We start from the raw sequence: 230,686 nt of genomic DNA on the forward strand, positions 1-230,686 counted from the left end.
GGAAACAATCACATTTAGCAATTCTGTTTCAATTATTATTACCTAAGTTAGTGAGTTTGCTTCGTTTCTCGCAATAACACTGATTGCGCTATTGCAGACTGCAGTCTACAAACTGAAACCTGTTACTTCCATTTTAAGGTTTCCATCAATCGCTGCATGTCATTTTTGATATAACTTGCTGCTGGCATAATAGAATCGTAATTGGGTTTTGTATAAAAATAAACGGATCCAATTACAAAATGCTTGATACTGTCAGTGACATAAAATTGAGAGTTGGTTGCGGCATTTCCCTCTACTTGATAAAACATACCAAACACTTTTTTATCCGGATTTAAGTACGGTTGCTCCAAAATATCATCAGCTTTTATAACGTGCTCATAAGTTAGTTTTTGTGCATCACGCAACAGTTCATTAATGTTTTTCGTGACTGGTTTATAGGTAAGATAAATAGTTGCTTTCATTTTGGGATAGGTTATAGTAAACCCACAATCCGTTTCTTTTTTGATAATAGCATCTGAGTTCATTTCAAAAGCAAAAGGACATTCGTTTTCAAAATTCACATATTTAGCCTCTGGATAATCCAACCGTAAATAACTAGAAGGTTTTGGCAAGACATCCTTCTTGCAACTAAAACTCAACATTGAAACTACTACTAGTACCGAAAAAATGATAGTTTTTTTAAACATTTATATTTATTCAAGAGTTACTTTTATTTGTTTAATTCTTTTTTGATCGACAGCTTCCACCTTAAACAGACAGTTTTGGAAAGTGATTTTTTGGTTCTTTTTGGGAAAATTACCTATAATTTCTAAAATAAAACCAGCCAAAGTTTCCGCTTCACCTTTTTTTATTTCGAATAATTCTTCATCAACATCAATTATTCTATAAAAGTCTTTAAGATTTATTTTTCCTTCAAAAAGATAATTTTTATCATCAATTTGGGAAAAATTAATGTTCTCATCGTCAAATTCATCACTAATATCGCCTACAATTTCTTCAATTACATCTTCAAGAGAGACCAATCCTGAAGTTCCTCCATATTCATCAACAACAATTGCCAAATGGCTTTTCATACTCTGAAAATCCTTTAATAAATTATCTAGCTTTTTATTTTCAGGAACAAAAAACGGCTCTCGCAACAGCGACTTCCAGTCAAATTCATTGGTATTGATGTGAGGCAATAAGTCTTTGACATATAAAACGCCTTCAATCTGATCTATATTGTCTATATATACCGGAATTCTCGAGTACCCTTTTTCTATAATTTTAGGGCAAATTACAGCAAAAGATTCTTCGATTTCTAATGCAAAAATATCAATTCTGGGACTCATCACTTGTCTGGTATCAGTATTTCCAAAACTGACAATTCCCTCTAAAATTTTTTGCTCTTCGGTTGAAGTTTCGTCTGAGGCTGTTAATTCTAATGCTTGAGAAAGCTGATCTACTGAAAAGTTTGTTTTTTGTTTTCCTAATTTGTTATGCAAATAAATAGTAGCTGCCCGCATGGGTAAACTTATTGGCGAAAGCAATTTATCTAAAAAAACAATTGGATAAACAGTTAACTCACTAAACTTCAGACTATTTCTACTAGCGTAAACTTTAGGCAATACCGATCCAAATAATACAATTAAAAAAGTTGCCATTAGAACCTCTGACCCAAATTTAAAAAGCGTTGTGTTTAAATCTGAAAAAATGGTTTCTACAACTAAGTAAAACAATAAAATAATTGAAATATTCAAGAAATTACTAGCAATTAGTAGTGTTGCTACCAGTTTTTTTGGTTTCTCTAAAAGTGCTGCGATCATCTTCCCTTTGGAACTATTTACTTGGGTGATTGCATCAATATCTTTTTGGGACAGGGAAAACAAAGCTACTTCGGCACCAGAGACTAATCCTAAACAAAATAGCAAAACTACTATTCCAGCAATGCCAAATACAAGATTTACATCAATAGCGTAAGAAAAAAATAAACTGGGCTCTGGGTCCAAATCGGTTAGGATTAATTAAACAATCAAAATGGCAAGTCATTTATAGGCAAGACATTATTTTCTGGATCAAAATTAGTATTTTTAGGGACATCAACCGCAGGAATTTGTTTGTTGTTTTCACTTTCCTTTTTGGTAGTCAAGAAAGTGAATTCAGTTACTTGAATTTCGATGGCATGTTTTGTACTTCCATCCTCTGCTTGCCATTGACGCGATTTAATTCGGCCTTCTACATATATTTTATCACCCTTGGAAAGGTATTTTTCACAAAGTTCAGCCGCTTTATTGCGTACAACTAAATTATGCCACTCTGTAGAAGTGATCTTTTCATTGGTAGTTTTGTTGATGTATACTTCATTGGTGGCCAATTGAAATCTTCCAATACAATTGCCTCCACCAAAATAATGCATTTTGATATCATCGCCAAGAAAACCAATTAGCATGACCTTATTTAATGTTCCGTTCATTTTAAATTGTGGTATTTATCAAAGGTACATTTTTTTAGAAACTCTATAATTCCTTTTCAATAAAATTATGGATCACAATTGCAAGGATTTGAAATTAGACTAAAATGAAAAAGAAACACCCAAATTTAAAAACCCCGACAAGGAACTAAACTGGGTTTGCTCAAAATAAGAATTTTGGTTTTCAACTTTTAAACGAATATTATTATCCCTTATGTTTAGAATATTAACGCCTCTTACTTTAAAATTCCAATTTTTGAATTTATATTGAATACTAGGACTTATTTCTAAAATATTTTTTTGTAGTGCATTATTAGACGAAAAATGAATATACTTAGAGTCTAATTCCCAATTTAATTTTTCATTAAATACTAAACCATTTAGTTTAATAAAAGCTGTTGTTTTACCTAAAGTGTTTTTTACATTATTAGAATTATTGATTGAATTATTTACAAGATATTCCATACCAAAATTTATATTAAAATCATTCGATTTGAAGTAAGACAAGAAACTAATTTCTGCTTTATTTTGAACAGTATTAAAAGTATTACTCAAATTGTTAATGAAAGATTCCCGACTAGAGTACGATTGCAACGTTTCCAATTTTGCTGACCAAGGAATACTTTTCATTTTTTTTTCAAGCGTAAAAAACAAATACGAAGAATCATCTAAATCTACAAAATCATACTGTCTAACTGAAAGGTTGTTGGTGTTTATGGAATTAAATCCTATTTCTTTTAATTTATTAGTGTAAACCAGACCAAAAAAAGAAATAAAATTAGTTTGCAAATTCGCATAAGAACCGTTTAAACTTATTGTGTTTTTGGGCAGCATCGCATCATAAAAAATGTTGCCGTTTTTTATAATAGTTCTATAATCTTCAATAAACAAGCCAGGCATAACTTTATCTATTGAAACATTCGAAAAGTCCCTTTTGTAATTCAAACTAATATTCGCTTTCTTAGAAATCTCATAAGACAAATTAGCAAAAGGCAGAAAAGTCAGGTTGTTTTCTTTTTTAAAATCATATTGAAACTGTGCTTGAACAAACCTAAAACCCAGAGAATAATTAAATCTATAGAGCTTTTTTTTACTAAAACTTGCCCCAATATAGTTTTTGGTGTTTAGTAAATTTAATTCTGAATTAAATTCCGGATTAGATTCATTCACAAAAATGTTTAACGATTCATTATTGTTAGACGAACCAGCGTTTAGACTAAAAGTTCCCCGTTCACTTTTAATGGTAAGTTTCGAATTAATCCCAAAAGAATTTGCATAGCCATCCGTTTCTTGGAAAACCGCAAAATCATCATTGAAGTTTAAGTTCAAAAAAGAATCATCTGATTCTAAATTAATATTCTTTCGGAAGCTTGTAAAATCATTAAATAAATTATATTCAAATAGATAGTTACTGTTTAATTTTATTTTATGTGTAAAAAACTGACCAATATTTGTACTGGAACTTCCTTTGTTTTCATCAAAGTTAGTTCGATTTATGATTGATTGATTGTCAATAAGACTACCTTGATTGTCCTTATTATAATTTACAGTCAAGATATAATTATAATAGTTTCTTTCATTGGGTTTTGATTCAAATTAAATTTTATTTGTATTAAACAACAATGATCCTTCAACATTTGAATTTTTATCTATAACTATATCGTTACCTGCAAAAAAAGTTTGTTTTGACTTTAGAAATTCACTTTGTTTTATATAATTCAACATAGAAAATCCATGTATTTTACTCATTTTTGAAATTTTGTCGCTAAAATTTACTGAATAAAATTGAATGTCTTTTTTATTTACATTATCCGTAGAGAATAAAAACGAAGGTAAATTTTCATCAATAGTCATCGAATTAGAAGCCGTTTCGTTTAATATCTCGTGTTGAACTCCTTTTTTTAATTCTAAATAATCATTGACCGTAAAAACCAGATTGTTGGTATTATTAATATCTGAAATAAAATTAACTTTAACTTTACTAGCAAAATTATAGATGTTATTGTGTTGCCTATAGCGATTATTGTATCCATATTCGGCTTCAATATCTCCTTTGATCGTATTTTTATATGCTTCCTTTATAGAAACATTTAAAGCCGTTCTACTTGTATTATTAAATCCTACGATAGAAGAAAAATTTTGAAAATTTTTTAAAACTTCTATCTTTTCAATCATTTCAGATTTTATATTTTCGGTAGCCAGCTGATGCTGATTCCCATAGAATTCATCTCCTTCAATTAATAAATCGTCGATTTTTTTCCCCTTGTATTTTATCTTACCGTTGCCGTCTATGCTAAGTCCTGGGAGTTTTTTTAGGACATCTTTTAGCTTTTGCTCGGATCCGTTAAGTAGTCGTTTTAGATTAAAAATTATAGTATCATTCTTTTCAGCAACATCCCGAAAATCAGCTTTAATGATAACCTCTTTCATGGCTACAACATCATTTTTTAAAATAATGTTTTTATCAATAATTGAACTATTACCATCCGTATTAAATGCAAAAATGAACGTTTTATATCCCAAAAAGCTTGCCTTGAGTATAAAGTTTTTAGTTTCTGCATCAGGACAAACCAATTCAAATTGACCCAAATTACTGGATTGTTTGAAATCTATAAGTACATTATCCAGTTTATTATACAATAGAACATTAACAAGTGATACTGGATTTTGCAATGAATCTTTTATTGTTCCTCTTATACTAGTTTGGCTTTGAATTTGGAGAAATGAAAAAATGAAAAAAAATAATATGATCCGCATAAATATTGTTGCCTATCTAATAATAGTTGTAGTTCTTGTGGTCGTTGTATTACCATTTACGGTAGTTTTAGTACTCGATTTCAATTTACTAATTTCTACCTTCGCATAATTTTCCACTTCTGCCATAGTAACGGTTTCTTTTGGCATTTCTGGTTTCACTATCACTATTGGAGTCTTTTCAATTTTCACTGTAGTAGCATACGTCTCATAATATGCCGTGCCAAGATACAATATAAGTCCCGGAAGTCCATCAAATTTATCTGGTCCCGCATTTATTGCGATATCCTCCGTAAACCAAGCCGTAAAATAGTAACCAAAGGCATCAGATGTCGCTTTTTTACAAGTAAATCCATTTATTTCTTTAGTCTCTTCAGTAATTAGCCAATTCCACTTTAGTAAATTGTCCTTTCCATAAAAATCTTTACCATTATAAAAATTAAATAGTAACTCATTCTTATTTAAATCTTTATAATACCACTTTTCTATAGATTTATTCGTCACTCTATGTAAAAACTCTTTTTTATGATTCGCATCTCCTTCAGTCACCTCCTCTGAAATACTTTTATCAGATTTGTCAATGTTATTTGTTTCTGTACTGTTTTTATAAAGTGAAATACCGTTGTTATATTGCAAAATATAATTGTAGGACTCTAAAGCTTGTTTCCTTGCAAATTCTGGCATGGCTTCAAATCTTTCTTTACTAATAATTCTTTTTTCAGAATAATTTACAATTACAGTTTGTGAGTAACTCATAAAAGAAAGAAAGAAGAAAAGCACTAAATTTTTTATTTTCATTTTTATCTGGAATAATAAAAAGCAAATTGTATTTTAAGAACAATTTGCTTTTCTGATTTAATTTAAAAATTTAATTAATTCTAGTAACAAGTTACTGTTGTTTCAACTTCATATTGATCGTATAGGTTACCATCCATAAGTTGGACAGTGCCAACATACCAATAATTTGTTCGTATTATACAAAATTCAAAGAGGAGATTTTCAGTTTCACCTTCTTTTGAAACTGTGATTCCCTTTGTTTCGACAACTTCGCTTTTATCAAAAATAATAGTATTTGACTCAACCTCATTTGCACTTGCGAATAAAGAAACAAATAAAAATGCGAATAAAAAAATAGTTTTTTTCATTTTAAAAAGTTTACATTAATGATTAGGTTAATTTGGTATACCAAACACAAATCAATAAAAAAAAAAAACATACTCGCAAGTTTTTTCCTAAAAATTTTAAATTTAATTAAAAATTTAATTTTCTGACTATCATTAAAATACTCAAAATAGGTAAGAAACATCCGTTATTGCTAAGTTCGCAAATCCTTTTCAATAAAATTATGGATCACAATTGGAAACGGAAAAGTTCTCAATGTTTTCAAATCAATCCCGCCTGCCACGATTCCTTTTACAGCAAGTTTCCAAAACTTGATATGCAAATGTTGGTGTGACAATTTGTGAAGAATACTTTTTTCGTTGTATTCTAGCAAACTCTTAACTTGATAATGATCCCTAAAATTGGTTTGTAAATACACCGTAACAGCATCAAAATCTTCTTCCTTCTCCGTCTCTATCAAAGGAAACTCGTATAAGTTGTGCCAAATTCCTTTATCCGTTCTTTTCTGGACAATTGTATTTCCAGTTTCGTCTTCAAGAACCAAGTAATTAAAGTATCGATTCCTAACTTTCAGTTTTTTGGACTTTACAGGTAACTGATCGACTTTGTTTTTTTGCAAAGCAGCACAACTTTCGTTAAAAATACAAATACTGCAATCGGGACTTTTAGGAACACATTGCAAAGCACCAAACTCCATAATAGCCTGATTGAAAATGGCAGGGTTGTCTTTTGGCATGACTTCGAAAGCCAAATCAGCGAATTCCTTTTTGGCGGAAGCCTGAGCAATATCAGTCTCAACATTAAAATAGCGAGACAAAACCCGAAAAACATTTCCGTCAACAACAGGAACCGCTTCATTATAGGAAAAAGATGCAATTGCAGCAGCAGTATATTCGCCGACACCTTTTAATTTTAATAAATCAATATAGGTTTCCGGAAATACACCTGATAACTCAGTGGCTACGTATTGAGCTGTTTTATGTAAATTACGTGCTCTAGAATAATATCCTAATCCTTGCCATAATTTTAACACTTGTTCTTCACTTGCCTCAGCGAGATCAAAAACAGTGGGAAATGCAGTTGTGAAAGACAAAAAATAAGGCATTCCTTGTGCAACACGCGTTTGTTGCAACATGATTTCAGAGAGCCAAATGGGGTATGGATTGGTAGTATTTCTCCAAGGCAAATCGCGTTTATTTTGTAAATACCATTGAATGAGCGCTTTAGAAAAAATCATGTTTTAATTATTTGTTAGCAAAAGTAAAAGTTTAGTTGATTAAAATTTAATGAATTAGCTTGAATAATTGTTTTTTAAATTCCTATATTTGCAAACTCAAAAAAATAGTACAACATTATAAATAGGAAAGAAAATGACGAAAGCAGATATCGTAGCAAAAATTTCAGAAAAATTAGGTCTTGAAAAAGGAGATGTACAGGCGACTGTAGAGACTTTTATGAATGAAGTAAAAAATTCATTAGAAACTGGAGACAATGTATATTTAAGAGGTTTTGGGAGTTTTATAGTGAAGACTAGAGCAGAGAAAACAGGAAGAAATATTTCTAAGAATACTACAATAAAAATTCCTGCACACAATATTCCTGCATTCAAACCTGCAAAAGTTTTTGTAGAGGGAGTGAAAATAAATAACGAAGCAAAATAACAATATTAATTAATCATAAAATCTACAAGATATGCCAAGTGGTAAAAAAAGAAAGAGACATAAGGTAGCAACGCACAAACGTAAGAAAAGAGCGAGAGCTAACCGTCACAAAAAGAAAAAGTAGTTTTAAACTACTTTTTTCTTTTTAAAAGTTCATTGAAATTGAAAATTAGTAATCAGTCTTCAGCTTTAAGTATTCAGTTAACTGCGTACGTACAACTGCAAAGTGCCAGCTAATTTTCCCCGGGTACAATACCTGTTAAAATATTGTTTAATCCATTTGTTCGCCTTGGCGAATAGATAAAAAATTTACATTGTGAATAAAGAATTAATCATTAGATCTAGTTCTGAAGCAGTAGATTTTGCCTTATTAAAAGATGGAAAACTAATTGAATTACACAAAGAAGAAGAAAAAAGCAACTTCCAAGTTGGTGATATTTTTATCGCTAAAATCAGGAAACCAGTTGCCGGACTTAACGCTGCTTTTGTAAATGTAGGCTTCGAAAAAGACGCCTTTTTACACTATCATGATTTAGGACCTAATCTAGCTTCCCAACTGAAATTCATAAAACTTGTAAGCGCAGGTAAATTAAAAGATTTCTCCCTAAAAAACTTTCAGTTTGAAAAAGAAATAGACAAAGATGGCACCATTACTGATGTTTTGAGTTCCAATCAATCTGTTTTAGTACAAGTCGTCAAAGAACCTATATCTACAAAAGGACCAAGAATTAGCGCTGAGCTTTCTCTTGCCGGAAGATTTATAGTTTTGGTTCCGTTTTCTGACCGTGTTTCTATTTCACAAAAAATAGAAGACAAAAAAGAAAAAGAACGTTTGAAACGATTAGTACAATCCATCAAACCAAAAGGATTTGGTGTTATTGTTCGCACAGTAGCCGAAGGCAAAAATACAGCCGAATTAGAAAAAGATTTGCAGAACCTGCTCAGCAGATGGACTGCAATGTGTAAAAAATTACCAACTGCTCAGCATCCGTCCAAAGTATTAGGAGAACTCAACAGAGCTTCTTCAATATTAAGAGACGTTTTCAACGATACCTTCAGCGGTATTCAGATAGATGACGAAGAGTTGTACAACCAAACAAAGGATTACCTGCAAGAAATTGCACCATCCAAACAATCAATTGTTAAGTTTTATCAATCAAAAGACACACCTATTTTTGAGAAATACAACATAGAGAGACAAATCAAAACTTCTTTTGGAAAAACAGTATCCATGAGTAAAGGGGCGTATCTTATTATCGAACACACTGAAGCTTTGCACGTTATAGACGTAAACAGCGGAAACCGTTCTAATAAAGCCACCAACCAGGAAGATACCGCCATGGAAGTCAATATGATTGCAGCTGCCGAAATCGCAAGACAATTACGTCTTCGTGATATGGGCGGAATAATCGTAGTTGATTTTATCGATATGTCAAATCCTGAAAATCGCAAAGTGTTGTTCGATTTCTTGAAAGAAGAAATGAGCGATGATAAAGCAAAACACAAGATCTTACCCCCAAGTAAATTTGGATTAGTTCAAATTACAAGACAAAGAGTAAGACCTGAAGTAAATATTAAAACTAGAGAAGAAGATCCAAACAATGAAAGCGGCGAAATTGAAGCGCCAATTCAAATCATTGATAAAATCGCTTTCGATCTAGAAAGAGTATTAAAAAACCACAAAGATGTTGTGCTTAATGTACATCCTTTTGTGGCCGCATACCTTACCAAAGGTTTTCCATCATTACGTTCAAAATGGTTTCTTGAACATAAAAAATGGGTGAAAATTATACCTCGTGATGCTTACACGTACCTAGAATATCATTTCTACGACAAAAAAGAAAATGCTGTCATAGATTAAAACAAAACTCCTCAAGAAATTGGGGAGTTTTTTTTTGCTGTTTTTTTAGGAGCTATTCCAGCTATCCGCTATATCTTTAATCAAGTAACCAGCTTTTAAGGCTGGCAACTTGATTAAAGGATGCCGCTACTATCTGGGCTAGGAGAATCAATTTCAAAAGAATATTCTCTAGTAAATGATATTCAGAATTTAAAAAGCTACTCTCTTACAATCTCAATCTTCCTCCGAATTTCGTTTCCAAATTCATCCACCACAGTAATGTAATGAAATCCTGTTGTTGCCGAAATAGGCATTTCATGAAAGGTTTTGGTTCTGCCTTTGAAAACATTATCAACATACCAAAACAGCTTACTTTCCCGTTGCGAATGCGCTACTTTTAAAATCACGGGCTGAACCTCGCTATTAAAATTCTTGGTAAGATAGATTTTGCTGTTTGTTTTTGGATAAATAAAATCCATTGTAGCCGTTTGTGTTCCCATACAATCACTTCTGAACGGTGGTAACGGCAAATACTCTATATGCTGACTTTTGTAATACCAAGCCATCACAGGTGGCAAAATAAACCAGGTTTTTGTCACTATTTTTTCTATGTTTTCGCAACTGCTGTTGACCTGAAATTGCAGTGATTTATCCAAATGCACCGTTTTGTGATACGGACAAATCGAAGTATTTTTTCCTTTCTTCGGAACGAGTTGTTTTATTGTTGGACAACCGTCTTTGGCCAAATGACCGCTTAAAGTACACACTTCAACTTCCTCTAAATCCTTAATTGGCGTATCAAACCATCGTTGTCTAGGCAATAAATTAAAAATATCAAATAAAATAGGCGCTGCACTGGTGACTCCCGTCAATGTGGGCCTACCCTCGCCTGTTGCGTTACCCACCCACACACCTACCACATATCTCGCATTGGTACCTATCGCCCACGCATCACGATTCCCGAAACTTGTCCCCGTTTTCCAAGCAATCTTGAGTGAACTGTCATAAAATTTCCAGGCCTCATCTCCTTCAGGGCGATTGACTTGCTCCATTGCGTTATACGTGAGCCAAATTGAACCTGCTCCTAAGATGTTCTTTTGCTTGGATTTATCGCCAAAATCAACTTGTAAATTATCATCGAAATTCAGCTCTGCAAATTCATTAGTTCTGTAAAGCCCTTGATTCGTATTAAAATAATTCAAAGTCGAAGATAAACCTGCGTAAGTTCTACACAAATCCCATAAATTACTTTCGGCACCACCCAAAATAAGTGACAAGCCATAATGATCAGGCGATTTTGAAATATCCCGTAATTTAAATCGCTGCAATTCTTCGTAAAATTTGTTCACTCCAAAATCCTGTAACATTAATACAGAAGGAATATTCAACGATCGCGCTAATGCCCGATGGGCAGGAACTGCTCCGTCAAATGTGAGGTTGAAATTCTGAGGCGTATAGCCAGCAATCTGCGTTGGGATATCTGCAACTAGCGTATTCGGCAATAGCTCCCCATCGTCTAGCATACCTGCGTATAAAAGCGGTTTTAGAATACTTCCTGTACTTCTTGGCGCATCGATAATATCGACATCTTTTTGATGATTCCCATCCGTTGGCGAGTTGCCCACATAACTCATCACTTTTCTATTGGACACATCGATAACTAAAATAGCCAAATTATGCACTTCATTTTGCTTATATTGATTGTAATAATACTTTGCAATTTGATTGACTCTGTTTTGCAACCCAATTTCTATTGTCGTTTTCACTCGAGTCCCTACCTGATTCTTGGCAACATGTTGCAATAAATGAGGGGCAATTTGTGGTAAGTCATACGGTTTTTGAGGCAAAGGTTCGTCTATAGAAAGCTCATACGTTTGCTTGTCGATTACACCTTCTTGATTTAATTTCAACAAAAGTCGGTTGCGCTTACTTAATAATTTGATTTGGTTTTTCCCCGGATAAATCAAACTGGGCGCATTTGGCAAAACAGCCAATGTTGCACTCTCGGCCCACGACAATTGATAGGATTGGACACCAAAATACCTCCAAGAAGCCATTTCGAGACCTACAACATTTCCGCCAAAAGGAGCGTGAGAAGCATACAATTCTAAAATTTCGTTTTTAGAATACCCCAATTCTAATCGGGTGGCGAGAATAAGTTCGATTATTTTCTCAAAATAAGTTCGTCCTTGCCCGTTTCTGGACAAACGAATAACTTGTTGTGTCAAAGTACTTCCGCCACGAACGACTTTGCCTGCTTCTCTGTTTTGCTGAGCAGCATTGACCATCGCCACAGGATTGAATCCTGGATGTTTATAGAAATATTCGTCTTCAAAATAAACAATACACTTTTTAAATTTATCGGGAACACTGTCTTGAGCAGGAAATCGCCATTGTCCGTCAAGAGCAATTTTGGCGCCAAGCAATTCGCCTTCTTTGCTTTCAATCACCGTAGAATAGGGTTCTTGAAACAAAATTCGGGGCAACGAAAAATAATAAACCACCAAAAGTAAAAAGACTATTGATGATTTTATTTTATTTTGTTTTATCCAATTGATGATGCGTTGTAGGAACGCTATGAGTTTGTTTTTCAAGTCTATTTTATTTAACTGCAAGGGTCGCAAAGTATTATACTGATTTTAAAAACATCATATAGTTATTGTTTTATCTGCGTGAATCTTCAAAATCTGCGTGCCATATTTTTACGCAGATTTTTTTAGGATTCAACAATTATTACAATCTGTTTAAAATCCGTTGTATCCGTGTTATCTGCGTTCCATATAGTATTACTTCACCACTTGAACCCAAAACCCTTTAGTTCTTGCCAAAAATGTATTGTCATACATGGCTTCGCATTGCAATCCAGGTAGATAATAGGTTCCAAGATAAGAAGCATTCAGTAGTATTCTAAACGTTTTTTCTTCTCCGGCTTTCAATCCAAAATAAAAATTAGTTCTATCATCGCGAATATCAATATAATCAGCTACGTTATTGGTGGCGTCTCCATAATCCGTGAAACGAGTATTTACTATCTCGAAACCAGAAGGCAAAATTTGTGACAACGCCACATTTTCTACACGTTCATTTTTTAGGTTTTTAACTGTTACCTCAGCAACAAATTCAGTTCCTTGATTGATTTTAGACACATTGATAACACTTCCTTTTCTGTTTTTGAAAACAATCGAAGCCGAAACATTACTCTGAATCGCTTTTTCTTGTCCAATAGGAAGAATTCCAGTGTTCAACACACGAACAAACAATCTATTCTTTCTATTGTTTTTTAAAGTAACACTATTCGAACCCGTTTTGACAACCAAACTTCTGTCTGCTATGGTTTTCATCGTTTTAATTGATTGTGCTTTTCCGTCTTTACTGAACTGGACATCGATTCCTTTTGGACCATTGCTTACAGAAAATTTAGCCATAGCATACAATCCATACGCCGTAGTTTGCGTGCTCATCCATTGGTCACTTGACATATCTTTGGCCAACTTTGTCGCCATTGCAAATGCTTTTTGCTTTTGTCCAAGCAATAACAATGTTTCGAGAGCCATGGCACGATTCCTATCAGCAGATCCGTAATAGTAATAATTATAGTTGGAATTGTCATCAATTGAAGTATTCAGCAACAACGATAAACCTGCCGATTTTTGTCCTGCCAATACATAGGCCGAAGCTAAACGCAATTTACTTTCGTTTGAAATTCCTTTAGTTTCACGCAATCTGTTCATCGAAGACAAATCAGGAGCTCCCGCCAACGATAGTGTGTATAAGCGATACGATTGCGCCAAATCATTTCCGTAACTCGGCACAAATCGCCATTGTTTGGCTTCTTTTTGCTGATACGAAATCCATTTGGTTTTGAAATTTATCGGCAAGAAATACCCTTTTTTCTCTGCTTCAATCATAAAATGTCCCGCATACGAAGTACCCCAATCATCAGCGACGGTTCCTCCTTGCCAGTATGCCATTCCACCATTCGATAATTGAAAACCTCCCAAACGAGTAATTCCTGCGGTCACATTTTTTTGAATTAATTGCTGACGCGTAGCATCCAAATCGACAATCTCATTCAGATACAATTGTGGAAAAACAGACGAAGTCGTTTGCTCCACACAACCGTGGGGATATTGAATCAGATATTGTAATCGTCCGTTTAAATTGATGGTTGGCATTGAGGAAACCTCCAGTTTTGCTTTATTACTTCCCGCAACACCAAACGTTTTCCATGAAATAGTTTTAGTACTATTCGGTTCCAAAATCACATCAGTAAATGTATTGGTCACTGGATTCGGATTGGTCATATCGATCTCTACATCGTACACTGATTTTTCCTTGCCGGAAGTCGCTACAATTTGCACTTTCCCAATTCCTGTTGTAGCACCGACAGCCAAATTGAAATAGGCCATTTTTTCGTCAGGCTGAGCGAATGACAATTTTTGAGTGGCACTTCCTATAACTTTTAATCCGTTGTTCGTTTTAATCTGAACCGTTACATTTTTAATGTTTTTCTCCATGGCAAAAATGGTCACTGGAATCGTCACTTTCTCGGATGGAGAAATCTTTCTTGGCAAAGAAGCCAAAACCATTAACGGACTGCGAACCGGAGTTGCTTTTTCGGCACTTCCATATGCGCTTGTAGTCGCATCACCAGCTACGATCATTGTCTTTACGGAACCAATGTACTTCGGTAATTTCACCTGGTGGGTTTTAGTTTGTCCTTTTTCCAATTTAAAAGGCCCCATATAAATTACAACTGGTTTGAAACGATTGGCTTTTTTGGCTTTTCCACCACCCAAATCTTGGTCACCACCAATACTGAAAATCTGATTTACTTTTCCGCCATACGCTCCAATTACATCATCATAAATATCCCATGTTTTTACACCCAAAGCTTCTCGAACATAAAAGCTGTCCCAAGCATTTGGCGCTTTGAAACGGGTTAAATCCAATAATCCTTCATCAACAATAGCTATTGTATAGGTCATTACTTTTCCGGATTGTTCACTCACTTTTATGGCAAAAGATTGCTCTGGACGCAGTACATCAGGCATTACTAATTTGGGAGCAAGGATCGTATTTTTATCAATCACTTCAATGGGTACAATTCCATACATTCGGATTGGCAAATCATTTTTGGTTGAAGCGTGTGGTTGCAACAACGTAATATTGAAATACACATTTGGAGCCATAGCAGCCGTAATCGGAATGGTAACTTTGGTTTCTCCTTTTTGGGTCTTCGCCCAAAGTGTTTGTACTACTTTCGAACCATTTTCGATAGAGATAAAAGCTCGACCTCCTGCACTAGATGGAAACGAAATTTGAGCAGTTTCACCCACAGCATACTTCTCCTTATCGGTTGAAAAAACTAACATATTGGCCGTAGAAGCATCTGTATTTCTCGTTTTTCCAGACCATGTTGGCCAATCTATATTTACCGTTAAAGCCGTTGCGTGTCCGCCAACAACATCAGAAACCCGAATCATATACCGTCCCCACTCTTCATCCGTCAAGGCAAAACGGATATTTCCTTTTCCGCTAGCATCGGTATTAATTGTAAAAGTTTTGTAAGAAGTCGTTGCGTTATCAGCATTATAATTCGATAAATTATCGCTAGACGCATCCCACCACCAGCGCCATTCTACTTTATACACTTTTACTTCCAGATTTTTAACTGACTTTGGTCTTCCGTTTTCATCGACCGTAACTACATCAAATTGGTTCATGGTACGGGTTTCTAGCATTCCGTATTTGTTGGGCTCAGGTGACTTTATCCCCACATAAGTACTGTACGGAGAATAGGTCGTCGCTATGACATCAGTACTAAAATCGCCACCTTCTTCATACACTTTGGTAATAAACGACGCTTTCAACATTCCTGGTGCTTCAGCTTGTATTTTCGGGTCTATCGTAGCATTCGCTTTTCCATTACCATCTAATTTTCCGGAGAAAACAGTAACTTCTTCGGTGCTGAATTTTCGAACCAAATCATCAAAAATATACTTGTCATAATTCTTAAAAGTTGTAGTTTGTTGCGAAAATTTGGCTTGCATTTCAACGTTCAAATTTTTTGTCACAGCGCCATGAAGCCAAGCCACTTCAAGGTTGCTCGTATTGGGATAAGCCGAAGAAAGTATAGCTCGTTTGAAAGTGTTTTTGATTTTCAAACGATTGGGTTTGATGGTTTCAATTTTTATACTTTTATAAAACTTAGCACCACCCACGCTAACCATTGCTTCCCAATTTCCAGTAGGCGCATCATTTTCTGTTGGAACTGTAAACGCATAATGATTCCATTCATTCGATTTTTGAACCGTTTGATACGTAACTTTTCCATTTGGATCAGCTAGTCTAAATTTTATAGGATGTCCTAGCGGAATTTTATTCGAAGCATCATTCAAAATGAAGGATAAAAACAAATTATCCCCAGGACGCCAAACGCCTCGCTCTCCATAAATGAATCCTTTAAGTCCTTTTTGCAAGGTCTCGCCCGACACATTAAAATTACTCACTGACAGCGAATTCCCGTCGTCTAGTTTAACATAAGTAGACTCTGCTCCTTGCGTTACAATAGCAAAATAAGCAAATTTATCCAACTGAAAAGTCGCAATTCCATCGCTATTCGTGGTTCCTGTAGTTATTTTTTGCTGCTGAAAAGTATACAAATCTATTCTTGCATTTGTAACTGGCTCCGTGGTGACAATATTATTTACGGCAAACAAATACGATTTATTTTCGCCTCTTTTTGCAATTACACCCAAATCAGTAGCCAATATATTAGTTGATATTTTGGCATTATAAAAATAAGAACTCGAGCAAGGATCCTGACTTTCTCGCCATTCGTAATCATCATAATAATCATCGTAAGAGTTTCCGCTGTAATTGACATCATTCTCATCAACCTCTTCTTCCTCCTCGGTAGTGTCTTCATCCGCAGTTTCGCATTTGTACAAAGAATATTTTTTCTTGTAAACAAACTCTACTCTATAAATCGCGCCTGGTTCAGGAGTAATTATTTTAGATAAATCGAGAGCAAAATTGTTCCACTTACTTAAATTTAGTAATGTATTTTCTTTTAAATTCAGAGTTGATTTGGCAATAGGTTGCGCCACTCTTTTCAGGTTTTGACTGCCATTGAGCTCGTTGTATTGCAAAAATTGCATGATATTGTTTTTGTAAATCTTATACACTTTTACATCAACAGAACTCAGGTTTACAGCCTCAAAATTGAGTTTTAAATTATTAGAACTTGGCAGAATTGTTCCGTTTTTAATGAACCGAATACTTGGCTTTATTTCATCAAATGATATTTTCTCGGTATAATTCTCACTTAACTTTCTACCATATTCACTTTCAATTCCCTGAAAAACTTCCAACAAGAGTTCTCCTGTCAGCTTTTGCAAATCCACAACTGGCTCAGGCTCCATAACGGCAACTTCTTCAGGTTCCGTAACCAAAGCACTATCAACAGCCACAGCCGACGTATCAACAGTTACAACTTCTACAACTGGTTCTGGAGCAACTTCAACAGGTTTTTGATCGGGTTCTTCATTAATAAAATAAACTTTCAACACATTTCCTTGTACAGAAAACTTTAAATTTTTCGTGTTTTGAATGGCAACTAATCCTTTAAAATCTTGTCCTTTTTCTAAGGGTTCCGAAAAATTAATAGACACCGTTTGATTATCTCCTTCTTGAATTTCGGTTTTAACTACTTTAAACTCTTTCAATGCCGTAATCGGGAAATCGATAGTCCCTTTTTGATCGATATCAAAATCACTTCCGTCGTATTTTATCTCCAAATTGCTTTTAAATTCCAATCGTTGAATGCTGTCAATTCGGAACTTAAATTCTTTTCCAACTGCATTCGTTTTTTCGAAAACAATTTTTAAATCGCTCCCGTTATGCTCGGCCTCTATCAATTTTTTAGCAGTTTCCAAATCGATATTATCTGCGGTTTTGAGCACACCATTCAGATATTGATATTCTTCGCTATAGGACTGAACATCTAGAGTATTAACAACAAAATCCTGTTTTATAGTTTTTACCGTAAAGTTGAAATTGGAAAGTGTTTTATCTTTTTCGGCAACCTTTCGATTCAGTTGATCCAAATGCAAAGTCACTTGATATTCCGTGCCCGATTCCAGCTTTTTTTCGGGAATAAAAGCAATCGTATTGCTCGAAAGGGCAATTACTTTTCCGTCTACACTAGGAGAAATTGTAAACAAATCGTTATCTAAAACCTCATTTACCTTCCATTCTTTTTTATCAAAAGCCAAAACTACCCTAATATCAGATTCTGAAGTGACAATTCCTCCCGTAAAACTGACGATAAACTCTTTGAATAATGAAAAATCTGAATTAAAATCGGCGGCTGATTTTCTGCCACACGCTTGAAACAAAAAAAACACACAAAACACGTAAATTAATCCTTTTGTTTTCACTTTTAGCTAGAGTTAATGGGTTATAAATTAAATTATTGCAACATCTCACAAGTAACACCAAAACTAGGATGTTACCGATATATTGTAGTAAATGTAGAATAATTAATTTATTATTTTAAGAAGAAAATTCTTTGAGAGGAAATTATTTTTTAAAGTTGTTTTTAAGGAGCTAATCCAGCTATTCGTTACAATCTTATATGCCGTCCCGAAGTTTCGGGATTGGCACATAAGGATTTTCACTGCTATTTGGGCTAGAGAACATTTTGACTACTCTACTTCCTTCTCTCAACAAAAAATCGTTTCATCAACTCCGAAGCTTCATTGGCAAGAATACCAGATACAACAGTGGTTTTAGGATGCAATTGCGTTCCCATTTTTACAAAACCGCGATTTTCATCGCTGGCTCCATACACAATTTTAGAGATTTGGCTCCAATATAAAGCTCCAGCACACATCTGGCAAGGCTCCAATGTGACATAAAGCGTACAACCTGTTAAATATTTTCCACCTAGATAATTTGCAGCAGCAGTGATGGTTTGCATTTCAGCATGAGCCGTAACGTCATGAAGTAATTCGGTTAAATTATGACTTCGAGCAATGACTTTATTATCAATGACAATTAGCGCTCCAACAGGAATTTCGCCTTTTTCAAAAGCCATTTCGGCTTCCTGCAAAGCTTTTTTCATGAAATATTCGTCGGTGAATGGGTTTATCATAGAACAAAAGTACGTATTTGAAATAAATTTCGTTAGTTTTATAATCAGAAACACATTGTATGGAAAGAAAATATAAAATCGCAATTCCCGAACCTTGCCAGGAGGATTGGAACAAAATGACTGCAAATGACCAAGGTCGTTTTTGTATGAGTTGCGCTAAAACTGTTATTGATTTTACTGCAATGCTACCCGAAGAAGTGCAGCATTTTTTTATCCAAAATCAAAGCCAGAATATCTGTGGTAGAATGAAAAAATCGCAATTAGATTCCTTGACTATTCAAATCCCTAGTCGTGTACTTTATAAGCAAACTCATTATCACAAAATGTTTTTGTTAGCATTATTTATCACAATGGGAACCACTTTGTTTAGTTGTGCCGATAAAAATGGAAACAAACAAAAAATCGATGCTGTTGAAGTGGTTAAAGACAACACAAAAGCATCCCAAATAACTCTTGGGATGATGTTGCCAGAAAAAAACAATATGCAAAACCACGTTCAACCTCCTGGACCAGTAACCAAGGTAAATCATGTAAAATTTATAAATCCCCAAACAACTGCTTTCGAAGAAACACCAAAGAACGAGACTGTTGTTGAAGATGTAATTTACAACGGAGGTATCGGTTTCGAATTCCCTGCGGAATACAAAGGCGGGATTGAAAAATTTTATGCTTTTTTTAAAGAAGAGTTCAAACATCCAGAAAATCTAAAAAATAAAATTACCGAAATCTCAATCTCATTCGTTATTGATAAAGACGGCTCATTAACCTATGTCAAACCAAAATCGGAAATTGATTTGGCTTTAGAAAATGAAATTGTTAGAGTTTTGAAATTATGTCCTAGATGGAAACCAGGTGAACAAAATGGTAAAAAAACACGAACGTTATACACTGAATCTATTTCTTTGATCTAAACAAAATAATTTTGACAAAACGTATTTAGCATAACTAATTACAATTGTTTCAAAAGCAAACAATCTGGACTTAGTTGACCCATTTAATTACCTACTTGTAAAAATAAGACAGGTACTAGAATCGTCTAAAATTGAAAAAAGATTCCATTTTAAAATCGTAAATTCGCTTTTTATAGAACAATGAAAAACAGTTTACTTTCAAACATAAATAACCCAACCGATTTACGCTTGCTTGACGAAACACAACTTCCTCAAGTTGCCCAAGAATTACGCGATTTTATCATCGATATTGTGGCCGTAAAAGAAGGTCATCTCGGCGCAAGCCTGGGAGTTGTAGAAATGACAATTGCCTTGCATTATGTTTTTGACACCCCGAATGATTTATTGATTTGGGATGTTGGCCATCAAGCCTATGGCCATAAAATACTGACCGGTCGAAGAGAAAATTTTCATAGCAATCGTCAACTCGGCGGTATTTCTGGTTTCCCAAAAAGAAGCGAAAGCAACTACGACACCTTTGGCGTAGGCCACTCCTCAACTTCTATTTCGGCAGCACTCGGAATGGCAATTGCTTCTAATTTGAAAGGCGAGTTCAGCAAACACCACATTGCTATCATTGGTGACGCATCTATCGCTTCAGGTATGGCTTTTGAAGGGTTGAATCACGCGGGTGTTACTGATGCCAATTTACTCGTAATTCTAAATGATAACGCTATCGGTATTGACCCAAGTGTAGGTGCCTTGAAACAATACCTCACTGCGGTAAAAGAGGGGAAAAACCCAAGGCAAAACAACATGATTAAGTCCTTGAACTTTGATTACTCGGGGCCCATTGACGGTCATGACCTTTTTGCTGTGATAAAGGAATTAAAGCGTTTGCAAAAGATAAAAGGTCCTAAATTTTTACATTTAATTACCACCAAAGGAAAAGGCCTGCAACAAGCCGAAGAGGATCAAGTAAAATACCACGCGCCTGGCAAATTTGATGCAGCAACCGGGGAAATAATTTCAAAACAAGAAGAGAATTTACCTCCAAAATACCAAGATGTATTTGGTTTGACCGTTTTGGACTTGGCTCGAAAAAACGAAAAAATTATAGGAATCACACCTGCAATGCCCTCTGGAAGTTCCTTAAAATTTATGATGGATGCATTTCCAAAACGTGCTTTTGATGTAGGTATTGCAGAACAGCATGCAGTGACTTTGGCCGCCGGAATGGCAACACAAGGCATGATTGTTTATTGCAACATCTACTCCACTTTTCTACAAAGAGCTTATGACCAAATTATTCATGATGTAGCATTGCAAAATCTTCCCGTAATTTTTTGTTTGGACAGAGCTGGATTAGTGGGCGAAGACGGCGCCACGCACCACGGTGTTTTCGATTTAGCCTATTTGCGTTGCATTCCTAACATGATTATTTATGCTCCAATAAATGAAATCGCATTGCAAAATATTTTATATACTGCTCAATTAGGATTAAATCATCCTATAGCCATTCGTTATCCGAGAGGTCGTGGAGTAATTCAAGATTGGCAAATACAACATCTTGGCAAATATGAAAAAATAGCAATTGGAAAAAGTATTTGCATAAAACAAGGTTCAAAAATTGCTGTGTTATCCAATGGAACTATAGGTAACAATGTCTCTTTGGCTATAGCCAAAATAAAACATCCAGAAACTATTGCACATTATGATTTTCCGTTTGTCAAACCTCTAGATGAAAGCGCTCTTCATGTCATTTTTAAAACCTATCCCACTATTATTACAATTGAAGATGGCACTGTAAAAGGTAGTTTTGGGAGTGCAATTCTCGAGTTTGCAGCTCAACATCAATATGCAACAACAGTGAGGATTTTGGGCATTCCTGATGAATTTATAGAACATGGAACAGTAGCTGAGCTGCAACATTATTGTGGAATTGACGTTAAAAGCATTGAGCAACTCTTTTCAAGTCTTTAAAGTAATTAATTTACTGTTCAAAATAAGCTATTCCAAAATGAAATTATCAACTTATTTACTTCTTTTTCTAAACGTTACTTTTTCGACTACATGTTTCGCTCAAGAGGAAAAACTCAAATTCTTGCAAGACACAATTGTACCCGTATCCACACTAAAAAATAAGAATAATTTATTATTTGTCCCACTGCAAATACAAACCAAAACACACTATCTTCCATTTTCGTTTTGGAATAAAAAAAATAGTCTCGGATTTGATATTTCCGAAGTTGCCTTTGTGAACTGGAGTGCAGGAGGTACAAGTTCGATTTCAGGATTGTTTAAAGGCAAATTTCATCGAGTATATTCTCGAAGTAATTACAATTGGTCCAATGAATTGATTGTTAAATATGGTTTGAATAAACAATACGGGATTGCCATCCGAAAAACAGAAGATGCCATTCAGTTCAATTCGACTTTTGGATATCGAAAAGACACGATTTCGACTTGGTATCATTCAGCAAAATTGAGTTTCAACGCTCAATTTACCAATGGTTATGCATACCCAAATACTGAAAAAGCAATCTCAAAACCCTTTGCTCCAGCTTATATTTTTATGGAGTAGGTGCTGAAAATATCGATAAAGAAAAAAGAAGAGTATTTTATGTATCGCCTTTTACATTAAATACAACTTTAGTTTTAGATCAACAATTGGCAGATCAAGGTGCTTTTGGTGTACTTAAAGCTACATATGATGCAAATGGGAATCTTATAACCGAGGGTGAACGAGTAAAAATGGAACTTGGTTTCCTAATCACAAATAAATACAAAAAAGAGATTTTCAAAAATATTAGTTTAGAGAATCGACTGACTTTATTCTCAGATTACATAAACCGTTTTGGCAATGTCGATGTAGACTGCGATTTACAAGTAGAGCTTATAGTCAATCAATACGTAAAGGCAAATATAGGCGCACATGTTATTTATGACGATGACATTAAATCCAAAAGAGAAATAGAGGGCATTCAGATAACCGAAGGTCCAAAAACTCAATTAAGACAGGCGATTGGAGTTGGGATTGAGTATATATTCTAAATAAAAAGACCTGAAAAATTTGTTATATTTCAGGTCTTTTTTTGTTAACTAATTATTTTAGTTTATAATTATTTTGTCTACATATTTCAAACCTTCGCCTGCAATATCAATCAAATATATACCAGCGCTGAGTTGACTTAAATCAAATGATTTTTCATTACTAAAGGTTACTTTATCCTCGCTATATACTATTCTGCCATTAAGATCAACCACTTTTACAGCCACTAATCCGTTATAGTTGTTAATTCGAACCGTTATATTTCCAGTTGATGGATTTGGATACACACGCATCACATTTTCTTGATCAATGTCTACTGTTCCTAGTGTACAGTTGGCACCTGCTGCTGGTATTGTAAAATCTTCCGCTTGGTCATTTCCGACATTATTGTCCCCAGCAGATGCGTTTAAACCTAGTCCTCTTGCAGCAAAAACCTCCCATATCAAACAGAAATCCTTACCTCCAGTAATGGCCTGATCGGCTGCTATAATTGCATTTCTACCGTCAACAAAAGTTGGACTACAAGACTGTAACTTAAGCCCATCAAGAACCAATCTCATTATTTTATTATTACCTCCAACTCCCGTATACTTATTATCATCATAACCATACTTATTAATGTAGGCCCAAGTTAAATCCCATAACATTGTTGCCCATACCGAACCTACACCATGTACAGAAGTTTGCTCAACTCCATTAGCATCCAGCGATTGAAAATTATTGGTGAAAGCGTATGTCATTGGATTTACCGTTCTATCTGTTGAATATTGATAATCTCTAATTCCCAAACCATCGTTAGCTTGTGAAGAAACAAAAGTTCCAATTCCTCTTTTTGCAGCTCCAACATCTCCTGGCTTTAATTGCATCATCAAAGCATACCAATCTGACCAGCCTTCGCCCATTTGATCTGTATTATCCAAACACCTAGAATTATTTCTTCCTCCTGCTAAACGAGTCGAAATACCGTGACCGTACTCATGAGCAATGATACCGTTATCAAAATCTCCATCCGTATTTACAAATGGTGAACTTTCTACTTGTAATTTAACATTGACACTTGTAGTTTGCATTTGTGCAATAATAGATTCCCCAAAAACTTTGGTTACACTGATCGCAGGAATAGTTATTGTCGCATCACTCCCTGACATACTAATTACACCATCTGCATTATTCACAACGATAACCGCAATTGCACCTGCATCTTGAGCTGCTTTAACTTTTACAGCAAATGTACAAGTTCCTCTTCTAAGAATTACAATTTTTCCATTCATAACTGCTGCATTAGTTGGTGCTGAACAGCCTAGTGAAGTAGTGCCATCACTATCCAAATATAATACTAAATCCGACTGAATGAAGGCTGGCGCTACTGGTAAGTCAATTTTTCCTGGATTAAACGCATTTTGATTGGCTACATAATTTCCTACTAAAATTTCCGGCGAAGTAATAATGATCGGCTTAATAACGGGCCCCCGATTCCATAAGAACATTTGCATTCTTCCTCTTGTACCATCTACCGGTGTCGAAAAATTAGCATTATTCAAACTCATTGTACTTGCAAGAGAACCATCTTGTGCATCACCTAGCACATAATCCTGACTAGAACCACCTCGCCCATAATTATTATCTTGGAAATTTCCGTTTGCTTCATCAAAACCATATTGATACCAAACATCATGCATTATATTATTCATATAAAATAAGTTGGTATTTGCAGCATCAATGTAAGAAGATGCCGTGGTATTTGTTCCACCATATGGAAAATCAAAAATAAGCTCAGATCGACCATCGGGACTTGATCCAGAAGTAGAATTATCACCAAGAAAATCTTCCTTTGCCCAAACATTATTACCTCTAGTAATAGTATATTCTGCACCAGTTACACCATTTGTGTCGTGCCATCCGAATGGTGATGCTATCAAATTAGCTGGGTTTGCTACTAACTGAAAAGGACTATGATTAGGACTTGTAGAATTAAAAGGAATTACACGGTACGATCCACTTTGTACTTGAGTCGTTAAAGGCGAAAAAATTTGTTTGTAGGTGGCATTCCCTAATTTTTCGATTGGTAAATTTTCAGCGCTATGAGTGTTATTTCGATCAAAACTACAAGAAATCACATCATTGTTTTTTTCTAAGATTTTTCCATTTAGAGCATCAATTCGAACACTCCAAATCGCATCATGAGTGCTGGTATGTATTGTGAAATCCCAAGCTAATTTCAACATACCGTCTTTAGTCTGGTGGTACACTAAATTTCCTAAAATCGGATCTTCAATCCCTAAACCATTGCTTACTTTGAATTTGTTTAAATCCGTTTTTTCTATAATGGTAAGTGGACTTTTTGTAGTTATTCCTAGTTGAAAATAAGCTTTCCCTAGTGCATCCGTGACTGATAAAGCCGGGGATGTTGCATTTACCTTTTTACTAATGTCACTAACAAATTGTTTTTGAACATCAATTACTTTGCCTTGTTTGATCAAAAAATTCGATACTCCTCTAAATATCTCTATACCCTGATAACGCTGCACTACGAAACAATTATTAATATTAGTAGTTGATGAGTTACCCTCACTTTGAATAGCCCAATCGCTTAATTCACGACTTAACTTATTAGATTTAGCTTCAGGACCATTCAAATAATTTTGAATTATTTGTTTGTTTGACTGCGAAAAAATCAGAAATGGAACTATATAAATAACAGAAAGTAAAATTTTTTTCATAAAAAATAAATGATTATTAAATTATTGAGCAAAACTAATTGATTTATTTGGTTTTGCAAACAAATTACAAGTGTACAAGTGTTAATTTTTAGCAGCAGTTATTGTTTTGTAGTATAATAATGCATTTCCATCAGTTAACAAGGAAATAAAATGACAAATATGCAATAAACGACCATACAAATCGTCTTTTTCGAGGTGGTGTTTCTCGGGTAGCATTTTTAAAAGTAGCGCATCGTAATTTGATGGCACTCCGTTGTATTTGTTATTGAACGCGGTTATGAATTTATCCAATAACGTTTGTATAATCTGATAACCAACTATTTCCTTTTCAATTACCTCGCGACTTTGATAGATATTATCAACACTAATCTTGATAATATCATCCATCTGTGCTTTGTATTTGCTTTTGTCCATTAAGGCATAAGGAAATTTTCCTTGCAAAATAAGGGCTTCATTTTCAATAAAAACTTTTACAGCATCATTAATTAAACTTCCTATTGCTAAGGCGCGCAAATAGCTAATTCGATCTTCTTTAGTCTCAAGTGTTTTGTACTTGGAAGTGTCAATACTGTCTTTGACAAGTTTTATCAAATATTCTAAAGCAAAATCTTCAGAAACGAGTCCTAAATTGATACCATCTTCAAAATCGATAATGGTATAACAAATATCATCGGAAGCTTCAACTAAATACGCTAAAGGATGGCGTTCAAAACCAAGATCTTCTCTTGATTTATTCGGAATCAAACCCATGTCATGTGCTACTTCTTGAAAAAAAGCTTTGTCTGTTTGAAAAAAACCATATTTTTTATCCGCGATATTTTTGGTTGGTTTTTTAGGCAAACTCTCTTTAGGATATTTCATAAAAGCGCCAAGAGTAGCATACGAAATACGAAGTCCTCCTTCTATTCCTGGTCTGCTTGCAGTAAGCACCGAAAAACCATTAGCATTCCCTTCAAAATCAATTAAATCTTGCCACTCTTTTGCGGTAAGTTGGTCTTTGTATTTTTGTCCGTTTCCTATCGAAAAATACTCTCCTATGGCTTTTTCTCCGGAATGTCCGAAAGGCGGATTCCCGATATCATGCGCTAATGATGCTGCAGCCACAATTGCCCCAAAATCATTCATGTGATAGCCGAGCGCGTCTTTTAAATAGGGGTATTTTGCGATGATTTTTTTTCCAACCAAACGACCCAAAGAACGCCCAACGACTGATACTTCCAAACTATGCGTTAACCTGGTATGCACAAAATCTGTTTTGGATAATGGAATAACTTGTGTTTTATCTTGTAAACTTCTAAACGCCGAAGAAAAAATGATTCGATCATAATCTACCTCAAAACCCAAACGGGTATCGTCTTGTTCTACGCGCAATCGTTTGCCTTTGTCGCCTTGACGTTTAAGTGATAAAAGTTGTTCCCAGTTCATCATTGCTACTGTAATTTTCTAGTTTTTAAGGAGCGAATATAAAGAAAAAGAACCCAGTAGAAACAAAAAAAGCAGTCTAAAATGACTGCTTGTATGCCCTAAAAACAAGATTACAGGTTTACAATTTCGCCTTTGCTAAAAATTCATGCTTATTAACCACATAAGTTACGGATAGTGTATCATGCCAGCCTCTTGAATTGCTGTTAAAAAATGAGAATATTTCAACAGGAATAAATCGCACTAAGGTTCTAATAAGTGTACTTTTTAGATTTGGTTTGCCGCCATTATGCTTTACAACTAGTGTTTTAGTAAAGTACTTCCCAAAAGTTCTGGACAAATAAAACTCCATAATGAAATAGTAAAAAAACATCACTATCAGTCCAAACAAGGCATTTTCTGTGGGTGACAAACTGACAATCCAATCTGCTACTTGATAATTCCCTGTTACAACTCCTATCCCGTTTATGAGCGCTCCAATTCCTATTGTGAACAAGTAAACAATAAACAAATCAATGAGCACGTTTAAAAATCGCTTGGTTTTGGAAGCTAATAAATCCGCCGAAATACTTAATTCTGTAGTTTCCATGGTTATTTTTTTTAAAGGTGTTTTGCTACTTTGTAAAGTAATGTGGCAGTTTTGCTGTTAAATGTGTGTTATATATGTTCAAAGGTACACCTACATACGAATAATAGAGTTACACTATTTTGAGAGAGTGTTTCGAAATTCGCACTTTAAGGTTCTAATACCAATCCTCTTGCGTTACTCCAACTCAAAACACGTATCACTATAACTATCAAAGGCCTTTTCAAAATGCTCAATTCTTAGCCCTGATAGCAGTGGAAATCCTTATAAGCCAGTCCCGAAACCTCGGGATGGCGTATAAGATTGTAACGAATAGCAGGAAACAGCTCCAAAAAAAACAGCTACCAAAAAATGATAGCTGTTTGTTTGAATGTTTTTTAATCTTTATCTACGATCCACACATTTCACATTCCTCTGGACCGGCATTCTTAGCTAGTTCGATCATTGCTCTGTATTCATCAGCGTTCATTTCTGCAGGTTCATTTAAAACGGCAATAGCTTCTAATCTTTCTTGAATAGGCTGCGCTTTTACCTCTATAGGCTCAACTTTTTTATCGTTGTTTAATGTAAATTTAATAGCATCAACGGCCGCTTTTGTTCTTAAATAATACATTCCGGTTTTAAGACCTGATTGCCATGCATAAAAATGCATTGAAGTTAATTTAGCATAATTAGCATTTTGCATGAACAAGTTCAACGATTGCGACTGATCTACAAAATACCCACGCTGGCGTGACATATCAATAATGTCTTTCATAGACATTTCCCAAACGGTTTTGTACAATTCTTTCAAATCCTGAGGAATATCAAGCGCTTGCACAGATCCGTTGTTACGCATTAACTCTTGTTTCAATGTTTCGTTCCACAAGCCACGTTCTACTAAATCGTGAAGTAAGTGTTTGTTTACCACTATAAACTCACCCGAAAGCACACGTCTGGTATAAATATTTGAAGTATACGGCTCAAAAGCTTCGTTGTTCCCCAAAATTTGTGATGTAGAAGCAGTAGGCATAGGTGCTACTAATAAGGAGTTGCGAACACCGTGCTCCATTACTTCTTTACGAAGCGAAGACCAGTCCCAACGTCCTGATAAATCAGCATCGGTTAATCCCCATAAATTGTACTGAAATTCCCCTTGTGAAATAGGCGATCCCGCAAAACTTGAATATGGTCCTTCTTCTTTAGCCATTTCCATCGATGCTGTTACAGCCGCAAAGTACATGGTTTCAAAAATTTCTTGATTCAGTTTTTTGGCCTCATCACTTGTAAACGGTAAACGTAACATGATAAATGCATCAGCAAGTCCTTGCACACCTAAACCAATTGGACGGTGACGTTTATTAGAGTTTTCTCCTTCTTTAACCGGATAATAATTCCTGTCAATTACTTTATTTAAGTTGCGAGTTACACGCTTGGTTACGGTATAAAACAAATCGTGATTGAATGCTCCGTTTTCAACAAACATTGGCAATGACAACGAAGCCAAGTTACATACAGCAATTTCGTCTTTTGAAGTAAACTCCATAATCTCAGTACACAAATTCGACGAGCGAATAGTACCTAGATTTTTTTGGTTCGATTTGCGGTTGGCTGCATCTTTGTACAACATGTATGGCGTTCCTGTCTCAATTTGCGACTCTAGGATTTTCTCCCACAATTCATGCGCTTTGATGGTTTTTCTACCTTTACCCGCTTTTTCATAATCGGTGTACATTTTTTCGAACTCTTCTCCATGCACATCATACAAGCCCGGACATTCGTTAGGACACATCAAGGTCCAATAACTATCTTCCTGAACGCGTTTCATAAATAAATCCGAAGTCCACATAGCAAAAAACAAATCTCTTGCACGCATTTCTTCTTTTCCAGTATTCTTTTTCAAGTCTAGGAAATCAAAGATGTCTGCATGCCACGTTTCTATGTAAATCGCAAAACTACCTTTACGTTTTCCACCACCTTGATCTACGTAACGAGCGGTATCATTAAACACACGCAACATCGGAACAATTCCATTTGAAGTTCCGTTAGTCCCACGAATATACGATCCTGTTGCTCTCACGTTGTGAATAGAAAGTCCAATTCCACCTGCTGATTGCGAAATTTTGGCTGTTTGTTTCAACGTATCATAAATCCCATCAATACTGTCATCTTGCATCGCCAATAGGAAACAACTCGACATTTGAGGTTTTGGAGTACCGGCATTAAATAAGGTAGGCGTAGCATGAGTAAAGAATTTTTTCGACATTAAGTCGTAGGTTTCAATCACTGATTTTAAATCATCTAAATGAATTCCCACCGATACACGCATCAACATGTGCTGCGGACGCTCAACAATTTTACCGTTTATTTTAAGCAAATACGATCTTTCTAGTGTTTTAAAACCAAAATAATCGTAGTTGAAATCTCTGTTGTATATAATGTGCGAGTCTAAAAACTCAGCGTTATCCATAATCACTTTATGCACTTCCTCAGATAGTAACGGAGCGTATTGACCGTTTCTTGGGTTTACATAATTAAACATATCATTCATCGTCTCAGAGAATGATTTTTTAGTGTTCGAGTGTAAATTTGAGATCGCAATTCGGGCCGCCAACTGCGCGTAATCTGGGTGCGCAATCGTCATCGAAGCAGCAGTTTCGGCAGCAAGATTATCTAATTCTGACGTAGAAACTCCATCATAAAGACCTTCAATAACACGCATCGCTACTTTTACGGCGTCAACCAAATCGTTCAAACCATAACATAGCTTCTTAATTCTATCTGTGATTTTGTCGAACATTACCGGCTCTTTGTGGCCATCTCTTTTTACTACGTACATACTTTTTTGTTTTTTTAAAAACAGAAAATCCCTTCGCTGTTTTTAGTTATTTGTTGATTATTTGCTAGCATAACCACCACAACTTTTGTGGCAGTAACTACTATTGTTGGGTACTGATTTTGATTAAAGTTCAGTTTCTTTATTTTCGGGAGCTAATCCCGCTGTCATTCCAATCTTTCTAGTCCTGAAAAAAATCAGGACTAGAAAGGATTTTCCCTTCCATCGGGGCTAGGAAGATAATAGCCATAGTCAAAACCGATTAAAAATCAGCGTCGAATGTTATTTTTTGTGCTTCTTCATCAGTGTTCATTACACCTGCTTTTTGGTATTCAGCTACTTTTTTCTCAAAGAAATTGGTTTTTCCTTGCAATGAAATCATATCCATAAAATCAAAAGGATTCGCTGTGTTGTATTCTCTGTCGCAACCTAATTCTACTAATAAACGATCCGCTACAAACTCCAAGTACTGTGTCATCAATCCTGCGTTCATTCCAATTAAAGAAACCGGAAGAGACTCCGTGATAAACTCTCTTTCAATATTTAAAGCATCTACAATAATTTCTCTAATTCTATCTTTTGGTACTTTGTTAACCAAGTGGTGGTTGTGCAAGTGTACCGCAAAATCACAGTGTACACCTTCGTCACGAGAAATCAACTCGTTCGAAAACGTAAGTCCAGGCATTAAACCACGTTTTTTCAACCAGTAAATAGAACAAAATGCACCTGAGAAAAAGATACCTTCTACCGCTGCAAAAGCAATCAAACGCTCTGCAAACGAATCCGATTCAATCCATTTCAAAGCCCAGTCTGCTTTTTTCTTAATAGCAGGAAAAACTTCAAGCGCATTGAACAACTCATCTTTCTCGGCTTCGTCTTTCACGTAAGTATCAATTAATAACGAGTAGGTTTCGCTATGAATGTTTTCCATCATGATTTGAAAGCCATAAAAAAACTTTGCCTCTGCATATTGTACCTCGTTTACAAAATTCTCTGCCAAATTTTCGTTTACAATCCCATCCGAAGCAGCAAAAAATGCTAATATGTGTTTTACAAAATAACGCTCCTCATCCGAAAGTTTGTTATTCCAGTCATTCAAATCTTGTGATAAATCGATCTCCTCTGCAGTCCAAAAACTAGCTTCCATCTTTTTATACCACTCCCAAATGTCATGATGTTTGATCGGAAAAATCACGAAACGATTCTTATTCTCTTGCAATATTGGTTCCACTTGTGTCATTTTATTTTTTTATTTTGTTGTGATTTTAACGAAATTTTATGCTTTCTGGGGATTACAAAGGTTGTAAAATATTGCCGGAATTGAAAGCCAAACTTATCCACAATCGCCACTAGTTTTTAACAAAGAGAAAAAAAGTCAGCGAAATTTTATAAATTATAAAAAACTGTAAATCAGTATTTTATAATTCACAAAAGGCTCTTAAGTACTGTAAAATATAGGATTTTAAAATAGAAAACAAGAACTTTTTTATCTATTTTGAATTGTTTTTATACTCTTCTGCAACCGTTTCTAACTCTGCGTACCAGTCCTCACCAAATTTTCTAACCAACGCTTCTTTGACAAATTTATAAACAGGTACTTCCAACTCCTGACCTAAGGAACAGGCCGGATCACAAATATCCCATTTGTCATAATTAACGGCAGCAAACTCCGTAAAATCTTTTATACGTATTGGATACAAATGACAGGAAACCGGTTTTTTCCAATCGATTATCCCTTGATTATAGGCTTGCTCGATCCCACACAAAGCGGTTTTGCCATCAAAAATGACATACGCACAATCTTTATTATCAATAAGTGGCGTTTCAAGATCACCATCGGTACCTACGGTCCAAGTTCCTTGTGCTTCGATAGCAGCAATTCCTTGTTTACGTAAAAATGGTTTTACCTTAGGATAAATTTCTTCTAAGATCTTGGTTTCCTCCACGCTCAAAGGAGCACCCGCATCCCCGTCAACGCAACAAGCGCCCTTACAGGCCGACAAATTGCAAACAAAATCTTTTCCGAGTATGTCTTCTGAGACGATGGTTTTTCCTAATTGAAACATTCTTTTGGGGGAGTGAGATTATAAAGTGCAAAGGTAGTCAAAGTAACTTGTAAATTTCTGGGAACAAACCAACTTTAACTTTTAAAAAAACCAGAGAAAAAATTAAATTACAATAGGACACAACCCAATAATAGTACCCATTACAAGAATTCTAAAGCCACGATTTGTCTAAAAAAAAAATCTCTAAAAAAAAGAATCAGAATTAGTGTAATAAAATGTAATTATTATCAAAAATCTAGTGAAAATCGTAACTTTGCAAACAAAAAAAGCTATGTTTAACATCGATTTTAGAGAAATAATTACAGTTGGAATGGTGCTTTTTGCAGTAATTGATATCGTAGGAACTATTCCTATTATTGTTGATTTAAGATCAAAGCATGGGCATATTGAATCTGAAAAAGCGTCTATCGTAGCTGGTATTATTATGATTGTTTTCCTTTTTGTGGGAGAAGAATTATTGAACTTAATAGGAATTGATGTGAACTCATTTGCCGTTGCTGGTTCTTTTGTGTTGTTCTTTTTGGCACTCGAAATGATTTTAGGTATTCGTATTTACCGTGATGAGGAAGCGAGCTCTGCCTCTATTGTGCCATTAGCATTCCCACTTATTGCTGGAGCAGGAACAATGACAACTTTACTATCCTTACGATCTCAGTTTTCAACCATAAACATTGTTATTGCCATATTTTTAAATATTATCCTCGTTTACATTGTATTGAAATCATCTTCTAAAATCGAAAAAATACTTGGAGAGAATGGGCTTGGAGTGATCCGAAAAACATTTGGAGTAGTACTTCTGGCAATAGCTGTTAAATTATTCGCCGCGAATGTTAAAGGTTTGTTCGTATAAGATAAATTTTTATAAATTTACTCCCTAAAATATTTTCAAAAGAAAATTCAATTTTCGATTAAAAACTTTTATACATCAAAAAAAACAAAACATATTATGAAAATTTTCACTAACATCTTGGTGTTATTAGCAGTAGCGCTAATCATATTTAATGTTACTTTATTGGATTATAGAAATCCATTTCAAGGAGATAGCGTAGTTGCTTTTATTGGAATTGCAGCCTCTTTATGTGCTGTTTTGATTCTTTTAATTTTAAAAACAGCCAAAAAGATTGAAGAGAAATCAAATGAGCAACTGTAACTAGATTTGATGTTCTTCTAATCAACGCAGGCATTTTAGAAATAGTGTACACACTGGTATTGGGCTCTATAAAAACAGATCCTTTATCACGCACAAAAGGTTTGGCCTATTCACTTATCAAAAAATTTCTTCGATTTAAGACACACTTTTTGATAATTCGAAACTTGGGGTTTCGTTTTTAATCATTATCAAAAACCCAACAGCATAGTAAAGGCACCATACAACCCCTTCGAACTTACTATATTTCTATCTGAGAAAAATAAGGCGGATAATTATTTGACCGCTGCCTTAATCATCGCGTCTTCTTTCAAAATAATTTGATAATAATAGGTTTCCCCATACAACTGTCGAGCAAATTCTGCAGACAAGTATCTTTTGACTAATGATTTGCTTTTTCCGAAATTCAAATCCAATCCGTTTTCTAAAATAAATTTCTGAAACAAATTAAAATACACATCGGTTTGATTCATTTTTACTTTGAATTGCTCAAAGGTAAGGCCATTAAAAGCGCTTCTGTTTTTGTCTAATTGTACAAAAACAAAATTACCCAGAATTCCTGACTGCAGTAAATAAGCCGTACTTTCATTGCCATGCTCTACTTCAAGAGGTACAAAAACATCAGGCACTATTCCGCCACCGCCGTATACAATTTTACCCTTCTTTGTTTTGAATTTTAGTGTGTCCGCAACTTTAATACTATCTTTTTCATACAATTCTCCATTGCCAAAACGAGACTCTGATTCCTTAAAGTAATCCTCATTGCCTTTCGAATAGGGTTTTTGAATAGAACGTCCTGTTGGCGTGTAATACCTTGCAATGGTTAATCGAACCGCTGAACCATCTGCAAAATCCATTTCTCGCTGTACCAATCCTTTTCCAAAAGAACGACGACCCACTATGGTTCCTCGATCATTATCTTGAATGGCTCCTGCAAGAATTTCACTAGCCGAAGCGCTATTTTCGTTTATTAAAACAAATACATTTCCGTTTTCAAAACTGCCTTTTTTGGTTGCAAATGTCTTGTCTATCTTCCCATTTTTATTTTTGGTAAAAACGATCAATTGTTTATCCATTAATAATTCATCGGCAATAGCAATCGCCTCCTCCATATAACCACCACCATTATCGCGTACATCAATTACAAGTGATTGTGCACCTTGTTTTTTGAGTTTAGCCAAACCTGCCATAAATTCTCTATAAGTGGTTTCTGCAAATCTATTTATTTTTATATATCCCGTTTTATTACTCAACAACAAGGCAACGTCTACACTTTTAAGCGGAATGACATCCCTTTTTATTTTTATTTTAAGTTTCTTGCCTTCCGATTTTCTGAATATAGTAAGTTCAATATCTGAACCTACCGTTCCTTTTAGTTTAGAAAATAAACTATCACTGGGCAGTTTACGCCCAAATAATTTGGTTTTATCGGCATACAAAATACGATCTCCAGCTTTTATTCCAGCTTTTGCCGAAGGGCCATTCTCCACTGGTTTGATAACCGCAACCGAATCGTTGTACATGTAAAAGTTCACGCCTATTCCTACGAAATTTCCTTGCATGCTTTCAGCCACCTCTAGTTGGTCACTCGGCGGAATATAAACAGAATGAGGATCAAGCTGCGCCAAAATATTATCTACTGTTAAGTTGACAATCGAATCTGTATTGACATCATCGACATATTCATTGTCTATGAAATCAATGAGTTTATTAAGCTTGCTTCTCGAATTATTTCTATTTGAAAAGTCAGCAACATTAGGAAAATTCAACATTCCACCCAACACAAAACCCAGAGCGAGCGTTGCGAAAATTAAAATGGGCAAATATTTTAGATTATTTTTCATGTTAAGACACCATTTTACTCTTCTAATACTGGAATATGCTCCACCTCAACTCCTGCTTTTATTAAGAACTGAATCCCAGAATCATCGCGATACCCATTGTGATACACCACTCTTTTTATTCCAGATTGATGAATTAATTTGCTGCATTCTTTACAAGGCGAAAGCGTAATATACAACGTCGCTCCCTCACAGGACTGGGTTGATCGCGCTACTTTAAGGATGGCATTTGCCTCAGCATGCAAAACATCCCAACGCGTTAAACCTTCCGCATCTTCACAGCAATTTTCAAAACCGCTTGGAGTTCCATTATATCCATCAGAAATTATCATACGGTCCCGAACAATAATTGCCCCCACTTGCTTGCGCTTGCAATACGATAATAAACTCCATTCTTTTGCAATCCTTAAATACGCTTTATCGTATTTATTCAATTTTTTTTCGCTCATTTTATCTGATCCAGATTTCACTTTGTATTATTAAAGGAATTACTACTCCTATTATAAAGGCTGACATTACTAGAGTCCAATCGCGTTTGGAGAATCTAAAAATGGTTTGTACAATATAAGACACTATCAAAACTACAACAACAACAACAATTTGTGCTGCTTCAATACCCAATGCAAACTCTGATAGCGGTAGTATTTTTGAGGTTGCATCACCTCCCAAAATCGATTTGAAATAATTTGAAAAACCCAACCCATGAATTATTCCAAAAAAAAGCGTGATAAAAAAAACCAAATTTATACTCTCTTTTTTACTGGATTTTCCCGTTGTAAAAAGGTTGAACAAGGCTGTTATTAGAATTGTTATCGGAATTAATAATTCTACAACATTTACTTTAATCGCAATTATTCCAAAAACAGAAAGCAGCAAAGCCATCGTATGTCCAATTGTAAATAGTGTTACTAGAAGAACTATTCTTTTCCAATCTTTAAAAGTAAAAGGAATTGCTAATGCTATCAAAAACAAAACATGATCGTACGCCTGAATGTCTAAAACGTGTTTTAATCCAATTTGAAAGTAAATCCAAAACTCTGACATGATTACAATATTAGGTTTCTATAGGGTCTGTAAACTTACGATTAATTTTGAAAATGAGTGATTTCATTATTTAAAATAAATGCACTTCAAGTGAGATCAATTCCAAAAAAAATATAAAAAATTTAAAATCATTAATTTAAAAATAGATTTATCTTTGTAAGATAAAAAAACAACAACTATGTCATTTTCAGATTTATTTGATAGCGAATTCAAACAAAGGAATAAAGGTCATTTTTCAGCTATTGTTCGTGTAGCTCTTGCTGACGATACGTTTACTCCAGAAGAGAAATTATTTTTAGACAAACTGGCTGTTCGATTGGAAATTTCTCCAGCAGAATATGAAGAAATTTTAGAAAATCCTTTAAAATATCCTATAAACCCTCCTTATTTGCACGAGCAAAAACTAGAACGTTTATTTGATTTAGCACGAATGGTGCATGTAGATCACCATCTTGGTGATATACAAGAATTATTGTTAAGAAAATTTGGAGTGGCACTTGGTTTCAATGCTGAAAATGTAAATTATATTGTGCACAAAGCCCTCACGCTCGTGGACAAAAAAGTAGATTTAGACACGTTCCTTTTCGAAATGCAAAACATGAATAAGTAATTCTAAAGCATAAAAATACCCCAAATAGTATCAACTTTTTGGGGTATTTTCATAAAGAGGAAGCTTTTGTATTAAAACTGTATTTTAGTACTTGCTTAATTTTGCTTTGTACATGAATTCTTCTGCTTTTTCAACCATGTTGTAACTTCCGCAAAAGAACGGCACTCTTTCATGCAATTCTGTAGGCTCAATCTCCATGATTCTATTAAAACCGTCTGAAGCTTTACCTCCTGCTTGTTCTGTAATAAATGCTAGTGGGTTGCACTCATATAGCAAACGCAATTTTCCTTTTGGTGATTTAGAACTGGTAGGATACAAATAAATTCCACCTTTAATCATATTTCTGTGAATATCTGAAACCAGACTTCCAATATATCTCGAAGTATAAGGTCTGTCTCCTTCCTCAAACTGACAATATTTTATGTAATCTTTAACCCCTTGCGGAAAATGAACATAATTCCCTTCATTTATAGAATAAATATGACCGTCTGTTGGGAATTTCATTTTAGGATGCGATAAATAAAAAGTTCCAATGGCAGGGTTTAATGTAAATCCATTAACTCCATGACCAGTAGTATAGACTAACATCGTAGAAGTTCCGTAAATTACATATCCCGCAGCAACCTGATTGATTCCCGGTTGTAGAAAATCTTCAAGAGTAACTGGAGTTCCTATTGGAGTAACTCTTCTATACACTGAAAATATTGTTCCCACAGAAACATTAACATCAATATTTGAAGAACCGTCAAGCGGATCCATCAAGACCACATATTTGTTGTTATGACTGTTATCGCTTCCTTCTACTGTGATAAAATCATCATTTTCTTCAGAGGCAATTCCACATACAATTTCACGATTTATAAGCGTTTGAATAAACACTTCATTAGCGTAAACATCCAATTTTTGTTGGTCTTCCCCTTGTATGTTTTGTTCTCCAACTGCTCCAACAATATCAACCAGACCCGCTTTGTTTACTTTGTAATTGACTACTTTGGCGGCCAAACGAATAGAGTTAATAATTCGGGATAATTCGCCTGATGAATATTGAAAAGCATTTTGATTCTCAATGATAAATTCTCCTAGTGTTTTGTTGCGTTCTTCCATTACGAAATCGATGTAGTTATTTTGAAGTCACAAATATCGTTTTTTTTGTGAAAACAATTTGAATACTATTTATTTACTTTGGCACTATTGTATATTTGCTGAATAAAACTCAAAATAAATAAGTAAAAATGCAATAAAAATGCATTTATGAATCATTAAAATAAAATTTTATGAATATTAGAAGGGGCAAACCCGCAGATATGCACGCAGTTTTGGGACTTATTCAAGAATTAGCGGTATTTGAAAATGAACCTGATGCTGTTCTAGTTACTGTTGATGATTTAATTCGCGATGGTTTTGGCCCTGTTCCTCTATTTCATGTTTTTGTAGCCGAAATTGATAATGACTCTACTGATGCGGAACAAGGAATGCAAATTGTAGGTATCGCGCTTTACTATTATCGCTTTTCGACTTGGAAAGGAAAAACAATACATCTAGAAGATTTAGTAGTAAAAGACAAAATGCGTGGCACTGGTTTGGGCTACGCGTTGTATTCTGAAATTATAAAACAAGGTAAAAAAGACCAAGTACGCCGTGTGGAATGGAATGTGCTAGACTGGAATACTCCCGCAATCGAATTTTATGAAAAGTCAGGAGCCAAAGTACTTCGTGATTGGTATGTAGTGCAAATGGATGAAGTAGGAATCAGCAATTTTATTGAAAATAAGTTAAAAAAATAAAATTACAGTTGCATTTAAAAGCTGGAATTTAGAATTATATAATTGGAATTTATAGTAGTATGAGAGTATTCAAATTTGGAGGAGCCTCTGTTAAAGATGCTGCAGGAATCAAGAACGTATATGACGTTTTACAAAAAGTAGGCTACGAAGATGTATTGTTGGTTGTTTCTGCAATGGGCAAAACGACGAATGCACTAGAAATTGTCATAAAAAACTATTTTGACAAATCAGCAGAGTTAAATTCGTCAGTTCAAGAAGTAAAAAAATACCACAATCAAATTTTGATGGATTTATTTGAAGATGACAAAAATGATGTTTTTGTCGCTGTAAATACACAATTTGCTGATTTAGAATATTTTTTGGCACACAATAAATCGCCCAATTACAATTTTGTTTACGACCAAATTGTAAGTTACGGTGAATTAATTTCGACAACTATTCTTAGTCATTTCATGAATTTCATGGGCATAAAAACACAATGGCTAGATGTTCGCAATTTCATAAAAACGGATGCCAATTATAGAGATGCGGAAGTCGATTGGGAATTGACACAAAAAAATATTTCTAAAAACGTAAAGCGTAAAATATTAAATATTACACAAGGTTTCTTAGGTTCTGATGAGAATAATTTCACCACTACTTTAGGACGTGAAGGTTCCGATTATACTGCCGCAATTTTTGCTTATTGCTTAAATGCGCAAAGTGTAACAATCTGGAAAGATGTTCCCGGTGTTATGAATGCCGATCCACGATATTTTGAAAACGCGAGTTTATTGAATCAGATTTCGTATCGTGAAGCAATAGAACTGGCTTTTTATGGCGCAACGGTCATTCATCCAAAAACACTGCAACCGCTTCAAAAAAAGGAAATTCCTTTATATGTAAAATCATTTATAAACCCATTGCTAACGGGAACTAGTGTTTCTAAAGGAGTCGACTTAGAACCATATTTGCCCTGTTTTATTGTTAAAAGAAACCAACTTTTAATTTCACTTTCTTCTATCGATTTTTCCTTTATTATGGAAGAGAACATCAGCGAAATTTTTGCGTTGTTCCATCAATTCAAAATAAAAGTGAACTTAATCCAAAATTCAGCCATAAGTTTCTCTGTCTGTGTTGAAGATAAATTTGATAATTTTAAAGCTTTGAATGCCATTTTATCCAAAAAATTCAAAGTAGAATTTGACGAAAATGTAACCTTATATACCATTAGACACTTTAACGAAAATGCGGCACAAACTGTTGAAGAAAACAAAGTTGTTTTATTGAAACAAGTGAGTCGTGAAACCATGCAAGTGGTAACAAAAGAAGTTTAGCATATTATTTTCGACTTCTTAAAAATGGGAATCAAGTGCATTGATTCCCATTTTTTTTATTTTTTTAGAGGTGAATCCAAATACTCCAAACGAGAATCCATACATTTCATTTTCTCATTGTAACATGCTCTAAATATCAAATTATAAATACTACTTTTGATACTTTCGAGTTATAGTATTTATGTTGAAAAAATTACTTTTTTGGATTGTAATCAGCTGTTTTTCTGGGCTCCATGCTCAGGAGATTAATTCGCTCTACAAAACCAAAAAAATTCTCCCTTCCCGCGACACTATTTTTATTGAAAAAGAAAGTATAAACTCCAGTTTTTTCAAGTTGCTTGACGCCAAAGGAAAAAGCATTGATAGCACTTTTTTTGTGGTGAATTTCAAAAAAGGGACCTTGATTTTTAAAGAAAACAGGTTTGTAAATTCTGATTCGCTGACTATTCAATATTTAAAATTCCCTGAAATACTCACTAAAGAATATCGCATTTACGACCCGAGTAAAGTGGTAAGTAATGAAGCGGGCAAAGCCAATTTATACACAATAGAGAACAAAAACCCAAAAAAAAATATTCCATTTGATGGATTGAATACTTCTGGAAGCATTACCCGTGGCATAACCATAGGGAACAATCAAAATGCGGTTTTAAATTCGAATTTAGATTTACAAATCACCGGTAAAATATCTGAGAAAGTAAGTTTACGAGCTTCTATTCAAGACAGTAATATTCCGCTGCAAGATGGCGGATATTCCCAGAAATTAGATCAATTTGACAATGTATTTATGGAGCTATTTAGTGATCAATGGAACATTCGTGCGGGTGATATTTTTCTCGAAAATAAGAAAACGCAATTCTTAAATTTCAATAAAAAAGTACAGGGACTGGCCACAAATTTCAACTTTGGAACTGAGGCTAACAAAACCAATGTATTTGCATCTGCAGCACTGGTTCGCGGCCAATATGCCAAAAGTAATTTTCTAGGACAAGAAGGCAACCAAGGCCCTTACAAATTAAAAGGCCAAAATGGAGAATTATACGTACTCGTTGTGTCTGGTTCTGAGCGTGTTTACGTCAACGGAACTTTATTAAAACGTGGCGAAAATAATGATTATACGATCGATTATAATGCAGGTGAAATTATATTTACACCGCTTTTCACCATCACTTCTGAAATGCGAATTGCCATAGAATACCAATTTTCTGATCGCAATTACACCCGTTTTGTCACCTATGCAGGAGCAACGCACGACTCTAAGAAATGGAGTTTTGGAGGTTATTTGTATTCAGAAAATGATGTCAAAAACCAACCCTTGCAACAAAATTTATCACAGGAACAAGCACAAATATTAGTAAATGCAGGAGACAATCCTAGATTGATGACAGCACCTTCGGCGTACGGTGACACCTATTCAGAAAACAAAGTACTGTATCGGAAAACAGTGTTTAATGCCGTCGAAATTTTCGAATATTCGAATGATGCGCTACAAGAATTATTTAATGTCCGCTTTACTTTAGTTGGTACCAATATTGGAAATTACATAATAACGAATTCTGCAACAATTTCTCGTGTTTATGAATACATCCCGCCTGTAAATGGTATTCCACAAGGAAATTACGAACCTATAATTCAGCTTATTGCGCCAACTAAAGTTCAAATCGCAACTTTTTTAGGAAAATACAAACCAACGGAAAAAACTGCTGTCGATTTTGAGTTTGGCATTAGCAATGCTGATCAAAATTTATTTTCTTCGATTGATGACGCCAATAATAAAGGTATAGCTGGAAAAATAAATACTAAGCAGCGACTTTATTCAAAGAAATGGCAAATCGATGCTTTTGCTAATTATCAATTGATACAAAAAAACTTTAGATCAGTCGAACGGTTGTACAATATCGAATTTGATCGAGACTGGAATATAGGAACTGCGGGTGTTGGCAATCAAAGTTTACTCATTTCCGGACTACAATTTGACTTAAAACCAAAACCCAAATCAATTACATCAGGACTTTTACTATATCAGTTTGAAAAACTTGATTTTTCTGAAAATTTTTCGGGTAATAGGCATCTATTAAATGGGGTTTTTCGTTTAAAAGGCTGGTCTTTTCAAAATCAAGGTAGCTTTCTAAAAAGTGATGGCACCATTTCATCATCGAAGTTTTTAAGAAACCAATCACAAATGCGTTTCCATTTCAAAAAAAACTGGATTGGCTCCAGCCTTCGATTAGAAGACAACCAAGAGAAAAGCAAAACAACCAACCAGTTTTCGGCTTTAAGTCATAAATTTACCGAGTATGGCATTTTTTCAGGACGAGGCGATAGCACCAAGATTTTTGTCGAATTGGGATACTTGAGAAGAACCAATGACAGTTTGCAATCTCAAAGTGCTGGAAATAGGATTCAACGCGTGAACTCGTCGCAAGCCTTTCGACTGAAGTCAAAATTAATACAAACCAACAAAAACGATTTATCTGTTTATGCAAATTATAGAGTCCTAGATTTTGTAGACCCAACCCGAAAAAAAGAACCTACCTTAAATTCGAGAATAGTGTACACCGATCGTTTTTTTAATCAATTAATTCAAAGCACTTCGGTTTACGAAACGAACTCAGGAAGTATTCCCCAACAAGAATTTACCTACCTTAAAGTTGCCGCAGGACAAGGCGTTTATACTTGGAATGATTATAACGGCAATGGTGCTCAAGAACTACAGGAGTTTGAGGTCGCACCATTTATAGATCAAGCAGCATTTATTCGGATCTTTTTACCCAATCGAATTTACATTAAAACACACCAAAATAAGTTTTCACAATCGGTGACAATAAACCCCAATCAATGGCAAAATGAAAAAGGATTAAAAAAACTACTTTCCTATTTTTATAATCAAACTGCGTTTATCATCGACCGAAAAACGAGAAGTAACGGTGTAAATTTCGAATTAAATCCGTTCAGCAACTCAAATGAAAATGTACTAGGATTAAATTCCAGTTTTAGAAATAGTTTGTTTTACAATCGAGGCAAGCAAAACCATTCAATGACCTATTCGTATTTACAAAATAAAACAAAAAACTTACTCTCAATAGGTTCTCAGGAAGCAACAAATAATTCCCATCAATTGCAATACAACCATTTGTATCAAAAAAGTTGGTTGTTTGGTTTTTTTGCCAAAACAATTCAGACTGCTATTCAATCTGAGAATTTTCCAGAAAAAAATTATGAGATAAACGGATTTCAATTGGCACCAAAAATCAGTTATTTGTTCTCTAAAAATACCAGTTGGGATATTTTTTATGAATTACAAAGTAAAAAAAACCAAATTGGAGTCTTCGAAATATTAGTGCAAAACCGTTTTGGAACCGCTTTTTCCTACGCTAGTACTAAAAAAATAACACTGAACGGTGAAGTTTCTTTTTACCAAAATAAATTTGAAGGAAATGAGTTTTCTGCAGTTGGGTTTCAAATGCTCGAGGGATTACAAACCGGACAAAACTTGACTTGGAGATTGCTTTTGCAAAAAAACATCACTCAATTCTTAGACATCAACTTGAATTACCAAGGACGTAAAAGCGAAACGAGCCAAGCCATTCATACTGGAAATGTGCAACTGAGAGCTTATTTTTAAGAAGAATTGCAAGAATAATTTATTCAAATACCAATTTATTTCTTATTTTTATTACATAACCTTAAAACAAAACGATTATGAAAAAATTACTTTTATTCTTTTTTGCGATTATTATAGCGGCGAATATGAATGCACAAGAAACTGCAGCTGAAAAAAAAGCAGCAAAAGCTAAAACTGAAAAATTAGCAAAAGCCAAAAAAGAAAAAGCTGAAGCAGCGAAAGATAAAGCGGCTACAGCCAAAGAAAAAGCAACTACAGCGAAAAAGAAAGCGGAAAGTGCTAAAGAAAAAGCAACTACAGCTAAAGAGAAAACAACGAAAGACAAAGCCGAAACTGCAAAAGATAAAGCTGTAACATCTAAAAAAACAGCAAAAGACAAAGCAGAAGCTGCCAAAGACAAAGCAACTACAGCTAAAGAAAAAGCGAAAACTGCAAAAGAAAAAGTAGTCAAAAATGAAGCGAAAACTGTAAAAGATAAAGCAGCAACAACTAAAGAAAAAGCAACTGCGGCTAAAAAAACGGCTAAAGAAAAAGCAGAAACTGCCAAAGATGAAGCAGCGTCGGCTAAAACAACTGTGAAAGAAAAAGCTACAAGTGCGAAATCAGTAAAAAAAATCAAGGAAACTAACGAAAAAGCACCTAAAGTAGCCGACAAAATAACAGGAGAATACAATGGTAAAAAAGTATATACTGGACCTCGAGGAGGAAAGTATTATATTAACTCAAACGGAAATAAAACCTATATACAAGAATAATTTTTATAGAAAATATATTGGAAAGGCTATCTAAAAAAGATAGCCTTTCTTTATTTTAGTCTATTGTTGCGTCCTGAAATAATATTTAATAACTTAATAGTTTAGTAATAGTTTACAAATATTAAAACGTCTTAACAACTGTATCTTCCCCCAAAGAAATATTTGAAATCATTACAAATGAATATAAAAACTGAACCTAAAACTATTTTAATCGCACCTTTAAATTGGGGTTTAGGTCATGCAACTCGCTGCATCCCTATCATAAGAGCTTTGCTTAAGAACAACTATATTCCTATAATTGCATCCGATGGAATTGCACTTGCATTACTACGAAAAGAGTTTCCGGCGGTTCTAACACTCGAACTCCCATCCTACCATGTTGAATATGCTGAGAATGGGGCCAATTTTAAATGGAAACTAATACAGAATGGCCCAAAAATGATAAGAGCCATTCAGCAGGAGAAAAAAATAATTCAAGATTGGGTTGAGAAATATGCGATAGACGGTATCATTTCTGATAATAGATTGGGTGTTTTAAGCAAAAAAATCCCCTCTGTTTTTATCACACACCAATTGAATGTGATAACCGGCAACACCACTTGGATCACCAGTAAAATACATCAAACAATCATAAAAAAATATTCGGAATGCTGGGTGCCCGATCTTGATGGAACAATAAATTTAACCGGAAAACTAGGCCACGTAAATCATCCCAATCTCAAAACAAAATACATTGGCCCTTTGAGCCGACTCCAAAAGAAATTAGTACCAAAAAAATACGATTTACTTGTAATACTGTCAGGTCCGGAACCACAGCGTGGTATGTTAGAAAAGCACTTAAAAGCCGAAATAGTTAAATACAATGGCACTGTAATTTTCATTGAGGGAAATGTCGAAAAAGAACAAAAAATAACAACGATTGGTACTGTTATCTATTACAACTTTATGAATTCAACTGAGTTAGAACAAGCTTTTAACGAAAGTGAAATGGTGCTTTGCCGTTCTGGTTATACGACCATTATGGATCTGGCTCAATTGAGAAAAAAAGCCTTCTTTATTCCCACACCCGGACAGTATGAGCAAGAATACTTAGCTGAAAAATTCCAAACTGAAAGATTGGTGCCTTATGCCACACAAACTGATTTCAAAATGGAAGATCTTGCAAAAATAGAAGACTATAGAGGTTTGCCTCAAATGAATTCTAAAATAAATTGGGAGAATTTATTCCAAGTTTTTGAAAAATAATCAAACTTTGGTTCACAAAAATAAAAAAAACCGATTCACAAGAATCGGTTTTTAAATTGTTTTAATCTTTGATTTTATGCTATTTTTTTACTTGATTTGTTTTCTCAAGTGTGAATGAAAATTCAGAACCTACACCGTACGTACTGTCTACATAAATTTTCTCATCATGTGCTTCAATAATATGTTTCACGATAGACAATCCTAAACCTGAACCTCCTTCTGTTCTGGCTCCACTCTTATCCACTCTATAAAATCGCTCAAAAAGTCTAGGAATATTTTTCTTTTCTATTCCTTCACCATTATCTGTAATGCGTACAATAACTTTTTCATTGGTTAGATCCTCGATACTAACCTCGGTCGAACCTTTCTCTTTTCCGTATTTAATTGAGTTTACAACAAGATTCATGACTACTTGTTGAATTTTTTCCTGATCTCCAACCACCATAACGGGTTTATTGTATCGCATATCAAACATGAGCAATATGTCTTTTTTTGAGGCTTTCATTTCTAGCAAATCAAAAACATTTTGTACGAGCTTTACGATATCAAATTCGGCTATTTCTAAATTTAGATCTCCTATTTCAAGTTTCGAAATCATGTCTAAATCCTGCACAATGTAAATCAATCTTTCGACTCCTTTTTCGGCGCGTTCCAAGTATTTTTTTCGAATGGTTTTATCGTTCATAGCACCATCAAGCAAAGTCGACAAATAACCCTGTACTGTAAATAAAGGAGTTTTCAGCTCATGGGAAACGTTGCCAAGAAATTCTCTTCGATATTCCTCACGGACTTTTAACGTTTCTATTTCTAGTTTTTTATCTGTTGCAAACTTTTTTACTTCTCGAGTAAGCGTTGCCATATCTGTGGTTATAGGCTGGTTTCTAAAAGTACTTGACTCGAGTAAAGAAACATCATCGTATATTTTCTTTACTTTTTTATAAATAAAACGCTCTACTCGATATTGAATAACAAGAAAAGAAAATGTACCAATAGCGATAGCAAAAATCAAACTAAATTGATACGAAAATTTGAAAAACAAATAGGTCAAAAAGCTAACTAATCCAGTAGAAAAAAGGGTAATATAAAGCGCAGACTTTACAGCGAAGCGATATGTTTTTTTAAAATTTATTGTCATTTACACTTCAAACTTGTATCCTACTCCTTTTATGGTTTTAAACAATTCCTCTCCAATTTTTTCGCGCAGTTTACGAATATGCACATCAATAGTTCTGCCACCAACCACAACTTCGTTGCCCCAAACTTTATCTAAAATTTCATCGCGTTTAAAAACTTTCCCCGGCTTTGAAGCCAATAAATAGAACAATTCAAACTCTTTTCTAGGTAAAGCAATTTCAATATTGTCCTTTACAATTTTATACTCTTCGCGATTAATTTCGATACCACCTACATTAAGTGTTTCGCTATTAATCTCTTTGTCTTTTAAGCGTCGTAGTAGCGCTTTTACTTTGCTGACTAATAACTTGGGCTTAATTGGTTTTGTGATATAATCATCAGCACCGGCATCAAAACCAGCAACTTGAGAATAATCTTCACTTCTTGCTGTTAGGAACGTAATCAAAACATTACTCAGTTCAGGAATTTTCCGAATATTTTCGCAAGCTTCCATTCCATCCATTTCCGGCATCATAACATCCATAATAATAAGGTCTGGAAGTTCTTTTTTAGCTTTGACTATAGCGTCTTTACCATTTACCGCCGTAACAATTTGATACCCTTCCAGAGAAAGGTTGTATCCTACGATTTCTAGAATATCTGGCTCATCGTCAACTAATAAAATCTTGGTGTGTTTTTTCTTCATAAAGCGCCAAAAATTGTTTTTGATTGGTAAATGTAATCATAAATGAGGTATCGAAAAGCTGTTAACCGTAATTTAATATTGGATGGTTTTTAGGAACAAAAACACAACACAAGCATAACAAGTCAGTAACTCAAATTTTACATTTTGACCGTTACTTTGCAAAAAATTTAAACAAATGAAATTCAAGTTACTATTTTTCACGTTATTACTTACAGCTATTTCTTTTTCGCAAAGCAAAGGGACCATTACTGGAACGTTAACAGACAAAGAGGCTAACAATCAGTCATTACCTTTTGCAAACGTTCTTATTAAAGGAACAAGTATAGGGACAAACACTGATATTGATGGTAAATACACCCTAAAAATAGAATCAGGATCATACACGTTACAGTTAAGTTTTGTAGGGTATGAAACTATAGAGGTTCCCGTTACTGTAATTGCCGATCAAACAGTAACGATCGATAAAGCATTGGGTTCAGGAAACTATACATTGAAAGATGTAATTGTAAAAGCAAAAGCGAATCGCGAGAAAGCGACCGCTCTACTATTAGAACAGAAAAATGCTGTAGTCATTAAACAATCAATAGGTGCACAAGAGCTTTCTGCCAAAGGTGTAAGCGATGTAGAAGAAGGTCTTACTAAAGTAACTGGAATTACTAAAGTAGATGGTAGAGGATTATTTGTAAGAGGTTTAGAAGATCGCTATAACAGTTTGTTAATAAACGACTTAGCCGTTCCCTCAAACAACCCGTTCAAGAAAATTATCCCATTAGACTTATTTCCAACGGATATTGTAGGTGTTATTGAAACGTACAAGACTTTCAACACCAATCTTTATGGCGATTTTGCTGGAGGAACTTTTAATATTGCAACATCAAAAGGATCTAAGAATATAACTAAAATAAACTTTGGAGCTGGTTATACCACTAATAATAATTTGCGAAAATTTTTAACCTCAAAGGATGCAACCGCAACGGCAGATTTCTTTGGTTTTTCTGGAAACGAAAGAGATTTTCCTAGTGTATTAGGAAGAGTCCCAAGTAACAGAGTTCTATCAGCAGAAGAATCATTAACTCAATTTGGTTCTGGATACGATGTAGAACAAAGTAAATCACCGCTAAATACAAGTTTTGGAATATTAAACTCACAAAAGTTTACATTTGGGAAAAACAATAATTCATTGCAATATTTAGTGTCTTTTAATTTTGACAACAAATTTCAATACAGAGAAGGTGTAGATCGTTTTTTTAATGCTGCTCAAGGAAATTATGACAATGACTTGTTCAACAAACAATACAAATACATCACAAACTCATCTGCGTTATTTTCATTGAATTACAAAACAGATAGACTCGAATTAACATCGAATACTTTTTATTTGAAATCCACTGAAAATATGATCCAAGACCAATTGGGTTATACCAATTCAGCCACAGTAAACAGTAACGGTTTTATTAGAATGAATCAATTGACCGAAACTGATTTCCTAAACTCTCAATTATTTGGAAATTACAAAGTGTCAAAAGACGATAGAAAAAACATTAAAGCGGGAATCTCGATCACAAAAACAGGTTTCCAATTACCGGACAGGAAATCATTTAAAGGTGTTTTACTAGATGATAACACTACAGCAATTAGTTATACTGGAAATAGCTTATACAGACAAACATTTGATGTAGACGGAAAATTTCACGTAGCAGGTATGTTAGAATACAACTATTTGTTTGGAAAATCTGAAACAAAAGACGCTCACAAATTAACCGTTGGTTATAACGCTTATGTAAATAGCATGGAATCTAGTTTTAGATTTTTAGTGTCAGAGAGAGTGAACTCGAATGCAGTTTCTTTCCCAACAAATTCTCCAGATGCAACATTAGCAACAGAGATCACTAATAATAAATTTACCTATAGAGAAGGAACTAATGCAACTTTCAAAGCAAAATTATTTGAATATGTTAATGCTGGTTATACTGACCTTGCGCTAAAATTGAGCGACGTATATGAACTAAATGTTGGGGTAAGAGTAGAGCAAAGTAATAGAGAAACTTGGTATAAAAACCCTGGTTCTTTTAATGATCCGTACCAGAAAAAAATTGTGTCTGGATTAGATATTTTGCCTTCCTTGAATATGAAATACAAATTCAACGAAACTTCTAATTTAAGATTTGCTGCTGCCAAAACAATTACTAGGCCAGTTATTATGGAGGCCTATCCATTGGAATTTGTAAATTTAGACGGAACGATTGAAAATGGAAATACAAACATTATTAATAGTGACAACTATAATTTTGATCTAAAATATGAATTGTTCCCAACAGCTAAAGAATTAATTGCAGTTACTACTTTCTCTAAGTTAATTCAAAATCCTATTGAGCGTTTGTTTACACAATCGGCAGGAAGTGGCGGACAAATCATAACTTATGACAACTCCAACAAAGCGTTATTAGTTGGTGCTGAATTAGAATTTTTGCTCCAGTTGGATCGTATATCTGACAAATTAAAAGATTTATCTTTTGGTTTCAACACTTCATTGATGTACTCAAAAGTTACTATTAGTGAAAGCAATTCTGTTGAAACAAATCCAAACAGAAAATTACAAGGTGCTTCTCCATGGTTAATCAATGCAGATTTAAAATATGATTTCGAAGTTTCAAAAAACTGGAGCAACACCGTTTCCTTCGTGTACAATGTTTATGGCAAGAGAATTTTTGCTGTAGGAACAAATGGTCTCGATCATTATTACGAACAGCCCTTTAACAAACTAGATTTAGTTTGGAGCAATAAGTTAGGAAAGAGATGGGATGCGAAATTTTCAATAGATAACATCTTAAACCCGAAATACAGCATCAAACTTGGTGAAAAGAGCACACTGCCAATTACCGAAACAGATTTAACAGTTAAGAGTTTCACAAGAGGAACAGGGTTTTCAATGAACGTTTCCTATTCATTTTAGATAAAATTAGTTAACATTTCAGTAACAATTTGGTATCTTTTTGATGAAGTTTTAGTAACGATTTAGAACCTTTTAGAAAAGAATTTTAAAATACTTTTACCAAAAGAAATTTACAATTAAACAAAAAAATTATGAAAAAAATTGCATTAAGTTTAGCTATTGTTGCTTCACTATTTACTGCTTGTTCACCAAGTGAAGATGCTGCAGAACCTGTAAAAGTTCCTGTTGTTGGAGAAATAACTGGAGATTTAACAGTATCAAAAACCTACGCATTCGGAAATTATACCCTTAAAGGTTTTGCAAAAGTGGCGTCTGGTGTTACTATTACATTTGAGGCAGGATCTACAATTACAGCAAACCCAGGAGATGGTGAAGATGCATTTGTGATTTTGAATGGTGGAAAGCTAATTGCAGTAGGAACTGCTGCAGAACCAATTGTATTCACATCATCAGTTAAATCTGCGGGTTCATGGGGTGGTATTATCATATACGGAGATGCTCCTATTGTAAACTCTGCTTCTGCCCCAGCACCACAAACAGCTACATCTGAAGATGGATTGGTATTGCCTTACGGAGGATCTAATGCTACGCACAATGGCGGAACTTTAAAATATGTTAGAGTAGAGTATGCTGGTCAAGTAATTACACAAAATAACAAAGAACAAAACGGTTTCTCTTTTTACTCTGTAGGTTCTGGTACTATATTAGAAAATTTAGTTTCATACAAAGGTAACGATGATGGATACGAATTTTACGGTGGAACTGTTAGTGCTAAAAATTTGATTTCTTACGGAAATTCAGATGACGCTTTTGACTGGCAAGATGGATGGAGAGGTCAAGACAATACGAACTGGTATGCATATCAAGAAGTAGTTGGTAACTACGGTATGGAAATTGAAGCTAAGAGTGTTAATAATGCATTCTTTCCTAAAGTTACAAACATAACACTAAAGAGAGCTGCAGGAACAAGTACTGAGGCGCAAGGTGAAATACAGTTAGATGCTTTTCAGTTTAAAAAAGAAGGTAATGGAGATTACAGTAATATCATTATCGATGGTTACAAAAATCAAACTACTCCTACTGCAAAAAATGGTGGTGTTATTCAGATCTTAGATTTAGCAACTTTCAAGAATCAAGTTGAAGGAGGGAAAATAAAATTGACTAACGTAAATGCAACAAATTCTGATAATACATTTATTTCAGGAGCTTCAACATTTACTGTAAGTGCAGCAAGTTTTATACCATCAACAAACTGGTCTCCTACTACAACCGCTACTGGTGCAAGCTTGTCAGGAGGTAACTGGTCAACAGTAAACGGATCTAGCTTGATAAAATAAATTCATACAAGAACTATATTGTTATAAAAGCAACGCTTCTCCATAAAAAGAGAAGCGTTTTTTTTGGTATGCTTTTTGAAATATTTTTTGTATATTTACTTTTCAAATAAATCTGATGGCAAAAAACTACTTTTATAGTATCATTTTATTGGTTTTTTTATTCACCTTAAGCGCAAGTGCTCAAGATAATAAGCAACAACCAAAAACGCAAGAAACCGCCGCAATCGAGGGTTTAAGCTTGTACCCGAACCCTGTGAGTAATGGTAAAGTATACATCACTACAAAAAACGATTTGGATAAAGAAATTATTATCTTTGATGTTTTAGGAAAAAAAGTGATGCAAACAATGCTCAACTCTAGAGAACTTAATGTTTCCAACTTAACGTCTGGTGTTTACATCATTAAAATAAATGAAAAAGACGCTTCAGCTACTAGAAAACTAATTATCAGGTAATATTTCCTCATTTAAATACTAAGCTCCAATTTTCTATTGGGGCTTTTTTTACGCATAATTCTAATGGAATGGATTCCAAAAAAACACACTATTGCTGTTTTGCTAATGGGTTTCCGTTAAAAAATTTGATTACTTTTGCAAAAAAAATTCTTGATTACAACCTCTGATATATTTGCCATTTCCAGTCAAAAACAGTTTGAGAAAATCGCCTTGAAAGTCTTTCGTTTCCAATATGAAAACAACTTGGTCTATCAAGAATTTTGTGATTTTTTAAAAACAGATCCTCAAAAAGTAAAATCATTACAACAGATTCCGTTTTTGCCCATACAGTTTTTTAAGAGCCACAAAGTGGTTTCCACTAGTGATGCTATTCAAGAAACCTTTACCAGCAGCGGAACGACCGGAATGATAACCAGCAAACATCTAGTTACTGATGTTACGTTATATGAGGAAAGCTACCGCAAAGGATTTTCAGAATTTTATGGAAATATTGAAGATTATGTTGTTTTAGCGTTGCTTCCCTCCTATCTGGAACGGGAAGGCTCTTCGTTAATTTACATGGTGAAGGATTTAATTGAGCTTTCCAATCATCCCGAAAGTGGTTTTTACCTCAACAATCACGACGAATTAATTGAAAAGTTACTTGCTTTAGACCAAGTTGGTCAAAACGTTATTCTGATTGGAGTTACTTTTGCTTTATTGGATTTAATAGAAAAACGCAAGTTTCAATTGCAACATACCATAATTATGGAAACCGGTGGTATGAAAGGTAGGCGTAAAGAAATGATTCGGGAGGAACTACACGAACAATTGTGTAAAGGTTTTGGCGTTTCAAACATCCATTCTGAATATGGTATGACCGAATTACTATCGCAAGCCTATTCTTTAGGAAATGGCGTATTTGAGTGCCCATCTTGGATGCAAATCCTCGTTCGTGACACTGAAGATGCTTTGACCTATATTCCTGATGGAAAAACAGGCGGAATCAACGTGATCGATTTAGCTAATATCAATTCCTGCTCCTTTATTGCTACGCAGGATTTGGGTAAAAAAAATCCCAACAACTCTTTTGAGGTATTGGGACGTTTTGATAATTCGGATATTCGAGGTTGTAATTTGATGGTTTTGTAATCTTATTAATTATTGGGAACATGCGTACTTTTTTTTTGATACTTTTTTTATTCACGTGCTTATTTAGCAATGGGCAAAACACCGATATAGAAGTTCAAATAGACTCTATAACTTACAAAGATCCATCTACTAGCGAACGAATATTTACGGTACATTACCACATCAAAAACAAAACAAAAAGTCTTATTTCATTAGTTTTAAATACTAATGATTTACGATCTAACATGTACAACAGTTCGTCTTGGATTCCCTCCTACCGGCTGTTTCAAGAAAAAAACATGATAGAAACGAATTCTGTATTCGATTCTAAAAAAAGTGATTCTATTCTTAAAAAAATGATGCAGAACCTAGAAAATAATCGTAAAGGTTTAGCTGATTATTTACTGAAGAAGCAAAAAGAATTAGAAATTAAAACCAGTAAAAAAATCATAGAAAGTATTGTTAAGTTTCAAGCCAATGAAACCAAAACCTTTTCTGCAACATTGTCTTGGGATAAAAACAGGTATCAAAAATTTGAAGACAATGAATATTTTTTAGATCACAACACAAAACATTATCTTGACTTGTTTTTATATTTCAACAAAGAAGAATTAACCTCTTCTCTGCTCCCCGAAGATTTAAAAATCATACTGGATGACCCCACAATCGCTACAGGATGGGTATACACTAATAAAGTAGAAATCAATTTTAAAGACTAATATGAAACAAAAATCCCAACAACTCCGAAGAATAATTGGGACGTTTTGACAATTCATATATCCGAGGTTGCAATTTGATGACCCTTGTAGAAGTTTAAAGTAATTTGTTTTATGGATTAACAAACTTAAAAAAAATCATCATTCATAAATATCTTTTCTGTGCCCTAAATCAATCACATCAATTAATAGAATCTCATCAATTATTTCATAAATTACTCTATAATCACCAACACGAATTCTATATCCCTTTCTACCTTTCAATTTTCTATAGCCTTTTGGGCGAGGTTCATCTGCTAAATCATAAATTTGCTTTTTGATAGCAGAATAATGAGGCTCATTAATTTTTAGTAAAGCTTTCAGAACTCTATTTCTAAACTCAATCGCGTAAGCCATTATTTAGCTTGTTTACGCTTTTCTTCAATAATTCTAAAAGCCTCATCTATCGAAATACGACAACCATCATCCTCTCTTTTGGCTTCATCATAAAGACGCACATCTTCTAAATCTTCCAACTTTTCAATCAATTTGTTATATTTTTTGATAGGCAACAAAACGGCTGTTCTATTCCCTTTTTCGTCAGTCAAAAATTGAGTATCCATAGCTTTAGTTATTTTAGTAAAGTTAGAAAATTATTTAATCCGTATCACAAAATAATTTTTCTTACCACTTTGCAACAATACAAACTGATGGTTGATTAAATCTTTGGTCGAAAGCAAAAAATCCTCGGTAACTTTTTCTTTGTTTACTGAAATAGAATTGGCTGTTAATGCACGTCTTGCTTCGCCATTGGACTTAAAAAATCCTGTTTTCTCGTTTAAAATATCTACAATATTAATTCCAGTTTCGATTTCATTTCTGCTGATTTCAGCTTGGGGAACACCATCAAAAACCTCTAAGAAAGTGGCTTCGTCTAATTGTTTCAAATCATCCGAAGTAGAATTTCCGAACAAAATATTCGATGCTTTTATTGCATTTTCTAAATCTTCTGTTGAATGAACCATCACCGTAATTTCTTCGGCCAAACGTTTTTGTAGCAATCGTAAATGTGGTGCTTCTATATGTTTTTCGGTTAGAATCTCGATTTCTTCTTTTGATAAGAATGTAAAAATCTTAATGTATTTCTCCGCATCAATATCTGAGGTATTCAGCCAATATTGGTAAAATTTATATGGTGAAGTTCTCGCGGCATCCAACCAAATATTTCCGCCTTCGGATTTTCCAAACTTAGTTCCATCTGCTTTTGTAATCAACGGACAAGTCAAGGCATACGCTTTTCCACTAGCGATTCTTCGGACTAATTCAGTTCCGGTGGTTATATTTCCCCACTGATCACTTCCGCCCATTTGCAACGTACAATTTTTATTTTTGTACAAATGTAAAAAGTCATATCCTTGAACCAATTGATAGGTGAACTCTGTAAATGACATTCCTTCGGCAGCTTCGGAAGACAAGCGTTTCTTTACTGAATCCTTGGACATCATATAATTTACCGTAATGTGTTTTCCAATATCCCGAATGAAATCCAAAAAAGAAAAGTTCTTCATCCAGTCGTAATTATTTACTAATTCAGCCGCATTAGCCGCATCAGAAGTAAAATCAAGAAAACGAGCCAATTGTCCTTTTATAGCTTCCTGATTGTGACGTAATGTTGCTTCGTCTAATAGATTTCTTTCATTCGATTTTCCTGATGGATCACCAATCATTCCTGTTGCACCACCCACTAACGCTAATGGTTTATGTCCCGATATTTGAAAATGCTTCAACAACATCACACCCACTAAATGTCCTATATGCAATGAATCGGCAGTTGGATCAATTCCCACATACGCCACACGCATTTGTTCCATCAAATGTTCTTCTGTGCCGGGCATTACATCGTGGAGCATTCCTCTCCAAGTCACTTCTTCAATAAAATTCTTCATCTTTGTAATCAATTTTCACAAAGATAATAATATCAATGGCAAAAATCAATTTCAATTACAATAACAATTTTTGTAAAAAAATTAATTTTAAAGTACTAAATTGAAGTTGTGATTGAAAATGTCATCCGATCGAAATTGTTATTGCTATTGCCATTGAAATTGATTTCATTACCTTTGTAAATATGATATTAGTCACAGGAGGAACTGGTTTAGTCGGCGCACATTTATTGCTTCATTTGATTGAATCCCAAAGTATGGGAAACAAAAAAGTGCGCGCTATTTATCGATCTACACCTTCGCTAGAAAAAACGAAAGCTTTATTTAACTTGTATAAAAAGGAAGCTCTTTTGGAACAAATCGAATGGATTTGTGCAGATATTACAGATGTTCCCTCCTTAGAAATTGCTTTTCAAAATATTAATATGGTCTACCATTGCGCCGCTTTGATTTCTTTTGATCCAAAAGAAGAAGAACGTTTGCGAAAAACAAATATTGAAGGCACAGCGAATATTGTAAACTTTTGTCTCGCTTTTGGAATACAAAAATTATGCTTTGTCAGTTCTATTGCTACTTTGGGTGATTTACCGCCTCATGAAAAATTCATCACTGAGGAAACGGAATGGAATCCAGAACTTCCGCATAATGATTATGCTATTTCTAAATATGGTGCCGAAATGGAAGTGTGGCGCGGACAACAAGAAGGTCTAACCGTAATTATCATCAATCCCGGTGTTATTATTGGTCCTATACTTGCGCATACGGATTGGGAAAAAGGAAGTGGCCAACTTTTGACAAAAGTTAAAAACGGCTTACAATTTTATACGCTAGGTGCAACAGGATTTGTTGCTGTTATAGATGTAGTGCGTATTGCAGTTCAGTTAATGCAAAGCGAAATAAAAAATGAACGCTTCACTTTAATTTCAGAAAACAGTGTCTTTCGTGATATTCTGAATGCTATGGCTGATGGATTGGGGGTTAAAAAGCCTACAATTCATGCTAAGCCCTTTTTTATGGAAATCCTCTGGAGATTGGATTGGTTTGTTTCGAATGTGTTTCAACAGGAGAGAAAATTGACTCAAACTTCAGCCAAAGCCTCCTATACCAATACTCTGTATTCCAATCAAAAAATTAAAGAGGCATTAAATACCGATTTTATAAACATTCACAAGTACATCAAAGAAATAACCCATTTATAACTTAATATACTTTTGGAGTATCACTGTCTATACTTGATTTTTGCTGCACCTTTTTAACCGATTTTTTCTTTTTTTGTTTTTTAATCAAGGAATCTACACTTTGAGTCTTGACTTCTAATCGCTTACTAATTTGCTCAAACATGCTCTTATACTCGTCGTAATCAGAAGCGTAATAAATATTGCTTTTGGCATATTGAATACTGTCAATTTTATATTTCTTAAAGATATACGCTCTAGAATTTATTTTAAAAGTATCCAAGGAAGCTGGATTTTGATTTTTTATAGCTTCTAAAACAGTCAAATCATACATAATATCGACCATAACATCTTGTGCAATCAATCGATCTGGCTTAGGTACAACTTCCTCTTTACAGCTGACAAATACTATTGCAATCGCTAAAAATAATATGATTTTTCTCATTTATGAAATTTTATCTTTCAAATAGCAAACGTTTCCCTGCACGAATATCTTTTACTTTAAAAGCAGTATAAACCAATTCTCCGTTTACAAAGGTATGGGTAATTCTAGATTTAAAAGTATATCCTTCAAATGGAGACCAACCACATTTAGCAATAATATTTTCTTTTTTTACGCTCCAAGGCAAACCTGCATTTACGATAACTAAATCTGCGTAATAGCCTTCTCTAATAAAACCTCGCTTTTCTATTTTGAAAATTTTAGCCGGATTATGGCACATTTTTTCCACTATTTTCTCTACGCTAATTTTTCCTTCATAATGTGCTTCAAACATAGCCACAACGGCGTGCTGCACTAATGGACCTCCAGACGGTGCTTTTAAGTAAGACTGATTTTTTTCTTCTAAAGTGTGCGGCGCATGATCTGTAGCAATAACATCAATTCGATCGTCTAGCAAAGCTTCCCACAACACTTTTCTATCATGGGCTGTTTTTACAGCTGGATTCCATTTAATCAAATTGCCTTTAGTAGCATAATCATCATTGGTAAACCAAAGATGGTGAATACAAACTTCGGCGGTAATTTTTTTATCTTCTAATGGAATTTTGTTGGTAAACAAATCCATTTCTTTGGCAGTCGAAAGATGAAAAACATGCAAGCGTGCTCCTGTTTTCTTGGCCAGTGCTATCGCTTTTGAAGAGGAAATATAACAGGCCTCTTCACTTCGGATTAGATGGTGCGCTGTAACGGGAATATCTTCTCCAAACTCTGCTTTGTATTTTTCTAAATTTTTTTGGATGGTCGTTTCGTCCTCACAATGCACCGCAATTAATAAGGGTGTACTAGAGAATATTTTCTCTAAAGTGACTTCATTATCCACCAACATATTTCCTGTTGAGGAACCTAAAAATATTTTTATTCCGGCAACATTCTTTGGATTTGTTTTTAAAACTTCCTCTAAATTGTCATTAGTCGCCCCCATCATAAAGGAATAATTCGCATATGATTTTTGCGAGGCCAGCTCGTATTTTTGTTCTAATATTTCTTGGGTAACCGCATTCGGGATTGTGTTGGGTTGCTCAATAAAAGAAGTAATTCCTCCAGCAATTGCTGCTTTCGATTCTGATTCTATATCGCCTTTGTGCGTAAGTCCAGGTTCTCTAAAATGCACTTGATCATCAATAGCTCCAGGAATCAAATAATTCCCTTCGGCATCAATAATTTTGCATTGAGAGGATTTTGCACTAATACTGTCTGCAATCTCAACAATTAAGTCATTTTCAATTAATACATCGCCTTCAAAAATGACTCCTTCATTTACAATTTTGGCATTCTTAATTAAAATCCTGTTCATCTTATCTTTTTCTTATAATGTGTTGACTAATCTTTTTAATCTAAGTGCAATTACTCCAAAAACAGCTTCAACAATTATAGAATTACTCATTTTGGACTGCCCTTTTGTTCTGTCAGTAAAAATAATGGGTACCTCAACAATTTGAAATTTTTTGCAATAGGTTCTGTATTTCATTTCAATTTGAAACGCATAACCCACAAATCGTATTGTATCTAAATTGATTTCCTCCAATACTTTTCGTTTGTAACAAATAAATCCTGCTGTGGCATCGTGTATCTTCATACCGGTGATGAATTTTACATATACTGATGCAAAATATGACAATAAAACACGACTCAATGGCCAATTGACCACATTTACTCCTGTAACATACCGAGATCCAACAGCTAAATCCGCATCGCCTAAGTGACAGGCATTGTATAATTTTTCTAAATCATTTGGATTGTGAGAGAAGTCGGCATCCATTTCAAAAATGAAATCATATTTACGCGCTAATGCCCATTTAAATCCATGAACATAAGCTGTTCCCAAACCCGATTTTTTGGTTCTTTTTTCTAAAAACAATTTCCCAGCAAATTCAGATTGAAGTAAAACTACCTTGTCAGCAGTGTGATCCGGTGAATTATCATCAATAATAAGAATATGAAAGGATTTATGCTGCGAAAACACGGACCGAATAATGCTTTCTATATTTTCAATTTCGTTATAGGTAGGAATTATAACAATACAATCATTCATCTTTTTTGACTAATTTCAACGCAAAAGTAAACTTTTTATGCCATTTGTTCCTTAATAAAATTATAATAAAAAGAATGATATAAAAATTACTAATTTTGTTGCGTTATGATCGAAAATCTACTTCTACCAAGAATAACGGAGAACAAAGACTGGGCAACTGTGCTTTTTGTTCTGGCGTTTGCTATAATCGCTATCACTAAATCGGTTTTCGAAAACAGATTTGGAGACTTTGCCAATTTAATTTTTTCGAACAAATACAACAAGGTTTACCGTGACAGTAGCCACCTAAGAAGTAGTTTTACCATTGCTTTATTTTTTGTTCAAGTCATTTCATTTGCTTTCTTCATTCAGATTTCGCTCAGCTATTTTGGTTATGCTTCGAAGACCGATTGGGTCCTCTATATTCAAATAGTTACTTTTTTAACTTTTTTTATATTAGCTAAACATTTAATTGAAAAAATAATTGCCACATCGTTTCAAATTGAAGAATTTTTAGAACAATTCAGTCTTCAAAAAGTGACATACCGAACTTATATTGGGTTATTCATGCTTCCTTTGAATATTATTTTGTTTTATTACGACTCATTTTCAATAAATATTCCTTTGGCGATGATTGCTATAGTTATAATATTCAATGTGTTAACCTATTTGATTTCAATTAAAAATTATCAAAATATAATATTCGGTAAGTTGTTTTATTTTATTTTATATCTTTGCGCTCTTGAAATAGCACCCTATTATTTTATGTATTATTGGTTTACCAAAGGGACTGCTTAGAAATAGTTAAAATATGAAAGTGAAAACAATTTTGGTGTCACAGCCCGAGCCTAAAGTGGAAAATTCCCCTTACTTTGAACTTCAACAAAAGCATAAAGTAAAAATTGATTTCAGACCTTTTATTCACGTAGAAGGAGTTAATGCCAAAGAGATCCGACTTCAAAAAATTGATCTTAATCATTACACCGCAATAATTTTAACGAGTAAAAATGCTGTTGATCATTTTTTTAGAGTAGCCGATGAAATGCGGTACAAGGTACCTGAAGGCTTAAAATATTTTTGTCAATCCGAAGCTATTGCTTTTTACTTACAAAAATATGTTGTGTACAGAAAACGTAAAATCTACGTTGGTCCAAAAGATTTTGCCGATTTATCTCCGCTAATTAAAAAATACAAAGACGAAAAATTTCTATTACCCGCTTCGGATCAATTAAATGCCGATGCACCAATCACACTAAACGCATTAAAAGTAGACTGGACTCCTGCCGTTTTTTACAAAACCGTTATGAGTGATTTATCTGATCTAGCCGATGTTTATTATGATGTTTTGGCTTTCTTTAGTCCAACTGGAATAAAATCGTTGTTTATGAATTTTCCAGACTTTGAACAAAACAACACACGAATCGCTGTTTTTGGTAGCACCACACAAAAAGAAGCACTAGATCATGGTTTAAGAGTTGACATTCTTGCTCCAACACCAGCAACACCATCTATGACAATGGCTTTAGAAAAATATATTACCGAGGCTAATAAAGGAAAATAATTTTTTACACTATACACATAAAAGCCATTCGTAATCGAATGGCTTTTTTTATGTCCAAACATCATCTAGTGCATTTCTTTAATTAACATTGCTCCTACTACTTATTGTTGTAAATTTGATTTTCAATTCAAACTAAATTCCATATTTTAGTTTACAATAATAACTTATGAAAATAAATTCCTTAATCGTAGAAATTGACGGTATTGACAAAGAAATTTTACGCGACTTGATGGAAGATGCCCGAAAACCTATTCTTCAGATCGCCAATAAAATAGGAATTTCGGGAGCGGCAATTCATCAGCGTTTGCGAAAACTAGAACAATCGGGTGTTATTTCAGGATCAAAATTCACGGTAAACAATAAAGTACTTGGTTACAATACAATGGCCTTTGTTGGCGTATATTTAGACAAAGCAGCTAGAAATGCCGAAGCAGTTCGTGATCTAAAAAAAATTCCTGAAGTTTTAGAATGCCATTACACCACCGGAAACTGGTCGATTCTAATCAAAATTATTTGTCGCGACAACGAACATTTAATGCACTTACTCAACACTAAAATTCAAGCGATTGAAGGCGTATCTAGAACAGAAACTTTCATTTCCTTAGACCAACAAATTGACCGACAGATTCAACTTTGAGAAAAGCGAAAAGTAAAATTTAAAAAAAATCCAAACTCCATTAAAAACGGAATTTGAATTTGATAAGTAATTATATAAAAGTTAGAGAATTAGTCTCTTCTTCCTCCCATATAAATTGAAATGTAATAAAGTAACGTTGCAATTGATCCTAAAGCTGCTACAACATACGTTCTGGCAGCCCATTTTAGAGAATCTTTGGCTCCAGCTTGTTCTTGAGGCGTAAGCATTCTTTTGTTTTCTAACCAAGCCAAAGCCCTATTACTAGCATCATATTCGACTGGTAAAGTCACAATCGAAAACAAAGTAGTAGCTGCAAAAATGATAATCCCAATCAATAACAATTGCGGAAAAGTATTTAACAGTAGAATTCCGCCAAGCAAAATCCACTGCATATAACTAGATGCCACATTTACGACAGGAACTAATTTCGAACGCATCGTAAGCCATTGATAGCCAACTGCATGTTGTACGGCGTGACCACATTCGTGAGCTGCAACAGCAGCAGCTGCGGCATTTCGTTGGTTATAAACCGCCTCACTTAAGTTTACGGTTTTATCTGATGGATTGTAATGATCCGTTAATCTTCCTGGAGTTGAAATCACTCTTACATCACGAATGCCGTTATCCGCAAGCATCTTTTCGGCAATTTCAGCACCTGACATGCCATTCTGCAAATGCAACTTTGAATAGTGTTCAAATTTGCTTTTTAATCTTGAGCTAACTAACCAACTTGCTAGCATAATACCGCCCATTAATATCATTGATGGTAAACTGAATCCTAACATATCTTGTTATTTTAATTTTTTATAAAGTTATAAAACTAACAACAAAATTTGAACCAATTTTTAAAAATGTCAATGTGGCATTTGTTAAATAAAAAATCTATCAAGATATGGCAACAAATTAATTTTCCACAGTGAAGCTACGCCTCTATCTCTAATTGATCATTAATTCTTTGAAATTTATCAATCAAATTATCTATTTTCAAATTTTCCTTAACTATTTGTCTGGGACGTAAGTAAAAACAAACAAATCCACCCCAAAATAATGTAATTGTATAAGCAAAAATCCCCCAGAACATGGTCATCATAGATGTGTATTCATACATATATAAATACAATCCTAATCCTAGAACTATAAAATAGTAACTCAACATTTTCGACTGTAAGAACTTTTGCTTTGTTTTAATTGCTATTAATTTTTGCAAATATGCAGCATTACTATCTGTATTGTCCAATTCTTTGTACGCATCAAACAATCTATTATAAACAAATAAGTAGATAGCCATTATGGCGACGTTCAAAACAATTCCTATTTTGGTTGAAAGAAATTGCGGTTGGTAGTAATACCAAATTAAAAGTATTAAAACGCAAGTTGCAATCAACATGGCATTTGTAAGTATTAATCTTCGCAAACTAGTTTTTTTGAAATGTTTAAGTTTAGCAAGCAATTCTTCTATATTTGGCGGACTTACAGCCTGCTGTTTCCATAAATTTTTGAAGTCTATATTATTCTCCATTTTCTTTAAATTTGTGTGTCAGTTTTTCTTTAATTCTATGAATTTTTACTCTGATATTGGCTTCAGAAAGCCCGACAATCTTGGATATTTCTGCCTGCTTTACCTCTTCGAGTTCGAGAGAGATAATAATACGGTCGGTTTCCGGAAGTTCGGCAATGCATTTGTACAAAAACTGAATTTGTGGTTCCAATGACTTGTGCTTTTCCTCGGTAATGTTCACAGGAAGTTCTGCTTTTGAAAACCGATTTTCTTTTTCGATCTGCCTCAGACAATTATTCGATGCTATTCGGAAAATCCAAGTCCCAATGCTGGATTCATTTCTAAATGTTTCCTGTTTTTGCCAAACAATAATAAATGTTTCCTGAGCAAGGTCCTGCGCAAGGTCATAATCATTTACATAACCCATACACAAACGAAATATCTTTTGCCAATAGATTTTATATACTTCTTCAAACTCCATTTTTATGATTTTATAAAGTTATTCAGCTGAGCCAAATACCATACTGCATCATCATACATAATAAAGTGTAGGCCTTTGTTTGAATACTGAAAACTTGCAGTTTTCAAGTTTTTATACTGCGCTTCAATAGGTTCTTTGAAATTAGAAAAACCAAATTCTAATACTATCAATGAAGGACATTTTATAGTCGCAATTTTCTCTCTCAAATCAGTATTGGAAAAATCACAATACATTTGACTAAACGTATTTCTGTCAGATTTCATACTCCAGCTTATTGCTTCCTCTTGCTTGGAAGGATTAGCCATCAGCATTGCCATATTTCTTTTTTGCATTTGGTGAAACTCATCTTCAGACATAGCTCCTATCTGATTGAGCATTGGACTGCAGTCGTTATTTTCTTGTGATTTAAAAGAAGGATCTCTCAAAGCGGCCAAACAAGGAAGTGCATCGACAACAACAATTTTATCTATCAGCTCTGGATAATCAGATGCTATTGCAAGTGCAAGTCCGCCACCCATGCTATGACCCACTATAATTGGTTTTTCAATTTTATAGGCTTTTATATAATTGACAATCTCTGTTTCCCAATTTGTAAATGAAGCATTCGGCTGTGGTTTAACTCCCGCAAAACCTGCCATAGTAAATGTATAACAAGTAAAATCTTTTTCAAAATTAGATTTTGTTTCATTCCAGACGTCTCCAGAACTGGCACAACCAGGCAGGAAGATTATAGCTTGTTTTCCTTTTCCTGTTTTTATAACTTCAAACGGATACGATTTTGTCTGCCCAAATACATTTAAACATAATGCTGAAAATAATAGTGCGGTAACTACGAAGATATACTTTTTCATTTTTAATAGTTTTAAGTTGATAATTAATCGGATCCGCCCTTTGGATACGAGAACTATTAAAATGTTACAACAGAAATAAAAATTTTAATAAAAAAATTAATTGACTGAATTCAATGGCAATAACAATTTCAATAGCAATAGCAATAAAAAATTCCAAACTCCAAATAACATATTGTCATTAGAGTTTGGAATTTTTTACTTATTCTTCTATTCATTATTTTCATTGACATTGTCATTGCCATTGAAATTGATTCCTTTTACTATCCCACTAAGTTAATTATTTTCCCCGGAACGATAATCACCTTGTTTGGTGTTTTACCGTCTAGTTGTTTGATTGTTCTTTCGTCTTTCATGACAATTTCCTCGATTTGTGCTGCGGTTAAATCCAAAGGTAAAACCATGGTAAAACGCATTTTCCCGTTGAATGAAACTGGATATTCTTTATCACTTTCTACCAAATGTTTTGGATCAAAAACTGGGAAAGGCACCGTTGCAATAGAACCTGTATTCCCTAACAAAGACCATAATTCCTCAGCGATATGTGGTGCATACGGCGAAATCACAATTGCCAATGGTTCTAAGATGGCACGAGAATGACAGTTTTGAGTAGACAATTCATTCACACAAATCATAAACTGTGAAACCGAAGTGTTGAAAGAGAATCCTTCAATATCCTCAGCTACTTTCTTGATGGTTTTGTGTAATGATTTTAAGTTGTCTTTCGTTGGTGCGTCATCGGTAACAATCAAACCATTTTCATCAAAATACAAACGCCATAATTTTTTCAAGAAACCAAAAACTCCCGAAATTCCTGCCGTGTTCCAAGGTTTCGCTTGTTCCAATGGCCCTAAGAACATTTCATACAAACGTAAGGTATCGGCTCCGTACTCGTTACAAATAGCATCTGGAGTAACTACATTGTATTTGGATTTCGACATTTTTTCAACCTCGCGACCAACGATATATTTTCCGTTTTCGTCTAAGATAAATTCGGCATCAGCATAATCTTCTCTCCAACTTTTGAATCTTTCAATATCTAGCTCATCAGATGAATTAACCATCGAAACATCAGCGTGTAATTTGTCAAAAGAATCTTCGTATAGTCTAATAGAATCAACATTCGATTTTAAGCTCTTAAATATATTTTTACTTAACCCATCAAAAATATTGTTGTCAATTTTATAATGATTATAGTAAAATCCATCTGGTTTAACATCTACAGACACTTGGTCTCTATCATCAATATTTGCGAAAAACTTACTTATTTCTTTTATATAAAAATATGAAATATAAATATTCTTAACATTTCCAATTACATCCAAACTACTTTGCCCCGTAACACTAGTAACTGCAAGTCTATACACAAACGCACTCGTTCCCAAAATCATCCCTTGATTGATCAATTTTTTGAACGGTTCTTCAGTTGGTGCAAAACCTTTATCTTTTAGGAATTTGTTCCAAAAACGAGAGTACAACAAGTGGCCGGTTGCATGTTCGCTTCCGCCAATGTATAAATCGACACTTTCCCAATAGGCTAGCGCTTCTTGGCTTGCAAATTCGGTTTCGTTGTGCGCATCCATATAACGCATCCAGTAATATGAACTTCCCGCCCAACCTGGCATGGTGTTCAATTCAAGAGGAAAAATAGTTTCCTCCCCCAACCCCTCCGAAGGAGGGGAGAGAAGCTCGTTTGAAACCACTTTATTATTTACACTGTCCCAAGCCCAAACTGCAGCGTTTCCTAAAGGCGGTAGACCGTCTTCGGTTGGTAAATATTTCTCTACTTCGGGTAAAATGATAGGTAAATGTTGCGCATCAATCATTTGCGGCAAGCCATTCACATAATACACCGGGAAAGGCTCTCCCCAATAACGCTGGCGAGAGAAAACTGCATCACGCAAACGGTAATTGATTTTCCCTTTTCCTTGGTTTATTTTTTCTAGTTCCTCAATTACTTTTTGAGTTCCTTTTTTATAATCTAAACCATTTAAAAAATCAGAATCTACTAATTGAAATCCTTCTTTGGCTGTAAAAGCGCTTTCCTCCCCCAACCCCTCCAAAGGAGGGGAGCCTGATTCTGGTTTATTTACTTCCAAAGTCCCTCCTTTGGAGGGGTTGGGGAGGAAGATATTTTTGATAGCTGGCATTCCGTTTTGCCCTTTAAAGAAATTCGCAAAAGCATAATCTCTTTCGTCGCCACAAGGAACCGCCATAACCGCACCTGTTCCGTAGCCTGCCAAAACATAATCTCCAATCCAAACTGGAATTGGTTCTTTCGTAAACGGATGTTCTGCAAAAGCTCCTGTAAATACTCCCGAAATTGTTTTTACATCGGCCATACGTTCTCGCTCAGAACGTTTTGAGGTTTTTTCGATATAGGCATCCACTTCTGCTTTTTGTTCCGCAGTGGTGATTTGAGAAACCAATTCGTGTTCCGGAGCCAAGGTCATAAACGTAACTCCAAAAATAGTATCGGGTCTCGTTGTGAAAATCCCCACCCCAACCCTCCCCGAAGGTGAGGGAGTTGAGCCCTGATTAATTGTGCCTAAAGTTTTCCTACTATTTAATTCTGTTTTAATTTTTGATAAAACAGAATCAATATCATTTTTTACTTCTTCATTCGTAAATCGGATAACTTTAAAAAGATATTTTTGTTCTAGTTCTAAAGTTCTTGCGTTGTCAAGTTCAATTTGTTCAGGTGTATTGTGATAATCTCCATCAACTTCAACAACTAATCTACTTTCTAAGCAAACAAAATCGACAATATAATTTCCAATTAAATGTTGTCTTCTAAATTTTCCATCTAATTTTTTATTTCGAACAGCATCCCACAACATCGTTTCAGCAAATGTTGGTTCTTTTCGCATTTCCTTGGCATTTGCCAATAGGTTTTTTGCGTTTTGAAAATCACCTGTCATATAACCCGGCTCAACTCCCACTCCTTTGGAGGGGGCTGGGGGGAGGATATAAAATGTAATTGATGCCCCTACACTTTTCCCAATCCAGTTTCTTTGACTTTCTTTTATACTTTCGCTCCAGTCGATATCATTTAAACCTTGCAACAAGCGTTCCGCATAAGCCGAAATGCGCATGCTCCATTGGGTCATTTTCTTGCGAACTACTGTAAATCCGCCACGTTCTGAAACTCCGTTGACAATTTCATCATTGGCCAAAACCGTTCCTAATCCCGGACACCAGTTTACTTCTGTCTCCGCTAAATACGTCAATCGGTATTGCAAGAGGATTTTCTCCTGAGTATCTTTTGCGAAAGCGTTCCATTCATTGGCAGTAAAAGAATCTATATTTTCATCGCAAACTGCATTCACAGTTGCATTACCTTCTTTTTCAAATAAGGCAATTAGGGTTGAAATATCCTCTGCTTTATCGCTATTTTTATTGTACCAAGAATTGAATAATTGGATAAAAATCCATTGTGTGTGCTTGTAATAATCAGGATTTGAAGTACGGACTTCACGACTCCAATCAAAAGAGAATCCTATTTTATCCAACTGTTTACGGTACCCTGCAATTTGGTTTCCTTCTTTGTCCACTCCACCGTCAATATTTACCGATGTTGTATCTTCAGGACGCTGACCGGTTTGAATGGCGTATTGCTCTGCAGGCAACCCAAAACTGTCGTAACCCATAGGGTGCAATACATTAAACCCTTGGTGTCTTTTGTACCTAGCAAACACATCAGAGGCAATATACCCTAGCGGATGCCCTACGTGTAAACCCGCTCCAGATGGATAAGGAAACATGTCTAGTACGTAATATTTAGGCTTATCAGCGTTGTTTTCGGCTTTGAACGTTTGGTTTTCTTGCCAGTATTTTTGCCATTTGGCATCAATTTCATTTGGATTGTATTTCATTCTATTTTGTATCGTTTTATGTCGTCATGTTATCGCATGCTCCAGTCCTATTATTGGTTTAGCGGAACTGACAAAATCAGTTGCTTTAATTTTTTCCTAAAAGGATTATTTTACGGTGCCAAATTTACGTTTATTGTACGAAAGTTAAAACTTTGAGCGTTATTAACTTTAAATAAAGAAATTCTTTATTATTTTTACCCAATAATTTCAGTAAACTATGAGTTCTTCCTTTGATAATTTTCAAAAACGCCGTTTAATTTCCTCTTATTTTTCAGTAGTATTAAGTGTATTTTTAGTTTTATTTCTACTAGGAATATTGGGACTTTTTATCATTAATTCTAAAAAATTGGCTAACGATTTTAAAGAGAATATTGCCATGACTGTTTTTTTTAAAAATGAAGCGAATGACAGTATTATGAAAAATTTTGGCACAGAACTTAAATCAAGCTCTTTTGTGAAAAACTACAAGTACGTTACTAAAGAAGCTGCTGCCAAGGAACATACCGATATTATAGGTGAAGATTTCATGACATTTCTGGGAGAAAATCCACTGCAAAACTCGTATGACATTCACTTAAAAGGAGATTATGTAATTAAAGATAGTATTACAAAAATTGAAACTGGGTTGCGTAAAAACACCATGATCTCAGATATTGTGTATGACAAACAATTGGTTAATCTAGTCAACGACAACATCAAAAAAGTAAGTATGTGGATTTTAATAATCAGCGGTTTTCTTGCTGTGATTGCCGTATTACTTATCAATAGTTCATTGCGATTATCGATTCATTCCAACCGATTCATCATAAAAACGATGCAAATGGTAGGAGCTACTAAATCTTTTATTAGAAAACCTTTCGTGATGCGCAGCATAAAACTAGGGATGATTGGGGCAGGACTGGCTGTTTTAGCGTTAATTGGTGTATTGATTTATGTGGAAACCAGCTTTCCAAATTTGGGAATATTAGAAGACAAAGCTTTGATAGGATTAGTGTTAGTAGCGGTTTTAGGAATTGGAATATTGATTACTTGGTTAAGTACCTACTTTGCTACACAACGTTTCTTGAACTTAAGAACAGACGATCTTTATTAATCTAAGATTAAAAAAAAAAGTATCATTCAGCATTTTAAAATTTTGAACTAAATTCAGCATATATGAAAGACAACGAACAAAAACCCGAATTCCTTTTTGACAAAATAAATTATAAAATTCTTTTAATTGGGATTGGAGTAATTACCTTGGGATTTATCCTCATGGCTGGCGGAGGAAGTGAAGATCCGACTGTTTTTAATGAAGATATCTTTAACTTTCGCAGAATTCGATTGGCGCCAACAACTGTTTTAATCGGGTTTGGCATTACCGTTTATGCCATTCTTAAGAATCCCAAAAAAGGATAAATGAACACATTACAAGCCTTTTTAATTGCTATAATCGAAGGATTAACAGAATACCTTCCTGTTTCCTCCACGGCACACATGGTTTTTTTAAGCTCTTATTTTGGAATTCAAGAGGACGATTTTGTGAAACTGTTTCAAGTTTCTATCCAATTTGGAGCCATATTGGCCGTAGTTGCTCTGTATTGGAAGAAATTTTTCGATTTCTCTACAAAAAATGTTGCGATTACTTTTTACATCAAACTGATTTGTGCTGTCATTCCTGCTCTCGTTTTAGGGAAATTATTCGACGATAAAATTGAAGCCGTTCTTGGCAATCCTATTCCTATTGCAATAGTATTAATCTTGGGCGGAATTGTTTTGTTATTTATTGATAATTACTTTCAAAATCCAACCGTCAGCAAAGAAGAAGATATCACGGTTAAAAAAGCAGTAATCATTGGTTTTTGGCAATGTTTGGCCATGATGCCAGGAACAAGTCGTTCAGCAGCTTCTATTATAGGTGGCATGCAGCAAGGATTAACCCGTCATGCTGCGGCGGAATTCTCTTTCTTTTTAGCGGTTCCTACCATGATGGCTGTTACTTGTTATTCCGTATTCCTGAAAACCTACGAAAGATCTCAACTTAAAGGTTACGAATTAATTTTAAAATCTAATGAAAACATTAAATTGTTCATGATAGGGAACGTAGTTGCTTTTATTGTTGCCATTATAGCTATAAAATTCTTTATCGAAATTATTAAAAAATACGGTTTCAAACCATGGGGCTGGTACCGCATAATAGTGGGGACTTTTTTGTTGATCTACTTTATATATTTAAAATAATCTCTATTGAAAACAGCTGATGAGTACCTAGAAGGTCAAATTTTATTAATTGACAAACCTTTGCATTTTACTTCTTTTCAAGCGGTAAACAAGCTTAAATATGCTTTGATAAACAAAGTAGGTTTGCCAAAAAAATTTAAGATTGGCCACGCAGGAACGTTAGATCCATTGGCAACAGGATTATTATTAGTATGCACCGGAAAATTTACCAAAAGAATTACAGAGCTTCAAGGTCAAGCCAAAGAGTATACGGGAACTTTCTATATAGGAGCTACGACACCTTCGTATGATTTAGAAACCGAAATCGATCAGACTTTCCCCGTTGCACATATCAACGAAGCCTTAATCCAGGAGACTGTGAAACAATTTTTAGGCGAAATAGATCAAGTACCTCCTATTTTTTCGGCGATTAAGAAAGATGGCGTTCGCTTGTATGAGCATGCTAGAGCCGGAGAAAGCGTTGAAATTGCGAGCAGAAAAACAACGATTCACGAATTTGAGATTAATCGAATAGCACTTCCTGAAATTGATTTTAGAGTCGTTTGCAGTAAAGGGACTTACATTCGTTCCCTTGCTTTTGATTTTGGTAAAGCCATGCAATCCGGTTCTCATTTAACCGCTTTACGCCGAACCAAAATAGGCGATTATAATGTAATAAATGGTGTGGATGTTCTTGCATTTGAAGAAAGTCTAACCCAAAGTAAAGAATAATTTTAGGTATTGACTAGTAATATTTCTATTGAATGCTTTTTCGCAATTTGAAGTTTCGATACTGCTAAAAGGTAAACTGGAGGCGAATAGCAACGGTTACGTATCTTGTTTCTTTACTGATGGATTGAATGGTAAAGCAGGGCTAAGTCTATATTATAAAAGCTCACTGTTCTAGGAATTCATACTGAATAAACTGGGGATGTATAGTAAATTTAATGATACATTTTCTAATGTACGATCTGCCATCAAAAAATAATAGCTCAATATATTTTTTATTTGATTGCTGTAAAAGCAAAAACACATGACGAATTCAATTGTAAAATGAATTTGCGATGTGTTTTCTCTAATGTTAAAGTAATTTTACTCCATGCTCTTATACATTAATGAGCATTTGCCCGCAATTTAATAATGAGCGAACGGCTTTCCTCCAAATAAGAATCGTGACAGATAGTCATAAATCTTTTCAAATCGATTTTTCATAGTGATGTTTTTTAAGTTGTTAAACAATAATGAAACACCAATAAAAAAAGCAAATTAACAATAGACTTGGTTGGCAATCAGAAAGTTACAAATATTTTTTAATATAACATTAAAAATAATGAAAAAATATGTTTTGGCTAAAAACTCTAATAAAATCAATACTTCAGCATCAATACTTTTCGATATTTTGTTCCGTAAATGCGCAATTGCCACTCTGTTTTAAACCATTTTAAGCCTCAATATAGCGTCGTCTTGGATATTTTTTATACTATTTATCCAAACTAAGCATCAAGTTAATCAACTCACCCTGAGTACTTAATCCCTTATTGTGCAAATACCATAATTGCAAATTAGCTTTTGCAGTTTCATCAATGGTGCCAAACTCATTTTTATAATCTGTGATTAAATCGGTAGCACCTTTGGGTCTTGGTCCCCATTTTCCAAGAACACCTCCCGTTGCTTTATCGACCACAATAACTATTGGAATTGATTTCTTTTTATTCGTTAAAAACAATTTCATCAACTCCTCATTTTCATCCCGCAGAACAATTTTTAACTCTATTTTGCCAGAATCAACAGCCATTTTGTTTATAATCGGTAAGAGTTGCGCAGCATCGCCACACCATCCCTCAGAGATAACTAACCAAATATATTCTCCTCTTAAATTCTTTAGTTGCTGGATGTTTTCATCCGTAATTATCATTGTTTTATCAAGACGATTCATTCGGGTATCATTCAACTCACTGTAATGGGTTAAGTCATCTGATTGTTCGCTACCTGTTGATTTTCCTTCAAGCAACAAATCGGAAACTAATTTTCTATATTCTAGATAGGAGTGACTATTAAACAAGGCTTTAGCTACTGGAGTTTTCATAATGAATTATTCTTTTAAACAAAGTTACCATAAAAATAACGTGGTAATCGAAGGGATGACGCTTTCAATTCAGCAAAAAGAGTAATTTTATAACAAATAATAAAAATGGATTTAAAAACAAAATCGATAGGGTTAGTACTTTCAGGCGGGGGATCGAAAGGCATAGCCCATGCCGGAGTGATTAAATTTTTAGAAGAACAAAACATTCGTCCATCTCAAATTGCTGGCACCAGTGCAGGTTCGATTGTAGGAACAATGTATGCTTGGGGGAAAACTCCCGAAGAAATCTTGGAATTTTTCAAATCGATATATCTTTTTCATTGGAAACATTTAACCTTTAAAAAAGCAGGTTTAATAGATTCTGAATCCTTCAAGCCTTATTTTCATACTATTTTTAAAGATGCCACATTAGCTGATTTGAAAATCCCGATTCACATTACTGCAACTGATATGGTGCGAGGAAAATTAAAAATATTTGATAATCAAACAAAAATTATCGATGCTATTTTAGCTTCTTCAGCATTTCCTGGAATATTATCTCCTTATGAAATTAATGGAAAAATATACAGTGACGGTGGAATATTGAATCATTTTCCTACTGATATTCTTCAAGGACAATGTGATACTGTCATAGGCGTTTATGTGAGTCCGATTCAAAAAATTGAAGCCAAAGATTTAAGCTCCATTAAAGCAGTAACTACCCGAGCTTTTGATATTCTTTCGGCAAATTCAAACGTACAAAAATTTAATATTTGCGACTGGGTTATTGAACCAAAAGATTTGTGCTTATACAGTACCTTCGAGACTAATAAAACAAAGATGAATGCCGTTTTTAATATTGGCTATGAAGCCGCAAAAAAATCGTTCGAAAAACTAAGTTTATAAAATTTATGCAACAGTATTTTAGAAAAAAAGAAAATTCTATATTTGCACGAATCAACGCAACACACACATGAAATATAAAAGAATTCTTCTAAAATTAAGTGGAGAGGCTTTAATGGGCGACTTACAATACGGAATCGATCCAAAACGACTTGCCGAATATGCTGACGAAATAAAGCAAATCCATGATAAAGGAGTAGAAATAGCCATTGTTATAGGTGGTGGAAATATTTTTAGAGGAGTTGCCGGAGCTAGTTCAGGAATGGATCGCGTGCAAGGCGATTATATGGGAATGTTAGCAACCGTTATCAACGGAATGGCATTACAAGGTTCATTAGAAGAAAAGGGAATGAAAACGCGTTTGCAAACGGCCTTGAAAATGGAATCTATCGCAGAACCATACATCAAGAGAAGAGCCGATCGTCATCTTGAAAAAGGCAGAATTGTGATTTTTGGAGCCGGAACCGGAAATCCTTATTTTACAACAGACACCGCCGCTGTATTGCGTGGAATAGAAATTAATGCAGATGTTATTTTAAAAGGAACGCGCGTAGATGGTGTGTATGATTGTGATCCAGAAAAAAATGAATCGGCAGTGAAATTCGATTTTATTTCTTTTGAAGATGTACTCAAAAAAGGTTTAAATGTAATGGACACCACAGCGTTTACATTGAGCCAAGAAAACAAATTACCGATCGTAGTTTTTGATATGAATAAAATAGGAAACTTGCTGAAAATTTGTGAAGGAGAAAATATAGGAACAGTAGTAAATATATAATAGAATGGTTAGACTGTTTGACAGTTTAATATCTGATAATACAAAGATCTAAATTATGACTGAAGAAATTGAATTTATATTAGATAGTACTAAAGAATCCATGACGGGTTCTATTGCGCATTTAGAAAAAGAATTTTTAAATATTCGTGCCGGAAAAGCATCACCGGCAATGCTTGGAAGCGTTTTTGTAGATTATTATGGATCTGCAACACCACTTTCGCAAGTATCAAAAATTAGCGTTCCCGATGCCAGAACAATTACGTTACAGCCTTTTGAGAAAAACATGCTACATGTAATTGAAAAAGCGATTATGGTCGCCAATATTGGTTTTAACCCGATGAATAATGGCGATGTAATTATCATTAGTGTTCCTGCTTTGACAGAAGAACGTCGTCGCGACCTTGCCAAACAAGCCAAAGTAGAAGCTGAAGATGCTAAAGTAGGTATCAGAAATGCAAGGAAAGATGCCAATACAGAAATTAAAAAACTTGAAAAAGACGGAACATCCGAGGATATTTGCAAAACTGCCGAAGATGAAGTGCAAAACTTAACCAACGCTTTCATCCGTAAAATAGACGAACTTTTGGTGGTGAAAGAAGCCGAAATCATGAAGGTATAAAACTACTTCAACGCATATCTGAAACCCGTCCCGTTATTGTAATTGGACGGGTTTTTTATGGTTGAATGTAATTAAAAACTAGTATTACAATGACTAATCTCTGATTAATAAAATAAAAATAGAACTGAAACCAGCAACTCTCGTAAAAAAATAATTTGCTTTTAATTACCGTTTTACAATGCTAACTGCAGTTCCAGTTATCATTACTGCAATTAATCCTTCACTACTTTTAAGCTCTACATCTACTTGGATTCCGACAACTGCATTAGCGTTCAACTTTGTTGCGTTTTCTTTTAAATTAGTAAAAGCCTGCTCTTTAATCTCTAAGATGCTTTCACTAATTCCTGCGTAGTATTTTTGCATGTTAAATGTCAATCCCATTTTTTGCATATTTACAGCAGTTCCAGAAACTATTCCGTTGTACTCAAGGATTTTATAATCTTCGATAGTGTTGGTTGTGGTTAAAATCATGATTTTATTAGTATTATTTATTTATTGGTTATAAAACGAAGCATGGCACAAATGGACATTCATGCAGTCCAAATCATCAAAACATAAAAGCTACTACTAAATTAAAACAATACACTAAGGCGACTGTGAATCTTTAGCTTATAGCCTTTTTTTAAAACCTTCTGATTTCCTATCTCGCTACTGACTCGACACGAATTTCAATCCAATAATAGAACTGATTAAGGTGGTGATAAAAAACAGTCTCCAAAAATCAGCTGGTTCTTTGAATACAAAAATTCCAACTAGCACAGTTCCCACTGCGCCAATTCCGGTCCAAACTGCATAAGCGGTTCCTATGGGCAAGGTTTGTGTCGCTTTGTACAGCAAAAACATACTGATTGTCAAACACACTAAAAAACCTGCTAACCACAAGCTTGCTGTCATACCAGTACTCTCTTTGGCTTTGCCTAAACAGGTAGCAAAACCTATTTCAAAAAGACCTCCAATAATCAACAAAATCCAGTTCATACTACTGTTTTAATATTAATACAGATGGAACACCACTCAGCCAAATACTTCTAGAATCTACTAATACTTTCCAACTTTCGAGACTAATCAACATTAAATCTTGTTGCGCTAAGAATTCTTTTTTGATGATTTTATCAGTGATTAAACTGATATTATTCGGGTATTTTTGTTCCAAAGAATCGATAGCACTTTTCATTACAAAATTGGTATCGACATGCCTATTGACATCCAAAATAACGATTTTTGAATTATTGTTGTAGACTAATTTCTGAATATAATCAATTACAAAAGAGTCTTCAGGACTGAAAATTGGAATAAAAACATGCTTGACTTGCTGCAAATCTTTGTCGATTAAAATCCCGATTGGCATTTTGGTTTTAGAAATAATTTGTCTGGTTCTTTCATCAAAAGGAGAATTCTCAAACAAGCCCTCTTTACCCGTAAACTTATCGATTAAACGATCTGGATTGATGATGCGGGTTGTAAAACCAATTACTTTCCCTAGAATGGTACCTTCAAAAATTGATTTTCCTAAACCTACTAATAGCAAATCATAATCGCCTTGATTGGCTACATCTGCAATTTCAGTTTCAATATCCATTGTGGCTTTAAAAATAGTCGTTATATCCTGTTCTAGCAGCTGTGATTCTTCTACAATAGGATAAAAACTGTTTTTTTCTTTGTCTTCTAAATTAAAGGTATGCACCTCATCACTCAAGGACAAGTGCATTACGGTAATACTTGAGGTGTTTTTTTGCTTTTTAATAAAACTATGGGCCAATCGCAGCAGAGATTTTCCTTTTTCGTTATTTCCAAACGAAATTAAAATGCGGTATTTATTTGCATTTGATGCTTCCAAAATTTCAACACCGTCTTTTGTTTTGAAAATATAATTAATTAAATCCAATGCAGGACCAGTCATAAAAGTGGTTACTAACGCCATAATGACCATCATGGTAAACACCTCTGGAGTTAACACTTTGAGTTCTAAACCAATGTTTAGTACGATCAATTCCATTAAACCTCTCGTGTTCATCAAAGCGCCAATTGTTAAACTATCGCGCCAGCTTTGACCCACAAATCGTGCGGCCAGAGCACTTCCTAAAAATTTCCCTACTACAGCAACCAAAATAATAAAACCAGTGACTTTCCATAGGTACGGATCGTTAATAAGACCAATTTCTGTTTTTAAACCGGTAAATACAAAAAACAGAGGCAGTAAAAGTATCAAAGCCACATCCTCTACTTTTTCTATAAATATCGTTCTGAATTTTGGAACATCGGGCATAATTGCTCCAGCCATAAAAGCTCCAAACAACGCGTGAATTCCAATCACCTCTGTAGCATAAGAGGACATAATGAGCACCAAAAAAAAGATGGCAACAACTGGTTTTACGATGCTGTCTTTTGATCCATATAAATCTCCAATCCTTTTTAGAAATGGTTTTACAATATAAATCATCGCTGCAACGTACAGAATAGCAAGCATGATTATATACAACGAGCTCACAAATGTCCCCGCTTTTACAATGGCAATTACCACTGCCAGAATACACCAAGCCGTAATATCATCTGCGGCAGCGCAAGTAATTACTATTGCTCCTAATTTTGTTTTATGAATGCCACGTTCCTGCACAATTCTTGCCAAAACTGGAAAAGCAGTTATGCTCAAAGCAATTCCCATGAACAAACTGAAAGACAAGAACTTAACTCCCTCTGGGGCAAACTGATTGTACACATAATACGCCAGTCCTATTCCCAGTGCAAAAGGAATGACTATACTTGCATGGCTAATCACAACGGCTTCGTTCGCTTTATTTTTCAGAACTTTTAAATCAAGTTCCATTCCTATAACAAACATAAAAAGGATTAACCCGATCTGACTCAAAAATTTCAAATTTCCCAAGGATGCTGCAGGAAACAAAGCTCCCGAAAATTCTGGAAAATAGAGACCCAATAAGGAAGGACCAAGTACAATACCAGCGATTATTTCGCCAATTACTGAGGGCTGACCAATTTTTTTGAAAATCCAACCAAATACGCGAGCAACAAGAATAATAGTAATTATTTGTGCTAAAAGTATGGCTAACGGATCTTGAAAATTGTGTTGCATGGAGGTTATAAAATCGCCCCAAGACCCTTTCCCACTTTCAGGCGTTACTATTATTTCGCTCGCCTCTAACTTTTTCCCCTTGGTGATAATCCAGTACATTAAAGCAGTAAAACCACCCGTAATCAATAAGTAAAATACTGTATTTTTATACTTTTTCATATTTATTATAGTCTATTCGATCCCTTTTCTAATCTAACAAAGATGCAGATTCCAAATGTATAATTTATATACCACAAAATTATTTAATTGTAAAATAAAAAACTCCAGCAAATACCACTGTTACACAACAAAAACTTAAACTGAAAATCGGTGATTTATAGCGGTTTTAATTACCTTTACCACCGATAAATAGGAAATATGATCAAGTGGTTTAGTTTAGGATTTTGGGAGTTAATAGCCCGAGTTGTCCTTAGAAATAGGATTTTAATGTTGTCCATAATTATTGCGATAACAGCTCTTTTAGCCTTGCAATGGAAAAATATCCATTTTACTTTTACAGAAGCTAATTTATTACCTGAGGATAATAGTGTCAATATTGAGTATAATGCCTTTTTGAATAAATTTGGTGAAGAAGGAAATTTAGTTATTATTGGGGTAAAAGACAACGCCATTTTTACTCCAGAAGCCTTCGCCTCATGGAGCAAGCTAATGAACTCAATCAAAGCAGATCCTGCTGTTGATCTAATTGTGTCGCTTAATGATTTAAAGAAATTACAAAAAAACGACTCGCTTGAAACCTTTGAATTGGTTCCGTTCGTAGACCAAATCAAAACCGTTAACAAAGCGTATCTCCAAAAAATAAGAAAAGAACTTTTTAATGACCTGCCTTTTTACGAAGGATTGCTTTTTAATAAAAAATCAGGAAGCATTCGTTCTGCGGTTTACATGGACAAGGAAATTGTCAATACTGCTGCACGTAAGGATTTCATTTTAGACAAACTCGTTCCAGCGGTTGAAACATTCGAAAAAGAAACCGGAATCGACCTGCGTGTTTCCGGAATGCCTTACATTCGAACACTAAATGCAAAAACCATCACAGACGAAATTAGCATCTTTATTGGCGCTTCCCTTCTCGTCACCTCCTTGCTTTTCTTTTTCTTTTTTAGAAGTTTTAGAGCCACTTTAATTTCATTGATTATTGTCATTATTGGTGTCATGTGGTCCTTTGGATTTTTAGGATTACTGAATTATGAAATCACCGTTTTAACCGCTTTAGTACCTTCTTTAATCATTGTTATTGGAATTCCAAATTGTATTTTCTTGACCAATAAATACCATCAGGAATATAAAATTCACCGCAACAAAGCCAAAGCTTTGCAACGCGTTACTACTAAAGTGGGAATGGCAACCTTAATGACGAATTTAACGACAGCTATTGGTTTTGCTACGTTTGTGGCTTCAAACAATCAATTGTTATTAGAATTTGGAGTGGTTACATCCATCAATATCATGGCACTTTTCTTTTTGTGCATTATTGTGATTCCTATTTTTCATAGTTACATTCCAGCACCCAAAGAACGCCATATCGAACACTTGGATCGCGATTATGTAAAGGCTTTTATGGGATGGATTCTGAGAAACATAAAATACAATCGCTTTACCATTTATGTAGTGTCCATTGTACTGCTAGTCATTAGTATCATCGGAATTTATGAAATGCGTATTTCTGGTAGTTTGATAGAAGACATGCCAAAAAAAGAGGCCTTTTTTGAAGACATAGTTTTCTTCGAAAAAGAGTTTGATGGCGTAATGCCACTAGAAATCATGATTGACACCAAGCGCAAAAAAGGAGTTATGAAGTTGTCTACCCTCAGGCGAATGGACGAACTAGAGGAAGCTATTGATGAAATTCCTGAGCTTTCAAAACCGATTTCTATCGTGAATATAGTTAAGTATTCTAAGCAAGCGTACTACAACGGAAAACCAGAATACTACGATTTACCCACTTCACAGGAGCAGTCCTTTATCTTGTCCTACGCAAAAAATGCGGCTAAAAATTCAAAGGACAACTTAATGAAAAGCTATGTGGATTCTACAGGACAATTTGCCCGAATTACAACATTTATGCGTGATGAAAGCGGCGATAAAATTGCCAAAATTGAAGCTGAAATTCGCAAAAAAGCAAATAAACTTTTCCCAACAAATCAGTACAAAGTAACCATTACGGGCAAAGCACTCGTTTTCCAGAAAGGAACAGGATACTTGCTCAACAATTTACTTTCGTCACTAGCTTTTGCCTTTTTACTGACGGCACTTTTAATAGCATTTATGTTCCGTTCGTTCAAAATGGTATTGGTTTCTATCATTCCTAATCTATTACCGTTAATGTTAACCGCCGGAATCATGGGCTTTCTAGATATTCCCTTGAAACCGTCTACGATATTGGTTTTCGGAATTGCATTTGGACTCTCTGTAGATGACACCGTGCGCTTCCTATCGCAATACCGAGAAGAATTAAAGAAAAACAACTGGAAAATACGCAAATCTGTTTATGCAACATTTACAGATGCTGGCTTGAGCATGTTCTATACTTCGATCGTGTTGTTCTTTGGGTTCTCTGTCTTTATGCTGTCTAGTTTTGGAGGAACAATTGCATTGGGTGGATTAATTTCTTTGACCTTACTGTTTGGAATGTTATCAAATTTAATGTTGCTGCCAGCTTTGGTACTCACCTTAAATAAAACATTGGCCAACGAGCAAGATTTCATCGAACCTAAAATAGACATTATTGAGCCAAGCGATGTAGCCATCGATGATTTAGAACTCAGAAAATAATATCAGGAGCTCTTTCCGGCTATGCGTTGCAATCTTCCTGTTTAAAAAAAACAGGAAGGATTTTCACTGCTATCCGGGCTAGGGAACTGTTTAGGGTAGAGAAATTTTTTAAACTAAACGATTTAAAAACCTCAAAAATAGTAGAACGGCACGTTGCACTAAAAAAAGTATTATATTAGAATTGCAATTGTTTTATAGTGTACCACTAAAACTTACACAGCACGACTATAAATTAATACTAAAACATTAAGAAAAAAATTATGATTGGATTATATATAAATTGGGAGGTAGACTCAGAAATCATCAATATAGGCGGATTCCCTATAAAATATTACGGACTATTATTTGCTGCGGGTTTGCTGTTGTCCATGGCAATACTTAAGAAAATTTATAAGAAAGAAAATTTAAATGATAGCGCACACGAAGCATTATTTCTATACGGCATCATCGGGATTTTTGTTGGAGCGAGATTGGGGCACTGCTTCTTCTATGACTTTGATTATTATTCTAAAAATCTAATCGAAATTATTTTACCAATAAAAAAAACGATCACTGGGGATTATAAATTCGTAGGTTTCTCAGGCTTAGCCAGTCACGGAGGAACAGTAGGTTTACTTATTTCTATTTATTTATATTCAAAAAAATATAAAATCAAGTACCTCAAAATCCTAGATTTAATTGCAATTGTTGCTCCACTTGGAGCGGCGTTTATAAGGCTTGCCAACTTAATGAACTCAGAAATGATTGGCAATCCCACAACATTACCATGGGCATTTATTTTTAAACGTGTTGACACTATACCAAGGCATCCTGCTCAATTGTATGAAGCCATTGCTTACTTTGTTATTTTTCTATTACTCTTTATAACCTACAAAACTAAAAACATAACAATAGGAAATGGTTTTTACTTTGGCCTAGCAATTACGCTAATTTTCAGCATGCGAATCTTAATCGAGTTTGTCAAGATCAATCAAGTAGCATTTGAAGAAGGCATGAAGTTGAATATGGGACAAATTTTAAGTATTCCTTTTATATTAATTGGTTTGTATTTTACAATAAGAAATGGGCGAAATAAGGAAATGAACTAAAAAAAACCGTTGAGAGACCTGGAATAAATAGTAATCAAATCTTTTTTTTTAAATAACAAATGGCCAATTATCGTACTAGTTTTTGAAAGGGAAAAGGAAAATACTAAAATGTCAGCTCAATTTATTCTTAAATAAGAAAAATGAATACCTACAATTTATCAACTGCAAGACTGCTTATAAAGCCTATTATCCAAGCTGATCTTCATTACGTTCACACCTTACATTCACTTCCTGAAGTAGACCAATTCAATACTTTAGGGATTCCAGAAAATATCAATGATACCAAAGCCATTCTTGATAAATGGATGACTGGAAATACACGTAGTTTTACTTTCACAATTTGTTTACAAACTTGCCAAGAATGTATCGGGATAATTGGAATTAATTTGGGGAAACCTAAATACAACAATGCAGAAATTTGGTTTAAATTTGATCCAGCTTACTGGAATAAAGGATACGCAACAGAGGTTGTAAATGCCATCCTAGAGTTTGGTTTTAACACCTTGAAACTGCACCGAATTGAAGCCGGTTACGCTACAGGTAATATCGGCTCTATCAAAGTATTAGAAAAAGTAGGTATGATAAGAGAAGCACATACAAGACAACTGCTACCACTACAATCAGGTTGGTCTGACAATTATGGTTACGCAAAATTAGCAACCGACTAATAAGGATTAACCACGTAGCTGTATATTTTTTCTAGGCATAAACAAACTGTTCTTCACAAACCAATCCCTTAAAAAACCGCAATAAAATCATGGCATACAGCGAAATAACAAATACGACAAAACGCCTCTCACCACTTATTGAGGCTGCTGAGTTATCGGAATTGTACAAAAACGATGCAGTAGTTCTTGTTGATGTTAGCAATGGGAAAGACGCTAAAGCCAATTACAACGCAAAACATTTAGACCAAGCACTGTTCGTCGATTTAAATACTGATTTGGCTGATATTAAAGTGGATCTCGCAAATGGAGGAAGACATCCTTTACCACAAATTGAAAAATTTGCGAAGACGTTGACAAAGTTCGGAATAACAAATAGCAGTCACGTTGTCATTTATGATGATAAAAACGGAGCCAATGCTGCAGCTCGATTTTGGTGGATGTTGCGAGCAATTGGTCATGAAAAAGTTCAAGTTTTAAATGGAGGATTACAGCAAGCCGAAAATATGGGGTTTCCAACAAATGATAAAACAGAAACGCCAAAGCTTATCCCAAACTACACATTCGACAATTGGAAACTACCAACTGCAACAATTACCGAAGTGGAAAACAATTCTCAAAACGAAAATTATTTGGTTATTGATGTTCGAGAAAACAGTCGATATCTCGGCGAGTATGAGCCTATAGATTTAGTGGCAGGTCATATTCCTGGGGCATTCAACATTCCTTTTACTACCAACTTAAATCAAAATGGGCGGTTTTTATCCGCAGCAGAACTAAGACAACAATATCAAAAAGTGTTTGGAGCTATTAAACAAGAGAACATCATTATTCATTGTGGCTCTGGCGTTACCGCATGCCACACTCTTTTAGCAATCGATTATGCTGGGCTAGCAATGCCAAAACTGTTCGTTGGCTCTTGGAGTGAATGGTCTAGAAACGATAAAGCGATTATAGCTGTGTTCAACTCATAAGTGCAACAAACTTATTATTTAGAGTTTCAATAGGACTAAGGTAATTGAATTTTCTAATGGGTCTGTTATTAATTGATAATTCTACTTGTTTAATTCTTTCATTGGTTACAATTCGTAAATCAGTTTTCTTTGGAAAAAATCTTCTAATTACACCGATTCTATTTTCTACAGTTCCTTTTTCTTGCGAGGTGTATGGTGTTGTAAAATAGGTTTTTAGATTAAATATTTTTGCGATTTCAGTATGTCCAGCAAACTCTTTTCCGTTGTCAAAAGTGATTGTTTTGACGTAGCTGGAGTTAAATCTAGAAAGCCTTTCAATTATTTTCTGTGTGACTTCTAATGATGTTTTTCCCTGCAACTTATCTATCATGGTAATTAATGTAGTTCTATCTGTAAGGACTAGCAATGCTGATTTATGGTCTTTTCCCATCATTAAATCGGCTTCTAAATCTCCGATTCTTTTTCTTTGTTCAATAACAGCTGGCCTCTCACTTATATGTTTACGATTTAGAATTGCTCCTCGAGTGTCTTTTATATTCCCTCTTTTTTGTCTCCTTTTACCATGTTTCAATTCTTGGTAAAGTGTCTTAAAAGGTTTATTCTCTATCCTGTTGGTGTGCTTAGATTCCCATATCCATTTGTAAATTGTTTCATGACTAACTATTGCTTTACCTTCTAATTTCCAACGTTCTGAAATTAACTCCGGACTCCATTTGTCCAAGGTAATTTTATCGAAGATAGCTTGCTTCAAATCAGGTGTTAATAAAACTATTTTATACTTTTCTTTATGACGATTACTTGTTTTTCGCTGTGCGTTTAAAGCACAGTATTCTCCAGAACCCCTTCCTCTTTTTGGTATAGATCGTTTTAGTTCTCTACCAATAGTACCGCGATGAACACCTAACTGATCTGCAATTTTCGTTTGATTAAAACCAGCTTGTATTAGAGCTTCGATTTGGTATCTTTGTTCCACGGTTAATTGTTTATATTTTTTCATGCAAGACAAATTTAGGCTTTTGACCTTAAACACTTGGGGGATAACTCCAAGTGTTTTTAATTTATCTGTTGCACTTATAACTTGAACTTACAATAGTTTTTAAATGATCTATTTACATCAAAATTTTTAAGCCGTTTTATACTTCTTAAAGATTTATTTGATTTTAAAACTTGATGAAAATAATAAAATTTACAGACCCATTTATTAAAAATCTCGTTTGCTGGACAATGCCACAAAGAACTAAATAAACGTATAATTAGCTTTATGAGCAATGAGCCTGCTGTTCTATCGGGCTCATTTTGTTTATTTTATTTTACTACTATTTTCTAAGGCAATCTCTAAATCTTGGTATTTTGATGTTACTTTCTCGATAACCCCATTCTTATTAACAATAAAATGAGTAGGAAAAACATTAACTTGAAGGGCTTTATTCATATAATTTTTCAAATTAGGAACGACTGAATACAACAATGGTTTTTTTAACAAGAAAGCCTCCAGCTGCTCCGCCGAATCTTCAGCCAAGCTTATAAACACGATATCTTTTCTGTTTTTGTATTGCAGAGCCATTTCATTTACCTCCGGAAATTCTGCGACACAGGCCACACAATGAATGAACCAACATTTAATTACTACTATTTTCCCTTTGAGGTTTTCATTAGTAATCAAATTACCGTCGAGGTCTTTAAAAGAAAATACGGGAAAAGGTTTCCCTTCCTTTTTAAAATTCTGCATTGTGGCGAAAGCCTCCTCTGCAATCGTAGCTTGTATGCTTGTATCGGAAGTAGCCTCAATTTTAAAAAGTTTATAATAAAAAATATTTTTGTCGGTCGATGCAAGCCGAATCGGGATAAAACCACCATCTGCTAATGTTTTAAGAAACTCCCCTTTGGTAATTTCTTTTGAACTAGCATCTAGGCCAATAAAATTTCTAGAGAGCATTACATTATTATTATAATAAGTCCACCAATCTATAAAATTTTTCTGAATATCTAAGGAATTTACTTCAGGCTCGCCATAAGAGGTTGGACTAGAACAAGAAATGAGCAGTATAAAAAAAGATAGGCTATAAAAAATATTTTTCATAATGATTTAATAAGTGACTAATGTACCCGATTTAATCTAATGCAAAAAAAATAATTTACTTTATTTACCGCTATTGGGCTTAGAACTCAGGAACAGTTGAAAAACCGTATCAGGATCTTGGTTTAGCAAGACCTCTATCATAAAGTACAATACTGCCTGCAACAGATACGTTTAAACTTTTCTCAGATTTGAATTTGACCAAATGATGGCATTTTGCGATAGCTGCTTTCGATAGACCGTTATCCTCGGCACCTAATAAATACACGCAACGTCGTGGATGTTCAAACGTTTCGAGATCAACAGCGTTTTCATCCAATTCCACACCTACTAAGCGAGCGCCTTTGGGTAAGTTGTTGTAGAAATCCTCAAACGATTCATAATGAAAATAAGGAATTGATTTGACTGCATTGTGCGTATCACAGGCTTGTTTAGCATAGCGATTACCAATTGTAAAAATATAACTGGCGCCTAAATTTTGCGCCGTACGCCACAAAACCCCTAAATTTTCGGGAGTTTTACCGTTTTGGATTCCGATACCAAAATATTCTGTTACAAAATTGTCGTTCATGCCGCAAAAATACAAAGTGTTTGTAGGTTAATCAAGTTTTTAAACCGGATTATACTTAGAATGCATTACAAGTTTACATCTGACAGAAGTACATTTTTTTTGGAACTGACGAACTTGATAATTGAAGACTCTTAGCCCCGATAGAAGCGGCATCCTTTTATCTCGTTTTTAAGAAGGAGATAAAAGATAGAGTGAATAGCGGGAAGCAGCTCCTGATTGACTTAAATATATTTTAAAACTTTAATGGTCAATACTTTGAGTATTAATATTGCAACTATACTTTATAATTCCTTACCAGTGAAAATACTTAGAACTAAAATAGCGTAAACTCTTAAAACATAATAAAACTAATTTTAAAATTAATATCTGCTGTGTGTATTTTAGCATTTTTACAAAATTAACAAAACAAATATTCCTACAAATTTTACGCTAACTCATAAATAAAATGTACTTTTAATTACTTTTTTAGATTTATGTTATGAATAAATTTTTTACATTTTTGCTATTCTCGTTTTCTCTATCAGTATATGCTCAAGGCGAGGCTAATATTTGGTATTTTGGTGACCGTGCAGGAATGGATTTTAACAGCGGCACTCCAGTTGCATTAACTAATGGAAAACAGACTACTTATGAAGGTTCTGCAACAATATCAAACAGTGCTGGTCAATTGTTATTCTATACTGATGGTGTATCTGTTTATAATAAAAACCATCTCTTGATGGAAAATGGAAGCGATCTAAGAGGTGGTTATTCCAGCACGCAATCAGCAATTATAGTAAAAAAGCCTAAATCCTCCACGATTTATTATATTTTTACTTGTGATACTAAAGGGAGTAGCGAAGGAATAAAATATTCTGAAGTAGATTTATCTTTAAATGGAGGATTAGGAGCCGTTACTTCCAATAAAAATATTTTATTATTTGCGCCAACTACTGAAAAATTAACAGCAGCTTTAAATAGAACGGGAGAGGGAGTCTGGGTCATTACTCATGGATATGGAAGTAATAATTTCTACTCATTCTTTGTAGATAACTCAGGTGTAAATTCTATCCCAGTTATTAGTAGTACTGGTGTATTAGTAGCAGGCGTTCAGGATGCCATTGGTAGCATGAAAGTGGCTCCAACAGGGGATAAATTAATTTGTGCTAATACCTCCAGTTTAACTGAACTGTTTAATTTTAATAATGAAACTGGTGTCGTAACTAATCCTCGATTGATTACGAATAAACCAAATTCTTATGGTGTAGAATTTTCACAATCTGGAAAAATTGCATACCTAACAACCGGAAGTGATATTCCTAAGAAATATGAACTGAATCAATATGATTTAACAGCTGCTAATATCCCTGGTTCTGAAATCAATTTAATAACTACAATCTACAGGGAATCTAGCCCACTTGCCTTGCAGTTAGCTCCTGACGGGAAAATCTATGTAGCCAACGACCTCGTCCCTTATTTAAGCGCTATTGCTAATCCTAATGTTTTGGGTATTGGATGTAATTTTCAATTAAAAGCTGTTGACCTGAAGGGCAGACTTTCGTATGCTGGTCTTCCTCAATTTACACCATCTAATCTTCAAGTCACCATAAAAATGCAAAATAACTGCTTGGGCGAAAGCGCTTCTTTTTCATTAGATAGCAATCGAGAAATTATTGCTGCGCAATGGGATTTTGGTGATGGCAATTCCTCCACTGATCTCAGTCCTAATCATTTTTATTCGTCAATAGGAAATTACACCGTTTCCGTAAAAGCAACATCGAATACAGGTGTAACAACAGAAACTAAAAACATTGTTATTTACGAACTTCCTACAGCCTCTCAACCACAAAATATCTCAATATGTGATAACAATAATGATGGTTTTCATGCTTTTGATTTGACATCTCAAAATGCAGCAATACTTAATGGTCAAGACCCCAATTTATATAAGGTTGATTATTATGTTAACGCTTCTGACTATAATGATAATTTAGCCATAAATAGCCCATCAACATACACAAACACAACAGCCTACTTACCACAAACGATAATTGCTTCAGTAACAAACAAAGCTAATCCGTCTTGTAAAAGCAGTACTTCATTTTCAATTTCTGTTAATGAAAGACCTATTCCAGAAATTTCCACTGCTATATCAACCTATATAGTTTGCGATAATACGAGCGTTGGTAATGATACTGATGGACGTGTTTTATTTGATTTAACTCAAAAATCTTCAACAATTTTAAAGGGACAGTCAGCGACTCAGTTTTTACTTAGTTATTACAAAGACATTGCTTTGACGCAAAATATTGCAGCGCCATCAGCTTATGCAAATGCCAATGAAACAGAAACGATTTATGTAAAAATGTATAACAAAAATGATCCAATTTGTTTTGCAACAACATCGTTCAATATACAAGTGAGTGCATTACCTATTATCAATCAAAATGTTGATTTAAAACAATGTGACGATGATATTAATGGATTTACTGTTTTTAATTTAGAGGAAGCAATCCCAAAAATAACAGCTAATGCTACAAACGAAAGCATCACTTTTTTTTCAAAACAAATTGATGCACAAAATAATCGCAACCCAATAACTAATCCCACTAATTATAGCAATCAAATAATCAATAACGATATAGTTTATGCACGAATTTCAAACTCCAATGGCTGTTTTAAAATTGCTACAATAAACCTAATAATTTCTACAACGCAAATTCCTATTAATTTCGTTAGAAATTTTACAGTTTGTGATGATGCCATTTTGGGTACCAATACAGACGGTATTTCGAGTTTTGATTTTAGTAGTGTAAACAAGGAAATAAAAGATCTTTTTCCCACAGGACAACAATTAGACATTACCTACTATCGCAATTTTAATGATGCTTTAACAGAAAAAAATACAATTTTAGATATTGTAAATTATAGAAATATAGGGTATCCCAATTTTCAAAAAATTTATGTTCGTATTGATAGTAAACTTAACAATGATTGTTTGGGTTTAGGTTCTCCTATTCAATTAAATGTTGAATCAATACCAGTTATGCAACCTATTAAGGAAATACAATGTGATGACAACCACGACGGCTTTTTTGCTTTTGACACCTCTACAATTCAAACTCGATTATTGAATGGTTCAACTAACGTCACTTTGAAATACTTTGATGAAAATAATAATTCTTATTCAAGTCCGCTACCCAATCCTTTTGTAACTCATTCGCAAATAATTAAAGTAGAGGCAGCCAACAATTCAATAACTGCTTGTTCCTTTGAAACAACATTAGAATTCGTGGTTTCTAATTTACCAGAAGCCTCTCCTATTCCCTCCAATATGTTAATTGTTTGTGATGATGAAATCGATCCCACTAAGCAAGACGGAAAATATGCTTTTGACACTTCTACCTTTCAAAATACCATCTTGAGAGGTCAAACTGGAATGATCGTAAAGTATTATGATGCAAGTAATAATTCACTTTCAAGTCCATTGCCCAACCCATTTGTAACCAGCTCACAAAATATAAGAGCGGAGGTAATTAATTCAAATAATGCGAACTGTATAGCAACTATGACTATACCATTTGTAGTTCATCCGTTACCATCAATAAACTTGACCGGTAAGGAACGACTTTGCAGCAATAGTAGTAATCCTACCAAAGTAATCAATGCAGCCCTTGTTGATGAATTATTAATAGATAATTACACATATGAGTGGACTTATAACGGAAATCTAATTAGTGGCGAAACAGAATATAATTTAACAATTGACAAAACGGGAACCTATACCGTGAAAGCAACTACTGTTGACGGATGTTCTAGAACTAGAATAATTGTAGTTTCTGCCTCTAATATTGCTAAAATAGAAAACATAAAAATTGAAGATCTTACTTCTATAAATAGTATTCAGGTTATCGCAACGGGTACAGGTGACTATGTTTATGCCTTGGATGACGAAAATAGCTACTATCAATCAGAAAATCTTTTTACTAATGTTAGTGCAGGAATCCATACGGTTTATGTAAAAGACTTGAATGGCTGTGGTATTGCCTTACAAGAAATAGCAATACTTGGAATACCGAATTTCTTTACACCAAATCAAGATGGTTTTAATGATTATTGGAATATAAAAGGCGTCAACAACACCTTTAATGCTAAAACAGTTATTCATGTTTTTGATCGATATGGTAAGTTAATAAACAAGTTAAATCCTTTAAATCAAGGTTGGGATGGAAACTTTAATGGGCGACCTTTGCCTTCTGACGACTATTGGTATACCATAGCACTAGAAGATGGTAGAATTTTGAAAGGACATTTTACCTTAAAAAGATAAAATAACATGCACAATAGGCTAAAAATTAAACCTTAATTTCTATTATATTTAGCAAGTCCATTTTTAATTAATTAGAGATTTCTCAATTCCAATACTCTATAGCCCCGATTACTTCAGCATGCTGTTATTTAGATAGGAGTTACATGAACTGCATTTGAAGCGACTCCTTTTGCTTTTTTAAAGAAAAAAAGTAAAAGATAAAGCGAATAGCGGGAAATAGCTCCTGATAACATCATTTCTCACCGTGACAATTACAAACAAATCATTTATATTTGCAGTTCGGTTACGAGACAATTTTTAATATCAACTATATACATAAAATGAGACATACAAAAGTTAAAGACTTACTAAACAGCACAAAAACGCTTCATGAAGTAAATGCAAAAGGATGGGTGAGAACTTTTAGAAACAATCAATTTATTGCCTTAAACGATGGTTCGACCATTGATAATATACAATGTGTTGTCGATTTTGAGAACACGCCGGACGAAACGTTGAAGAGAATTACTACTGGAGCAGCAATATCTGTAACAGGAACGTTGGTGGAAAGTAAAGGTGTCGGACAGAAATTTGAGATTCAGGTGGCTAAACTGGAAATCCTTGGAGATTCAGATGCAGAGAAATTCCCGATACAACCAAAAAACAAACCGAGCTTAGATTTCTTGCGTGAAAATGCACATTTAAGAGTTCGTACTAATATGTTTGGAGCGATTATGAGAGTACGCTCTGTATTATCGTATGCGGTTCACAGTTATTTTCAGGAGAAAGGTTTTGTATATGTGAACACCCCAATTATCACGGGATCTGATGCAGAAGGTGCGGGAGAAATGTTTAAAGTTACGGCTTTGCCATTTGACGGAACGCCAAGAACCGAAGACGGAAAAGTAAATTATAAAGAAGATTTCTTCGGGAAAGAAACGAACTTAACGGTTTCTGGACAATTGGAAGGAGAAACTTTTGCAATGGCTTTGGGTCAAATTTATACTTTTGGACCAACATTTAGAGCGGAGAACTCTAATACTTCGCGTCACCTTGCAGAATTTTGGATGATTGAGCCAGAGGTGGCTTTCAATGATTTGAATGACAATATGGATTTGGCTGAAGATTTTATTCAATATGTGATCAAATACACCTTGGACAAATGTCCGGAAGATTTGAAATTCTTGGAAACACGATTATTGGACGAAGAGAAATCGAAACCAGTTGCTGAAAGAAGCGAAATGGCGTTACTTGACAAATTAAACTTTGTTTTAGAGAACAATTTTAAACGAGTTTCATACACGGAAGCAATTGATATTTTAAGAGAATGTACGCCAAATAAAAAGAAAAAATTCAATTATATCATTAACGAATGGGGTGCTGATTTACAATCAGAACACGAGCGTTATTTAGTGGAGAAACACTTTAAATGTCCAGTAATCTTGTTTGATTACCCGGCAAATATCAAAGCATTTTACATGCGTTTGAACGAAGATGGAAAAACAGTTCGCGCCATGGATATCCTTTTTCCTGGAATTGGAGAAATCGTGGGTGGCTCTCAAAGAGAAGAACGTTTTGATGTTTTGGTTGAAAAAATGAAAGCCTTAGGGATTGATGAAGAAGAATTGTGGTGGTATCTTGATACCCGAAGATTCGGTTCGGCGGTTCACTCTGGTTTTGGACTTGGGTTTGAAAGATTGGTATTATTTGTAACAGGAATGACCAACATTCGTGACGTAATTCCTTTCCCAAGAACACCAATGAATGCAGAATTCTAAAAATTTGTTTCAAGTTTCAAGTTTCAAGTTAAACAAACTGAAACTTGAAACCTTAAACAAAAACAACAAAAATATAAAATGCTAAAGCAATTCTTAAATTTAAAATTATCCCAAAAATTATCTCCACAGCAAATCCAGCTGATGAAGTTAATTCAATTGCCTACGCAAGCTTTTGAGCAACGTTTACTCGAGGAAATGAACGAAAATCCAGCTCTTGAAACTGGAAAAGAGGAAGAGGATTACGAGAAAGACGAGTTCGAAAACGAAGATTATGATGATTATGATGATGCCGAATCAGAGCGAATAGAAGCTGAAGATATCAATATCGACGAATATTTAAGCAACGATGAAACGCCTGATTACAAAACACAAACCAGTAATTACAATGACGATGATGATGATCGCGAAACACCATTTGCTGCTCCGGTAAGTTTTCACCAAGATTTAATCAATCAGTTAAATACTTTTATCCTGAATGATGAAGAGCGTGAAATTGCTGAGTTCCTCGTTGGCAGTATTGACGATATGGGTTACATCCGTCGTAGCGTACCAGATATGGTAGATGACATGGCGTTTACTCAAGGCATTTACACCGATGAAAAGATGGTGCAAAAAATGCTGCAAGTCATTCATGAACTAGAACCTTCTGGTGTAGGAGCACAAGATTTACAAGAATGCTTGCTGTTACAATTGAAACACAAAACACCCACAGAATCTGTAGAACTAGCCACTGATATTATCGAAAATCAGTTTGATGCATTTACAAAAAAACATTACGACAAGTTAATTCAGAAATACAATGTTTCGAATGAGCAACTTAAAAAAGCAATTCACGAAATAGAGAAACTGAATCCAAAACCAGGCGGTTCTTTTACTGGAAATAATAAAGTTACTGAAAATGTAGTACCTGATTTTGCTATTAGAATTGTTGAAGGCGAGCTGGAATTGACCTTGAACGGACGGAATGCACCATCGCTGCATGTTTCTAAGGATTATCAAGAAATGATGCAAACGTATAAGGATTCTCGCGACAAATCGGCTCAGCAAAAAGATGCAGTACAGTTTATCAAACAAAAACTGGATTCGGCTAAATGGTTTATCGATGCCATTCGCCAACGTCAGGAAACGCTTTTTGTTACCATGAACGCCATTATGCACTATCAAGAAGAATTTTTCCTAGATGGTGATGAAACCAAACTGAAACCAATGATCCTGAAAGACATTGCTGATATGGTAGGTCTTGACATTTCGACCATTTCACGTGTGGCCAATAGTAAATATGTAGAAACACCGTATGGTACAAAACTGATCAAAGAGTTTTTCTCAGAATCTATGAAAAACGATCAAGGTGAAGATGTTTCGACACTCGAAATCAAGAAAATCCTTCAGAATACGATTGAAGAAGAAGACAAGAAAAAACCACTTCCAGACGATCAACTTGCCGAAATTCTTAAAGAGAAAGGCTATCCAATCGCAAGAAGAACCATTGCAAAATACAGAGAACAACTCGATATTCCAGTAGCGAGAATGAGGAAGAAGATGTAAAATTGTTGATTTCTGATTCAGTTTTATAGATAACAAAATTCACTTTTTCTGGGTTAGCCTTCTTTGTTTGTGTTTAATAAGTAGAAATGCCTTCAAATACAGGAGTGATAAATTTTAGTAACTTTGCAAAAAAGAAGCCTTATGATAACGGACATCAATCAATTAGATTTGAATAAAACCTATTCCTATGCCGATTATTTAACGTGGCAATTTCAAGAAAAACTGGAATTGATAAAAGGAAAAATTTTTAAGATGAGTCCGGCACCAAGTACTACTCATCAACGAATTTCTGGAAATCTGCATGGACATCTTTTTAATTTTTTCAAACCACATCCTTGCAATCTTTTTGCTGCTCCATTTGATGTTCGATTGATAGATAAAAAGAAATCGAAATTAGACCAAGAAATTTATACCGTGGTTCAACCTGATCTGTGTATAATTTGCGATGATGCCAAAATAGACGAACGAGGCGCTATTGGCGCTCCTGATTTGGTTATAGAAATTCTATCCCCCGGAAATTCCAATAAAGAAATGAAGTATAAATTTGATTTGTATGAAGAAGCTGGAGTTCTTGAATATTGGATTGTAAACCCAGCCGACAAAACGGTTTTTATTTATGTTCTAAAAGAAAATCAATTCATAGGAATGCATCCATTAATTGAGGAAGATACCATTCAAAGCAAACTATTTCCAGAACTAGATTTTACCTTAGAATCTATCTTTAACTAAAAAAAATGACAAACCCTTTCAAAATTATGAAATTTGAAAAGGTTTGTCATTTTTAATCCGTACTATATTTTAATTCGGCACCAGCTCCCTCTCCTTCGGAGTGGGTCGGGGAGAGAATTTTCATTTTTTATCTGCATCTTTCCGCATCGCATGATAATACGCGGCACGACTTAAAGGCTCGTATTCTTCGGTTTCGCCTAACATGACAAGCTTGTTATTATCTGTTTTACGAAAACTATAATTCGCTAAATTTCCGGAGCGGGTACATACGGCATGCACTTTAGTTACATACTCAGCAGTTGCCATTAAGGCAGGCATGGGTCCAAAGGGATTTCCTTTAAAATCCATATCCAGTCCAGCTACAATCACACGGATTCCTTGATTCGCCAAATCGTTACAAATTTTGACTATTTCATCATCAAAAAACTGTGCTTCATCAATGCCTACTACATCGCAACCTTGCGCCAAAATAGCAATATTAGCTGCAGCGGGAACGGGCGTAGAACGAATTTCGTTAGCATCATGCGACACCACCATTTCCTCGTCATAGCGCGTATCAATGGCCGGCTTAAAAATTTCTACTTTTTGTTTGGCAAATTGTGCTCTTTTCAAACGACGGATCAGTTCTTCAGTTTTACCCGAAAACATGGAGCCGCAAATGACTTCGATCCAACCAAATTGTTCTTTATGATTTACTGTATTTTCGAGAAACATTTTGTATTTTTCTGACTTAAAAAATGAATAGCTTTTATTACTTCGTAATAGATAAACGGACTTAAAAATTTTATACTTTTACGTCGTTTCAAAAGTATACAATTTATATCAAATCGAGTATTTGACCGCACTTATTTAAAAAAATAAATCTTATTCATAAAGAATTCCTTTTCTAGGGAAGATATACAATAACCATCGACACAGACCTGCCTAACACGCTATAATTTCAACAGTATGAAAAAAAAATTGGAAGCCGATTTAATCAGCATTGCACACCGAATATTACAGCTAAAAAATAAATCTGACATAAACCAATTGTATTCAGAGACTCAAAAATTGTATGAGAAACTTTCTGTATTGCGCTTTATAGAGGAGCACTTTAGCGAAGTACAGCCTACAATTGGAGGAGTCGCATTAGAACAAAAAATCGAATCTATTTTTGACCAAGAAGCATTGCCTCAAACCAAAATTAAATCCATAATTGCAGCAACTGTTTCGGAAGAAATCCACGAAATACCGGCAGAAGAAACCACGCACGCTGCAGAAATAAATGAAGTGGAAACGGTACTTGAAGCGGCAGTCGACACCGAAACCCCTTTAGAAGTAAGTGCACTTACTGAAGTAAAAACACCAGAAATGGAAGAATTAATGGTTGTTGAGGAAGAAAAAGAAATTGAAGAAGAAATAATTATAACCACTGAAATCGCTTCAATCCATCCCGATTTTGAGCTAACTCAAGAGGACGTAACAGAAACGGAACAAGAAATGTCAAAGAAAAAGGAACCGGTCCAAATTTCTTTTGAAGATTTATTAGGTGGAAATTACCATGACACTCAATTTGTAAAGGTCCAAGAAATTAAAGACACTCCTAAAGAAGCTGTGATCAACCCTTCGAAAGAAATCATTGTGGAGGAGGAAAAAGAAGAAATTATAAAAGAAGAAACTGTTGAACAAAAAGCTATTTCCTTGAACGAAAAATTAGCCAAAGGAATCAACATTGATCTAAATGATCGTATTGCTTTTATAAAACACCTTTTTGGTAACAGCAGCGAAGACTACAACCGTGTTTTAAACCAATTGATAACGTTCAATACCTTTTACGAAACCCGCGATTTTGTTCAAGAAATGGTGAAACCAGACTACAACAATTGGGAAGGAAAACAAGATTATGAAGAACGTTTTATGGATATTATAGAGAAAAAATTCTTGTAAATATCCTAGATTTCCATTGCGATCAGAATTGATACTTTTGGAGATTTTTACTAAATTATTTCAGCTATGTCAAAATTATATATCGTTCCTACACCCATTGGCAATCTCGAAGACATGACTTTTCGAGCCATCCGAATTCTTAAAGAAGTAGATTTGATTCTTGCCGAAGATACGCGTACGAGCGGAAAATTGTTAAAGCATTTCGAAATTGGCACGCACATGTACAGCCATCACATGCACAACGAACACAAAACTGTCGAGAATCTCATCTCGAGATTAAAAGCTGGGGAAAACATAGCTTTGATTTCGGATGCGGGAACACCCGCGATATCAGATCCTGGTTTTTTACTGACTCGCGCATGTGTTGAAAACGGAGTTGAAGTAGAATGTTTGCCAGGTGCAACAGCATTTGTACCTGCTTTAGTCAATAGTGGTTTACCCAATGATAAATTTGTTTTCGAAGGATTTCTACCTGATAAAAAAGGACGTCAAACTCGTTATTTGGCTTTAGCCGAAGAAACAAGGACCATGATTTTATATGTTTCCCCTCATAAATTAGTGAAGACTTTAGCGGAATTCATCACCTATTTTGGCGAAGACCGTCAAATATCAGTTTCTAGGGAATTATCCAAACTGCACGAAGAAAATATTCGTGGCACCGTTAAAGAGGTCGCTGCTCATTTTGACAAAATAGCGCCTCGAGGCGAAATTGTAGTGGTTGTAGGTGGAAAAATAATAACTAAAGAACCTAAAAAAAGTAAATTTTCAGAAGAAGAATAACCTACAAATACATCATGAATTTAGAATCCTTTTTAGAAAAATTAAAGCAGACACCAGAATCCATCACTTTTACAGAAACTATCGCTGTAATTGAAGAAAACTACAGTTTTACTCCCACAGCATTCGAGAACGGTTTGCAACACAATACAGTTGGAGAAAATTTAGGATCCTGTAAATTATTTTCGTTTGCGGAACTTCAGGAACTAACTCCAGAAGAAACTTTAGCTTGCTTTGGCGCTTACTATTTTGAAGATGTTTTAGGAAATCCAAACGGGACTGATCATCAAAATATTCGCAATTTCATGAAAACGGGCTGGGACGGAATCGCTTTTTACGGAAGTGCTCTAGTGTTGAAATAAAAATACAAATTCTCTTTCAGGTCGAGCGCAGTCGAGACAGATCAATTAGTCTCGAATGCGCTCGAGCTGACAAAATTCCAAACACAATTATATAATTCCAAATCAATATGCGTTGGACCTTAAAACCAAAACCTTCAGAGGAGACTGTGAAACATTTGGCGACAGCCTTAAATGTAGAAGATTTTGTGGCCACTTTATTAGTGCAACGTGGCATTAACACTTTTGAGGAAGCAAAAGCATTTTTCCGTCCAAGTTTAGATAATTTACATGATCCATATTTAATGAAAGATATGGAAAAGGCCGTAGAACGCATCGAGAAAGCAATCGAAAACGAAGAAAATATTCTTGTTTTTGGCGATTATGATGTTGATGGCACTACTGCTGTTTCGCTCGTTTCTTCCTATTTAAAAACCTATTACCCTAATGTTGCTACCTATATTCCGGATCGGTATGACGAAGGTTACGGCATTTCATTTAAAGGAATTGACTTTGCAGATGACAATGGTTTTTCGCTTATTATCGCTTTAGATTGTGGTATAAAATCGATCGATCATGTGGCATACGCCAAAGCTAAAAATATCGATTTCATCATTTGTGACCATCACAGACCAGGAGAATTCTTACCCGATGCCGTTGCTATTCTTGACCCAAAACGAGACGATTGTACTTATCCTTATGATGAATTGTGTGGTTGTGGAATCGGTTTTAAATTGATTCAAGCGTTGGGTCGCAACCAAAACCAAACTACCGAAGATTTGATTCCGTATTTAGATTTAGTATCGGCTGCCATTGCCGCTGATATCGTTCCCATGACTGGAGAAAATCGGGTGCTGGCTTATTTTGGATTACAAGTCATCAATTCTAACCCAAGGCCAGGAATCAAAGCCATCATTCACCAAATAAAAAAGAAAGTTTTAGATATTACCGATGTTGTTTTTATTATCGCACCCAGAATAAACGCTGCAGGACGCATTAAACATGGGAATCACGCGGTGGAATTGTTAACCGAATTTGATTTTGAGCAAGCCCAACAATTTGCTTCTGAAATCGAGGCATATAATTCAGAACGAAAGGATTTAGACAAATTAATCACAAAAGAAGCCTTACAACAAATAGAGCAAAACAATGAAAAAGAACGTTTTACTTCCGTCGTTTTTCAAGAAGATTGGCACAAAGGCGTAATAGGAATTGTCGCTTCAAGATTGATAGAAACCTATTATCGTCCTACGCTTGTTTTTACTAAAAGTGGCGATAAATATGCTGCTTCAGCGCGTTCTGTAAAAGGATTTGATGTATACAATGCCTTGGAAGCATGTTCAGAACATTTGGAACAATTTGGCGGTCACATGTATGCTGCAGGAATGACGCTCCTTCCGGAAAACTATCAAGTCTTTAAAGAAGCTTTCGAAAAAGAAGTTGAGAAAACAATACATCCCGATATGCTAACGCCTGAAATTGCAGTTGATGCCGAGATTGATTTTGCTAATATTACTCCAAAATTAATCCGACTACTAAATCAGTTTGAACCTTTTGGACCACAAAATATGACTCCAATTTTCCTGACCAAAAACATCAAAGATACCGGTTATGGAAAACCTATGGGCCAAGAAGAGGAACATTTAAAACTTTTTGTCAAACAAAATAATTCCGAAGGCATTGCTGCAATTGGTTTTAATTTAGGAAACAAAATCGAATTGACTACGCATCAAAAATCTTTTCAAGCCGTGTATTGTATTGATGAAAATGAGTGGAACGGCAAAACAAGCTTGCAATTGCGGTTGCGAGATATTAAAGAATGATTGCTAAACTATGAAAAAAAACGACCCTTACTCGGCGCTGCGCTATAGAGAATTCAATATATTTTTGTTATTGCGTTTTGCAATGGTTTTTGGATGGTCCATGCAGTTTATTATTATTGAGTGGGAAGTGTACAGCTTAACCAAAAATCCGTTATCATTAGGAATCATCGGATTAATGGAAGTCATTCCAGCCATTTCGATGGCTTTGTTTGCCGGACACATTGTAGATCAAAAGGAAAAAAAAGGTTTGCTTTTCAAATGTATTTTGGGATTTTCAATTATTAGTTTGGGCTTATTTTTATTTACTTGGCCTCCTTTTATAAAAGATTTTGCTACCCAAACTATTTTATACTCCATTTACTTTTTCGTGTTTTTAGGAGGATTGGTCCGCGCTTTTCTGGGTCCGACCATATTTTCTCTTTTGGCCTTGATTGTTCCTAAAAAAATATATCCAAATGCTGCGACTTGGAGTAGTTCCGTCTGGCAGATCAGTTCTGTTTTAGGGCCTGCAGTTGCGGGTTTTTCGATCAATTGGATTGGTGTTCATGGATCTATGTTCATCGTTTTAGCCTGTTCACTTATCGCGTTAGTTGCTTTGACTCAAATTGAAACGAAACCAATTTTGAATCCAAAAATTGGCGAACCCATTATGGAAAGTTTGAAAGAAGGCGTGAAGTTTGTTTTCAACAACAAGACCATTTTAGGCGCTTTGTCGTTGGATATGATTGCAGTCCTTTTTGGCGGAGCCGTTGCATTGTTGCCCATTTTTGCTCAGGATATTTTGAAAGTAGGACCTCAGGGATTTGGCGTTTTGAGAGCTGCGCCAGCTGTTGGCGCTTTTTTGATGCTAATAATCTCCGCTTACATTCCTTTTACAAAAAATGCGGGTATGAAACTGTTATCGGCAATTTTTGCGTTTGGAATTTGCATCATTGTTTTTGGACTATCCTCTATTTTTTGGTTATCCGTTGCCGCTTTATTTTTAAGTGGTGTTTTTGATGGGATTTCAGTAGTCATACGCCAAACCATTCTTCAACTGAAAACTCCAGATCACATGCGGGGTCGCGTAGCTGCTGTGAATTCTATATTTGTGGGCTCTTCTAACGAATTGGGAGCTTTTGAAAGTGGCTTAACGGCTAAACTGATGGGAACTGTGAGCGCAGTAGTCTTTGGTGGAAGCATGACATTGGTTACTGTGTTTATTACAGGAGCCGTATCGCCTACTTTTAGAAAACTGGACTTGCAAAAAGATGTTGAGGAACACGAAAAGAGCGAGTAATTAATACTTTTTGATTTCGAAATCCTCGCCATCAAAAACGCCAAAGGTAAAATAAGTAATCCAGTCGCCTAGATTCACGTACTCGGCATTTTCGCCTACAGGTACTTTCATAGGTAGATGGCGGTGACCAAAAATAAGGTAATTGTAGTGCTTGGTTTCTAGTTTTCTTTTGGAATAAAGAATAAGCCATTCGTTGTCTTCACCAAGAAAAGTCACATCTTCATCACCTGAAATAAGTTTGTTTTTAACGGACAGGTATTGCGCCAGTTTTACGCCAAGATCAGGATGTAGCCAGCGAAACAACCATTTAAAAAACGAATTGGTAAATACTTTTTTCATACGTTTGTATCCTAGATCTCCAGGACCTTTTCCGTCACCGTGGCCAATAAGGAATGTCTTCTCGCCAAAAGTGTATTCTTGATTGTCATGAAAAACTGGAATGTTCAATTCCTTCTGGAAATAATCTTCCATCCACAAATCATGATTCCCCACGAAGAAATAAATAGGAATACCACTATCACGAAGTTCTGCTAGTTTACCCAAAACACGGATGAAACCTTTTGGCACTACGGTTTTATATTCGAACCAAAAATCAAATAAATCGCCCAATAAAAAAAGAGCTTCGGCATCACTTTTAATTTCGTCGAGCCATGCCACGAATTTTTGTTCTCTAGGAAAACTCAATTCGGGTGTTGGTGCGCCAAAATGCTGATCGGATGCAAAATAAATTTTCTTATTGTGGGGTAATTGCATGAAACTAAAGTATAGATTTAAAATTATCACTTGCAAACCACTCCGCAAAAGAAGATTCGGTTTCTTGCAGTTTTAAGGAGAAAAGAGATATTCCTTCCGGCAATCGACTGGTAATTCGTTTAGCAAAATCAATTACCATATTCTCACTTGTGGGTTGGTAATCGACTACTATAACATGATGCCCACGGTTGATCAACTCATTGGCTAAATCAATATGAGGTGTTGTTCCATTAAAAACGGTCGCGTGATCAAATTGATCTACAATTTCTTCTTTTACAATTTTCTTTAAATCCGTAAAGTCTATTACCATTCCGAATTTTACATTAGAACGATCCGTAATTGGAGTGCCAATTACGGTTACTGACAATTTATAACTATGACCATGAACATTTTTACATTTCCCATCATAACCATATAAGGCGTGGCCGGTTTCGAAACTAAATTGTTTTGTAATTCTGATATTGCTCATTGGAGTTTAATTTTGAGGCAAATTTAGTGATTTTTTGACTTGCAGTAAAAGCTTTGTTCATCAAACCACTTGAAGCAAAATAAAACCCCGAATTCAAAAAAAATTTGCAGTAAAATAGCACGTTTATTCCGATTAAAATTTACAATTAATTAACATATCGATTGCTTTACCAATAATATTAGTAATATATTTGACCTTCAAATAATTGAAAGCAAATAATATAATTTTACATGCTCAATAACTAGATTATATGTATTGCTCTTTTGATTATAAGAAAAAAACTAACTAACACTTATTTATTACTTTTTCTATGAAAAAAACTTTACTCAACAATGTTTTGTTTGTGTTACTCACCTTTTTGGGCTTGAGCCTGAGTTCATCACTTAACGCACAAACTACCTACACGTGGAACCAAACAGGTAGCGCCTCTTTTGGTCTTGCAGCAAACTGGTCCCCTAGCAGAGATACACCAGCAGCAAATGATATTTTAGTTTTCAATAACGGTGCTACAACTACCGTAACCGATGTACCTGCACAAATCATAGGAGGTCTTACAGTTGCAACAAATACTAATGTAACTTTAAACACATCAGCTACACCCGCAAAAATCCTAACCATCACTAACGGTCTAAGCGGAGCAGATTTTTCTGTTGAAAGTGGCTCTCAACTTAACGTGGCCATTACAGGAGGTGCTTTCCCTTTAACTATTGCTATTGGCACAGGAGCAACTGGAATCGTTGCCGGTTCTATGACATTTTCAAGCGCAACAGTAAATACTATAAACACCATAACTGCTGCTGATGCAAGTGGTTTAATTTTCACAAATGGTGCAATATTAACGCAAAGTACAAATAGCACAGGTGGCATTTTTGGCAGCGGAACAAGCAATAGTGTGCTATTTGCAAGTGGATCTACTTTTATACAGGCTGCTGGTTCAAACCCTTTTCAAAAAACGCAACCTGCATCAGTAGTAGTTTTTCAAACAGGAAGTTTGTTTAAAATAATTGGAAACATATCTTCCGCTTTTTCAGGAAGAACTTACCCAAATCTTGAAATTGCCGCCACGGGATATAATCAGAGTCCTACTGGAGGAGCGGTTTTATCAATAGACAACCTAACAATTACCACTGGGATTCTCAACATGAATCTTACCTCAGCAGTTTCAATCAAAGGAAATATTAGTGTTGCTACAGGACAAACATTGACTTTTAGTCCTGCAACTGCAGTTGGTTCATTAACATTTAATGGTACAACAGCTCAAACCATCAACAATGCAGGAACACTTACTTTTACTGCAAATACAAATGCGATCATAGCAAATACAAACGGAGTTACTTTTAATCAATCTCAAACATTGTTAGGGAGTACTACTGTAAATGCTGGGGCTACATTAGCAACAAACGGAACCCTTACGCTATCAGGCACACCTTCTATAAATGGGACACTACGATTAAATTCAACTGGATTACTTGCAGGTGCCACTCCTACTTATGGTGCTGCTTCAAGTTTAGTATACAATGGCGTTATTGGCGGTGCCAATGTAGGAAACGAATGGACCGGCAACGCAACAATAGCTGGGGTTGGGATTCCTAATAACGTGACTCTTAACAGCAGTAGCATCAACATCAACAGCAATAGAGGTCTTGCAGGTAATTTAACCGTTGACTCTGGAAGCACAGTAACTGTAAAATCAGGAAATAATCTTTCTGTAGCGAATAGTTTGTTTAATAACGGTACAGAATCTTCATTCGTTCTTGAAAATAATGCTAATCTTATCCAAAATGGGACTACCAATACCAATACTGGCGCTATAACCATCAACCGAAGCGGAGCTTTACTTATGCTTTTGGATTACAGTTTATGGTCTTCACCAGTAAGTGGACAAAAATTAAAAGCTTTTTCACCAAACACGCTAGACAATCGTTTTTACACCTACAATCCAAGTTCAAATATATATGTAGCCGTTGCTGCTCCAGCTACTACTGATTTTGCATTAGGAAATGGATACTTAATTCGTGTTCCAAATGATCATCCTACTACTCCTACCACCTGGAATGGAATGTTTAAAGGTGTTCCAAATAATGGAGACATTACGATCACAGGTTTGACTCCGGGTACTTTTAATGCTGTAGGAAATCCGTATCCATCTACTATAAGCGCTGATGCTTTTATCACAGCGAACAGCATTACAGAGCCATTGTATTTTTGGAGAAAAACTAATGCTGCTGCAGGAACTGCTTATGCAACCTACACGATGGCAGGAGCTGTGGGAACACCTGGAAATGGTGGTATCACACCAAACGGAACCATTCAGGTAGGACAAGGATTTATTGTAAAAACAGTCTCAAATTCAGTTGCATTTACTAATAATAATATGCGTACTGCCAACAATTCAAATCAAATACTAAGAACTGCTAAAACAGAAAAAAATAGAATCTGGCTAAACCTGTCTAAAGGTACGGAATATGTAAACCAAATGATGGTAGCGTATATGGATGGCGCTACTAGCGAAATTGACAATACATTAGACGGAAGATACATTAATGACAATCAAACCGCGCTAACCAGCTCTTTAAAAGGAGAAGAATTTGTAATCCAAGCCAAAGGATTACCATTTGATTCTAGTGACATTGTTCCATTAAGTTTCAAAGCAGAACAAGCGGGTAGTTTTGCCATTGACTTAGATCACGTAGACGGTTTATTTTTAGGCAATCAAGAAATTATACTTAAAGATTTAAAAGCAGGAATAGAGCAAAACTTAAAAGCAGGATCTTACACGTTTACAAGTGATACTGGTACTTTTAAAAATCGCTTTGAAGTCACTTTCAAAACCAGCCAAACTTTAGATGTTAACTCTCCAAGTTTTGATGAGAATAGCGTAGTTATATTTAACCAAAACGGATCGTTAAACGTATCTAGCAGCAAAAATACTATCAAAAATATTCGTGTTTTTGACATAAGAGGTGTTTTAATAGCAGAACAAAAAGAGGTAAATGCCAATACAGCAAGTATCAAAAACGTTACGGCAAGCAAACAAACTGTTTTAATTCAAATTACTTCAGACGATAATAAAACCGTAACTAAAAAAGCTATTTTTTAAACTGTAGCCCATAGAAACCAGATACTGGAATTAAAATTTTAAAATTAAATCATGAAAAATATAGTACTACAATTTTATATCGTTGCCTTTTTTCTACTGTCTAGCGTTACGATGCTAGCACAAACTCCAGGCGACACTGATGGTACAGCTGACGGACTAGAGGGAGCTGATGCTCCTGCAGTACCTATAGATGATTACCTTTTACCAATGGCATTAATAGCTGTTTTTGTAGGGTATAAATATTCTAAAAACACGGCTCAAAAAACGGTTTAAATACAGTCTATTCTAAAACTGTAACTTAATAAAAACCCCCGAAAAATAATTTTCGGGGGTTTTGCTATTTTATATCGAGATACCAACCCATCCATTAGAGTGACACCCTATTATTTTTTTTACTTTTTAAATTGTGCCAAGGCATTTTTAGTGAAATCAGAAAGAACTAACTTTCCCGAAATAGCAGCGCGTTCTAACAAAAGAGTGTCCCAGTGTTGCGTTCCTTCCCAAAGTACTTTTTTCATTTCCAGCAAAGCTTCAGGATTATAACTTGATAATTTAGTGCTGAAATCAGTTATTGCCTTGTCCAATTCTTCAATGGTTTCAAAAGTACTGGCGTACAATCCTTTGGCAGCAGCCCAATCAGCCGACTTCCATTCGTGTGCCGCAAGGGTCATTTCGGCCATAGCTGTTCTTCCAATTTTTTTGGTCACAACAGGTTCAATTACAAAGGGACCAATTCCTATGGCCAATTCTGACAATTTTATTGAAGCGTTTTTTGTGGCCATAGCATAATCACAAGCCGACGCAATCCCTACGCCACCACCGACTGCTTTACCGTGAATACGACCCACAATTAGCTTAGAACACGAGCGCATGGCATTAATCAAGTGCGCAAATCCAGAGAAAAATTCGGTTCCTTCTGATTCATTGGAAACAGCCAAAAGTTCATCAAATGAAGCGCCTGCACAAAAAGCACCTGAGCCTTCACTTTGTATGACAATTACCGAAACAGTTGCATCTACACTTAAAGTATTGAATTCAGTAGTGAGTCGGTCTAATAATTCTCTAGGAAAAGAATTACTAGAAGGATGACCAAATATAACGGTCGCGATTTTGTTCTCGATAGTTGTAAAGAGCGAACCAGTCGAATTTTCTGATACCATAATGGAGTTTTTGGTGTAAAGTTAGAAAAATCTAAAAGAGGATTTTACTTTTTTTAAAATAGAATAGATTTGCTTTTTGAAATTTGCTTTTTGGAAAATTTATATCTTATATTTGCGATCAAGTTTGGGGGATTAGCTCATTTGGCTAGAGTGCTTGCCTGGCAGGCAAGAGGTGATCGGTTCGAATCCGATATTCTCCACAAACTAAAACCGTAAACTCTTTTTATTAAGAGTTTACGGTTTTTTTATGTTTAAAATTTTACTTTAGAATGTAAATCTACTTCGAATAATCAATTTTTCCTACGGTGCGCATGACGCGTACAATTTTGGCTTTTCGCCTGTTGATGTACGAAGAAGAACTTGTTGCCGCATATTTTCTAGGATTGGGCAAAATAGCTGCAATTCCCGCAGCTTGCTTTGGCGTAAGACCAGCAGCTTCTTTCCTATACCAATGTTCTGCCGCAGCTTGCGCTCCATACACCCCATTTCCCATTTCGATACTGTTCAAATAGACCTCCATGATGCGTTCCTTGCCCCAAATAATTTCTATTAAAACCGTAAAATAGGCTTCTAATCCTTTCCTTATATAACTACGGCCTTGCCAAAGAAATACATTCTTGGCCGTTTGTTGGGATATAGTGCTTCCTCCTTTTATTCTTCGTCCTCTCTCGTTGCTTTTGTAGGCTTTTTGCATGGCAATAAAATCAAAACCATTGTGCTTTAAGAACGTTCCATCTTCACTGGCAATTACTGCTTTTTGTAGGTTCATCGAGATGTTCTCAATGGGTTCCCAATCATGACTAAAAAAAACTTCTTTACCGCCTACTTTGTTTTCAATTGCCCGAATTACCATTAATGGTGTAAACGGAACTGGAACAAATTTAAAAAGCACTACAAAAAACAAAGAAAGTCCAAAGAACCACAACAGTACTTTAAATAAAAATCGGGTTAGTTTGCTCATAAAAGAGGTTGGTTCTTTTTTAACGGGTTGTCTTGCTTTTCTTGGTGCTATTTTTGTTGCCATTATACTAAATCTGCTAATTCTGTTCCAATTAAACTTCCTATTGCAACTCCCATTCCGCCTAATCGAACGCCACAATACACATTTTCAGATAGTTGTGATACAATAGGATTCTTGCTGTTGCCCATGCCCATAATCCCGCTCCAACGGTGCGCAATTTGGAAGTCATTTTTAGGTAAAATTACTTCTTTTAACAATTGTTCCAACTTTTTTTGTACTATTTCTGTCTGTCCAAAATCAGTTGTATTTTCAGTCTCAAAATCCAAATTTCTTCCACCTCCCAGTAAAATTCTGTCGCCAATATTCCTGAAATAATAGTATCCTCTATCCAAGTGAAAAGTACCTTTTATATCTAGGTTTTTAATTGGCTCTGTTATAAGCACCTGCGCTCTGGCAGGTTTCACAGCAACGCCAATTAGTGCATTTGCAAAACCATTCGTAGCAAAAAGTATTTTTTTTGTGCTGTAACTAAAATCTTTTAATGCTACCTCTACTCCATCTCCTTTGTCATAATAAGAGGTTACTGTTTGCTGGTTGAGAATTAAAATATTTTTAGAAACAGCCTCTTTTAATAATGCCTGCATCATATTTCCAGTATCAATTTGTGCTTCAAAAGGATTAAAAACTAAATATTCTTGAATTCCAGTGAATCCAAAACGGTCAACTTCCTTTGCAAAAACACTAGCTTTAAATGGCGATCGTAAAATTTCATTGATAAACGGTAATTTCCCTAAACATTCATTATAACTGCTCTCATCTTCTTTCAAGAATAATTCATATCCTCCATATGGTTTAAAATCTATGGTATCGTCACCGAGTCTTTTACGCAACAACTGTAACCCTTTCCACCGTTTTTGAACGAGTTGAATTACCTCTTCTTCTGAATGGGATTTTAAATCATCAATAATTTCTGAAAGACTTCCAAAACAAGCAAAACCCGCGTTTTTAGTACTCGCTCCTTGTGGCAACATTCCCTTTTCTAAGACCAGAATTTTACTGTCAGGAAATCTTTCGCGCAAGCGTAATGCAGCGTGCAAACCAACAATTCCGCTTCCTACAATGGTATAATCTATATTTGTAAACCAATTTTTCAACTCCCAATAACTCAAATCCATATTCAGGTATTTTTTATAAAAATAATATTTTTTTAGATTTATTCTGAATTTATTTCTGGAGCTCATCCCGCTATTCATTGCAATCTTATTGTTTTTTTAAAACAAAAACAATAAGGATTTCCATTTCTATCGGGGCTAAACGATCCTCTCAGAAAGACAAAAATCGAAAAAAATTGGCTAATTTTATCACACAAAAAAATTGCCTTTTAAAATGAAAAAAATACTTTTTATACCCTTATTACTTATGAGTTTAAACGCTATGGCACAAAATATAATGACCCCGGAATTACTATGGAAACTAGGAAGAGTAACTCCTTTAGGAATTTCTAAGGATGGAAAAAATATCGTTTACAAAGTAACAACTCCTGTAGTTCAAGAAAATAAATCAGATACAAAACTATACTCTTTACCCGTAAATGGCAGGAATCCAACCGAAATAAAAGATACCGAAGCCCTTTTAAATGATAAAAATACTTCTCCAGACGGGAAATACATACTATATCACGAAGAAGTAAAAATCGAAAAAGTTCATGGTAAAGATTTTTATCCAGAACTAGAAAAATCAGAGGTTCAAATCTATGATGGATTGAATTACCGCCATTGGGACACTTGGAACGAAGGCAAATACAATCATGTTTTTTATAAAGAAAATAAAGAGGAAGCAATAGGAATAGATATTCTAAAAGGGGAAAATTTCGACAGTCCTCAAAAACCTTTTGGCGGAGACGAAGATTATATTTGGTCGCTAGACAGTAAAAGTATCTTTTATGTAAGCAAGAAAAAGGCAGGAACGGATTATGCAGTTTCCACCAACACCAATATTTTCGAATACAATTTAGAAACGGGGAAAACTACCAATAGAACCGAAGAAAATCTAGGATATGATACCGCTCCACAATTTTCTCCAACAGGTAATTTGACTTGGTTGCAAATGAAAAATGATGGGTATGAGGCCGATAAAAATGACTTGATCGTTAGTTTCAAAGGAATCAAATTGAACCTGACGGCAAATTGGGATGGAACCGTAGACAACTTCATATGGAGTGCCGATGGAAGTACAATATATTTTGTAGCACCGATTGACGGAACTAAACAATTGTTTAAAGTTAATTTTCCGGGTCTAACTAAAATAGCAATTACCGTTAGCCAAATCACTACTGGAGAATTTGACGTCAATGACCTAGTAGGTTTTTCGGGTGACAACATCATAGTTACAAGAACCGATATGAATCATGCTTCCGAAATTTTTTCATATCATTTGAAGAAAAACACCTGGAAACAACTTTCAAATGTCAATACTGCAACCTATAGTTCTTTGGCGCTGAGCAAAACCGAAAAGCGCTACGTTACAACAACAGATGGCAAAAAGATCTTGGTTTGGGTGGTTCTACCTCCAAATTTTGACGCCACAAAAAAATATCCAACACTTTTATATTGTCAAGGTGGACCACAATCGCCATTGACGCAATTTTACTCCTACCGATGGAATTTACAGTTGATGGCCGCAAACGGTTATATTGTTGTGGCTCCAAACCGTCGCGGAATGCAAGGACATGGTGTAGCGTGGAATGAGCAAATAAGTAAAGACTGGGGTGGTCAGGTAATGGATGATTACCTAGCAGCAATCGATGATGTGGCAAAGGAAAAACATGTAGATGCAACTCGTTTGGGATGTGTTGGCGCCAGTTACGGCGGTTATTCTGCCTTTTACTTAGCTGGAATACACAACAACCGTTTCAAAACTTTTATAGCTCATGATGGTATTTTTAATACCCAAAGCATGTACGGGACTACTGAGGAAGTTTTCTTTACGAACTGGGATTTTGGTGGAGCGTATTGGAATAAAAACAATACCACTGCTCAAAAATCCTATACTACATTCAACCCGATGACTTTAGTTGAGAAATGGAACAAACCTATTCTAATCATTCAAGGCGGAAAAGATTTCCGTGTACCAATTGGACAAGGGCAAGAAGCGTTTCAAGCGGCGCAACTACGAGGAATAAAAAGCAGATTCTTATACTTTCCTGAAGAAAACCACTGGGTATTAAAACCTCAAAATGCACAAGTTTGGCAAGCAGAATTTTTCAAATGGCTGAAAGAAACTTTATAGTAGTAATAGTGTTTCTAAAATAAATCTGTGTCAGTTTAAGTGGAGTCGAAAATTCCATTAGATTTTGACTAAGTCGATTTGACAAGAATAGATTGAACTATAGGCGCTAACTTTTTATAAAAAATATGAAACAAAAAAACCTTGCATCGCTGCAAGGTTTTTACTTAAAAAAAGTATCTTTATTCAGGATCGTTCATCTTAAAAGTATCCATAAATGCTGTTGTATACACCCCTGAAATATATCTAGGATCGTCCATTAACTGTCTGTGAAACGGAATGGTAGTTTTTATTCCTTCAATTACAAATTCGTCTAATGCTCTTCTCATTTTGCTAATCGCTTCTTCTCTCGTTTGAGCAGTAGTTATCAATTTAGCAATCATAGAATCGTAGTTTGGTGGAATCGTATAGCCGGAATAAACGTGAGTGTCTAAACGAACTCCGTGTCCACCTGGCATGTGCAAGGTTGTGATTTTTCCTGGAGACGGACGGAAATCATTGTACGGATCTTCTGCATTAATTCTACATTCTATCGCGTGCAATTGAGGCAAGTAATTTTTACCAGAAATAGGTATTCCAGCAGCAACCATAATTTGCTCTCTAATCAAGTCATAATCGATAACTTGCTCCGTAATTGGATGTTCAACTTGAATACGAGTATTCATTTCCATAAAGTAGAAGTTACGGTTTTTATCTACCAAAAATTCTACTGTTCCAGCACCTTCGTATTTGATATACTCTGCTGCTTTAACCGCTGCTTCACCCATTTTTGTACGTAATTCATCGGTCATAAATGGAGATGGCGTTTCTTCAGTAAGTTTTTGATGACGTCGTTGAACCGAACAATCTCTTTCTGATAAGTGACACGCTTTTCCGTAAGAATCACCTACAACTTGAATTTCAATATGGCGTGGCTCTTCGATTAATTTCTCTAAGTACATACCATCATTTCCAAAAGCTGCAGCCGATTCTTGACGTGCGCCTTCCCAAGCTTTCAATAATTCTTCCTCTTTCCAAACAGCTCTCATTCCTTTTCCTCCACCACCAGCAGTTGCTTTAAGCATTACTGGATAACCAAAATCTCTTGATAATTGTAAGGCTTGTTCGTATGATTCTAAAATCCCAACAGAACCGGGAACACAAGGCACACCAGCTTCAATCATAGTTGATTTTGCCGAGGCTTTATCACCCATTCTATCAATCATCTCTGGAGAAGCTCCAATGAATTTAATACCGTGTTCTTGACAAATTTTAGAAAATTTAGAATTTTCAGAAAGGAATCCGTATCCTGGATGTATTGCATCTGCATTGGTGATTTCTGCAGCAGCAATAATATTTGACATCTTTAAATAGGATAAGTTACTTGGAGGTGGTCCTATACAAACCGCTTCGTCAGCAAACTTAACATGTAGACTTTCGGCATCGGCAGTAGAGTAAACAGCTACTGTTTTAATTCCCATTTCTTTACACGTTCTAATTACGCGTAACGCAATTTCGCCTCTATTTGCAATTAATATTTTTTTAAACATCTATTTTCAGTTATAAGTTATGAGTGATAAGTTTTTAAAATTATGATGGATTAAAAATCAATTCATAATATATATAAATCATAATTTATTTAAGATGGATCTACCAAGAATAAAGGTTGGTCAAACTCAACTGGTGACATATCATCAACCAATATTTTTACTATTTTTCCTGAAACTTCAGATTCAATTTCATTAAATAATTTCATGGCTTCAATTACACACAAAACATCACCTTTAGCAATTGATTTCCCTACCTCAACAAACATAGGTTTGTCTGGAGAAGGTTTTCTGTAAAAAGTCCCAATAATTGGAGATTTTATAGTGATATAGTGTGCATTCTCTACAACTGGCACCTCTGCTACTGCTGCAACAGGAGTAATTTGTTGCGGTGCTGCTGCTTGTGGAAGCGCTGCTTGAGCTGGCATTTGTTGAACATACGTGGTTTCAGTTACATTCCCTTCTAAGGTTGTTCTGATGGTGATTTTTACATCATCCATCTCTAATTTAACTTCTGCAACTCCTGAATTTGCTACAAACTTGATAAGATTTTGAATTTCTTTTAAATCCATGATTATTTGTTTTTAGTTTTAGTTTATTTTTTATCGTATGCCCATTTAAGATAGATAGATCCCCAAGTGAATCCACCTCCAAATGCAGCGAAAATTATTGTATCTCCTTTTTTGAATAAATGCTCAAAATCACTGAGTACTAATGGCAAAGTAGCCGAAGTAGTGTTTCCGTATTTTTCAATGTTCATCAACACTTTCGAATCTTCTAAATTCATTCGATTTGCAGTTGCATCGATAATACGCTTGTTTGCCTGATGTGGCACTAACCAATCAACATCTTCATTTGTCAGATTATTTCTTTTCAAAATCAATTCGCTTGAATCAGCCATGTTAGTAACAGCATATTTAAATACTGCTTTCCCGTCTTGGATAATATTGTGCTTGTTATCTTGAACCGTTTCGGCAGTAGCTGGAAGTATAGAACCTCCGGCATCAATCTTTAAAAAATCTCTTCCTACTCCATCACTTCTTAAATACTCGTCTTGCAATCCTAAACCCTCATAATTAGGTTCGAATAGAACTGCACCAGCACCATCCCCAAAAATAATACAGGTTGCTCTATCTGTATAATCTACAATCGAAGACATTTTATCAGCACCTATCAAAAGTACTTTTTTATATCGTCCGGATTCAATGTAGGCAGCTGCTGTTGACATACCAAACAAGAAACTAGAACATGCTGCTTGTAAATCATAAGCAAAGGCATTTAAAGCACCAATTTCGGTAGCTACATATACTCCCGTTGATGCAACTGGCATATCTGGAGTTGCTGTTGCCATTATAACCAAATCGATTTCTAGGGGATCAATATTGGATTTAGCTAATAAATCTTGTGCAGCTTTTATTGCCAAAAAAGAAGTCCCTTTTCCATCTTCTTTAAGGATTCTCCTTTCTTTGATTCCTGTACGAGAGGTAATCCACTCGTCATTGGTATCTACCATGGTTTCAAGTGCTTTGTTTGTTAACACAAAGTCAGGAACATATGCTCCAACAGCGGTTATTGCGGCTGTAATTGTATTCATTATAAGCTATTATTTTTTGTCAAATGGTATCATTTGAAAAATTTTTAAAAGACTTGAAAATTACAAAAAAAAAATCCATTTTGATTAATTTGTAACTTCTTATTTCATGAAAATCATAAACAACAAAAAAACTCTCACGATGTGAGAGTTCGAATATCATTTACTAAAATGTATTAAGCAACAGCTACAGATTTATCTATAACAACTTGCCCTCTGTAGTACATTTTACCTTCATGCCAATATGCTCTGTGGTACAAATGTGCTTCTCCTGTGATAGGACAAGTAGCGATTTGTGCTACAGTAGCTTTATAATGTGTTCTTCTTTTATCTCTTCTTGTTTTGGAGATTTTTCTCTTAGGATGCGCCATTTTACTATATTATTTATCCGTTAATAGTTGCTTTAATTTGTCCCAACGTGGGTCAATATTTTCTTCTTGTTTACTCTCTTTTTTTACTTCTTTTACTATCAGTTCATTAAGTTTAGTCAAAGCTTCTGTTTTTAAACTTCCATCTTTAACTCCAGGATGAACCCGTCTTAGAGGTACTGACAACACTATCATTTCATAGATATACTGTGCAATATCTAATTCAAACTCCCCATGAGGCAATACTAATAATTCTTCATTATCATTATTAAATTCTTCGTCAAAACGAACAATTAATTTCATTTTTCCTTTTACTGGCAAGTCAAAATCTTCGCTTGTCAAATCACAAGGCACGTTTACAACACCTTTATGCTTAAAACTCAACTCTAACAGCGTACTTTTTTTCTCTAAAACTACATTTACTTTGATATTTGAATCTTGATATTCATTATAATCAAAGATTTCAAAGAACGAATTACTTATTTGATATTCAAAATGATGTTTTCCTAGCTTTAACCCTATGAAAGGAATTAAAAATTCTTTTGTCTTCTTCATTTGACCAACATTTTGACCCTATCACAACGATTCGTAACGGGAGTGCAAAGATATAAAATTATTGTAAATCTAATAATGTTATTCACTTTTTTTTGTTCACAACTGTTTTTCTTTTGTTTTCAAAGGCTTTGCACTGATTTCGGCATATTGATTTCTAGAATGATAAATATCAATTGCTAAATAAACAGCCTCTTTGAATGAATTGAAATCAGCAACTCCTTTTCCTGCAATATCAAAAGCAGTTCCGTGATCCGGCGAAGTCCTTATTTTATTTAAACCTGCTGTATAATTTACTCCATTCCCAAAAGACAATGTTTTAAAAGGAATTAGTCCTTGATCATGGTAGGCTGCAATAATAGCGTCATATTTCTCATATTGATTGCTGCCAAAAAAACCATCTGCGGCAAAAGGTCCAAAAACTAAAGTTCCTTTATCAAACATCTTTTTTAAGGTTGGCTTGATCACCAAATCATCTTCGGTACCAATAACGCCACCGTCGCCACAATGCGGATTCAATCCTAAAACCGCAATTTTAGGCTTATTTATACTAAAATCTCGTACCAATGATTGTTTAACCGTTTCAATTTTTCTTTTGATCAACTCTTCTGTAAGATGAGAAGCTACCTCACTCAACGGAATATGATCGGTCAACAGTCCTACTCGTAAATTATCCTGAACCATAAGCATAAGAGCATTGCCCTCTAGTTCTTGATCCAAATAATCTGTATGACCCGGGAATTTAAAATCCTCCGACTGGATGTTATATTTATTGATAGGCGCGGTCACCAACACATCTATAAGATCGTCTTTTAAGGCTTTTGTTGCTGCAACAAATGATTTTATAGCATACTCACCCGCCTTTGGATCACCAACACCAAAATTCAGATCGACTCCCTCTTTCCAAACATTTAAAACATTGATTTTTCCGGGAACAATTTGATCCAGCTTATCAATTCCGTGTAATACTGAGTCAGATTGAAAACTTTTCTTGACAAAGGACAACAACTTAACATTAGCAAAGATAACAGGTGTGCATAACTCTAGCATGCGCGTATCCTCGAATGCCTTTAAAACAACCTCGCTTCCGATACCGTTTAAATCTCCTATAGAAATTCCAACTATTATATTTTCTGCTTTTTTCATAATGACATACCGTTATTTATTGCTAATTTTGAAGTGCAAATTTAGTAAAATAAAACAAGAAATGTTCACAGGAATAATAGAAACACTTGGCGTTATCCAAGAAATAAAAAAAGAAAATAGCAATATTCATATTACGATGAATTCTACTATTACAGGAGAATTACAAATTGATCAAAGCGTAGCGCATAATGGAATTTGCTTGACTGTCGTTGCAATAAATGATACTTTTTATACGGTAACTGCCATTGACGAAACAGTACAAAAAACAAATTTAGGTGATTGGAAAATTGGAGACACAGTGAATCTAGAACGAGCGATGAAACTTGGTGACAGGCTTGACGGCCACATCGTTCAAGGACATGTAGACCAGACAGGAACCTGTATTACTGCAAAACAAACTGACGGAAGCTGGCGTTACACCTTTAAATATGACGAAACACTAAACAATATCACTATCGAAAAGGGCTCTATCACTGTAAATGGTGTGAGTTTAACCGTAGTTGATTCCAAACAAAATGAGTTTAGCGTAGCTATTATCCCATACACTTACGAAAATACTACTTTTAAAAACTTCACAATTGGCACGAGGGTAAATCTGGAATTTGATGTAATTGGCAAATACGTTACAAGATTATACAACAAATAATTAAGATTGTATCGAAAAATCATGATATTTGACAGAGGCTCTGACTAACCATGTAAACTAAATAGAAACGATCCAAAAAAACAGCATTCTTAATAAAAAATAAAAACTCCACTTTAGATTGGAGTTTTTGTTTTATGCTGATAGCGGTATATAAAATAAATCCCAAAAAAAATAGCTAGAATTAGCACTAAGAAATTATCATCAATTGTCAATCCCGGTGGAGGTGGTGGTTTTCTTGCAGTTGGAGCGGGTGGTCCAGAACCTCCTGGCCCAGCAAAAAGATCCACAATCCCCAAAAGGAAAATGAGTATGAAATAAAGTTTGTTTAGTTTTATTGCCATTGATTCAAAGATACTAATTTTATGGAAGATTTATTAAACCATAAGTAGAAATTATCTACGATAGTAAAAAATAAATGTACGCTTTTTTTGTTAAATTGGTTTTAAGTAAAAAAATAAACCCCTCAATATCAGCAGATATGAGGGGTTTTTTGTGGTCCCACCTGGGCTCGAACCAGGGACCACCTGATTATGAGTCAGGTGCTCTAACCAGCTGAGCTATAGGACCGGTTTAGAATGTGCAATATTACTACTATTTTTCATTTGCTCCAAATATTTTCCACTTAGATTTGAATATAGTTTAATTATTACTTTATTCCAAAAAGAAACTAACTGACAATTAGAATACTACCCTCTCGCGAAACATTAAATTATTTTATTTCCTGACACAACTCTATCAAAACACCGTTTGTACTTTTTGGATGCAAAAATGCAACTAACTTGTTGTCAGCGCCTTTTTTTGGAATTTCATTTAAAACAATAAACCCTTCCTTTTGTAAACGCGCTATTTCACCAACAATATCTTCTACATCAAAAGCGATATGGTGAATTCCCTCTCCTTTTTTTTCGATAAACTTAGCAATCGGACTTTCTGGATTTGTTGCAGCAAGGAGCTCAATTTTATTAGGTCCACTCTTAAAAAAAGACGTGGTTACTCCCTCGCTTGCTACCTCTTCAAATTTATATGCGGGAACGCCAAAGAGTTTTTCGAAAACGCCATTCGAAATTTCCAAATCCTTAACAGCAATTCCTATGTGTTCTATTTTTCTCATTATTAGTACTATCTATTTTATGATGGATTATATTCTAACTGAAAACTAGTCATAACAAGACTTATTTTATGTAAAATTAAACATTAAGAAACACAAAAAGAAAAGCAGGCTAAAAAAGTAAGCAAAATTTAATACCTCATAATAAATCTATAAAAAGTTTCAATTGCATGAATTATAATTGTTATTTTGTAGATTCTAATTTAGATTTGATATGTTGAAAAACAATTTAAAATATACCTTTTTACTGTTGCTATTAATAACCATAGGATGCGCAAAAAGAGGCTCCATCACTGGTGGTTTAAAAGATACCATTGCACCAGTTTTGAAAGCAAGCTACCCAGAAAATTTTAGTAAAAACTTTAAAGGCAACGAAATTAAATTAGTTTTTGACGAAAACATTAAACTTAAAAATCTGAATAAGCAATTGATTATTTCACCGCCAATGAAATACGAACCCTTAATTCTACCTACAACTCCAAGCAAAACAATTACCATAAAAATCAAAGACACCTTGCAACCCAACACCACGTATAGTTTTAATTTTGGGCAAAGTATAGCTGACAATAACGAAGGAAATCCGTTCAATCAATTTAAGTATGTGTTTTCTACTGGAAATTATATTGACTCCTTAAGCCTTCGCGGCAAGGTAAAAAGCGCTTACGAAAAAGAAGTGGAATCATTTGTTTCGGTCCTGTTGTATGAAGTAAATGATACTTTTACCGATTCTATTGTATATAATCAGACTCCAAAATATGTAACCAATACCCTGGATAGTTTAAAGACTTTTCAACTTGAGAATTTAAAAGCAGGGAAATATCTTCTGGTAGCTCTTAAAGACTACAATAGCAACAATAAATACAATCCAAAAACAGATAAAATTGGGTTTATAAAAGAGCTGATTACGATTCCAAACGACACGGTTTACGAATTAGAATTGTTCAAAGAAAAACTTCCGTTTAAAACCTTTAAACCAACTCAAGCATCTGGAAATCGTTTGTTGATGGGCTTTGAAGGAAAACTAAACAATGGAAAAGATAGGCCAAAAACAATTTTAAAAAATGGTACCGACGATTTAACACATATAGTAACTAAATTTCCTAAAAAAGACTCACTTCAAATTTGGTTCAAACCTATCAAAACCGATTCGTTGCGTTTGGCTGTGGCCAAAGATAAATATGAGGCGAATTTTACCTTTAAAATTAAAGATCAGAAAAAAGACACTTTAAATCTTAGTGCTTTACAAATTAATGATTTAAAATTTAGAGATCGATTTACAATAGAAAGTAGCACGCCACTAGCAACCGTAGAAAATTCAAAAATAAGCTTGCTCAACAAAGCAAAAATTGCAGTTCCTTTTACTACTGAATACGATGATTATAATCAAAAACTGTACTTTGATTTCAAAAAAGAACCTTCAGAAAATTATACGATCAAAATATTACCGGGAGCATTAACTGATTTTTTCGAAAAATCAAATGATACGCTCAACTTCAAACTAAACACCAAACCTGTTGAAGATTACGGGAACCTTACCGTTGTTTTAGCAAATGTCAAACAATTCCCTGTAATCATTGAACTTACAAATGAAAAAGGTGATGTTTTAGCCAGTGAATTTACCGAAGAAAAAACTACAATAAACTTTAACCTTATTGATCCAGCACTATACAGCTTACGCGCTATTTATGATGCCAACAAAAATAAGGAATGGGATTCCGGTAACTATTTAGAGAAACTTCAAGCTGAGGAAGTCATTTATTTTTCTAAAGAAATTGAAATTAGAGCCAATTGGGATTGGAACCAAATTTTTGATTTGAGTAAACCGTATCTGCCCGAACCCAAAAAGAAAGATGCAAAAAGTAAATAAAAATTAATCCAGCTGAATTTCAAATACATCTCGATCATTCAAAAAACCTAATTTCTGCCTGGTTTCAAGCATCGCTTGCTTGTCTAAAACAATAGAAAAAGTGCCTTCAGATTCTTCTGGCTCTAAGACATAATTACCAAGATAATCGACTGCTTGTGTATGACCAATATATTCGTACCCATTTGCATCAGTCCCCAATCTATTAACTCCAATGCTAAAACTCATGTTTTCAATGGCACGAGCTTTTAGCAAAGCATCCCAAGCATTAGTCCTTACTTTTGGCCAACTTGCAACATAAATCAATAGATCGTAATCATCGGCATATCTTGAAAATGCAGGGAAACGTAAATCATAGCAAATCAGTGGGCAAATTTTCCAACCCATATATTCGATACTAACTTTTTGATTGCCTCGCGTGTATGCCTTGTCTTCACCAGAAAGCGTAAACAAATGTCTTTTGTCATAATACTGAATTTCCCCTGATGGAAATACAAAAACCAATCGGTTATAAAACGTATTGTTTTCAGCAATAACTAAACTTCCTGTTATGGCACAGTTTCTGGCTTTCGCCAAAGTTTGAAGCCAAGTAACCGTATCGCCCTGCATCGTTTCGGCAACTGCTGTAGGATTCATGGTGAACCCGCTGGTAAACATTTCTGGGAGCACAATTAAATCTACGTCATTAGGAATTGCATTGATTTTTTGTTCGAAATGGTTTCTATTTGCCTCTGGATTTTCCCAAACTAGAACCGATTGAATTAAGGATACTTTCATTGTATTTATTTGTTTTTATAAAGGTAAAAAAAGGAACTTATACTGAAACTCATCGTTGCAACATTTTAAAAATTAAATTAGAATTTTAGCAACAGTTCACTTTTGGGTGAGGGATAGTAGTGAAAATCCTTTTATGAAATGCAATGAAATAAAAGATTGCAACGGATAGCGCGACTTTTTCTTGGCTTTTCGCCTAGAAAAAGACACCTCCAAAAACAAAAAACGCATTCAAATTAATGAATGCGTTTTTAAAAAATCTATTTTAAAGTTTTATCCTTTTAGACTTGCAGACAAATATTCTCTATTCATTCTGGCAATATTCTCTAAAGAAATTCCTTTAGGACATTCTACTTCGCATGCTCCAGTATTGGTACAGTTACCAAAACCTTCGGCATCCATTTGCGCTACCATGTTCAACACACGATCCGCAGCTTCGATTTTACCTTGTGGCAATAAAGCATATTGGGACACTTTTGCCGACACAAATAGCATTGCAGAGGAGTTTTTACATGACGCGACACAAGCTCCGCAACCAATACAAGTTGCTGCATCAAAAGCTCTATCAGCATCGTGTTTAGGGATTGGAATCGCATTTGCATCAGTCGGATTTCCTGAGGTGTTGATGGAAACAAAACCACCTGCTTGCTGAATTCTATCAAATGCACTTCTGTCTACCACTAAATCTTTGATTACTGGAAACGCTTTTGCTCTAAAAGGCTCAATAAAAATGGTGTCTCCATCCTTGAACATTCTCATGTGCAACTGACAAGTAGGTACGCGTCTGTCTGGACCGTGAGCCTCACCGTTGATGTACAACGAGCAAGAACCGCAAATTCCTTCGCGACAATCGTGGTCAAAAGATACTGGAAGATCTCCTTTGTTGATTAAACCTTCGTTTAGAACGTCTAACATTTCAAGAAAAGACATATCCTCTTCGATTCCATCTACTGGATATTCAACGATTTTACCTTCTGCTTTGGCGTTGGCTTGACGCCATATTTTTAATGTAAGTTTCATATTTTCTTTCGTTTGAAAGTCTAAGAGCTTTAGGAAGAAGCAAACCTTCTTGTTGCCCTAGGACTGATTCCTATTTATAACTACGCGTTACTAGTTTAACATTTTCATACACGAGTGGCTCTTTGTGCAGAACAGCTTCGCTTGGCTTACCAACGTACTCCCAAGCAGCAACGTAAGCAAAATTTTCATCATCTCGTTGTGCTTCACCATCTTCAGATTGGTACTCCTCACGGAAGTGTCCACCACAAGATTCATTACGATGTAAGGCATCTTTTGCAAACAATTCACCTAGTTCTAAGAAATCAGCAACGCGACCTGCTTTGTCTAATTCTTGATTAAAACTATTAGCATCACCTGGTACTTTTACGTCTTTGTAAAACTCTTCTCTTAACGCTGCAATTTCTTCGATTGCTTCTGTTAATCCTTTAGCATTACGAGCCATACCTACTTTGTTCCACATGATTTTTCCTAATTTCTTATGGAAATAATCTACAGAATGCGTACCATTATTTGTGATAAAACGTTCAATACGCGCTTTTACATTTTTCTCTGCTTCTTCAAATTCAGGTAAGTCTGTTGAGATTTTACCCGTTTTAATATCTGGAGCTAAATAATCCCCTATTGTATAAGGCAATACAAAATAACCATCTGCTAAACCTTGCATTAAAGCAGAAGCTCCTAGTCTATTGGCTCCGTGATCAGAGAAATTAGACTCTCCAATAGAGAAACATCCAGGAATTGTAGTTTGTAAGTTATAATCAACCCAAGTTCCTCCCATGGTATAGTGTACTGCAGGGTAAATCATCATTGGGGTAACGTATGGATCTTCGTCTACGATTTTCTCATACATTTGGAATAAATTCCCATATTTGTTAGCAACAGTCGCAGCACCTAATTTAGTTACTAAAGCAGTATCATTTGCATCTAAACCTTTTACATACGCTTGCTCTTTTCCGTAACGTTCAATTGCAGCAGCAAAGTCTAAATAAACCGCCTCACCTGTTTTGTTAACTCCAAATCCAGCATCACATCTTTCTTTGGCAGCACGAGAAGCAATATCTCTAGGAACTAAATTACCAAAAGCAGGGTAACGTCTTTCTAAATAATAATCCCTTTCTGCTTCAGACAAATCTGTTGGTTTCTTTTTCCCTTCACGAATCGCTTGTGCATCTTCTAATTTTGCAGGAACCCAAATACGTCCGTCATTACGCAAAGACTCTGACATCAATGTTAATTTAGACTGGTGATCTCCTGAAACGGGGATACAAGTAGGGTGTATTTGTGTGTAGCAAGGATTGGCAAAAAAAGCTCCTTTTTTATGGATTTTCCATGCAGCAGTTGCATTACTACCCATCGCATAAGTCGATAAGAAAAATACATTTCCGTATCCTCCAGAGGCAATAACTACAGCGTGTGCTGAATGTCTTTCTATTTCTCCTGTAACTAAATCACGAGCAATAATTCCTCTCGCTTTACCGTCAATCACTACCAAATCTTGCATTTCGTGACGGGTGTACGATTTAATTTTTCCACGACCAATCTGACGGTTCATTGCAGAATAAGCACCTAGTAATAATTGTTGTCCTGTTTGTCCTTTGGCATAAAAAGTTCTCGCTACCAAAGTCCCTCCAAAAGAGCGGTTATCAAGTAGTCCACCGTATTCACGTGCCAATGGTACACCTTGCATTACGCATTGGTCAATAATATTTACAGAAACCTCAGCTAGTCTGTGCACATTAGCTTCTCTTGAGCGGTAATCTCCTCCTTTTACAGTATCGTAAAACAAGCGGAAAGTTGAATCTCCATCTCCTTGATAATTTTTTGCAGCATTAATTCCCCCTTGTGCAGCAATAGAGTGTGCACGACGTGGTGAATCTTGAAAGCAAAATGATTTTACGTTATATCCTAATTCAGCTAAGGTTGCAGCCGCAGAGCTACCTGCAAGACCTGTACCAACAACAATAATATCAATATTACGCTTGTTAGCTGGATTTACTAAATTAATATGATCTTTATAATTTGTCCACTTGTCCGCTATTGGACCAGCTGGAATTTTTGAATCTAATGCCATTTATAATTTAATATTAATGATTAAAATGATGAAATAATGCAATAAAAATGAACCCAAAAGGAACTACGATTGCAAAAGCATATCCGAAACCTTTTAATGATCTTGAATACTTATTATTAAACCCAACGGATTGAAAAGAAGAACTGAACCCGTGCCACAAGTGCAATGATAATAATAGAAATGATAGGGAATATAATCCGGTACGAATTGGACTTTCAAATTTTTCAGCTAATTCATGAAAATATCTTGTTTCATTCAACGGACTAACATCTACATACTTATACACCATTTCTGGAACCCAAAAATCGTAAAAATGCACCAAAATGAATGCAAGAACAACTGATCCAGAAATAATCATGTTTCTTGATGCCCAAGGAGAACTCGCTGCCCCGTTATTCTTTACGTACTTGATTGGTCTCGCAGCACGGTTTTTAAAATCTAGAACAAAACCCATAATGAAGTGAAAAATAACTCCAACAATTAGAACAGGTTGAATAACAAACTGAACCACAGGATTATTTCCCATGAAATGAGATATAGAGTTAAAAGTATCGGCACTGAAAACCGATGTCATATTGATAAAAAAGTGCTGTGCTAGAAACAACATCAAAAAAAGTCCTGAAAGTGCCATAGCTACTTTTTTTGCTATTGACGATTTCAATAATGCAGATTTTGCCATAAGATTTATATAATTTGTTTTAAAAAATTATACAAAAATAAGTCAATTAGACAGTAACTACAACCTTTTCGCTGTTATTTATAATGATTTTAAAGTGTTTTATGCAGAAAATCAAGAAATCCCTAATTAGCTTTCAAAAATATAAAAACCTCCTTAAAAACGATTAGACAAAAAAGAAAAAAACCTTAAATACCTCGTCACGAAATTGATATAAACCAAGCTTCAATTAGCGCTTAAAATAGTAATTCAATAGTTTTTACTATGCTTTATTTCCAATTTAGTAAAAACGCAGATGAAGTTAATTTTATGTATTAAAAAATGATGGTTTCAGAGTTCTGCATTTATAACTTTACTCTTAAAAATTGAAGTATGAAAACCGGAATTGACGCAATAACTTTTGATGTAGCAAAAATACATTTATCGATACGCACATTGGCGAATGCAAGATCTATTGAACCCGAAAAATTAGAGAAAGGATTAGGGCTACTCAAAATGACATTGCCAGATGTTCACCAAGATGCTGTAGTTTTTGGCGCCAACGCATTGACTAAATTAATTGTAGATCACAATATTGATCTTACCGATATCGCCCGAATTTATGTTGGAACTGAAAGTGCTATAGACAGCTCTAAACCAATAAGCTCTTTTCTAGTAGCCTTGATGGAACAAAAATTTGGCGCAAATACTTTAGCCTCCTGTGATGTGGTCGATTTTACTTTTGCTTGTATTGCTGGCGTAGATGCCATGCAAAACTGTCTTGATTTTATACGGTTGAACCCCACGAAAAAAGCAATTGTTGTTGCAACCGATTTTGCTAAATACGATTTAAATTCTACTGGCGAATACACGCAAGGCGCAGGCGCACTAGCAATGCTGCTTACCGCCAATCCCAGAATTATTGCCTTTGAAAACCATTGGGCGACCAGTACCAAAGGCGTTTTTGATTTCTTTAAACCGCACCGAACCCTTTCTAAAAAAGAAATCACTGGCAATGCAACAAATGAACCTTGGTTTGACAATTTAGAAAGTGAAATAGAAATCCATAAAGACCAACCCATATTTGATGGCCAATACTCCAATCAGTGCTATATGGACAGGACCAAAGATGCTTATTTCTCCTGTAAGAAATTAAAAAACTCTGGTGAGACATTATATGATTCTTGGAAAAGTATTGTCATGCACTTACCGTACGCCTATCAAGGACGACGCATGCTAACTGAAATTTATGCTTTGGATGCTTCCAATGCAACTATTACAGGTACTGAAGATGCTGAGGAGTACCAAAAAAAGTTAAAAGAAATCAGTAAATCTGGGACTTACAAAGCGTTTGTAACTGAAAAATTAATGCCCGCAGAAACTGCTTCGTCCTTGATAGGAAATCTTTATACAGGATCTATTTTTATGGGCTTATTATCGACTTTAGCACATTTTAACGATACTCAAAAAGAAATAGCTGGAAGTATATTTGGTTTCTTAGCCTACGGAAGCGGATCAAAATCAAAAGTTTTCGAAGGAACCATCCAACAAGACTGGCAATTTGCCCTAAAAGACGTAAACCTCTTTGAGACTTTAAAAAAAAGCTTTGAAATAGACTTTGAAACCTATGAAAAACTGCATAAAAAAGAACAAAAAATCAGCGTTTGCGCCCCAAAAAACGAATGGATTTTGGATCGTATTGAGAGCGAAAACTCCAACTTACTAGGAGCTCGTTATTACAAATGGGTGGAGTAATAAAATCTTTAACATATTGAATTTTCAATACAAGTTTATTACAAAAGAAAAGGCTTTCTCCAATTTTTGAAGACAGCCTTTTTTACAACCTAAATCTCGTTTTTTATATTTTTAATTAGAATTCCCGCCACAATCTTGTGCGTTTAGATAATCCTCTGGAGTGATGGTATAAACTTCGGTTTGCTCTGCACTAAAAACTGGATTAAAAATGTTTCTAGGTTGATTAAAACATTGATTTGTTGCTGTACATTCTTGATAAATCACCTTTTTTTTGTTATCAAAAAAAACCTCAATATGCGTTAAATTATTTTGAATTTTAGAGCTTGTTAAAGCTATATATTCCATTCTAGGCCCACCGCCATCAGGCGGCGTATCCGTGAATTGATATTTAATATCAGCCAGATTCTTTACAATTACCTTGTTACTTATATCCTTTACTCCATTGTAAAAAGGCATCATTTCTATAACAACTCCAGAATTATTACTGATGCGATAATTATAATTTCTATCTCCTCCTTGATCTGTACAACTTGTTGCCAATAAAACAACAATGATTATTGATACAATTTTTTTCATAATCTTAATCTTGCCAGTTGTTAAACAATTCATCTAAGTGAATTTCAGTTGGGTTATCGTATTTGTTTTCGATATTATCTTGCCATTGCAACCAAGATTTTGCACCAACTAAAGCAACTTATTCTTTTCTTACATTATTACAACCCTTTTCAGAGTTAGCTACGCTGTAAGGGTTTGAATGCTATTAATTACAATTCCCACCGCAATCTTGTGCGTTTTGAAAATCTTCTGGAGTAAAAGTAAATGTCACAGTGGTACCGCTTTTACAAAATGGGCTGTTAAATAATGGGTTTTGGTCACATATTTTACCATCATAAAAATCGTATTTTTGAAATTTAAGATTTTCATAATTTACAACAATTAAATCTCCATTAAAAAAAACTGCAAAATCATACCCTGATGGAGGTAAATTATCTTGAAATGTTTTAGTCAAACTTTGTCCATTATTTAAAACCATAACAATTGGGATGTCTCTTTTAGGATAAGTACTTCTGTATGAACTAATCTTAATATTTTTCCCGCTTTTATTTTCAATAGTATATTTGTAAAATTTACCGTTTCCTTGATCTGTGCAGCTTAAAAGCAGCAACGACACTAAATAAATATAGAGTAATTTTTTCATAATCTTAATCTTGCCAGTTGTTAAACAATTCATCTAAGTAAATTTCAGTTGGGTTATTGTATCTGTTTTTGATATTGTCACGCCATTCATTCCAAGAACTTGCACCAACTAAAGCAACTTGTAGTTGGCTTATTGTATAACCACTAACATTATCAATAGGATAAGTATTTCCAAAAAAATCTCTTTGATTCATGTTGTCAATCATATCGAATCCACATGAAGTATAAAGATTATCCTCTAATATAGTCTTTCTCTGCATGTTTCTATAGAAAAACCCATTTGTATTTCCATACTCATATGATGAATCACCAAATTTCGTTCTATACCTTTCCAAAGTCATTACAACTTCTACCGTTGTTGGCCAGGTTTCTAACAGTCTTCTATTTCTGTTTCTAATAGCTGCGCTGAAATCACCAAAGAAAGCATCTTTAACCAAAAGATCATAATTAATTCTATCTAAAACAGAATGTGCAGCATGGGTTAACTCATGTATCGTTGTGCCATAAATTTTATCTGCCGCACTACCCCATTCTTTTACAACAACTCTTGGATACAAACCAATTGTTAGCTCACTAGGCGTATGTATATGATATGAAGCACCAGCAACTTCTCTTGCTGCAATCTTCATTTGATTATTGGCAAATCCATTTCGTGGCGGAGAAATTAGTCCAAATCGATGACCATAATAATAATCATGTGCTGCTTGATGTATTAGGGCATGGTACTTATCATCACTATCGCCTGAACCATTATTGATGGTATAATTCCAAGCTTCGTCCTTTTTCATGGGTCCACGTAATTCCGCTTGAAATAAAGCACCATTACGTATACTGTAATCATAACGTTCCCATTGAATAATGTACCGTGCACTTCCTCTCACAGAACTTGTTTTAAAATAACCGTTTTCATCGGTAATGGCGTGCCTCACGGTAAAGCCTTGTCTAATTAAAACTTTTACACCAACAACTGGTACGTTTCTACCTGCTACTTCATCAAAAATTGAAATAGTCCCACTAGGCCACCATCTAGTTCCAAAAATCAATCGATTAGCAGGTGTTTTATCAGACTTTCCTTGATACTCATTACCCGTTAATCTGTAAGCCTCTTCCAATAATTCATCAAAAAATACTTGTCTCTTTTGAATAATTTTTTTATCTACTTTATTTTGTATCGTTAAACCATCATCAAAATAAGGATCTTCTTCTGGTATATAAAGCTGTTCTAAAGTTTGGTAATACGACTCGCTTGCTAAATCAGAGTCAATCTTTATAGCACTGTAATAAACAGGGAACTCATTAGGCGCTAATTGAGGTCTAGAGTCAAGAACTTGATCCGTAAACTCATAATCTAGTGGATAGTCAAATACAATTAAAGAACTATCTTGTTTTATTTCCGCTTCCTGAGCTGCTGATATAGGAGCTATCTCTACGTAAAGATAATTGGGATCTATTACAAAATCAGCAAAAGAGTCAACAGATTCTCTACTAGTAGCTGATTTTGATTTTTCTTTTAAGCTAATTAAAGCCTTTCTCATGTTCTTTAAAGCATAAGGGTTTTCTAATTTCTTACCATACTTAATATACTCTTTACGATCAATAGATGCAGCAGCATCTGAGATTTCAGTATTATCAGAACAAGAAACAATCAAAAATGAGCAAAATGCTAGCAAAATAAAATTGAAACGAATTGTTTTTTTCATTAAGTTGAGGGTTAGAAAATTAATTATCACGAAGATATTAAAATAATAATACAGAATAACCTTGCTAAATTATTTAACAATAATATAATACTAGGGCAACCAAATAAACTAACTGTACTTCGCTACATACTGCTCCACGATTAATGCTGTGTTTTCGTTACGCATTTTTTGCTCTAAATGAATCGGTGGCGAGGCTCTCTCCAAACAATCCTTAACCGCACACGTCTCGCAGGTAACACCTACAACTTGCTTTTGTACGGAATTGTTCTCCATAAATTTAAATTTCTTTTTCATTCCAGGCGTAATCAAAATTCCAACCGAAATACTTCGAATGCAATTGGTTTTGAAAGGATCAGGCGTGGCGGATGAAAAGACTAAATATTCATTTTTACTATTTTCATAACTGGAAATTTGCGCATCAAAAAAATGACTTTTCTTTTGCCTCAAAGACTCCTCAATAGTACGTATAGAAACCCAACGACGGCAATAATGCTCATTCATCTCGTTCGCGTGCGGTTCTTGCTGATTGGTAATGTGCAACTCTTTTTTTATCTGATACGTATCGGTTCCTATTTGATGTGACAAGCGTAGAAAAAAGAGATTTTTTAACTGAAAATCTTTAGGTAAAATATTTGTCAGTCTTTGATAAAAAGATTCAGGTGATACGTTAAAACTACTCATTAAAGCGACCATTTCTTGCGGTTTTGGATCTGATTTTGACAGAAAAACATTGAGTTCATCTATTAATTTTTGCCTAGGAATAAGCAAGGCACCTGCAAAATAAGAAGCGTAAAAATTATTGAGGACCTGATCAAAGTTATCAAACTTAATCCAACTGAACGTATACAATCGTTCTGTGATTTGGAGAAAATTATAAGCGATTTCTTTGGCTAATATAAAGGCTTTTTGTGGCTCGTCTATATCCTTTGAAAGTAGTAGTGTTTTACTTTTTGGAACAAAAATAGATCGCAAATCGCCCAACTGATCTTGCTCCGAAAAAACCAATTCTTCGATCGTATAACCATATTCTTCAATCAAAATTGCAGTCAGTTCTTCTATAGAAATTTGAACCTCCATATTAACATGAAACGATTGGAAAAACTGTATGACTTTTTGTTCTAAATCTTCAAAATAGTTGGTATGCGCTTCTTGATACGAACGCAAAGAAGCCAAAAAGAAACTCTCTCTTGTCAAGTTATAATGTTGTGCAATCTCAATAATAGTGCTGATAAACGCATTGACTTTTGCAGGAGCATTTGCAATAATATCAATCAAATCATTTTCCTGTATGCCAAAAAGATCCAACGGAATCTCTTTCAAAATACCTGATTTCAATATTTCACCAATTGGCGCCAAATTATTATCCAGCTTTAAAGACACCATACTATCATACGAAACCTCCAATTTCTCAGAAAGCAGAATGATTTTATCTGTTTTGGGATACTTTTTCCCTTTTTCAATTTCGTTTAAATACGATTTTGACAAATCGGTGATTTTGGCTAAGCCAAATAAGGATAAATTTTTATTCGTGCGTGCTTGCTTGAGTTTCAGTCCAAAAATCAGCTTGATATAATCCTTTTCTATGTTCATATTTCAAAGATACATCAAAAAAAATTGACGTCAAAAAAATTATTTTCAATTTTTAGCGTACGTTCGCTTGTTTTGTAAAAAACTTTTTGTAGTATTGCAGTGTTGAATAATTAAATATTCTTATCAAAAAGCCAATAAGTGTTTCATTAAATAAGTCAATCATGAATTTTAAAGAAGTATATTCAGATAATTTGTTAAATTTTTCAGAAGAAACTACGGAACGTTATCCGGAAATCTTAACTGATGAAGCAATGACTTTCTTGTCCTTACTTCATGAAAATTTCAATCCACAGCGACTTGTACTTTTAGAAAATCGAAAAAAACAACAAGCTTTATTTGACGCAGGCGCATTGCCCACTTTTCCTGCTGAAACTAAAAACATCAGAGAAAGTAATTGGCGTGCAGCGGCCATTCCTACTGATTTATTAGATCGACGAGTGGAAATAACTGGTCCTGTAGATCGAAAAATGGTTATTAATGCTCTCAATTCTGGCGCAAAAACCTTCATGGCTGATTTTGAAGACAGCACGTCACCTACATGGAGTAATTTAATGACGGGGCAACAAAATTTAAAAGACGCCGTAAATAAAACCATAAGTCTCGAGGATACAGTAAAAAACAAAAAATACAGCTTAAAAGATAAAACTGCCGTACTACTCGTTCGTCCAAGAGGTTTGCACTTATCTGAAAAAAATATACTTGTTAATGGTCAGCCACTTTCAGGTTCTCTGGTTGATTTTGGCTTATACGCATTTCACAATCACTTAGAACTAATTAAAAACGGCACGGCACCTTACTTTTATTTACCTAAACTCGAGCATTATTTAGAAGCAAGATGGTGGAATGAAGTGTTTGAATTAGCACAGGATTATTTGGGTGAACAAAATGGGACATTCAAAGCCACCGTTCTAATCGAAACGATAACGGCTAGTTTTCAATTGGACGAAATCATTTATGAGCTCAGAGATCATATTGTTGGTTTAAACTGCGGACGATGGGATTATATCTTTTCTTACATTAAAAAATTACGAAATAACCCAGCATTTATTGTTCCTAACAGAGATCAAGTGACCATGACTTCGCCTTTTATGAGTGCTTATTCCCAACTGGTGATTCAAAGATGTCACAAACGTTGCATTCACGCTATAGGTGGTATGGCAGCTCAGATTCCGATAAAAAATGATGAAGCAGCTAATGCCATTGCTTTCAACAAAGTAATAGCTGATAAAGAACGTGAGGTTAAAAATGGTCATGATGGCACCTGGGTAGCGCATCCCGATTTAGTTGCACTTGCCATGAACGTATTTGACCAACACATGCCTACCAAAAATCAAATTCACGTAAAACGAGAAGATATAAAAGTGACGGAACAGGACTTACTAGAAACTCCAAAAGGAACAATTACCGTAGAAGGGATTCGAAAAAACATCAGCATATCCGTTTTATACCTTGCTTCATGGCTCAACGGCCAAGGTGCAGCAGCATTACACAATTTGATGGAAGATGCCGCTACCGCTGAAATCTCAAGATCGCAATTATGGCAGTGGCTCCAAAACAAAGTGATTTTAGACAATGGAAAAATATTAAATGAAAGTTATTACCATCGCTTAGCCATGGAAGAATTTGAAAAAATAAGAAATTTAGTTGGGGATGAAAATCATGAAAAACAAAAATACAGACTGGCAGAACAATTATTGGACGAGCTAGTTGTAAACGACACCTTTATCGAATTTTTAACCCTTCCCGGATACAAATACATTTAAGATCAATAACAAATACACTACAATTAGCATCAACATACAATTATTAAACACCATTAAACTATTACAAATACTATGAAAACTACTGAAACAAGAATTCAAGAATTAGTTACCGACTGGATTACAAACCCAAGATGGAACGGCATCGAGCGCCCTTATACTGCTGAAGAAGTGGTGAAACTACAAGGATCGTATCAAATTGAACACAGTGTCGCCAGAATTGGAGCTAATACCTTGTGGAGTAAACTAAATTCTCAGGATTTTGTAGCTGGACTTGGCGCACTAACTGGAAATCAAGCCATTCAAGAAGTAGAAGCAGGATTAGACGCTATCTATTTGAGCGGATGGCAAGTAGCAGCAGATGCCAATGTTGCAGGGGAAATGTACCCTGACCAATCTTTATATCCTGCGAACAGCGTTCCATTAGTAGTAAAACGAATTAATAATGCACTTTTACGTGCAGACCAAATACAGGTAGTAAACGGAACTACAGACAAAAAAGACTACTTAGTTCCTATTGTTGCCGATGCCGAGGCAGGTTTTGGTGGAAACCTAAACGCTTTTGAGTTAATGAAGGCGATGATTGAAGCAGGAGCTGCAGGAGTTCACTTTGAAGACCAATTGAGTTCTGCAAAAAAATGTGGACACCTTGGTGGTAAAGTATTAGTTCCTACGCAAGAAGCTATCAATAAACTAATTGCAGCCCGTTTAGCCGCTGATGTTATGGGAACACCAACTATTGTAGTTGCCCGAACTGATGCTGATGCTGCCAACTTACTAACTAGCGACATTGATCCAAGAGATGCAAAATTCATCACGGGTGAAAAAACTGGAGAAGGATTTTTCTATGTAAACTGTGGCGTAGAACAAGGTATTGATAGAGGATTGAGTTACGCACCATACGCCGATTTGATTTGGATGGAAACCAGCAATCCGGATCTTGATTACGCAAGAAAATTTGCTGAAGGAATTCACGCAAAATTCCCAGGAAAAATGTTGGCATACAATTGTTCTCCATCATTTAATTGGGCCGCAAAATTATCAGTTGCTGAAATGGAAACGTTCCGCGAGGATCTTGCTGCAATGGGATACAAATTCCAATTCATTACTTTAGCTGGATTTCACGCGCTAAATACAAGTATGTTCGAATTGTCTAAAGCTTACAAAGAAAGAGGAATGGCCGGATATTCTGAATTGCAAGAAAGAGAATTTGCGTTGCAACAACACGGATTCAAAGCCGTAAAACACCAAGGTTTTGTAGGAACATCCTATTTTGATGCAGTACAAAACACCGTGACACTTGGTAAATCCTCTACAACTGCAATGAAAGACTCTACTGAAACTGCACAGTTTTAAAAATATTATGCTCCAAAAAAAAAGCACGATTCCAAATGGAATCGTGCTTTTTACTTTTTAAAAACAGTACTATTTATTTCGATTCTATAATTTCAAGATTAGTAACTACTTTCTCTTTTCCTTTTTGAATGCTGATTTTATTTATAGAAACAGGAAGGTAATACTTTCCATTTTTTGCCGCTTCCCATTTTAATTTTTTGTCTTTCGCTACTGCTTTTTCCGCAATCTCTTTTGGAACCGCTAAGTCATACACATATTTGTTCAATCCTTTTACTGCTTGTACTTTTTGAGAAAAAATTACTTCTTTAAAACTATTCTCCCCTTGAAGTACTACTTCTGAATCAGTATTGGAATAAAACCAAATAGTAGCTTTTGGATCAGTAACTTTGGCCCATGAACTCCAACTGTTTCCCCAATCTTTTGATTTTTTGATTTTATTTATTTCAAAAATATGTACGTTTTCCGCTAGGACTTTATCAGTTAGTTGCTCTATTTGATCCACGTTGACTTTATAAATGGATCGACCATGTGTTCCTACGACTAAGTCTCTCGCTTTCTTTTGAATCACTACATCATGGACAGCTACATTTGGCATACCATTCGAAAAATCTTCCCAACTTTTTCCTCTGTTCAAAGAAACATACAAGCCGTTATCTGTTCCTAAATACAAGATGTTTTCATTTAAATTGTCTTCAGCAATAACATTTACTGGACTTACTGGTACATTCCCAACAATACTGGTCCACGTTTGTCCATAATCATCGGAGATATATACGTAACTAGTGAAATCGTCATTACGGTATCCGTTTAAGGTAGCATATACGCGCTCCTTTTTATGTGTAGAAGCCGTTACTCTTGAAACCCATAAGTTTTGCGGTAAATTGGTCGAAATTTTGTTCCAACTTACACCGCCATCTTTAGAAACATAAATCAATCCATCGTCACTTCCAGCGTACAGTAAACCAAATTGCAATTGGCTTTCGCTTATTGCGGCAATGGTTCCAAAAGCAACATTACCTTCCTTAGTTCCATTAGTCAAATCAGGTGAAATAGCCGTCCAAGTTTGTCCTTGATTCATGGAACGATGTAAAAAATTGGATCCCATATACAAAATATCTTGATTGTGGGAAGACAATAAAATAGGTGTTTGCCAATTGAAACGAAATGGTTTTTCATCTTTTTTCGGCTTTGGCGAAACGTACTCGCGTTTGTTAGTGGCACGATCGATTCGATAATAATTTCCAAACTGAAAACCTGTGAAAACAATATTTGGATTGCGCTTGTCAATTTGAATTTGCATTCCGTCACCACCCATTAAATTTTCATAAGGATACTTCCCATCTTGGAGCCAATCAGAAGAAAATTTATAGTTGCTCGGGCCTACCCAAACGCCATTGTCTTGCATACCACCATAAATATTATAAGGTTCTTGCTCATCTACATTCACCGCATAAAATTGGCTTACTCCATGTGAATTGCCTTTGAACCAGTGTGCTCCATCGTCATAGGAAATATTCAAACCACCATCGTTCCCATTAATCAAATGCCCAGATTTATTAGGATTTACCCAAACAATATGATGATCAGAATGTACATTTTCTTCACTAATTGATTTAAATGTTTTTCCGCCATCATCTGATTTGATAACCGGTACTCCTGATAAATAAATTTTATCTGCATTACTTGGATCTACTGAAATTGAACTGAAATAATACCCGTAGGAATAAAAGAAATCGTCTATAAATCCAGTATGTGTTTTGGTCCACTTCGTGCCTCCGTTGGTCGTTTTATAAACTTCTGCTCCAATTACTTCGGCATCCGCTAGACTACTAATGGATTCCAATACCAATTTTCCCGCCTCATTAGGCTGCAAATATCCGTTTTGTACCCAATGTTTAATATTTTCGGCGCGGTACTTTTCGGTTAAACCGAAGTTCTTTAAAATAGAATTCAAACTTTTATTAGGCAGCTGTAAGAATTCGTCACCCGGCACAGCAAAAGCAGTTGCTAAGGAACTACTTTTTTTAGTATCAAGAGGCCTTTTAAATTGATTGTCTAAAATAGCATAAACCGTAGTGTCATCATAAACCGCTAAACCAATTCTACCTACACCCTCACCAGTGGGAAATCCGCTATCAGCAGTCGAAAAAAGCTTCCAAGTTACGCCCGCATCTTCACTTTTATAAATGCCAGATGCAGCACCACTACCTTTAAAATCCCACGCTTTTCTATCTTTACTCCAAGCCGCTGCGTATTGAATATTGAAATTTTTTGGTGAAACAGCCACATCTATAATCCCAGTTTCGTTGTCTAAGAACAAAGTTTTATTCCACGATTTACCGCCATCAGTCGTTCTATAAATACCACGTTCCTCATTTTTTGAATACAAATGCCCTACTACGCCTACTACAATTTCATTAGGAACAGTAGGATTTAAAAGAATTCTACTAATATGATGGCTGTCTTGCAACCCCATATTTTGCCACGTTTTCCCTTTATCTTCTGATTTTAAAATCCCGATTCCCGCATACGAAGAACGCGAAGAATTTACCTCACCTGTTCCTACCCAAATCGTACCCGTTTTCCAGTCTACTGCGATATCACCTATATTTTGTGTAGGCGCCGCATCCATAACAGCTGAAAAACTCATTCCGTTATTATTGGTATACCATAGTCCTCCCGAAGCATATCCTACATAAAATTCAGTTGGGTTTTCAGGGTTTACAGCTACATCAACAACGCGTCCACTCATTACTGTTGGACCCACATTTTCGAGTGTAACCTTTTGAAATAGCGATTGATTTTTTAATTGTTTTTTAGTTTCCAAACTTTGTTGCAGAGTTCCAGTGGAAACCTGCGCCCAAGAGACGGTTTGTATGATTAGAGCGGCTAAGAGTATTGGTTTTTTCATAAGAAGCAATTTTGAAGTGGAAATTTAAGAATAAAAACACGTATCCAAAAATTTTATACCCGAATTAACAACCGTTCCTTTCAAAGTTAGTATTTTTGAATAATCATTACTATTTATGATAATTGTATGACATCAATACTATTTACCACTAAAAACTAGCTTGAAGATTGCATTTTACAACAAAAAATAAAAATTACCACAAATGAAATACCATCAAATTGACCGAAATGTATTTATAAAAAACAGAGCCAAATTCATGGCGCAAATGAAACCAAATAGCGTTGCTGTTTTTAATTCCAATGATATTTATCCCGTATCGGCAGACAGTACATTGCCATTTGCACAGCACCGCGACATCTTCTATTTAAGTGGGGCAGATCAGGAAGAAAGCATTTTATTGCTATTTCCAGATGCACCTTATGAGCATCAACGAGAAATGATTTTCTTGAAAGAAACCAACGAACACATTGCCATTTGGGAAGGTGAAAAATTGACAAAAGAACGCGCATACGAGGTAACCGGAATTAAAACGGTTTACTGGCTTCAAGATTTCGAGAAAGTGTTATTCGAAATGATGACGCATTGTGATACTATTTACATCAATACTAATGAGCATTACAGAGCCACTGTAGAAACTGAAACCCGCGAAGCCCGTTTTGTAAAATGGTGGAAAGACAAATATCCAGCACATGCTGTCGCCAAAAGTAACCCGATATTGCAACGCCTTCGTTCGGTAAAAGAAACCGAAGAATTAGACTTAATTCAAAAAGCTTGTAACATTACTGAACTTGGTTTTAGACGCATATTACCTTTTGTAAAACCGAACGTAACCGAATATGAAATCGAAGCCGAATTGATTCATGAATTCATTCGCAATCGCTCTCGAGGTTTTGCCTACACGCCAATTATTGCCTCTGGAAACAATGCCAATGTGCTGCATTACATTGAAAACAACCAACAATGCAAAGCTGGTGATTTAATTTTGCTAGATGTTGCCGCTGAGTATGCTAATTATTCCAGTGATATGTCGCGTACCATTCCGGTTTCAGGCCGCTACACTAAGAGACAAAAAGAAGTGTACAATGCCGTGCTGAATGTCAAAAATGAAGCTACAAAAATGCTGACTACAGGAACTCTTTGGAAACAATATCATATCGAAGTGGGGAAATTAATGACTTCAGAACTGCTCGGTTTGGGTCTTATTGACAAAGCCGATGTGCAAAATGAAAACCCCGATTGGCCTGCTTATAAAAAATATTTCATGCACGGGACATCGCACCACATGGGATTGGACACGCACGATTACGGCATCCTAACTGAACCCATGAAAGCCAATATGGTGTTCACCGTTGAGCCCGGAATTTATATTCCTGCCGAAGGATTCGGGATTCGACTAGAAGATAATATTATTGTTCAAGAAAGCGGCGAACCTTTCAACATGATGCGCAATATTCCTATCGAAGTCGATGAAATCGAAGAACTCATGAATAGTTAATTCCTTAAATACATACAATCAAATCGGTTTACAGCAATGTGAACCGATTTTTTTTGGGCGCAACCCAGCCTCCGTAAACTCCAGCTGTGTCGGGCTATCCGCTACAAGTCCTCGTCTCTTCCAAAAGTCCGAGACTGTGGGCTTTCCACTTCTATCCCTTGCGCGCTACGACGAGAAAATGTATAATTCCAAAACATCAATTCCAAAATTAATCTTAAAACTGTAACTTTATAATCATCGTTCCGACATATTTTAAATAACAACTATTTTGTAAAATATATTCAATATGTAATTTGAACCATTAAGAAATTAAGAAAAATTAAGCGCTGATTCTTAATGAATCTTAATTTCTTAATGGTGAAAAAAATTAATTAAAAACCTTAAAGTACAGAAATCATGCAAGCACACGAAATCGATTATCACATTTACGGCGAGGAAATGCAATATGTAGAAATAGAACTGGACCCACAAGAAATTGTAATTGCCGAAGCGGGAAGTTTTATGATGATGGACAATAACATCCAGATGGAAACCATTTTTGGCGATGGTTCCGGACAGGAAAACGGATTGTTCGGTAAACTATTAAGCGCCGGAAAAAGAGTACTTACTGGCGAAAGTCTTTTTATGACGGCGTTCATCAATCAGAATAATACTAAAAGTAAAGTTTCATTCGCATCGCCTTATCCAGGGAAAATTATTCCAATTGATTTGACACAATTTGGAGGGAAATTCATTTGCCAGAAAGATTCTTTCCTTTGCGCGGCCAAAGGTGTTTCTGTTGGAATCGAATTCTCTAAAAAACTAGGAACTGGGTTATTTGGTGGGGAAGGTTTCATCATGCAAAAAATAGAAGGCGACGGTCTTGCATTTGTACACACTGGAGGAACATTAGCCAAAAAAGAATTAGCCGAAGGCGAAATCCTAAAAGTCGACACCGGTTGCATCGTAGGTTTTACCAAAGACGTTGATTATGACATTGAATTTATTGGCGGCATCAAGAATTCCATTTTTGGTGGGGAAGGTTTGTTTTATGCCACACTTCGCGGTCCAGGAACAGTATATATTCAATCGTTGCCTTTCAGCCGACTAGCGGACAGAATCATCGCATCTGCACCAAGAGCTGGCGGAAACAGTCGTGACGAAGGAAGTTTATTAGGCGGATTAGGCCGATTGATAGACGGCGATAACAGATTTTAAAATTTGAGGGCTCTCAAGAAATGAGAGCCTTTTTATTTTAAAGGAAGTTGAATTTGTGGTAAAGGTTGACAAAGTGTTTTGTTTACAATCTTTTCTCTCATTAATTTCTTTTTGTTAAAATGTCTTGATATATTTTGAGTAATCTCTGTATAATTATCCTTTATCACTTCACCTTGTTCATTAAGAATTTCATGAAAAAATATTTTAATAGAACAACAGTTTTCGTGTTCGAAAATAGTGTTTAGCAAGGTTCTGTCCGATAAACCACAAGAATGACCCATGATATAAACTTGAAATTTATCACTATCAATTAAATTTAAAAGACGCTTATAGTTTGGTGTATGTAAATATTGAAAGGATTTTATATTTTTTAAATATTCGTTATCATCTTTTTCTTCAATTTCTTGATAATGCTTATCCATTTCATCTCCAAAACCAAAATTTATTAGATTTCTTTCATCTTCTAATCTTCCGTGAATTTCATTAAGATTATATAAATTCATATCGAGTGCTTTTATATAATTAAAAACAGTAGAAGTGTAATTAAAGCTTAAAAAATGATGTTCAACATCAACTTTGTGACTAATATCATCCGAAGGAAGATAACCTTTACTTGGTCTGCTTTTATCTAGATATTCTTTATGTTCCTTGACTAAAAAAATTTCTGTTTGTTTAGATATTTCCATAAAAAATCTATCTAATTCTAGGTTCTCATACCTATTTACATCAAAAATATTAATAAATTTTCCAACTACATCTTTTGAAAAATTATATTCTTTTTCTACCTTTTCAATTAAATAAAGTTCAAAAAGCTTTTTTAAATCCTCAAATTCCTTATTCAACTTAATTATACTTGAATTATTATCTTTTTTTATACATTGTTTTAGAAGTTTATAATATTCGTTTTCTATATCTACCCAGTTTTCAATTGAGTTTTCGGAAATTTTTTTAAAAAACAAATTTTTAAACTCAATAACAAAATCGCCAGACTTCATTTGTATATTCCTTTCTACAAAATTCTTTAATTCATCATAAGATTTTAAACTATCAATTGCGTCATATTCAGATGTATTATATGAATACCCAAACTTGCATATAATTGTAACAAAATTATCGTTCTGGTTTATTATAGTTTTAGTTCCTTTAGTATCACATACATTTTTCCAATAATCATCAATAAAATCTTTATAAGAAGTCGGTAATCCATGCGCCAAATCAAATCCGTTTCCAATAATAACAAGTCTGTTCATATTTATAAATACTTTTCTCAAATATACTATTTTTAATACAAACGCATTCGTAAATTGCTTATATGCCCTTATATTTCTTAAATAGTTAAAAAAATAAAATGCTACTTTTATAGACTAAATTTCCCATTTTGAAACAAATTCTCTTTAAAAACACCAACATCTCCTATTCCGATACCGGGAAAGGAACTGCTATTGTCTTACTTCATGGTTTCTTGGAAAACAAAGGCATGTGGGATTTTTACATTCCGGAATTTGCTAAAAAAAACCGTGTTATCACGATTGATTTATTGGGACATGGAGAAACGGAATGTTTGAGTTACGTGCAAACCATGGAAGATAATGCCGATGCAGTCCACGCTGTTTTATCAGAATTGCGCCTACGGAAAGCCATTTTTGTCGGGCATTCTATGGGCGGTTATGTCGCTTTGGCTTTTGCCGAATTGTATCCTGACACGATAAAAAGATTAGTCTTATTAAACTCGACCGCAAAAGCCGATAGCGCCGAACGAAAAATCAATCGGGACCGCGCGATTAAAGCTGTGAAGCAATCTTTCGTCAATTTTATTTCACTTTCTATAGCTAATTTATTCAGTGAATCGAATCGAGAAAGACTTTCGTCAGAAATTGAAAAAGTAAAAAAAGAAGCTATAAAAACACCACTTCAAGGAATTGTTGCCTCTCTCGAAGGAATGAAAATTAGACCCGACAGAGACGTACTTCTGCACCTAACCCCGTATCCAAAATTATTGATTCTAGGTGAAAAAGATCCTGTTTTAAATTACGAAGAAACCAAAGAACAAATTGAAAACACCTCGGTAAAATTAGTGACTTTCCCAGACGGACACATGAGCCACATTGAAAACCAAGACCAGTTATTGATTGTATTATTGGCTTTTTTCAAAAGCATCTAAATCATTCCTGATTTCAAATAGCCTTTTTCCACCAATTCGCTTTTGTCTTTTAAATGGTGCATTTTTCCTTCTTTCATCAACGCCAATTTTGTGGAGACTTTAATCACATTTTCATAATTATGATCCGTTATAATAATTCCTTTTACACGAGACATTGCAGTGATTAATTCATTAATTTTTTCAATCATAATAGGTGACAAACCATTATAAGGCTCGTCTAGCAAAACAAATTTTGACGAATTGTTCAGGATTAATTTAATTTCTAAATACCGTAATTCTCCGCCGGACAAATGCTTTATTTTTTTGTTCAACATCGATTGAATCATTTCATCGGCATAAAAATCCTGTAGCTTCTCTTTGGCAATAGCCAACTGAATGGTCTTTAGTATCGAAAATGAATTTGGAATAAAATTATCCTGAGGCAAATAACTGATTTCATTTAGTAAATCGCTGGTTTTTGATTTCACGACACCATCCACCCGAACAAATTTAAAATCGGCTGCAACAATTCCGAAAATGATTTTCAATACCGTCGATTTTCCAGAACCATTTCTTCCTAAAATGCCTATAATATCAGCAGTTTCACATTTCAAATACACATCGGAAACTATGATTTTCCCATCATACTGTTTTTGAACGCTGTCTACTTCTAAAACACTCTTTGTCATACGAATTTCAAAACTACATTAATGACTAAAATCAGGATCATCGAAAAAACAATATTCATTATAAAACCATACACAAATAACTGCGCTTTAGAAATTCCGTTATTATAATAAAACAGGTATTCATTTTTAGCATTCACCTCTTTTATCAATAGGCTAATGAAGAAACCAAAAAAAATTAATACATACTTAAAAGTTTCAAATCCACCAAAAACCCATGCCACAGCACTTACTGACACGTTTATGGTGAAAGTACTTTTATAAAACTCGAAGATGTTAGCTAATTTTCGGATTGGGAGTTTTGTTTAAATTATTTTCTCTTCAAAAGGAATGCTTTCATTCAAAATTTCGCTTAATAAAAGAACCATTTGTTCTAAATAATTACTCAAAATTTCTTCATTTATAATTGAATTTACTTCTTTGTCTTCTTTAAAATTAAATGGAAGAAAACCTGCTTTTAAATTCTTAAAAGAAATAATTCCGGCTTCAATTGGTTTTCCTTTTGCTTCAAGCTCATACATATATGCATACGCAAGCACCTGAATGATTTTATCGCTTTTAATATCTTCCGTTAATCGATTCCAGGATTTCAGAGTAACGCTTGCTTTTTCTACTTTTCCCGTTTTGTAATCGATAATTCGAATGACTCCGTTGCGCTCTTCAATACGATCTACATTTCCCTTTATCAATACCGGAAACGGCAAATTAGGATGATGTAATGGTCGCTCGAAAGTTTGTTCCAAAGCAATTATTTTGATTGCATCACCGTTTTTAATGCTTTCTAATTCTACTTTTAAGAAATTAGAAACATTCCGTTTAGCTACTTCAAACGCCAATAAATTTCGACCTTTTTTTATTTCACCTTCTTTGTAAACTAATTTGAATTGTTTTAAAACTTCAGCGTCTATTTGTTTGAAACAATTTAAAATAGCACTTTCAGAAATAAATTTACCAATAAATGGCTCGTACAAAACTTTCAACGTTTCGTGAATAATGGTTCCCAACGTATTCAAGGCTATATTCTCCTCTACTTCTTCTACTTCGCTGATGCGTAATATTTTCTGGAAATAAAACTGAATCGGATTACGGATATAACTTGTCAAAGCCGATGGAGAAAATCCTTTTTCGGCGATTTCTTTCAATCGAACCATTACGCTTTCCGATTTTGGAACTACCATCGGTTGATAGGCTGTTTCTGGTAAAACAGCGTTATAGATTTCATGCGAAAGTGTATGATTTTTTTGCTTTTCGACTTCTAACTGAGTTAAAAATCGGCTTTTTTCACCTGCATCCAAACCTTCACTTTCGGTATTATACAGCAAGTAAATATTTTTAGCCCGCTGTAGCAAATGATAAAAATGATACGTATAAATCGCATCTTTTTCTTTAAATGTTGGCAAACCTAACTCGCGTTTCACATCATACGGAATAAATGAATTCTGAGATTTGCCGGCAGGAAATTTCCCCTCGTTCATCGAGGTGACAATAACGGTGTCAAAATCCAAAACACGACTTTCTAAAACACCCATAATCTGTAAACCATTCAACGGTTCTCCTTCAAAAGATACTTCAGCTAAATCTATTACTTGTTTGTAAATAGCATAAAGTGTATCTATTTTATCGATATGAGTGTGTTTTGAATAATAATTAGTCAATTTATTGATGACTTTGAAAATGGCAAATACAAAAGCCTTCGTGATTTTTTCTTCTTCGTTATCGTTGCTTAAATTTTCTTTTATGGTTTGTAATAATTTTGAAATGGTCTCTAATACCGGAATCGAACCCTTTTCCCATTTTTGGAATAATAGAAGAAATAAATCGCTCGGAAATGCATTCAATTCCATCAATTTATGATGCGTGATAAAAGTATAATTATTCTGATTGATGATTTTTACAAGAGTATTCGCCTTAGCATACGGTTCAACTAACGGATGTGTCAAAATATCCAATACATCTTTGTAATACAACACATAACTTTTGGCATTTCTGGACAACGCATTCGTGTGCATTTTGAATAATTTGGCAATCAAAATCTGTGCTGGATTATTCTTACTTGAATATCCCATAGTAATATTTAGAGCTCCAACGCTAGCGGGTAGCGAATATAGAAGTGGAACCAACATATTCTCGTCACCTAGTACCACAGCTACTTTATCCAACTTCCCATCAGTGCCGAGGCTTCGGGATTCATTGATAACATTCTCAATAATACTTCCAGCTATTTTAGCCTGACCTATTGTTTTGGGTGTGCCAATTACTTGAATATTTTTTGATTGTGAAAAATCGTCTACAATCCATTCAAACGGATTTGATTTGTAATGCTTCCAGTTTTCTTTAAATCGCCTTACAAACAAACCTGCATCATGATACGGATCGTTAAGAAACGTTTGATCTGCATCCCAATAAATTTTTGCTTGATCAGTGACAATAAGGTGTTGAATGATTTTTTCTTCGGCTGCATTTAAGGCATTAAAGCCAGCAAACACAAATTTTTTCTCTTGTACCGAACTCGAAAAATGATTTAAATTAGTAACTGCTTCCCGATAAATCAAACCTTGATAGCCGATTCCTTTATTTAATAAATGAGCATACAAAGATTTATAATAATTGGGTAGCAACTTCCAAAAATCAATGTATTTTTCTAATAAAGGAGTTTTATTTTCGATTTCAATCCCCCATTTTTTAATATCTTCAATATCATTCAGATAGGAAAGCACGTGAGAAGGATCTAATAAATAGCGATCAATTTCATTAAAATCCTGAAGCAATGTTTTGGCCCAATTGGCAAATAACTCAAAGGATTGTTGATTGCCTTTTTCAGTATTTGACAAGTACACTTCATAAAATTCAAAGAGCAACTCAATAGGGTCTATTGTCCTAATTCCTGCAATATTTTGAACAAAGTCTTCAATACTTAAAATTTCAGGAGAAAGGATATTACTTGTTACTTGTTTTTTTAAGGCTTCAATTAAGAATATCTTAGCGCGCTTGTTTGGTAAAACAACAATCGTATTATACAGGTTGTCAGCATAACTTTCTATTAAAACAGAAGCTATCTTATCAAGAAAAGATGAATTTATCATTTCATAAAAATAAAAAAAACGCCCCGATAAATCGGGGCGTTTTAAAAAATATTTTGAGAAAAATTATTCTTTTATCAAAGAAATTTCAACTCTTCTGTTCTCTGCTTTTCCTTTTGCAGTCTTGTTAGATGCAATTGGTTTAGTTTCACCAAAACCTGTATGTTTTAATCTGTCTTCAGCGATTCCGTTTTCAACTAAATAATTCACAACTGCGTGAGCTCTATTTTCAGATAAAGTTTGGTTTAGTTCATTACTACCATCACTATCACAGTGACCTTCAATTTGGAATTTTGAGTTTGGATACTCTTTCAAGATTGCAGTGATAGATTGTAACACTGTGTAAGTACCTTGTTGGAAAGTAGATTTACCAGAATCAAACAAGATTACTTTACCGTAATTGTTTAACGTTTTCATTACTTCTTCTGTAACTTCTGGACAACCTTGGTTTGCTACAGTACCTCTAACTTGTGGACATTTATCATCTTTGTCTAATACTCCGTCTCCGTCAGTATCTGGCCAAGGACAACCTGCATTTTCTCTTGGACCTGCAACAGTTGGACATTTGTCATTTTTATCAGCTACGCCATCTCCATCAGTATCAGGACAACCTTTTAATAAAACTGGACCAGCCTCATTAGGACACTCATCATCTTTATCTGCTATACCATCTCCATCAGTATCAGGACATCCATTCAATGCTGCTAAACCAGCAACATCTGGGCAAGAATCTGCACTATCTTGTATTCCATCTCCATCAGTATCAGGACATCCGTTGAATTCTTTTAGACCAGCAACGTCTGGACAAGCATCATCTTTATCGAATATTCCGTCACCATCTGTATCTTTACCTCCAAATTTGAAGATTAGACCAGCTGAATGTTGAAAATGTGATGGAGCATCTGGAGTTCCGTTTGCTTCTTCTCTTTCACCAAAAGATTTTTTGTATCTAGTTGACAACTCTAAACCTACATTTTCAGTAAACCAGAATGTCAAACCTGCACCCGGATTTAATGTTCCGTAGCTACTATCGCCGAAGAAAGTATAACCTCCACCAACAGATAAAGACGGATCAATAACTTTAGATTTAATTAAGTTCATGAAGCTATATTTGATAGTAGCATCAACACCATAATACATTAAATCCCCAGGGTTAGAAACTAAATAACCACGTGAATCACTACCAGGAGTTCCCGGAGAAAATCTCACATATTTATCAATTTTGTTTACCGAACCAGCAAGTCCAAAAGAGAAGTTATCTCCTATGTACTTTGACACACTTAGGTAAGAAACAGATGGAAGAATATTCCAGTTGTCTTTTACTGCAAATGGTTGTGAAAAATGACGGTCTGCCCAATTTTTACCACCACCAGCACTAGTTCTAGTGTCAACGGCATTAACTCCAAAGGATATAGCCCATGGATTGTTACTGTCTTGTGCATGTGAACTTAATCCCATGACCATCATTACAGCAACTAAAAGTTTGTTAAGATGTTTCATACTTAAAATTTTTAATTACAATTTAGTTAATTAAGTGCAAAAGTAACGCGTAAATTTTTAACTACAAAACTAAAAGTTAAAAAAAACTTGTAAAAACTACCCAAAGTGTAAATTATATAACTTCATTTCGAAATTATATAATATTTAACATTTTGCCAACTTCAATAAAAGCACTGATAGCCTTGTCTAAGTGTTGTTTTGTATGTGCTGCAGACAGTTGTACTCTAATTCTTGCTTTATCTGTAGGGACCACTGGAAAGAAGAAACCGATTACATATATGCCTTTTTTTAGTAATTCATCAGCCATATTTTGAGACAATTTTGCATCATACAGCATTACAGGAACAATTGCCGAATCGCCATCAATAATATCAAAACCTGCTTTTTTCATACCGTCTCTGAAATAATTAGTATTCCATTCTAATTGATCTCTCAAAGTGGTATCTTTTTCTAATAATTCAAATACTTTTATAGAGGCACCTACGATTGCAGGAGCCAGCGAATTCGAAAATAAATAGGGTCTTGAACGCTGTCTCAAGATCTCGATAATTTCTTTTTTTGCCGTGGTATAACCTCCCATAGCTCCGCCTAATGCTTTCCCTAATGTTCCCGTTATAATATCTACACGTCCCATCACCCCTTTTGCTTCTGGAGTTCCCTTGCCAGTTGCACCAATAAAACCAGCTGCATGACATTCATCAACCATTACCAATGCATCGTATTTATCGGCTAAATCACAAATTTTATCTAGTGGCGCAACAAGTCCATCCATAGAGAAAACTCCGTCAGTAACAATTAGTTTAAAACGACTTCCAGCAGCTGTTGCTTTGATCAATTGTTGCTCCAAATCTTCCATGTTACTGTTTTCATAGCGGTAACGTGCTGCTTTGCATAAACGTACTCCATCTATTATAGACGCATGATTCAAACTATCCGAAATGATACAATCTTGTTCTCCCAACAAAGGTTCAAAAACACCACCATTAGCATCAAAGGCAGCGGCATATAAAATAGTATCTTCTAATCCATAAAACTCAGCTATCTTCTTTTCCAACGTTTTGTGAATATCCTGAGTACCACATATAAAACGAACCGACGACATTCCGAAACCATGAGTATCCAAAGCATCTTTAGCTGCTTGCACCACTTCTGGATGTGAGGATAACCCTAAATAATTATTAGCACAAAAATTCAATACCGTTTCTCCTGTTGAAATTGTGATTTCAGCTCCTTGTGGCGAGGTTATAATTCTTTCTTTTTTAAAAATTCCGTTCTCTTCAATAGTTTGCAATTCTGCTTGAAGGTGTTCTTTTATATTTCCGTACATTTTTATGTTTTTTAAAGTTCAATATTGCGAATTATTCATTTTTATGGTTACAAATTTACTACTTCGATTTCTTTTCCGATATAAATAAGTGCTTTTTTTATCACTTTATAACCCATCAGCTCAATTGCTTTTTGATAATTTTCTAATTGTTGCTGGTATTTTACGTTGTGTATTCCTGTTTTATAATCTAGCAGGAAAACCTTGTTATTTTTTACGACAACTATACGGTCCGGTTTGATTGCATTTCCTTCTTTTTGAATAATTGTTTGTTCATTCATCACCGTATTTCCCTCTGCAAAACAAATTTCTAATTCACTGTGATTCACAATTTCTTGAATCGTTTTAAAAACTATTTCTTTTTGACCAAAAGTAATCAATCCGTTTTCTATAGACTTTGTAATTGCCAAATCAACATCGTTTTTAGTTTTAACAAAAGATAAAATTTCATGAATTACATTACCATATTCTATAGCTTCTTGCTGATGTGTTCCCCACATTAAAGCTTCTCGTTGTGCAATTTTTATGTTCTTTGGATTTAAAATTTCGGCTACAACTGGAATTATTTTTGAAGTATCGACATGTTGTATTACTGAAGATAGTTTCGTTGCATCTCCAAATTCGTATTCTAATTTTTCTTCAGAAAAATCGCCTTTATTACCCAAATAATTAATGAAAAAACTACACATATTATTCTTCGGAAATTCCCCTTTACTGGATAAATTCATATTCGAAATAACATACAATTGCTCCTCTGCTCTTGTTAATGCCACATACAACACATTGATATTATCCAATAATTCTTCTTGCTTTTTTTGATTGAAAACGGCAGCGGCTTCTTCTCCAAATCCTTCAACCGCACTGCTATTATCAATTAAAATCTTTGGCAAACCAAAATCCTGCTCTTCCGCATTGAGCCATAATTTATCTTTTGGCTTTCTCGTGTAATCTTCTTCGGCAAAAGGAAAAATGACGACTGGAAATTCCAATCCTTTCGATTTATGAATCGTCATAATCCGAACTGCATTAGTGCCTTCCGGAGATGGAATACTGAATTTCTCCGAATTTTTATCCCAGAAATTCAAAAAATCAGATATTCCTGCTTGATTCCGAATGTCGCGCTCGAGAACGATATCAAGAAAATATTGAATATAAGCATTATTTATTTTGGGGTTCAGAAACTTTGCAATTATAGTTTCTACAGCTTCATACAATGATTTTTTTCGGATGTTTTGAAACGAAAGCGAAACATCAAAACTCATCAACCAATTTTCGAAATCAGTTTCCTGAAATAACGCCATGCCTTGAGCAATAAAATCATGAATAGATAATTTATCCTGACTGTTTTGTGCTAAATATTGAAGAAATTTTGCTTTAGATTCCAAGTCAGAACTGTTTTTCAAGTATTTCAATAAATGAATAATTAATCTAACTTCGGTCGCATTTTGAATCATCAAGGTTTCTGAGGATAAAAGTGGAATTCCTTCCTCTGTCAAATAGTTAGCAATCGCAATTCCCTGACTTCTTTTTCTAGTCAGGACGACCATATCTTTGTATTGAAACCCTTGTTTTAACGATTTTTGAATCGTATTTAAAGTCGCTAAAACATATAAATCTGTTTTATCCAAACCTTCCTCATCGAATGATCCCTCACTAGTTTCATCTGCTTTATCAACTTTTGGGATAAATGAAATATTTACGTAACCGCCTGTTTTGTTATTTGTTTTTTGATGGCTGTGATTTTCATACAAATCTTTGTAATCCAAATGCTCAAATTCATTCGATAACAATTTGAAAAACTCATTGTTGAATTCGATTATCTGCGAATAAGAGCGGTAATTTTTATCTAAATGTTCGAGTCTTTTATCGGGATTACTGAACGGGTTTTTATCTTTGCTCAATTCGATGAATTGTTCTGCTTTTCCGCCACGCCAGCGGTAAATAGATTGTTTTGGATCGCCCACAATCATCAAAGTTCCTTTTACTCCATAATCATCCTGGCCCGAAAGTGCGTTATCAATCAGCGGTATTAGGTTTTGCCATTGCATTTCGGAAGTATCCTGAAATTCATCAATAAAAAAATGTCGATAGCGCTCGCCCAAGCGTTCATATATAAAAGGAGCAGGTTGATTTTGAATCTCGCGATGGATAATGGCATTAAATTCGGAAATAGAAAGCACATTTTGTTCTTCCTGAATTTTTGCTAATTCATTACTGACAGTGTTTAATAATGATAGTGGCGTAATATTTTTGAGGAATGCTTTATAGAAATTTATCTTTTCGAAAGTCGAATACACTTTTGATAGAATTTGTAAAAATTCAGGAATTAGATTTTCGATAATCGCGCGGTCTTTTGCCGTTTTATTGATGGCAATATCATCAAACTCATGAAACATTTTATTCTTAGGATTGAATTTCCCTAGTTGAATGCTATTAATATGATTTGGAAAAGTGCCTCTGGAAAAAGATTTTACATCAATTCCATTTTTATCTATTAAGATCAACGCTTCTTCTGCAAAAACAATGGTTTCTTTCTCTAAGTCTTTGCAGGCAGCTGTAAGCTTCTTTTTAATTTCGATAAATTCCTCGATCGTTTTACCGTGAAAATGTGTGATTTCATTCCGGTTATTTTCATTTAAAACCAAACGACCCGTTTCAAGAATTTCTCGAGAAATATCCCAAGATTTGTCATCGTCGGTTTTTTCCATCGTGAAATCGATGAGTAATTTTGTTAATGTTTCATCTTCCCCGGCTTGCGCGATGATAGCATCAACAGCCTCTATCAATAAGTTTTCAGTATCTAAAGTAACTTCAAAAGTCATGGGTAAATTCAAATCGTGCGCAAAAGCCCGAATCACTTTATGCGTAAACTTATCGATGGTCGAAATATCGAAAGCGGCGTAATTGTGAATTATGTGCTTGATGATTTGCTGTGATTTAGTTTTAATTTGAATGATAGACAATTCCGTATCAATGGATAAATCCTGCATTAGATCCTGTGCTTTTGCACTTGGTTCGTCTTTGGCAAATTCAGAAAGACTGCCTACGATTCGCGATTTCATTTCATGCACCGCTTTATTAGTAAAGGTAATGGCAAGAATGTGGCGATAGGCATCATTTTTTGGTGCAACAAGTATAATTTTCAAGTATTCTTTGACAAGCGCATACGTTTTTCCAGATCCCGCTGAGGCATCGTAAATGGAGAAAGAGGGTTTCCCTTCCCTTCCCGAAACGTCGGGACTTCCCGAAGGAGAGGGAGCAGAAATTGGATTTATTTTAGGTTCCAAATTGATGTTTTTAAATATTGAATTTTACTTTTCATTTTATAGAAATAGCACACTACTGCACGGGATTTCCTAGCCCTGATGGAAACGGCATCCTTTTTATGAGGTGATTTTCCATCACCTTATAAAAAGATATAGTGAACAGCAGGAAATAGCTCCTAAAAACATGGTTAATAATTAGGTTGCGTTTAAATTTGTGCTGAAACTACGGGATAAAACTTAAAAGTAGTATTTTTGCAGCATGGAAACAAATAGACAGAAAAAAATAGGTGGGGTTATCCAAAAAGATTTGGTTGATATTCTGCAAGGTGAAGTGAGAAAAAACGGAGTTAGTAATTTGATAATTTCGGTATCCAAGGTTACGGTAACTACAGATTTGTCTGTGGCGACGGTTCATTTAAGTGTTTTTCCTCAAGACAAAGCCAAAGAAATTTTAGAGGCAGTGAAATCGAATTCAAAAAATATAAAACACGATTTATCGCAACGCGTGCGCTTGCAATTGCGTAAAGTTCCTAATTTAGTTTTCTTTATTGACGACTCACTAGACTACATCGAAAAAATTGACAATGCACTAGCCAATAGAGACAATCCTATTGACAACAGAGACCTTCTAGACAAACGCAGATTTCAATAAAATTTGAATTTCCCTTTATACATAGCCAAACGCTATATTCGGAGCAACAGTAAAAACAGCGCTATCAATATCATCAATCGTATTGCCAGTATGGGAATTATTGTTGGCGCCATGGCTTTGTTTGTGGTATTATCTGTGTTTAGTGGTCTGAAAGTTTTTAGCCTTTCGTTTACCAATGAGATTGATCCTGATCTCAAAATCAGTAGCACCTTAGGGAAATCTTTTTTGATTTCGCCAAAACAAGAAATCGAAATAAAGGACATTGCAGGCATTGCCTCCTATACCAAAATTATTGAGGAGCGTGTTTTATTCACTTTTGATGACAAACAAGAAGTTACGTACTTGAAAGGCGTAGATGCAAATTATAGCAAAGTCAATGCTATTGAATCAAAGCTTTATAACGGACAGTGGCTGCAACCCAATACCTATCAAGTAGTTGTAGGTTATGGCATTGCTCAAAAATTCTCATTGGGATTGCTTGATTTTAACAGGCAATTGGAAGTTCTGGCGCCAAAACCGGGAAAAGGCGCAATTGAAAATCCAGAAGAAGCGTTTAATAAAACCGATCTTATTCCGGTGGGTATTTATGCTATTAGCGAAGACTTAGATTCTAAATATGTTTTTGCTGATTTAGGTCTTGCGCAGGAATTATTAGAATACAAAACCAATCAAGTTTCTGGAATTGAAATCAAAGTAAAGCCTGGTGCTGATGAAAGTGTCATTACAGCCCAACTCCAAACAATTTTCAACAATAAAATTACGGTAAAAAACAGGGCACAACTCAATGAATCGCTCTATAAAATGTTGAACACAGAGAATATTGCGGTGTACTTAATTTTTACACTGGTCATTATTGTGGCACTTTTCAATTTGATTGGAGCACTGATCATGATGATTTTAGACAAAAAGGGAAACCTAAAAACCCTTTTTAACTTGGGAACTGAAATAAAGGATTTGCGAAAAATATTCTTGCTTCAAGGCACTTTATTGAGTGTTTTTGGCGGAATTATTGGCTTAGTTTTAGGAATCATAATCGTGTTGCTGCAAGAGTATTTTCAGTTGGTTATGATTACTCCTTCACTGGCTTATCCCGTGATTTTCTCTATCGAAAATGTACTGATTGTCATGGGAACGATTGTCACACTTGGCTTTATTGCTTCCTTAATTGCAAGTAGTCGCGTGAGCAAGAAGTTGTTGGAATAATTTTTCCAAATCGAAAATTCGCAAATTTTAAATAAATTACGCTTTAGATTTAGCAAAGATATTTAATTAATAAGCTATTATAAATTAGCGAATTGGCGGTAGAAGATGATTAATATATACTGCTTAAACCACCTCATATCCTACATAAGCTTCTTCGATTTCATTTAAAGCAGCGAACAATTCTTCTGGACGATCTAGCGTCACTAATTTTTGTTTGTGGGTTTTAAAAGAATGGATTCCTTTGAAATAATTAGTGTAATGCGGACGCGTTTCCACAATTCCTAAGCGTTCTCCTTTCCATTCCATGGCCCAAGTGAGGTGATTGCGAACGGCTTCTACTCTATCAATAACGGTAGGTTTTGCTAAGTGTTCTCCTGTTTTGAAGTAATGCTTGATTTCGTCAAAAATCCAAGGATAACCAATGGCAGCACGACCAATCATAATTCCGTCAATGCCGTATTCATTTTTATATTGTAATGCTTTCTCCGGAGAATCGATATCTCCGTTACCAAAAATTGGCATCGTAATTCTTGGATTGTTTTTCACGCGGGCAATGTGTGACCAATCGGAGTGACCTTTATACATTTGGGCTCGGGTACGTGCGTGAATGCTTAGCGCCGCAACACCAATATCTTGTAAACGCTCTGCTACCTCATCAATATTTATAGAGTTGTCGTCCCAACCCAAACGCGTTTTCACGGTTACTGGTAAATGGGTACCAGCAATAACGGCTTTTGTTAACCGAATCATCAAATCAACATCTTTCAAAACTCCAGCTCCAGCACCTTTGCATACTACTTTTTTTACGGGACATCCAAAATTGATATCAATAATATCTGGATTTACGGTAGAAACAATTTTTGACGATAATTCCATTGCTTCTTCATCTCCGCCAAAAATTTGGATGCCCACAGGGCGTTCGTAATCGAAAATATCTAATTTCATTCGGCTCTTGATGGCGTCACGAATTAATCCTTCTGATGAGATAAACTCTGAATACATCATATCAGCACCATGCATTTTGCACAATCTACGAAATGGCGGATCGCTCACATCTTCCATTGGAGCAAGAAGTAAGGGAAAATCAGGAAGTTCTATGTTGCCTATTTTTATCAAGGGAATTTTTTTTGCAAAAATACGGAAATGTTTGTAAGTCTAAAACATTTTCTTTTCAGTTAGGTATTTCCAATAACGTTTAGGAACGTGTTGTATATGCAACTTAGTGTTTTTGCGTTCCTTAATGTTGGTATGATCAAAATATTCCCACCACAATTTTTGATAGTCGATTTCAGTATCTGAGAAAACCTGATTGCTTTTATCATCCAGTGATTTCAGGTCTAGATCCATGGTAATAATTTCCACTTCGTTTAAATCATAGTACACTCCATATTTTCGTCGTAAATCATAAATGATCCATTTTTGATCTTGATATCTGTTTTTAAAATGCTTAATTAGCAACGTCAAAACATCAAAATCAGGGTCTATTTTAGCAAAATAAATACCATCTTTTAATTGTTCGAATCTAATAAAAGCTTCCATTCGGTGCTTTTCGCGTCCTACGTTTTTGGTTAGTTGCGAAATTTGCAACACGCTATCATTAGAGAAATCTTTCATGATATTGACCGTAGGATTTTGAACGGCGTAATTGATCACATTAAAAATGATATTCTCTACACCGATTTTCTCCGAAAGAAAAGCCCAAATCAGACAGCGTAAGCCATCACTACCCATTTGGGTTTGGAGTTTTTTTACCACGCGATCCGATTTAGATACATCCGTACTGACAACTAGAATGTCAACGAACAAATTCTGCTGCGTATCATCGTGTTTACTGATATTGGGACTTGGATATTTGTATTCGTAAATTTCGAAAACCGCAGTCAACAAACCTTCAAAAGTATTATCGTAAGAAAGTTGTGTCATTGAGTAATGATAATTGATTATCAAATGGCTTTTCGAATTTGGACTTCATATCGCCCAGAATAATTTCTTTGAGATTCAAGGCGTTTAAGAATTTTAAATGCGTGTTTTCATTACTTACCGAAATAAAATACCTGGCTCTATTTACCGAAACTCCAATTTTCTTGAGGTGTTCCATCGATAGATTTTGAAAACGGCGTGCATATACAATTTTATGTGCTGATTTGACACCAATTCCTGGAACGCGCAAAATCATTTCCAGCGGTGCATGCTGAATTATTACTGGAAAATGTGTGATGTTTCGCAACGCCCAGCCCATTTTTGGGTCGACTTCTAAATCTAGAAATGGATTGTTTTTTTCGAGAATTTCATTGGCTTTAAAGCCGTAAAAACGCATGAGCCAATCGGCTTGATACAATCGATTTTCACGAATCAACGGCACTTGTGTGCCAATAGCTGGCAAACGAACATCATTTGAAACAGGCACATACCCCGAATAATAAACCCGTTTCATGTTGAAATTATTATAAAAATGATCGGCAACTTGAATGATTTGAAAATCGTTTTCTTGCGTTGCTCCTACTATAACTTGTGTACTTTGTCCGGCTGGAGCAAACTTGGGCGTACTTTTGAATTTTTTCTTTTCTTCTTTATATTGTATCAATTCATTTTTTACAAAACGCATCGGATTGATCATGTCCTGATGGTTTTTATCTGGCGCCAATAATTTGAGTCCTGATTCAGTTGGAATTTCAAGATTCATACTCAATCGATCGGCGTATAAACCTGCCTCGCGCATCAATTCATCGCTAGCGCCCGGAATACTTTTAAGGTGGATATAGCCATTAAAATTATGTTCTAAGCGTAATTTTTTAGCTACTCGAACCAATCGTTCCATGGTATAATCAGCATTTTTAAAAATCCCTGAACTTAAAAATAAACCTTCGATATAATTTCTTCGGTAAAAATTAATGGTTAAATCGACCACTTCATCGACTGTGAAGGCAGCGCGCTGAATGTCATTGCTTTTTCGAGTAACGCAATACGCACAATCGTAAATACAAAAATTAGTCAATAGAATTTTTAATAAGGAAACACATCGCCCATCCTCAGTATAGGTGTGACAAATTCCAGAGCTAGACGAATCGCCCAAACCTTTACCAGTGTTTTTTCGGTTTCCACCACTAGAAGAGCAAGACACGTCATATTTAGCCGCATCTGCAAGAATCTCTAGTTTTTCTTTAAGTTTATCGAAGTTCAAATTTGCTGTTTTTTCTAGAATAAGAACTACAAAGTTAGTTATAAATAAAATTCTTATTGTTTTATTTTGAGTTAATTAACATCCTAAAAATAGTAATTACAAGTGCAACAAGACATTATAAATAATACTATTTTTACAAAAAAACACTGATGCTTTTTCAATTTGGCTTTTACAGTTCCGTTTTACTTATTTCGTTTACGCAAGGAATTGTTTACAGCGCTTTATTACTTGCAAAAGCTATTAAAACTGACAATAAATCTAATTATTGGTTGAGTTTTTTCATTTTTCTTTGTAGCCTCTATAATGCACCTTGGATGCTTGGTTTTGCGGGTTGGTATGATAATCAACCCTATCGAGATATTTTATTTTACACTCCTTTTCAGCACCTTTTATGGATAGGTCCTATCATCTTTTTTTACACCCAAAGTTTACTGAATCCCTCTTTCAAATTTTCGAAAAAAGAAGCACTTCATTTAACGCCTGGATTGCTATATCTACTATACATTATTGCTATTTGGATTTATGACCAATTCATTTTTGGCGATTACTATTTCTATAAAAACGGAATGGACAAAGACTTCGAGCAATGGTATCAAAAACTAGGTCTACTCTCCGTGATTGTGTATTTTATTTTAAGTATCCGATATTACAATGTATACAAAAAACTCATGTTTCAAGTAGTGAGTTATGCCGATTCTGTTTTGTTTAAATGGATCCAAACGTATTTGATTGCTTTTTTAGTGATGTTACTTTTACCACTAGTTTTTGATGGTATAGGATACTTTTTTCCCGAAATAAAATCCTATCAAGGCAGTTGGTGGTTTTATCTTTTCTTTTCGATAGTGATGTATTATATTGCCATTACTGGATATTCTAATCCTACAAATGCTACAATACCGTTTAAGATGTCTTTTTTTGACAAAAGTCCCATTCTTTTATTAGACCATAACAGTACAAATGATCTGGAAACCAGTATTGACATTCAATATGAGACTTTAGAAAAAGCTGGTTCACCCGAAACGGAACTTTGGAAATCTAAAATAGAAACCTTAATTCAAGAAGAAAAACTCTATCAAAATCCCGAATTAACGCTTACCGATTTGGCGACAAAATTAGAAACCAACGTCTCCGTTATTTCTAAAACAATCAATCAAGGGTTTCTAATGAACTTTAATTATTACATCAATAACTTCAGAATTGAGGCGGTTAAAATCAGCTTATCAAATGGCGAACACAAGAAATCTACCTTATTAGGAATTGCTTATGATTGCGGCTTTAATTCGAAAGCTACTTTTAACAGAGCTTTTAAGAAAAATACTGGCAAAACTCCAAAGGAATATATAAACGAATAAAATATTCCATATACCAAATAGAGTCTTACTCTACCTCAAACCGTTCAATGGTATTTTTGATAAACTGCTTTTCGTAGTGGCGGTTGCGTCTATTCTTTTTTTCTGTTGCTCTTTTTGCAAGGCGCTTATCAGAAACTATTTCATTCAATCGGTTTAAATCATCAAGGTGACTGATGTCTTTTGGGGAATTCCGTTTCATAATCCAATAGCGTTAAAAATTTCAAGAGTTTATTACTTGGTTTTGTTTTCCAAAACTGCATTTACTCCTGAATATAAAACTACGAACTCTATAAAAATGATTCCCTACAACAAGCGTTAAATTTAAACAAACTACCAAAATAACTTTCGACAGATAGACTGCAATTGTGAACTATTAATTGACATTAAAAATCAGGAATAACTACAAACTTTTTTTGAAAAAGAATCGTTAAAAAAAACATTATCAATATTTACAGCACTTTACAGCAGACCAAAACTAGTCTCAAATCATAATTTGAAGCGATTGGTGCTGATTTATGGCGCAAATTTGCCCTGTTATTAATCACTAAAAAACTAATTATGAAAACAATCCTCGTATTATTCGCAACTGCTTTATTTGTTACTTCTTGTGGTGTTTTTGGTTCGCTTACTTCAAATACAACTATTAAACCAAACGAAAGTTTTGTATTAGGGAATAATGAACACGGAAGCTTCAGAGTAAAACTTAAAAACGTTTCGAATCACGATTTAAATATTATTATGGCTCCTCTTGCTGGAGGAACACATTCGCCAGTTATAGTTAGACCAAATGAAACTGTAATCGTAAAAGCAGAAAGAAATACCGCCTGACGAATTGAGAACAAATCCAGTGAAAGTGCATCAGTAGATCTGTATGTAACTGGAGATACTGGCTTATCAATGGGATATAAAAATCAACCCTGTAAATGGCAATAGCAATGTCAATTTCAATTTCAATTTCAAAAAAATATAGCATTATGCAACTACTCACCAAAATCACCAAACCTATTTTGTTGCCACATTGGTCACAAGATCTATTTATTGCTATTCCGCGAATTGTTTGTGGGTACTTGCTGGCTTTTAACTTTGGAGCCGATAAATTTGGAATGCCTTGGTCACCTGTCGATGCTAATTTAGGATTGTTTGAAGTCGCTTTTTGGTTTCCCGGTGATGTGGCAAATTATGGTGGAATTTTTGCCATTGCTCCCGCTTTTTTTGCTTGGATGGGCGCTTTTGCAGAAGCCGTTGGCGGATTGCTTTTAGTGTGTGGATTTCAAACACGAATTGCATCATTCTTAGTAATTTGCACCATGCTAGTTGCTATCTTTATGCAACAAATACAAAACGGATTATGGAATTGTCTCGCAGCCATGGGATTTTTATGGGTTGCGATGTTCTTTCTCATCTTAGGTTCAGGACGTTTTGGAATTGATTATTTACTCACTCGAAAAAATTAAATTATGAAAACTGCAACCGTCTTCTTGACCTTATTACTTTTTATTACACTAACGAGCTGTGTTCAAAAAACCTATAAAAGAACAGTTGTTATCAGACTGAAAACAAGCAATATCGGCGTAATTAAAAAAGTAGGAATAAAAGGGAAAGACAAGCCTTTTTCTTGGGATTATGCTACTAAAATGAAAATCATAAAAAAAGATAGCTTGTATGAGCTAACAACAACCTTTGAAACTGGTTACACCTTTACCGAGATTAAATTTATGGTGAATGATAGCCTAGAATTTGAAAATCAAGAAAATCGCAGGGTTGATTTCTCTCAGGGAGATACCACTTTTTACAACGCGACATTCAATAAGAGATAAGTTTTAGTCGTTTTCTTTTAAGGAACAGTCCAAAAACTATTTTCTAAAACTCCGTTTTCATAATAAAAATTAGCCTTTCGGTTGCCGTGAAAATCGAGATATAAAAATTCTAGTTCATAAACCGTGCAAGCTACAACTGAAAAGTTCTTCTCAAAAGGATTGCTTTCCTCGTCCAAGGGTTTTATGCTTGCGAAGCGCTCTTCATAACCCAATGTTGTTTGGTCTGATTTTGTATTTGGCGGTTGCGTTGTCATATAACCCAGACGAGCTTGCGCACTGGTTGCCTTCCAACGATCATTTGCGACAGCGTTGTTGGTATGAAGTGTAGCAAATGCTTTTACTACAATTTGTACTCTTTGCCGTGCATCATAAAACAAAAGTGAAATGCGATTGTCCTGTTCTAAATCAGAAAATTTTCTAGAACGATTGTCCGTGTGAAAATAAATCGTTTTGTTACTCTCATCTACTTTTCTGTTTACTACAATTCGCAGTGCGGCAGTGGTTTTTTCGTCGATGGTTCCCACACACATGGTTCTAAAACCATTTTTTTTCTTTACGGATCCGTTGACTAACTTTTTCCAGGCCAAGGATTCAATGCCTTGCAAATTATAATTGGTGTCGTTTATGGTGATGTACTCTTCGTTTAGTTGGTTCATGGAAAGCATTATTATGATGTAGAATCTGATGTCTTGGATTTAGTCAAAAATACAAAAATGTGTGCAAACGTCTGTAAAATAAACTTGCATTTGAATTTAATTTATCTCTAAGCAAAGCGATCCAAACGATGCCCTCAAAAATCTAAATTCCTACAGGGCATTCATAGTCAGAGATATCTAATATCACGCGACTTTTGATGGCATCACGAATTAGTCTTTCTGACGAAATCAACTCAGAGTACATTATATCAGCCCCATGAATTTTACACAATCTACGCAAAGATATATAGCTCACATTTTTTACATAACTGCAAGAAGTAAATGAAAATCGGCTAAAATAATTTTACCAATTTTTGGCAGAACAAATTTTTTTTTCAAAGATCTTAATTAAATAAAAAAAAGCTTTAGAATTAACTAAAGCTTTTTTTGTTTAAAAAATAATTTCCTACATTTTCAATTCTATTTCTTTTGAATATTTTTTTAACATGGCTCTCGTCATTCCTAAATTTGCTTTAGAACTGTCTACTGCTAAGTATATAAAATACTCTCCATTTGCTGATAGACTAATAATGTGTATCTGATTTGATAAAGTTATCATAATATCTTCAATAGTTTCTGAAAGCCCTAAAGCTTTTATTGCAGTAGTTTTTGCTTTAACCACTTCAAGATTGTATGCTGAAGCTAATTCTGGATCAAATGATGACACTACAGATAAAGATTTATACGACATTCCTGTTTTTACTTCTGTTACTGCAACGGCTATAAATCCAGAAACGTTATTTTTAATTTCTTCTACGAAATTAGTTAAAAAATCTGACATAATTTTATGGTTATTTAAGGTTATATTTAATTTTGGGCTATTATTTATTTTTTATTGAATCCATGGTCTTCATTAGTATTCCTAATTTAGATTCATCTTTTGTCAACGCTGCTATATAATGATTATTACTAATTTTAGTAATTAGAATGAAACCGTTGGAAGCATGTATAATAACTTTGTTCATGTCACCATATTGTAAATCTTTTATAATTTGGTTACACATACTTGTTATAGTACCTGACATAGCTGCATAATTAGTGTCAAATTTAAATTTATTGGATTCAATCAAGTCCCCATCGTTATTGAAGAGTAAAATATATTGTAAATCATTGTCTTGTACTATTTTATTTAATTCTTGATTTGTGGGAACGGACATAATATTTTTCTGTAAATAGTTAATGTTTGTTTAAAAAATTCTACGTAAAGATAAACAAAATATAAGATAAATGGTTATATTTGAGCAAAATAAATAATTATGACTCAAGATTTTAAAATGTTAAGAAAGCAATTAGATAAACAATTAGCAGATTTCAGAAAATTATCAATTGAAAATGGTCCACTAAAGAAAAAGAAAGGATTTTTCAAAAACATTTTTAATTAATTCAAATTTAAAATCTCAATTCAATTATCTAAGTATTATATTTGCAGACTAACTGCGAAGTGCACTGCAATTGATTTTTGAAATTGATATTGAACTATAATAATAATGAAACACATACGGAATTTTTGCATTATTGCACATATTGATCACGGGAAAAGTACGCTTGCCGACCGCTTACTTGGGGCGACTCAAACGGTTACGGCTCGTGAAGAAAAGGCGCAATTGCTTGATAATATGGACTTAGAGCGTGAACGCGGTATTACGATTAAGAGTCACGCGATCCAGATGGAATATACTTATAAAGGACAAGAATACATCTTGAACTTGATTGATACTCCAGGTCACGTCGATTTTTCGTACGAAGTTTCTCGATCTATTGCGGCTTGCGAAGGGGCACTTTTGATTGTGGATGCTGCGCAAAGTATACAGGCCCAAACAATTTCGAATTTATACTTGGCGCTAGAAAACGACTTGGAAATTATTCCGGTTTTGAATAAAGTAGATTTACCAAGTGCCAATCCTGAGGAAGTAAGTGATGATATTGTAGATTTACTGGGATGTAAATTAGACGAAATTATTCACGCATCTGGTAAAACTGGTTTTGGTGTCGAAAATATTCTAGCTGCGATTATAGAAAGAATTCCGCCCCCGAAAGGAAATATTGATGAACCATTACAAGCTTTGATTTTTGACTCGCACTACAATCCGTTTCGTGGTATCGAAGTTATTTTCCGAGTTAAAAACGGACAGATAAAAAAAGGGCAAAAAATTAAATTCATGGCCACTGGAAATGAATATTTTGCTGATGAAATAGGTACTTTGAAATTGAATCAAGTTCCGAAACAAGTGATTTCTGCAGGAGATGTTGGTTACTTGATATCCGGAATTAAAGAAGCAAAAGAAGTAAAAGTAGGAGATACATTGACGGATGCAAAACATCCTACTACAAATATCATTACTGGTTTTGAAGATGTAAAACCAATGGTTTTTGCAGGAATTTATCCAGTAGACACGGAAGATTACGAAGAGTTGAGAAACTCGATGGAGAAACTACAGTTGAACGATGCTTCCTTGGTATTTTTACCGGAAAGTTCGGCAGCATTAGGATTTGGCTTCCGTTGTGGATTTTTAGGAATGTTACACATGGAAATTATCCAAGAGCGTTTAGAGCGTGAATTTAATATGACAGTTATTACAACTGTTCCTAACGTTTCGTACCACGCTTTTACCAAGAAGGACCCAACTACAATATTGATTGTAAATAATCCATCAGACTTGCCAGAACCTTCTCGTTTGGATCACGTAGAAGAACCTTTTATCAAGGCAACAATCATCACCAAATCTGATTACGTAGGGAATGTAATGAGTTTGTGTATTGAAAAACGCGGACTGATAACGAACCAGACGTATTTAACTACTGAGCGTGTGGAATTGACTTTTGACATGCCACTAGCAGAGATTGTATTTGATTTTTACGATCGTTTGAAAACGGTTTCTAAAGGTTATGCATCGTTTGATTATACGCCAATAGGAATGCGAACTTCCTCTTTAGTGAAAGTAGATATTTTATTGAATGCGACCATTGTGGATGCTTTATCGTCCTTGATGCATACTGATAACGCCTATTCGATAGGTAAAAAAATGTGTGAGAAATTGAGGGAATTGATTCCGAGACAGCAATTTGATATTCCTGTTCAAGCGGCAATTGGTGTAAAAGTAATTTCTCGTGAAACGATAAAAGCGCTTCGTAAGGATGTTACCGCTAAATGTTATGGTGGTGATATTTCTCGTAAACGTAAACTTTTAGAAAAACAGAAAAAAGGTAAAAAGAGAATGCGTTTAGTAGGAAATGTTGAGATTCCGCAAGAAGCATTTATGGCGGTGTTGAAATTGAATGATTAAATCCCCCTAACCCCCGAAGGAGGAATTAAAAAACATAGAGGAAACCTGACGATGTAAAAATTGTCAGGTTTTTCAATTTAATAAACCTCCACAAATACCTAAGCCTACAATTAAATAAAGTACTGCTAAAATAAATAACACTTTAGCAGTTTTAGGGTTGTTACTTCTTACTGCAAATCCTATTATTGTTAAGATAACTGGAGGTACAACCATGATCATAATCAAAATAGCAACCAAACCACCTAAATTTCCAACTTCTAATGCTATCATTTTTTTAAAATTTTATTTCGTTTCTTAATTCTTCCAAACGTTCTAATTTATCATCTCTATAAAATAAATTCATAGTTTCAAAAGGAATTATTTTATTATCCTTGTTTACAATATGTACACACGACTTTTTTATTGCTCTTACATCAAAATTATAGGCGTCGATAAATTGCATTATAATGATTCTGAATAAATTATCATAACCTAAACTTGGAGCGTCGATATTAGGCAAGCAGCATAGAATAGATTTTAAATTTTCTTCGGCAACTTCTACGGAATTTCCGGTACTAAACAACTCGAGCATTTTACCTTGCAAAACCACATCTTGTTCATAAATAATGGTGTTTTTGCTATTATCCAATAAATCATTTGGGTTAATATATCGAGTTAAAGGTATAACTCCATTTTCTACTTTTAAAGCATAACCCATTACTAAAGCATCTGGATTACAAGGCACAGGTAACAAATCGTCGGAATTAAAAATGTTTGTTTGTTCTAAAATTTTTCGTCTTACTTCGGTAAGTGTCATCCTATCCGTTTCAGGATTAAATTTTTGTAATCTACCTGCAATTTGTGTGGGCTGAAATGTAACGCCTCTGATACATTTTTGCTGTAAAGCATAGTCAATTATTTTTCCTATTTCACAGTCATTCAATCCTTTTTGCAAAGTAACAACCAAAGTTGTAGAAAGATTTAAATCATTTAAATTTTCAATAGCTTGTTTTCTAATTTCGGTTAAATCGGCACCTCTTAATTCCTGTAAAACTGTATTTTTAAAAGAATCAAATTGCAAGTAGATCTCAAAATCTGGCGCATAACTTTTTAATTGTTTAGCAAACCCTTTGTCTTTGGCAATTTTAATTCCATTAGTATTCAACATTAAATGCTTAATTGGGAGTGATTTTGCATAATCTAAAATTTCAAAAAACTGCGGGTGAATTGTTGGTTCTCCCCCACTTATCTGCACAACATCTGGTTCTTTTTCGTTTAATACAATTACATCTAACATTGCTTTAACTTCCTCTAAGGTTCTATGTCTTCCAAAAGTTGGGGAAGAACCTGCATAACAAGTAGGACATGTAAGGTTACACCTGTCGGTAATTTCTACAACTGTCAAACAAGAATGTTGCTCATGGTCCGGACACAAACCACAATCATAAGGACAGCCATAATGCGTTTGAGTATTAAATTTATATGGAATTTCAGAAGGCTTATTATAATTTCTAATATTTTTATAATATGAAATATCATCAGCAATTAAAACTTTAGATTTCCCATGTTCTGGACATCTTTTAAGCATATATACTTTGTCGTTTTCAAAAACAATTTTAGCATCTATTCTTTTTAAGCATTCTGGACAAAGACTCAGCGTATAGTCGTAATAGGTATATTTTCTAACGGGCATTTATAACTAAATTTAAAATTGTTTTATGATAATAAATCAAACAAGTTAAGGATAAAATCTGAATTGAACTTAATCCTAAAATAAAGAAAATATTGGGTTTGATAAACTCAATCAAAAATCGAAAGGTAAAATAAGAAATCATAAAATATTCAAAAAGTAATCCGTTTTTTAAACCTCTATTTTTTAATCTCCATAAAAATAAAAACAGAACAAATAAGAAAATTAATTCGTATAATGCGGTTGGATGTCGAGTTAAATTATCTCCCAAATTCATTCCGACAAAAGACGATGTCACATTCCCATAAGTAAATTCATTTGTTCCAGATAAAAAACAACCCATTCTTCCAATAAATATGCCTAGAATTATAGGAAACGTAAACAAATCGCCCGACGAATTTTTTTCATTTATTATTTTTTTTGTCAATTCTACACCTAAAAGTCCACCAAACAATCCACCCATAATTGTTTTGGTATTTAAGGCTTTAACTAAAGAGATTAAATCATCCGGGAGAATAGGACTTTCAAAAAAACCAATAATTCTTGAACCTAAAAAAGCACCCATTGCAGCACCAAAAATGATAGAAAATCGATTAGTTGTTTGAATTAGATCTTCTTGTTTTTTTCGTAGATAAGCGTAATATCTATATCCAATAAAAAACGCGAAATATTCAAAAATCAAATGAATATTTATTTCATACCCAAAAAAAACAGGTTCAAATGGAATTGTCATATTTTGTAATTTTATAATAAAATACGTTTCTTAGCTTTTGAAAACGCTATTTATTCTTCAACCATTCAAACAATCGCTTAGCATCTTCGAGTTTAAACAATTGTGTTCCTTCATTCATCGTAGCTGCTGATCCACAAGCAACTCCCCAACGGATAACTTCTTTCAGACTTTTGTTTTGAGACAAAGCCCAAACCATGCCGCCCACCATACTATCGCCAGCACCAACAGTACTTTTTTTAGCAACATTGGGAGCAGGAACAAACTCATACGAATCTTTGGTTACCAGAACAGCACCTTGCGGTCCAAGGGAAACGACTACAATTTCGGCACCGCCTTTAGCGATGATTTGTTTTGCGGCTTCGTTTACTTCTTCCAGTTCCAATCGCTCCACTCCGGTTAGTTTTGCTAGTTCTCCAACATTGGGTTTGATCATGTAAACACCCACTTCTAATACTTTTTTTAATGCTTCACCAGAAGTATCAACGATGAGTTTAGAATTAGACTTTTTAGCTATTTCAGCTATTTTTTTATAAAAATCAGTTGGCAAACCTTCATTTAAACTTCCGCTGGCTACTAAAAACTTGGGAGTCAGCTTTGCGATCGTTTCAAGTATGTTGCTTTCCTCTTGCTCAGAAATTATACCGCCTGCAAAACCAAAACGATATTGAGAATTGGTGTTGTCATCCACGGCCACAAAACTTTCTCTAGTCCAACTCTGAACCGCAACAGCTTCAAAAGCGATCGCTTCTTTATGTATTAATTGTTCCAGCATCTCGCCTATAGGTCCGCCAGATGTCAATATTGCTTGCGAAATTCCTCCTAAACGGGAAATCGCTTTGGAGACATTGATTCCGCCGCCTCCAGCATCAAAACGCGGTTCTTCACATCTTATTTTTTGCTCAGCAACAAGACCTTTAAAATGGGTGCTTTTATCAAGAGCAGGATTTACTGTCAATGTAACGATATCAAATGGTTTCATATTGTGTACTTTATTGTGTCTAAAGATCGAACAAAAATCCAAAAAAAGGGTTCAAATCTGGGCAAATATTTCTTTGTATATTTGCACGCTTAAAACTTTGTAAATTAATCGTAACGAATAAAGTAAATCCTTTATTCCCCTCAGCTACCATGATAGAAGATAAAAACCCACAACGCACCAGCATAGCACAACTAGGCGAATTTGGATTGATAGACCATTTAACCAAAAACTTCAAAATCAACCAACCTTCCACTTTGAAAGGAATTGGTGATGATGCAGCTGTTTTAGATTTTAAAGATAAAAAAGTGGTTGTTTCTACTGATTTACTTATCGAAGGGGTTCATTTTGATTTGGCATACATGCCTTTAAAACATTTAGGTTATAAAGCTGTAGTTGTCAATGTTTCTGACATTTGTGCGATGAATGCAACACCAACACAAATCACAGTTTCTATTGCAGTTTCTAATCGCTTTCCACTAGAAGCATTAGATGAATTATTCGCGGGAATAACGCATGCCGCACTAGAATATAATGTAGATGTTATTGGTGGTGACACGACCTCATCTCAAAAAGGATTAATTATAAGTATAACTGCTATTGGTGAAGCGAATGAAGATGAAATCGTTTATAGAAACGGTGCCAAGCAAACTGATTTATTAGTAGTTACAGGAGATATAGGCGCTGCATACATGGGATTACAAGTTTTAGAAAGAGAAAAACAAGTTTTTCAGGTAAACCCTAATTCACAACCTGATTTAGATGCTTATACGTATCTTATAGAACGTCAATTAAAGCCCGAAGCTAGAAAAGATGTACGCACTTTGTTGCATGCTTTAGAAATAAAACCAACTGCAATGATTGATATTTCAGACGGATTATCATCAGAAATTATGCATTTGTGCAAGCAATCTAAAGTGGGTTGTAATTTATATGAAGACAAATTACCAATAGATCCTCAGTTTATAAATGTTTGCGAAGAATTTAATATTGACAGCACTACAGTAGCCATAAACGGTGGCGAAGATTATGAATTGCTTTTTACCATTGCCATGGAAGATTTTGAAAAGATAAAAGGCAATCCTAATTTCACGATTATTGGACACATGACACAAGAAAGCGAAGGGATTCATTTAGTGACTCGTGCCAATACAAAAATTGCTATGAAAGCGCGTGGGTGGGATGCATTGACGCAATAAAACGTATTGTAAGTAAACAAAAACGACACTCTTGTAGTGTCGTTTTTGTTTTTGGTTGAGCTTGAAAATATTAAAAAAGTAATCCTTTGCTTTTGGCAGCTAGAATTAAGTCGCTGTCGCTGCCCGATTCTACCTTTAATAATCGTTTTAAATTTAATTTTCTGTTATCGATTGCTCCTAAAGAAATTGGGATGTATTGCGGGAAATCCTTTAGCTTCGTTCCTTTAGACAAATGAAACAAAATTTGTTTGTCAAATACATCAACTTCTATACTTCCTTCTTCAGATTGCACGAGCATTTTTAAAACCGAATCGCTATAATACTGTTCATTGTTTATAATTTTATTAAAAGCATAAATTAGCTCATCAAAAGTTAAGTCGTTCTTGATAACCAATCCACTTGGATTTATAGTATTGATAATGGTTTTTATCTTTAAAAATTCGGTAAACATGGTTAGCAAAATAATTTTGCAATTGGGCATGAATTCTAATATCAATTTAGCCAAATCTTCCCCAGAATACATGTTTTTTTCTTCATAGGGTGGCATACTAATATCTAGAAAAGCAATATCAAAATGCGCAATTCCCGAGTTTGTAATACTATTATACCCTGATTCACAGTCTTTTGCTTGAGTTATAAAAAACTCAAATTGGTCAGGAAGGTATCTCGTGATCGCGTTTTTATATCCTTCTATAATAAAAGGATGATCATCAACGATTAATATATTTTTCTTTATTTTTTCTTTGTCAACTGAATCAATCATATTCCCTTTTTAAATTATTTGTTTTAGACTATCGGTAGTGTAATAGTTATGATTGTTCCTTCATCTTTTATTGATTCTATTGTAACTACTCCACTGCACTCATTTGTTCTGTAGATAATGTTTTGTAGTCCAATTCCTTTTTTGGTATTTTTCACATTAAATCCAACTCCATCGTCACTTATTTTCAAGATCAGATGATTATCTAACTGATTCAAATCAACATTAACAGTAGTAGCACTTGCATATTTGTTCGTGTTTTGGAGTGACTCTTGTAGCATTCGGAATACGTTTATTTTTACAGCATTCGATACTAGTTCCCATTTTATATTCGAATCAATGTTTGAAATAAATTTTGCTGTGTAGGTCTTTTTCTGCTCTTCGAATAACTGATCCACTATTGCCACGAAGTTATTAATTAATTCTGATTTCTCTCTATTTAGATCATGGGAAATTTCACGAATATCTTGCTCAATATTTTTCAATTCTGATAAGTAGTTTGTTCGCTGATGAACCGCATTATCATCTGGAAATTTGTTTAATCCGTCCAGATTCATCCTTACTCCAAACATTCTCCCTAAAATGCCATCATGCAATTCCCGAGCTACTCTTTTCTTTTCTTCAATTCTGCCTGTTTCTATAGTATTTTGTTGCGCTAGCATTAAATTATAAATTTCTTCATTGGCATATTGCTGTTGCTGTTTAAAAGTGAGCTCTCTATTTTTTGCTTTTTGAGTTAGAATAATAAAAGAAAGCAGGCCCAAAAGCCCAAAAGCACTAAAAGCATACACTATATTCCGGTTCTGAACAACTAAATCCTTATTTTCGCTCTTTATTTCATCTGTTTCGTACTCAATACGGGTGAACTTTTCTCCTATTTTTCGCTCCGCTTTTTGCAAGCTATCATTGATTTGAATGTATTTTTTAGAATAGACTGCAGCATTTTTTGGTTGTACTACGGATAACTGTTTTAATGAATTTAGAATATCACGATAATTCTTCGATTTTTGCGACAACTCAAATGCTTGTTGAGCAAACACCCTTGCTTTTACTGTATCCTTCTCAGACATAAAATATTCTGATATATTAATTTTACTTGTAATAATACCGGATGTGAGTTGCAAACTATCTTTGATTTGTAACGCTTTAAAATATAAATCTCGCACCCCATCCTTCCGCTTGAGTTTGAATTTAGAATAGGCTAAATTATTCAAAAGAATGGCATACAAGGCAGGATTGATTTTAAACACATTGTTTTCTGCTAAACCTTTTTCAAAATACTTGATTGCTTCGCTGAAATTTTTCTTGTTTTGATATACCAGCCCTACATTGTTATATGAAGTAGCTTTTGGTTGCATAAAAGAATTTATTAGGACCTTATCAATACTCGCTAGAGCCTTATTATGAAATACCATTGCCTCATTATAGTCTCCTAGTTCATTATAGATTAACCCCAAAAGATTGTAAGCGTCATATCTGATGTCATTATAATCAGTGTTTTTTATTATTTTTAAAACATTAGAAACTCCCTTTTCGGCTCCTAAAAAGTCGCTTTGATTAAATTGTAGGTTCGCTTTTTTTAAAATTGTTTGCGCTAAATTGTAGGAGTCATTTATCCCTCGATACATTTTTTGCGCTTTGTCATAATACAAAAAAGCACTATCGGGTATTGCTTGAGAATCATAGTAATCACCTAAATAAATATTCCCTTTCGCTATACTAAAAAAATCCTGCTTTAATTCAGCTTTTTCAAGAGCCAATCGAACCATCTTTTTATATTTCTGCCAATTTTCAAGATTGTAATACCGATTAGCAATTTTGAAAAGATTGACACGATGCAATGAATCGTTTTCTTGGGGATGAATAATTTCTAATGCTTTTTCTATGTATTTTTCTCGTTGAAGAGGAGACAAATCAAAATCATTTGCTAACGAGAAATAAGTCCCTAAACTATCTTGAGAACTTGAAATATTCCTGGACACTGTTTTTTTTTGAGTACAGCCAAACACCAAAAAAACAAATAAAATAAATAAGTAAAAAGAATGTCTCAATAGTTCTATTTTTTATTATTCAAAAATAAGGAATAAAACTATCGTGCATAAAAAAAGCTACCAAAATAATTGATAGCTTTATTACTTTAAAAAGTATAACTATTTAGTTTAGTCATTTTTCTTACCTCCAACAGTTGCAGTTTCACCACCAACATCCAATTTTACATTTTCAATTTTGAAAATCCCTACTTTGCTATCTTTTTTTTGTATACTACTCATTTGTCCGTTTGAAGTAAAAGAAGTTAAGACCAATGCAAATGAGAATAATCCGATTGTTACGATTGCTTTTTTCATAATTTAAAGTTTTATGTTGTTATTTATTTGTTTGGTTTTAGAACCGTTTTGATAACAAATTCTGAAATAAAATTACATAGAAAGCTTCGTGAATTCTTACAAAAAAGAGGGTTTATGGTAGAGTGTAGTTGTTTGAGTGTGAATGAGTATCAAATTTAAGTGAATGATTGTTTTTTAGATTTCAAGGTAATTCCCTTTGGAAAAATTAGCGATAATCAACTCAATATTGAATTTATAAGTTTTAGAAAAAGGTATTTTTACAGCACTATTTTTTATATAACACAGTGAATTCCCGCTATGAATCCTTGAAATATAATCCTTATTTACAATGTAACTGTTGTGAATTCTTATAAATGGAAGGGATAATACTCCTTCAAAATGCTTCAATGTTTTGAAAGCCGTGATCATTTCACCGGTATTAAGGTGAATGTCAGTAGAATTATTGTCGGCATGTAAATAACAAATATCTTTTGCGGCAATATACCTGTAATCGCCATACGACTTGATGCACAAAATAAGAGATTGATCTTGATTTGGTACTTGTGGTTGGACAACAACTGTCGGGTCGTTGTATGAAGCCAAGGATTTTTTTGCTATTATTTCTTGTGAAACTATCGATTTATTCAGTTTCAATACCAACTGGATTACATCGATTCGAGTCAGCGGTTTTAGCAAGTAATCAAAAACCTCATATTTAATTGCCTCAAAAGCCAAATCTTTTTTTGCCGTGGTAACAATAATTTTAGGAATTATTTTCAAATAGCGGTACAACTCATTAATTAAAGCGAGCGACAATTTACTATCTAGATTTGTTGGTTCAATTTCTAGAAAAATTAGTTGTGGAAGGTGTTCTAATATGAGATGTAAGCCGTCATGATAATTAGTAGCAGAGTCTACAAATTGAAGCTCTGAGAAACCAGCAGTTATAGCTTTAGTTTTCAAAACATTTTCTTGATTGTCGTCAATAATAATGTACGAATAATTCATCAATGTTTTTCCTGGAGTTGTTGGGCATTACATGATTCGTTTAAAGCAAAAAAACTTTAAATAATAAAGAAATAATGGTAGTTTTTGGGAAACTTAACAAATAAAATTGTTCAACATCCTAAAAATAAGCATTAAATAATTTTATTATTTGTGTTGTTAATATGTTTTTTTCAAATGTTGACATGTTTAGACGAAGGACATATAAATCCGTTAAAGAGCGCAAACTTAAGCTTTAAAAAAAATACTCCACAGGAATGATGCTAAAATTTTCAGTCTCATGTCTTTTAGATCAAAAAAAAATTCGGTAGTAAAAGTGCATTATTCCAATCAATCCCAACAAAAAAATTTATAATACGAAACGAAACTGTATTTGAAAGAAATAATTAGTAAATAAAAAAATTTTTTTTTACAAAATACCTTACTTTTAGCAAAAAAAATTATGAGAAAACTATTTGTTGTTTTGTGTTTTTCTTCTTTTTTATTTGGTTTTAGCCAAGAAAAAGAAACAATCGATTTTAAAAGAAATGAATTAAAAGGGAATGCTTTATTTTTAGTGGCGGGTGTAGTAGAAATAACATATGAACGGCTGATCACTGAGGATTCTGGTGTTGGTATATCTTTTTTTTATGGAAAAAGAGAAGGTGTTAATTCTTTTTATTATGTAACACCATACTACCGTGCTTATTTTGGAAAAAAACCAGCAGCTGGATTTTTTATTGAAGGATTTGGTATGCTAAATTCTGAGGTAGAGACTTATTCCTATTATGATGGTCAAAATTATAAACAACAAGATAAAAGACTCACTGATTTTGCATTAGGTTTTGGCCTTGGGTCAAAGTGGATACACAAACGTGGCTTTGTCTTTGAAATCAATGCTGGAATAGGGCGAAATTTATTTAATAATAACGTTTATGATGTTGTACCACGTGCTGGTATAACACTAGGCTACCGTTTCTAAGCAAAAAAGCTTCTCAGTCGAGAAGCTTTTTTTATACAATATAAAATCAGTTACATTTTCATCAACCAGTTTTTCATCGAAACTTCATTTTCAATGATCGCTTTTAAATCTGCAATAGCTACACGATCTTGTTTCATAGTATCTCTATGACGTATGGTTACCGTTTGATCTTCAATAGTTTGATGATCTACAGTAATGCAAAATGGAGTTCCCAAAGCGTCTTGTCTTCTATAACGTCTTCCTACGGCATCCTTTTCATCATAAGACACATTGAAATCCCAACGCAAATCATCAATGATTTTATGTGCAATTTCTGGTAATCCGTCTTTTTTAACTAATGGTAAAATAGCTGCTTTAGTTGGAGCCAGAACTGAAGGTAATTTCAGCACTGTTCTTGTAGAACCATCTTCTAATGTTTCTTCTTTTAATGAAGTAGCAAAAACAGCCAAGAACATTCTATCTAATCCTACTGAAGTTTCCACTACATAAGGAACGTAATTCTGGTTCAATTCAGCATCAAAATACTGTAATTTTCTACCCGAAAATTGTTCGTGTGCTTTCAAATCAAAATCAGTTCTAGAGTGAATACCCTCTAGCTCTTTAAATCCAAAAGGGAAATTAAACTCAATATCTGCAGCTGCATTGGCGTAATGCGCTAATTTTTCATGATCGTGAAAACGATAATTTTCTCTTCCTAAACCAAGAGATAAATGCCATTTCAAACGGGCTTCTTTCCAAAATTCATAATGCTTCATTTCTTCGCCTGGACGCACAAAAAATTGCATTTCCATTTGTTCAAACTCCCGCATACGGAAAATAAATTGTCGCGCAACGATTTCATTTCTAAACGCTTTTCCGGTTTGTGCTATCCCAAAAGGAACTTTCATTCGTCCTGATTTTTGCACATTCAAGAAATTAACAAAAATACCTTGAGCCGTTTCTGGACGCAAATATAAATCCATTGCTGAATCAGCAGAAGCTCCCAATTTTGTTCCAAACATCAAGTTAAATTGACGCACTTCGGTCCAATTTCTAGAACCAGATTCTGGACAAGCAATTTCTAATTCTTCGATTAATGCTTTCACATCTTCCAAATCTTCGTTGCCTAAAGAACGCGCCATTCTTTCCAGAATTTCTCGCTCCTTAGCTTTGTATTCCATTACACGCGCATTTGTCGTAACAAATTCCTTTTCGTTGAAAGCATCACCAAAACGAGCACGTGCTTTTTCGATCTCTTTGATGGCTTTTTGATTAAGCTTTTCAGCATAATCTTCAATCAAAACATCGGCTCTATATCTTCTTTTTGAATCTTTGTTGTCTATCAATGGATCGTTGAAGGCGTCAACGTGTCCTGAAGCTTTCCAAGTTGTTGGATGCATCAATATTGCTGCGTCAAGGCCTACAATGTTATCGTTCATTTGAACCATCGCTTTCCACCAATATTCGCGTATGTTCTTTTTTAACTCTACTCCATTTTGTGCATAATCATAGACTGCACTTAAACCATCGTATATTTCGCTTGACGGAAAAATAAATCCATACTCTTTTGCGTGCGAAACTACATTCTTAAATAAATCTTCTTGTTTTGCCATAGTACTGCAAAAATATAAAAAGTGAACTTAAAAAAAAGGAAATTGTTCAAGATTGAACCACTGATTTGCTTATTTTTATAAATAAATCCTTGATTATATGTTTGAAAGCCTCATCAATTTATTTTTTCCAAAAGTATGTTCCGGATGCAGCTCTTTTTTATTGACCAATGAAACCGTTATTTGTACTGTTTGCAGACATGATATTCCATTGACGAATCACCATTTAAATTCTGAAAACGAAGCGTACAAAAAATTTTATGGTCGTATCCCTATAGTTCATGCTTCGGCATTGTTTTATTTCCATAAAAAGGGAATTGTTCAGGAACTCATTCATAATTTAAAATACAAAGGTCACGAAGAAATAGGGGCTATTCTTGGCGAATGGTATGCCGAAGATTTAAAAACGATTGCCTTATTGCATACTGCAGACGAAATTATTCCTGTACCGTTACATCCTAGAAAACTAAAAGAAAGAGGATACAACCAAGTAACTACCTTTGGCAAATCGCTTTCTGCGAGTTTAAAAATTGACTACAACGACTTGTTATTAAAACGAAACGTCTACTCAAAAACGCAATCCAAAAAAAACCTATTGGGACGAACAGAGGGAATCGAAACTATTTTTAATGTTACTTTTACTGAGAAAGACCACAACAAACATTTCCTTTTAATAGATGATGTTATTACAACCGGTGCAACACTAGAGGCGTGTTCGCGTGCTTTACTACAAATTCCAGGTGTAAAAATTAGCGTCGTTTGTATGGCGATGGCGCATTCGTAAAATACTGTTTTTCAGTTTCAAACAAAGAGTAATTTGTACTAAATACAATTTATGATTTTAAAATTCCACCCGGTTTGAGCCCAATACTCTCGATACTTCGGGAGAAATTCCTTTTTAAAAGCTTTTTGGCTGGGTAAAAAAATAGCCTAAAGCAGGACAGAGCGGAATGAACTGACGAAGAAAATAGCCCCTGAAAACAAATGAAGTGCAATCAAAAATAAAATCCTGTTGATTTATTTAATGAAATTATAACGAAATAGAATTTCCATTTCGGAGTTTAATGTTTAAATTTGAATAAATTATTTATAAATCAATAAACAATCATATTATGGCTTTTGAATTACCACAATTACCTTATGCGTATGACGCATTAGAACCTCATATTGATGCTCGTACAATGGAAATCCATCATTCAAAACATCACAATGCGTATACGACAAATTTGAATGCTGCTATAGCAGGAACAGATATGGAGGGTAAAACTATTGAAAATATCTTGATTAACCTTGATATGAAAAATATGCCTGTTCGTAACAATGGCGGTGGTTTTTACAATCACAACTTATTCTGGACAGTTATGACTCCAGACGGTGGCGGTCTTCCAACTGGAGATTTATTGGCTGCAATTGAGGCTACTTTTGGAACTTTTGAAGAATTTAAAGCAAGTTTCAGTAAAGCTGGCGCGACTCAGTTTGGTTCTGGATGGGCTTGGCTTTGTGTACAAAAAGGCGGGAAAGTTGAAGTTTGTGGTACTCCAAACCAAGACAATCCATTAATGCCAGGTGTAGGTTGTGGCGGAACACCTATTTTAGCAATCGACGTTTGGGAACACGCGTACTATTTAAATTATCAAAACAGAAGACCAGATTACATCGAAGCTTTTTTCAGTGTTATTAACTGGACAGAAGTGGCTAGAAGATTCGCTTTAGAGAAATAAGAGATCTTAACCCTACGGAGGGGAATAAGCAAAACAGGCTTTAAAAAGATTTATTCATCTTTTTATAGCCTGTTTTTTATTGCATAATAAAATGTACCATGTGTTACATTTTTGTTCTTCCTTTGGCACAGGAGGCTTTGACTTTATTCCAATAAAAAAGGTGGAATTTCTTCCACCCTTTTTGCCCCAAATCTACCATAAACTTAACCTACTAATATTATGGTTTGCTAAAAGTATAATAGTTCTTTATTGTCACCAAAAAAATTAGACAAACAACTTAGAAAACCGATTAAAAACTAAATACGGAAACTTATTAGTATGCTCTAGCATCTTTGCCCTCGTAAAAATTCATGAAAGCTCTGTTAACGACTCTATTTCCTCCTGGCGTAGGATAATCTCCGGTGAAGTACCAATCCCCCAAGTGTTTAGGACAAGCGATATGCAAATCTTCTACAGTTTGAAAAATAATTTTCACCTCAGCTTTTATCTCTGGAGAGCTCAACATTTCAGCAATTTTATCTGAAATTTCTTGTGGTTCAAAAGGTTCGTAAATAGCCGTTACGTAATTCACTACTTCACTGTCCTTAAAGTTTTCTTGTGATTTGCATTTAGCATACACCTCATCTACAATATGGTATAAATTGCGTTCCTTGAGTAATTCTAAAGCGGCTCTGAAAGCTACTAATCCCTCTAGCTTAGCCATGTCAATTCCGTAACAATCCGGATATCGAATTTGCGGTGCCGATGAAACCACAACAATTCTTTTTGGATTCAAACGATCCATCATTTTGATAATACTCATTTTTAAGGTTGTCCCTCGAACGATACTATCATCTATAATTACCAAATTGTCTGTTGGTTTTATCACGCCATACGTAACATCATAAACGTGCGCAACTAAATCATCCCTACTACTATCTTCGGTAATAAAAGTTCTCAGCTTAGCGTCTTTGATGGCTACTTTTTCGGTACGTATTTTCACCGAAAGCAACTCTTGCAACGATTCTTTAGTCAAGGAATTTCTATTTTGTAAAATGAAATTGTTCTTTCTTTGATTCAAGAAATCCTGAGCCGCTTCTACTAATCCGTAAAATGAAGTCTCTGCAGTATTAGGAATATAGGAGAACACCGTATTGTCTGTGTCTTCATCTATTGATTTTAAAACGGCAGGCAAAATAAGTTTTCCTAGCGTTTTTCTTTCTTGGTATATTTCGGCATCGCTTCCTCTAGAGAAATATATGCGTTCGAAAGAACATGCTTTTTTAACTGTAGGAGGCAAAATTTCCTTCATAGAAATCGTTCCATTCTTTTTAATAATCAAAGCATTTCCGGGCTCGATCTCTTGTACTTTTTCGAAAGGAACATTGAACACGGTTTGTATCACTGGTCGCTCCGAAGCAACTACCACTATTTCATCATCTTGATAAAAATAAGCGGGACGTATTCCTGCTGGATCTCTAAATACAAAAGAATCTCCGTGACCTAAAAGTCCTGCCATGGCATAACCACCGTCTAAATTTTTTGAAGCTCGGGTCAAAATTTTAGCTACATCCAATCGCTCTGCAATAACCGGTGAAGCTTCTCTCTTAGTCAATCCTTCATTTTTACATTCTTGGTACAAATCGGTTACGGCATCATCAAGAAAGTGACCTATTTTTTCCATCACAGTAACGGTATCTGCCATTTCTTTTGGATGCTGCCCTAGTTCAATCAAACTTTGAAAAAGCTCCTTAACGTTTGTCATGTTAAAATTTCCAGCCAAAATCAAGTTTCGGTGCATCCAGTTATTTTGTCTTAAAAAAGGATGTACGCTTTCGATACTGTTTTTACCAAATGTCCCATAACGAACATGGCCTAAAAACAATTCTCCTAAATATGGGATTTTTTGTTTTTGCAAAGCCACATCATCCGCATATTCTGGATGAGCAGCCATTTCTTCATTTATCCTGTCGTTTATTTGAGCAAAAACATCTTGAATAGGTTGTGCATGATTCGAACGTACACGACTAATGTAACGTTCCCCAGCTTCTACATCTAGTTTTATGCTTGCAAAACCTGCACCATCTTGCCCGCGGTTGTGCTGCTTTTCCATGAGAAGATACATTTTTTGTATTCCGTAGAAAGCAGTTCCGTATTTTTCTTTGTAGAATTCAAGCGGTTTAAGTAATCTAATTAAGGCTATACCACACTCGTGTTTTAAAGCATCGCTCATTGTAATGTTGTTTGTGTTGTTGTGTTATTCTAAAATAATGTGAACTGAAGAATTAATAATAAATCAGTTGAAATTCCCTGCTAATTTTTGTAAACAAAAAAACCCCGTTTCCGAGGTTTTATACTATTATAATTCTATGTCAAATTGTGTTAGCGATTTGAATTGTTTTAATCGAGACACTACTTCGGTTTTCTCTAAAGTAAGCATTCGTTCTGTTCCAAATTTCTCTACACAAAAGGAAGCTAAGTTAGAACCTTGAATAATTGCGTTTTTCATATTCTCAAAAGAGATGTTTTCGCTTTGTGTCAAGTACCCCGCAAATCCTCCTGCAAATGTATCTCCAGCTCCTGTTGGGTCAAATACTTCTTCTAGTGGCAATGCTGGAGCAAAGAAAACATCCTTGTCTTGGAAAATGAGAGCTCCATGCTCCCCTTTTTTTATCACTACATACTTAGGCCCCATAGTTTGAATTTTGGCAGCAGCCTTAACAAGAGAATATTCTCCAGAAAGTTGCCTAGCCTCCTCATCATTGATGGTAATTACATCTACACGTTTTATCACATCCATCAATTCTGGTAAAGCACAATCCATCCAAAAATTCATTGTGTCAAGCACTACTAATTTGGGTTGTGTTTCCATTTGATCTAAAACACTGCTTTGTACCAATGGATGTAAGTTCCCTAACATTACAATTTCAGCATTTTTGTAGTCTTGTGGTACTTTTGGTTGAAAATCAGCCAACACATTTAATTGTGTATCTAGTGTATCTCTTGAGTTTAAGTCATTGTGGTAACGACCGCTCCAAAAGAAAGTTTTACCACCTTGTACTACTTCTAGTCCAGAGATATCAATATTTCTTGAAGTTAATAAATCTAAATATTCTTGAGGAAAATCATCTCCAACTACAGAAACAATAGCTGATTGCACATTAAAAAAAGAAGCAGATAAACCAATGTATGTTCCTGCTCCACCTAAAATTTTATCAGTTTTACCAAATGGAGTTTCAATTGCGTCGAAAGCTACTGTTCCAACAATCAATAATTTATTCATTATATACGTTTCAAATTAAGGGGCAAAGATAGTTTATAAGTTGTAAAGTTGCAAAGTGCAAGACATGTAAAGTTTTGCCAATTTATATAACATATTTACAACAATTTAGCTTCTTCTTTTTCATAAAAAGCATCGACAGAAAGTTGCTTTTGCATCGAAGCCATCACGGCTAATTCATCACACCTTTCATTTTGAACATGATTGTTATGCCCTTTAATCCATTTAAAATCGACTTTATGCTTTCTGTAAACAACCAGGAAACGTTTCCACAAATCGGAATTTTTCCTGTCAGCAAATCCTTTTTTTTCCCAGCCTAAAACCCATTTTTTTTCTACTGAATCAACCACATATTTCGAATCCGAAACGACTAATACTTTAGTATTAGGGTTTTTTAATTTTTCAAGACCCACTATTACAGCCAATAATTCCATTCTATTATTCGTAGTTCGCCTAAAACCCTCGTAAAACTCTTTTTTATATGGCTTTCCTACCCACTCCATCACAACGCCGTAACCGCCATTTCCAGGATTTCCCTTTGCGGCACCATCTGTATATATATGTACGTCGTGTTCCATTACTATTATATACTTTGATTTAAAATACGGTCTATGATAACTGGGAAAAACTCTTGCTCAAGTTCATGAATTCTTTCCGCAACTGTTGCAAACGTATCAACTGCTGTTAATGCAACACGTTGTTGAGCGATAATTGCGCCTTCATCGTAATTTTCATTCACATAGTGTACCGTAATTCCCGTTTCTAATTCCTTATTTTCAACAACTGCTTGATGTACATACATTCCATACATCCCTTTTCCACCGTATTTAGGCAGTAAAGCGGGATGTATATTTATGATTTTATCTGGGAAAGCTTTTATAATACTAGAAGGGAATTGGAGTAAAAAACCGGCTAAAACAATTAAATCCGGATTCAATACTTTAATTTTTTGTAGTATTTCGATTTCAAATAATTGTGTTTTGGTTAAAATTTCAATAGGCACATCGTATTTTTGAACTCTATTGATGACTCCCGCATTAGGGTTGTTTGTAAAAACTGCAATAACACATGCTGTATTCGTTTTTTTAAAATATTGGATAATATTTTCAGCATTAGTACCCGATCCGGAGGCAAAAATCACGATTTTTTTCATAACTACATTCAATTTGAAGCCACAAAAAAAAGCATAATAATTTAAAATAAATAGCATTGAGACACCTTTGTCAAAATATATTTCATAAATTAGATGTCACATTTATCAACTAAATCGTTGTTTTAAAATAAAGTTTTTTATTTTTGCCAACAAATTAAATTCTAAAATTAAAGATTATGTCAGACATTGCATCAAGAGTAAAAGCGATTATCGTAGACAAATTAGGTGTTGACGAAAACGAAGTTGTAACAGAAGCAAGCTTCACTAATGATTTAGGAGCTGACTCATTAGACACTGTTGAGCTTATTATGGAATTCGAAAAAGAATTTGACATTCAAATTCCAGACGATCAAGCAGAAAACATCGCTACTGTAGGTCAAGCAATCTCTTACATAGAGGAAGCTAAAAAATAATAAAGACACACCCGTTTGCAATCTTGTATACGGGTGTTATTATTTTTTTTAAAATTAAATTCGAGATTGATTTTCAATCAAAACTATATTTATTGTAATACCCATGGCTCTTTTGTAATAGCAATACAGTAAAGAAAGCATGGGTTTTATTTGTTTTAAGATAACAAAAATAAAGAATTTATGGTATTAAGACGAGTTGTTGTAACAGGTTTAGGCGCTCTTACACCCATTGGAAATAACATTGAAGAATATTGGAACTCCCTTATTAACGGCGTGAGTGGTGCAGCACCAATCACTTATTTTGATGCTTCAAAATTTAAAACTCAATTTGCATGCGAACTTAAAAATTTTAATGCTGAGGATTTTTTAGATCGAAAAGAAGCTAGAAAAATGGATCGCTATGCACAGTATGCCATGGTATCGTCTGAAGAGGCAGTAAATGATGCTGGATTTAATCTAGACACTTTAGATAAAGACCGAGCAGGAGTTATTTGGGGTTCAGGAATAGGCGGATTAGAAACTTTTCAAATCGAAATGTTGAATTTTTCAGCAGGCGATGGAACTCCAAAATTTAATCCTTTCTTTATTCCAAAAATGATATCTGATATTGCTTGTGGACATATTTCTATAAAATATGGATTTAGAGGCCCAAATTTTGCGACAGTTTCAGCTTGTGCTTCCTCTACAAACGCTATTATCGACGCTTTTAATTACATTAGATTAGGTCACGCTGATGTTATGGTCACTGGTGGATCTGAAGCAGCAGTAACTATTGCAGGCATGGGAGGATTTAATGCTATGCATGCGCTATCAACAAGAAATGATGATCCAAAGACAGCTTCCAGACCCATGGACAAAGACCGTGATGGATTCGTTTTAGGAGAAGGAGCGGGAGCTTTGATCCTAGAGGAATATGAACATGCTATTGCACGTGGTGCTAAAATCTATTGTGAAATTGGAGGTGGCGGAATGTCAGCAGATGCACACCACATAACCGCTCCACATCCTGAAGGATTAGGTGCTAAAAATGTAATGCTAAATTGCCTAAGAGACGCTGGTTTACAACCAACTGACGTTGACGGATTGAACATGCACGGAACATCAACACCACTAGGTGATATGGCAGAGTCAAAAGCGATTCTTCATGTTTTTGGCGAACATGCTTATACCATGAATCTCAATTCAACAAAATCGATGACTGGTCACTTACTTGGTGCTGCAGGAGCTATAGAAACTATTTCTTCCATTCTTTCGATGAAATACAGAATTGTTCCCCCAACCATCAATCATGTAACAAATGATGAAAACATTGATTCTAAATTGAATTTCACGTTCAACAAAGCTCAAAAAAGAGAGATGAATGTTGTTATGAGTAATACTTTTGGTTTTGGAGGCCATAATGCCTGTGTTTTAGTTAAAAAATTAGAAATCTAATAATTATATATGCGTATAATTAGAAAAATATTTTCAAAATCCCGTTCTCTTGAAGACGGGATTTTTTTTGATTCTATTCAGAAAATCTTAGGTTTTGCTCCTTTAAATTTAGAGTATTACCAGAAAGCATTCACACACCGCTCTTCTAACCGGCTGGATGTTTTAGGGAATCCAATTAATTATGAACGATTAGAGTTTTTAGGTGATGCCATGTTAAGTTCCGTAATAGCAGCACATTTATTTAGCAAAGCACCCGCTGGCGATGAAGGATACCTTACCAAAATGCGTTCAAAGATTGTAAGTAGAGAACATTTAAATGAATTAGGAAAAGACTTAAATTTAGTTCAATACATAGAAAGCAAAGTACCCTTAAACCATTTTGGAGAAAACATACACGGCAATATATTTGAATCTCTCGTGGGAGCCATTTATCTGGATCGCGGTTATGTATATTGTGAAAAATTTATTCAAAAAAGAGTGGTAGCTCCTTATGTAGATATCGCTAGATTGGAAGGAAAAGTAATTAGTTATAAAAGTTTGGTCATCGAATGGTGTCAAAAAGAAAAGAAAATATTTCATTACGATATATTTGAAGACAATGCAATTGACGGACAACGACTGTTTGGTGTCAAACTAAGTATTGACGAGAAAGTGATTGCAAAAGCCAGAGCAACTTCAAAAAAGAAAGCAGAAGAAAAAGCATCCCAACGTGCTTATTTTGCATTTCAAGAAAAAATGGATAGGAAATAATATCAATTTCCACAAAACTATAACGTTTTCGTTCATAAAATAACGAAAACATCTTATTTTGAGAGGTCTACACTTCATTAGAAATACTATATTTACATCTTATTTTTTCTCGAAATGACAATTCATAGACTAAATCTTGGCGAATTTGATGCAATAGATTACCATCTAATTGCAATTCATACTTCACTTGAAAATTATAGGTTGGCTTATTTTATAAACCAAAAGCTATCTATAAATTTGAGTAAAAGCAAGAATGAAATTCAAATTAATATCAAAGAAGGAGAAACAAATTTTTCGAGATTTTGTTATTCAAATTCCGATAAAGAAATTTCTTGGGATTTGATTCAAAATAAAAACGAAGTAATACAATACAAAAAAGGAACTACTCAAAATTTATTTTCAAATCTAACTATGGAAGTGGCAACAAAAGTGTATTTACTTCCCGAATTTAAAAAAGTAGACTATTTTCTAAAAATAGAAAATAATCACGATGCTGTGAGTGTGTCGAATATACAAATCCTATTAAATACCATTGATAATGTATCGACCGTATACAGTGTAGATATAAATCAAATAAAATCAAAAAACAATTTAATTTTTTAATACAAATGCTTACAAACAAAAAAACAAAAATTGTAGCCACCCTTGGGCCTGCATGCAGTACAAGAGAAATCATAAAAGACATGATTGATGCCGGTGTTAATGTCTTTAGAGTGAATTTTTCGCATGCGGACTACAATGATGTAAAAGAAAAAATTAATATCATACGAGGTCTAAATGAAGAATTTGGCTATACTACAGCTATCCTTGGTGATTTACAAGGTCCTAAGTTACGGGTTGGAGTGATGGAAGAAGGCGTAGTGGTGCATGACGGTGATTTAATTACATTTACTACTGCCGAAGACATTCTAGGAACAGCTCAGAAAGTATTTATGAAGTACCAAAACTTTCCAAATGATGTAAATCCTGGAGAGCGTATTTTGCTTGATGACGGAAAACTTATTTTTGAAATTGTTGAAACTGATAAAAAATCGGAGGTCATTGCAAGAGTCATTCAAGGTGGTGAATTGAAATCAAAAAAAGGGGTTAATTTACCTAATACTAAAATTTCTCTTCCAGCTATGACCGAAAAAGATATAGCTGACGCAATTTTTGCAATTGGACAAAATGTAGATTGGATTGCATTGTCTTTTGTAAAAACGCCAAGAGATTTACAAGACTTACAAGAATTAATTGCTGAACATTCTGACTATAAAATTCCAATTATAGCCAAAATCGAAATGCCGGAAGCATTAGAAAATATTGATAAAATTGTTGCCTATTGCGATGCCTTGATGGTAGCCCGAGGCGACTTAGGAGTAGAACTTCCTGCTCATGAAGTACCATTAGTTCAAAAAGAATTGATCCGCAGAGCAAAAACAGCTCGTATTCCGGTTATTGTTGCTACACAAATGATGGAAACAATGATCACTTCCCTAACACCAACTCGTGCAGAAGTAAATGATGTGGCCAACTCTGTTATGGATGGAGCAGATGCTGTAATGCTATCTGGTGAAACAGCTACAGGTAACTATCCGATTCAGGTGATCCAAAAAATGACTCAAATCATTGAGGCAGTTGAAGATTCTCCACTAATTCAAGTACCACAAAACACACCACAAATCAAAACAAAACGTTTTATCACCAAAACAATTTGCCACCACGCTGCAACTATGGCAAATGTCATCAAAGCTAAAGCAATTTGTACCTTAACGAATAGTGGGTATACTGCTTTCCAAATTTCGGCTTGGAGACCCAATGCACATATTCTAGTTTTTACCTCCAATAAAAGAATCTTGACACAACTTAACTTGCTTTGGGGAGTAAAATCATTCATGTATACCAAAGATGTGAGCACAGATGATACGGTAACAGATATCAATGAAATTGTGAAACACAAAGGTTTTGTTCAAAAAGGCGATTTTCTTATCAACTTAGCAGCAATGCCCATTAAAGATAAAGGAATGGTAAACACCTTGAGAGTATCTGAAATAGAATAACCTTACGCTCTTTAAATATCAAATCCGTTTTATCTCGTTTGTAAACGAAATAGGACGGATTTTTTTTGTTAACACTCCAAAGAAATAGAATTTATACCCATTAAAATTTAAGACTATTTAGGAAATCCTTTGAAAAATAAAAATTATATTTGATGAACACTTAACTGAATCTATTATGAATTTGAATTCTAAAAATCCATTTTTAAACAATAAGACTTTTTCTACTGCCGTTTCTAAAAAAGAAGAAGTACAAGAGGCTACCGTTATTGATTATAACGACGAAATGACGTTATCAGGAACTATAAATAAAAGTTTAATTTTATTTTTGCTTTTGTGCGCATCTGCAACTGTGATCTGGTGGCTGACGTTTAATGGCATGAATCCTTTGGTCCCCGCAATTGGAGGCGCAATTGTTGGATTAGTTTTAGTGCTAATTTCAGCTTTCAAACCACAATACTCTCCTTATTTAGCGCCAGGTTACGCTTTATTTGAAGGTTTATTTATAGGCGGTATTTCGGCAATTTTTGAAGCCATGTATCCTGGAATTGTAATTCAAGCCGTGGGAGCAACTTTTGTCACATTTATGGTTTGCTTAGGATTATACAAGTATAAAGTAGTAAAAGTAACCGAACAATTCAAATCAGTTGTTGTGGCAGCTACACTAGCTATTGCTACCTACTACATTATTTCTTGGTTATTTTCGATGTTTACAAGTTTTGTCCCTGTACATTATGGTAACTCTATGATGAGTATCGGAATAAGCATTTTTGTAATAGTAATTGCTGCTTTAAACCTGTTTTTGGATTTTGACCGTATCGAAAAAGGCGCTGAACAAAAAATGCCTAAATATATGGAATGGTACGGCGCCATGGGATTAATGATTACGCTAGTTTGGTTATACATCGAATTTTTAAGATTACTCTCCAAACTGAACAGTAAAAATTAATAACAACCACGGTTATCATAAAAGCAGAAAACCTTTCCAATTGGAAAGGTTTTCTGTTTTAAGCAGCTTTTTCAAAGGCTATATAATGGATTAATTCCCCTTTGTTGTTAAATACAGGATATCCTTTTATTATACAGGCATAAACATCACCGTTTTTTTTATAATTCATAACTGTTTTTTCAAATGGTTTTTGTTCTAAAATAGCTTTACGAATTTCATTAGAAGTAGTACCATTTGTAGCCTCACCTTGAAACATTTTGGGACTTTTACCTAGAACTTCTTCTTCGCAATAACCGTTCATATTTACAATGTTATGCGAAGCAAAAACAATTTTTAACTTTACATCCGTCACAATGATCACTTCGTCTTGTGGAGTATTTTTTAAATCCCAATCACTAGGAACCCATTTATTCTTAGAAGCAATTCCATTCAGTTTGTTTAGATCTAAAAAAAAGTTCTTGATAGAACACAGGAAATCGTTATGAAAATCCCATGAGTAAACTGGAGCAGTATTTATACTTAATTTATTGTGATACAAAGCGATAGCTTCTTCATATTGTCTAAAATCATTCATAATAAATTGATTTGAAAAGCCAAATTTAAATTTAATTATAACGAAAAGATAGTAATAAGCAAACTTTAACCCTTGTTGAACGTGTACATAGTCTTTTAAAAGTCAAATTTAAGCTGCACTACAACATATTTTTTTTGTTCAGTGTTTAAGTTATTCAAAGAAATTCCCAACAACCGCACGGAATCTTTCATTCGTTCTTGATACAACAACTCTTTAACAACCTCTACAATAAGTGTTTTATCTGCAATAAAATAAGGTAATGTTTTACTACGTGTTTGTTGGGTAAAATCACTGTATTTAATTTTTAAAGTAACTGTTTTACCTGCTATATTGTGTTTTTTTAATCTTTTTTCTAATGTGATTGCAATGACTTCCAATTGCTCCATCATGAAAACTTCAGAGGAGAGGTTGACATCAAAAGTATGTTCAGCCGCTACTGATTTGGTAATTCGGTTTGATTTTACCAAGCTATTGTGAATTCCTCTTACAACATTGTAATAAAAAGTCCCTGATTTCCCAAAATGCTTCTCTAAAAATTCTAAAGATTTACTTTTCAACTCTACTCCTGTGAAAATACCGAGTTGGTACATTTTTTCTGTTGTCACTTTTCCAACGCCATAAAATTTTCGAATAGGTAATTCCTCTAAGAATGATAGCACTTCATCTGGACGTACGGTTTTTTGCCCATTTGGTTTGTTAAAATCACTGGCTATTTTAGCGACAAACTTATTAACCGATATGCCTGCAGAAGCCGTTAAACCCACCTCGTCAAAAATTCGCTGTCTTATTTCTTGTGCTAATAGTGTTGCGCTGAGATTACCTTTTTTGTTGCTCGTAACATCCAGATACGCTTCATCAAGTGATAAGGGCTCTACTAAATCTGTGTATTCATAAAAAATCTTTTGGATCTTACTAGAAATTTCTTTGTACCGATCAAAACGAGGACGTACAAAGATGAGTTCTGGACAATTTTTTTTGGCCATAACGCCACTAATTGCACTTCGAACTCCAAATTTCCTTGCCTCATAACTTGCGGCAGCAACTACACCTCGGTTTTCAGAACCGCCAACCGCAATTGGTTTGCCACGCAATAACGGATTGTCCATTTGCTCTACCGATGCATAAAAGGCATCCATGTCAACGTGTATGATTTTTCTATTAGGGCTTGCTTCTTGCATTACAATTTTTAACTAATTGAATGTTAAAATTTTACTCTTTTTTAGAGTGTATAGAAATCTGTAATTGCGTTTTATTTCATTGCTAAGTATGATTATGTGCACCATTGCACAATTTTTAACAATTAAAATATTTAAACATTGCTACTAAACTACATAATAATAAATCCAACTTTTAAACTGCTTTTAGCACAATTTACATTATTACCAAGAGATAAAAAACTCTATAAAGTTAATCATTACTATCGCTACAGTTTAAAGAATTTATTAAAATAAAAAAGGCATAAATGAAGTAACTATAATTAATCCCTACATTTGATGTTTAAAATCGAAAAGTGTTTTAGCCCAGATAGCAGTGAAATCTTCGATTGAAAAATACTATTTTTTCTTTTAGAAAAGAGCGCCCCAAGAAGCTCCTTTTTTAAAAAAGAAAAAAAGTTTTATGATTGAGAAATTGAAACGAATAGCTGGAAAAGCTTTAAATAATCAAACAAAACAAACATGATTGAAATAGAAAGAAAATTTTTGGTTACAGACGATTCGTTTAAGGCAGCAGCTTTTGCTCAAAATCAAATTGCACAAGGCTATTTAAGTTTGGTCCCGGAACGCACGGTTCGAGTACGAATAAAAGGCGAAAAAGGATATTTGACCATAAAAGGAATTTCAAATGATTCCGGTATGTCTCGATTTGAATGGGAAAAAGAAATTCCTTTATCCGAGGCAAAGGAATTATTATTGTTATGCGAAAAAGGTGTTATTGACAAAACCCGTTTTGAAATCAAATCTGGCTCTCATATTTATGAGGTCGATGAGTTTTATGGCGAAAATGAAGGATTGATTGTCGCAGAAATTGAACTTAGTTCTGAAACGGAAACTTTTAAAAAACCTATTTGGCTGGGTGAAGAAGTAACCCATCTTAACCGCTATTACAACGCTTATTTGAGTAAGCATCCTTACAAAAATTGGTAATCTAATTATTTAGTACTGCTATTGTTACTTTCATTCCACCACTATTTTTGTTGGAGGTAATGTCCATAAAAGATCTTTTAGAAAGGTCGATTTCTCTAGATTTAACGAATGGACCTCTATCGGTAATTTCTACAATCACAGACTTGCCATTTTTTTCATTAGTCACCTTTACTTTAGTTCCAAAAGGAAGTTTTTTATGGGCTGCGGTATATTTGTTGTTGTCAAATTTTCTTCCGCTTGTAGTGCGTCTTCCATTAAATTTATCGGCATAATAGGAGGCATGAGCTTCTTTTTTATAGATTTTAAATTTACCTAATGACGCAAGCAAAGAATCTGTTTTACTTTCCTCAAGTTCAATTGCCACTTTGTTTTTCTTGAGCGTATCTTTTTGAGTAACTGCTTTTTGTTTTTCTAAGTTTGTGCTTTGACTACTGACAAAGGCAATACTGGCCAGTAAAAAAAATATCGTTATTGCTTTTTTCATATTTAATGTATTTGTTAAGCCTATTTTACAAAAACCATACCCTGATAAAAAAAGCTCTATTTCTAGAGCTTTGATTCGATTTTACAACCAAATTTTCCAAGGAATCCTACTTAAAATCAGAACTAATCCCAAACCATAAAAAATAGAGAAAGTTTTAAATTTTGATTCACTAGTCAAAAGTTTTTTATGCTTGGACCAACCTATCGTAATTAATGTAATAGCAATAATATTGATTAACGGATGCTCCAATGCTAATAATCTACTTTCTGTTGTAAGGCCTCCCATACCAACTGCTTTTATCATTTGCAATCCATTTGGAGAAACAAAATATAAAATGATACCTACTAAAAACTGAATGTGAATCGCTATTAAAGCAGACAATGCGATTTTTCTATCTTTTAATGTGAACTCTTTTTTTGAAGACATCCCAATTAAAGAATTTACCACTGCAATAACCAATATTAAAAGAGCAAGATAAGCCCATCCAGAATGGAATTTTTGAATAAAATTATACATAAATGTTGTTTTTGTTTAAACAAATATAAGAAAAAAAGCCATAAAAAAAACCACTAAATCTCAAAAGTGCTCACAGTTTAAAATAAAAAAGGCTGTCTAAATACTTTAGACAGCCTTTGTAATAGGTATTCTTGAATCTTACATAAAAGGTTGCAACACTTTATCAATAACGTGTATTGCTCCATTAGTTCCTTGAATATTAACAGTTTTAATGGTCCCGTTAGTTGTACCAACGACATCCTTAATTTTAACTGTACCTAATAAAATTGTAAATTTATTAGGAGTAAATAAAGTAGTAACAGAGACATCTGTAGTTGCAGTAGATGAAGTAAATGAAGTTGCTGAACTTGAAGTTCTGTTTCCATTTTCTAAATGATATCTTAAGATAGAAGTTACTTGAGCATCCGTTTTACCTACTAGGTATCCACCTGTTGCAGTCGCAGCTGTAAATGCACCGTTGTCTGGAGCGTAAACTGTGATTGGAGCAGCAGCAGTAGCACCAGTAAGTGTAGCTAAAACTGAAGCCTGAGGAGCAGATGTAACTACTCCCAATAAAGAAGATAAATTTGGGTTTGCTTTAATATGATTAACAATTGTTGGCAATAAAATAACACCATTAACAACATGTATCAATCCATTACTTGCTACAATGTTAGCAGTAGTAACTTTAGCACCTCCATTAGCAACACCTCCATTTACCAAAACGTCAGTACCAACAGTATTTACAAAAACGTTTAAGTTTAAAGATGTAGTTCCTGATGATGGAACCCTTACAGAGGCAAAAGTTCTTGTATATCCAGCAGCTAATAGATCGTCTGATTTTGTACCAATACCAACTACATGATTTTGCAAGATCAATCGTAAGTTAGCAATTGCAACATTATCTGCTGGTGCAGTCAATGCGTTAATTCCTGCGCTAGTATAACCAGCGGCTGTAAAAGCAGCATTAGTTGGAGCAAAAACAGTATACGATCCAGCACTAGTTAGAGTCGCCTCTAAACCCGTTTTCTTTAACGCATCAACTAAGATACTAAAATTTGTAGGATCTGCTTTTGCAATGTCAACTATAGATTTAAAAGGTGTAACCTCTTTTGGCTCATCTGTAGAGCAAGAAAAAGTCATAAGTGCAACAACTAAAATGGCTACAAAAGACAAAATTTGATTTCTTATTTTCATGATTTTTTTTATTAAATGTTTTGTGTATTGTGTGATTGTAATTATAAAATTTATTAGTTTCCGAAAGTATATCTTAATGTAAATTGAGCTTGCCAAACATCAGATAAAGATGCATTTTTTTGGAAAGTATCTTTAGCTAAAAATCTTCTTCCTTGATTATCCGTTTGAAAAGCCATTTGATATCCTGGTATGAAATTATTAGCAGAACTTGGTGTTTGCGCTACAACTAACAAAGCACCGTTTGATACTGTGCTTCTTTGCGAAACTCCCCATGAACGATTCACTAAATTAGTAAAGTTTAAGATATCAGCTCTAAACTGGAAACTATTCTTTTTACCTCCAATTTTAATAGAGAAATCTTGTGTAACAGACAAATCAACTCTGTGTAACATAGGTAATAAATTCTCATTTCTATCTACGTACTGACCTCTTTTTGAAGACAAATACTGGTTCTGATTAACGTATTTTTCAAAAGCCTCTTCTTGTTCTGCTACAGTGTATAAAACAATAGAAGATCCCCCTAAAGTTTGAGTAATTGGAACAAAACGCAAATCACTAGCTTTATTAGGCACGAATAACAAATCATTCTGATTTCCACGGTCTCCGTTTAAATCACCTCCATATGTATAACTAAAAGAACTAGATTGCTCACCAATATATCCTAAATTGATTGACGTTGCAGCTCCAAATTTACCACCATATTGAATTTTGTACCCTAATATACCCACCATTCTGTGTGGTGTGTTATTGTTAGACAAACTTAATTGTTGATCATTATTACCGTTGATAGAACGAACTCCATTCCAACTTCCTGATGCTGTTGATCCTGGAGACAATAAATCTTTAGCCTCTGAATGCGTATAAGCAAATGAACCCCATAATCCTTTTTTATAAGGATACTCTAACTTAACAGTCGTAGAATAAAAATAACCTTTATCAGTATTACTTAATAAGATAGCATTGATTACATTGTTATTGATACGTAATCCATTATCACTCACATTATATAAAGGTCTTCTGTCAGGACCATTAAGCGTTCCTACTGGATTTTCAAAATTCACATTAGAATATGCCGTCTCATTGATGTTCTTACTAAAAATACCTTCAATAGTACCTATGAAACCAAAAGGTAATTTTTGATCTAAGGCTACCGTAGTTTTCCAAACCTGTGGGAACTTGTAATTTTTATCCGTAAATGCTAAATCTATTGTAGCAGGCAAAGTAGGCGTTGACGGCGTAAAATACTGACTTGGGTTTACAGTAAAACCATATTTTCCAGCACCAACATTAGAATCAGTTGCATCAACTAAACCAGTAAGAACTCCGTTATTACCAATTGCATTAGATAAAAACACTAATGGTGGTCTTCCTGAGAATAATCCTGAACCTCCACGAACTATTGTTTTTGCATCACCAGTCACATCTAAATTGAAACCAACTCTTGGCTCAAAAAGATACTGAGTATTAGGCATGTCACCTGTATTGAATTTTGCTCCGTCAGCAAAAGTTAAACCAGTAACGATAGGATTCTCTAATGCAGTGTCTTGGAAAGAAACTCTTGTTGCTCTGATACCCATAGTCACTTTTAATTGATCGCTAACTTTAAAATCATCTTGAAAATATAAATCAATTTTATCCGATTTTAAGATTTGGAATGGATCTACTCCGCCTGGAACAGCAGAATATCTAAACTGAGTTCTTACAGGCAAGTTATTTACCGAAGGAGCTCCATTCAAGGCAATAGATTCATTTGCAGCACTATAAAATTCATCTAAAGAGTTGAAAATAAACACCCCATTAGAACCTGAGAAAAATAAATTACTTGACTTAAAATGCTCATAGTTTGCTCCAAATAATAAAGAGTGTTTTCCTATGGTCTTAGTCAAATTATTTGTAAAGTGTAATGTTGAATAGTTCAATAAATTTCCTTGTGTGAAAGGATCCAAACCTGCAGAAATAAAGTTTAAGTTACCTACTGCACCTCCAGCTGCAGGTGCTGTACCGTTTTTAATATCAATAGTTGGAAACAAACCTCCTCCTATTAAACCTCTATCTTCTATTTGTTTGTCATACCCTCCAATAAAGTTATTACTCCATGAATTAGACAATTTACTATCTAATTGCACAACAATAGATCGTGTATTATCTTGTATTGTGTATCCAGAATTTTTGAAAGACATAGAGTTAACGTTCCTTACTCTGTTACCAAATCCTAAAGTATTTGAATTAGAAGTCAATTCATCAGAAGAAGAATCATGATGCACATAACGAATAGAAAATTTATTGTTGTCATTTATGTTCCAGTCAATTTTAGCTAAGAATTTTTTAGATATTCTTTCAGCATCATAATTTTCCCATGGACCTGTAGTATAATTAAATTTCTCTTGTAGAAAATTTGAAAGTGTCTGCATTTGTTGAAATGTAGGAGCAGATACTTGACCACTTGGTTGCGGAGAACCTGTAGAAGTCCATGTTGTTGCTGGACTAATATTGTTTATTGTTTCGAAGTTACCAAAGAAAAATAATTTATCTTTTATGATTGGCGCACCAACTCTAGCTCCCCAAATGTTCTCTTCAAATTTAGCAGGTACAATTCTAGTTTGTCCAGCTTTAGTTCCTACAAACTCTTTTTTATTGCTTCTTGTAGATGTATAAACAGATCCTTCAATTTCATTTGTACCACTTCTAGTTACACCATTAATACCAGTTCCTGTAAAACCAGATTGGCGAACATCAAAAGGAGCAACACTTACTTGCAATTGTTCGATTGCGTCTAAAGAAATTGCTGTTGAACCCGTTCTTCCTCCCGCTTGAGCGTCAGATCCAAGTCCAAAACCATTATTAAACACCGATCCGTCTATAGTAAAGTTGTTTAATCTTGAATCTTGTCCTCCAAAAGAACCTCCACCACCAGCATTCGCATTGTATTTTGTGATAGAGTTAATTGATCTAGCTCCTGTTACCGGAATAGCTGTCAATTCTCTGTTAGAAAATTGCTGAGATGCTCCTGTTTTTCCTTTATTAAATGCTCCATTAGATTTAGTAGATACAATTACCACTTCTTTCAAAGCATTTGAAGACTCTTGTACAACCACATTTACACTTAGGTTACTTCCCAAAGGCGCATTGATTTCTGTTATCTCAGTAGTTTTAAAACCTACATATGTTACTGTTACTGTATAAGGTCCTCCAGGTCTTAGCCCTTGAACTGAATATCCACCGTCATAACCAGTAGTAGAAAAATACTTCGAGCCTGTAGGTTTGTGAACCACCATAACTGATGCTCCAGGCAAAACCTCACCAGTGTTTGATTTAACTATCCCAGACATTGCAGATGTTGTTACCTGCGCATGACCGAGAACTGATAAAAAAATAATCAAAATAAAAATAATTCTTTTCATTTTTGCTTTTTTGTTTAGTTTAAAAATATTTGGCAAAAATATAACATTTTTGTTTGAATAAGTTAACGCAACGTTAAGAATCGACTTTTTTTATTTATCTAAAATCGACTTAAAATGATTTAAGAGTTTTTTTAAAAAAAAAGATGAGATTACATCAATCAAAATTTATTTTCGATGCATTATTATCATTTATTACTGAATTATATCTATTTAAAAATAATGATGGTTTTTTTTAAAACTACTACATTAGAGCCACTTAGACATAAAAAAACCTGATTTAAGTAAAATCAGGTTTCTAGAAGAACCGCTGTAAATTAAAAAAACGTCATGAAACTAAAAATCAAGCGTTATTTTATAAAAAAAACGATTTTTTAGCTCTTTTTATTCTTCAAAAAATGATTCAATAAGAAAGAAGTAGAGCTATCATGGTTTTGAATTGTATTTGTATTAATTTCCTCCAAAATAGAGTTTGCAAGCTGCTTTCCGAGTTCAACACCCCACTGATCAAAGCTAAAGATATTCCAGATAATTCCTTGCACAAAAATTTTATGTTCATACACTGCAATCAAGGAGCCTATCGTTTTTGGTGCTAATGTATCAATCAGTATGGTATTCGTCGGTTTGTTACCCACAAAAACTTTAAACGGCAGCAGAAACTTCGCTTCCTCCTGTGAGATTCCTTGCTTTTGAAATTCAGCTTGAACTACAGCAGCAGATTTGCCATGCAGCAATGCCTCTGTTTGAGCAAAAAAGTTAGACATTAATTTATCATGATGGTCTGTGTCTCCATACAAAGGATTTACAAAACCTATAAAATCAGCTGGGATTAATTTTGTGCCTTGGTGTATCAACTGAAAAAAGGCGTGTTGCGCATTTGTTCCTGGCTCGCCCCAAATAATAGTTCCTGTTTGGTACTGTACTGGTTTCCCATCGCGACCTATACTTTTGCCATTGCTCTCCATGGTTCCCTGTTGTAAATAAGGCGCTAATTTCTGCAAATATTGTGTGTACGGAATTAAGGCTTCACTTTCGGCACCAAAGAAATTATTGTACCATACACTCAATAATGCCAATATAACTGGCATATTTTTATCGAAATCAGCCGTTTTAAAATGCGTATCCATTTCATTAGCTCCTTCTAATAGTTCCTCAAAATTATCATAGCCAACAGCTAGACTAATTGTTAATCCGACCGCACTCCATAAAGAAAAACGTCCGCCTACCCAATCCCACATCGGGAAAACATTATCTGGATTTATTCCAAACTTGGTTACCTTTTCAATATTTGTGGAAACTGCAACAAAATGTTTCGCTACATCGTCTTGGCTTGTACCAAATTCCTGAGATAAAAACCATTTCCTGATAGTTTCAGAATTGGTTAATGTTTCTTGTGTTGTAAAAGTCTTGGAGACAATCACAAAAAGTGTTGTTTCTGGATTTAGTTTTTTTATAATTTCATTTACATGGTCACCATCCACATTAGAAACGAAATGAATATTGAGATTATTTTTATAAAATTGCAATGCTTCAACTGCCATTGCAGGCCCTAAATCTGACCCTCCAATTCCTATATTGACAACATCTGTAAAACGCTTCCCAGTAAAACCGGTTCTTGAACCCGAAATAACTTCATGTGAAAAAGCTTTTATTTTATTTTTTACTCCATAAACTTCTGGAACTACATTAACTCCATCCACTTTTATTGTTTGGGATTCCTTTGCACGCAATGCAGTATGAAGCACGGCTCTGTTTTCGGTTTGATTAATGATTGCTCCATCAAAATAATCAGTAATAGCACTTTTGAGTCCTACTTCATCAGCCAATTCCAACAATAGCTGAATCGTTTCTTGATTGATTATGTTTTTTGAATAATCCAGTAAAAATTCATTCCATTTTAAATTAAATTTATCTGTTCTGTTTGCATCCAACAGAAACATTTCTTGCATAGACGCATTTTGCATTTCGTTGTAATGCAATTCCAGTTTCTTCCAAGCACTAGTTGTTATTGGATTTATTGTATGTAAAGCCATTTAATAGGTAGTTTGTAATATTATTTTAATTCGGCAAAAATACTGAAATTAGTTTTAACGCTAAATGTGTTTTGATTAATATCACAATTTACTAAGAAAACCATCAGATACTATTCATTTACCGCTGAAATCAAATGACTACGTGTTTACCAAAATAAGTTCTAACTCGAGTGTTGATGGATACGGTTATAGATTTGCAAGACTGTCCAATTCGAATTTCAGTGGAGAGATTTTATTCATAAAATTTCTTTTATTGCTTCCCGTCATAGGTTCTCCAGTTGGCAATTTTAATCGCAAGGCATCAACTTGAACACCATTTTTCCAAAAGCGATAGCACACATGAGGACCAGTGGCAAGACCAGTACTTCCTACTAAACCAATAACTTGTCCTTGACTGACACGTTGCCCTCGTCTCACAAGTATTTTAGACATGTGCAGGTACTGTGTCGAAAAAGTTCCGTTATGTTTTACTTTTACAAAATTTCCATTTCCGGCTGTAAAACCGCTTTGCTCTACAACTCCACCTGCCGTAGCGGCTATGGGAGTGCCCCGAGGTGCCGCATAATCCGTTCCCTTGTGCGCTTTCCAGCGGTGCTGTACCGGATGAAATCTACTCGTAGAAAACCGAGAAGAAATTCTACTGAATTTTATAGGTGACTTCAGAAAGAAATTTTTAAGTGTTTTCCCTTGCTCGTCATAATAATCTACTTTACCTGATGTGGCATTTTGAACAAAAGGAAAAGCATAAATAATTTTTCCTTTGTATTCAAAAAAAGAAGCTTCTAGTTCCTCTACGCCATCATACACGGTATCATTAATGAATCGCTCCGTAAAAATTAGCGCAAAACGATCCCCTTTTTTGAGCTTCATGAAATCAATAGAATAGGCATAGATTTTTGTTATTTTACTGGCTAGAGCACCTTCAATTCTAGCATTCCCTAAAGTTTCAGATAATGATTCCTTGAGAACTCCGCCAATGGATCGACGTTTTATGGTGATTGGTTTTATTTTTTTATAAACAGTTACAGCCATATCTCTAAAATCAACCACATAATAGCTCAAATTATCCGGTTGGTAGATAAAAACCTGTAAATCATTCTTCTTGTTTTTGGATCGAAGCATCGTAAAAGGCTTTTTTATTCTGATGGTTCTCACATCAAAACTATCCTTTACTTTTGCAATAATATCATATACTTGTCGATTTCCAATGTTTTGTTCCTCCAATAAAGTTCCAAAGGTATCTCCTTTTGCCACGGTATCATGAACCACATTAAAATCAGAATAAACAAAACCAAATTCACTTTTTTTAGGAGCACGTTTGACTACTTTTTCTGCTGTTATTTCTTCCGTCTTTTTACATGAAACCAAAGAAAAAAGTATAGTTATAACTATGAATATTTGTTTCAAATCGTTTTTTTTAATTCAATCTACATTTCTACTCCCCAGTTTTTTAATTCATGGCTACTCCACAGTTCAGGAAAAAAAATTCTCTTCTGATATTTTGGATGCATGTATTTTTTCCAGTCACTTCCACCAGTTGCTTCACCATCACCTTTACCGCTTTGTTCAATATATTTTTTTGCAGTATTCAAATGTTGCATTACCCAAGTTATATTTACCGTGTGATCATAATGGCGCATGGCATTTATTAGTTCAGGATTTTTTTGATCTACATCTGGAAGTTGTTTGAATTTTTGCCAAATATTGATGGTGTTGTATTCTTCCATGTGATTTAGAAATAGCGTCTTGTATTTTCTTTCAAACTCTTCCAAAAGAAACGATTTTTTACCCGTATGATATTCTTTTCCGGCTGCTTGCCAATACAAATGCTCTAGTGCAAATTCATACGGTGTGTTTCTATCTATCGAATCTCTATAACGGTGATCTATAAGATTTATTAGGTCTGTAGATGAAAATTCTATTAAACGGTACTGCGCACTTTGAAAACCACTTGCAGGAGTAAGCGTATTTCTAAATTTCATATACTGGTCTACTTCCATTCCGTCACCCATAATGCTAAAAGAATTGGTTAGCATATCAAAATAGCGACTGATTCGCATTAATCTTTCTGTAAAAAAATCAGTTTGAATATTTTCACAATAGGAAATTTGGCGCATTTCCCAAAGTATCATTTTAAAAATCAATTCGTTGACTTGGTGATACATAATAAAAACCATCTCATCGGGAAGAGTGGTTCTTTGTATTTGCAAATTCAGTAAAGCATCGGTTTGAATGTAATCCCAATAGGTAATTGGTTTTGACCATAATAACCCTTCCAGCTGCGTTTCTGTTTTTTGATTAATTGCTTGGTATTTAGTTTCAATTTCTTTTAAAATCGCCTCCGAAGTAGCATTGTCGTTCATTATTTGTTTGTTTTAAAAGGATTTTTCAGTCCTCTATAGGCTTCTATATCTGCTTTTATGGATCCTACTGCTAGGCTGGCTTTTATCCTAATGGGCAATTTATTATCGTCATCAGAAATCCAAACCGTTAAACTCTCTTGTTCTTTAAACACTCGTCCTGATTGTACTAAAGGTCTAAAAACCATAGTAGACACGTTACCAAATTTAGTAGCAATGGTTTCACGACCCATAAATTTGAGTTTAAATTTTGTTGTTTCATCATCAAAAAACATATCGATTGCAACTGACTCACCTACTTTTAGTTTGTCAATTCCAGGATAATTTCTTAAATAATAGAACGTAGATAAAATATCTTGCGTGTTTTTTGGAACAAAAAGTGTTTTTTCTTTTTTGTTTTTATAATCCTTAACAAGAACTTTGTTTGCAGCCTGATTAAAAAATCCTTCTTGGTTTTTGGTATAACCGCCTTCATTGATTTTTCGAACAAACTGATACGGATTTCTGGTATCCTTATCAATGTAGCTTTCATACAAATCGTCGACTTTAAAAAAAAATCGAGACATTCCTGTGGTATAGCCTTTCCCTACTACGTGAAAAGTTTTTTTGTTATTGAGTGTAGCATCTTTTACTTCTAAAGTAGCGTAACCGGCGTTCACAATTCCATAATGAATTCTAAACTTAAACCATTCGCCAGCAGCGTAAGCATCTTCTTGGGGAGTATCAAAACTTGCTGTTAGTATCAATACAAAAAATAAAATCAGTTTTTTCATTATTTTTTTTGTCAATTTATTGATTGTATAAGCAAATTTTATTCCAAATATATTAAAACAAAAAAACTCAGTCAAGTAATGACTGAGTTTTTATGCTATTAACTAACCAAAAAACTATAAACTATGAAATTTATATGAAATCAGGAAGGAAACCACCCCTTCTCTTTTTGCGAGTGCAAAGGTAGCTAACAAATTCAGTTATTTTAGCGAAAAATAAAGTTTAACACAACATTTACCAAGAAATAGGTTGCTTATTGGTTATTTTTTCACAATATGTAAAAATAATGCTTTTTTATAACGTTCCTCGCAATTGCTGTTCTCTCTCAATTGACTCAAAAAGAGCTTTAAAGTTTCCTGCACCAAACCCTTTGGCACCCATTCTTTGAATAATTTCAAAAAACAAAGTTGGTCTATCTTGTACTGGCTTGGTAAATATTTGCAATAAATACCCGTCCTCATCAGCATCGACCATGATGGCTAGTTTTTCAATTTCGTTAATATCTTCTTTCATCATTCCCATATGCGCACCAAGACGCTCCGGTATAGCTTCATAATACGTATGTGGCGGAGCAGATAAAAATTCGATCCCTCTTGCTTTCAATTGCGATACCGTTTTGATAATATCATCTGTTGCAATAGCGATATGCTGAATTCCAGGTCCGCCATAAAAGTCAAGGTATTCCTCAATTTGTGATTTTTTCTTTCCTTCGGCAGGTTCGTTGATTGGGAATTTGATTCTACCGTTTCCGTTTGACATTACTTTACTCATCAATGCTGAATATTCCGTATTGATTTGTTTGTCATCAAAAGAGAGGAAATTTACAAATCCCATTACTTCTTCATAAAACTTAACCCAAGTATTCATTTCGTTCCAACCCACATTTCCTACCATGTGATCAATATACTTTAATCCAGTTGGTTCCGGATTGTAATCGGATTTCCATTCCTTGTAGCCAGGTAGGAAAACGCCCGTATAATTTTTGCGCTCCACAAAAATATGCACCGTTTCGCCGTAGGTATAAATTCCGGAACGTACTACTTCTCCAAATTCATCTTTCTCTACCGTTGGCTCCATAAAAGAACGGGCACCACGTTTCATCGTTTCTTCGTACGCACTTGTTGCATCTTCTACCCATAGCGCTGCTACTTTTACACCATCGCCATGTTTTCTCAAATGGTCGTGAATAGGCGAATCTTGCGTTAATGGCGTAGTAAGCACGATGCGAATTTTATCTTGTTTTAACACATACGATGTTCTATCTCGTACTCCGGTTTCTAATCCGGCATACGCCAAAGACTGATACCCGAAAGCAGTTTTATAATAATGTGCGGATTGCTTTGCGTTTCCTACGTAGAATTCTACATAATCGGTTCCTAGTAACGGAAGGAAATCTTGTGCGCCTTCAAATATTTTTTCTAGTCCGTATTCTACTGATTTTACTTCTTTGCTCATTGTGATTTATTTTTTGATTCGGCACTTCTCGTTTTGGAACGCGGATGACGCGGATAAAACAGATGTACACGGATTTATTAATTTAAAAAAAAGTTGTTATTATTCTAAAGCCCTAGCCCTGATAAAAGTGAAAATCCTTTTTTGAGGTTTTTTTAACCCAAAAAAAAAATGTAATCTCGTCTTTTAGGACGAGACAGGAAATAGCTCCTTATTACTCTACCCAAGATTTATAGTACTGACCGTCATCTAATCCCATCGCCTCTTCGGTGACCATCAAAGGACGAAATGTATCTACCATTACCGCTAGTTCGTGGGTTTCCGTGTGACCTATACTGCGTTCCATAGCTCCTGGTGCAGGTCCGTGAGGAATGCCTTTGGGATGCAATGTAATGTGACCTTGCTCAATATTGTTGCGAGACATAAAATCGCCATCTACATAATACAAAACCTCATCACTATCAATATTGCTATGATTGTAAGGTGCTGGAATAGATTTTGGGTGGTAGTCATACAGTCTTGGACAGAACGAACACACAACGAAAGTAGCTGTTTCGAAGGTTTGATGTACTGGTGGTGGCTGATGCACACGACCTGTAATAGGCTCAAAATTGTGAATGCTAAAGCCGTATGGGAAATTGTACCCGTCCCAACCTACTACGTCAAAGGGATGTGTGGCATAAACCACCTCGTGCATCATGCCTTCTTTTTTTATTTTAATCAGGAAATCTCCTTTTTCGTCATGTGTTTCTAATTCGTTAGGCAAAATAAAATCACGCTCGCAAAAAGGAGAATGCTCTAAGTGCTGACCTGATTCGTTTTTATATCTTTTTGGGGTATAAAAAGGAGCAAAAGATTCTACATAGAACAAACGGTTTTCTTCAGTATCAAAATCAATTTGGTAAATCATTCCGCGAGGAATTATCAAGTAATCGCCATACTCAAAAGGAATGTTCCCCAGCATGGTGCGTAATTTTCCTTTTCCTTTATGGATGAAAATCATTTCATCGGCATCGGCATTTTTATAGAAATAGTTGCGCAATGATTGTCTTGGAGCAGCCAATCCTATTGTACAATCTTTATTGACCAACATGGGTATGCGGCTGTCTAAAAAATCATCTTCGGGTTTTAGTTCAAAACCTTTTAACAATAATGATTTGATGTTTTTACCAATAGCAATTTTAGGCTCAACCGAGTATGATTTTAGAATTTCTTTGACTTGTGTTGGTCTATGTACATGATAGAGTAATGAGGAATGCCCGTGAAATCCTTCGGTGCCAAAGAGCTGTTCGTAATATAAACCTCCATTTGGTTTTTCGAATTGTGTATGTCTTTTTTGGGGAAAGGTCCCTAATTTGTGGTATAAAGGCATGATTTTTTTTGTTTAAAGTTAAAGTTTACAAGTTTATGGTTGTACCGAACTAAACTTATTTAATTAAATCAAAAAAATACAATCTATTCAGGATTCCTCTTTATAAGGAATTGCAGATATCCTAATAAACCGCTCCAAGTTGTTTTCATGATAACAAATATCGGAATTAATATTGAATTACATTACAATTAAAACAAAAACCCAATACTAAACCAGGTATATCCTTTTGCATTTTCTGGGGACCATGAATACTTCATTTCTATAGGCCCAATGATTGTCTCTAAACCATATCCTACAGCATAACCAGAATATTTAGGGATTGAAATCCAATCAACACTTTCAAAAATACGGTCTCCCACATTTGCAAAATTTGCCGAAAAATTGACATGGTTTTTTTTATAAAACTCATAATCAATGGTTCCGGTTGATTTTATATAACTGTTTGCTGCAATACTTAAATAATCATATCCATAAAAATATTTAAAATTATTGATAAGATTATAGCCGTAACCCCCTAAAATAAAATTAAAAAATGAAATGCTTTCATTACCAAATGAAAAACCTGCATCGGTATGGAATTTAAAAGTTGCATTTTTAAAAAGTGTTGCTGCGACCCCAACATCTGCTTTTGCTATGGAAAAAGGTTGAAAATTTCCTGTATAATTAGAAGATACCAGATACGACTGAATGTCACCAGAAAAACACCATCCTTTTTTTGGAAAATATTTATTGTCAAAAGAATCATATTTCAAGTAGCCAAAAAGACTGAAATACGTACTGTTATCTATAGTAGGATTTACATTTGACAATGTCTCTGATTTAATTTTTAAATACTTTAATTCAGCTCCTCCACCTATTAAAAACTTATTGACAAACAAAGATTGAAAATACGCTTGATTGGTTAAATCTTGAAAATCTACATTGATGCTATTTATGCCTAATGAACCTAGATCAAGGCTGCTTATTTCTTTGGCTACATTTCTATTGAATTGATTGAACTGGGACTTGAATCCAAAACTCAAATTAAAACCCTGCTCAATATAATAATCCAAATTGTATCTAATATTGTCTCCAAAAACCAAATCGAGAGAAGTTCTGTCGTTTTTAAAAAAAGTTTTCTTGTGGGTTAGGTTAATCAAAACAGCACTCTTGAATAAATTATCATAATGCAACCCAAATTTTAGATACGTTTTTGAGGCATTTTCTGTAAGTGTTAAATTTAAATTATCTTCATTCTTATTTTTATCTAATGAATACGAAATCGAACTAAAATTTTGAGTAGCATTGATGTTATTAATGCCTATAATTAAATCATCATAACAGGTTTTAGTTCCGGGCTTAAATTTTAATTTTCCAATGACATACTCTTTTGTATAGTTATCGAGTTCGTTACTATTGATTTCTCTTATCTGCAAACTGTCTGACTGTAATATCAGTTTTGGTTTTTTGTATGGAGTAGATTTGCCTGCTATTTTTTTTAATTGCTCATAAACGGCAAATGTGGCTTCTTCGCCTTTCCTTATTATTTCTTTTCCTTTATCAAATGAAATCACACCGTACTGCGATATATCTGGTTTGATGTAAATGTCGGTATCAACAATATTGCGTTGCATTCGCTCTATTGAATTGAGATTGTTAATTTGTACTAGAATTTTTGTTGCATCTTTAAGTTGGCTTCTATCCAATAAACCGTCTTGTACATCGACTCCTATGATGATATCTGCACCTAATTTTCGCACCTCCTCAATAGGATAGTTGTTAATTACGCCACCATCTACCAGCAGTTTACCGTCAATTTCTATAGGGCTAAACAACGATGGAAATGCTGAACTTGCAATCATTGCTTGGGCCAAATTTCCTTTATTCAACACCACTTGTTCTCCAGTTTCTATATTTGTTCCGATACATAAAAACGGAATTGGAAGTTTATTAAAATCCTTTATGTGTCTTGAATTTCTAGTGATTCTACTCAACAAATTGTAATTATACATTCCTTTGGATAAGGCTTCTGGAATTCCGATTTTCATTTTATTAAAAGGCAAAACCAGTGCATACAGCGCCTCATTTCTACGTTCATAAAAATTCTTTGAAGAACGTGGAATAAAATCGTTTAGCAACTCATCAAAATTAGTTGTTTGAAAAATAGAATCAATTTGACTGGCGTTGTACCCAGATGCGTAAAGCCCTCCCACAACGGCACCCATGCTGGTTCCACCTATATAATCAATCTGGACTCCCGCTTCTTCTAAAACTTTTAAAACGCCAATGTGAGCAAATCCTTTTGCACCACCGCCACTTAAGACCAACCCTATTTTAGGTTTTTTTTGGTCTTGTGCCAAGGTGCTTTGCGTAAGAAAGATAAATGTGAATAGATAAACCAGAATAGTAGGAAATAGCACTTTTGAATATAATCTAAAGCCCCAGATAGAAGTAAAAAGCCTTGATAGCGACACTTCTATTTTTTCTTGAAAAAAAAGAGCGACCCTAGAAGCTCCTTTTTTTTTAGTAAAAAAAAAGAAGTGTTGCAGAAAGCTTGAAACGCACAGCTGGAATAGGCTCATAAAAAAACTAGTTTGTATTGTAAAATTCGACAATTTTTTTGGCTTTGGAACTACCTATAACGTCCGAAATTTCCTTTTCTGTTGCTAATTTCAATCTTTTAACACTTTTAAAGTGCTGAATCAAAGTAAGCATGGTTTTTTCTCCAATGCCCGGGATAGATTCTATCGAAGAATTAAGCGCCGCTTTGCTCCGCTGATCGCGGTGATGCGTGATCCCAAAACGGTGCGCCTCGTTCCGCAATTGCTGGATGATCTTGAGGGTTTCAGATTTTTTATCTAAATACAGCGGGATTGAATCTCCTGGATAAAAAAGCTCTTCGAGCCTTTTGGCAATACCGATAATGGCTATTTTGCCTCGCAATCCCAATTCATCAATGCTTTTTAACGCCGATGATAATTGTCCTTTTCCACCATCGATGATGATTAGATTGGGCAAGGGTTGGTTTTCGTCTAACAATCGTTTGTATCTTCTGTAAACTACTTCGGTCATCGAAGCAAAATCATCTGGCCCTTCGACTGTTTTTATATTAAAGTGGCGGTAGTCTTTCTTACTTGGTTTTCCATCCTTAAATACCACACATGCCGCAACAGGATTGGTCCCCTGAATATTTGAGTTATCAAAACATTCAATATGTCTAGGCTCTACGGGCAAACGCAAGTCTTTTTGCATTTGGGCCATAATCCTTTTGGTATGGCGATCTGGATCTACAATTTGCAGTTGTTTGAGCTGCTCGATGCGGTAAAACTTAGCGTTACGAACAGACAAATCTAGAATTTGCTTTTTGTCTCCCAATTGAGGAACCGTAATTTTTATATTCTCACCCAAGTCTACGTGAAAGGGAACAATTACCTCACGGGACAGTAATTGAAAACGTTCGCGCAACTCAATAATAGCTAGTTCTAGTAATTCCTCATCGGTTTCGTCGAGCTTTTTTTTGATTTCCATAGTGTGGGATCGAATGATGGAACCGTGGGAAATTTGCAAGAAGTTGACATAGGCTGCACTTTCATCAGAAACTATCGAAAAGACATCAATATTGGTAATTTTCGGATTGACAATCGTAGAACGGGATTGGTAGTTCTCCAAAATTTCAATTTTCTCTTTGATTTTTTGAGCTTCTTCAAAATGCATGTTCAGTGCCAGATCCGTCATGACACGCTTAAAATCCTTCATGCTTTCTTTGAAATTTCCTTTCAGAATTTCGCGAATCGCATCGACTTGCTTTTGGTAATTTTCTATGGTTTCATGTCCTTCACAAGGCCCCATGCAATTTCCAATATGGTATTCGAGACACACCTTAAATTTTCCACTATCGATGTTGCTCTTACTTAAATCATAGTTGCACGTGCGTAGTGGATACAATTCTTTTATTAATTCTAATATGGTAGAAACCGTCTTAAAACTCGTGTAGGGACCAAAATATTCCGATCCGTCTTTGACCATTCTTCGAGTAGCAAATATGCGTGAAAAAGGTTCTTTCTTGATGCACAACCACGGATAACTCTTGTCGTCACGTAGCAACACATTATAACGGGGTTGCATGGTTTTTATCAGATTGTTTTCTAGTAAAAGTGCATCAGTTTCGGTAGGAACTACAATGTGTTTGATGGTTACAATTTTCTTAACCAATACATTGGTTTTGGCCGTATCGTGAATTTTATTGAAATACGAAGAAACTCTTTTCTTTAAATTCTTAGCCTTTCCTACATACAAAATCTTGCCTTCCTTGTCGTAATATTGGTACACACCAGGATTGTCTGGCAAGGTCTGGATTTGAAGGGCTAAAGAAGTTGGATTCATGAAACAAAGTTAATCTCAAAAATCACGAAATACAAATCAATACTCTCGAATTCTTTTTGATAAATTTTTTCTAGAATTTTAGTTCCTACTACCTTATTATCCTTATTTTTATCTTTTCAAGATCCTATGATAAAAACCAAGAACACACCGATAGTAATTTTCGGCGAAAGCATTATTCCAGGTGAAAGCAAAACCATCAATGTAGAGATTGCGCGACTACACACCACTACAAAATTGAACATTCCCGTTATTGTAAGACGATCTAAAATTGATGGTCCGGTGGTGCTTTTTTCAGCAGGAATTCATGGAGATGAAATTAATGGAGTCGAAATTATTCGGCAATTGATCAGCAAGAAAATAAACCGACCAAAAAAAGGAACTATTATTTGTATCCCTATCATCAACGTATATGGATTCGTCAATAAATCTCGAGAATTTCCAGATGGTCGAGACTTGAATCGGGTTTTTCCGGGAAGCAAAACTGGATCTTTGGCAAGTCGATTTGCCTTTCATATTTTAAGTGAAATTATGCCTATTGTAAATTACGCAGTCGATTTTCATGCCGGCGGTGCCAGCCGTTTTAATGCACCACAAATACGAATTTCACCTAGCAATCCAGAGTTAAAACTTTTGGCCGATGTTTTTAATGCGCCATTCACATTGTATTCTAGAAATATCATAGGCTCTTTTAGGAATTCGAGCGAACGTATGAATGTGAAAATGTTACTTTTTGAAGGCGGTAAATCATTAGACATCAATAATGCAGTTGCTGATGAAGGCGTAAATGGTGCCAAACGAATCCTAGCCCATCTTGAGATGTTAGACCCTAAACACACGATATCTAAACCAAATTCACCATCAATTTATATTGAAAAATCGGGCTGGATTAGAGCCAAATGTTCTGGATTATTGCACGACTATAATACAATTGGTACTTTTGTAAAAAAGGGAACTGTATTAGCAATCATTACCGATCCTTACGGAAAATTTGAACGAAAAGTGAAAGCACCAAATGACGGTTACGTGATTAACGCGAACCATTCCCCGATTGTTTACGAAGGGGATGCTATTTACCACTTATCTAATACTAATGGAGAAGATGAAGAATAAAACTGAATTGCGACAGGAATACAAAAGGTTGCGTCACTTACTTTCTGACACTGATATTGAGGAAAAGAGTTTGGCTGTAGCCAATAAAATACTGACACTTCCTATAGGGGAGAACACTTATTTCCATATTTTCTTGCCTATTACAGAACAAAAAGAGGTAAATACCGAATTTATTTTGCACTTACTATCCGGAAAAGACAAAGAAATTATCGTTTCAAAGGCCGATTTTGAAACCAGAAAAATGACTCATTTTTTATTAACTGATAATACTAAAATTAAGAAAAACGAATACAACATTCCCGAACCTGTAGATGGCATTGAAGTTCCCTCACATAAAATTGATGTAGTTTTTGTACCTCTTTTGGCTTTCGACAAAAAAGGACATCGTGTAGGTTATGGCAAAGGTTTTTATGACATTTTTTTATCCCAATGCAAACCCGATGTGGTAAAAATTGGCCTATCCTTTTTTGAACCTGAGGAATTGATTGAAGGTATTTTTGAAGGCGACGTACAATTGGATTATTGCGTAACTCCTGCTTCAATTTATAAATTCTAATTATAAGACTTTAAAAGTATTAGATTTTTACAAAAATGTTAGTGTAATATTTTTTTCCTGTTGTAGTGTTTTCTCGTACTGCAATTCCAAAATGAGTAAAATCCCCTTCAATTGTTACTTTATGACTTGGACTATTTAACCAAGCAGTAAGGGCTTCCTGAGCAGTAGCATAATTATACGCGAGATTTTCACTAACACTTTTTGCACCAACTGCTTTTATAATACTCTCTGATCTGGCCACAAACCCATCATGACTAATTGCATTATTAGCAATCATATAATAATTGTGTTCTTCAGCTTTTTTTGAAATATAATTTATTTTTTGCAAAACTTTCAAACCAATACTCACGCGATGTGCATTGATTAATTTCATTTCCTCTAATTCAATTTCATTATAAATGAAGTTCTCATCGAGTAAAGCAGATAATTCTGTATCGGTTGAATTTGTTGAATCTGTAGAGCAACTGTGCAAAGAAATAGCAGTAGTAAATAGGAATAAATAAAATAAACTAAATTTCATAAGGCTTTAATTATGTTGATTTAATTCGGAACACAATTGTACTGTTTGTACTTAACTGCCTCAAAATTAGTATGCAAACATAATAAAAAATCGATTTAAATACCAATTTAATCGATGAATGACCTTTTTTATTTTTAATATAATAAATTTGTCTTTTAATTGCAGTTGAGAAGCACTTTCACTATTTGAAAAACGTGTATGTTTCATTTTAAATTACAATACAATTAATTTGAAGCTATTTGAATTTCCTTATTTAAATTTTAAAGATATAATTACCGGTGTATTAAAAGTGTTGTTGAAATCATATTTCTAAAACTAGATGTGAATTTTATCCGCTTTCATTTTAAATCTGTATTTTTACCAATAAATTTTAGCTAAATCATGCAAATATTCCAAAATTCAAAATCAGTGGTAATCATCTTGGTTTTACTCCTTGCCGTTTCTTTTTCAGGTTGTACTATTCACACTGGAACTAGACAAACTACCTATAAAGCAAAAAAACTTCCTCCAGGTCAAGCCAAAAAAATATATGGTGGTAAAAGCGCTAAACGATACGCACCAGGACAAAATAAATAAGTTTCTAAATGCAAAAGACCTGTTCGTGATTTGAACAGGTCTTTTTTATTAGATAATTACTTTAAATTTATTGTTGATGAAATGCTTTTTTGTTGAAAAAAATCAAGATTCCAACTCCTGTAGATATCGCCATATCGGCAACATTGAAGATGGCATTAAAAAAAGTAAATTCTTTTCCGCCCCAAATAGGCAACCAAGTTGGTAGGGTTCCGTGCCAAAAAGGAAAATAAAGCATGTCGACTACTTTTCCGTGAAACCAAGTCCCGTAAGGCTGATCTGAGAACAAAGTCGCTAATTGTTGCTGACTGTCATCAAAGATAACTCCGTAAAAAACAGAATCAATTATGTTCCCAAAAGCGCCTACAAGAATCAGCGAAATGGCAACAATTAAATAATCAGAGCTCTTCTTTTTTACTGAATCCCACAACCAATACCCTATTCCGCCAACTGCAGCGATTCTAAAAAGAGTTAAAAATAATTTACCGTACGTCCCCGGAATTTGAACTCCCCAAGCCATTCCTTCATTTTCAATGAACAAAATTTTAAACCATTTAAATACTTCAACTTCTTCCCCTAAAATAAAATTAGTTTTAATATAAATTTTAGAGACTTGGTCAACAAGCAATAAGATAAAAATAAGGAGGTATGCTTTTCGTAATGTCATTATGTAAATTTTAAAAGCGTAAAAATAGGTAAATAAAAAAATAAAATTCCAAATCCCAATAATTTAATAAGCAATTATTGGAATTCGGAATCCTGTATGTGATTTAAAACGTATTAACGCTGTAAATTCTTTGCTTCGATACTCATGGTTGCATGAGGAACAATTTTCAATCTTTCTTTCCCTATTAGTTTACCCGTAACTTTACAAACGCCATACGTTTTGTTTTCTACACGGAAAAGTGCGTTTTTCAAATCACGAATAAACTTTTCTTGACGAATCGCCAGTTGTGAGTTTGCTTCTTTAGACATGGTTTCACTTCCTTCCTCAAAGGCTTTAAATGTTGGGGAAGTATCATCTGTCCCGTTATTTAAGTCATTCATATAAGCACTTTTTATTAAATCTAGATCTAATTGCGCTTTTTGAATTTTATTGAGTATTATTTCCTTGAACTCCGCTAAATCAGCTTCGGAGTATTTTGTAGCTTCATCTACCATTTTATATTATTTTGAAATTAAAATCATTGTTTTTATTTCATCAAATTCAATTTCCGTACCGTTTTCTAGTGCATCAACAAAAACCAAATCACTGGTTAAAGTTTCTGATTTAATATACGCTTCGTTTACAAGAATCGCCTCTTCTAAAATTCCATTTCTTTTCAACTGAACTTTAATTTTATCAGTAACTTCAAATCCAGAATCTTTACGGATATTCTGAATTCTATTTACTAACTCTCTGGCAATCCCCTCTTGTTTTAATTCTGATGAAATTGTAATGTCAAGCGCAACCGTTATTCCGTTTGAGTTGGCAACTAACCAACCTTCAATATCTTGTGATGTTATTTCTACATCTTCTAAAGTTAAAATTACGTTATTTCCTGCAATAACAAGATTCAAGCTTCCTTCCTTATCTAACTGACTGATTTGCTCTTTTGAAAACCCTTGTATTTCCTTAGAAATCAAGCCCATATCTTTTCCAAAACGAGGTCCTAGTGCCTTAAAATTGGGTTTAATTTGTTTCACTAAAACACCTGAAGCATCATCAAAAAGTACGATTTCTTTCACGTTTACCTCTGCTTTTATCAAGTCAGAAATAGCTTCGATTTCAACTCTTTGATTGTCGTCAAGTACTGGAATCATTACCTTTTGCAACGGTTGGCGTACCTTTATCATTTCCTTTTTACGGAGTGATAAAACCAATGATGAAATGGTCTGTGCTTTCTGCATTTTGCTCTCTAGTATTTTATTAACATAGTTTTCAACCGAAATTGGAAACTTCGCCAAATGTACACTGTCAAATTTTTCAGTCTGTGTTGCTACCGTTAAGTCTCTGTAAAGTTTGTCCATGAAGAACGGAGCGATTGGCGCACCAAGTTTACTTATGGTTAACAAACAGGTATATAAAGTTTGGTAAGCCGCGATTTTGTCCTGCGCATATTCTCCTTTCCAGAAGCGTCTTCTACACAAACGAACGTACCAATTGCTTAAATTTTCCTGTACAAATTCAGAAATTGCACGAGCTGCTTTCGTTGGTTCATAATCAGCATAAAAACCATCTACTTCTTTGATCAAGGTGTTCAACTCTGAGATAATCCACTGGTCTATTTCAGGTCTTTCGTTTACTGGAATTTCGGCTTCCTCGTACTTAAAACCATCAATATTAGCATACAAACTAAAGAATGAATACGTATTGTATAAAGTTCCAAAGAATTTTCTGCGCACCTCAGCAATTCCTTCTAAGTCAAATTTCAAGTTGTCCCAAGGATTCGCGTTCGATATCATATACCAGCGCGTAGCATCAGGACCATATTCTTTTAAGGTCTCAAAAGGATCTGCGGCATTCCCTAGACGCTTGGACATTTTTTGTCCGTTTTTGTCTAAAACCAGTCCGTTTGAAACTACATTTTTATAGGCTACTTTGTCAAAAACTAAGGTTCCAATAGCGTGTAAGGTATAAAACCAACCACGTGTCTGATCGACACCTTCCGCAATAAAATCAGCTGGAAAATCTTTGTTTTCGTCAATTTTATCTTTGTTTTCAAAAGGATAATGCCATTGTGCATAGGGCATAGAACCCGAATCAAACCAAACATCAATCAAATCAGCTTCACGCTTCATTGGTTTGCCAGAGGCAGAAACCAAGGTGATTTCATCGACTACATTTTTATGCAAATCAACTAAATCGTAATTGGATTCGGCCATATTCCCTATTTCAAACCCTTGGAAAGGATTTGTTGATTGGAAACCTGCTGCAATCGATTTTTCAATTTCGTTGTATAACTCTTCTACTGAACCGATCAAGATTTCTTCTTGATTGTCTTCGGTTCTCCAGATAGGCAAAGGAATTCCCCAGAATCTGGATCGCGATAAATTCCAGTCATTGGCATTTTTCAACCAGTTCCCAAAACGTCCTTCTCCGGTAGCTTTTGGCTTCCAGTTGATGGTTTCGTTTAGATCGAACATTCTGTCCTTAACTTCCGAAATTTTTATAAACCACGAATCCAAAGGATAGTACAAAATAGGTTTGTCTGTTCTCCAACAATGTGGGTAACTGTGCACATATTTTTCTACTTTAAAAGCTTTGTTTTCTTCTTTTAACTGGATAGCGATTTCAACATCTACAGAACGCTCTGGTGCTTCTCCTTCGTTGTAATATTCGTTTTTTACATATTTGCCTGAAAGACCGCCAAGTCCCTTTACAAATTTTCCCTGCAAATCCACTAACGGAACCGGAGTTCCATTTTCGTCTAAAACCAACATTGGTGGAATTTCGGGTGTGGCGTCTTTAGCTACTTTCGCATCATCGGCACCAAAAGTTGGCGAAGTATGTACGATTCCTGTTCCATCTTCGGTAGTAACAAAATCACCTAAAATTACTCTAAAAGCATTTTCAGCATTTTGATACGGAAGCACTAATGGCATTAATTGTTCGTAACGAATATCCACTAAATCAGCTCCTTTGCATTCTGCCAAAACCTGATATGGAATTTTCTTGTCACCTTCTTTAAAATTTTCAAAGTCAGCAGGTTCTGTACTTTCAAAGAATCCTTTTCCGAACTGTTTTCCAACTAAATTCTTAGCTAAAATTAATGTTGCCGGACGAAACGTATATTGATTGAATGTTTTTACCAAAGCATATTCAATTTTTGGACCTACAGTCAAAGCCGTATTACTTGGTAAAGTCCACGGTGTAGTGGTCCAAGCGAGGAAATAAAAATCCCCACCCCAGCCCTCCCCGAAGGGGAGGGAGTCGAGTCCGAAAGCCTTTGATACCGAATTTTCAGTTTCAGCTCCCTCTCCTTTGGAGAGGGTTGGGGAGAGGACTTTAAATTGTGCCACAACCGTCGTATCCGTTACATCTCTATAACTTCCTGGCTGGTTCACTTCATGCGACGATAATCCTGTTCCTGCTTTTGGAGAATACGGCTGGATGGTGTAGCCTTTGTACATCAAATCCTTGTTGTAGATTTGTTTCAAAATCCACCAAACGGTTTCCATGTATTTGGATTTGTACGTTACATACGGATCTTCCATATCTACCCAATACCCCATTTTTTCGGTCAAATCATTCCACACATCGGTATAACGCATCACGGTTTTTTTACATGCTTCGTTGTACTCTTCGATGGTAATCGTTTTTCCTATATCTTCTTTTGTAATTCCTAATTCCTTTTCGGTACCTAATTCTACAGGTAAACCATGCGTATCCCAACCGGCTTTACGCTTTACTTGGAACCCTTTTTGAGTTTTATAACGGCAAAAAATATCTTTAATGGCACGCGCCATCACATGGTGAATTCCCGGTAATCCATTTGCCGAAGGCGGACCTTCAAAAAATACAAACGGAGTACTTCCTTCGCGAGTAGTTACACTTCTCTCAAATATATTTTCTTTCTTCCAAAAATCTAGTACTTCTGATGCTACAGTTGGCAAGTCAAGTCCTTTGTATTCAGTAAATTTTGTGCTCATTTTATCCTTTTCTTTAATCGAAGTGCGAAAGTAATAAATTAAAGTCGAAAGTTGAAAGTCGTAGGTCGAAAGTTACGCTTTAAGCCAAAATCGACCTATTGGGATTTTGTCAAAGAGACAAAACACATTTATTCATCCCCTTCTAATTCAAAAAAATCATTTACTGGTTTGCCAAACAATTTTGATAATTTTAGGGCTAAAACGGTTGAAGGCACAAATCGATTGGTCTCGATAGAATTGATAGTTTGCCTCGAAACGCCTATTTTTTCAGCCAATTCCTCTTGGGTTACATTCAAAATGGCGCGTTCTACCTTGAGTCTATTCTTCATAATAGGCTTTTTTTAACTTTTTGAAAGTTAGAATTTGCATCATAAGTAAAACTCCCAAAACAGAAACATCTTTACTCCCTTCAATTGTAGGCATATCAGATAATAGTACTTTAATTGTAAAATGCACAAATGGAATTGCTAAATAAAATAGTACTGTTCCCAAAACAGCATAATGGAACGATTGCATACGGATTTTTGCAATTAACTCATCTTCTATTTTTTCTCGTGAAATCGAAATAATAAGTGTTCCAAAAACCATTCCTGACAAAGCTATTCTCTCGAATAAATCATGGTATTTATCGTCCAATAGATAGTTTTTACTTGAAGTAACAATTGACAAAATCGAAAGAATAACAATTACCAGCCCAACAATTTTAAACTTATTAGGCAATAAATAACTGGTGAATTTATCAATTTTTGCGATATCGTCTTCTTGTTTCATTTTTGATTCCATAAAGTTTATCGGTTACAGTTTGTTTTCCATAAAGAACAACGAACTAGATTAAAAGACAAATATACTTTACTTTTTGAAATAAAAAAATAAATTTTATGTTATGTTTATCTTTAAGAAAAAACAACCTTAAAATTAATTCATAAAAAAAGAGGACACTACATCCTCTTGATATTTTTTCTTAAAACTTTACGATAACTCAGTAGTTCCAGGTTTTACGCCCTGGAGGACCCCCGCTCGGCGAAGTCTCCCGACTACGACCTTTTCTTGAATGTTCTTGTTATAAGTAAATCTAATAAAAGTCTCTCGACTTTTTCGTAGATGTCTTATTAAATTCAAATCGTTAAGTGATAAATCATAATACTCCATTTTAAATAAAACCAAAAAACTACAAAATAATCCAAACGGTTACTTTGCGTTTTTTTATCCCTTTTGAAAAGCTAATTATTCTAAGGATAGTTATAGTAAAAAGTCGTGAGACTTTTATCACTTTTACGGATGGCAAAACGATTTAAAATGGCGCGAAGTCAGAGACATTCGCGCAGCAGCCCGCAGTCTTTAAGTACTTTTTTTTAAGGACACTTCGAGCAGCGGGGATTGCAAATCTGTGCTATCGGGATTCCTTTGAAAATTAATCAGTGTTAAAGATGGATCTAAAAACGCCTCCAATTGCTCCAATAATCAAACCAGATTTAGCATTACTGGCACCATAAGGATTGAATGAGTCAATTTTAGGGTTTCGAAAATTATTATTGAAATTAATTGTCGATTTAACAAAGCGTGAGGTATCTTTTTTGATGATGAAAATATCATTTTGTTTAGAATTCTGGTTGTATGCTGAAAACAACTCACTAGAGGAGTCTTTAAAATCAAATTTTAATGAAAAAATTTTTATTGTATCATTTTTTTGAGACTGCAGAAAAAAGTTTTTTAGGCATTTTTTAGATATTATATCCGTTTGAGAATACAATATCGAGGTAAAAAAAAACAAGCATAAAATAGAAAATTTTTTCATAATTATTTTTTGGTATAATTGGCGTTATTGTACATCCAGCTCTAAGGTTTCTGCCAACGGATCGCTACTTTGATATGGCAGGAAATTCGTAACCAATCAACTTTTGGTTTTGCAGAAAATATGATACTAAACAGTAATTGCACTAAATCACATACTATAACAAAACCGCTGTTAATGGCAGGAATTATTTAGAAATTAAATTGATAATATAAATATCCTGATAAATATTCTTGCTCTGCAAAACCGAAATTTTCATAAAGATTTTGAGCAGAATAATTGTCGGTTGCAGTGTTCAATGATATAAAATTTGCTCCTTCATTTTTTGCAAAATGTAAAGCTGTATTTAGTAATTTTTCTCCAACACCTTTTTTCCTTTGGTCTATTTCAACATATAAATCTCCAATATGCCAATTTTTTCTAGCGGAAACTGAAGAAAATTTTGGATACAACAGAGTGAAACCGATAGGCTTTGGATTTTCATTCACGAACGCGATATAGATTTGTGCTTCATTTTGTTCTAGACGTTCTTTTATAAATGTTTTTGCAAGTTCGATATCCGAAGGTTGTTTGTAAAATATTCTATATTTATCAAATAATTCAATTACTATTTCACTTTCTAAGGAATTAATTTTTTTTATTTCAATATCCATAATACAATTTTCTTTACGACGCTTTATTATTGTTGATTAAAAGAGCTACTTTTTTTATATGTTAATTTCTTTTTCATATTTATAAAATTCTGGATATTCATTTTGTTCGATTAGTTTGAATTGCATTTTCTCTACTAATTTAATAGATGGAATATTTTCTTTTTTGATTAAACCAATAATTTTTTCGTATTCTAAATTCTCCAAATATTTTGACATAAGTGACATAACTTCTAAGCCGTAACCTAATCTCCAGTAATTTTTGCCGATTGAACAGCCAACCATGCAAATTACACTTGTAATTGGGGTAATAAGAAATGTTCCTATTAACTCATTCGACATTTTTTCTATAATTGCATATCTAAATTCCGTTCCGCTTTTAATATTTTCAATTACTTTTTTAATCATAATAATTGCCTCTTCAATATTTTCAAAGGGCTTACTTCCTCTAAATTTCATCGCTTCTTTATCTGAATAAAGTTCGAAAATTACGTTTACATCATTTTCAGATAATTCTCGGATAAGCAATTTTTCATTTTCTGTAATCATAGTTATTGGTAAATTATTTTTGAAATTTTTCTGTATTTCTATTTAGTTTCTTTTTCGGTGCTTGCCACTATTTCACAAATAAATGCAACTCCATTGCGTATTCACACCCCGCTCGGCGAAGTCTCCCGACTTCGACCTTTTCTTTAATGTTCTTGTTATACGTAAATCTAATAAAAGTCTCCCGATTTTTTCGTAGATGTCTTATTAAATTCAAATCGTTAAGTGATAAATCATAATACTCCATTTTAAATAAAACCAAAAAACTACAAAATAATCCAAACTGTTACTTTGTATTTTTTTATCCCTTTTGAAACGATAATTATTCTAAGGATAGTTAAAGTAAAAAGTCGTGAGACTTTTATCACGTTTACCGATGGCAAAACGATTTAAAATGGCGCGAAGTCAGAGACATTCGCGCAGCAGCCCGCAGTTTTTGAGTACGTTTTTTTAAGGACACTTCGAGCAGCGGGATTTCGACTATGCTCGATTTGACAAAGTTGCTAATTTTTGTGGGCACGGATTGTAAATCCGCGATCGGATTTTTTATAGTTTAAAGTTCAGAACATGGTCTAATGGATGATTCATTTTTGTATGCGAAAAAAGCTTAGTTTCAGTTATTAATGATTTTTCAAATCTATTCGTGATTTTAGATATATAATCATTAAGACTCTTTGTTCCCCTTATAATAAAAGCAACTTGAAGATAGTCTGGCAGATTTTTTTCTGATATATCTTTTAAAGTCAAGACTGAAAGTTTAATTTTATTTTCTTTAATTCCTTCATCTAAACCTTTGTCAAGAATTGCAGAATGGCCATAGCCAATTTCGAATGGAACCCATTGAGATTTATACGTCTTTTCAGAAACTACTACTAACATATGTGTACTCTCTCGAATCCCCTTTTTGATGCTTTCGGTGATTAATTCTGGATTATGTTGTGCAACTGCTTGTTGTAAATCATTATCTAGCTCATCTAAGTAATAATCGATTTCAGCTTCTTTTAGGTATTCAGCAATTTTTATGCATTCGCTTTTATCCTCCTTTTTATGGCTAAGAAATACACAAGGTCTATCCTTTATGCTCTTGGATTCCAAGAGCCAATATATTTTATCAAAGGTTTCTGCTTTATTATATCCTTTTGCCATTATGTTCTTTTTTGTGCAAGCCAAAGTGTGTGTTCTCTTGAAATTGCATTTTCTGAATCTAAAACAAACTCTGCTAACTCAAGATCCGAATTTACTTTGCCAAAAGAAGCTTGAATAAAATTTAATTCTTGTGCGGCTGTTGTATATGCTTGTTTTAATTCCTGATGCTGTTTTAATTGAAGCCAACTTAATGCCGATGCTGAAATAGTTGTAAAAAAACCAACCAAATTCCAATTAGATTCGGGACATTTGATTAAATAGCCGATACTTAATATCGCAATAAGCTGGGAACTAATAATAACCAAAAACCAATTATTATATTTTTTCTTATTAAATTCCGCTTTGGTTGCATACCAATCTTTTTGGTCATTAATACGGTTTATAATGTAAAAGTCTTTCCTTTCTAATGTGTTTAGACTTCTTATTTCCCACATTTTGTCTGTAATAATTGGTAAAACTATAGTTTTAGCATTTAATGATTCATTCAATTCCTTAAATTCATTGCTAAATTCTCTAAGTCTTGCTATAAATTTTTCTTTAACCTTCTCTTTCTCAATATCAATTTCAAAACTTTCAGAACATATTATGAACCTCCAAGTTAAAGTTTTACAAGATTCTGCTAATGCTCTTCCTTGATACCATATATCTTCAAACTTTTTAATTCTAATTACTAATGTTAAGGTAAAACTAACTAATAATAAAACACCTGAAATAATATATATCCAGAGTTTGGGTTCGGTATCTTGATAATTGTAAATAGCCAGTGCAGATGCAACAATCATTGAAACTAAGTCATAAGCAATGATATTTTTATAGTTTTTCTGAGCTTGCATTGAAGCAGCGTCAGAAGCTTGATATAAACCGGGAAAGTCTTTTTCTTCCATCATTAATAATTTAATCCAAGTGAAGAATAAACAGATTCGTTATAAACTCTGCCTCCGACAGAACTATTTGAACCTCTTTTTTTGTACTCAGTAGTGAAACTGTCTAGTGCGTATTTTATTATTTTCATTTTATAAGGAATGTGAACTACATAGGTATCTCTTATAATTGGTGGACAAGTATTAGGATTTTGTTTTCTATCTCCATTTAGGTTAACTGCGATTATTGGAATATTCAAATTTTGAGCAACTTCTAATTCCCATCTGACATATTTATACAAGTTTTTTGTTGATTCACCAATTAATACAATTACCTGACTTGCATTTTGAAACCTTTTTCGAAGTTTACCTTTTATATAATCCTCGTTACTTGCATTAGAAGTTAGCGTGTATTCATCGTGTGCATTTTCAAAATCAAAATCTATATGTTCTAATGCTTTCCAGCCTTTCATTCTGGCATAAGCCCACTTGTCGTTATCTCCGTCAAAAATTATATAAGTTTTATTTTTATATCCCATAATGTTTTTTTTATGCTTGCTAGCAACTCTTAAATACACGCAACTCTATTCCGCATTTACACCTAAAAAAGGTGCTTTGTCTTGCAAACAGTCGCATTTATTTCAGCTAATATACATACAAATAGTACAAAATGAGCTACAAGTTTATTGTTTTTGTACAATTTATCTTGAGGTTTTGCGTGAAGGATGGAAGCGGCATCCTTTTATGGAGTTTACGGAATAAAAGATACAGCGGACAGCCTGACCCGGAGTTTTTACGCAGGGGCACGCCCAAGAATTTAGGAGAAAACCTCTTTTAAAACGTCTAGTGATTTTGGCTTTCTAAAGCCGTCCAAGTGAAAACTATAGTAATCAATTAGTATTTTTAGAAGGATTTGGCGTTCTATGACATGGAATATTTTTTGACTGTTGTCGAATTTTAAATCAATCAGTTTTTTAAACAAATTACTTTCGTGTTCGGTGAGCGAACTAACGGCATGAAAAGGTGTAAAAACTCCTTCGATCATTTCGAAAAAAGGCATATCGACATCAGAAGTATCGGGGTAAAAACCCAAATATTTGGTGGTTTCTAATAGTAGGATTAGGTGAAAATTAGCTATTTCATCATGGTTGTCTAGCCACTGTAATGCAGTTTCTAAAAAGGTAAAAAGTGATTCGTTTTCTTCTTCTTCATGGATCGAATGATGCAGCATTTCGGAAATAAACATAACCATGGTGCTTTTGTAAATATCTGAATGAATGGAATGAAAAGCCGAAGCGATTTTAATCTCTTTGAAATTTTCTAAAGTGCCTTTGTTTTTATGAACGGCTTCGATTTCGAGAATAGTTAAGGGTTGGAAATAAGCGATTTTTTGATTCGATTTCCTTCCTGAAAAAGCATCCCGAACAAAATACGACTTCAAACCGTGAGACAGCGTAAAACATTTCACAATCAAGCTTTTTTCTTGAAATTTTAAAGAGGAAAGGACGATGGCTTTGGTTTTTACGAGCATTTTTTTTGTTTAAAGTTTAAAGTTTAAAGTTTCAGATTGTAAAGACAAACCAGACTCAAAACCAGAAACAAATTACCTGATTATCATTACTTTTTTAACTTTTGTTTCCACGCCATCTTGTGCGGAAATAAAGATTATATATACTCCTGAGGCTACTTTGTATTTGCCAAAAGCGGTCGTATCCCATTCGATCGTTCCGCCCTCTGATGTAGTTTCGTACACTAAATTGCCTTCGATATCGGTGATCTTAATATTTGCTTTATTTAACAATCCAGCAACCTTAACAGTTCCCGTATATTCTGGTCGTACGGGATTTGGATACACATAAACTTTGCTTAAATCATCGTTTGCTGTTGTTGCAGTCCCTTTGAAAGAGACCAAACCCTTAGAAGTAGCAATAAAAACTTCGCCTGTGAGATTATTAATAGCAACATCATTAATCACATTGCTGGGTAGCGGCGAATTATTTATCGTAAAATGATACTTGGTTTCCTGACCGTTTGGTGAGACAAAAAACAAACCAGAATCGGCAGTGCCAATCCACTTATTATTAGCTCCATCAACAGCAATATCAGTAATAAACTGTTCGAATAATAATTCTTGAGCTAAATTATCCTCTAAAATAATGATAGGATTGGCTTTCATTTGATCTTCTGTTTGAAAATTTCCTATGTTGGGCAAAACCCGTAATCCTTTAGTTGTACCTATCCACAATTGATTTCTGGTATCTATTGCAACGGTTCTAACATTTGAAGTGGGTAAATTTCCCGTATCAGATCCTTCCGTTATTTTCTTAAATATATTGGTACTTTCATTAAAACCAACCACGCCGTCGCTATTGGTTGAAAGCCATTTTGTTCCATTTTTATCAATGGCTATAGTGCCAAAATTATTATCATTTGGCGATGCTAAAATACCATCCATGGCATAACTTTGCCATTGACCGTTGGTTTTCAAAACTTTTAATCCATTTTTTATTCGGCTGTTCGTGACCCACAAGTTTCCTGATTTGTCAAATGCAGTTCCATTTATCCTGATGTCAATATATGTAGGACCCACAAAGGTTAACGATTCTAAACCGCTGTTCGTCTGATTGTATAAAATTTTTGGGATATCGTTCTCTAATTTGAGTAATCCCGAGAAAAAAGAACTCGCATATACTTCATTTTCATTACTAGGATTCACAAGAATACGGGTTAATGATTGCGCGCCCAAAACATCTTTATAAGGAATATTCAACCAGCCATTGGCATTAAATTTACTGATTCCGTAACTATCCAACGGATACGGATTATAATCTGCTGAATAATCTCCATATACCGCCCACAAAGAAGTGGCCGTCGCTTGAAGCGAAAATATATTGTTCCTGGTAGGACCAAGGGGTGTTATATTCTCAAAAATACCGGCACTAGACAAGGCAGCCACAATCAATCCGTTTTCTTTTGTTCCAATAAAAACGGAATCCCCTATTATGGTGGCGCACGAGAAAAGTGGATTACTATTCGTAATTTGATTGGAGTTTATTTGGCGCACTAATGCCATCTGATTGTTGTAAATATAAACACTGTTCCTAGTAGTTATGATTAGATAATTACCGGTTGATCTCACGTCAAAGGACGGCTCAGGAAGAACAAGAAAACCCACAAAAGTATTGGATACTGAATCAAATTTATGCACAGAACCTGCTCCATTGATAGCATACAAATCAGCACCAAAAACTAGTACACTAGACCAATTCCCTGTCGCTATAGTTTCCCATTGCCTGTAGTCTATCAAATTTTTATTGGTCACCGCCGCTCTACGAATACCACTATTTGTGGCTGCATAGATAAAACCATGGTACACTGCTGTTTGATTTACTATAATTTCGGCACCATTGTCACCAATAAAATAAGTATCCCCAAATTGCATAGTCGCCAAGTTGAATTGAACAATCCCAAAATCACAGGAAACGTAGGCGGTTCCGCCAATTTCCATGAAATGATTAATTTTCTTTATATTAGGAGGAAGCTGTTTATTGATAATATCTACAATGTTCAATAGCGTACCATCGGTCTCATTGATTGCAATTATAAGTCCATTTTCGTACCCTACCAAGGTTTTATTACTTGCTGCGCTGTAATTTAGTGCAGAAATCGTTTGTCCCGAAAGACCATCAATGGTATTGGTAGTTTTGACAACGTTTGTTGTGAGATTCTTGGAGAATAAAGCATTTTCAGAAGCTGCAAAAACTTGTGTTGTTGATGCTGACAAATCTTTGATATCTGTGTATGAAAAATAACCTTGCCAAGACAAATTTTCCTGGGCAAAACTATTTTGGGTAAAAAATATCACCAAAAAAAATAAAACGTTCTTTTTCATTATTAGCGCGACTGTTGAATTGCAAATATAAACCAAACGAAAGTCTTAGCATTTTGTTACATAAAAAAAAGCCTTTCATCTTATCCAGAATGATCTGGTCGATGAAAGGCTTTGAAAATTATATAAGCTTTGTTTTATACCACTCCTTGAGCAAGCATAGCATCAGCAACTTTTACAAATCCAGCAACGTTAGCTCCTTTTACGTAGTTTACGTATCCTTCTGAATCGGTTCCGTATTTTTTACATTGATTGTGAATACCAACCATGATCTCTTTCAATCTACCGTCTACCTCTTCACTAGTCCAGTTCAATCGAATAGAGTTTTGAGTCATCTCTAATCCTGAAGCTGCTACACCTCCAGCATTTGCTGCTTTTCCTGGTGCAAAAAGTACTTTCGCTTTCAAGAACAACTTGATCGCTTCGAGAGTACATGGCATATTTGCTGCCTCCGTTACACACATAACGCCATTTGCAATTAAGTGTTTTGCATCCTCTTCGTTCAACTCATTTTGAGTAGCACACGGAATTGCAATATCAACTTTTACTTCCCAAACACTTTTTCCTTTGTGGAAAACTGCGTTTGGATATTTTTCTAAATAGGCTTCGGCTCTGTTATCACCTCTTGCTCTCATTTCGAGCATAAAATCTATCTTATCACCAGAAATTCCTTCTTCGTCATAAATATATCCGTCAGGACCAGAAATAGTAACTACTTTTCCACCTAAATCATTTACTTTTAAAGCTACTCCCCAAGCCACATTTCCAAAACCAGAAATCGAAACTGTTTTTCCTTTAATTTTTTGATCGATGGTGTTTAGCATTTGCTCTGCAAAATAAACTACTCCGTAACCTGTGGCTTCCGGTCTAATTAATGATCCTCCGTAAGCCAATCCTTTACCGGTCAAAACTCCTGTAAATTCATTTCTAATTCTTTTGTATTGACCAAATAAATAGCCAATTTCTCTAGCTCCTACTCCAATATCTCCAGCAGGGACATCCAGTTGTGGGCCAATATGTCTGCACAATTCTGTCATGAATGACTGACAAAAACGCATTACTTCAGCATCCGATTTTCCTTGTGGATCAAAATCAGATCCTCCTTTTCCTCCACCCATTGGCAAAGTAGTCAAGCTGTTTTTGAATACTTGTTCAAATGCTAAAAATTTAAGCACTGATAAATTTACAGTGTGATGAAAACGAATTCCACCTTTGTATGGACCAATTGCTGAATTCATTTGAATTCTAAAGCCTCTGTTTACTTGAATCTCCCCTTTGTCATCTACCCATGGCACTCGAAATATGATTGAACGCTCTGGTTCAGACATTCTTAAAAGTAGATTTTTGCCGTCATATTTTTTTTGCTCTGCGATAAATGGAATAACAGTCTCTGCAAATTCCCTAACAGCTTGTATAAATTCAGGTTCATTTGGATTTTTGGCTTCAACTTGAGCCATAAAATCATTTATTTTTAATGACATAGATTATTATAATTAATTAAGAAAACGATTTCGTTATAATTCACAAAGATACATTTTATAAAATATTCGGACTCCCTTTTTAATAATTTATAGATAGAATTATCTTTTTATTAGGCATTATTAAACAATTGTATTTAGGATATCTTAATTTAAACGAATTCACTACCACTTTCGTAAGTAAATAAGAATATGACTGCTTATTTTTAATTTCTGTTTTTAAACCATAACTGTACCTGATGTTTTTATATATTTGTGAAGATTAGAAAGATACTTCCGATGATAAAACAAACAATCCTTCTTTTATTAATCTGCTTTGGATTTTCAGCTGATTCATATGCGCAATTTGATGGATTTTCGCATGAAATAGGAATAATTGCTGGGCCAATCGCTTTTCAATCTGATTATGGTAAGCGTAATGATTTAAAGACTAACGCCGGCAATACTGGAATAGGAATAGGAATTGTTCATTTTTTAAACTTCACCTACGATTCGAATTATAATTATACCTCAAGAACGTATTTTAATGAACATTTTAAATTAAGATCAGAGCTATCATTCAATAAAACGGAACTACAACATTTTGGAAAATATGTAGATCCTAAGAAAACCTCGCTTGATGCGCAACAATTACGAGCGATGTCTGGAAGTACATCAGTTGCTAATTTTGGCATGCAATTAGAATATTTCCCACTGAGTATTCGTGATTTTACAGCGGTTACTGGAAGTTTTGCTCCCTTTGTAAGTTTAGGTGGCCAAATTAGTTATTATGACGCCAAGGCTTCATCAACACTGGGTCCTCTGGGAACTCCTGCCACTACATTCCCAAAATATTTAACTCCGAGTGAAGGTCGACCTTTTGGTTTTTCTACAGAAGCAAATACGGTCTTGTCCGTTGTAACGAGTCTAGGAACTCGATATAAACTAGATGATTCTGCCGATTTATTGGCAGATTTACGATTACAGTATTTCTTCTCCAATTGGGTGGATGGATTGAATCCTAATCCCGAAATTTACAAAGAAAACAAAGCAAATGACTGGTTGGTTTGGTTTAATGTGGGATACATTCGCTACTTGGACTAATACCCCAAAAAGTATAAAAAAATAAGCCCCAAAACTATTGTTAGTAGCGTTGGGGCTTTTTGTATTTATTAAGCTAATGCTTGCTTCAAATCTTCTATTAAATCTGCAGCATCTTCGATTCCAACACTTAAACGAACCAAGTCATCAGTAATACCAATTTCTTTTCGTTTGTCTTCTGGAATGGAAGCGTGTGTCATCAGCGCAGGATGATTTGCCAACGACTCTACTCCGCCCAATGATTCGGCTAAAGTGAATACTTTCAGTTTTTCTAGAAAATCAACAGCGTCTTCCTTTTTTCCAGAAACAAAAGTAAACGACACCATTCCTCCAAAACCGCTCATTTGTTTTTTGGCAATTTCATGATACGGATGGCTTGGTAATCCCGGGTAGTATACTGTTTTTACTTTTGGGTGATTGTTTAAAAACTCTACCACTTTCCCTCCATTTTCGCAATGTCTTTCTACACGCAAATGCAAGGTTTTTATTCCTCTAAGTACCAAGAAACTATCCATTGGTCCCAGTGTAGCTCCAGTTGCAAATTGTTGAAAGTGTAATTGTTCTCCAAGCGCTTCGTCTTTTACAATTAATGCTCCTGCAATAACATCAGAATGTCCTCCCAAATACTTAGTAGCCGAGTGCATTACGATATCAGCTCCTAGATCTAATGGTTTCTGCAAATAAGGCGTCGCAAAAGTATTGTCTACTGCAAACAGAATTTTTTTCTCTTTTGTGATGGCAGCGATTTCTTGAATATCGGCCAATTTCATTAAAGGATTCGTAGGTGTTTCTACCCAAACCAGTTTTGTATTCTCGTTGATTAATGACTTGAATTTCTCGATGTCATTCATATCCACAAAATGAAATTTTATTCCGGAATTCTTATAAATACGGGTAAACATTCTATAGGTTCCACCATACAAATCGTCCATAGCAATGATTTCGTCACCTGCTTTAAAAGAACGCAAAACACAATCTGTAGCGGCTAATCCAGATGAGAAAGCCAATCCACGAGTACCATTTTCTATACTCGCCAAAGCATTTTCAAGTGCACTTCTAGTTGGATTTGCAGCTCTACTGTACTCGTAATCCGGATTTAAAGGCTGTCCTGGACTAGTTTGTATAAATGTTGATGTTTGATATACTGGCGGCATAACCGCACCAGTACTTGGATCGTGATGCTGTCCGCCGTGAATAACCTTTGTATTGAATTTCATATCTATAAATTTATTATTTTTTAAAGGTCATATGTAATTCGCATATTTTCATTGGTGCTTGCGACCAATTTACATTCATGCTCATTTCATATCTTTTGAATTTTAATGCTAAATAAAGTGACAAATTTACCCATTAATTTATTTTAACCAAGCCACAAGTTGATACCTTTGTATATAATTAACAATTATGAGATGAAACACCCTGTAGTTTTTGCTATATTCTTTTTTTTAATGACCAGTTGTTCGAATGAATTGACATTTAAAGACCAATCTTTTCAAAAAACAACAACTTTACCCTGCAAAGAAAATTGTCCTGAAATAACTGTAAAAATTCCTGTTGCAAAAAACGACCTTATAGTAGCTGACAGCATTAATAAAAAAGTGTTTTCAGTATTGAAAGAGATTGTTTATTTTGGCGAGAAACCATGCACCTCAACAGATTACACAGGATTACTAGCCTCTTTTATTGATTCCTATGAGAAACTCCAAAAAGAATTTCCGAATGACACCTTTGGTTGGGAAGCTAAAATTGAAGGAAGTGTAAAATACCAATCTGAAAGTGTTTTAAATATAGAAATCAACCATTACACCTACACGGGTGGCGCTCACGGATATCAAGGATTGCGTTCTTTACTTTTTGACCCAAGTACAGGAAAATCGATTCCAAATGTAGCATTGTTCCGTGACAAAAATGCTTTTATGGCTTTCGCCGAAAAAAAATTCAGAGCCAAATATAAAATCCCTGCAAACAAATCAATCAATGCAACCGGATTGATGTTTGAAGACGAAAAATTCAATCTTCCTCAAAATATTTTTTATACCGATAATGGATTACTGCTTTATTACAATTCATACGAAGCAGCTTCGTATGCTGATGGCCCAAAGGAATTATTGCTGCCGTATGTTGAAGTGGATGAGTTTTTAAGGTTGAAATAAATTTATTTAAATCGAAATAATGATCCTCATTTTAAAGTCTTGAACTGTAACTAATAGAATTTTAAGTTTTACACCTAATACTTCTCGTTACTACTCTTCCCTAGCCGCGGCAGCAGTGAAAATCCTCGTGATCAAAACACTATTTTTTCTTGGCAGAAAAGAGCGCCCGCAGGAAGCTCCTTTTATGACTTAGAAAAAAAGTGTTTTGATGATGAGATTGTAACGCAGGACGGGAAAAAGCTCCCAATATTCTTAGAAATAAATCCTATAGAAACTTACGAATAATTGTCATAATACCAATGTGAAGCCCTTCGTGGAAATTACTGAAAGCCATAGCATCCTCAGCATTTTTTAAGACATGATTCCCTGTTGAGGTGGTGTACTCGTGGTAGTTTTGAAACAATTTTGCATCGTAATCTAACTTGGTTTGCTGAATGGTGGAAAACAACAAAGCTTTGAGTTCCTCAACTTCATCTTCCGTTGCTGGGTGTTCCGGCTTGGTTCCTTTTTTGAATTTCTCGACCAATTCATCAGAAACCATCATCGGCAAACCTGAAAGTTTGTACACCAATAGTTGCTGCGACACGATAATATGACCGATATTCCAAATTAGATTATTGCTGAAACCCTCTGGAATCGTGTTGAGTTGATCAAGCTTGTATCCTGATAAAAATTTCGAAACCATATTTCTGCTAGTAGTGCTGACGTCGAATAATTGATTCATTTTTTATATTTTTTTTGATAAAAATAATCATTTTCAGTGTTAAATGAATTTTCTTTGCAGAAAGAAATCGCAATTTATATGGACATAATATACTACCTCGCTTCCTGCGATACCTGCAGAAAAATTATAAAATCATTACCTAAAGAACATGATTTTAAATTTCACGACATCAAACAAGATCCAATTACTGTTGCCGAATTAGAAAAAATGCGCGAGCTTTCAGGAAGTTACGAAGCACTTTTTAGCAAAAAAGCTCAGTTGTACAAATCTATGGATTTGAAAAATAAATCGTTAACCGAAGATGATTACAAAAAATATATTTTGGAACATTACACGTTTTTGAGTCGGCCCGTTTTTATCATAAAGGACAAAATTTACATTGGCAACACCCAACAAAATATGTTGCAGGTAATGAAAGCGCTGGTTTAATGTCTAAAAGAAATCTCGCCCTTATTGGCGCTACACTAGTTTCCCTTATTTACGGCGTCACTTTTACCATCGCCAAAGATGTAATGCCTAGATACATTGATGCCTACGGTTTTATCCTGCTGCGGGTAGGCGGTTCGGTGCTTTTGTTTTGGCTGGTTTGGCTTTTTATGCCAAAAGAGAAAATTGCACTAACTGATTTTCCTAGAATTATTGCCGCGGCTTTCTTTGGCGTGGCGTTTAACATGCTGACTTTTTTTAAAGGATTAAGCCTGACTTCTCCCATTAGTGCTGCAGTAATCATGGTTTCGACACCAATGATTGTTTTGACACTTTCGGCAATTATCATGAAAGAGCGCATGCAAAAACGAAAAGTTTTTGGAATCGTTCTGGGACTCGTTGGAACTGCTTTTCTAATTCTGTACGGAAAATCTATTGGGAATGCAACCCATGCAGGACTCGGGAATTTTCTGGTTTTGGTCAATGCTATTTCCTATGCATTTTACCTGATTATCGTCAAGAAATTAATGGATAAATACAATGCTTTTACGTTTGTAAAATGGATTTATTTATTCGGTTTTATTATGGTTTTGCCTTTTGGCTGGAGCCAATTTCAATCTGTGAACTGGACTTTGGTTCCAATGGATATTTGCTGGAAAATAGGATTTGTGGTAGTTTTTTCGACTTTCCTGACGTATTTGTTGAATTTGCTTTCGATGAAAGAATTAAAACCCACCACAGTTGCCGTTTTTATTTATTTACAACCGCTATTTGCTACTATTTTCGCAATTAGTTTAGGAAAAGACGAATTGAGTTTGGTGAAAATTGGTTCGGCAGTTTTGATATTTGGTGGGGTGTATTTGGTATCCTCCCCTAGCCCCTCCAAAGGAGGGGAATAGAAAACATTCCAATTCCTCCTTCGAGAGCTAGGGGAATTTTTTTCCTTATATTTGCACTTTCTTAAAAAATTATATGATACAATCAATGACGGGTTTTGGTAAAGCAACTTTGCAATTATCAACCAAAAAAATCACAGTAGAAGTAAAATCTTTAAACAGTAAAGGTTTAGATTTGAATGTGAGAATGCCTTCGCTGTACCGCGAAATGGAATTGGGTTTACGCAACCAAATTGCACTAAAACTGGAAAGAGGAAAAGTAGATTTTTCTATTTTTATCGAAAGTACCGCGGAACAAACTTCTACCAAAGTAAATGTACCAATTGTAAAAGCATATATCAATCAGTTAAGAGAAGTTTATGCTGATGCTGATGAAACTGAACTAATGAAAATGGCGGTTCGCATGCCGGATACCATGAAAATAGAACGCGACGAAATCGATGAAAACGACTGGGTACAAATCCAAACCGTTATCGAAGAAGCGTTGCAAAACATCTTGAACTTTAGACGAGATGAAGGAATGTCTCTTGAAAAAGAATTTCAATTGCGAATTGGAAATATTCGTCAATACATGACCGAAGCTTTGGCACTTGATCCAGAGCGCGTTCAAGCAATAAAAGACCGTTTGCAAACGGCAATCTCAGAATTGAAAGTGAATGTAGATGAAAATCGTTTTGAGCAAGAATTGATTTATTATTTAGAGAAATTAGACATCACCGAAGAAAAAGTACGTTTGACAAATCACCTAGATTATTTTCTGGAAACCATCAACGGAACGGAAGCTAACGGTAGAAAATTAGG

The 230,686-nt window shown here is 34.6% G+C and carries 202 protein-coding genes, 2 tRNA genes and 1 pseudogene (1 of these 205 running past the window's edge); 81 read left to right on the forward strand and 124 right to left on the reverse strand.

The features are described from left to right. Window positions 1-122 precede the first annotated feature (122 nt). The 8 genes from gldD to mutY all read right to left on the reverse strand — a co-directional run bounded on the left by gldD (window position 123) and on the right by mutY (window position 7,562). Complete coding sequence (gene gldD, locus ACNQGB_RS01620; protein ID WP_417946627.1) at window positions 123-686, reverse strand: gliding motility lipoprotein GldD; 564 nt, start codon at window positions 684-686, stop codon at window positions 123-125. Between the two features lie 6 nt (window positions 687-692). Beyond that, the gene (locus tag ACNQGB_RS01625; RefSeq protein WP_417946625.1) at window positions 693-1,988 is read right to left on the reverse strand and encodes a gliding motility-associated protein GldE; all 1,296 of its coding nucleotides are present in this window, start codon (window positions 1,986-1,988) and stop codon (window positions 693-695) included. 23 nt (window positions 1,989-2,011) lie between these two features. Further along, window positions 2,012-2,452, reverse strand: a complete 441-nt coding sequence (locus tag ACNQGB_RS01630) for a single-stranded DNA-binding protein (protein ID WP_417946624.1) — start codon at window positions 2,450-2,452, stop codon at window positions 2,012-2,014. A gap of 99 nt (window positions 2,453-2,551) precedes the next feature. Further along, window positions 2,552-4,003: a TonB-dependent receptor gene (locus ACNQGB_RS01635; protein WP_417946622.1), complete on the reverse strand. Its 1,452-nt coding sequence runs from the start codon at window positions 4,001-4,003 to the stop codon at window positions 2,552-2,554. 42 nt (window positions 4,004-4,045) lie between these two features. Then, window positions 4,046-5,122 (reverse strand): peptidase associated/transthyretin-like domain-containing protein, encoded by a 1,077-nt coding sequence (locus ACNQGB_RS01640; RefSeq protein WP_417946621.1) that lies wholly within the window; start codon window positions 5,120-5,122, stop codon window positions 4,046-4,048. A 96-nt stretch (window positions 5,123-5,218) separates the two neighbouring features. Then, complete coding sequence (locus tag ACNQGB_RS01645; protein ID WP_417946620.1) at window positions 5,219-6,001, reverse strand: GLPGLI family protein; 783 nt, start codon at window positions 5,999-6,001, stop codon at window positions 5,219-5,221. Between the two features lie 80 nt (window positions 6,002-6,081). After that, window positions 6,082-6,348, reverse strand: coding sequence for a hypothetical protein (locus ACNQGB_RS01650; RefSeq protein WP_417946619.1), 267 nt, complete (start codon window positions 6,346-6,348; stop codon window positions 6,082-6,084). Between the two features lie 170 nt (window positions 6,349-6,518). Beyond that, a complete protein-coding gene (mutY, locus tag ACNQGB_RS01655; RefSeq protein ID WP_417946617.1) occupies window positions 6,519-7,562 on the reverse strand; it encodes an A/G-specific adenine glycosylase in 1,044 nt (347 codons plus the stop codon). A 133-nt stretch (window positions 7,563-7,695) separates the two neighbouring features. Between mutY and ACNQGB_RS01660 the strand changes: the two genes are divergently transcribed. Beyond that, window positions 7,696-7,986 (forward strand): HU family DNA-binding protein, encoded by a 291-nt coding sequence (locus tag ACNQGB_RS01660; protein WP_016989051.1) that lies wholly within the window; start codon window positions 7,696-7,698, stop codon window positions 7,984-7,986. A 316-nt stretch (window positions 7,987-8,302) separates the two neighbouring features. Then, complete coding sequence (locus tag ACNQGB_RS01665) at window positions 8,303-9,847, forward strand: Rne/Rng family ribonuclease (RefSeq protein ID WP_417946615.1); 1,545 nt, start codon at window positions 8,303-8,305, stop codon at window positions 9,845-9,847. A gap of 197 nt (window positions 9,848-10,044) precedes the next feature. Here the strand turns inward: ACNQGB_RS01665 and pbpC are convergent, their stop codons facing one another. From pbpC to ACNQGB_RS01680, 3 genes are all read right to left on the reverse strand, one after another. Then, on the reverse strand, window positions 10,045-12,420 hold the full coding sequence (gene pbpC / locus ACNQGB_RS01670) for a penicillin-binding protein 1C (protein ID WP_417946613.1): 2,376 nt from the start codon (window positions 12,418-12,420) through the stop codon (window positions 10,045-10,047). A 192-nt stretch (window positions 12,421-12,612) separates the two neighbouring features. After that, window positions 12,613-18,270: an alpha-2-macroglobulin family protein gene (locus ACNQGB_RS01675; protein ID WP_472777052.1), complete on the reverse strand. Its 5,658-nt coding sequence runs from the start codon at window positions 18,268-18,270 to the stop codon at window positions 12,613-12,615. Between the two features lie 272 nt (window positions 18,271-18,542). After that, window positions 18,543-18,986, reverse strand: a complete 444-nt coding sequence (locus tag ACNQGB_RS01680) for a nucleoside deaminase (RefSeq protein WP_309760512.1) — start codon at window positions 18,984-18,986, stop codon at window positions 18,543-18,545. Window positions 18,987-19,045: 59 nt separating this feature from the next. On the opposite strand from ACNQGB_RS01680, the gene ACNQGB_RS01685 reads away from it, so the two are divergent. From ACNQGB_RS01685 to ACNQGB_RS01700, 4 genes are all read left to right on the forward strand, one after another. Then, complete coding sequence (locus tag ACNQGB_RS01685; protein WP_417945462.1) at window positions 19,046-19,897, forward strand: energy transducer TonB; 852 nt, start codon at window positions 19,046-19,048, stop codon at window positions 19,895-19,897. A gap of 180 nt (window positions 19,898-20,077) precedes the next feature. Further along, window positions 20,078-21,859 (forward strand): 1-deoxy-D-xylulose-5-phosphate synthase, encoded by a 1,782-nt coding sequence (locus tag ACNQGB_RS01690; protein ID WP_417945460.1) that lies wholly within the window; start codon window positions 20,078-20,080, stop codon window positions 21,857-21,859. Window positions 21,860-21,896: 37 nt separating this feature from the next. After that, complete coding sequence (locus ACNQGB_RS01695; RefSeq protein WP_417945458.1) at window positions 21,897-22,460, forward strand: DUF3078 domain-containing protein; 564 nt, start codon at window positions 21,897-21,899, stop codon at window positions 22,458-22,460. An 86-nt stretch (window positions 22,461-22,546) separates the two neighbouring features. Then, window positions 22,547-22,930, forward strand: a complete 384-nt coding sequence (locus tag ACNQGB_RS01700; RefSeq protein ID WP_417945456.1) for a hypothetical protein — start codon at window positions 22,547-22,549, stop codon at window positions 22,928-22,930. Between the two features lie 57 nt (window positions 22,931-22,987). On the opposite strand, the gene ACNQGB_RS01705 is transcribed toward ACNQGB_RS01700, so the two are convergent. The 6 genes from ACNQGB_RS01705 to ACNQGB_RS01730 form a co-directional block, all read right to left on the reverse strand. Next, the gene (locus tag ACNQGB_RS01705; RefSeq protein WP_417945455.1) at window positions 22,988-25,648 is read right to left on the reverse strand and encodes a T9SS-dependent M36 family metallopeptidase; all 2,661 of its coding nucleotides are present in this window, start codon (window positions 25,646-25,648) and stop codon (window positions 22,988-22,990) included. Window positions 25,649-25,729: 81 nt separating this feature from the next. Continuing rightward, window positions 25,730-27,073: a dGTP triphosphohydrolase gene (dgt, locus tag ACNQGB_RS01710; RefSeq protein ID WP_417945469.1), complete on the reverse strand. Its 1,344-nt coding sequence runs from the start codon at window positions 27,071-27,073 to the stop codon at window positions 25,730-25,732. Between the two features lie 118 nt (window positions 27,074-27,191). Beyond that, window positions 27,192-27,659: an RDD family protein gene (locus tag ACNQGB_RS01715; protein WP_417945453.1), complete on the reverse strand. Its 468-nt coding sequence runs from the start codon at window positions 27,657-27,659 to the stop codon at window positions 27,192-27,194. Window positions 27,660-28,044: 385 nt separating this feature from the next. Next, window positions 28,045-30,474 (reverse strand): ribonucleoside-diphosphate reductase subunit alpha, encoded by a 2,430-nt coding sequence (locus tag ACNQGB_RS01720; RefSeq protein WP_417945451.1) that lies wholly within the window; start codon window positions 30,472-30,474, stop codon window positions 28,045-28,047. A 259-nt stretch (window positions 30,475-30,733) separates the two neighbouring features. Next, window positions 30,734-31,711, reverse strand: a complete 978-nt coding sequence (locus ACNQGB_RS01725; protein ID WP_144889710.1) for a ribonucleotide-diphosphate reductase subunit beta — start codon at window positions 31,709-31,711, stop codon at window positions 30,734-30,736. 250 nt (window positions 31,712-31,961) lie between these two features. Continuing rightward, window positions 31,962-32,537: a DUF3109 family protein gene (locus tag ACNQGB_RS01730; RefSeq protein WP_417945449.1), complete on the reverse strand. Its 576-nt coding sequence runs from the start codon at window positions 32,535-32,537 to the stop codon at window positions 31,962-31,964. 271 nt (window positions 32,538-32,808) lie between these two features. Between ACNQGB_RS01730 and ACNQGB_RS01735 the strand changes: the two genes are divergently transcribed. Together ACNQGB_RS01735 and ACNQGB_RS01740 are read left to right on the forward strand one after the other, a co-directional pair. Then, window positions 32,809-33,387, forward strand: coding sequence for a MarC family protein (locus tag ACNQGB_RS01735; protein WP_417945467.1), 579 nt, complete (start codon window positions 32,809-32,811; stop codon window positions 33,385-33,387). A gap of 96 nt (window positions 33,388-33,483) precedes the next feature. Further along, on the forward strand, window positions 33,484-33,687 hold the full coding sequence (locus tag ACNQGB_RS01740) for a hypothetical protein (RefSeq protein ID WP_309758472.1): 204 nt from the start codon (window positions 33,484-33,486) through the stop codon (window positions 33,685-33,687). Window positions 33,688-33,959: 272 nt separating this feature from the next. Here the strand turns inward: ACNQGB_RS01740 and ACNQGB_RS01745 are convergent, their stop codons facing one another. The 3 genes from ACNQGB_RS01745 to ACNQGB_RS01755 are packed head-to-tail and all read right to left on the reverse strand — an operon-like array spanning window position 33,960 to window position 36,569. After that, entirely contained in the window at window positions 33,960-35,528 is a 1,569-nt protein-coding gene (locus ACNQGB_RS01745; RefSeq protein ID WP_417945447.1) for a S41 family peptidase, read from the reverse strand. Between the two features lie 14 nt (window positions 35,529-35,542). Continuing rightward, window positions 35,543-35,974, reverse strand: a complete 432-nt coding sequence (locus ACNQGB_RS01750) for a deoxycytidylate deaminase (RefSeq protein WP_417945445.1) — start codon at window positions 35,972-35,974, stop codon at window positions 35,543-35,545. A gap of 1 nt (window position 35,975) precedes the next feature. Next, a complete protein-coding gene (locus ACNQGB_RS01755) occupies window positions 35,976-36,569 on the reverse strand; it encodes a HupE/UreJ family protein (RefSeq protein ID WP_417945443.1) in 594 nt (197 codons plus the stop codon). Window positions 36,570-36,747: 178 nt separating this feature from the next. On the opposite strand from ACNQGB_RS01755, the gene ACNQGB_RS01760 reads away from it, so the two are divergent. Beyond that, window positions 36,748-37,179 carry a TerB family tellurite resistance protein gene (locus ACNQGB_RS01760; RefSeq protein ID WP_309757407.1) on the forward strand — a complete coding sequence of 144 codons (432 nt, stop codon included), beginning with the start codon at window positions 36,748-36,750 and terminating at the stop codon, window positions 37,177-37,179. Between the two features lie 84 nt (window positions 37,180-37,263). Here the strand turns inward: ACNQGB_RS01760 and fbp are convergent, their stop codons facing one another. Continuing rightward, window positions 37,264-38,283: a class 1 fructose-bisphosphatase gene (gene fbp, locus ACNQGB_RS01765; protein ID WP_417945441.1), complete on the reverse strand. Its 1,020-nt coding sequence runs from the start codon at window positions 38,281-38,283 to the stop codon at window positions 37,264-37,266. A gap of 170 nt (window positions 38,284-38,453) precedes the next feature. Between fbp and ACNQGB_RS01770 the strand changes: the two genes are divergently transcribed. From ACNQGB_RS01770 to ACNQGB_RS01790, 5 genes are all read left to right on the forward strand, one after another. After that, window positions 38,454-38,963 (forward strand): GNAT family N-acetyltransferase, encoded by a 510-nt coding sequence (locus tag ACNQGB_RS01770; protein ID WP_417945439.1) that lies wholly within the window; start codon window positions 38,454-38,456, stop codon window positions 38,961-38,963. 59 nt (window positions 38,964-39,022) lie between these two features. Beyond that, window positions 39,023-40,279 (forward strand): aspartate kinase, encoded by a 1,257-nt coding sequence (locus tag ACNQGB_RS01775; RefSeq protein WP_417945437.1) that lies wholly within the window; start codon window positions 39,023-39,025, stop codon window positions 40,277-40,279. A gap of 181 nt (window positions 40,280-40,460) precedes the next feature. Next, window positions 40,461-43,904 (forward strand): hypothetical protein, encoded by a 3,444-nt coding sequence (locus ACNQGB_RS01780; RefSeq protein ID WP_417945436.1) that lies wholly within the window; start codon window positions 40,461-40,463, stop codon window positions 43,902-43,904. A 77-nt stretch (window positions 43,905-43,981) separates the two neighbouring features. Then, window positions 43,982-44,659 (forward strand): hypothetical protein, encoded by a 678-nt coding sequence (locus ACNQGB_RS01785; protein ID WP_417945435.1) that lies wholly within the window; start codon window positions 43,982-43,984, stop codon window positions 44,657-44,659. Window positions 44,660-44,836: 177 nt separating this feature from the next. Continuing rightward, entirely contained in the window at window positions 44,837-45,904 is a 1,068-nt protein-coding gene (locus ACNQGB_RS01790) for a glycosyltransferase (protein WP_417945433.1), read from the forward strand. A gap of 79 nt (window positions 45,905-45,983) precedes the next feature. Here ACNQGB_RS01790 and ACNQGB_RS01795 read toward each other — a convergent pair whose 3' ends face one another. Together ACNQGB_RS01795 and ACNQGB_RS01800 are read right to left on the reverse strand one after the other, a co-directional pair. After that, window positions 45,984-47,039, reverse strand: a complete 1,056-nt coding sequence (locus ACNQGB_RS01795) for a sensor histidine kinase (RefSeq protein WP_417945431.1) — start codon at window positions 47,037-47,039, stop codon at window positions 45,984-45,986. Next, the gene (locus tag ACNQGB_RS01800) at window positions 47,040-47,723 is read right to left on the reverse strand and encodes a response regulator transcription factor (RefSeq protein WP_309759283.1); all 684 of its coding nucleotides are present in this window, start codon (window positions 47,721-47,723) and stop codon (window positions 47,040-47,042) included. Between the two features lie 175 nt (window positions 47,724-47,898). Between ACNQGB_RS01800 and ACNQGB_RS01805 the strand changes: the two genes are divergently transcribed. The 5 genes from ACNQGB_RS01805 to ACNQGB_RS01825 all read left to right on the forward strand — a co-directional run bounded on the left by ACNQGB_RS01805 (window position 47,899) and on the right by ACNQGB_RS01825 (window position 54,296). Then, on the forward strand, window positions 47,899-50,676 hold the full coding sequence (locus tag ACNQGB_RS01805; protein WP_417945430.1) for a TonB-dependent receptor: 2,778 nt from the start codon (window positions 47,899-47,901) through the stop codon (window positions 50,674-50,676). 131 nt (window positions 50,677-50,807) lie between these two features. Then, a complete protein-coding gene (locus ACNQGB_RS01810) occupies window positions 50,808-52,013 on the forward strand; it encodes a hypothetical protein (protein ID WP_417945429.1) in 1,206 nt (401 codons plus the stop codon). 115 nt (window positions 52,014-52,128) lie between these two features. After that, complete coding sequence (locus tag ACNQGB_RS01815) at window positions 52,129-52,467, forward strand: T9SS type A sorting domain-containing protein (protein WP_417945428.1); 339 nt, start codon at window positions 52,129-52,131, stop codon at window positions 52,465-52,467. Window positions 52,468-52,617: 150 nt separating this feature from the next. After that, window positions 52,618-53,598: a LuxE/PaaK family acyltransferase gene (locus tag ACNQGB_RS01820; RefSeq protein WP_417945465.1), complete on the forward strand. Its 981-nt coding sequence runs from the start codon at window positions 52,618-52,620 to the stop codon at window positions 53,596-53,598. 20 nt (window positions 53,599-53,618) lie between these two features. Next, window positions 53,619-54,296, forward strand: a complete 678-nt coding sequence (locus tag ACNQGB_RS01825) for a hypothetical protein (RefSeq protein ID WP_417945426.1) — start codon at window positions 53,619-53,621, stop codon at window positions 54,294-54,296. Window positions 54,297-54,434: 138 nt separating this feature from the next. Here ACNQGB_RS01825 and ACNQGB_RS01830 read toward each other — a convergent pair whose 3' ends face one another. From ACNQGB_RS01830 to tyrS, 3 genes are read right to left on the reverse strand one after another with little or no spacing between them, the layout of a single operon-like run. Next, entirely contained in the window at window positions 54,435-54,689 is a 255-nt protein-coding gene (locus tag ACNQGB_RS01830; RefSeq protein WP_417945425.1) for a type II toxin-antitoxin system RelE family toxin, read from the reverse strand. After that, window positions 54,689-54,895, reverse strand: coding sequence for a hypothetical protein (locus ACNQGB_RS01835; protein WP_417945423.1), 207 nt, complete (start codon window positions 54,893-54,895; stop codon window positions 54,689-54,691). Before ACNQGB_RS01835 ends, ACNQGB_RS01830 begins: the two co-directional genes overlap by 1 nt. A gap of 30 nt (window positions 54,896-54,925) precedes the next feature. Beyond that, window positions 54,926-56,218, reverse strand: coding sequence for a tyrosine--tRNA ligase (gene tyrS / locus ACNQGB_RS01840; protein ID WP_417945421.1), 1,293 nt, complete (start codon window positions 56,216-56,218; stop codon window positions 54,926-54,928). Window positions 56,219-56,400: 182 nt separating this feature from the next. Here tyrS and ACNQGB_RS01845 point away from each other — a divergent pair, with 182 nt between their 5' ends. After that, entirely contained in the window at window positions 56,401-57,414 is a 1,014-nt protein-coding gene (locus ACNQGB_RS01845; protein ID WP_417945420.1) for an NAD-dependent epimerase/dehydratase family protein, read from the forward strand. Window position 57,415: 1 nt separating this feature from the next. On the opposite strand, the gene ACNQGB_RS01850 is transcribed toward ACNQGB_RS01845, so the two are convergent. From ACNQGB_RS01850 to ACNQGB_RS01860, 3 genes are read right to left on the reverse strand one after another with little or no spacing between them, the layout of a single operon-like run. Further along, window positions 57,416-57,835 carry a DUF4296 domain-containing protein gene (locus ACNQGB_RS01850; protein WP_417945419.1) on the reverse strand — a complete coding sequence of 140 codons (420 nt, stop codon included), beginning with the start codon at window positions 57,833-57,835 and terminating at the stop codon, window positions 57,416-57,418. Between the two features lie 10 nt (window positions 57,836-57,845). Beyond that, window positions 57,846-59,186: a dihydroorotase gene (locus tag ACNQGB_RS01855; RefSeq protein ID WP_417945417.1), complete on the reverse strand. Its 1,341-nt coding sequence runs from the start codon at window positions 59,184-59,186 to the stop codon at window positions 57,846-57,848. Between the two features lie 12 nt (window positions 59,187-59,198). Further along, entirely contained in the window at window positions 59,199-59,924 is a 726-nt protein-coding gene (locus ACNQGB_RS01860; protein ID WP_417945415.1) for a polyprenol monophosphomannose synthase, read from the reverse strand. Window positions 59,925-60,029: 105 nt separating this feature from the next. On the opposite strand from ACNQGB_RS01860, the gene ACNQGB_RS01865 reads away from it, so the two are divergent. The 3 genes from ACNQGB_RS01865 (at window position 60,030) to ACNQGB_RS01875 (ending at window position 62,101) form a co-directional block, all read left to right on the forward strand. Continuing rightward, window positions 60,030-60,701: a DUF4271 domain-containing protein gene (locus ACNQGB_RS01865; RefSeq protein WP_417945413.1), complete on the forward strand. Its 672-nt coding sequence runs from the start codon at window positions 60,030-60,032 to the stop codon at window positions 60,699-60,701. Between the two features lie 13 nt (window positions 60,702-60,714). Next, on the forward strand, window positions 60,715-61,464 hold the full coding sequence (locus ACNQGB_RS01870; protein ID WP_086453847.1) for a uroporphyrinogen-III synthase: 750 nt from the start codon (window positions 60,715-60,717) through the stop codon (window positions 61,462-61,464). A 166-nt stretch (window positions 61,465-61,630) separates the two neighbouring features. Continuing rightward, the gene (locus tag ACNQGB_RS01875) at window positions 61,631-62,101 is read left to right on the forward strand and encodes an Lrp/AsnC family transcriptional regulator (RefSeq protein WP_309756523.1); all 471 of its coding nucleotides are present in this window, start codon (window positions 61,631-61,633) and stop codon (window positions 62,099-62,101) included. Window positions 62,102-62,190: 89 nt separating this feature from the next. Here the strand turns inward: ACNQGB_RS01875 and ACNQGB_RS01880 are convergent, their stop codons facing one another. From ACNQGB_RS01880 to ACNQGB_RS01900, 5 genes are all read right to left on the reverse strand, one after another. Beyond that, window positions 62,191-62,886, reverse strand: coding sequence for a zinc metallopeptidase (locus ACNQGB_RS01880; protein WP_417945410.1), 696 nt, complete (start codon window positions 62,884-62,886; stop codon window positions 62,191-62,193). A gap of 137 nt (window positions 62,887-63,023) precedes the next feature. Beyond that, on the reverse strand, window positions 63,024-63,620 hold the full coding sequence (locus ACNQGB_RS01885; RefSeq protein ID WP_417945409.1) for a DUF485 domain-containing protein: 597 nt from the start codon (window positions 63,618-63,620) through the stop codon (window positions 63,024-63,026). Continuing rightward, a complete protein-coding gene (locus ACNQGB_RS01890) occupies window positions 63,610-64,080 on the reverse strand; it encodes an RNA polymerase sigma factor (RefSeq protein ID WP_417945407.1) in 471 nt (156 codons plus the stop codon). The genes ACNQGB_RS01885 and ACNQGB_RS01890 overlap by 11 nt, the downstream gene beginning before the upstream one ends. A gap of 2 nt (window positions 64,081-64,082) precedes the next feature. Next, window positions 64,083-64,931, reverse strand: a complete 849-nt coding sequence (locus tag ACNQGB_RS01895) for an alpha/beta fold hydrolase (protein WP_417945405.1) — start codon at window positions 64,929-64,931, stop codon at window positions 64,083-64,085. Between the two features lie 260 nt (window positions 64,932-65,191). Further along, a complete protein-coding gene (locus tag ACNQGB_RS01900) occupies window positions 65,192-68,803 on the reverse strand; it encodes a leucine--tRNA ligase (RefSeq protein WP_417945403.1) in 3,612 nt (1,203 codons plus the stop codon). Between the two features lie 217 nt (window positions 68,804-69,020). Between ACNQGB_RS01900 and ACNQGB_RS01905 the strand changes: the two genes are divergently transcribed. The 4 genes from ACNQGB_RS01905 (at window position 69,021) to truB (ending at window position 71,734) form a co-directional block, all read left to right on the forward strand. Next, a complete protein-coding gene (locus ACNQGB_RS01905; RefSeq protein ID WP_417947697.1) occupies window positions 69,021-69,896 on the forward strand; it encodes a cell division protein FtsX in 876 nt (291 codons plus the stop codon). Between the two features lie 62 nt (window positions 69,897-69,958). Continuing rightward, window positions 69,959-70,201 carry a DUF3098 domain-containing protein gene (locus tag ACNQGB_RS01910; protein WP_417947696.1) on the forward strand — a complete coding sequence of 81 codons (243 nt, stop codon included), beginning with the start codon at window positions 69,959-69,961 and terminating at the stop codon, window positions 70,199-70,201. Further along, window positions 70,202-71,023 carry an undecaprenyl-diphosphate phosphatase gene (locus ACNQGB_RS01915; protein WP_417947695.1) on the forward strand — a complete coding sequence of 274 codons (822 nt, stop codon included), beginning with the start codon at window positions 70,202-70,204 and terminating at the stop codon, window positions 71,021-71,023. It abuts the gene before it with no gap. A gap of 6 nt (window positions 71,024-71,029) precedes the next feature. Continuing rightward, window positions 71,030-71,734, forward strand: coding sequence for a tRNA pseudouridine(55) synthase TruB (gene truB / locus ACNQGB_RS01920; protein WP_472777053.1), 705 nt, complete (start codon window positions 71,030-71,032; stop codon window positions 71,732-71,734). A 748-nt stretch (window positions 71,735-72,482) separates the two neighbouring features. Here the strand turns inward: truB and ACNQGB_RS01925 are convergent. Further along, window positions 72,483-73,088 (reverse strand): thioredoxin family protein, encoded by a 606-nt coding sequence (locus ACNQGB_RS01925; RefSeq protein ID WP_417946985.1) that lies wholly within the window; start codon window positions 73,086-73,088, stop codon window positions 72,483-72,485. A 105-nt stretch (window positions 73,089-73,193) separates the two neighbouring features. Here ACNQGB_RS01925 and ACNQGB_RS01930 point away from each other — a divergent pair, with 105 nt between their 5' ends. The 3 genes from ACNQGB_RS01930 to frr all read left to right on the forward strand — a co-directional run bounded on the left by ACNQGB_RS01930 (window position 73,194) and on the right by frr (window position 75,367). Beyond that, the gene (locus ACNQGB_RS01930) at window positions 73,194-73,973 is read left to right on the forward strand and encodes a patatin-like phospholipase family protein (protein WP_417946986.1); all 780 of its coding nucleotides are present in this window, start codon (window positions 73,194-73,196) and stop codon (window positions 73,971-73,973) included. 67 nt (window positions 73,974-74,040) lie between these two features. Beyond that, a complete protein-coding gene (gene pyrH, locus ACNQGB_RS01935; protein WP_417946987.1) occupies window positions 74,041-74,748 on the forward strand; it encodes a UMP kinase in 708 nt (235 codons plus the stop codon). A 55-nt stretch (window positions 74,749-74,803) separates the two neighbouring features. Next, entirely contained in the window at window positions 74,804-75,367 is a 564-nt protein-coding gene (gene frr, locus ACNQGB_RS01940; protein WP_417946988.1) for a ribosome recycling factor, read from the forward strand. A 165-nt stretch (window positions 75,368-75,532) separates the two neighbouring features. On the opposite strand, the gene ACNQGB_RS01945 is transcribed toward frr, so the two are convergent. From ACNQGB_RS01945 to ACNQGB_RS01955, 3 genes are all read right to left on the reverse strand, one after another. Then, complete coding sequence (locus tag ACNQGB_RS01945; protein WP_417946989.1) at window positions 75,533-75,838, reverse strand: YbjQ family protein; 306 nt, start codon at window positions 75,836-75,838, stop codon at window positions 75,533-75,535. Between the two features lie 177 nt (window positions 75,839-76,015). After that, on the reverse strand, window positions 76,016-76,345 hold the full coding sequence (locus tag ACNQGB_RS01950; protein WP_417946991.1) for a DMT family transporter: 330 nt from the start codon (window positions 76,343-76,345) through the stop codon (window positions 76,016-76,018). 1 nt (window position 76,346) lies between these two features. Continuing rightward, complete coding sequence (locus ACNQGB_RS01955; protein ID WP_417946992.1) at window positions 76,347-78,617, reverse strand: cation:proton antiporter; 2,271 nt, start codon at window positions 78,615-78,617, stop codon at window positions 76,347-76,349. Window positions 78,618-78,815: 198 nt separating this feature from the next. Between ACNQGB_RS01955 and ACNQGB_RS01960 the strand changes: the two genes are divergently transcribed. From ACNQGB_RS01960 to ACNQGB_RS01975, 4 genes are all read left to right on the forward strand, one after another. Further along, window positions 78,816-81,233: an efflux RND transporter permease subunit gene (locus tag ACNQGB_RS01960; protein WP_417946994.1), complete on the forward strand. Its 2,418-nt coding sequence runs from the start codon at window positions 78,816-78,818 to the stop codon at window positions 81,231-81,233. A gap of 260 nt (window positions 81,234-81,493) precedes the next feature. Next, window positions 81,494-82,321 (forward strand): prolipoprotein diacylglyceryl transferase, encoded by an 828-nt coding sequence (gene lgt / locus ACNQGB_RS01965; protein WP_417946996.1) that lies wholly within the window; start codon window positions 81,494-81,496, stop codon window positions 82,319-82,321. Window positions 82,322-82,461: 140 nt separating this feature from the next. After that, entirely contained in the window at window positions 82,462-82,989 is a 528-nt protein-coding gene (locus tag ACNQGB_RS01970) for a GNAT family N-acetyltransferase (RefSeq protein WP_417946997.1), read from the forward strand. Between the two features lie 89 nt (window positions 82,990-83,078). Next, entirely contained in the window at window positions 83,079-83,960 is an 882-nt protein-coding gene (locus ACNQGB_RS01975; protein WP_417946999.1) for a sulfurtransferase, read from the forward strand. On the opposite strand, the gene ACNQGB_RS01980 is transcribed toward ACNQGB_RS01975, so the two are convergent. The 3 genes from ACNQGB_RS01980 to ACNQGB_RS01990 all read right to left on the reverse strand — a co-directional run bounded on the left by ACNQGB_RS01980 (window position 83,950) and on the right by ACNQGB_RS01990 (window position 86,608). Next, window positions 83,950-84,957: an IS30 family transposase gene (locus tag ACNQGB_RS01980; protein ID WP_472777054.1), complete on the reverse strand. Its 1,008-nt coding sequence runs from the start codon at window positions 84,955-84,957 to the stop codon at window positions 83,950-83,952. The two genes, ACNQGB_RS01975 and ACNQGB_RS01980, sit on opposite strands and share 11 nt — an antisense overlap. A gap of 303 nt (window positions 84,958-85,260) precedes the next feature. Then, a complete protein-coding gene (locus ACNQGB_RS01985; protein ID WP_417944869.1) occupies window positions 85,261-86,040 on the reverse strand; it encodes a TlpA family protein disulfide reductase in 780 nt (259 codons plus the stop codon). A gap of 109 nt (window positions 86,041-86,149) precedes the next feature. Continuing rightward, window positions 86,150-86,608, reverse strand: a complete 459-nt coding sequence (locus ACNQGB_RS01990; RefSeq protein ID WP_417944871.1) for an RNA methyltransferase — start codon at window positions 86,606-86,608, stop codon at window positions 86,150-86,152. 478 nt (window positions 86,609-87,086) lie between these two features. Between ACNQGB_RS01990 and ACNQGB_RS01995 the strand changes: the two genes are divergently transcribed. The 4 genes from ACNQGB_RS01995 (at window position 87,087) to ACNQGB_RS02010 (ending at window position 94,948) form a co-directional block, all read left to right on the forward strand. Beyond that, window positions 87,087-90,917 (forward strand): T9SS type B sorting domain-containing protein, encoded by a 3,831-nt coding sequence (locus ACNQGB_RS01995; RefSeq protein ID WP_417944872.1) that lies wholly within the window; start codon window positions 87,087-87,089, stop codon window positions 90,915-90,917. A 320-nt stretch (window positions 90,918-91,237) separates the two neighbouring features. Next, window positions 91,238-92,674, forward strand: coding sequence for an asparagine--tRNA ligase (gene asnS, locus ACNQGB_RS02000; protein WP_417944873.1), 1,437 nt, complete (start codon window positions 91,238-91,240; stop codon window positions 92,672-92,674). Between the two features lie 78 nt (window positions 92,675-92,752). Then, window positions 92,753-94,219 carry an RNA polymerase factor sigma-54 gene (gene rpoN, locus ACNQGB_RS02005; protein ID WP_417944875.1) on the forward strand — a complete coding sequence of 489 codons (1,467 nt, stop codon included), beginning with the start codon at window positions 92,753-92,755 and terminating at the stop codon, window positions 94,217-94,219. A gap of 141 nt (window positions 94,220-94,360) precedes the next feature. Next, the gene (locus ACNQGB_RS02010; RefSeq protein ID WP_417944877.1) at window positions 94,361-94,948 is read left to right on the forward strand and encodes a Uma2 family endonuclease; all 588 of its coding nucleotides are present in this window, start codon (window positions 94,361-94,363) and stop codon (window positions 94,946-94,948) included. A 120-nt stretch (window positions 94,949-95,068) separates the two neighbouring features. Here ACNQGB_RS02010 and ACNQGB_RS02015 read toward each other — a convergent pair whose 3' ends face one another. Next, window positions 95,069-95,662 (reverse strand): thymidine kinase, encoded by a 594-nt coding sequence (locus tag ACNQGB_RS02015; RefSeq protein ID WP_417944879.1) that lies wholly within the window; start codon window positions 95,660-95,662, stop codon window positions 95,069-95,071. A gap of 234 nt (window positions 95,663-95,896) precedes the next feature. Between ACNQGB_RS02015 and ACNQGB_RS02020 the strand changes: the two genes are divergently transcribed. The 5 genes from ACNQGB_RS02020 (at window position 95,897) to ACNQGB_RS02040 (ending at window position 101,091) form a co-directional block, all read left to right on the forward strand. After that, complete coding sequence (locus ACNQGB_RS02020) at window positions 95,897-96,874, forward strand: hypothetical protein (RefSeq protein ID WP_417944880.1); 978 nt, start codon at window positions 95,897-95,899, stop codon at window positions 96,872-96,874. 66 nt (window positions 96,875-96,940) lie between these two features. After that, the gene (gene rsmI, locus ACNQGB_RS02025; RefSeq protein WP_417944882.1) at window positions 96,941-97,654 is read left to right on the forward strand and encodes a 16S rRNA (cytidine(1402)-2'-O)-methyltransferase; all 714 of its coding nucleotides are present in this window, start codon (window positions 96,941-96,943) and stop codon (window positions 97,652-97,654) included. Window positions 97,655-97,668: 14 nt separating this feature from the next. After that, entirely contained in the window at window positions 97,669-98,013 is a 345-nt protein-coding gene (locus ACNQGB_RS02030; protein WP_417944884.1) for a HopJ type III effector protein, read from the forward strand. 107 nt (window positions 98,014-98,120) lie between these two features. After that, the gene (recJ, locus tag ACNQGB_RS02035) at window positions 98,121-99,812 is read left to right on the forward strand and encodes a single-stranded-DNA-specific exonuclease RecJ (protein WP_417944885.1); all 1,692 of its coding nucleotides are present in this window, start codon (window positions 98,121-98,123) and stop codon (window positions 99,810-99,812) included. Window positions 99,813-99,822: 10 nt separating this feature from the next. Continuing rightward, window positions 99,823-101,091, forward strand: coding sequence for an MFS transporter (locus ACNQGB_RS02040; RefSeq protein WP_417944887.1), 1,269 nt, complete (start codon window positions 99,823-99,825; stop codon window positions 101,089-101,091). Here the strand turns inward: ACNQGB_RS02040 and ACNQGB_RS02045 are convergent, their stop codons facing one another. Continuing rightward, the gene (locus ACNQGB_RS02045; protein WP_417944889.1) at window positions 101,092-101,844 is read right to left on the reverse strand and encodes a UDP-2,3-diacylglucosamine diphosphatase; all 753 of its coding nucleotides are present in this window, start codon (window positions 101,842-101,844) and stop codon (window positions 101,092-101,094) included. 4 nt (window positions 101,845-101,848) lie between these two features. Then, complete coding sequence (locus tag ACNQGB_RS02050) at window positions 101,849-102,313, reverse strand: 6-pyruvoyl trahydropterin synthase family protein (RefSeq protein ID WP_417944890.1); 465 nt, start codon at window positions 102,311-102,313, stop codon at window positions 101,849-101,851. Between the two features lie 310 nt (window positions 102,314-102,623). Here ACNQGB_RS02050 and ACNQGB_RS02055 point away from each other — a divergent pair, with 310 nt between their 5' ends. Then, entirely contained in the window at window positions 102,624-105,413 is a 2,790-nt protein-coding gene (locus tag ACNQGB_RS02055; protein ID WP_417944891.1) for a beta strand repeat-containing protein, read from the forward strand. 51 nt (window positions 105,414-105,464) lie between these two features. Further along, entirely contained in the window at window positions 105,465-105,686 is a 222-nt protein-coding gene (locus ACNQGB_RS02060) for a hypothetical protein (protein WP_417944893.1), read from the forward strand. Window positions 105,687-105,805: 119 nt separating this feature from the next. Here ACNQGB_RS02060 and ACNQGB_RS02065 read toward each other — a convergent pair whose 3' ends face one another. Beyond that, a complete protein-coding gene (locus tag ACNQGB_RS02065) occupies window positions 105,806-106,573 on the reverse strand; it encodes an enoyl-CoA hydratase/isomerase family protein (RefSeq protein WP_417944894.1) in 768 nt (255 codons plus the stop codon). 126 nt (window positions 106,574-106,699) lie between these two features. Here ACNQGB_RS02065 and ACNQGB_RS02070 point away from each other — a divergent pair. After that, a tRNA-Ala gene (locus ACNQGB_RS02070) sits at window positions 106,700-106,773 on the forward strand. Window positions 106,774-106,850: 77 nt separating this feature from the next. Here the strand turns inward: ACNQGB_RS02070 and mtgA are convergent. Together mtgA and ACNQGB_RS02080 are read right to left on the reverse strand one after the other, a co-directional pair. Further along, window positions 106,851-107,597 carry a monofunctional biosynthetic peptidoglycan transglycosylase gene (mtgA, locus tag ACNQGB_RS02075; protein WP_417944896.1) on the reverse strand — a complete coding sequence of 249 codons (747 nt, stop codon included), beginning with the start codon at window positions 107,595-107,597 and terminating at the stop codon, window positions 106,851-106,853. Next, window positions 107,597-108,709, reverse strand: coding sequence for an NAD(P)/FAD-dependent oxidoreductase (locus ACNQGB_RS02080; RefSeq protein ID WP_417944955.1), 1,113 nt, complete (start codon window positions 108,707-108,709; stop codon window positions 107,597-107,599). Before ACNQGB_RS02080 ends, mtgA begins: the two co-directional genes overlap by 1 nt. A gap of 211 nt (window positions 108,710-108,920) precedes the next feature. On the opposite strand from ACNQGB_RS02080, the gene ACNQGB_RS02085 reads away from it, so the two are divergent. Next, window positions 108,921-110,822 (forward strand): S9 family peptidase, encoded by a 1,902-nt coding sequence (locus ACNQGB_RS02085; protein ID WP_417944897.1) that lies wholly within the window; start codon window positions 108,921-108,923, stop codon window positions 110,820-110,822. 179 nt (window positions 110,823-111,001) lie between these two features. On the opposite strand, the gene accC is transcribed toward ACNQGB_RS02085, so the two are convergent. From accC to pdxA, 6 genes are all read right to left on the reverse strand, one after another. Next, window positions 111,002-112,348, reverse strand: coding sequence for an acetyl-CoA carboxylase biotin carboxylase subunit (gene accC, locus ACNQGB_RS02090; protein WP_309759778.1), 1,347 nt, complete (start codon window positions 112,346-112,348; stop codon window positions 111,002-111,004). An 89-nt stretch (window positions 112,349-112,437) separates the two neighbouring features. Then, a complete protein-coding gene (gene accB, locus ACNQGB_RS02095) occupies window positions 112,438-112,917 on the reverse strand; it encodes an acetyl-CoA carboxylase biotin carboxyl carrier protein (RefSeq protein WP_417944899.1) in 480 nt (159 codons plus the stop codon). Between the two features lie 23 nt (window positions 112,918-112,940). Further along, complete coding sequence (locus tag ACNQGB_RS02100) at window positions 112,941-113,939, reverse strand: beta-ketoacyl-ACP synthase III (RefSeq protein ID WP_417944901.1); 999 nt, start codon at window positions 113,937-113,939, stop codon at window positions 112,941-112,943. 173 nt (window positions 113,940-114,112) lie between these two features. Then, the gene (gene rpmF, locus ACNQGB_RS02105) at window positions 114,113-114,307 is read right to left on the reverse strand and encodes a 50S ribosomal protein L32 (RefSeq protein ID WP_007137315.1); all 195 of its coding nucleotides are present in this window, start codon (window positions 114,305-114,307) and stop codon (window positions 114,113-114,115) included. 9 nt (window positions 114,308-114,316) lie between these two features. After that, entirely contained in the window at window positions 114,317-114,859 is a 543-nt protein-coding gene (locus ACNQGB_RS02110; protein WP_417944903.1) for a YceD family protein, read from the reverse strand. Between the two features lie 96 nt (window positions 114,860-114,955). Further along, entirely contained in the window at window positions 114,956-116,005 is a 1,050-nt protein-coding gene (gene pdxA / locus ACNQGB_RS02115) for a 4-hydroxythreonine-4-phosphate dehydrogenase PdxA (protein WP_417944957.1), read from the reverse strand. Between the two features lie 58 nt (window positions 116,006-116,063). Between pdxA and ACNQGB_RS02120 the strand changes: the two genes are divergently transcribed. After that, a complete protein-coding gene (locus tag ACNQGB_RS02120) occupies window positions 116,064-116,648 on the forward strand; it encodes a riboflavin synthase (RefSeq protein ID WP_417944904.1) in 585 nt (194 codons plus the stop codon). 113 nt (window positions 116,649-116,761) lie between these two features. Here the strand turns inward: ACNQGB_RS02120 and ACNQGB_RS02125 are convergent, their stop codons facing one another. The 3 genes from ACNQGB_RS02125 to mce all read right to left on the reverse strand — a co-directional run bounded on the left by ACNQGB_RS02125 (window position 116,762) and on the right by mce (window position 117,759). After that, complete coding sequence (locus ACNQGB_RS02125) at window positions 116,762-116,989, reverse strand: hypothetical protein (RefSeq protein WP_417944906.1); 228 nt, start codon at window positions 116,987-116,989, stop codon at window positions 116,762-116,764. Window positions 116,990-117,141: 152 nt separating this feature from the next. Then, a tRNA-Ile gene (locus tag ACNQGB_RS02130) sits at window positions 117,142-117,215 on the reverse strand. Between the two features lie 142 nt (window positions 117,216-117,357). Next, window positions 117,358-117,759, reverse strand: a complete 402-nt coding sequence (gene mce, locus ACNQGB_RS02135) for a methylmalonyl-CoA epimerase (protein ID WP_417944908.1) — start codon at window positions 117,757-117,759, stop codon at window positions 117,358-117,360. A gap of 211 nt (window positions 117,760-117,970) precedes the next feature. On the opposite strand from mce, the gene ACNQGB_RS02140 reads away from it, so the two are divergent. Then, window positions 117,971-119,623 carry an Ig-like domain-containing domain gene (locus tag ACNQGB_RS02140; protein WP_417944910.1) on the forward strand — a complete coding sequence of 551 codons (1,653 nt, stop codon included), beginning with the start codon at window positions 117,971-117,973 and terminating at the stop codon, window positions 119,621-119,623. 3 nt (window positions 119,624-119,626) lie between these two features. Here ACNQGB_RS02140 and ACNQGB_RS02145 read toward each other — a convergent pair whose 3' ends face one another. The 4 genes from ACNQGB_RS02145 to ACNQGB_RS02160 form a co-directional block, all read right to left on the reverse strand. Next, window positions 119,627-120,397 (reverse strand): nitrilase family protein, encoded by a 771-nt coding sequence (locus ACNQGB_RS02145; protein ID WP_417944912.1) that lies wholly within the window; start codon window positions 120,395-120,397, stop codon window positions 119,627-119,629. Between the two features lie 270 nt (window positions 120,398-120,667). Then, window positions 120,668-121,414 (reverse strand): succinate dehydrogenase/fumarate reductase iron-sulfur subunit, encoded by a 747-nt coding sequence (locus ACNQGB_RS02150; protein WP_417944914.1) that lies wholly within the window; start codon window positions 121,412-121,414, stop codon window positions 120,668-120,670. Between the two features lie 70 nt (window positions 121,415-121,484). Further along, a complete protein-coding gene (locus ACNQGB_RS02155; protein WP_417944916.1) occupies window positions 121,485-123,485 on the reverse strand; it encodes a fumarate reductase/succinate dehydrogenase flavoprotein subunit in 2,001 nt (666 codons plus the stop codon). 13 nt (window positions 123,486-123,498) lie between these two features. Further along, entirely contained in the window at window positions 123,499-124,164 is a 666-nt protein-coding gene (locus tag ACNQGB_RS02160; protein ID WP_417944918.1) for a succinate dehydrogenase cytochrome b subunit, read from the reverse strand. A 369-nt stretch (window positions 124,165-124,533) separates the two neighbouring features. Between ACNQGB_RS02160 and ACNQGB_RS02165 the strand changes: the two genes are divergently transcribed. Then, complete coding sequence (locus ACNQGB_RS02165) at window positions 124,534-125,895, forward strand: hydroxymethylglutaryl-CoA synthase family protein (RefSeq protein WP_417944920.1); 1,362 nt, start codon at window positions 124,534-124,536, stop codon at window positions 125,893-125,895. A gap of 111 nt (window positions 125,896-126,006) precedes the next feature. Here the strand turns inward: ACNQGB_RS02165 and ACNQGB_RS02170 are convergent, their stop codons facing one another. The 4 genes from ACNQGB_RS02170 to ACNQGB_RS02185 all read right to left on the reverse strand — a co-directional run bounded on the left by ACNQGB_RS02170 (window position 126,007) and on the right by ACNQGB_RS02185 (window position 130,382). Beyond that, entirely contained in the window at window positions 126,007-126,471 is a 465-nt protein-coding gene (locus ACNQGB_RS02170; RefSeq protein WP_417944922.1) for a hypothetical protein, read from the reverse strand. Window positions 126,472-126,655: 184 nt separating this feature from the next. Beyond that, entirely contained in the window at window positions 126,656-127,093 is a 438-nt protein-coding gene (locus tag ACNQGB_RS02175) for a hypothetical protein (RefSeq protein WP_417944924.1), read from the reverse strand. 4 nt (window positions 127,094-127,097) lie between these two features. Beyond that, window positions 127,098-128,627, reverse strand: coding sequence for a hypothetical protein (locus tag ACNQGB_RS02180; RefSeq protein WP_417944926.1), 1,530 nt, complete (start codon window positions 128,625-128,627; stop codon window positions 127,098-127,100). 273 nt (window positions 128,628-128,900) lie between these two features. Then, window positions 128,901-130,382 (reverse strand): helix-turn-helix domain-containing protein, encoded by a 1,482-nt coding sequence (locus ACNQGB_RS02185; protein ID WP_417944928.1) that lies wholly within the window; start codon window positions 130,380-130,382, stop codon window positions 128,901-128,903. A 161-nt stretch (window positions 130,383-130,543) separates the two neighbouring features. Between ACNQGB_RS02185 and aceB the strand changes: the two genes are divergently transcribed. Both aceB and aceA read left to right on the forward strand, forming a co-directional pair. Continuing rightward, window positions 130,544-132,145, forward strand: a complete 1,602-nt coding sequence (gene aceB, locus ACNQGB_RS02190) for a malate synthase A (protein ID WP_417944930.1) — start codon at window positions 130,544-130,546, stop codon at window positions 132,143-132,145. Window positions 132,146-132,217: 72 nt separating this feature from the next. Continuing rightward, the gene (aceA, locus tag ACNQGB_RS02195) at window positions 132,218-133,498 is read left to right on the forward strand and encodes an isocitrate lyase (RefSeq protein ID WP_417944932.1); all 1,281 of its coding nucleotides are present in this window, start codon (window positions 132,218-132,220) and stop codon (window positions 133,496-133,498) included. A gap of 73 nt (window positions 133,499-133,571) precedes the next feature. Here the strand turns inward: aceA and ACNQGB_RS02200 are convergent, their stop codons facing one another. Further along, the gene (locus ACNQGB_RS02200) at window positions 133,572-136,409 is read right to left on the reverse strand and encodes a glycosyl hydrolase (RefSeq protein ID WP_417944934.1); all 2,838 of its coding nucleotides are present in this window, start codon (window positions 136,407-136,409) and stop codon (window positions 133,572-133,574) included. Window positions 136,410-136,611: 202 nt separating this feature from the next. Here ACNQGB_RS02200 and ACNQGB_RS02205 point away from each other — a divergent pair, with 202 nt between their 5' ends. After that, a complete protein-coding gene (locus ACNQGB_RS02205) occupies window positions 136,612-137,904 on the forward strand; it encodes an aminopeptidase P family protein (protein WP_417944936.1) in 1,293 nt (430 codons plus the stop codon). Between the two features lie 396 nt (window positions 137,905-138,300). Further along, the gene (locus ACNQGB_RS02210; protein WP_417944938.1) at window positions 138,301-139,101 is read left to right on the forward strand and encodes a TIGR00266 family protein; all 801 of its coding nucleotides are present in this window, start codon (window positions 138,301-138,303) and stop codon (window positions 139,099-139,101) included. Window positions 139,102-139,133: 32 nt separating this feature from the next. Here ACNQGB_RS02210 and ACNQGB_RS02215 read toward each other — a convergent pair whose 3' ends face one another. Beyond that, the gene (locus ACNQGB_RS02215; RefSeq protein ID WP_417944940.1) at window positions 139,134-140,372 is read right to left on the reverse strand and encodes an AbiH family protein; all 1,239 of its coding nucleotides are present in this window, start codon (window positions 140,370-140,372) and stop codon (window positions 139,134-139,136) included. A 107-nt stretch (window positions 140,373-140,479) separates the two neighbouring features. Here ACNQGB_RS02215 and ACNQGB_RS02220 point away from each other — a divergent pair, with 107 nt between their 5' ends. Beyond that, window positions 140,480-141,262: an alpha/beta fold hydrolase gene (locus tag ACNQGB_RS02220; RefSeq protein ID WP_417944942.1), complete on the forward strand. Its 783-nt coding sequence runs from the start codon at window positions 140,480-140,482 to the stop codon at window positions 141,260-141,262. Here ACNQGB_RS02220 and ACNQGB_RS02225 read toward each other — a convergent pair. The 6 genes from ACNQGB_RS02225 to ACNQGB_RS02250 all read right to left on the reverse strand — a co-directional run bounded on the left by ACNQGB_RS02225 (window position 141,259) and on the right by ACNQGB_RS02250 (window position 151,097). Continuing rightward, on the reverse strand, window positions 141,259-141,930 hold the full coding sequence (locus ACNQGB_RS02225) for an ATP-binding cassette domain-containing protein (protein WP_417944944.1): 672 nt from the start codon (window positions 141,928-141,930) through the stop codon (window positions 141,259-141,261). The genes ACNQGB_RS02220 and ACNQGB_RS02225 overlap by 4 nt on opposite strands. After that, window positions 141,927-142,166, reverse strand: coding sequence for a hypothetical protein (locus tag ACNQGB_RS02230; protein ID WP_417944946.1), 240 nt, complete (start codon window positions 142,164-142,166; stop codon window positions 141,927-141,929). The genes ACNQGB_RS02225 and ACNQGB_RS02230 overlap by 4 nt, the downstream gene beginning before the upstream one ends. Before the next feature lie 66 nt (window positions 142,167-142,232). Next, window positions 142,233-145,010 carry a PD-(D/E)XK nuclease family protein gene (locus ACNQGB_RS02235; protein ID WP_417944948.1) on the reverse strand — a complete coding sequence of 926 codons (2,778 nt, stop codon included), beginning with the start codon at window positions 145,008-145,010 and terminating at the stop codon, window positions 142,233-142,235. 63 nt (window positions 145,011-145,073) lie between these two features. Further along, complete coding sequence (locus ACNQGB_RS02240) at window positions 145,074-146,507, reverse strand: OmpA family protein (protein WP_417944950.1); 1,434 nt, start codon at window positions 146,505-146,507, stop codon at window positions 145,074-145,076. Between the two features lie 133 nt (window positions 146,508-146,640). Then, the gene (gene kbl, locus ACNQGB_RS02245) at window positions 146,641-147,834 is read right to left on the reverse strand and encodes a glycine C-acetyltransferase (protein WP_417944951.1); all 1,194 of its coding nucleotides are present in this window, start codon (window positions 147,832-147,834) and stop codon (window positions 146,641-146,643) included. 47 nt (window positions 147,835-147,881) lie between these two features. Further along, entirely contained in the window at window positions 147,882-151,097 is a 3,216-nt protein-coding gene (locus ACNQGB_RS02250; protein WP_472777068.1) for a UvrD-helicase domain-containing protein, read from the reverse strand. Between the two features lie 259 nt (window positions 151,098-151,356). On the opposite strand from ACNQGB_RS02250, the gene rbfA reads away from it, so the two are divergent. Together rbfA and ACNQGB_RS02260 are read left to right on the forward strand one after the other, a co-directional pair. Beyond that, window positions 151,357-151,749, forward strand: a complete 393-nt coding sequence (rbfA, locus tag ACNQGB_RS02255; RefSeq protein ID WP_417947056.1) for a 30S ribosome-binding factor RbfA — start codon at window positions 151,357-151,359, stop codon at window positions 151,747-151,749. Window positions 151,750-151,752: 3 nt separating this feature from the next. Then, window positions 151,753-152,952, forward strand: a complete 1,200-nt coding sequence (locus tag ACNQGB_RS02260) for an ABC transporter permease (protein WP_417947058.1) — start codon at window positions 151,753-151,755, stop codon at window positions 152,950-152,952. 123 nt (window positions 152,953-153,075) lie between these two features. On the opposite strand, the gene dusB is transcribed toward ACNQGB_RS02260, so the two are convergent. The 3 genes from dusB to ACNQGB_RS02275 are packed head-to-tail and all read right to left on the reverse strand — an operon-like array spanning window position 153,076 to window position 156,133. Next, entirely contained in the window at window positions 153,076-154,068 is a 993-nt protein-coding gene (gene dusB, locus ACNQGB_RS02265) for a tRNA dihydrouridine synthase DusB (protein ID WP_417947059.1), read from the reverse strand. Window positions 154,069-154,107: 39 nt separating this feature from the next. Further along, entirely contained in the window at window positions 154,108-154,875 is a 768-nt protein-coding gene (locus tag ACNQGB_RS02270; protein ID WP_417947060.1) for a TIGR03915 family putative DNA repair protein, read from the reverse strand. After that, complete coding sequence (locus ACNQGB_RS02275) at window positions 154,853-156,133, reverse strand: putative DNA modification/repair radical SAM protein (RefSeq protein WP_417947061.1); 1,281 nt, start codon at window positions 156,131-156,133, stop codon at window positions 154,853-154,855. The genes ACNQGB_RS02270 and ACNQGB_RS02275 overlap by 23 nt, the downstream gene beginning before the upstream one ends. Before the next feature lie 149 nt (window positions 156,134-156,282). Here ACNQGB_RS02275 and ACNQGB_RS02280 point away from each other — a divergent pair, with 149 nt between their 5' ends. Then, window positions 156,283-157,485, forward strand: coding sequence for a helix-turn-helix domain-containing protein (locus ACNQGB_RS02280; protein WP_417947063.1), 1,203 nt, complete (start codon window positions 156,283-156,285; stop codon window positions 157,483-157,485). A 25-nt stretch (window positions 157,486-157,510) separates the two neighbouring features. Here the strand turns inward: ACNQGB_RS02280 and ACNQGB_RS02285 are convergent, their stop codons facing one another. Then, window positions 157,511-157,684, reverse strand: coding sequence for a hypothetical protein (locus ACNQGB_RS02285; protein WP_417947065.1), 174 nt, complete (start codon window positions 157,682-157,684; stop codon window positions 157,511-157,513). A gap of 359 nt (window positions 157,685-158,043) precedes the next feature. Between ACNQGB_RS02285 and ACNQGB_RS02290 the strand changes: the two genes are divergently transcribed. From ACNQGB_RS02290 to ACNQGB_RS02300, 3 genes are all read left to right on the forward strand, one after another. After that, a complete protein-coding gene (locus tag ACNQGB_RS02290) occupies window positions 158,044-158,313 on the forward strand; it encodes a hypothetical protein (protein WP_417947067.1) in 270 nt (89 codons plus the stop codon). A gap of 146 nt (window positions 158,314-158,459) precedes the next feature. Next, a complete protein-coding gene (locus ACNQGB_RS02295; protein WP_417947069.1) occupies window positions 158,460-158,939 on the forward strand; it encodes a DoxX family protein in 480 nt (159 codons plus the stop codon). Window positions 158,940-158,942: 3 nt separating this feature from the next. After that, window positions 158,943-159,302, forward strand: coding sequence for a hypothetical protein (locus ACNQGB_RS02300; RefSeq protein WP_417947071.1), 360 nt, complete (start codon window positions 158,943-158,945; stop codon window positions 159,300-159,302). Between the two features lie 17 nt (window positions 159,303-159,319). On the opposite strand, the gene ACNQGB_RS02305 is transcribed toward ACNQGB_RS02300, so the two are convergent. The 4 genes and pseudogenes from ACNQGB_RS02305 to ACNQGB_RS02320 form a co-directional block, all read right to left on the reverse strand. Further along, window positions 159,320-159,958 carry a pyridoxamine 5'-phosphate oxidase family protein gene (locus ACNQGB_RS02305; protein ID WP_417947072.1) on the reverse strand — a complete coding sequence of 213 codons (639 nt, stop codon included), beginning with the start codon at window positions 159,956-159,958 and terminating at the stop codon, window positions 159,320-159,322. 145 nt (window positions 159,959-160,103) lie between these two features. Continuing rightward, a pseudogene (locus ACNQGB_RS02310) lies at window positions 160,104-160,264 on the reverse strand (tRNA dihydrouridine synthase DusB); the annotation flags it as partial. A gap of 139 nt (window positions 160,265-160,403) precedes the next feature. Next, window positions 160,404-160,778 (reverse strand): hypothetical protein, encoded by a 375-nt coding sequence (locus tag ACNQGB_RS02315; RefSeq protein ID WP_417947074.1) that lies wholly within the window; start codon window positions 160,776-160,778, stop codon window positions 160,404-160,406. A gap of 40 nt (window positions 160,779-160,818) precedes the next feature. Beyond that, a complete protein-coding gene (locus ACNQGB_RS02320) occupies window positions 160,819-161,154 on the reverse strand; it encodes a roadblock/LC7 domain-containing protein (protein WP_417947076.1) in 336 nt (111 codons plus the stop codon). Window positions 161,155-161,484: 330 nt separating this feature from the next. Here ACNQGB_RS02320 and lepA point away from each other — a divergent pair, with 330 nt between their 5' ends. Then, on the forward strand, window positions 161,485-163,281 hold the full coding sequence (gene lepA / locus ACNQGB_RS02325; protein WP_417975769.1) for a translation elongation factor 4: 1,797 nt from the start codon (window positions 161,485-161,487) through the stop codon (window positions 163,279-163,281). A gap of 72 nt (window positions 163,282-163,353) precedes the next feature. Here lepA and ACNQGB_RS02330 read toward each other — a convergent pair whose 3' ends face one another. Genes ACNQGB_RS02330 through ACNQGB_RS02345 form a run of 4 tightly spaced genes read right to left on the reverse strand, consistent with a single transcriptional unit; the run spans window position 163,354 to window position 166,662 of the window. Continuing rightward, window positions 163,354-163,551 carry a hypothetical protein gene (locus ACNQGB_RS02330; RefSeq protein WP_417945332.1) on the reverse strand — a complete coding sequence of 66 codons (198 nt, stop codon included), beginning with the start codon at window positions 163,549-163,551 and terminating at the stop codon, window positions 163,354-163,356. Between the two features lie 4 nt (window positions 163,552-163,555). Continuing rightward, window positions 163,556-164,953, reverse strand: a complete 1,398-nt coding sequence (locus tag ACNQGB_RS02335; RefSeq protein WP_417945334.1) for a radical SAM protein — start codon at window positions 164,951-164,953, stop codon at window positions 163,556-163,558. Further along, window positions 164,943-165,683, reverse strand: coding sequence for a prolipoprotein diacylglyceryl transferase family protein (locus tag ACNQGB_RS02340; protein ID WP_417945335.1), 741 nt, complete (start codon window positions 165,681-165,683; stop codon window positions 164,943-164,945). The genes ACNQGB_RS02335 and ACNQGB_RS02340 overlap by 11 nt, the downstream gene beginning before the upstream one ends. A 46-nt stretch (window positions 165,684-165,729) precedes the next feature. Continuing rightward, window positions 165,730-166,662: a 1-phosphofructokinase family hexose kinase gene (locus ACNQGB_RS02345; protein WP_417945337.1), complete on the reverse strand. Its 933-nt coding sequence runs from the start codon at window positions 166,660-166,662 to the stop codon at window positions 165,730-165,732. Window positions 166,663-166,811: 149 nt separating this feature from the next. On the opposite strand from ACNQGB_RS02345, the gene thiL reads away from it, so the two are divergent. After that, window positions 166,812-167,858 carry a thiamine-phosphate kinase gene (thiL, locus tag ACNQGB_RS02350; protein ID WP_417945339.1) on the forward strand — a complete coding sequence of 349 codons (1,047 nt, stop codon included), beginning with the start codon at window positions 166,812-166,814 and terminating at the stop codon, window positions 167,856-167,858. A gap of 70 nt (window positions 167,859-167,928) precedes the next feature. On the opposite strand, the gene ACNQGB_RS02355 is transcribed toward thiL, so the two are convergent. The 4 genes from ACNQGB_RS02355 to ACNQGB_RS02370 form a co-directional block, all read right to left on the reverse strand. Further along, window positions 167,929-168,621 carry a response regulator gene (locus ACNQGB_RS02355; protein WP_417945341.1) on the reverse strand — a complete coding sequence of 231 codons (693 nt, stop codon included), beginning with the start codon at window positions 168,619-168,621 and terminating at the stop codon, window positions 167,929-167,931. 23 nt (window positions 168,622-168,644) lie between these two features. Then, on the reverse strand, window positions 168,645-170,600 hold the full coding sequence (locus ACNQGB_RS02360; protein WP_417945342.1) for an ATP-binding protein: 1,956 nt from the start codon (window positions 170,598-170,600) through the stop codon (window positions 168,645-168,647). 177 nt (window positions 170,601-170,777) lie between these two features. Then, window positions 170,778-170,963 carry a hypothetical protein gene (locus ACNQGB_RS02365; RefSeq protein ID WP_417945343.1) on the reverse strand — a complete coding sequence of 62 codons (186 nt, stop codon included), beginning with the start codon at window positions 170,961-170,963 and terminating at the stop codon, window positions 170,778-170,780. A 174-nt stretch (window positions 170,964-171,137) separates the two neighbouring features. Further along, window positions 171,138-171,950, reverse strand: coding sequence for a LytR/AlgR family response regulator transcription factor (locus ACNQGB_RS02370; protein WP_417945345.1), 813 nt, complete (start codon window positions 171,948-171,950; stop codon window positions 171,138-171,140). A gap of 439 nt (window positions 171,951-172,389) precedes the next feature. On the opposite strand from ACNQGB_RS02370, the gene ACNQGB_RS02375 reads away from it, so the two are divergent. After that, window positions 172,390-172,908, forward strand: coding sequence for a DUF3575 domain-containing protein (locus ACNQGB_RS02375; RefSeq protein ID WP_417945347.1), 519 nt, complete (start codon window positions 172,390-172,392; stop codon window positions 172,906-172,908). 50 nt (window positions 172,909-172,958) lie between these two features. On the opposite strand, the gene ACNQGB_RS02380 is transcribed toward ACNQGB_RS02375, so the two are convergent. Next, a complete protein-coding gene (locus ACNQGB_RS02380) occupies window positions 172,959-174,500 on the reverse strand; it encodes a glycine--tRNA ligase (protein WP_417945348.1) in 1,542 nt (513 codons plus the stop codon). A gap of 97 nt (window positions 174,501-174,597) precedes the next feature. Between ACNQGB_RS02380 and ACNQGB_RS02385 the strand changes: the two genes are divergently transcribed. Then, entirely contained in the window at window positions 174,598-175,281 is a 684-nt protein-coding gene (locus ACNQGB_RS02385; protein WP_417945350.1) for a ComF family protein, read from the forward strand. A gap of 328 nt (window positions 175,282-175,609) precedes the next feature. After that, window positions 175,610-176,218 carry a superoxide dismutase gene (locus tag ACNQGB_RS02390; protein WP_417945352.1) on the forward strand — a complete coding sequence of 203 codons (609 nt, stop codon included), beginning with the start codon at window positions 175,610-175,612 and terminating at the stop codon, window positions 176,216-176,218. Window positions 176,219-176,531: 313 nt separating this feature from the next. On the opposite strand, the gene ACNQGB_RS02395 is transcribed toward ACNQGB_RS02390, so the two are convergent. The 4 genes from ACNQGB_RS02395 to purN form a co-directional block, all read right to left on the reverse strand. Next, complete coding sequence (locus ACNQGB_RS02395; protein ID WP_417945353.1) at window positions 176,532-178,430, reverse strand: amidophosphoribosyltransferase; 1,899 nt, start codon at window positions 178,428-178,430, stop codon at window positions 176,532-176,534. 126 nt (window positions 178,431-178,556) lie between these two features. Beyond that, window positions 178,557-179,480 (reverse strand): PfkB family carbohydrate kinase, encoded by a 924-nt coding sequence (locus tag ACNQGB_RS02400; protein ID WP_417945354.1) that lies wholly within the window; start codon window positions 179,478-179,480, stop codon window positions 178,557-178,559. 95 nt (window positions 179,481-179,575) lie between these two features. Continuing rightward, window positions 179,576-180,055 carry a ribonuclease HI gene (rnhA, locus tag ACNQGB_RS02405; protein ID WP_417945356.1) on the reverse strand — a complete coding sequence of 160 codons (480 nt, stop codon included), beginning with the start codon at window positions 180,053-180,055 and terminating at the stop codon, window positions 179,576-179,578. Window positions 180,056-180,060: 5 nt separating this feature from the next. Then, a complete protein-coding gene (gene purN, locus ACNQGB_RS02410) occupies window positions 180,061-180,630 on the reverse strand; it encodes a phosphoribosylglycinamide formyltransferase (protein ID WP_417945357.1) in 570 nt (189 codons plus the stop codon). 176 nt (window positions 180,631-180,806) lie between these two features. Between purN and ACNQGB_RS02415 the strand changes: the two genes are divergently transcribed. The 6 genes from ACNQGB_RS02415 to ACNQGB_RS02440 all read left to right on the forward strand — a co-directional run bounded on the left by ACNQGB_RS02415 (window position 180,807) and on the right by ACNQGB_RS02440 (window position 186,212). Then, window positions 180,807-181,043, forward strand: a complete 237-nt coding sequence (locus tag ACNQGB_RS02415; protein ID WP_007137004.1) for an acyl carrier protein — start codon at window positions 180,807-180,809, stop codon at window positions 181,041-181,043. Between the two features lie 180 nt (window positions 181,044-181,223). Next, window positions 181,224-182,477: a beta-ketoacyl-ACP synthase II gene (fabF, locus tag ACNQGB_RS02420; RefSeq protein ID WP_417945359.1), complete on the forward strand. Its 1,254-nt coding sequence runs from the start codon at window positions 181,224-181,226 to the stop codon at window positions 182,475-182,477. Between the two features lie 9 nt (window positions 182,478-182,486). Beyond that, window positions 182,487-183,227 (forward strand): ribonuclease III family protein, encoded by a 741-nt coding sequence (locus ACNQGB_RS02425; protein ID WP_309759645.1) that lies wholly within the window; start codon window positions 182,487-182,489, stop codon window positions 183,225-183,227. A 114-nt stretch (window positions 183,228-183,341) separates the two neighbouring features. Continuing rightward, window positions 183,342-183,830 (forward strand): IPExxxVDY family protein, encoded by a 489-nt coding sequence (locus tag ACNQGB_RS02430; RefSeq protein ID WP_417945361.1) that lies wholly within the window; start codon window positions 183,342-183,344, stop codon window positions 183,828-183,830. A gap of 5 nt (window positions 183,831-183,835) precedes the next feature. Further along, window positions 183,836-185,266: a pyruvate kinase gene (pyk, locus tag ACNQGB_RS02435; protein WP_417945363.1), complete on the forward strand. Its 1,431-nt coding sequence runs from the start codon at window positions 183,836-183,838 to the stop codon at window positions 185,264-185,266. Between the two features lie 175 nt (window positions 185,267-185,441). Beyond that, window positions 185,442-186,212: a Bax inhibitor-1/YccA family protein gene (locus ACNQGB_RS02440; RefSeq protein WP_417945365.1), complete on the forward strand. Its 771-nt coding sequence runs from the start codon at window positions 185,442-185,444 to the stop codon at window positions 186,210-186,212. Between the two features lie 58 nt (window positions 186,213-186,270). Here the strand turns inward: ACNQGB_RS02440 and ACNQGB_RS02445 are convergent, their stop codons facing one another. Together ACNQGB_RS02445 and dinB are read right to left on the reverse strand one after the other, a co-directional pair. Further along, window positions 186,271-186,786 (reverse strand): PAS domain-containing protein, encoded by a 516-nt coding sequence (locus ACNQGB_RS02445; RefSeq protein WP_417945367.1) that lies wholly within the window; start codon window positions 186,784-186,786, stop codon window positions 186,271-186,273. Window positions 186,787-186,881: 95 nt separating this feature from the next. Then, the gene (dinB, locus tag ACNQGB_RS02450) at window positions 186,882-187,964 is read right to left on the reverse strand and encodes a DNA polymerase IV (RefSeq protein WP_417945368.1); all 1,083 of its coding nucleotides are present in this window, start codon (window positions 187,962-187,964) and stop codon (window positions 186,882-186,884) included. A 498-nt stretch (window positions 187,965-188,462) separates the two neighbouring features. Here dinB and ACNQGB_RS02455 point away from each other — a divergent pair, with 498 nt between their 5' ends. Beyond that, window positions 188,463-188,930, forward strand: a complete 468-nt coding sequence (locus tag ACNQGB_RS02455) for a CYTH domain-containing protein (protein ID WP_417945370.1) — start codon at window positions 188,463-188,465, stop codon at window positions 188,928-188,930. Window position 188,931: 1 nt separating this feature from the next. On the opposite strand, the gene ACNQGB_RS02460 is transcribed toward ACNQGB_RS02455, so the two are convergent. The 12 genes from ACNQGB_RS02460 to uvrC form a co-directional block, all read right to left on the reverse strand. After that, window positions 188,932-189,414 carry a septal ring lytic transglycosylase RlpA family protein gene (locus ACNQGB_RS02460; RefSeq protein WP_417945371.1) on the reverse strand — a complete coding sequence of 161 codons (483 nt, stop codon included), beginning with the start codon at window positions 189,412-189,414 and terminating at the stop codon, window positions 188,932-188,934. Window positions 189,415-189,495: 81 nt separating this feature from the next. Then, window positions 189,496-189,930 carry a hypothetical protein gene (locus ACNQGB_RS02465; RefSeq protein WP_417945373.1) on the reverse strand — a complete coding sequence of 145 codons (435 nt, stop codon included), beginning with the start codon at window positions 189,928-189,930 and terminating at the stop codon, window positions 189,496-189,498. Between the two features lie 138 nt (window positions 189,931-190,068). Further along, the gene (locus ACNQGB_RS02470) at window positions 190,069-191,106 is read right to left on the reverse strand and encodes a fasciclin domain-containing protein (RefSeq protein ID WP_417945375.1); all 1,038 of its coding nucleotides are present in this window, start codon (window positions 191,104-191,106) and stop codon (window positions 190,069-190,071) included. 53 nt (window positions 191,107-191,159) lie between these two features. Next, window positions 191,160-194,507, reverse strand: a complete 3,348-nt coding sequence (locus tag ACNQGB_RS02475) for a TonB-dependent receptor (RefSeq protein ID WP_417945376.1) — start codon at window positions 194,505-194,507, stop codon at window positions 191,160-191,162. 371 nt (window positions 194,508-194,878) lie between these two features. Then, window positions 194,879-196,537 (reverse strand): glucose-6-phosphate isomerase, encoded by a 1,659-nt coding sequence (gene pgi / locus ACNQGB_RS02480; RefSeq protein ID WP_417945378.1) that lies wholly within the window; start codon window positions 196,535-196,537, stop codon window positions 194,879-194,881. A gap of 186 nt (window positions 196,538-196,723) precedes the next feature. Beyond that, window positions 196,724-197,944 (reverse strand): M23 family metallopeptidase, encoded by a 1,221-nt coding sequence (locus ACNQGB_RS02485; protein ID WP_417945380.1) that lies wholly within the window; start codon window positions 197,942-197,944, stop codon window positions 196,724-196,726. 20 nt (window positions 197,945-197,964) lie between these two features. Continuing rightward, window positions 197,965-198,900 carry a tryptophan 2,3-dioxygenase family protein gene (locus ACNQGB_RS02490; protein WP_417945381.1) on the reverse strand — a complete coding sequence of 312 codons (936 nt, stop codon included), beginning with the start codon at window positions 198,898-198,900 and terminating at the stop codon, window positions 197,965-197,967. Then, entirely contained in the window at window positions 198,900-199,670 is a 771-nt protein-coding gene (locus ACNQGB_RS02495; protein ID WP_417945383.1) for a DUF3108 domain-containing protein, read from the reverse strand. The genes ACNQGB_RS02490 and ACNQGB_RS02495 overlap by 1 nt, the downstream gene beginning before the upstream one ends. A gap of 292 nt (window positions 199,671-199,962) precedes the next feature. Beyond that, on the reverse strand, window positions 199,963-201,123 hold the full coding sequence (gene hppD, locus ACNQGB_RS02500) for a 4-hydroxyphenylpyruvate dioxygenase (RefSeq protein ID WP_417945385.1): 1,161 nt from the start codon (window positions 201,121-201,123) through the stop codon (window positions 199,963-199,965). 211 nt (window positions 201,124-201,334) lie between these two features. After that, the gene (locus ACNQGB_RS02505; protein ID WP_417945386.1) at window positions 201,335-202,492 is read right to left on the reverse strand and encodes a homogentisate 1,2-dioxygenase; all 1,158 of its coding nucleotides are present in this window, start codon (window positions 202,490-202,492) and stop codon (window positions 201,335-201,337) included. Between the two features lie 188 nt (window positions 202,493-202,680). Continuing rightward, window positions 202,681-205,053 (reverse strand): patatin-like phospholipase family protein, encoded by a 2,373-nt coding sequence (locus ACNQGB_RS02510; protein WP_417945388.1) that lies wholly within the window; start codon window positions 205,051-205,053, stop codon window positions 202,681-202,683. 7 nt (window positions 205,054-205,060) lie between these two features. Beyond that, window positions 205,061-206,854, reverse strand: coding sequence for an excinuclease ABC subunit UvrC (gene uvrC / locus ACNQGB_RS02515; protein ID WP_417945390.1), 1,794 nt, complete (start codon window positions 206,852-206,854; stop codon window positions 205,061-205,063). 126 nt (window positions 206,855-206,980) lie between these two features. On the opposite strand from uvrC, the gene ACNQGB_RS02520 reads away from it, so the two are divergent. Beyond that, window positions 206,981-207,964 carry a succinylglutamate desuccinylase/aspartoacylase family protein gene (locus tag ACNQGB_RS02520; RefSeq protein WP_417945391.1) on the forward strand — a complete coding sequence of 328 codons (984 nt, stop codon included), beginning with the start codon at window positions 206,981-206,983 and terminating at the stop codon, window positions 207,962-207,964. Beyond that, on the forward strand, window positions 207,954-208,520 hold the full coding sequence (locus ACNQGB_RS02525; RefSeq protein ID WP_417945393.1) for a 5-formyltetrahydrofolate cyclo-ligase: 567 nt from the start codon (window positions 207,954-207,956) through the stop codon (window positions 208,518-208,520). The genes ACNQGB_RS02520 and ACNQGB_RS02525 overlap by 11 nt, the downstream gene beginning before the upstream one ends. 19 nt (window positions 208,521-208,539) lie before the next feature. On the opposite strand, the gene ACNQGB_RS02530 is transcribed toward ACNQGB_RS02525, so the two are convergent. Then, window positions 208,540-209,040 carry a CAP domain-containing protein gene (locus ACNQGB_RS02530; protein ID WP_417945395.1) on the reverse strand — a complete coding sequence of 167 codons (501 nt, stop codon included), beginning with the start codon at window positions 209,038-209,040 and terminating at the stop codon, window positions 208,540-208,542. Between the two features lie 381 nt (window positions 209,041-209,421). Between ACNQGB_RS02530 and ACNQGB_RS02535 the strand changes: the two genes are divergently transcribed. Further along, a complete protein-coding gene (locus ACNQGB_RS02535; RefSeq protein WP_417945397.1) occupies window positions 209,422-209,616 on the forward strand; it encodes a hypothetical protein in 195 nt (64 codons plus the stop codon). Between the two features lie 67 nt (window positions 209,617-209,683). Here the strand turns inward: ACNQGB_RS02535 and ACNQGB_RS02540 are convergent, their stop codons facing one another. From ACNQGB_RS02540 to gdhA, 14 genes are all read right to left on the reverse strand, one after another. Then, the gene (locus ACNQGB_RS02540; protein WP_417945399.1) at window positions 209,684-210,280 is read right to left on the reverse strand and encodes a lipoprotein signal peptidase; all 597 of its coding nucleotides are present in this window, start codon (window positions 210,278-210,280) and stop codon (window positions 209,684-209,686) included. Between the two features lie 113 nt (window positions 210,281-210,393). Continuing rightward, window positions 210,394-210,774, reverse strand: a complete 381-nt coding sequence (locus ACNQGB_RS02545) for a TraR/DksA family transcriptional regulator (protein WP_099714108.1) — start codon at window positions 210,772-210,774, stop codon at window positions 210,394-210,396. 6 nt (window positions 210,775-210,780) lie between these two features. Beyond that, window positions 210,781-214,245: an isoleucine--tRNA ligase gene (gene ileS / locus ACNQGB_RS02550; RefSeq protein ID WP_472777055.1), complete on the reverse strand. Its 3,465-nt coding sequence runs from the start codon at window positions 214,243-214,245 to the stop codon at window positions 210,781-210,783. 128 nt (window positions 214,246-214,373) lie between these two features. Beyond that, on the reverse strand, window positions 214,374-214,574 hold the full coding sequence (locus ACNQGB_RS02555; protein ID WP_309755511.1) for a helix-turn-helix transcriptional regulator: 201 nt from the start codon (window positions 214,572-214,574) through the stop codon (window positions 214,374-214,376). Then, window positions 214,564-215,016 (reverse strand): hypothetical protein, encoded by a 453-nt coding sequence (locus ACNQGB_RS02560; protein ID WP_309755513.1) that lies wholly within the window; start codon window positions 215,014-215,016, stop codon window positions 214,564-214,566. The genes ACNQGB_RS02555 and ACNQGB_RS02560 overlap by 11 nt, the downstream gene beginning before the upstream one ends. A 640-nt stretch (window positions 215,017-215,656) precedes the next feature. After that, the gene (locus ACNQGB_RS02565; protein WP_417946776.1) at window positions 215,657-216,040 is read right to left on the reverse strand and encodes a hypothetical protein; all 384 of its coding nucleotides are present in this window, start codon (window positions 216,038-216,040) and stop codon (window positions 215,657-215,659) included. Window positions 216,041-216,228: 188 nt separating this feature from the next. Further along, entirely contained in the window at window positions 216,229-216,690 is a 462-nt protein-coding gene (locus ACNQGB_RS02570; RefSeq protein ID WP_417946777.1) for a GNAT family N-acetyltransferase, read from the reverse strand. A gap of 54 nt (window positions 216,691-216,744) precedes the next feature. Beyond that, window positions 216,745-217,236, reverse strand: coding sequence for a GNAT family N-acetyltransferase (locus ACNQGB_RS02575; protein ID WP_417946778.1), 492 nt, complete (start codon window positions 217,234-217,236; stop codon window positions 216,745-216,747). A 543-nt stretch (window positions 217,237-217,779) separates the two neighbouring features. Next, window positions 217,780-218,379: a toll/interleukin-1 receptor domain-containing protein gene (locus ACNQGB_RS02580; RefSeq protein WP_417946779.1), complete on the reverse strand. Its 600-nt coding sequence runs from the start codon at window positions 218,377-218,379 to the stop codon at window positions 217,780-217,782. Further along, entirely contained in the window at window positions 218,379-219,263 is an 885-nt protein-coding gene (locus ACNQGB_RS02585; RefSeq protein WP_417946781.1) for a DUF4231 domain-containing protein, read from the reverse strand. The genes ACNQGB_RS02580 and ACNQGB_RS02585 overlap by 1 nt, the downstream gene beginning before the upstream one ends. 2 nt (window positions 219,264-219,265) lie before the next feature. Beyond that, window positions 219,266-219,778, reverse strand: a complete 513-nt coding sequence (locus ACNQGB_RS02590) for a TIR domain-containing protein (protein WP_417946782.1) — start codon at window positions 219,776-219,778, stop codon at window positions 219,266-219,268. A gap of 278 nt (window positions 219,779-220,056) precedes the next feature. Continuing rightward, on the reverse strand, window positions 220,057-220,770 hold the full coding sequence (recO, locus tag ACNQGB_RS02595; protein WP_417946784.1) for a DNA repair protein RecO: 714 nt from the start codon (window positions 220,768-220,770) through the stop codon (window positions 220,057-220,059). 72 nt (window positions 220,771-220,842) lie between these two features. Continuing rightward, complete coding sequence (gene porZ / locus ACNQGB_RS02600) at window positions 220,843-223,131, reverse strand: type IX secretion system anionic LPS delivery protein PorZ (protein WP_417946785.1); 2,289 nt, start codon at window positions 223,129-223,131, stop codon at window positions 220,843-220,845. 134 nt (window positions 223,132-223,265) lie between these two features. Further along, window positions 223,266-224,609 (reverse strand): NADP-specific glutamate dehydrogenase, encoded by a 1,344-nt coding sequence (gdhA, locus tag ACNQGB_RS02605; RefSeq protein WP_309756852.1) that lies wholly within the window; start codon window positions 224,607-224,609, stop codon window positions 223,266-223,268. 276 nt (window positions 224,610-224,885) lie between these two features. Here gdhA and ACNQGB_RS02610 point away from each other — a divergent pair, with 276 nt between their 5' ends. Beyond that, window positions 224,886-225,689, forward strand: a complete 804-nt coding sequence (locus ACNQGB_RS02610; protein WP_417946786.1) for a THC0290_0291 family protein — start codon at window positions 224,886-224,888, stop codon at window positions 225,687-225,689. A gap of 68 nt (window positions 225,690-225,757) precedes the next feature. On the opposite strand, the gene ACNQGB_RS02615 is transcribed toward ACNQGB_RS02610, so the two are convergent. After that, entirely contained in the window at window positions 225,758-226,903 is a 1,146-nt protein-coding gene (locus ACNQGB_RS02615) for a cystathionine gamma-synthase (protein WP_417946787.1), read from the reverse strand. Between the two features lie 192 nt (window positions 226,904-227,095). Between ACNQGB_RS02615 and ACNQGB_RS02620 the strand changes: the two genes are divergently transcribed. Then, window positions 227,096-227,839 carry a DUF3298 and DUF4163 domain-containing protein gene (locus tag ACNQGB_RS02620; RefSeq protein ID WP_417946788.1) on the forward strand — a complete coding sequence of 248 codons (744 nt, stop codon included), beginning with the start codon at window positions 227,096-227,098 and terminating at the stop codon, window positions 227,837-227,839. A gap of 265 nt (window positions 227,840-228,104) precedes the next feature. On the opposite strand, the gene ACNQGB_RS02625 is transcribed toward ACNQGB_RS02620, so the two are convergent. After that, window positions 228,105-228,563 carry a DinB family protein gene (locus ACNQGB_RS02625; RefSeq protein WP_417946790.1) on the reverse strand — a complete coding sequence of 153 codons (459 nt, stop codon included), beginning with the start codon at window positions 228,561-228,563 and terminating at the stop codon, window positions 228,105-228,107. Window positions 228,564-228,641: 78 nt separating this feature from the next. Here ACNQGB_RS02625 and ACNQGB_RS02630 point away from each other — a divergent pair, with 78 nt between their 5' ends. From ACNQGB_RS02630 to ACNQGB_RS02640, 3 genes are all read left to right on the forward strand, one after another. Then, a complete protein-coding gene (locus ACNQGB_RS02630) occupies window positions 228,642-228,992 on the forward strand; it encodes an arsenate reductase family protein (RefSeq protein WP_091166548.1) in 351 nt (116 codons plus the stop codon). Next, window positions 228,992-229,888 (forward strand): DMT family transporter, encoded by an 897-nt coding sequence (locus tag ACNQGB_RS02635; protein WP_417946791.1) that lies wholly within the window; start codon window positions 228,992-228,994, stop codon window positions 229,886-229,888. The genes ACNQGB_RS02630 and ACNQGB_RS02635 overlap by 1 nt, the downstream gene beginning before the upstream one ends. 73 nt (window positions 229,889-229,961) lie before the next feature. Next, a protein-coding gene (locus ACNQGB_RS02640) for a YicC/YloC family endoribonuclease (RefSeq protein ID WP_417946793.1) crosses the window boundary here: on the forward strand, window positions 229,962-230,686 show its 5' portion. Its footprint extends 136 nt past the window's final position; only the first 725 of its 861 coding nucleotides appear in the window; its start codon is at window positions 229,962-229,964; its stop codon lies off the right edge, out of view.

Source organism: Flavobacterium frigidum, from assembly GCF_048286795.2.

Bases quoted from the DNA above. Each gene is read 5' to 3' on its own strand.
- frr (WP_417946988.1), top strand. From the start codon at position 74,804: ATGACTGAAGAAATTGAATTTATATTAGATAGTACTAAAGAATCCATG.
- ACNQGB_RS02150 (WP_417944914.1), bottom strand. From the start codon at position 121,414: ATGAAACTTACATTAAAAATATGGCGTCAAGCCAACGCCAAAGCAGAA.
- dinB (WP_417945368.1), bottom strand. From the start codon at position 187,964: ATGCAAGAAGCAAGCCCTAATAGAAAAATCATACACGTTGACATGGAT.
- ACNQGB_RS02225 (WP_417944944.1), bottom strand. From the start codon at position 141,930: ATGACAAAGAGTGTTTTAGAAGTAGACAGCGTTCAAAAACAGTATGAT.
- ACNQGB_RS02345 (WP_417945337.1), bottom strand. From the start codon at position 166,662: ATGAAACCATTTGATATCGTTACATTGACAGTAAATCCTGCTCTTGAT.
- ACNQGB_RS02570 (WP_417946777.1), bottom strand. From the start codon at position 216,690: ATGGATATTGAAATAAAAAAAATTAATTCCTTAGAAAGTGAAATAGTA.
- ACNQGB_RS02460 (WP_417945371.1), bottom strand. From the start codon at position 189,414: ATGAAAAAAGCAATAACGATATTTTTTTTACTGGCCAGTATTGCCTTT.
- ACNQGB_RS01715 (WP_417945453.1), bottom strand. From the start codon at position 27,659: ATGGAAACTACAGAATTAAGTATTTCGGCGGATTTATTAGCTTCCAAA.
- ACNQGB_RS02330 (WP_417945332.1), bottom strand. From the start codon at position 163,551: ATGATAGCATTAGAAGTTGGAAATTTAGGTGGTTTGGTTGCTATTTTG.
- ACNQGB_RS01970 (WP_417946997.1), top strand. From the start codon at position 82,462: ATGAATACCTACAATTTATCAACTGCAAGACTGCTTATAAAGCCTATT.
- gldD (WP_417946627.1), bottom strand. From the start codon at position 686: ATGTTTAAAAAAACTATCATTTTTTCGGTACTAGTAGTAGTTTCAATG.
- ACNQGB_RS02380 (WP_417945348.1), bottom strand. From the start codon at position 174,500: ATGGCAAAACAAGAAGATTTATTTAAGAATGTAGTTTCGCACGCAAAA.
- ACNQGB_RS01980 (WP_472777054.1), bottom strand. From the start codon at position 84,957: ATGAAAAAATATAAACAATTAACCGTGGAACAAAGATACCAAATCGAA.
- ACNQGB_RS02415 (WP_007137004.1), top strand. From the start codon at position 180,807: ATGTCAGACATTGCATCAAGAGTAAAAGCGATTATCGTAGACAAATTA.
- ACNQGB_RS01995 (WP_417944872.1), top strand. From the start codon at position 87,087: ATGAATAAATTTTTTACATTTTTGCTATTCTCGTTTTCTCTATCAGTA.
- ACNQGB_RS02590 (WP_417946782.1), bottom strand. From the start codon at position 219,778: ATGGGATATAAAAATAAAACTTATATAATTTTTGACGGAGATAACGAC.
- ACNQGB_RS02295 (WP_417947069.1), top strand. From the start codon at position 158,460: ATGCAACTACTCACCAAAATCACCAAACCTATTTTGTTGCCACATTGG.
- lepA (WP_417975769.1), top strand. From the start codon at position 161,485: ATGAAACACATACGGAATTTTTGCATTATTGCACATATTGATCACGGG.
- ACNQGB_RS01950 (WP_417946991.1), bottom strand. From the start codon at position 76,345: ATGAACTGGATTTTGTTGATTATTGGAGGTCTTTTTGAAATAGGTTTT.
- ACNQGB_RS02425 (WP_309759645.1), top strand. From the start codon at position 182,487: ATGCGTATAATTAGAAAAATATTTTCAAAATCCCGTTCTCTTGAAGAC.
- mtgA (WP_417944896.1), bottom strand. From the start codon at position 107,597: ATGGCAACAAAAATAGCACCAAGAAAAGCAAGACAACCCGTTAAAAAA.
- ACNQGB_RS01720 (WP_417945451.1), bottom strand. From the start codon at position 30,474: ATGTACGTAGTAAAAAGAGATGGCCACAAAGAGCCGGTAATGTTCGAC.
- ACNQGB_RS02490 (WP_417945381.1), bottom strand. From the start codon at position 198,900: ATGAACGACAATGCTACTTCGGAGGCGATTTTAAAAGAAATTGAAACT.
- fabF (WP_417945359.1), top strand. From the start codon at position 181,224: ATGGTATTAAGACGAGTTGTTGTAACAGGTTTAGGCGCTCTTACACCC.
- ACNQGB_RS01890 (WP_417945407.1), bottom strand. From the start codon at position 64,080: ATGGAGTTTGAAGAAGTATATAAAATCTATTGGCAAAAGATATTTCGT.
- ACNQGB_RS02315 (WP_417947074.1), bottom strand. From the start codon at position 160,778: ATGTCAGATTTTTTAACTAATTTCGTAGAAGAAATTAAAAATAACGTT.
- accC (WP_309759778.1), bottom strand. From the start codon at position 112,348: ATGTTTAAAAAAATATTAATTGCAAATAGAGGCGAAATTGCGTTACGC.
- rpmF (WP_007137315.1), bottom strand. From the start codon at position 114,307: ATGGCGCATCCTAAGAGAAAAATCTCCAAAACAAGAAGAGATAAAAGA.
- ACNQGB_RS02205 (WP_417944936.1), top strand. From the start codon at position 136,612: ATGAAATACCATCAAATTGACCGAAATGTATTTATAAAAAACAGAGCC.
- ACNQGB_RS01730 (WP_417945449.1), bottom strand. From the start codon at position 32,537: ATGTTTCAATTAGGAAAAACCATCGTCTCAGAAGACATACTCGGAAAA.
- ACNQGB_RS02170 (WP_417944922.1), bottom strand. From the start codon at position 126,471: ATGAAAAAAATTGTATCAATAATCATTGTTGTTTTATTGGCAACAAGT.
- ACNQGB_RS02440 (WP_417945365.1), top strand. From the start codon at position 185,442: ATGAATTTGAATTCTAAAAATCCATTTTTAAACAATAAGACTTTTTCT.
- tyrS (WP_417945421.1), bottom strand. From the start codon at position 56,218: ATGAAGAATTTTATTGAAGAAGTGACTTGGAGAGGAATGCTCCACGAT.
- ACNQGB_RS02340 (WP_417945335.1), bottom strand. From the start codon at position 165,683: ATGACAATTCCATTTGAACCTGTTTTTTTTGGGTATGAAATAAATATT.
- ACNQGB_RS01860 (WP_417945415.1), bottom strand. From the start codon at position 59,924: ATGAATGATTGTATTGTTATAATTCCTACCTATAACGAAATTGAAAAT.
- ACNQGB_RS02285 (WP_417947065.1), bottom strand. From the start codon at position 157,684: ATGAAACGGAATTCCCCAAAAGACATCAGTCACCTTGATGATTTAAAC.
- ACNQGB_RS01645 (WP_417946620.1), bottom strand. From the start codon at position 6,001: ATGAAAATAAAAAATTTAGTGCTTTTCTTCTTTCTTTCTTTTATGAGT.
- ACNQGB_RS01845 (WP_417945420.1), top strand. From the start codon at position 56,401: ATGATATTAGTCACAGGAGGAACTGGTTTAGTCGGCGCACATTTATTG.
- ACNQGB_RS02055 (WP_417944891.1), top strand. From the start codon at position 102,624: ATGAAAAAAACTTTACTCAACAATGTTTTGTTTGTGTTACTCACCTTT.
- ACNQGB_RS01795 (WP_417945431.1), bottom strand. From the start codon at position 47,039: ATGACAATAAATTTTAAAAAAACATATCGCTTCGCTGTAAAGTCTGCG.
- ACNQGB_RS02175 (WP_417944924.1), bottom strand. From the start codon at position 127,093: ATGAAAAAATTACTCTATATTTATTTAGTGTCGTTGCTGCTTTTAAGC.
- ACNQGB_RS02300 (WP_417947071.1), top strand. From the start codon at position 158,943: ATGAAAACTGCAACCGTCTTCTTGACCTTATTACTTTTTATTACACTA.
- ACNQGB_RS02585 (WP_417946781.1), bottom strand. From the start codon at position 219,263: ATGGAAGAAAAAGACTTTCCCGGTTTATATCAAGCTTCTGACGCTGCT.
- ACNQGB_RS02050 (WP_417944890.1), bottom strand. From the start codon at position 102,313: ATGAGCAATATCAGAATTACAAAACAATTTAGTTTCGAAACCGGCCAC.
- ACNQGB_RS02305 (WP_417947072.1), bottom strand. From the start codon at position 159,958: ATGAACCAACTAAACGAAGAGTACATCACCATAAACGACACCAATTAT.
- ACNQGB_RS02395 (WP_417945353.1), bottom strand. From the start codon at position 178,430: ATGAGCGATGCTTTAAAACACGAGTGTGGTATAGCCTTAATTAGATTA.
- recJ (WP_417944885.1), top strand. From the start codon at position 98,121: ATGCGTTGGACCTTAAAACCAAAACCTTCAGAGGAGACTGTGAAACAT.
- porZ (WP_417946785.1), bottom strand. From the start codon at position 223,131: ATGAAAAAGAACGTTTTATTTTTTTTGGTGATATTTTTTACCCAAAAT.
- ACNQGB_RS02580 (WP_417946779.1), bottom strand. From the start codon at position 218,379: ATGGCAAAAGGATATAATAAAGCAGAAACCTTTGATAAAATATATTGG.
- ACNQGB_RS01750 (WP_417945445.1), bottom strand. From the start codon at position 35,974: ATGAGCGAAAAAAAATTGAATAAATACGATAAAGCGTATTTAAGGATT.
- ACNQGB_RS01880 (WP_417945410.1), bottom strand. From the start codon at position 62,886: ATGTTAGGATTCAGTTTACCATCAATGATATTAATGGGCGGTATTATG.
- ACNQGB_RS02015 (WP_417944879.1), bottom strand. From the start codon at position 95,662: ATGTTTCTCGAAAATACAGTAAATCATAAAGAACAATTTGGTTGGATC.
- ACNQGB_RS02145 (WP_417944912.1), bottom strand. From the start codon at position 120,397: ATGAAAGTATCCTTAATTCAATCGGTTCTAGTTTGGGAAAATCCAGAG.
- kbl (WP_417944951.1), bottom strand. From the start codon at position 147,834: ATGTACGGAAATATAAAAGAACACCTTCAAGCAGAATTGCAAACTATT.
- ACNQGB_RS01760 (WP_309757407.1), top strand. From the start codon at position 36,748: ATGTCATTTTCAGATTTATTTGATAGCGAATTCAAACAAAGGAATAAA.
- ACNQGB_RS02210 (WP_417944938.1), top strand. From the start codon at position 138,301: ATGCAAGCACACGAAATCGATTATCACATTTACGGCGAGGAAATGCAA.
- ACNQGB_RS02235 (WP_417944948.1), bottom strand. From the start codon at position 145,010: ATGATAAATTCATCTTTTCTTGATAAGATAGCTTCTGTTTTAATAGAA.
- aceB (WP_417944930.1), top strand. From the start codon at position 130,544: ATGAATTTTAAAGAAGTATATTCAGATAATTTGTTAAATTTTTCAGAA.
- ACNQGB_RS02455 (WP_417945370.1), top strand. From the start codon at position 188,463: ATGATTGAAATAGAAAGAAAATTTTTGGTTACAGACGATTCGTTTAAG.
- ACNQGB_RS01875 (WP_309756523.1), top strand. From the start codon at position 61,631: ATGAAAATAAATTCCTTAATCGTAGAAATTGACGGTATTGACAAAGAA.
- asnS (WP_417944873.1), top strand. From the start codon at position 91,238: ATGAGACATACAAAAGTTAAAGACTTACTAAACAGCACAAAAACGCTT.
- ACNQGB_RS01895 (WP_417945405.1), bottom strand. From the start codon at position 64,931: ATGAAAAAGTATATCTTCGTAGTTACCGCACTATTATTTTCAGCATTA.
- ACNQGB_RS02465 (WP_417945373.1), bottom strand. From the start codon at position 189,930: ATGTATAATTTTATTCAAAAATTCCATTCTGGATGGGCTTATCTTGCT.
- ACNQGB_RS01910 (WP_417947696.1), top strand. From the start codon at position 69,959: ATGAAAGACAACGAACAAAAACCCGAATTCCTTTTTGACAAAATAAAT.
- ACNQGB_RS02555 (WP_309755511.1), bottom strand. From the start codon at position 214,574: ATGAAGAATAGACTCAAGGTAGAACGCGCCATTTTGAATGTAACCCAA.
- ACNQGB_RS02165 (WP_417944920.1), top strand. From the start codon at position 124,534: ATGAAAACCGGAATTGACGCAATAACTTTTGATGTAGCAAAAATACAT.
- ACNQGB_RS01695 (WP_417945458.1), top strand. From the start codon at position 21,897: ATGAAATTATCAACTTATTTACTTCTTTTTCTAAACGTTACTTTTTCG.
- ACNQGB_RS01990 (WP_417944871.1), bottom strand. From the start codon at position 86,608: ATGAACGACAATTTTGTAACAGAATATTTTGGTATCGGAATCCAAAAC.
- ACNQGB_RS02495 (WP_417945383.1), bottom strand. From the start codon at position 199,670: ATGAAAAAACTGATTTTATTTTTTGTATTGATACTAACAGCAAGTTTT.
- ACNQGB_RS01830 (WP_417945425.1), bottom strand. From the start codon at position 54,689: ATGGCTTACGCGATTGAGTTTAGAAATAGAGTTCTGAAAGCTTTACTA.
- accB (WP_417944899.1), bottom strand. From the start codon at position 112,917: ATGGATTTAAAAGAAATTCAAAATCTTATCAAGTTTGTAGCAAATTCA.
- ACNQGB_RS01825 (WP_417945426.1), top strand. From the start codon at position 53,619: ATGCGTACTTTTTTTTTGATACTTTTTTTATTCACGTGCTTATTTAGC.
- ACNQGB_RS02110 (WP_417944903.1), bottom strand. From the start codon at position 114,859: ATGAAGAAGACAAAAGAATTTTTAATTCCTTTCATAGGGTTAAAGCTA.
- ACNQGB_RS01975 (WP_417946999.1), top strand. From the start codon at position 83,079: ATGGCATACAGCGAAATAACAAATACGACAAAACGCCTCTCACCACTT.
- ACNQGB_RS01855 (WP_417945417.1), bottom strand. From the start codon at position 59,186: ATGAACAGGATTTTAATTAAGAATGCCAAAATTGTAAATGAAGGAGTC.
- ACNQGB_RS02320 (WP_417947076.1), bottom strand. From the start codon at position 161,154: ATGTCCGTTCCCACAAATCAAGAATTAAATAAAATAGTACAAGACAAT.
- ACNQGB_RS02390 (WP_417945352.1), top strand. From the start codon at position 175,610: ATGGCTTTTGAATTACCACAATTACCTTATGCGTATGACGCATTAGAA.
- ACNQGB_RS02085 (WP_417944897.1), top strand. From the start codon at position 108,921: ATGAAAAAAATACTTTTTATACCCTTATTACTTATGAGTTTAAACGCT.
- dgt (WP_417945469.1), bottom strand. From the start codon at position 27,073: ATGAACTGGGAACAACTTTTATCACTTAAACGTCAAGGCGACAAAGGC.
- ACNQGB_RS01865 (WP_417945413.1), top strand. From the start codon at position 60,030: ATGATCGAAAATCTACTTCTACCAAGAATAACGGAGAACAAAGACTGG.
- ACNQGB_RS02200 (WP_417944934.1), bottom strand. From the start codon at position 136,409: ATGAAAAAACCAATACTCTTAGCCGCTCTAATCATACAAACCGTCTCT.
- ACNQGB_RS02610 (WP_417946786.1), top strand. From the start codon at position 224,886: ATGATAAAACAAACAATCCTTCTTTTATTAATCTGCTTTGGATTTTCA.
- ACNQGB_RS02065 (WP_417944894.1), bottom strand. From the start codon at position 106,573: ATGGTATCAGAAAATTCGACTGGTTCGCTCTTTACAACTATCGAGAAC.
- ACNQGB_RS01660 (WP_016989051.1), top strand. From the start codon at position 7,696: ATGACGAAAGCAGATATCGTAGCAAAAATTTCAGAAAAATTAGGTCTT.
- ACNQGB_RS01810 (WP_417945429.1), top strand. From the start codon at position 50,808: ATGAAAAAAATTGCATTAAGTTTAGCTATTGTTGCTTCACTATTTACT.
- ACNQGB_RS02020 (WP_417944880.1), top strand. From the start codon at position 95,897: ATGAAAAAAAAATTGGAAGCCGATTTAATCAGCATTGCACACCGAATA.
- ACNQGB_RS01690 (WP_417945460.1), top strand. From the start codon at position 20,078: ATGAAAAACAGTTTACTTTCAAACATAAATAACCCAACCGATTTACGC.
- ACNQGB_RS02370 (WP_417945345.1), bottom strand. From the start codon at position 171,950: ATGAATTATTCGTACATTATTATTGACGACAATCAAGAAAATGTTTTG.
- ACNQGB_RS01805 (WP_417945430.1), top strand. From the start codon at position 47,899: ATGAAATTCAAGTTACTATTTTTCACGTTATTACTTACAGCTATTTCT.
- ACNQGB_RS02100 (WP_417944901.1), bottom strand. From the start codon at position 113,939: ATGAATACAATTACAGCCGCAATAACCGCTGTTGGAGCATATGTTCCT.
- ACNQGB_RS02545 (WP_099714108.1), bottom strand. From the start codon at position 210,774: ATGGTAGATGAAGCTACAAAATACTCCGAAGCTGATTTAGCGGAGTTC.
- ACNQGB_RS02560 (WP_309755513.1), bottom strand. From the start codon at position 215,016: ATGAAACAAGAAGACGATATCGCAAAAATTGATAAATTCACCAGTTAT.
- ACNQGB_RS02635 (WP_417946791.1), top strand. From the start codon at position 228,992: ATGTCTAAAAGAAATCTCGCCCTTATTGGCGCTACACTAGTTTCCCTT.
- ACNQGB_RS02045 (WP_417944889.1), bottom strand. From the start codon at position 101,844: ATGCAATTACCCCACAATAAGAAAATTTATTTTGCATCCGATCAGCAT.
- ACNQGB_RS02630 (WP_091166548.1), top strand. From the start codon at position 228,642: ATGGACATAATATACTACCTCGCTTCCTGCGATACCTGCAGAAAAATT.
- fbp (WP_417945441.1), bottom strand. From the start codon at position 38,283: ATGGAAGAACGCAACAAAACACTAGGAGAATTTATCATTGAGAATCAA.
- ACNQGB_RS02535 (WP_417945397.1), top strand. From the start codon at position 209,422: ATGCAAATATTCCAAAATTCAAAATCAGTGGTAATCATCTTGGTTTTA.
- ACNQGB_RS02375 (WP_417945347.1), top strand. From the start codon at position 172,390: ATGAGAAAACTATTTGTTGTTTTGTGTTTTTCTTCTTTTTTATTTGGT.
- ACNQGB_RS01680 (WP_309760512.1), bottom strand. From the start codon at position 18,986: ATGATAAACCCATTCACCGACGAATATTTCATGAAAAAAGCTTTGCAG.
- pyk (WP_417945363.1), top strand. From the start codon at position 183,836: ATGCTTACAAACAAAAAAACAAAAATTGTAGCCACCCTTGGGCCTGCA.
- ACNQGB_RS01790 (WP_417945433.1), top strand. From the start codon at position 44,837: ATGAATATAAAAACTGAACCTAAAACTATTTTAATCGCACCTTTAAAT.
- ACNQGB_RS02625 (WP_417946790.1), bottom strand. From the start codon at position 228,563: ATGAATCAATTATTCGACGTCAGCACTACTAGCAGAAATATGGTTTCG.
- ACNQGB_RS01900 (WP_417945403.1), bottom strand. From the start codon at position 68,803: ATGAAATACAATCCAAATGAAATTGATGCCAAATGGCAAAAATACTGG.
- purN (WP_417945357.1), bottom strand. From the start codon at position 180,630: ATGAAAAAAATCGTGATTTTTGCCTCCGGATCGGGTACTAATGCTGAA.
- ACNQGB_RS01705 (WP_417945455.1), bottom strand. From the start codon at position 25,648: ATGAAAAAAATTTTACTTTCTGTTATTTATATAGTTCCATTTCTGATT.
- ACNQGB_RS01630 (WP_417946624.1), bottom strand. From the start codon at position 2,452: ATGAACGGAACATTAAATAAGGTCATGCTAATTGGTTTTCTTGGCGAT.
- recO (WP_417946784.1), bottom strand. From the start codon at position 220,770: ATGCTCGTAAAAACCAAAGCCATCGTCCTTTCCTCTTTAAAATTTCAA.
- ACNQGB_RS02505 (WP_417945386.1), bottom strand. From the start codon at position 202,492: ATGCCTTTATACCACAAATTAGGGACCTTTCCCCAAAAAAGACATACA.
- aceA (WP_417944932.1), top strand. From the start codon at position 132,218: ATGAAAACTACTGAAACAAGAATTCAAGAATTAGTTACCGACTGGATT.
- ACNQGB_RS01930 (WP_417946986.1), top strand. From the start codon at position 73,194: ATGGATTTAAAAACAAAATCGATAGGGTTAGTACTTTCAGGCGGGGGA.
- rbfA (WP_417947056.1), top strand. From the start codon at position 151,357: ATGGAAACAAATAGACAGAAAAAAATAGGTGGGGTTATCCAAAAAGAT.
- ACNQGB_RS02140 (WP_417944910.1), top strand. From the start codon at position 117,971: ATGTTGAAAAACAATTTAAAATATACCTTTTTACTGTTGCTATTAATA.
- ACNQGB_RS02385 (WP_417945350.1), top strand. From the start codon at position 174,598: ATGTTTGAAAGCCTCATCAATTTATTTTTTCCAAAAGTATGTTCCGGA.
- ACNQGB_RS01870 (WP_086453847.1), top strand. From the start codon at position 60,715: ATGAAAGTGAAAACAATTTTGGTGTCACAGCCCGAGCCTAAAGTGGAA.
- ACNQGB_RS02240 (WP_417944950.1), bottom strand. From the start codon at position 146,507: ATGAAACATCTTAACAAACTTTTAGTTGCTGTAATGATGGTCATGGGA.
- ACNQGB_RS02615 (WP_417946787.1), bottom strand. From the start codon at position 226,903: ATGAAATTCAATACAAAGGTTATTCACGGCGGACAGCATCACGATCCA.
- ACNQGB_RS02430 (WP_417945361.1), top strand. From the start codon at position 183,342: ATGACAATTCATAGACTAAATCTTGGCGAATTTGATGCAATAGATTAC.
- pgi (WP_417945378.1), bottom strand. From the start codon at position 196,537: ATGGCTTTACATACAATAAATCCAATAACAACTAGTGCTTGGAAGAAA.
- ACNQGB_RS01745 (WP_417945447.1), bottom strand. From the start codon at position 35,528: ATGAAAAATAATCTAAAATATTTGCCCATTTTAATTTTCGCAACGCTC.
- ACNQGB_RS02040 (WP_417944887.1), top strand. From the start codon at position 99,823: ATGAAAAAAAACGACCCTTACTCGGCGCTGCGCTATAGAGAATTCAAT.
- uvrC (WP_417945390.1), bottom strand. From the start codon at position 206,854: ATGAATCCAACTTCTTTAGCCCTTCAAATCCAGACCTTGCCAGACAAT.
- ACNQGB_RS02335 (WP_417945334.1), bottom strand. From the start codon at position 164,953: ATGCCCGTTAGAAAATATACCTATTACGACTATACGCTGAGTCTTTGT.
- ACNQGB_RS02445 (WP_417945367.1), bottom strand. From the start codon at position 186,786: ATGAATGATTTTAGACAATATGAAGAAGCTATCGCTTTGTATCACAAT.
- ACNQGB_RS02520 (WP_417945391.1), top strand. From the start codon at position 206,981: ATGATAAAAACCAAGAACACACCGATAGTAATTTTCGGCGAAAGCATT.
- mce (WP_417944908.1), bottom strand. From the start codon at position 117,759: ATGAGAAAAATAGAACACATAGGAATTGCTGTTAAGGATTTGGAAATT.
- ACNQGB_RS01985 (WP_417944869.1), bottom strand. From the start codon at position 86,040: ATGAAAAATATTTTTTATAGCCTATCTTTTTTTATACTGCTCATTTCT.
- ACNQGB_RS02030 (WP_417944884.1), top strand. From the start codon at position 97,669: ATGAATTTAGAATCCTTTTTAGAAAAATTAAAGCAGACACCAGAATCC.
- ACNQGB_RS01905 (WP_417947697.1), top strand. From the start codon at position 69,021: ATGAGTTCTTCCTTTGATAATTTTCAAAAACGCCGTTTAATTTCCTCT.
- ACNQGB_RS01800 (WP_309759283.1), bottom strand. From the start codon at position 47,723: ATGAAGAAAAAACACACCAAGATTTTATTAGTTGACGATGAGCCAGAT.
- gdhA (WP_309756852.1), bottom strand. From the start codon at position 224,609: ATGTCATTAAAAATAAATGATTTTATGGCTCAAGTTGAAGCCAAAAAT.
- ACNQGB_RS01945 (WP_417946989.1), bottom strand. From the start codon at position 75,838: ATGATTTTAACCACAACCAACACTATCGAAGATTATAAAATCCTTGAG.
- ACNQGB_RS01685 (WP_417945462.1), top strand. From the start codon at position 19,046: ATGGAAAGAAAATATAAAATCGCAATTCCCGAACCTTGCCAGGAGGAT.
- ACNQGB_RS02185 (WP_417944928.1), bottom strand. From the start codon at position 130,382: ATGAACATAGAAAAGGATTATATCAAGCTGATTTTTGGACTGAAACTC.
- thiL (WP_417945339.1), top strand. From the start codon at position 166,812: ATGATAGAAGATAAAAACCCACAACGCACCAGCATAGCACAACTAGGC.
- ACNQGB_RS01770 (WP_417945439.1), top strand. From the start codon at position 38,454: ATGAATATTAGAAGGGGCAAACCCGCAGATATGCACGCAGTTTTGGGA.
- mutY (WP_417946617.1), bottom strand. From the start codon at position 7,562: ATGATTTTTTCTAAAGCGCTCATTCAATGGTATTTACAAAATAAACGC.
- ACNQGB_RS02270 (WP_417947060.1), bottom strand. From the start codon at position 154,875: ATGACACAACTTTCTTACGATAATACTTTTGAAGGTTTGTTGACTGCG.
- ACNQGB_RS02575 (WP_417946778.1), bottom strand. From the start codon at position 217,236: ATGATTACAGAAAATGAAAAATTGCTTATCCGAGAATTATCTGAAAAT.
- ACNQGB_RS02155 (WP_417944916.1), bottom strand. From the start codon at position 123,485: ATGGCATTAGATTCAAAAATTCCAGCTGGTCCAATAGCGGACAAGTGG.
- ACNQGB_RS01925 (WP_417946985.1), bottom strand. From the start codon at position 73,088: ATGAAAACTCCAGTAGCTAAAGCCTTGTTTAATAGTCACTCCTATCTA.
- ACNQGB_RS01785 (WP_417945435.1), top strand. From the start codon at position 43,982: ATGAAAAAATTACTTTTATTCTTTTTTGCGATTATTATAGCGGCGAAT.
- ACNQGB_RS02280 (WP_417947063.1), top strand. From the start codon at position 156,283: ATGCTTTTTCAATTTGGCTTTTACAGTTCCGTTTTACTTATTTCGTTT.
- ACNQGB_RS01915 (WP_417947695.1), top strand. From the start codon at position 70,202: ATGAACACATTACAAGCCTTTTTAATTGCTATAATCGAAGGATTAACA.
- ACNQGB_RS01780 (WP_417945436.1), top strand. From the start codon at position 40,461: ATGTTGAAAAAATTACTTTTTTGGATTGTAATCAGCTGTTTTTCTGGG.
- ACNQGB_RS02470 (WP_417945375.1), bottom strand. From the start codon at position 191,106: ATGAAAATAAGAAATCAAATTTTGTCTTTTGTAGCCATTTTAGTTGTT.
- ACNQGB_RS01835 (WP_417945423.1), bottom strand. From the start codon at position 54,895: ATGGATACTCAATTTTTGACTGACGAAAAAGGGAATAGAACAGCCGTT.
- ACNQGB_RS02355 (WP_417945341.1), bottom strand. From the start codon at position 168,621: ATGATTGATTCAGTTGACAAAGAAAAAATAAAGAAAAATATATTAATC.
- ACNQGB_RS02365 (WP_417945343.1), bottom strand. From the start codon at position 170,963: ATGAAAAAAGCAATCGTAACAATCGGATTATTCTCATTTGCATTGGTC.
- ACNQGB_RS02540 (WP_417945399.1), bottom strand. From the start codon at position 210,280: ATGACATTACGAAAAGCATACCTCCTTATTTTTATCTTATTGCTTGTT.
- pyrH (WP_417946987.1), top strand. From the start codon at position 74,041: ATGAAATATAAAAGAATTCTTCTAAAATTAAGTGGAGAGGCTTTAATG.
- ACNQGB_RS02180 (WP_417944926.1), bottom strand. From the start codon at position 128,627: ATGAGAAAGGCTTTAATTAGCTTAAAAGAAAAATCAAAATCAGCTACT.
- rsmI (WP_417944882.1), top strand. From the start codon at position 96,941: ATGTCAAAATTATATATCGTTCCTACACCCATTGGCAATCTCGAAGAC.
- ACNQGB_RS02060 (WP_417944893.1), top strand. From the start codon at position 105,465: ATGAAAAATATAGTACTACAATTTTATATCGTTGCCTTTTTTCTACTG.
- ACNQGB_RS01775 (WP_417945437.1), top strand. From the start codon at position 39,023: ATGAGAGTATTCAAATTTGGAGGAGCCTCTGTTAAAGATGCTGCAGGA.
- ACNQGB_RS01850 (WP_417945419.1), bottom strand. From the start codon at position 57,835: ATGAGAAAAATCATATTATTTTTAGCGATTGCAATAGTATTTGTCAGC.
- ACNQGB_RS02525 (WP_417945393.1), top strand. From the start codon at position 207,954: ATGAAGAATAAAACTGAATTGCGACAGGAATACAAAAGGTTGCGTCAC.
- ACNQGB_RS02565 (WP_417946776.1), bottom strand. From the start codon at position 216,040: ATGAAAAAATTTTCTATTTTATGCTTGTTTTTTTTTACCTCGATATTG.
- ACNQGB_RS02290 (WP_417947067.1), top strand. From the start codon at position 158,044: ATGAAAACAATCCTCGTATTATTCGCAACTGCTTTATTTGTTACTTCT.
- ACNQGB_RS02080 (WP_417944955.1), bottom strand. From the start codon at position 108,709: ATGGATTTGAGTTATTGGGAGTTGAAAAATTGGTTTACAAATATAGAT.
- ACNQGB_RS02010 (WP_417944877.1), top strand. From the start codon at position 94,361: ATGATAACGGACATCAATCAATTAGATTTGAATAAAACCTATTCCTAT.
- ACNQGB_RS01755 (WP_417945443.1), bottom strand. From the start codon at position 36,569: ATGTCAGAGTTTTGGATTTACTTTCAAATTGGATTAAAACACGTTTTA.
- ACNQGB_RS02400 (WP_417945354.1), bottom strand. From the start codon at position 179,480: ATGAATAAATTATTGATTGTTGGAACAGTAGCTTTCGACGCAATTGAA.
- ACNQGB_RS02510 (WP_417945388.1), bottom strand. From the start codon at position 205,053: ATGAGCCTATTCCAGCTGTGCGTTTCAAGCTTTCTGCAACACTTCTTT.
- ACNQGB_RS02530 (WP_417945395.1), bottom strand. From the start codon at position 209,040: ATGAAATTTAGTTTATTTTATTTATTCCTATTTACTACTGCTATTTCT.
- rnhA (WP_417945356.1), bottom strand. From the start codon at position 180,055: ATGGAACACGACGTACATATATATACAGATGGTGCCGCAAAGGGAAAT.
- ACNQGB_RS01740 (WP_309758472.1), top strand. From the start codon at position 33,484: ATGAAAATTTTCACTAACATCTTGGTGTTATTAGCAGTAGCGCTAATC.
- hppD (WP_417945385.1), bottom strand. From the start codon at position 201,123: ATGAGCAAAGAAGTAAAATCAGTAGAATACGGACTAGAAAAAATATTT.
- ACNQGB_RS01815 (WP_417945428.1), top strand. From the start codon at position 52,129: ATGGCAAAAAACTACTTTTATAGTATCATTTTATTGGTTTTTTTATTC.
- ACNQGB_RS02475 (WP_417945376.1), bottom strand. From the start codon at position 194,507: ATGAAAAGAATTATTTTTATTTTGATTATTTTTTTATCAGTTCTCGGT.
- ACNQGB_RS01725 (WP_144889710.1), bottom strand. From the start codon at position 31,711: ATGACACAAGTGGAACCAATATTGCAAGAGAATAAGAATCGTTTCGTG.
- ACNQGB_RS02620 (WP_417946788.1), top strand. From the start codon at position 227,096: ATGAAACACCCTGTAGTTTTTGCTATATTCTTTTTTTTAATGACCAGT.
- ileS (WP_472777055.1), bottom strand. From the start codon at position 214,245: ATGAGCACAAAATTTACTGAATACAAAGGACTTGACTTGCCAACTGTA.
- ACNQGB_RS02120 (WP_417944904.1), top strand. From the start codon at position 116,064: ATGTTCACAGGAATAATAGAAACACTTGGCGTTATCCAAGAAATAAAA.
- rpoN (WP_417944875.1), top strand. From the start codon at position 92,753: ATGCTAAAGCAATTCTTAAATTTAAAATTATCCCAAAAATTATCTCCA.
- ACNQGB_RS02160 (WP_417944918.1), bottom strand. From the start codon at position 124,164: ATGGCAAAATCTGCATTATTGAAATCGTCAATAGCAAAAAAAGTAGCT.
- ACNQGB_RS01650 (WP_417946619.1), bottom strand. From the start codon at position 6,348: ATGAAAAAAACTATTTTTTTATTCGCATTTTTATTTGTTTCTTTATTC.
- ACNQGB_RS01885 (WP_417945409.1), bottom strand. From the start codon at position 63,620: ATGGAGAATAATATAGACTTCAAAAATTTATGGAAACAGCAGGCTGTA.
- lgt (WP_417946996.1), top strand. From the start codon at position 81,494: ATGATTGGATTATATATAAATTGGGAGGTAGACTCAGAAATCATCAAT.
- ACNQGB_RS01735 (WP_417945467.1), top strand. From the start codon at position 32,809: ATGTTTAACATCGATTTTAGAGAAATAATTACAGTTGGAATGGTGCTT.
- ACNQGB_RS01960 (WP_417946994.1), top strand. From the start codon at position 78,816: ATGATCAAGTGGTTTAGTTTAGGATTTTGGGAGTTAATAGCCCGAGTT.
- ACNQGB_RS01955 (WP_417946992.1), bottom strand. From the start codon at position 78,617: ATGAAAAAGTATAAAAATACAGTATTTTACTTATTGATTACGGGTGGT.
- ACNQGB_RS02125 (WP_417944906.1), bottom strand. From the start codon at position 116,989: ATGGCAATAAAACTAAACAAACTTTATTTCATACTCATTTTCCTTTTG.